The sequence below is a fragment of the Cardinium endosymbiont of Dermatophagoides farinae genome (assembly GCF_007559345.1).
Taxonomy (GTDB): domain Bacteria; phylum Bacteroidota; class Bacteroidia; order Cytophagales; family Amoebophilaceae; genus Cardinium.
Genome location: NZ_VMBH01000001.1, coordinates 634,386 through 865,071 on the forward strand (window position 1 = coordinate 634,386; position 230,686 = coordinate 865,071).

The window sequence follows — 230,686 nt, forward strand, 5'->3', positions numbered from 1 at the left end:
TCTTTTTCACTTTGTAAACTTGGTGGTGCAAAAGGCGAAACCATATTATTAGAAAGATTACCTTATCCCAGCTATGACTCGCTCAAGCAGGATAAGCGCAATACAAAGAAACACTATAGTGATATAGTGGTATATGTTTAGTTTAAACTTCATTTAACTTTTATAATAATTCATAAAAATCAAATAAAATGGCTGAAAATTTAAAAACTCCCGGCGTGTACATCGTCGAGAAGGATACGGGTGCCAACGCCGTGGTTCAAGTATCAACTGCAGTTCCTGCGTTTATAGGTTTCACTGAAAGAGCTGAAATTAACGGAAAGTCTTTTCATATGAAACCAGTTCAGATCTCTTCGCTTTCTGAATATGAGCTATTTTTTGGAGGGCCACCTGTTCCTGTCTATACCATTAAAGAGGTAACCAGTGGGGAAAAAGATTTGGTTATGAATGGCAAGTCTTATGTAATGGAACAGAGTGCCAACTCTACATTTTACCTATACAATAGTTTAAAACTATTCTTTGATAATGGTGGAGCAGACTGTTTTATTGTTTCTGTTGGCCAGTATGGCGATCCGGACGTACAGTTAGAGATTACACCAGATGTATTCAAACAAGGCATAGATACATTAGCTGGAGAAGAGGTGCCAACCATGTTATTGATGCCAGACTCCCTTTTATTAGATGAAGAAGATGCCTCTTACTATGCGGTCCAGACCTATGGGCTTGCCCATTGCGGCAAGTATCTGAATAAAGTCGCATTATTTGATATATGGGGTGGCAACAAAGAGTTATCCATTGAAGATAAAAACAAATATGTAAACAGGTTCCGTGAATATATTGGGTTAGATAATTTGAGCTATGGTGCCGCCTATTATCCATGGGTTAAAACCAATATTATCCCATTGAATAGCATTGATTATAGGAACTTTGATTTAGAGTCACTCAAGTCTGTATTGCAAGAAGCGCACAAAACCATGCTCTCTAATCTGATCAGTGCGACTACAGAGAAAGAGAAAGTCTATTGGGATGCTGGGCTAAAGAATACCAGTAAGGAGTATAAATTATTGCGTAAAACCATTGCAGATCGCTTAAACATTCTTCCAGCTGCTCCCGCTATGGCAGGTCTTTATACCAGAACGGACAAAGCAAGAGGGGTATGGATTGCGCCGGCCAATCAAAACTTAAACTCTGTGATAGAGCCAATGGTGAAAATCACCCATGAAGAGCAAGAATCCCTTAACGTAGATGGCATTAGCGGTAAGTCGATCAATGCCATTCGCACCTTTAAAGGAGCCGGTGCTGCAGTCGTTTGGGGCGCTAGAACGCTAGCCGGAAACAGTCCAGAATGGCGCTATATTAATGTTAGAAGGTTGTTTATCCTTATTGAGCAATCCATTAAAAATGCAGCATTCTCTGTTGTCTTTAGGCCAAACGTTCCCGTTACCTGGGCCGTTGTACAGGGCATGATTTCCAACTTCTTAACCAATCTTTGGCGACAAGGCGCTTTAGTCGGTGCAAGCCCTGCAGAAGCATTTACCGTACTCTGCGGATTGGGTGAAACCATGTCTCAAGATGATGTCAATGAGGGGATTATGCGTATTTCCGTAAAAGTAGCGGCGCCTAGACCAGCTGAGTTTATTGTGATCACCTTTGAACAAAAAATGGGTGCAGATGGGTAACTGTATCTATAGAGCGTAAATTAATAGACTTTTTTCGAAACGCGCTTGTGCTCAGGAATTTGTAGGAGAGACGGCGCGGAAAACTGGAGCGTACTAGATGTACGTGAGGATTTGAGCACCGGATCGGATCCCCTGGATCACTGTGCAAATTACCAGCAGAAGTTAGCGTTTCGGAAGAGGTCTATTCTAAAAACATTTAAAACTAAAATAACCATGGCTGAGAATTTGTTAATACCTGCTATAGTCCATTTTAATTTGGGTTCTTCAAAAGTTAGTATAACGGATTACCAAATAGCAATTGCCCTAGAAAATGGCTCTCAATATATTAGGTCTATTAATGCACAAGGTAAGTCCGTCTATGCTATACGCAAAGGAGGAGAAATTGGACAGGCGACTGATATTAAAGTTTCTGTACTTAAAACACCAGATAAAAAATTCGATGATGATATTAAAAAGCTAGAAAAAAACTTAGAGGCCACTAAGGAGAATGATCCTAAAAAATATGTGGAAAATATGCTTTTTAGTATTGCCACTAATGATGATAAACCATTTACACATATACAATTTCAAGGGTATGTTAGTGAAATGAATAGTGAAGTAGATCCTGAAACGGGGCTACAGGAAGTGGCAGCTGAGCTTGCTGTTTATGATCCAGTTAGTTTTGTTATTAAACAATAGCTTGATCCATTCATTATTGAGTTTTTAGGGTATTAAATAGTTTAATTAGAATTTGAGGTATTATGCAAAGAGTAACTATTGATTATAAACACTTTAATAAAGCAGGTTTTGATAGTAAGACCTGTAGTGTTTCGGCTGTTGGTATGCCCAATCAAAAAACATCTACTAAAGCAGCTGTATATGATACGGCAACTAAAGCACCACTTTTTCAGAATCAACACAGTGCACAAGAAGTAGTAACTTTCACTGTAGAATTTTTACCCTTTATAACAGGCAAGCAGTTGTTAACAAAAGCATATAGTTTGGTTCAAGAAGTTCTTGAGGATAAATATAATGCAGAGCCATTTACCCTTTGTGTACACAAAAAAGATGGCTCAATAGATACAAAAACAACGGTAAATGATGTTATCATACAAAAAGCAGAGTTGTTTTTAAATAGGAAGAACAAGGCTACAGGTGAAATGGGCTATATCCGTATACGTTTTACTTTACAAGGCTTGAATCCAGATAAAAAGTAATTATGTTATGTTTTTAACCTTGTGCTGATATTTATGGCTGATTTTAATGTAGTGCACGCACATTCTTTTCAAGTAGAAATATTGGGCGTAACAGATGGCAGTTCTCCAGAATATTTCTATAAGGTTGAAGGATTAAGTAATACTTTGAAGATGGGAGCCTATCTACCTGGGGGATCTCATAGGCCTTATTATAGATCCAATGCATGTGAGACTACTGATTTAGTCTTGGCTAGACCCTTAATAGAGGGTAAAACTAAAATCACGCTTTGGTGCGAGGATGCCATTGATAAAGGCCTTTTTAAGCTTACACAGGCCCATATTTTAGTTCTTAGTAAGAAAGGTAAAATTTTAGCACAGTGGAAAATAGAGGATGTCTACCCAAAGGGTATAGCCATTACGCCATTCCAGCTAAATGGTCGAATAGACCTTGGAATAGGCGAAACCATTACGATTGGCTATTCTAGGCTGGTGCGAACCAAGTAATGGCCATAAATGCTGTGGTGTACAGTTAATTGTATTGATTGTTGACTATGCCAGTTAAAATTAATGAGCTAGTAATACAGGTTAAAGTGTATGATGAAGCTAAGAAGCAGGTAGAAAATGTTACCAATATGCCAACTGGTTCTTTATTGCATACTACTACAGAGCAGAAGGCATTAGCAGGAGATGTTTTACGCTTATTAGAAGAGCAGAAAGAAAGGTAAAAGGACTTTTATAGTTATGAGCAAGGTTAGCAAACTAGTTATTAAAGCATGTAGTGACAATAAGTTTTCCTCTTTTACAGGGGAATTTATAACATCTATTAATCCAGAAAACTTAGCGATTAAAAGTGCAGTAGCCTACGGTGTCCCTAACGGAGTTGCTAGTTTTGGTTCGCTAAAATACTATGGATCTCCTCCAAAGTTGCTTTCTTTTAGTCTTTTGTTTGATGGTACAGGCATTATACCTGGTAGCAATACCATTGCGGTTATCGAACAAGTAAAGCAGTTGCAAGATATTGCCTATAGCATCCATAAGAAAAACAATGCGCCTAATTACATTCGTGTAATCTGGGGTCAAATTGATTTTAAAGGCAGATTGGTCGATCTAGACATCGTCTATTCTATGTTTCAAGTAGATGGTACACTGATTAGGGCAGAGGCCCATATAGCTGTATTGGAAGAGGTCGTTTCTGCAGGAAAAGGCAAGTCTGCTGCGGGTATAGATAGCGATTACACAAAGCCATCGGGTGCTAGTGCAACCTCAAAGGGTTCACTTAGTCGGGGGGGGATGCACCGCCGTCTTATAATGAGGCTGTTGGCGCACCGTCCGCTTATAAGGAGACTTTTGCGCCAACGCCTAATGGCATGAATGGTGCCTATAGTGGTGCACCACCTGGTGCCTACGATGGAGGTCCTGATCAGGTTTATCAAGGATCAAATGGTGGTGGTACGCGTTCTCGTCGTTCTGTTTCCAGTGTTGACTCGACTAGTTCCAATGGTTCTAGTATGGGCGCAGCTCCTTCTGTTGGTGCTAGTCCTGATATGGATCATTCTGGCAAGGGTTTTAAAGGCGGCGTTGCAGGTAATGGGCCTGGTGGTAGTGGCGGTGGCATTGGAGGAGGCGGACATGTACCAGGTAGTAGTGTAGGAAAGCCTGGAGGAGCTGCTGCAGCAGGTGGTCCTGCCAGTAGATCCGGTAAGACCCATGATGCCGGAAATAGCCCCCCTAGAGCTGCAAAAAAAAGTAGTGCAGCTACTGGACCAGGTGGTGCTGCAGCTAAAGGGAAAGAGGGAATGGCTAAAGGCGGCGGTTTAGCTGCCGGTGTAGCGGGTGGTGCTGCGGCTGTTGCAGCTGCAGGTGGAGCAGATAGCTTGCGTAAGCTAAAAGCAAACGTCAATCTTATGCAGAAAATGAAGGAAAAGGCCAGTTTTTGGAGAAGGATGCAAAAGTTTGCTAAGAAGGTACTACCCAAAAAGGTATACGAAGGTGTAAAACAAGCAGGGAAAAAGATTTAGAAAAATAAAAGCAATTTAAACTGTTTTTTTATCTATCTGAGGCTAATCTCCGGTATCATTAATTGAATTACTAAATATGCGCTATAAAAATATTTTATCTACTGCTTTAGGGTTATTTTTAGCGATTGGCGCTTATTCCATTTGTTATGGTAAGGCTAACTTTAAGTCGGGTGTAATTGAAAATGTCAAGCGGTCTGTAGTTTCTGTGGATATACACATAGCACTTACTGCTTATATTCCCCCTCTGGGGGTGCATGGTGCTGGGGTTGTAATAGACAAGCAAGCTGGCTATATTTTAACATCTGGCATTATTGTTGGACCCTCTATAATTGCAGACTATACGATTGGCTTTTTTAATGGTGCAGAGACTAAAGCCAAGTTAGCCTATTATGATCCTTGGGTAGACTTTGCGATTCTACAAGTAGATCCCTCCATGCTTCCTAAAGAAATCCAACCTATAAAGTTAAGTAATAAGGATCCATTGCTGGGTCAGTCTGTTTTTACAATTGCTAAGAAAAAAAAACCACTGCTGTATACTGGAAGCATAGATGATGCTAATTTTAGTCTGGAATGGACCATGCCCCAGCATTGTATTCGTGTCAGTATGCCTAGCAAGACTGGTGCATATGGTTCTTTGATTTTTAATGAAGCTGGGGAGGATATTGCCTTAAATTGTGCTGGCTCAGCCACCATGGATGTTGGACTACATCTAGCCTATGTTCATCATGCATTAGCTGCGTTAAAGCAACAGCAACTGCCCGTTAGAAAACATATTGGTGCTTTATTAACTACTTATCCATTAGATGAGGCCATTCGTTATAATCATCTTTCTCAATCATCACAAAAAGAGTATTTAAAAAAGTTTCCAGATGCAAAAAATAAAATTTTACAAGTACAGCGCATCCTAAAGGGGACACCAGCAGCGGGTAAGCTGTATCCTGGGGATTTGATTTGGAAGTTTAATGGTCAATGGGTTGGACCTAATCTGGTAGATTTTGATAGGGCTATGAATAAATCATCAAAAGACCAGCTGGTGTTGACCATTTTTCGAAATGGGTCGTTTTATGATATTACGTTGCCTTATTACAATTTGAATAGCCATCGCATCACTAAAATGGTTCAATTTGGCGGTACTACTTTTTTTGAAACAGATGATTTTTGCAGTACACTGGCAGGCGTTTCACCTAAAACTTTAGTTGCTTGTATTGCAGCACCCAATACAATTTTTAAAGTATATGCTTATCCACAGCACCATTTTAAAATTTTAGGTGTCGAATGTTTGGCTATTAATGGTCAGCCTGTTCAAAAATTGGATGCGTTGATTGCATTGATTCCACAATTGGTGCGTGAAAAATACTTTACCATGGCGTACATCAATCACTTGCCTCCATCACATGGGTTATTTACTTCATTTGCGCATGATTGCTATACAGTTAATGTGGAATATGACCCGAACTTAGCACCTCCTAAGGTTTGGGAATGGGATCCCGTTCACCTGGAATGGAAGGGTCAAGAAATTGTTTTAGATTAGGTAGCTGTAGGTTATCCCATCAGCTGGTTTACTATAACCCTTATGAAAATGGATCGTTTTAAGGCCTAATTTTTGGGCTATCTTTTTTGCTTTTTTGCTCCATACACCTATGCTTTTGGCTGGGGAACCCTTCTCTGAAAGGGTAATTGAGCATGCTAAAAAATCAGTAGTAACGATTAATGTAAATGCTTCTTTTTCAGCTTATAAGCAGCGTAGCAAATGGAGTGGAACGGGTTGTGTGGTAGATAAGCAAAATGGATATATCTTAACCAATCAACATATAATAGGGGCTGCCGTAGTGGGTAGCTATAAGATAACCTTTTTTAATGGCATCCAGCAAGAGGCCCATTTGATCTATTATGATCCATGGTTGGACTATGGATTTTTGCAAGTTGTCCCTGCACTGATTCCAAAAGAGGTTACGGAAACGACTTTTAGTCGTCATAATCCAGTTATGGATCAGCCTATTTTTATTGTTGGTAATAATGAGGGGCACAGCTTTTCTTTACATACAGGTGTTGTAGCAGATTTGTATGAGATTAAAGATTCCATGCCTCAGCAATCGATTAATCTCAGTTTAAATACCAAGGGTGGATCCAGTGGTTCGCCTATTTTTAACAAAAATGGACAAGCGGTAGGACTTAATTATGGTGGAAATCACACATTTGGGTTTGCCATCCATCCTGAATATATTCGGTATGCTTTATCAGCGATTCGGCAGGGTAAGGTTCCAATCAGGAAACAGGTCGGGGTGATTACCAAATCTACTCCTATTAAGGATGTAGTCCGCTATGATGGGTTGCCGGCATCCGTCCAGCAGCAATACATCAAGACTTTTTCTAATGGCGCTACCTCTGTTATTGAAGTAGACTATCTGCTCCCTGATAGTCCTGCTTTTGGTTTACTCTTTCCTGGAGATGTGATTTGGGCCATTAATGGCAGCCAAATAGGTCCTAACTTAGTTGCTTTTGATATGGCGATGAATCAATCTACTAAAGATCATGTCGTATTAACCATTCTTAGAATGGGGCAATGGCATGATATCAAGGTAGGGCTTTATGATCTTGAGCTTCATAAAATCAAAAAAATGGTTCATTTTGGAGGCGCTATCTTTTTTGAAATGGATGATTATACTGCTAAAATAAGTGGCATACCTGCTAAAAGCTTGACCTTTGTTAAAGTGGATACAAATCACATTTTTAATAATGTTGCTCCGTATAGGATTAAAAATGATTTTAGGCTTAAAGTGTTATCCTTTAATAAAAAACCGATTGCTGATCTTGAAACATTCGTCTCAATGGTGCCATCATTAATCGCTAAAAAATATTTTACTATAGAATATACTGATTTTTCCCCTTTTCATGCATTTTGTGCTGCGTTACATTTAGGTCCTAGGCCATCGAGAGCCTATGTAGAATATGGCACCCACCTTCCTCAGCCTAGATCATTTATTTGGGAGGAGACACACCACCGATGGGTCAGTTCACCTATTGGTATAAAGTGATGCTAACCTTAGTATATCGATCCTATTTCTTTTTCTCAAAAATCGCTTCAGCATTTTGCGTGGTGATGCATGCCACCTCTGCTACCGTTGTTGCTTTTACTGCTGCAAGGGTTGCTGCTGTGTAACATAGGTAGCTTGGCTCATTGGGTTTCCCTCGATAAGGTGCCGGTGTTAGGTAAGGGCTATCTGTTTCTAAGACCAAATGTTTGAGATCTATAGCCGATATGGTTGCAGCCAATCCACTTTTCGGCAGGGTAATAATCCCACCAATCCCTAGCGAAAAACCCAGCGCTATACATTTTTCTGCTTCTTGCAAGTTGCCTGTAAAGCAGTGAATCACCCCGCTTAGGCTGCCATCCTGTTCTTGCTCCAATAATTGGATAACCTCTTTAAAAGCATTTCTGCAGTGAATAGATAGCGGCAAGTGGTAGCGTTTGGCTAAAGCAAGTTGAATGCGAAATGCTTCCTGTTGTGCTTCAAGCAAAGTAGTATCATGGTATAGGTCTATACCAACTTCCCCAACAGCTATAAACCCACCTTTATCCAGCCATTCTTCTACCACATATAACTGTTTGGTAAAATCTTTTCTGATATGACAAGGATGGATCCCCATCATAGGCAAGCAGTAGGGAGATAGCGCTGCCACATCCATCATCCTTTCGATTGTCTCTTCCTCTATATTGGGCATATAGATTTTTTGGATATGGTTTTTTTTTTGCCCTTTCTAAAACCAGTGACAATGGACCTTCCAGGTCATATATATGGGCATGGGTGTCAATAAATTTCATAATCCATCGGAGTTAGTCTATTAATATTGCCCTCCTCCCCAACTCTATCACCTCTATATGGTGAATCTTTTTATCGTTTATTTCAAAACGCAATAGCGTACGCATGTAATGGGCACCATGGCGTCCAGCAGCACCAGGGTTAAGATACAGCAGTGGAGGACGCTTGACGTCATACATTACCCGTAAAATATGTGAGTGGCCGCCAACCAAAACATCAGGCTGTGTTTGACTCAATTTGGTACGTATTTGTAGCGTATATAAAGGCGGATAACCCGTTATATGCATCAGCCATATATGAAGCTGTTCACATTGGAATGACTGAAATTCAGGGTATTTTTGCCTTACTATGCGGTCATCAATATTCCCATATACCGCTCTAAACCCCTTAAAACGATCCAATTCGGCGAGCAATTCAGGGTCACCAATGTCTCCTGCATGCCATACCTCATCACATTGTGCAAAATGGTCAAAAACCTTAGGATCCAACCATCCATGCGTATCTGAAAGTAAACCAATTTTCATATTGCTGTGTTGTGCCAATGGTTACAACGTAATTTTATCTGCCATTTGTATAAGTTTAAGATATAAAATAATTTTCCAAAGCAAGGGAACCTAATTGCTTTTGGCTTTATTGATATACGACAGCTGTATAATAGCTGGTAAATAGCCAAATTATGGTGAGCATAGTTTTTAGGAAATAATCTTTTAAGCTGACGTTATGCTATCCTCTAATGCCAGCAACTCTTTTTTAACAGCTATTCCTCCAGCATATCCTCCCAGCGACCCATCACTGCTAATCACTCTATGGCAAGGCAGCAGAATAGACAAAGGATTTCTACCAATAGCGGAAGCCACTGCTCTGATTGCATTTGGATAAGCCGTTAAAGCAGCAAATGCTTTGTAGGTGCACACCTCCCCATAGGGAATTTTTAGTAAGGATTTCCATATATTGATTTGAAAGTCAGTTCCAATTAATTTATAATCTATTGTAAATGCAGTTCTTTTTAAAATAAAATAGTCATCCAATTGTAGCTTGGTCTCCTTAAAGACCATTTTATCTGTATGGTATTGCCACTGATTTGGTATAACAGGAAAATATTTTTGCCCTTCCAAGTATAGACCAGTTAATTGGTTGTAGTGGGCTGTTAACAAAATTGTACCAATTGGTGTTTTGGTATAGCTGTAGTAAAGCATTTCCTTTGTTGTTTCCATATGTTTTAAAGATTGGTAAGTGGTGCGCTTTATATATAGGTTTTTTTTGATAAAAATTTGCTATTTAAATTTATTTTTAATAAATAAAATTTTAGGTGTTGTTGTAATGAAGGCAGCCACGCGTAATGTACAGTAGACCTTTTGCAAAACCTATTTGTGATCAGCAGTTTTTAGGAGAAGCGCAGTCGCCAGCATACTAAATGTATTTGAGGAGCATAGACCACAAAATTGCCATTTAGCAATAGGTTTTGCAGAAGGTCTGGTGTTATACCCAATCTTATAAAGATACGCTTATGAACATTAATCCAAATTTAAGACTTACGTTTACAGGCCTTTTGCTAATTCTTTCATCATGTAATGGATTGCGTAATGGAATGTATGGTGCAGAGTCTTCTAGTAACTCAATTAATGATCCAATAGTAATGGATTATAGCCATCCTTCTCCAAACTATAATGAACGCTCATCAAGTATACCTCTTAAGATTATAGTGGCGCACTATACTGTAGGTGATTTGCAAAGCTCTTTAAACACCTTAACAGATCCATCTCCAGTTGGACATGGACGTGTTAGTGCCCATTATTTAGTTCCAAAAGCAGCTATAGATAACCAGAGGAAGGTCTTTGGCTTGGTGCCTGAGGATAAGCGGGCTTGGCATGCAGGCGTTGGTCAGTGGGGCATTTATGGTGATGTAAATGATGTTTCGGTAGGAATAGAAATAGTAAATTCAGGTTATAAGGAGCTAGAGAATAGGCGTGCTTGGGACCCTTTCCCTGATTATCAAATCGATACACTTATATCATTAATGCAGCCGGTTATAGAAACGGTGTTAAGCCTACTAATGTAATAGCCCATGCTGATCTAGCCCCTGGAAGAAAGCAAGACCCAGGTCCTGCATTTCCTTGGGAGGAGCTTTATAAAAATGGCATAGGTGCTTGGTATAATCGATCCGAACTTGATATAAAAGAACAAGGTAGTTAGATATTGAGCAGCTTCAAAAGGATTTAAAGACCTATGGTTATCCCGTGAAACAATGTTCCGGTTTTTTAGATGAAGATACTCGTAGCACATTAACTTCATTTCAGATGCATTTTAGACCTAAACCTTGTTCAGGCGATGTCGATGCAGAAACAGCTGCCATTGCTAAAAACTTAGTAGAGAAGTATTATAATGATTAGATAAAGCAAGATGTATCGTGCCCATTCAGCCAATGGCGTCAACTTAATGAGTATATTTTATTGGTTGTCAAATAAAATATCATATTAATTGCGTTTGTTTCAATTGCGTCAACTTAAGGTGCTAATGGCCGCCGATAAAAAAACTTGGCGCTTCAGTAAACTTGTAATCTGTTAGACGCTCTATTGTTCAGCGGATCAGAAAAACAGCTTGTTTAAACCCCACGTAGTGGGCGAGTTCTGTTTTTCCCGCTGAACAATAGAGCGTTTCGTTACTTTTATTGTGCGTCAAACTTTTTATTGGCGGTCATGGGCAGAAGAGTATGCTAACTATCCATAAACTGCTTTTTCTACTGCTGTATTAGCATACTTTTTCCTTAAGCTCCCGCCATTGTCCATTCAGCTATATGGCGTTGCTGCACCCAAGACAACGATAAGCAAAAAGTAGCATGTAAATTCCTTTTCTTTATACAGAGATAGCTGCTTTAATAGCTGGATGATGCATATAATGGAGCAATGTAAAATCCTCATATACAAATTCAAATAAATCCTTTACCTGTGCTCGGAGTTGCATAGTCGGCAATGGATAGGGAGTCCGTTTGAGTTGCAAGCTGGCTTGTGCTAGGTGGTTATGGTATAGGTGCGCATCGCCCAGGGTATGAATCAGTGTACCAGCTGTTAGCCCACACACTTGTGCTACCATCATGGTTAACAGTGCATACGAGGCAATATTAAAAGGAACCCCTAAGAAAACATCCGCACTACGTTGGTAGAGTTGGCAAGATAGTTTGCCATTTGCTACATAAAATTGAAAAAAAGCATGACAAGGTGGCAAAGCCATTTTAGGGATTTCACCCACATTCCATGCACTTACCAGTAGCCTACGCGAGTGAGGATTCTCTTTGATCTCCTTGACAACCGAACTAATTTGATCAATGTTTGCACCTGTTACCGTAGGCCAGCTTCTCCACTGATGGCCATAAATAGGGCCTAGTTCGCCCGCTTTAGTGGCCCATTCATCCCATATCGTAACCCCATGTTTATGTAAATAAGCTACATTTGTATCCCCGCTTAAAAACCAAAGCAATTCATGAATAATAGAACGCAGGTGCATTTTTTTAGTCGTAAGCAATGGAAACCCTTCCGCTAAGTTAAACCGCATCTGGTAGCCAAACAGACTCTTTGTGCCCGTGCCCGTCCTATCTTTTTTATCCATCCCCTCCGCTAAAATATGTTCTAGTAATGTTAAATATGGTTTCATTGGTATCCTTAATCCTTTGCTGGTCTAGCCACGGAATTTATGCCAATTCCTGGTTAAGCGCAAGCTTTTTGGGCGTTTGTTAAACGCAGCCCAAGCAATACCACATTTGTTTGAAAAAATATTTGCGGTTTAAAAAAAAAGTTATACCTTTGTAGTACGATTCAACGTAGAAGAGGCCAAAGCGTTAGAGGTGCCGATAAAGGTGTTAAAGGAGCTGGGCTGAATTGCGTTAGGTTTCGAAAGATGTTCTTTGACTTATTGTAAAAGCAAAATAGGGTAGGCGGATCCCTTTTAGGGATTCAGCATATTTCCATTTCAAGAGTAAGTAAGAAATAATAAAGGGCGTATGGGGGATGCCTTGGCTCTTAGAGGCGAAGAAAGACGTGATAAACTGCGATAAGTTGCGGGGATTGGTTGTACGATTTGATCCGCAAATTTCTGAATGGGGCAACCCACCCTACCTATGTAGGGTATCTCTTTATTTAATAGATAAGAGAAGCAAACCTGGAGAACTGAAACATCTAAGTACCCAGAGGAAGAGAAAACAAATAGTGATTCCATAAGTAGTGGTGAGCGAACGTGGATTAGCCCAAACCATAGCAGTTTCGGCTGTTATGGGGTTGTAGGACTAGCAATTTAAATGCATGGCAAGAACTTAAATTATTTTGGAAAAATAAGCCATAGAAGGTGAAAGCCCTGTCAAGGTAATTGGTATGCGTTTAGTTAGTATCCTGAGTAGATCAGTCCCGGTGAAAGGCTGATTGAATTTGCCGGCACCATCCGGTAAGGCTAAATACTCCTAAGAGACCGATAGTGAACAAGTACCGTGAGGGAAAGGTGAAAAGTACCCTGAATAAGGGAGTGAAATAGTTCCTGAAACCATACGCTTACAAGCAGTCGGAGTTTTTTTAATAAGGTATAATATATACGCAAGTATTATTATAACCTTGCGTTTTGTATAAAATGACGGCGTGCCTTTTGTATAATGAGCCTACGAGTTAATCTTTTCTGGCAAGGTAAATCCTTTTGAAAGGAAAAGCCGAAGCGAAAGCGAGTCTGAATAGGGCGCTTTAGTCAGAGGAGTTAGACGCGAAAGCCGGTGATCTACCCATGGCCAGGTTGAAGCGTTGGTAAAACAACGTGGAGGACCGAACCAGTGGATATTGTAACGTCCTTGGATGAGCTGTGGGTAGGAGTGAAAGGCTAATCAAACCGGCAGATAGCTCGTACTCTCCGAAATGTTTTTAGGAACAGCCTTAAGTGTATACTGATAGGGGTAGAGCTACCGATAGGACTAGGGGGGTAACCTACCGTGTCCAGACGAACTCCGAATACTATCAGTTTTGCTTAGGAGTGAGGGTTAGGGCGTTAAGGTCCTAATCCGAGAGGGAAAGAACCCAGACCATCAGCTAAGGTCCCCAAATATATACTAAGTTGAACTAAGAAGGTTTAGTTGCTTAGACAGTCAGGATGTTGGCTTGGAAGCAGCCATTCATTTGAAGAGTGCGTAACAGCTCACTGATCGAGCGACAAAGCGTCGATGATGAACGGGCATTAAGTATATTACCGAAGCTATGGCCTTGCTGCTTTAGGCAGTAAGGGGTAGGAGAGCATTCTAATCAAGCTGAAGCTAAATAGTGATGTTTGGTGGATTGATTAGAAAAGAAAATGTAGGCATGAGTAACCAAAATAATGGTGAGAAACCATTACACCGTAAGACTAAGGTTTCCATGGCGATGGTTGTCATCCATGGGTTAGTCGGGCCCTAAGCTGAAGCCGAACGGCGTAAGCGATGGAAGATCGGTTAATATTCCGATACTAGCTAGCAATAGAGAAGGGGGACGAAGGAGTGAAAGGTCTGCCTTCTGACGAATTTAGAAGGTTAAAGCCCGTAGATATAGGTGTGGCAGGCAAATCCACCATACTTGTCGAAGGTGATAGTACTACAATCCCTCGGGGGCGTAGATAATGACCCTAATCATACTTCCAAGAAAAGCCTCTAATCGTTAGGTGCTAGCTAACCGTACCGCAAACCAACACAGGTAGTTGAGGAGAATATCCTAAGGTGTTCGAGTGATTCGTGGCCAAGGAACTCGGCAAAATAGCCCTGTAACTTCGGGAGAAAGGGTGCCTCATTGGTCCTCTTAGGAGGGTCAATAGGCCGCAGTGAAAAGGCCCAGGCGACTGTTTACCAAAAACACAAGACTTTGCAAAATCGAAAGATGAAGTATAAGGTCTGATACCTGCCCGGTGCTGGAAGGTTAATAGGAGGTGTTAAGTCGCAAGATTGAAGCGCTGAATAGAAGCCCCAGTAAACGGCGGCCGTAACCTTGACGGTCCTAAGGTAGCGAAATTCCTTGTCGGGTAAGTTCCGACCTGCACGAATGGTGTAACGATCTGGGCGCTGTCTCAGCCACGAGCTCGGTGAAATTGGAGTGGCGGTGAAGATACCGTCTACCCGCAATGGGACGAAAAGACCCCATGAACCTTTACTATAGCTTAACATTGATAATATGTAGATGATGTGTAGGATAGGTGGGAGACTGCGTAAGCAGTCGCCGTTGAAATACCACCCTTTATGTATGTGTTATCTAATCCTTTTGAAGAAGGAGACAGTGTTTGGTGGGTAGTTTGACTGGGACGGTCGCCTCCTAAAAAGTAACGGAGGCTTTCAAAGGTACCCTCAGTACGGATGGTAATCGTACGTAGAGTGCAATAGCATAAGGGTGCTTGACTGTGAGACAAACAAGTCGAGCAGAGTCGAAAGACGGATATAGTGATCCGGTGGTTCCGAATGGAAGGGCCATCGCTAAAAGGATAAAAGGTACTCTGGGATAACAGGCTGATCTCCCCCAAGAGCTCATATCGACGGGAGGTTTGGCACCTCGATGTCGGCTCGTCACAACCTGGAGCTGAAGCACGTTCCAAGGGTTGGGCTGTTCGCCCATTAAAGTGGCACGCGAGCTGGGTTCAGAACGTCGTGAGACAGTTCGGTTTCTATCTATTGCGGGCGTTAGAAGTTTGAGAGGGGCTGACCTTAGTACGAGAGGACCGGGTTGGGTAAACCTCTGGTGTATCAGTTGTGACGTCAGTTGCACTGCTGAGTAGCTACGTTTATAAGAGATAAGTGCTGAAAGCATCTAAGCACGAAACTCGCCTCAAGATGAGACTTCAATAAGGGTGGTTAAAGACGATGACCTTGATAGGTTGCAGGTGTAAAGTCAGAAATGGCAAAGCTGAGCAATACTAATTACCCGAATGTTTCTTGTTTTTTTTCTTGATTTTGCTTTTACAGTAGTCAATTACTTCCTTTTAGGGCGATGTAATATATAAGCTCATAAGGTTAAGAAATTAAAAATAAAGGTGACGAAAGCGCTGGTGTGCACCTCTTCCCATTCCGAACAGAGTAGTTAAGCCCAGCAGCGCCGATGGTACTTCGGTAATACGCGGGAGAGTAGGTAGTTGCCATCTTTTATTTTTTTTATTTCCACTCAGAAATATTCCATTTGTTAAATGTTGAATAATTTATTAAATTTGCCTGTTGTTTAGGCATATTTATAAGTTATATCGAAGTTGTTGAATCGATGGTGAGCCGTTTCTGGTTTACCATGATTAGCCCTTGGCGTAACCCTTTTTTAACAAGCAAAATGCATCGATCCAGGCAATGTAATGTTAAATGATTGCAATGTATCATGAGGGATAGCGTATAACGCTTTTATATGATTAATTTTAGCTTCAAGCGTTATGTCAGAAGACAGCATATCAAGCATTTCTTGCTTATGATTTACATGAAGCGTTTTAGTTTTAAGAAATGCTTTAACGATGCTTAACTCCTCATCAAAATTTTCATCCATTCCAGGCTGTCCATCCTCAAACTTGCGGTATAACCATCCCAATGCACAGTCAAACGGGGTATGGCCATATTGATTTGTTATGTTCGGGTTAACCCTGGAATTATTTAGTAATATTGTAGTGGATGCTACATTACTAGCTAGAGTTGCAACATGAAGTGGTGTGAGCTTTTGACTATTTTGTGCATTCACATCAATAAGATCCGCATTGAGTGAGCATTCAAGAATGCTTGGATCAATTTTATCTCCCCTGTAAGATGCTCCTTCAGCTGCTATATGCAGCGGCCTAAAATTACGTCTAGCTCTTACATTGACGTCAGCTCCTGCATTTATTAACGCTGCAATGCATTCAAGGTCACCATGTGGTGCATTTAGTGCATAATGGAAAATATCGTTACGAAAGAGACTTGGCTCTGCCATAGAAAAATATCCTTTATCTTTATCTGTTAGTAATTTTAATAAAAATAAAAATATCTCTTTACCGGATGAAAACAAAGACTTAGCAAGAGGAGGCGTGCCATGGACATCTGTAATGTGTATGTCCACCTTGTTACTGTCTACAAATAGCTTGAGGCTTTCCTTATTGCTATGTATAACTGCGTAATAAAAGGCAGTACGGCCTCTGTTGGTTGCTGCATTTATATTAAATCTTTCATTGTCTATGAATAATTTAATAACCGCTGGAATGCTACCATGATCACGAATAATCAGCTCATGTAGGGCAGTAAAATTATCCTCACCATAGCCCTCTATATCCACTACCTGATTCACATCAATTTTTGGATGGTTTAAGAGAAATTCAAGGCTTTCCAAGCCTTTATTCCTACCTTCGCATTTACCTGCCAAATAAATAAGCTCGCTACTTGCTCCATTTATATTAAATCTTTCGTTTTCTAAGAATAATTCAATAACCGCTGGAGTGCTACCATGATCACAAATAGTTAGCTTATGTAGAGCAGTACAGTTATCCTCATTATAGCCTGCTATATCCACTGCCTGATTCACATCAATTTTTGGATGGTTTAAGAGGAATGTGAGCGTTTGCAAAGGGTTATTGATACTTTTGCATTTACCTGCCCAATAAATAAGTTCGCCGCTTTTAGCATTTAATTGCTCTTGTGTGATTTGATCACTGTCCAATAACAGTTTAACCATTTTGCAACCATGCTCAGCCAACCAATACAAAGTTCTGTAGCAAGCGTTATCTTCATCTTGTTCGGCATCTGCTTTTTCTAACAAAGCTTGCAAAAATCTTATTCCTTCCATATGACACCAATCATTAGAAGTTGCTATAGCATGATAACAAGCAGTATTTTTAGAAATATCGAAACCATTTTGCTGGATTAAGCATTGCGTCAGCTCTGGGTAAAACCCAAGATTGATTAAAAATTCAAGAAGCGTTTGATCAAAGTGAACTTGATTTACATCAACAGATGGATGCACTATTAAAGCACGTATTAGGGGTCTTCTTGGATATAGGAAATTATTGTACGTTAAGGCTGTTTTCTGTACTAAAGATGTTCTTCTTTTTTTTCCAGGTTATTGTATAAATTTACCTGATTAGCAACATGTTTCAGACATTACTTTTCTCACTTTCCAGCAATTTATTAAAAGTGCTTAGCATCGCTTTTTTCATTGTTTACAAAGTACAATTTCTGAATACGACATACCTGCGAAGCGCTGTACCCGGTAGCTTGTGCGGTATCTTGAATGCTTAGTTTTTTAACACTTCGATAATATATTACCTTCTGGTGACGCTCATGATCAGCCTGTTTTCCACGATATTTACCCTCTTGACGTGCTCTTTCGATTCCCTGTTTTTGCCGTTGCTGACGGCTCAACCAATCCTTATACGACATTGCGGCCATTAGATCCATGAGCATATTATTGATGGCAGAAATCACAGCACGAGTTATTGGATCATTTTGTGATGGTTCTTTGTCAGACAAAACCTGCCATGAAGTTGGGATGTCCAGACTTACAATTCTAAATTCATGATGTTCAATCTGCTTTTTGAGTGTTAGCCAGTCACTGTTACTAAGTCTGGTCAGCCGATCTATTTGTTCTACTAGTAGAATATCATTTCGGTGACTATCCATTAGTAATCGTCCCAGTTCTGGTCTTTCCAGTTTTGTTCCGCTGATATTTTCTCGGTAGTAGCTAGCGATTTTGTGTCCTCTCTCCTGAACAAACTGCTCGAGCATTTCTTTTGCTCGATCTGCAAACTGATCTTCTGTTGAAGCTCTCAAATAAGCTCTGATGAACATATTCTAACGAATTTATCGTATTTAGGTTATGTCATTGAATCTATTGCATATAGGTTATTTCATTGATTCAATTTAATAATTTTTAAGATATTTCATTGAGGTGTACCATTATGCGATAAAAATTTAAACGAAAATTAATCTACAAAATAATTATCAATGCAAACTATATGCCTAGGAGACAAATATTAATACGCACCGCAAGCCAGCCAATAGGTTCGGTTTTTCTGTCTTGCTTTGTTACCTGAAGAACATAGGGATGATCCCAGATAAAAAATCACTACTTTCCGATTTTTTACTCAAGCATATCGCTAGCAGACTTAATTTATCAAATGAACTTTGGAAAGATTGCGCATCAGGACGAGACACCACTCGCAGGGAACATTTAATAGAACTATACCACTATCTAGGACTAAAAAAATTTACAAAACAGATTCAAAATGATTGCATTTCGTATTTAATTCCACTTACAAAACGCACTGACAAGGGTATTCTTCTTGCACAAGAACTTCTAAAGTATATGCAGCGGAATTGCGTGATTATTCCCACTATTGATGTACTGGAGCGAACGTGCTCAAATGCCATGGCTGCTGGTGATAAAATAGTATTCTCGGAACTGAATGCTCAACTTATATCAGAGCATAAGGTCAATCTAGACAGCCTTCTGATTGCATCAAATAATCATCTTTCACGTCTATCTTGGATTCTTCAACCTCCTGGTAAAATTAACGGAAAAAATGTATTACAGCACATTGAACGCTTGAATACGATCGTGGCAATAGACTTACCGGTAGGGATCGGACGTTTAGTTCATCAGAATCGGTTACTGAAACTGGCCCGTGAGGGTCGGAATATGAGCAGCCGAGATTTGACTAAGTTCTCATCAAGCAGACCGATACGCTATTCTAATATGTGTGATTGAAGAAGCCAGAGCTACACTTACAGATGAGATCATCGATTTGCATGAGCGTATCTTGAACAGTATGTTCAGCCGGGCTAAAAGGCTAACATAGAAAAATACAAAAACAGCCTTAACGTACAATAATTTCCCATATCCAAGGAGACCCCTATAAACCCATTGGAATCAACTGCTTGTTCGCTTTCCACATTTAGAAATCCATATAACCTACTCATAATGGAGCGATCAACTGAAGCATCAGAAGACCCGGTAGCGTTTTTAGATACCTCTTCAACCAATACCTCTTCAACTGATAGCTTGTCAACTATATACTCAGGTCCTATACCATATTTGCCTATAGTAGTACAGGCAGGCGTATAACCTAACAATAGCATCAATACCTTTGATCTAAAATGTATATAGCAGAAGAATAGTACGCTCCGTACAAAATAAAAGATAATGCCAATCATAATAAAAAATTTAAATATTATTTAAAAGCTTAAAGAAATGTATAGCACAAAGTGTTTTTTGTATTCAGATAGTATAGCTAGAGGGCTAAATCGATACAAATTCAGCGCTTTATTGCACATTACATGCGTTTATCGAAGGCTAAAAGCGAGGGCATACGAACCATCTATACACCGCTTTTTGTATGCCTGCGCTAAAATACATTTTCAACTAAATTGATACCATTGTCTGAATGTATATCAGTTTTAAACTGATAATCAGTAATTAACATTTTGAAATCGAAGAAGAAGATGAGCCACGGCGCATTGTGGGTTGGTTAATGATAAACTTAGTATAAGTAATACAATCATTGATGCATCTATCTGTTTCTTGTTGAGCATTATTATCGTTAAGTAAAATAGATTTACTAAGATGTATTGTATAGCGCTGAAGTTGCTAACGTCTTCCGGGCATATTGTATGGCATATATCACTTCCTTATTGTAACCTGTAAGTTCAGGGTTACAGAGTAATGTAAGCGTAGAAAAATCTAATAATAGGCCAATGATAACATAAATAGAAACAGTACTATAGCATACTTTGAAAATTTTAGTTATCTCATCTTTTAGAATAGGATCACTGTAATAGGTAATCGAATGAATAATTTCTTTAATCTTATTAATCTTATCGCCTATAGATTTGAAATACGCTTTACTTAGCTTCCTAATAAGCTCAGTGTCTCCGTAGTCCAGAAGCTTACTCGATGCTTTTTTGTTAAGTAGCTTTGTTAACTCCGATTCGTAACTATTGTTTATAGATATGGAATTATACATCTCTGTAATTAACTTACAAGCTTTGCTGTATTGTTTTTGTGCTGTGTCTTTATCGGTTTCTCCTTTGCAGATGCTTTTATTCAATTCATGAATTATTAAAAGATTCAATAGTTTGTAATGATAGTCTAAAAAATTATCTAAAATAAAAAATTATCTAAAATAGAGTCGCTGTTCTTAACTGCAGTTACTGCAGTATTTTTATCTTTTTTGTCTACCTTACAACAGGCCTGTATGGGGGATAATAGGATGCTCATTACCTTGTTCCTTGTATCTTCTTGCGCTTCCGTGTTCTTTATTGTTTCTGCAAGTAGTTGAACCCCATGGGAATTTTGCATATATGGAAGCTTCTCAACTTCATTTATTTTAGCAGGTAAGACTTTCTTTCTATCTATTAAACTACGCAAATATATGCGGTTAGGATCCGTAAACTTACGATCGTTACTTTGTTTGATTAAATGTTGTTGAATATGTTTAATTAGATGTAGAGGTTCCTGATCTGCTAACGCATTAGAATAATCAATCATAGGTAAGCTGAGTAGCGTATTTTTGTTGAATTGCTCCTTATTATTGTCAAGAAATTCTTCAAAATTTTTAATAAAACGCTTAAAATTTTCTTCATTAAAGCTGGATTTATTTTCTTGGATATCTTTTGTAAATTTTTTCATATAATCATGGCAAATATGTATGATGGTATGAATACTACAATAAGACTTATCTGATTCTAAAAATTGGGTAGCGTATTATTCTGTTCTGTATGGCTCTTTCCTTTACAAAAATTGCTTATTGCCTCCACTATATATTTATACTATTTGATTTACAGTAACTCATATTATTTGCCCTATAGTAACTGCATCCAACTAATGCCGTAAGCGCACTGGCCCAAAAAATGGTGCTGTAGTAAATATTTGATTTTTTCATTTGATTTTGATTTAAAAATGTTTTTAGGTATGGCTCGTTAGCTATTAAACAATTGCTTTACTTGATTGTACCAATTATTTAATATTTTGATTGTCAAAAATTTTTTTCCTACAAAATTTTTAGCTTAGTTAATACTATCAGTGAACCATAGTTGCATCATGCAAATAATAAGTTACATATCCAAAAAATATACAATAAAAATTGATTGCATAATAATTTAAAAATTGCAATGCGTAAAAATGTCGTTTATTGCAAATTTATTTTGCTTTTTATATTATATTATAAGGGTTGTCGTATCTAAGGGAGTTTTAGTTCGAGGTAACCTATTTTTATAATATTTATGGATAGAAAATATATAAAAGGGTTTGTCTTTGCCTTGGTATGCATCACTCAGTTTATGCAATGCACTGTTTTAACTAAGGGCCTGCATATGGGTAATTGTATGCGCATCATGGGAATGAATCCAATCAACGCAATTAAAAAAGCGGGCCAAGCGCAGCAAGAATATATAAAATTACTTTGTGTTGATTTTTATTCTTTATTTAAACAAGCAAAAGGTGACGTAGAAGACTGCGTCAATATCCATCTTCCAAAATCTTTGACCGCTTCCACTACGTGGAATACTAAGTATCGTAGTGATGACTATTTTATCATATCCTTTGGTAATATAAAAGCAGATAAGAACCTTCTATGGAGCTGAAACTTGAATATAGTGGCCCAGGTATAGAAAATAATATAGAACCAGGAGCGTTAGCGGCAATAAGGAAGACTTTGTATCATCCTAAGGAGTTCAAAGACTTGATTATTAATTGCTTAGCAAAAAACTGTAAAGTCGTTGTTTTTGCTGCTATACAATACCCGCACTTTATTCCAATTGTGTTGGAACCTGTTATTGGGTTCACTAAGGAGCAATTAAGTAATATAGGCATTGTATACAATGGTGAAGATGCCAATGCAGCCTGTCAACCTTACAAACATATAAAGCTTGCTGAGGAATTAATGGGTCTACAAAAAGATCAAAGGGGTAATGGTTTGGTCATATCAAGTTCGTTGGGCAATCCTATAACCGATTTAAGTTCTAACATTGATTATATACTGTGTAGGATGGACTTAGAAAAGTCTGGTAATGCATCTTCGGCTTGTTCGCTTTGGTCTAGGATAAGCGCATTTGAAGAGCAGCGATATGCGCTTATGCAAAAAGCTAAAGCGGATGAATGGACGCTAGAAAAGTTGCAAAATGAAATATGGGATAAGGTGAAAAAGCATTTAAGGCCTTATACTAGGCTTAAGTATTGGGTAAACTTGAGTATTGGATAAATAAGCTACAAACGCCTAACGTGTACAAATCAAATTCCTAGTGGTGGGTGTTTCTATTTCTATGGTAATCAGGAAATAATGTAGTGGTAAAATGGCTTTAATTTTTGAGGGCCATTCTATAAAACAGTAGCAGCCAGAGGAAAAATAGCTTTCAAAATCTAATGCAATGGCATCATCTATATGATTAAGCCGGTAGCAGTCAAAATGGTAAATGGGAGTATGATCTATGGTTTCGTATTCATTGATAATTGAAAATGTTGGGCTGTTAACGGTATGAATGGTTTGTAATGCTCTACAAAGCGCTTTAATCAAAGTGGTTTTACCAGATCCCATAGGACCTTCTAGCAGCCATATTTTATGATCACCGGCATGGCTTAACAAGCGATAAGCAATAGATTCGAGTGTTTCATAAGAACTTTTTAGGAGCATGTATTACCGTTTTTTTGCCTTCTTTTTTTTATCCTTCCCTTGAAGGTAGTTCAATAAAGGCCACTTTTCAGGGTTTTGAACAATATCTTCAGCTTGTTTCAATAATGCTGGATCATACCTTTCCTGTGCAAGTATTTTCAATGCAATGGCTTGGTCTGCTTCGCCTGGTACAACTTTATAGGTATAATGAATTTTTTGATCTGGTTTTTCTTCTATATAGACCTTAAAATTTTTAATCCCTCTCTCTTTAAACTTATGGGTTAGGTCCATTAAGATCGGATAATGCGTGGAAACAATATGGAGTGCATTAGGGTGTTTGGCTATGGATGCCAGTATACCATAGGCTGCCGCACTGGCTTCAATTGGATTGGTACGCGCAAAGGGTTCATCAGAAATGGTAAAAGTAAATTCATTTGGTTTGGAGTTTTCAAGCATATGCTTGTACCGTTGCATACGGTGTACCTCCACCATAAAGAGGGAATCACCAGATGCAATATCGTCCCTGAGCTCTATATAGGTATTGATCTTGTTAAAAGGGGTGATAACCGCATTTTTAGCAGCCGCAATCCCAAATGTTTGGCTGAGCAATAGGCTACTGGCTACACCACAAATAAAAGAGGATTTCCCACCTGCATTTGGCCCACAAAGGATCATGTTACGGGTTTTATGTGTATCCAGCTCTACATTGTTGTCTACAACTGTTGCAGGATTTAGCATTGGATTCCACATGCCATCTAAGGTTATGCATGGTGTGCTTTGCTCAGAACGGTCTAAGAATTTAGTGAAGGTATAGCAGTGCTCTGGAAAAGCTGCTTTGGATTCTTTGATCAAAGTAACTATGCCTATAAAGCTATCTAATTGACCCAATTCGTACATAGCTGGTTTTAGATGATCTTTATATTCTGTAAACAAGTTGTATGTAGCCAATAGCTTGCCACTATTTCCACGAATATAGGACCAATTGTCAAGTTTCATATCTAAAAGATTACCTACCATAATCCCTAGTTCAGTCGCTTCCTTACGCTTGTCTAATAAGGCCCTTATCGCGCTTAAAGAAGGGGCGTAATGGGCTTCTAATGCTTGATGGCCTGTTACAATAGTATTTACCTCTTGGATCGTTTTCATAAAAATTTGCACATCCCGCATACGACCAGCTAGATTGCAAAAAATAGCACTATATTCTTGATAGCTTTTTACTCCACAATAGCCCCGCCATATAGCCGCTGCATGCGTAACTGCTGCGCCTAAAAAGGGTAAAAATAATGGTTTTCCATCAGTGGTATTGTAACTATTGATAATAGATATGATAGAGTAAATCGGCATAAATAAGTGAAGGGAAGCATAGCTACTGCTTCTACTGCCTTCATTCCAACCTCCTTTTGAAATAGAAGTCACCCAATAATTGGCTTCGCACCAAAATAACCCTAATATAGGGATTGTAACAAACTCTCCATATATATCTAAAAGGTTTCTAAAAAAAATCCGAAGGTTAAGCCTGCTCGCTATTTTATTGGTCGCAGCATTGGCTGAAAGAAATCGCTTGTTCATGTAGCTCTTATATGCATCGGTATACAGTGGATCTGTATGGGTCCATAAGGAAAGCAAACGCTGCTCTGCCTTTTGGTAGCGTGCTAGAGATTGCTTTAGCGCTTTTAAACAAGCTGGGTCTTCTAATAATACTTGTACGGTTTGCTGGCGGTTGGATAGGGTAGCTATATCACTGGTTGGCGTTACTAAAAGTGTACCCAATGCACATTCACCTAATACAGTAGTAGTCCTATTAATTCGTGATAAGAAGTGATAAGCTGGATTACTAGATCCACCATAAAAAAGCATCAAATCTGTCCAGGCATTGCTGTTCAATATAGCTTCTTTATTTCCTGGGATGTTGGCATCAATGTCAGAAAATATTGTACGGAGTATCACCTTTCGCTGCGTACTTTCAGCTAATTTTATCTTATCTTTTTGTAGAATGGTTTCTTTCTTTGTCTTTGAAGCCAATACCTTAGAAGAGATAGGAGCAATTGGAAAAGACCTTAAATAATTACGTGAAACTTTTGCAGTAATCGATTCATCCTCTATCCTTGAATCAGCAGATGCCCAGACGCTACTGATACAACGCAATGATAAGATAAAGTAAAATATAATTATTCTTGCACAACTGCTATTATTCCTCATAATCGGTGAAGTAAAATTTAGTTTTGGGTTTGGTTGAAACAAACTTTTAGTTTGCTGGCCTTGTTACACAAGTTAATATAAGCTATTATTGATTGCTTCAAGTAAAGTTACGGCTTCGTGGGCAATCTACAGCGCTTTTTTATCTTTTTTTTGATTTTACATTGTTTTCTAAAATATGTAAACATTCCTCTAAGCTAAGCAGGTTGGGATCTGTAATATCCTTAGGAATACGTGCATGGTTTTTACCATTTTTAATATATGGCCCCCATCTTCCATTTAAAATCTGTATCATTGGATCTTCAGGAAAACTTTTAATCAGCTTTTCTGCGTCTGCTTTCCGTTTTGCTTCAATAATGGCTATGGCACCTTCTTCATTAATCGTAAATGGATCATCCGTTTTTGGTATCGAATAAAAAAGTGTACCATGTTTGATATATGGACCAAACCTTCCTATGTTAATCATCAGTGGTAGCGTCTCAAACGTTCCAACTATGCGTGGTAGTTTAAAAAGTTCTAAGGCTTCTTCTAATGTAATCGTTTCCATACGCTGATTGGCCCGTAATCCTGCAAAACGAGGGGAGGCCTCACGATCATCTGCTTCAATGCCTAACTGAACCAATGGGCCATATTTACCCAATCGGACGATTAAGGACGCATTGGTTGCTGGATCTTTTCCTAAGAGCCTGGTATAGTTTACCATCGATCGATCTATACCAGCAGTAGCTTGCACCTTAGGATAAAAACCACTATAAAACTCAGTTAACATCTGATTCCAGATTTTAGCACCTTGTGCAATCTTATCCAGCTCTTTTTCTACATGTGCGGTAAAATTATAATCAGTTACATCAGAAAAGTGTTTGACCAAAAAGTCATTGACCACAGTAGCCATATCGGTTGGAAAAAGTTTTTGTTTCTCTGCACGAACGATTTCAGTTAGTGTTGCAGTATGGATTAAGTTATTTTGTAGCGTTAATAACCTATAGGCACGTGGAAAGCCTTCACGGGATTCCAATTTGATATATCCTCTTTTCTGAATCGTGGCAATGATAGGTGCATAGGTAGAAGGACGTCCGATCTCTTTTTCTTCTAAATCTCTTACCAAAGTGGCCTCAGTATACCGAGCGGGTGGATTGCTGAACCGTTCTCTGGCCAACATTTTCTCTAAGGAAAGCTCCTGGCCTATATGGAGTGGTGGCAACATCGTTTTGTTCTCATCTGCCCCTTCTTCATCTTCCTGTTCGCGTAGATATGCCTTTAGAAAACCTTCAAATTTTAATACTTCTCCAGTTGCGATCAGTGGTTGGTCTGTTGTAGAGATTTGAATCGTTGCTATGGTTTTTTCTATTTGTGCATCAGCCATTTGAGAGGCCATCGCTCTGCGCCAAATCAGTTCATATAGCCGCTGCTCATCTTTATGGCTACTGGCTACCTTTAATGAAAAATCAGTGGGCCGTATTGCTTCATGGGCTTCTTGTGCAGTGGATGATTTAGTAGTATAACTTCTAGCCTGAAAGTAGGCAGCCCCATAGGTGGCCACAACCATTTCTGATATATTTTGTATCGCCTCTTTTGAAAACGTTACAGAGTCTGTCCTCATGTAAGAAATTTTACCTGTCTCATAGAGCTGCTGGGCCAATACCATTGTGCGGTTTACAGAATAGCCAAGCTTTCTACTGGCTTCTTGCTGTAGGGTAGAAGTGGTAAAAGGAGGGGAAGGAGATCGTTTTAATGCCTTCGTATCCAATGCTTTAATCGAAAAAAGTGCCCCTTTGCATTGTTCTAGAAATGCAAAGGCTGTTTCTTCTGTTTTAAATTTTTCTGCACCATCTGCTTTCAGTAGTTGCCCTGTCGGTAAAATAAAAAAAGCAGCTACCGCAAAACTAGAAGTGGAAACAAAACGATCAATGGCTCTTTCTCGCTCTACGACCATCCTTACTGCAACAGATTGGACACGGCCTGCAGAGAGACCAGGTTTAATCTTTTTCCACAATAATGGAGATAGGTCATAGCCTACTAGCCTATCTAAAACACGTCTGGCTTGTTGTGAATCAACTAAAGCTAAGTCGATGGTACGTGGTTGCTTCAATGCATTCAAAACAGCCATTTTGGTAATTTCTCTAAAAACAATCCGTTGCACCTTGTCATCCTTTAGCTCAAGCGCCTCTTTTAAATGCCACGAAATAGACTCTCCTTCTCGGTCATCATCACTGGCTAAATAGACACAATCAGAGCTATTGGCTAATTTTTTAAGGTGTTGTACCACCCGTTCCTTTCCGGGACTGATTTCATAACTAGGCAAAAAACCTTGCTCAATGTTAATGGCGTTATTGCCTTTAATAAGGTCTCTAATATGGCCATTAGAGGAGGCTACTTGGTAACTACTTCCTAGGTAGCGTTCGATCGTTTTCGCTTTGGCAGGTGACTCAACAATAACTAGATTTTTTGCCATAGAAATGTTTGTTATAGTAAGATATTAATTGTTATGCAATAATATTTATGTTAGATTCATCATGTATAAAGCTTAGGCCAGTGCCCACCTATCTTGCGCATTGCCTTCGCTTTACCCTATTGTGCACCCCTATTAGGAGGTTTTGGCCCCAATTTACAAATGGTTATTTGATTATAATATATTATCGCTTCTAAAATAAGTTAAAATATTTTATATAATTAGTCTAAATTAACCCTTTAAAAATGATTAGACCTTCTGCAAAACCTATTTCTAATGGCAATTTTGGTGTCGAAGCTTGTCTATGCTCCTCAAATACATTTAGTATTCTGCGGTGCTCGACTGCGCTTCTCCTAAAAACTGCTGATCACAAATAGGTTTTGAAGAAGGTCTATTGTAGTACCTGGACTATTTTTATAGCCCCAACCACTTAAGATAGCCGTTACGAGGCCAAGTAAGCCGAAATATTGCCACAGCGCTGAATAAAAACGTTCATTCAATTATTAAATCGTTTGATTATTAAGCGTTTTATGAAGCAAGAAAAGTTTTTTATCCTTTATTTCTGAAAAGCTTATTGCAAATTAGAAAAAAGTATGTACCTTTGTATCACAGTTGATCAGACTCGGTGAGCAGTCAAGTACGGTGAGTGGCCAAGTATAAGGTAATAAACAAGTACGGGGTAGTAAAGTAGTAAATTTGATTCTGGTTTAGCTTTGGTTCTTTGAAATAGATGTAGGTAAGAAACTCATTTTAAGTAATGAGGGAGAGAGAAGTGTGTGACTCAAAAAATCATTCCTAGTTTCATGATTAGGGATAACGTTAATAAAAATAATAGAAAGAAGAGTTTGATCCTGGCTCAGGATGAACGCTAGCGGCAGGCCTCATACATGCAAGTCGAGGGGCAGCGGGACACTCCGGTGTTGCCGGCGACCGGCGGACGGGTGCGTAATGCGCATGCAATCTACTTTACACTGGGGAATAGCCTCCGGAAACGGGAATTAATACCCCATATAATCTTATTAGCGCATGTTAAAAAGATGAAAGCTCCGGCGGTGTAAAATGAGCGTGCGTCCTATTAGCTAGTTGGTGAGGTAATGGCTCACCAAGGCTACGATGGGTAGGGGTTCTTAGTGGAAGGTCCCCCACACTGGCACTGAGATACGGGCCAGACTCCTACGGGAGGCAGCAGTAGGGAATATTGGTCAATGGGCGCAAGCCTGAACCAGCCATGCCGCGTGCAGGATGAAGGCTCTCTGAGTTGTAAACTGCTTTTGTACAGGAGCAAAAAAGTCCCTGCGGGGATTCTTGAGCGTACTGTTAAGAATAAGCACCGGCTAATTCCGTGCCAGCAGCCGCGGTAATACGGGAGGTGCAAGCGTTATCCGGTTTTATTGGGTTTAAAGGGTGCGTAGGCGGCTTATTAAGTCAGTTGTGAAATCCTAGTGCTTAACGCTAGAACTGCGATTGATACTATTAGGCTTGAGTTAAGAAGAGGTAAGCAGAATTTATGGTGTAGTAGTGAAATGCTTAGATATCATAAGGAATACCAATAGCGTAGGCAGCTTACTGGTCTTTAACTGACGCTGAGGCACGAAAGCGTGGGGAGCAAACAGGATTAGATACCCTGGTAGTCCACGCCGTAAACGATGATCACTCGATATACATGATACATCATGTGTGTCTAAGCGAAAGCGTTAAGTGATCCACCTGGGGAGTATACTCGCAAGGGTGAAACTCAAAGGAATTGACGGGGGTCCGCACAAGCGGTGGAGTATGTGGTTTAATTCGATAATACGCGAGGAACCTTACCTGGGCTAGAATGTGTTTTGCTACCTTGAGAAATTGAGGGTTCCTTCGGGACGGAATACAAGGTGCTGCATGGCTGTCGTCAGCTCGTGCCGTGAGGTGTTGGGTTAAGTCCTATAACGAGCGAAACCCTTTTACTTAATTGCCAGCACGTAATGGTGGGGACTTTAAGTAGACTGCCCGTGTAAGCGGGAGGAAGGAGAGGACGAGGTCAAGTCATCATGGCCTTTATGCCCAGGGCTACACACGTACTACAATGGCATGTACAAAGGGAAGCTACTTGGCAACAAGATGCAAATCTCAAAAGCATGTCTCAGTTCGGATTGAGGTCTGCAATTCGACCTCATGAAGTTGGAATCGCTAGTAATCGCGTATCAGCAATGACGCGGTGAATACGTTCTCGGACCTTGTACACACCGCCCATCAAGCCATGGGAGTTGGTAGAGCTTGAAGACAGTGGCCGTAAAAGGAGCTGTTTAGTGTTAGACCAGCGACTGGGGCTAAGTTGTAACAAGGTAGCCGTACCGGAAGGTGTGGCTGGAATATCTCTTTTATAGAGTATAATACTGTCTCTCTCTTCTTACCGCATTTATTTTAAATGCTATTTCCCTTCTTTTGAAACATCCTATTCTAAATTGTTTAATGGATCTTTAGCTTTAGTGGAAAAGGTTCGTATGATGCATCCAAGGTTGGTGCTTTGATCATCGTTTTCTATTAAGCTAATCAAATTCTATAAAAACTATGTATATTGCAATGTGTATCTAAATAATATAGAATAAGCTATGGAAAAAATTACCCCAAAAATAGATCTGGCCTTCAAAAAAATCTTTGGTGTAGAAGAGAATAAGGATTTGCTGATTTCCTTGATCAATGCTACGGTTTCGCCAGAAGATCAAGTACGTGATGTGACCCTATTAAACCCCTATAATGCCAAAAGTTTTAGAAGTGATAAGCTAGATGTGAAAGCAGTAGGTGAGACGGGTAAAATATTTAATATAGAGATCCAAGTCACCGATGAAGCAGATTATGACAAACGTGCTTTATATTATTGGGCCAAGCTGTATACAGATCAGTTAAAGGCTGCACAAACTTATTCAAAGTTACATAAAGCAATAGGTATTCACATTCTTAATTTTATTTCTATACCAGATAGCGATAAGTATCATAATGCATTCCATATCACAGAAAAAGAGAGTGGTCTTCCTTATTTTCCGGATTTAGAATTGCATACGATAGAACTGGTTAAGTTTAGTAACGATCCTAATGAAGATTTATCAAGTTTATTGAAAAAGGTAAAAAATGGACTAGATATTTGGACGGCCTTTCTAACGCGTCATGACTTACTCAATAAGGATAACTTATCGGAAGCGCTAGCGACCGATAGCCTAAAAAAGGCCTTGCATGTCTTAGATACGGTTAATTTTACCGATGAAGAGCGAATGGCTTATGAAGATCGCTTGAAATGGTGGAGAATAGAAGCTGGTACAATAGAAAAATTTCAAAAGAAAGCTAAAGAAGAAGGAAGAGAAGAAGGAAGAGAAGAGGGAAGAGAAGAGGGTATGCGGATAGGGGAAGAGCAAGGGAAGTTAGAGGGTATCCGAATAGGAGAAGAAAAAAGAAATATCGAGATTGCCAAAACCATGCTGCAAAAAGGTTACCCTTTAGAAGATGTTGTTTTGTTAACTGGGTTGTCCATCAAACAGGTAGAGGAGTTACAGTAGTGTGATTAAATTTTGCAAAAGCTAGACTATCGTATAGTCCCTTGCACATTGCAATGATACATTGCTGGACACAAAGCATAAAGTATAGAAAAACCCATTCTGAAAGTCTATCTAGCCTTAAAAAATCGGGTCTTTAAGATGCCGTGCGCACGCTGGGTATTTCATATGTTCCGGATATAATAAGCTAGCTAATTATAATACTTATAATGATTCACATGCTAATCGATGGCCACAAAAGGTCATTTCCAAAAGGAACTACTGGTTTAGCTATTGCCCAACAAATAGGGGTATCTATGGATATTTTAGCGGTTCAAGTTAATCAAGAGGTTTATGACCTCACGCGTGCAATTGAAATAGATGCTACCCTGCATTTCCTTAGATGGGAGGATGATGCAGGAAAACAGCTCTTTTGGCATTCCTCTGCACACCTTTTAGCAGCAGCTTTGGAGCAGCTTTATCCTGATGTTAAATTTGGTATAGGTCCCCCTATTGCACAAGGATTCTATTATGATGTAGATCTGGGTGCACATACTCCTGATGCTTTAGATCTAGGGGCGATAGAAAAAACAATCATTACGCTGGCCCAGCGAAAAGATCCATTTATCCGTCGAGCCGTTTCCAAGCAAGAAGCGGTCACCTTTTTTACTAAAAAGGAAGATCCTTATAAGTTAGAACTACTCGAAGGGCTAGTAGATGGTACGATTACCTTATACCAACAAGGTGATTTTATAGATTTGTGTAAGGGTGCCCATTTGCCCCATACTGGATGGGTGAAGGCTGTTAAAATTTTAAATGTTTCAGGGGCCTATTGGCGGGGCAATGAAAAAAATAAACAGCTTACCCGTATTTATGGAATTACCTTTCCTACTAAAAAAGAGCTTGCTGATTTTCTCCATGTTAGAGAAGAAGCCAAAAAAAGGAGTCATACAAAGATCGGAAAGGCCCTTGGCTTGTTTACTTTTTCTGAAAAGGTAGGGCTAGGGCTGCCCCTTTGGTTGCCTAAGGGTGCGCTACTCTGTGATACCCTGGTACAGTTTCTTAAAAAAGAGCAGCTCAACCGTGGGTATCAACCAGTGATTACCCCCCATATTGGCCATAAAAACCTTTACATCACCTCTGGCCATTATGAAAAGTATCAAGAAGATTGTTTCCAGCCCATTCGTACTGGTGAAGCTGAAGAGGAATACCTCTTAAAGCCTATGAACTGCCCCCATCATTGTGAGATTTATAATAGTGCGCCCCGTTCTTACAAAGAATTGCCCATACGTTTGGCAGAATTTGGAACTGTCTATCGCTATGAATTACATGGTGCTTTGCATGGGCTGACTAGAACCCGCTGCTTTACCCAAGATGATGCCCATATTTTCTGTCGTTCAGACCAAGTTCCAGAAGAATTTGCTAAAGTAATTGATTTAGTGCTTTATATATTTGGCTTATTGGGTTTTAAAGATTATATTGCGCAGCTCTCTTTTAGAGACCCTACTAGTGATAAGTATATAGGTCAGTCGACAGACTGGGATTTGGCAGAAGCAGCGATTCAAACCATTGCCCAAGAAAAAGGTTTACAAACCACTACTGTGCTTGGAGAGGCTGCTTTTTATGGCCCAAAGGTCGATTTTATGGTCAAGGATGTCTTAGGGCGTAGTTGGCAATTGGGTACTGTGCAGTTGGATTACCAACTGCCCATTCGGTTTGACTTGACCTATATGGGAGCTGATGGCAGGAAACATCGACCCGTTATGATCCATCGTGCCCCATTTGGTTCCCTAGAGCGATTTATAGCTATTCTTATTGAGCATACCGGTGGAAAGTTTCCACTCTGGCTAGCACCGGAACAAGTAGCGCTTTTATCGCTTTCTGATAAATATAATGATTATGCTGCGGCTGTAGAGCAAAAGTTATTAGACAAGGGGATTCGTACTACCCTAGATATCCGAAACGAAACGATTGGAAAAAAAATTCGTGAGACGACCTTGCGCAAAGTCCCCTATATCATAGTGGTTGGGGAAAAGGAAATGGCCAGTGAAACCGTTGCCGTTCGAAGACAAGATGGACAAGTCAGTATGCGTTTGGATGATTTTATTCAGCAGATTTGTGCGGAAATAGCTACGAATCGGTGCATATAGGCTGATTAAATGCTATAACAAGCAGCCATTTTTTAGTCTACTCTTTAAGTTAAAATACCCATTATGCAATGGACCATATCGGAACTGATCAAACGATTTGATGGGAAGCTATTGGCGGGTAGTGCAGATGCGATTTTAACCCATCTCTCTACCCTAGGAGAGGCCACTATTGGTGCGGTTAGCTTTTTTTCAAGCCCCCAGTATGCAACCGCTTTTTACCAAACCCAAGCTGCTGCTGTTTTGGTGGCTAAAGATTTTAAACCAGTTGCACCGGTAACTGCTGCTTTAATTGGCGTTGAAGATCCTTATCGAAGTTTTTGCCTTTTGGTAGAGGAAGTCTATCAGCAAAAAATGGATGCTAAGTCCGGCATAGAATTTCCCTCTTATATAGGCCAGCAGGTTACTGTAGGCGCAAATATCTATCGAGGGGCTTTTTCTTATATTGGTCACCATGTGGTCATAGGAAAAGGGGTAAAAATTTATCCACATGTTTATGTGGGCGATCATGTAATGATTGGTGAGGATACCATACTCTATAGTGGCGTTAAAATAGCGGCTTATACGGCGATAGGTAGCCGTTGTATCATTCATCCTGGAGCTGTTATTGGTAGTGCGGGTTTTGGCTTTGTAACCCATTCAGATGGTAGCTACAAGCGCATTCCTTCAGTTGGTAATGTTTGCCTAGAAGATGATGTAGAAATTGGTGCCCATACCACTATAGATGCAGCTACTGTAGGCAGCACCATAGTAGGTCAAGGGACAAAGATAGATAACCTGGTTCAAGTGGCCCATAATGTCCAAATCGGTAAACATACCGGCATTGCTGCGCAAGTAGGGATTGCTGGGTCCACCAAGGTAGGTGATTATTGTAGATTCGGCGGCCAAACAGGTGTTGCAGGTCACCTTCATGTAGGGGATCATGTTACGGCCATTGGTCGAGCCGGTATTACCCGCTCTTTTCCAAAAGGGCATATTACCCTTTCTGGCACACCTGCTTTTGAAAATAAAAAATTCTTATCTTGTTACGCTCGGTTTAAAAATCTGGTACCAGCAAAAAAGTAGTAAAGTAATTTATATGACACAGCGCCAACAACAGACCATTCAACGGATCATTAGCTTTGAAGGTATTGGACTCCATACGGGTAGCAGGGTGAAGGGTAGGTTGCTCCCTATGCCCATTGATACAGGCATACAATTTCAACGCGTAGATTTACCGGGTCAGCCTTGTATAGAGGCATCAGTAACCCATGTAGTCGCAACAGAAAGAGGTACAGTGGTTGAAAAAGATCAAGCACGAGTGGCTACGGTAGAACATTTGCTGGCAGCAATTGTAGGGATGCAAGTTGATAATATCTCTATCCAACTAGATGGAGCCGAGGTGCCAGATATAGATGGTAGTGCATTGGCCTTTGTAGCGCTGCTATTAGAAGCAGGATTGCTGCAACAGGAAGCCCCGCAAAAGTTTTTTAAACTCAAGGAAAAGTTTAGCTATGATGACCCAGATACCGGCAGCCATTATGCAGTCTATCCTGATACAGATTATAACCTGCATCTGACCATTGTCTACAATAGATGGCCGGTTGGGTATCAATATGCAAGCCTCTCCAAGCTAGCCGATTTTAAAGAAGCAATTGCTCCTGCCCGTACGTTTATCTATTTAGATGAAATCGCTGCCTTGTATGAGAAGGGGCTGCTACAAGGAGGAGATCCTACCAAAGCGGTTATTTTTTCTGATCATACGAACCATACAGAATGGCTGCAGCAGGTCACCCAATTATCTGGCAAACAGGTTGAAAACTTGGTAACCCCTGCTCCCTCTAGTTTATCTTCCCTGCGCTACATCAATGAGCCAGCTCGTCATAAGTTATTAGACCTGATTGGTGATATGGCCTTACTCGGTAGGCCTTTACAAGCCAAATTGGTTGCCCATATGCCTGGTCATGGCGCTAATATAGGTTTCGTTGCTGCTTTAAGAAAACATTTGTTGCGACAAGAACAAAAAGGAGCGCCTATTTGTAATCTGCACGCAACACCGCTTTTCGATGTAAAACAGATCAGTAAAATGCTGCCGCATCGCTATCCTTTTCAATTGGTAGATAAAATTATGGAGTTAGGTGATTCCTATGTGATTGGGGTTAAAAATGTGACCATCAATGAGCCTTTTTTTCAGGGTCATTTTCCTGGTACTCCTGTTATGCCTGGCGTGCTACAGGTAGAGGCACTTGCACAAGCTGGTGGGATATTGTGCCTGCATAAAGTACCAGATCCTGAGCAATATCTGACTTACTTTCTTTCCATTGATGGGTGTAAATTCCGTCGTATGGTAGTGCCCGGAGATACCCTACTATTGCATTGTGAATTACTTGCAGCTATAAAATTTAGTACTACTGAAAAGCAGTCTGTAGGGATCGCAAAGGTAAAGGGACGCATTTTTGTAGGTGAACAGTTGGCGTGCGAGGCAGTTTTATTGGCTCAAATTGTCAAGCAGTATGAAACAATCTGATATTCATCCTAGTGCTACGCTTGGCAAGGCAGTGACCATTGGTAGTTTTGTAACCATTCAGGAGGATGTAGTGATCGGTGATGGTACCTATATAGGACCTCATGTAACCATTATGTCCGGCAGCCGTATTGGAAAACACTGCCAGATTTTTTCAGGTGCGGTTATTGGAGCCGGGTCACAGGATCGCAAATCAACCACTTTAACTACTTATGTAGAAATCGGAGATTATACTGTTATACGTGAATTTGCTACCCTCAATAGAGGCACTTTTGGCAATACGGTTATAGGATCTCACGTATTGCTTATGGCTTATGTACATGTGGCCCATGATTGTATCATTGAAGATCATGTGACTGTTACCAATGCAGCACAATTGGCCGGCCATGTACAGCTGCACCACCATGCTGTAATAGGCGGTATGGCAGCAGTGCATCAGTTTATGCGGGTAGGGGCTTATAGTATGGTCGCTTCTAAAAGCATTGTACGTAAGGATGTGCCCCCTTTTATTAAAGTAGCACGAGAACCATTACGTTATTGCGGTATCAACCTAGTCGCCTTACAACGGAATGGTTTTACCAAAGCACAATGCGATACCATATACCATAGCTACCGTTTGATTTACCATAGTCAATTATTGTTGCCGTTGGCATTAGAAGAGGTCGATAAGCAGGTCCTTTGTACGCAAGAAAAAGAGATGATCCTTTCTTTTATACGAGGTAGCCATAAAGGCATTGTAAAAAAGAACAATGCCTATGGAACTATCTTGTAGAAGTATATATTGTGCTAATAGTGCGCTTTAACGACGGTGTCGTTTGCATTTCTTTTCTGCTTTCTCCAACATTCTTTCTACCTTTATTTCCTTTAGAGCAGCTAGTACTTTTTTCCTGTCCGTGATATGGATTATTATATTTTCCTCTAGACCCTTCCGAGCAGTTTTACCCTTTTTATCGACTATACAGGGATCTGCACCATTCGCCATGAAATATTGGATAGTATCCAACTTTTTTCTCTTGCTGTAATGAATAATGCTGTTTTTCCGTTAATATTTTGTGCATTTACATCTATCCCGTGTGCTACAGCAGATTTAATAATTTCCGTATTTCCTATAATTACTGCACTAAATATGGCTGTTTGATTTAAGTAGTTGCGTGCATGCACATCCACTCCATGATCTATTAAAGTTTCAAAGGCTCCTCTTGTTTTTGCATAAAATAAGGCTGTTTGCTGCCATTGGTCTTGTGCATTTAGATCTAGATCTTCCCTATGCTTTATCATCCATTTCAAAAGTTCTTCACCGTTTGGCCTGCCAGCTATGTGCATCACTAGTACTCTATTTTTTTATCTTTTGCATTTATATTTACGTTGTTTTGAGTAAGAAAATTTTTTAGATCCTCTATTGACAAATTAGGGCCTAGCTCACCACCCGATTGAATTTTCTTTATAAGATTAGCATCTGCTATTTTATCGTAAGGTTGCCCGTTGGAAACCAGGGTAGCTGGATTTGTTTGTATCGCATTTATAATACGACTTTCTGTTGCACTATCCATATTGGGTATGTGGTTGAAAGTGTAACCTTGTCTCAGTGATGTAGGCCCAAAATTTTGAATGTTTTTTCCTAAACTATTATTACCTCCTATTGTATGCAGTGCCAATTGCTTGTTTTTTATATGCTTGTATGCTGCTATTCCAGCTCCAGCAAGACTAGTAGTAGCAAACACCCCTAAGTCAATGTAAGCTTCTTTAGGCTCACTCAACTCCCAGCCTAGCTATGTACACAAGACGCCAATGTATGAAGGCTTAATAGCCCCGTAAGTAAACCTATCCTATAGTGTATATATTGTTTTTTTTCATGTAAAATTAATGTTTTATAAGGTTATAGTACTATCAATCATTGAAGACCAAGCAAGGTTATTGCAATGTATTATATTGCATTTCTTCTTAACCTTGCGCCTGCCAACTAAAAAATTATTAAGGGAAAAAACAGACCTTCTGCAAAACCTATTTGTGATCAGCAGTTTTTAGGAGAAGCGCAGTCGAGCACCGCAGCATACTAAATGTATTTGAGGAGCATAGGCAAGCGCCAAAATTGCCATTTAGCAATAGGTTTTGCAGAAGGTCTAATCTTAATAAGCAGTAATAGCTTATATAACTATGCCAGCCTAGTCTTCTATCTTTTATGGTAAAACAAAAAAATACAATTCCAAATAATTGTTGATTATGAAAACAATACTTACAGATGGAAAAACAGAAACCGCCCGCTTCGCGGGCTTGAAAGAAAGCTGTTTTTCCTAATCATCTGTAAGGGACGGCTTCTATTTCGCAACTTTTTACAAGGGTATTTTCCTATTATGGCCATAACGTTAAACGCATACAGTTAAAGTCATTGGCTGTTCGGATAGATGTTGAGTTAATAGCCTTGCTTTAGCATCTTACTAACACCTCAAGAACATTTTCTCCAATCATCCCATACCATGTCGAATATATCTAGGCGCCCGTTTGGTGCACAGTCAATTATATGGCGATGCCTAGAGCCCTTTATACAAAGATCTGCACCTTCCTTTTTGAGAAGCTCAGCACAGCCCTTGTGACCTTTAAACATTGCATAACATAGGGGTGTGCTTCCTTCATCATCTTGTGCATTTATACTTGCTCCATGTTTTAGCAAAATTTTAATATAATCCTGATTGCCTGCCCATGCTGCAGCATGTAAGGCTGTTAGCTCTGCCATTGTATCTTTTGCATTTACATCTACCCCTTTTTTTATTAAGAACTTAACATATTCTTCATTTCCAGGCTGAAGGAGTGGATAAAACAATAGCGTTTTATTTTGTTTATCTCTTGCATGTATACTGAAGCCTTTAGCAAGCCAGCATTCTAAATTACTTATCGAAAATTTACTATTCTTAATGTCTTGTATGATCTCATCATTTAAGAAAGTACCATTTTGTAATAGCCTATTATCATAGGGCTGTCCATCTGGGACGAAAGTTGTTGGGTCTGTGTGCGTTGCATTTATAATAAAACTTGTTTTTTCAGTACTCATATTTTGCATGGAATGTGTAAAGCACGGATTTACTTGTGGTATGAATGTGGCATTGCTATTGGTTGCTGCTGCGATTAAATCAGTACTATTTCCTGTTGTACAGATTGCTGACTGTGTGTTTGCGTATTTGTATATTCCTACCCCTAGTCCAGTAGCAATCAAAGATCCTGCGGCTGCGCCTATGTAAGTTTTGATACGTTTACTTGGATTCCAGCCTAGCTCTTGCCTTGTATGTACACAAGACGCCAATGTATGAAGGCTTAATAGCCCCGTAAGTAGACCTATTCTATAGTGTGTATATTGTTTTTTCATAAAAAATTAATGTTTCATAAGGTTATAGTAATCAATCATAAAGACCAAGCAAGGTTAGTGCAATGCATACTGCATCTCCTTTTAACCTTGCGCCTGCTAACTAAAAAATTATTAAGGGAAAAAATCTTAATAAGAGGTAATAGCTTATGCGTAGCCTTCATCTATTATGGTACAGCAAAAAAAATACAATTCCAAATAACTGTTGATTATGAAAACAATCGTATGAGTCGGCACTGTGGAGTCACTACCTGCAAGCAAAAAGCAAGGTAAAAGTTTCTTACCAGTTGTTTATTAAAGTAAAATAAATTAAATTGCGTGCTAGCTGCCGCTTTGTTGATATTATGTTTTATTTAGTTAAAACCCTAGTATTGGCCTTTTGGGTATCCTGTTCTGGCTAAGGTTTGCTTATACTTTTTAGGCTTAAAATTATAAACATTATAAACAATTCATTATGATTAGTAAACGGACAATATTATTATTGATGGCTATATGGGTTTTTGCTTCTATCTACTACCAAGAGTACAAAAAAAAGCAAAAGCTCCTGGCTACCCCCACGTTAAACAACGTAACACTATCCTCCATTAATGGCACTGATCCAGTAAGAATAGATGAGCGCTATTCTGCAGAAGTGGTTGGTAAGCTCTATGAAGGCTTGTATGAATATCATTATTTAAAAAGGCCCTTCCAGTTGGAACCTAATCTTGCTGAGGGGATGCCTTCCATTGCTCCAGATGGTTTGGTTTATACTTTTAAAATTAAGAAAGGTGTTCTATTTCACGATGATCCATGTTTCCCAAATGGGAAGGGTCGGGCCCTTAAAGCAGCTGATTTTGTTTTTAGCTTAAAGAGGTTAGCAGATCCTAAAAATATGGCGCCTTATTATGGCCTTATAGATGGCAAAATCAAAGGCTTGGATGCATGGAGGCATCAGCCAGATTACACAAAAGAAGTAGAAGGGCTAACGGCATTGGACGACCATACCCTTCAGGTTACCCTTACCCAACCTTGGGGCGCTTTTTTAGATTTTTTAGCTATGCCGGCCGCTTTTGTTGTTGCTCCGGAGGCTGTAACCCGTTATGGTGCTGAGTTTGTGAACCATGCGGTAGGTACAGGTCCTTTTATCCTAGAGGGCGGGTTTAATCCGCAAGCCAAGCAATTGACTTTTATAAAGAATCCTCTGTTTAGGGAAAAATTATTTCCTGCTGAAGGAGATGCCGAATATCAGTCTATGATAGCGGCTTATGGTGGTAAAAAGTTGCCTTTGGTAGACAAGGTGGTGACCGATATCATTACTGAAGAACAGCCACTTGCGTTAAAACTACAAAGTAAAGAACTGGATATGGCCCTCATTAGTGGTTCTGGTATTGCATTGGATATGATTGAAAACAATACGCTTTTATCAAAATGGGGTAAAAAAGGGTTGGTCTTGGCACAATCCCCTAGTGCCAGTACGCAGTCTTTTTGCTTTAACCATAGCCATGAGATTTTTAATAATACCTGTTTAAGGCAGGCTATGTCTATGGCTTTTGATAGAGCGACTTATAACCAAATTTTTTATAAAGGTGCGGCTCAGCTGGCGCAATCGCTGCTGCCTCCTGTATTAATGGATGGGGCTAATGCGTTGGAGCATACTTATGGGTATAACCTTGAACGTGCAAAGGAATATTTGGTTAAAGCAGGCTATCCAGGCGGAAAAGGGCTGCCTGTGATTACACTTGATGCTATTTTTGGAACCAGTTCTAAAGATAAAGCAGAATTTTTTGCTAAGTGTATGGCGCGTATTGGCATAGAAATTCAAGTGGTAACCAATGTTCCTGCAGAGCACTGGAAGAAGATGGCTAATGGGTCTACTATGATGCATCTGGTGGCATGGAAGGCTGATTATCCGGAACCTTCTTCTGTTTTTCAGATACTCAGTAATAAAAGCTTGTGTGGCTTATTCTATGAAAATGCGCACTTTAATGCATTGTTCGATAAAGCTATGGCTACAACCAATTATGCAGAAAGGAAAGCACTTTATTTAGCGTTGAATAAAATAGTAGCTGAAGAAGTACCTATGATTTATGCGCTGCATGTTTCACAGCAATACCTCCATTATAACTGGGTTAAAAATGTAGTTTCTAATGATTTTTGTCCATCTCTAGATGCATATATTGCAGTGGATATGGCTGCAAAGATCAAGGCTACGAAGTAGCCTCTTGTTTTGCCTATTTTTCTCTTCGGGTATAGCAGCCTTTTAATTTGTTTTGAATCCATTTGGGTAAATGGAAGGGGTGATTTACACGAAGGGTAACTCCTCTTCCATTTTTATGACCTATCTTTTTTTATATCTTCTAAGAAGGCTCTGCTATGCGCTTTCAGTTATTGTAGGAGCTACTTTTTTAATCTTTATTATCTTTAATATTCTTGTAGGAGACCCTACGCATATTTTGTTGGGTAAATATGCAACACCGGAAGCTATGGTGCTACTCGCTCGTGAACTAAGTTTAGATAGGCCTTGGCATCTGCAGTATTGGGAGGTGTTAAAATCTGCTTTTACCTTTAACTTTGGCTACTCCTGGACCACCAAGCAGCACATTTTAAAAACATTTCAAGAAGGCGGACTGGTTTCCTTAACCGTTACATTACCCGCTTTTTTCATAGGCAATGGATTGGTGATAGCTGTTGCCCTTTGGATGACCCAATATAGAGGAACCATTTGGGACCGCCTTTTGGTTATCTTCTGTATTGTAACGACCAGTATTTCTTTATTGGTTTATATCCTAATTGGTCAGCTGTTTTTTGCTTGCAAGTTGCGGCTTTTTCCAATAATGGGTTATGAAAAAGGCTTTTTCGCTTGTGTGCCTTATATCATTTTGCCCACTATTATTCTGGTGTTGCTTCATTTTTGTTACCACTACCGTTTTTATAGAACCATTATGTTGGAAGAAATCTACCAAGACTATGTCCGTACTGCACGGGCAAAGGGGCTGCAGGAAGAGACGGTCTTATTTAAACATGTCTTTAAAAATGTAATGGTCCCTATTATTACAACCTTTGTAAAAGACTTTCCATCATTGTTATTTGGTTCTATAGTAATAGAAAATTTTTTTGGCATACCAGGATTAGGAAATGTAGTAATAGATGCTATAAGCCGTTGTGATTTTCCAACCATTAAAGCAGCCACTATAATGGCTGCCGTGCTCAGTATCTTGTGTAACATAGTGGGTGATGTGTTGTATACTTTGGTTGATCCACGCATAAAATTATAAGAAGGCTATGCATCAATATAATCTACTCCATCAATTTGGTTTTAGTAAAAAAGCCTTATTAGGCAATAAGTTAAACCTTTTTTGTTTTGTAACCTTATTGGGCTATATCTTAGTGGCGTTATCTACTAAAGTAGGATGGCTCGCAGCCAATTGGCAGGAAGAAGTAGGTCCCTCTTATCAGCACCCTAATGGTCTACATTATTTTGGCACAGATGTTTTAGGTAGAAGTGTCCTAGCCAAGGTTTTACATGGTGCGGAAGTAGCCATGCGTGTAGGCTTTATTGTAGCCTTATGGTCCGTTGTGATTGGCGCTACCTTTGGCATAGCAGCTGGTTATTTTGGTGGCATACTCGATGCATGCGTAGTTTGGCTCTATACGGTTGTAACGGCTATTCCCACAATGATTTTACTGATGGCAGTTTCCTTTGTGCTGGGAAAGGGTATCCAGACCGTTTGTATTGCACTGGTTATAACAGAATGGACAGAAACCTGTCGTTTGGTTCGAGGTGAAGTGATGCGCCATAAAGCTAGAGAATATATGCAGGCAGCTTCGGCTATTGGTGCCAGTAGTCTTCGTAAGATTTTTGTACACCTATTACCCAATATGCTTCCCTTGATTATCTATCAGTTTTCTTTGGTTTTCCAAACTGCCATCAAGCATGAGGTGATTCTTTCTTATCTGGGTATGGGTGTTCAAAACAAGCCCAGTTGGGGAATTATGATTAATGATGCCAAAGCAGGATTACTCAGAGGTATTTGGTGGGAGCTTTTTTTTGCCACAATGGCTATGTTTTTACTGGTTCTTGTGTTTAATATTTTAGCGGATGCATTGCGGGATTTATTAGATCCAAAGTTAAAAGGTCGATAGGTATGAAAATTCTTGAAGTTAAAAACTTAATGACGCAATATTATACGGGTAAAAAGATGACCACAGTGGTGAATAATGTTTCCTTTGATCTTTTTTCCGGTCGTTCCCTAGCCATTGTGGGAGAATCTGGCTCTGGTAAATCAGCCATGGCGCTTTCGCTGATGCGGCTGATTGAACCCCCTGTGGGTAGCATTACTGCAGAAGCTATTTTGCTCGAAGGAAAGGATATTTTACAACTGTCGCTAAAAGAGATCCAAGAGATACGTGGCAATCGTATTTCTATGATCTTTCAGGAACCCATGACGGCACTCAACCCAGTTTTTACAATTGGTGAACAGATTATGGAAACAATTCAGTTGCATCAGCGGATTCCAGCAAAAGAGGCAAAAAGTCGCTGTATAGCCTTGCTAACGCTAGTGGGTATACCAGCTCCCCATCAACGTATGCTAGAATATCCCCATCAGATTTCAGGTGGCATGCGACAGCGGGTCATGATTGCGATTGCATTGGCTTGTGGGCCATCTGTATTGATTGCTGATGAGCCTACTACTGCTTTAGATGTCACCACTCAGGCACAAATTATGGATCTTATCCAAAGGCTCCAAGTAGAAAAAAATATGGGTATTATACTGATTACCCATGACCTTGGCATGGTAGCTGAAGTATGTGATGAGGTGGCGGTTATGTATAGTGGTAGCATTGTAGAAAAAAGTTCGGTACAAGCTATCTTTAATGCGCCATTGCATCCCTATACACAGGCGTTATTGGATGCGATTCCTCCTTTATCTGGGCGCGTTCGTAGGTTGCGTACCATTGGAGTGGTGCCTCCCTTATCCGATCTTCCCATTGGCTGTTCCTTCCAAGACCGTTGCCCCAATGTACAGGATCGATGCAGAACGCGTACACCACTCCTTCAAGAAGCGCGTGCTGGCCATTCCGTAGCCTGCTTTTATCCATTACAAAATGGTCCTAAATAGTAAAAGGTATGCAAGCCAATACAGAAATTTTATTAAAAGTAGATCACCTTTGCAAGACCTTTCCTGTAAAGCATCACCTCTTAGGCCATACAATTGGTAAGGTCTCTGCTGTGAATGATGTAAGCTTTACCCTATACAAGGGAGAGACACTTGGCTTAGTAGGGGAATCTGGTTGTGGCAAAACCACGCTGGGTAGAACCATTTTGCGGTTGATTGAACCTACTAGTGGGCGCATTATTTTTGATGGGGTAGATATTACCCACTGTAGTGCTGGGCAGATGCGCAGCATACGAAGAAAAATGCAAATTATTTTTCAAGATCCTTATGCTGCTTTAAATCCTAGAATGGCTATCCGTCAGATCCTAGAGGAACCGATCAAAATTCATCATCTGGCTGATGGCAAAGCAGCAGCTACCAATCGCATCTATCAACTACTGGATTATGTGCGGTTGCCTAGAGCTACCCTATGCAAATATCCCCATGAGCTTTCTGGAGGGCAACGCCAGCGCATTTGCATAGCAAGGGCATTAGCCGTTGAACCTGCCTTTATCGTTTGTGATGAGGCCATTGCTGCATTAGATGTTTCGGTGCAAGCTCAGGTGATTAATCTTTTAATGGATTTGCAAGACGAACTAGGGCTGACCTATCTCTTTATTTCGCATGATTTAAGAGTGGTAGAATTTATAGCCAACCATGTTGCGGTGATGTATCTAGGCAAGATTGTAGAAACTGCTTCAGCAGCAGAAATCTATAAAAATCCTAAGCATCCCTATACCAAAGCGCTTTTTTCTGCTATACCGGCTATTCATCCAGCTAAGCATAAAGAGCGGATTATCCTACAAGGAGATGTGCCCAGTCCAAGGGAGTTGCCTAGTGGCTGTTATTTTCATCCACGTTGCTGGAAAGCGGCAGCACAATGTGCTGCCATCCATCCAGCACTTATTCAAACAGAAGAGGAAAATCATCAAGTAGCTTGTCATTTTCCAGAAACCAATTAAATAGTAGGTCTATTTTATTAAAAAATTAAAACATATGTATCCACTTTCAGAGATCAAAAATCTTTCTAGTTTAGATAATCAGCAAGTCGTTAGGATTAGAGGCAGGGTCTTTTCTAAGAAAGACTGTGGCCGGGTATTGTTCTTGATAGTACGAGATGGTATCGATACCTTACAAGCAGTTCTAGTAAAAAGTAAAGAGGGAAATCCCCTATCTATAGCCGACTATAATCTATTGCGTAAAATTGAAAATGAATCTTTTGTTGAACTCGTTGGTCAGATTTATTCCCCTGAAAAAGCTGTATTGGCTTGTTCTCAGCAATCGATTGAGTTGGCTATAATGGAGTATACTGTACTCAGTAGGTCTGTATTAGATTTGCCTATTACCTTAAAAGAAGCAGCTTGTATAGAAGATAAGAAAAATGAAAATCAGCTATTTTCATCTGTTCAATATGTAAAGCGATTGGATAATCGCGTATTGGATTTGCGTACTGACCTGGCGCAGGCTATTTTTCGAGTCAATGATGGCATGCTTTTCTATATACAGCAATATCTGCGTGGACATGGGTTTGTAGAAATCAAAACACCTAAACTTATAGGTGGTGCTTCTGAGGGCGGTGCAGATGTATTTAAGGTAGACTATTTTGGTAAGCCTGCTTGCCTGGCACAGAGTCCCCAGCTCTATAAGCAGATGGCGATTATAGGTGATTTCAAGCGGGTGTTTGAAGTTGGACCTGTCTTTCGTGCAGAAAACTCCGATACCAATAGGCATCTTACAGAGTTTATAGGCGTTGACCTTGAAATGGTTATAGATCAGAGCTATATGGAAGTCGTCCATCTGGTGTACCAGCTATTGGTTGATCTATTTGGTGCATTAAATAAAAAATATGAACGAGAAATTGCCATTATACAATCTTTTTTTAATGTTCCTGCCATAACCCTTGCATCAGCGTTGGTCGTGGTGCCTTTTCCCGATGCAGTTGCTTTATTGAAGGCCCATGGAAAGGAACGGGGAGATTTAGAGGATTTCTCTACAGAGGATGAAAAGCAATTGAGTGCTATTGTAAAAGAAAAATACCATACAGACTTGTATGTGGTTACACGTTATCCATCTTGTGTGCGCCCCTTTTATACGATGGTTGATCCAAATGATAAGAGATATACCCATGCCTATGATTTTATGTTACGAGGTGCAGAAATTCTCTCTGGTGCACAGCGGATACATGACCATACCACGTTGTGTGGGCGTGTTGTTGAGTTGGGTATAGCACCCAGTACCATAGCCCATTATTTGAATGCATTTAAGTATGGTGCACCTCCTCATGCAGGAGTTGGTATGGGCCTAGAACGTATGTTAAAGTATTTTTTGGGTTTACCAGATGTGCGCTACAGCAGCCTATTTCCCCGTGACCCTAAGCGGTTGCATCCTTAAGCAGTTATCAAGCAGCTATTTTGTTTTACATATAAAATAGCTGCACATGACTTGGACCTCTATTGGTAAGGAGGATTTGTCCAGAACACTACGCAGCATATTAATAACCATATCCGCTATAGCCTCAGTACATGTCTTCGCACATTTATATCTATGTGCTGCATTGATATAACTATTCAACTTACCAATAAGGCTATTATTTGCACGCTCATTAATGTGAGGCAGCATCACTGTATTGACATGGCTAAGCAAGCTAGCAATAACGGCATTGCTTACATACTTTTTTTATTAACAGCAGGAAATATAACACTATGCACTGCATTGACATGATTAAGCAATTTAGCAATAAGGCTATCTTCTACATGTGCATTAAGATCATAAGGCAATACATTATAATATATATAAATACGAAATAACTCAACAGCGCGCTTCAGGTCATGTTTACTTTCATTATTTGCGCGCGTGGCACATTAAAGAAGCCGTTCGGTTATCCAGTCCCTAAGTGCATCAATGTTGTTGTTACATGTGTATTTAAGAATATGAGCAAGGATATTTTGTTTGCTTGGTTCATCAATAAGCATAGAAGCATAACTATTACTGCTCTGTGTTGCTTCATATATACTATGCCGATGCGTTATATTACTACATCCTCCTAGCATTAGTAGATACAATAGGTAAACTTTTTTACTAGACATACTATTTGCAGTTATGCGTTTACAAAACAAAGATTTGCTTGTTCGATGCAAATTTTAATAGCATCAGCATACGTCTTTGTATCCTTTTTTACATATTAGACCTTCCTCAAAACCTATTTGTGATCAGCAGTTTTTAGGAGAGGCGCAGTCGCCAGAATACTAAATGTATTTGAGGAGTATAGACCACAAAATTGCCATTTAGCAATAGGTTTTGCAGAAGGTCTATTGATACTTATGAGCTGCATCTATAAGTAAGTGTACAATCCAATTATCATAGATATATTTATCCAATAGCTCTTTTATGACTTCATAAAAACTGTACAAACGTGCAAAAGGCTTTAAAGAAGCAATAAGATTATTATTTGGATGAAGATAGTGCGGCACCATATCAACCAGCTGTTGACGAAAACTTTTAACAATTTTCTCTTGATCATCCTTATTGTCCAAGTTGGTAGGCCTGCCAAGTTGCATAAGATTTTCGCTTATCTGATACTTAAGTATATCATTCAGGCGGTTAAAACTATGTCTATGCGCTATAAGCTTGGATCGCCTGTTTATTCCAGATTGCTATACGTAGCAGTGCAATGGCTATCGTTTTCTTGCTTGCTACTATGTATACCATCCGCAGCCATCGTATGGTTGTATCCTCCTAACATCAATAGATGCAAAAAAAACAAAAACAAATAAGATAAGTAAACTGTTATCATAAACATAGCTATTTTAATATATGAGTTATCGAAATAAATGCCTCCCCTATATTCCATGCAAACTTGTTGGTTGTACTAGGAATACTCACCAAGCGCTTATATTAATAAATATTTTAACTTTTTCAAAAAAACTTATTAAAAAATTTACAATAACTTGGTTGATATATACAAGACCTCTATTGTAGTTATGACTAGATCTAAATAGAGCGCTATTTGAAATATATTTTCGCTATTCTATAGACCTTCTGCAAAACCTATTTCTAATGGCAATTTTGGTGTCGAAGCTTGTCTATGCTCCTCAAATACATTTAGTATTCTGCGGTGCTCGACTGCGCTTCTCCTAAAAACTGCTGATCACAAATAGGTTTTGAAGAAGGTCTTATACCCTATCTATTGATTTGGTATTTATGCGCTACAAAAAATGCCATTTTTTATCCTTTTTCTACATTTTATTCGTATTTTTAACCATTTCTAAATTTTAATCCCCCTACTTATGGATATAACACCAACAGACCGCATTATACCAATCAATATAGAAGATGAAATGCGCGATGCCTACATAGACTATTCTATGTCTGTTATTGTATCCAGAGCACTTCCTGATGTTCGGGATGGTTTAAAGCCTGTACATAGACGCGTATTGTATGGTATGTATGAGCTTGGCCTTAGCCAGAGTAAGTCTTACAAGAAGTCTGCAAGAATTGTGGGAGAGGTATTGGGTAAATACCACCCACATGGTGATATAGCCATTTATGAGGCAATGGCCCGTATGGCTCAAAGTTGGTCACTCCGTTATCCACTCATAGAAGGTCAAGGAAACTTTGGCTCTATCGATGGCGATGCCCCTGCAGCTATGCGGTATACCGAAGCCCGTTTGGTACGCATTTCTGAAGAGCTTATTAAAGAAATAAATAAAAATACCGTTGACTTTCAGTTTAATTTTGATGCATCTTTAGAGGAGCCTGTGGTATTGCCTGCTAAGCTACCCAACTTGCTTTTAAATGGTGCCTCTGGTATTGCGGTTGGTATGGCCACCAATATGCCCCCTCATAATTTATCAGAAACCCTGAGCGCTATTGTGGTCTATATTGAAAATCATGATATCACCATTCCTGAGTTGATGCAATATATTATAGCGCCTGATTTTCCTACTGGTGGTATCATCTATGGCTATAGTGGGGTGCGTGAGGCTTTTCAAACGGGAAGGGGGCGGCTGCTATTGCGTGGGAAAGCTACGATTGAGGTGACTGCTAATGGCAAGGAGCAGATCATTGTGACGGAAATACCCTACCAGGTTAACAAGGCAGTCATGATAGAAAGAACGGCGCATCTTGTGAACGAAAAAAAAATAGAGGGTATTGCCGATATCCGAGATGAGTCAGATAAAGAGGGCATGCGCATTGTTTATGACCTGAAACGAGATGCCATAGCCCATGTAGTGCTCAATAACCTCTATAAACAAACCCAGCTCCAGAGTTCTTTTAGCGTGAACAATGTAGCGTTAGTAGAGGGTAGGCCTAAGGTTTTAAACCTTAAAGCGCTTATTGCCCATTTTGTGGACCATAGGCATGAGGTATTGGTACGTAAAACCAACTTTGATCTGGACCATGCCAAGAAAAAAATGCATCTATTGGAAGGCTATCTTATCGCTTTAGACCATTTGGATAGGGTGATTGCTTTGATTCGTGCCTCAAAAGATCCAGAGCTTGCTAAAACAGCATTGATGGATGCATTTCCTTTGAGTGAACTACAAGCAAAAGCCATTCTAGAAATGCGTTTGCAGCGGCTTACTGGTCTAGAGCGTGCTAAGATAGTAGAAGAGCACCATCAGGTCCAAGCACTTATTGACCATTTATTAGCGATATTGGCAGATAAGGCGCTGCGGATGCAGCTGATTAAGGAGGAACTGATTGCGCTTAAAGAACGTTATGGTGATGCACGTAGAACGGTAGTGGAGCATGATGCAGATCCATTTACGATGGAAGATATGATTCCAGATACGGAAATGGTGATTATGATTTCCAATCAAGGTTATATTAAAAGGACTCCACTGGTTGACTATCGCCTACAAGGTCGAGGGGGGTAGGTGCCAAGGGCATTATCACTAAAAAAGATGATTTTACCGCACATCTATTTATCGCTACGGCGCATCAATATTTGCTGATATTTACCGAATTTGGAAAAATCTATTGGGTTAAGGTCTATACGATACCAGAAACCAAAAAAACCACACAAGGCAAAGCCATACAGAACCTAATCAATATAGCTCCTGGTGATCAGGTGCGTAGCATTATTCAGGTTAGAGATTTGAAGGATAATGATTGTATTGATAATCATTATGTTATTATGTGTACTAGACAAGGTATTATTAAAAAAACTCCATTGCGTGCCTATGCTACCCCACGTGCCAATGGCATTCATGCTATTGTGATTCGAGAAGGAGATTCGTTATTAGATGTGCAACTAACAAATGGTTCCCACCATATTGTATTGGCATTAGAGTCTGGTAGGGCCACGCAGTTTAATGAACAAGAGGTTCGCCCTATGGGACGTGTCGCTTCTGGCATAAAAGGGATTACATTAGCCCATAAACAAGATCGTGTAATTGGTATGGCCTGTTTTCCAACATCAGATTTAGATGTGTTGGTGGTGTCCGAAAATGGTTATGGCAAACGTTCTGCTCTTGCAGATTATCGCATTACCAAAAGAGGCGGTAAAGGCGTTAAAACCATTCAGATTACTGAAAAAACTGGAAAGCTAGTGGCCATTCATGCTGTAAAAAACCAAGATGAGTTAATGATTATGAACCAATCTGGTGTGGCCATTCGGATTGAAGTAAGTACTCTGCCTGTTATAGGCCGGGCTACCCAGGGCGTTCGGCTGATTCGATTGGGGCAAGGTGATCAGATTGCTTCTGTAGCCAGAATAGATGTTTTAGAACAAGTAGCCGATCATAAAGCATCAGTGGATTAGAAAATTATGAGCGCTTGATTGTTATCTTAACTTTTTTCTTGATAAAGATACCTTTTTTACCATTACTCTCAATAAATACCCAGCAGGTTATTGTATCATTCAAAATTTATTTATATACTCCGCGCCGGATAAAATCACAATATCTAAAATGATTTTTTAGAACCTAGGCCAATATAGTTAATAATTTTGAAGTATGGTGCTATCTATTACCCTGTTTTCTATTTTGTGTAGATTTGTTTTGGCATCTATTTTTTCCTGTAGTAGTTTTACTTATCTAAAAGTCCGTTCGCACATTTTATTTAAGCACCATCTGTCCAACCAGCCAGTAAGCGATCAAGCGGCATCAGGTCAGCAAATCCAATCTTGCAAACGACCTAGGGAACTGGAATCTTCTATTTCAGATAAAGGTGAATCTTCCCAAGGTAAAAGAAGGAAAATATTTCAATCTAGAGCGGTAAGCCCTACAAGCGATGTAAGCGCTGCATTAGATCATAAAGCACCAATTGAGCAAAATGTTGACAAAGGATGGTCGCAACAAAAGGTAGACTTGGATCTATATAGTGTAGCAACTCAACACAAAAAAGAACTAAAAATTGATGCTGATTTAGGTAATAGTCCCAATGCCAATAAAAAAAAGGCACTATTCCGGTTGCTGCCCAATAGCTCTTTTTTTAGATCACTAAAATATAATATAGACAAGCAAGACGGCCCATTATCGGAAGAGATCATAGCACAACTCTTGGTTTTTCCTGCGTTAAAGATACCCTATACCTTTCTAAGTGGCCTCTTAAAAAAATGGGATGATTTAAATAGTTGTGCCGCTTTGCTTAATAAACTTTTGGTAAAGCGCGATGGGGTATATCAATTAGAACCTAAGTTGGAGTATATCCTAATGGATAACCATATTCAGCTTAACAGTTTATCCAGTATGTTATATGGTGCTGGTAATCAATCTTGCCGGTCATTTCAGCAGTTGGTGGATAAGCTAACTGAAGAGAAGATGCGTAAGCAGCTGCAGAGATTAAAAGAAGCATTACAAAAAGTAGATTTTTCAGTTGGCATTCTGTGCACCATCTTGCATGGTTGCGGTAGGCAAGCTGCTGCATCGTTTGAGCAACTAGTCTATAAGCTCAGTGAAGAGGAGATAATTCGTAAGCTTACCCGGCTTCAAGCAATAGGTTTTACAATGGCTAATCTATCCAGCATGTTACATGGTTGTAGCAGCCAAGCTGCTGGATCATTTAAGAAATTAGTCTATAAGCTAACTGAAGATAAGATTATTGAAAAGCTGAACCAATTAAAAGCAATGGGTTTTACAATGAGTAATCTATCTAGTATGTTGTATCGTTCTGGTAATCAATCTGCTAAATCGTTTGAGGTATTGGTTAATACACTAACTGCGCAACAGATGGTTCATAAGCTTGACGCGTTAAAAAAAATAGATCTTGAAGCCATGCATTTATCCAGTATTTTATCCAGTATGTTGCGTGGCTGTGGTAATCAAGTTGTTAAATCACTTGAGTTGTTAATCAATACTTTAATTAAAGAGGAGATGTTGACTAAGCTTAAAAGATTAAAGGAGGTACATGTTAAAGTAAGCAACTTATCCAGCATGTTAAATTCCTCTGGCAATCGATCTGCTGCATCATTTGAAAAATTAGTCGATACACTAATTGAAGAGCAGATGTTGTGTAAACTAAAAAATTTAAAAGCAATGGGTATTGAAGTTCGGAGTTTATCCGGTATGTTACATCGCTACGGTACGCAATCTTTTAAAGCATTTGAAGTCTTAATCAATAGGCTGACGGGAGAAGCTATGTTGTCTAAGCTGAATAAATTGGAGTCAGTAGGTATTGAAGTGCGCAATCTGTCTAGTATGTTAGGCGCCTTTGGGCATAGCCAATCATCTCAAGCATTCGAAGCATTAGTCAGTAGCTTAACTGACAAGGATATGTTTTCTAAGCTGGAAGCATTAAAAGCATCAGCTATTCCATTCAGCCATTTATCTAGTATGTTAAGTGGTTCTGGTACGCAATCCCCTAAAGCATTGAAATCCTTAATCAGTAGCTTAACTGACAAGGATATGCTCTCTAAGCTTGAGGCATTAAAAGCATCAGCTATTCCATTGAGCCATTTATCCAGTATGTTAAATGGTTCTGGTAGTCAAGCCGCTAAAGGATTGGAGGACTTAACCAACCTGCTTATTGAGCAGGAGATGCAGGTTAAGCTTGAGGCATTAAAAGCATCAACTATTCCCTTTAGCTATTTATCCAGTATGTTAAGTGGTTGCGGTAGTCAAGCCGCTAAAGCCTTGGAACAATTGGTCCATACACTAACTCAGGAGGAAATGGTGCGTCAGCTTGAGGCATTACAACAAGTAGGTTTTGAGGTAAGCCATTTAGCGAGTATGTTAAGTGGTTCCGGTAGTCAAGCCGCTGCATCATTTGCAGCGTTAGTAAATACGCTAACTAAAGCAGATCTGTTGGTTAAGTTTAACCAATTAAAAGAGGTAGGTTTTTCAGCTGGTAACCTATCTGGCATCTTGCATTGTTCAGGTAGTAGCGCTGCTGGGTCATTTGAAGGGTTGGTTCATACGATCACTAGGGATGATATGGTCTGTAAGCTTAATGCATTAGAAAAAACAGGTTTTTTAGCCAACCATTTATCGACTATATTATATCGTTGCGCTACCCAAGCCCCGCTATCATTTGAAGCGTTAGTGGGTAGCTTAACTGAGCAGGATATGTGCGCTAAGCTTAGCCTATTAAAAGAAGTAGGTTTTTCAGTTAATAATCTATCCAGTATTTTGTATCGCTGTGGCAATCAATCCGCTAAAGCATTTGAGGCCTTAATCAATCTGCTCATTGAGCCGGAGATGCGCGCTAAGCTTAAGGCATTACAAGCATCAGGTATTTTATTGACCCATTTATCTAGTATGTTGAGTGGCTCTGGTACTCAGGCCGCTAAGGCATTTGAACAATTGGTCCATACATTAACTCAGGAGGAGGTGGTGCGTAAGCTTGAGGCATTACATCAAATAGGTTTTCAAGTAAGCCATTTATCCAGTATGTTAAGTGAATCTGGTCTTCAAGCTGCTGCATCATTTGCAGCGTTGGTGAATAAGCTAACTAGAGCGGATATCTTGGTTCAGTTGAACCGATTAAAGGAACTAGGTTTTTTAGCTAGTAATCTATCGGTTATGTTGTATCGTTCAGGTAGTAACGTTGCTGCGTCCTTTGAAAGGCTGGTCCATATGATTACTAGAGATGATATGGTCTGTAAGCTTCATGCATTACAGGAAGTAGGTTTTGAAGTAAGCAGTTTATCAGGTATGTTAAAGGGTTGTGGCGCGCAATCCTATAAAGCCTTTGAAAGGGTCATTGATACGCTCTCCGATGAGGCGATGCTTACTAGGCTTAAGGCATTACAAGCAAGCGGTGTTTTTCCTAACCATTTATGCGCTATGCTGATAGGGTCTGGTATGAAATGCTGTGATCTATTGAGCAATCTGATCAATCTGCTTCATAATAAAAAATATATTGAGACGATACAAAAAGTTAAAGCTGCTATCTATACCAGTCCAAATGTTATCCATGAAGATGACCAAATGCTCCTAAGCAGCAGCGCAAGTGTACTGCTCAATGCGCTAGGAGATTTGAGAAAAGATCCATCTGTTCATGACCTGAGCAATGATCTAAGGTTCAAGAAATTTTTAACAGATTGTTATAATAAAAATAAACATGTAGACGATAGCCTCTTAGCGGTCAGAAAAGTTTCAAGTGATGACCCTAGGATAGATTTGCGTGGCCAAGATAAAGTAGTCGCCAAAAAAAAGATCAATAAAGGTGCCATATTAGGTATCTATACCGGTATATTGCTATGTGATGGAGATCCTATCGACCATGCAGTTGAGGTAGCTTATTTAGCCACCAAAAGCATTTATGGGTTAAATAAGCTAAATAGTTATAGTTTTGCTATTCCGCTTGGTACATCTAGTCCATTGTATCTAAGTGCGTGTGGGCGGGGAAATATCTTAATGAAGATTAATGCGAATCACACCTATTATGCTACATCCTCCAAATCTTGTAAACCAAATGTGGTTCCATCGCCGAATAGTTGTGATGGACGCACACCATTTATATTGTTTCATGCAACCCAGGATATTCCGGCTGGAGAAGAACTCTTGTTTGATTATATGGTAAGTCTTACTGGTCTAATCATGATAATAATCATGATTTATCTAATCCAGATGCCAAGATCTATAGGAATTTATTTACCACAAAAAAATATTTATACCAAGCTGAAAGTATAAGATTTTTAAGATTGGTTAAAGACCATGATCCTGATTTGTATCAGGATTTATTACAATATATCCATACGCCTTGTATGCATTTGGCAGGTAAAGATAGAATCGTAGAATGCAGAAAGATTGATGATCCTAATAAAACGAAAATAGATTATCGTATATACAAACTTCCAGGGGAATGGTCTGTAGGGGAACCTACGCAAGATTATTTTTCAATTCACTGGGATCCATCGGGTTCCTTAGATGCATTGGATCAGTATACATGGCGTGATGAACAATCTTGATTTGATAGCCATTGGATACTTTTCTCCCCATTTTTCTTCTAATTCCAATAGATAATGTACTGAAACTTTCTTTATCAATTCATTTATTCCGCTTGCTCACCATATCTACTGGTTAAAATAACATTACCAGATTGTTTACCAGCCAAATCATAAGTTGCGTAAGCAGCTACAACTGACTTCCCAGAAAACGCAATGCCGCATTCCACTACCTCTTGTATATGAGGATACTGCAATAACTCCGTATGATAGGCTTGTGCTTGTATTTGTGCCAAGGCAACCTTAGATGCGTTTTCCAGTTCTTCTTCGCTCCGAACTTGCTTAAATTCCAATAGCAGCGCTTTTGAACCTTTTTCTTTGGGAATTAATAGCAAATCATAACGACCTAACCCACTTTCTCGATTAGAACGTATGTAATGGGTTATACCCAAACTTGATAACATCCCTAATACAAAACCATGATAAAATCCTTCTGATGTTTTACTTTGTTTGGTATCAAAATAGCTCACACTTCTTCGTAAGAAATAGCTAAGTTGTTATACAAAAGCAGCAACATTACCAGCTATCAAATGTTTCAAAAAAGAATCATATTGACGTTTGTGATGAAACTGCCTGACGAACCATTCTTGAAAAAATGTGCTATAAAGTCTCCATATTTCATAATTTGGAATCTTAACCTTACACTCGTATACATTCGTATAGTCGCTTAGCTTACTTGTTTCAAAGGTCAAATAGCCAGCAAATAATAAAAGACTTCAAAAAGATGTGTCATCTTTATCTAGGATATCAAAAGCAAGATGTTTGTTGATAGCTATATCCAAAGGTTCACCACGCATCAACGATTCAAATTGCGCTTTAATATCAGCATGAGCAGTAAGTACCTTTTGTTCGATCAAGTTATTATTACCTGTGTTAACCCAGTATACATCAAAAAGACCCTCCTCACTCAAACAATAAATAATAGACCATGGATTATACATGACTAAGTCCCCTACCCTATAGCCATTATACCAACTTTTTACTTCATCGATACAAATAGAAAAATTTTGTTTGGTAAATAGGCCTTGCACTTCTACCGGCTTAAACCAAAATAGCTGCTATAACCTTGATCTAAAAGGGTATAAGTCTTCAGGTTATTCAAACCAGAGAGCATACTATCCTTAGAAATACGTAATATACCGGTTAAAAGACCTTTTTCCAGTGCAGTATTGTCTTTTAAGGTGTCGCTAAATAGGTTGCGCATAAATGCAACCATAGCCGCCAAGTATCTCTTATTACCATAAGCTTTATTGAGTGGCGTATCATACTCATCTATGAGTACATATACCTTCCGGCCATGGTGTTGGTAGAGGCATTGACTAAGTAGCTTTAAAGATTTTTCTAGCGCTTGTTGATTGGCTTATCTATTGCGAATGACATACAGTTGCTCTAACTGCAACTCATTAATTTTATCACTTGTAAATAAATAAGGGTAGAAGCTATAAATTTCTAGTATCAACTCATATACCGCGTTATAAGCTCCTTGAAAACTATCCGAATTTATATCCTTAAAGCTGATTCATAATGACAGGGTACTTTCCTTGATGTGCGCTAATGTACCTGCCATTTTCCAGCTTTCCGATCGTTAGATCATCAAATAAACCTACTGTAGTGACCCCATTCACTTCTGAGGCAAAAAAATGTTGCAGCATAGACATATTGAGTGTCTTACCCCAACGGCGAGGACGGGTAATCAAGGTAACTTTATCTCCTTTTTTTAGGAAATCAGCAATCATGTTTGTCTTATCACAAAAAAGATAATCCCCTTGTACTAACTCTTGAAAGTTACTAACACCAATTGGTAATTTTTTCATGATTAGAAGCGTTAAGTATATAATTTATAACTTTTTATGGCCTTGACACATAAGACCTTCTGCTAGACCTATTTCTAATGGCAATTTTGGTGTCGAATCTTGTCTATGCTCCTCAAATACATTTGGTATTCTGGCGACTGCGCTTCTCCTAAAAACTGCCGATCACAAATAGGTTTTGCAGAAGGTCTACAATAGTATTTTGGAAATATTGAATACTAAGGTATAAGGTAAGATAAACACTCCGTTGATCAAGTAAAAAGTAAGCTAAAAAATAGCTTAACGATTAGTTAACGCTTTTCGCTTGTTTGGTTTACAACCAAATAGAGAGAAATGCACATAGCGGAATGGTCGCTTTTTTATATCAAAAAGTAATGCATTCAAGTTTTCCACACTATGATTTAGATTATGATAGAGGGTAGGATCATACATAAATAGCCCCAAGCTTCCAGTATCACTAGAAGCATGCTGGATCAACCTTTCTGCATCCTTAAGCATATTGGTAATTCTAAAGGAGATATCCTTAAAAGGAATAGATCCTATCTGTAAAAGTAGGCTATGTATAGTAGGCAACATAGCCGGTATGCCTCTTTTTGGGTCTGCTAATGGAGTAGAAATAGCAATTATATTTTTTGCAATCGTGCTTATATTCTCTTCAAGTCCATGAATAGCAGTATTTAAAGTAGCACTTGTTTTTTCAAGATTGGCTAAAATCGAATTGACACCTTCAGTTGTCTTGATAAGGTTCTGTGTAACCGTTGCCACTTGCGCTGTCATTGCTTTAAGGTCAATATCATTAAAATCTGGATGGATCTGACCAATGATAATATCGTTCCTATTGATGGGCTTTCCTTTGTGTAGCTCAATTTCTAAAGCATTTCCTTCCATCATACCTGCATTATTGAGCATAATTTTACTGTTGTGTGTCAAAGGAAATTGTTTATCCACCTCAATTGTAACCAATGTGCTGTAATTCTCTTTAGGCTTAATTTCTACTTTTGTAACCATCCCTACTACATGGCCTTTTAGTTTAACAGGAGCAGAAACATATAAGTTTTTATTTACAGGGTAAGAAACTTGGTAGCCATTATACTTAGAAAATATATTGTGGCCTTTTAGGAATAAAAAACCATAGTATAAAATACACAGGGAAGATAGGGCTAATAGGCCTATCATATAGTTCTTATTTATTTGCATATTCGTATCTTTTGCATATTCCAGTAATAGTTCTTTACTCGATTGCTAAGTAGCAATTTTTAGGCTTGCCTAGACTGCTCAAATAGAGCTGAGCATGCTGCGTTGCTCCTAAAAGCTGGTCATGGCAAATAGGTTGCGTAAAGAAGTCTAATGTACAATTTACAAAATAACTTAATGAATTACAGCCAGCTTATGCTTTTTAATAGCCTTTAATGGCCATAGTAAAACCAATTACACAAGACCTTCTGGAAAACCCATTTCTAATGGCAATTTTGGTGTCGAAGCTTGTCTATGCTCCTCAAATACATTTAGTATTCTGCGGTGCTCGGCTGCGCTTCTCCTAAAAACTGCTGATCACAAATAGGTTTTGAAGAAGGTCTACTATTTTTTCTTAAACACCACTTGAACAGGTACTCCTTCAAAGTTAAAATGGGCCCTAAGCTGATTGACTAAATAGCTTTTATAATTAGGCTGGATATAGGCTGGGTGGTTGCAAAAGAAAGCAAATGTAGGCGCATTGCCTGTAACCTGCGTGCAATATTTAATTTGGATATACTTTCCTTTTACAGCAGGGGGATGGTTTTTTTCAATGATCGGTAACATCGCTTTGTTGAGCTCAGAAGTGGGAATTTTTTTTATTTTATTTTGATAAACCGCAAGTGCCTTTTCAATAGTTTGGTAAACCCTTTGTTTCTTTACCGTTGAAACAAATAGAATGGGTAGATAATCTAAAGGGGCGAGCTTACGCAAGAGTTGTTTTCTATAGTCACCAGCAGTAGTAGTCTCCTTATCGATCAAATCCCATTTATTCACCACTAAGACCATACCTTTCTTATACCGGTGTGCCAGTGCAATCAGCGAAATGTCTTGCGCTTCTATGCCATGGGTAGCATCTATCATCATCAAACAGATATCAGCATCTTGCATCGCTTTTACCGCACGCAATACCGAATAAAATTCGATGGCATCCCTTACCTTTGACTTTTTGCGTATACCGGCTGTATCGGTAAGGATAAACTTTTTATTGTAACGGTTGTATTCCGTATCTATTGCATCTCTAGTCGTACCAGAGATTGGGCTTACCATGCTTCTTTTTTCATCCAATAGCACATTTAAAAAAGAAGATTTACCTACGTTTGGACGGCCTAAAATGGTTAACCTAGGGAGTGTAGCGACTGTTTCATCTGCAGCAGGTGTTTCTTTTAGATAAGGCAATAAAGCATCCAGCAGATCACCCGTTCCAGAGCCATTAATGGCGGCTATTGGAAATGGGTCACCAAGGCCTAAGGCATAGAAACTAGGCGCAACCATTGCAGCCATTACACTTTCTGATTTATTGGCTACTAAGAAAACAGGTTTATTGATTTTTCGCAATATATGTGCAAAGGTTTTATCTGCATCGGTTAATCCCTCTATACAATCCACCATAAAGAGCACCAAGTTGGCGTCATCTAGTGCAAGTTGAATCTGTTCACGAATGCTATGCTCAAAAGCATCGTCTGTACCACACATGTATCCGCCTGTATCAATAACTGTAAAGGATCGGTTGCTCCACGATGCATAACCATAATGTCGGTCGCGCGTAGTATGAAGCGATCCATCCATAATAGCTTTTCTTGCTTCGATCAATCTATTAAAAAAGGTAGACTTACCTACATTAGATCTTCCTACGATTGCGACAACATTTGCCATACATTAAACTAAAATAAGAAATTTAGATGGCACCCAAATAGCTTGTACCGTTCATCCCATAACCTTAATTATGGCAACTTTACAGGAAGGGTGTAGTAAGTACCAGAAGGATTTTCTAAATTTAGCATAAATCATAGCCAAAAGCAAAATAGACCTTCTGAAAAACCTATTTGTGATCAGCAATTTTTAGGAGAAGCGCAGTTGCCAGCATACTAAATGTATTTGAGGAGCATAGACAAGTGCCAAAATTGCCATTTAGCAATAGGTTTTGCAGAAGGTCTAGTCTAATTGATAAAGGCGCCATCACGCGCTATTGCGCTATTATATATTAGACTGCTTTAGGCAGATGGCAAGGCTATCTTTCCAGTGTGGAATTTTGATCTGGAATACTTCTCGAAAAGAAGACTTATTTAATACGCTATAGTAAGGCCTTTTAAGGCCCACTTCAGCAGAAGAGAGCGGCATTAAGGTGCAGTTATTGGGAAAAGCAGTTACAATAGCATAGGCAAAATCATACCAACTAGCGACCCCCTCATTGGTATAATGATAGATACCTGAGAGATAATCCTTTCCGTGCGCTGTTGCTATTTTTTCAATTATTTTCCAAATGGCTGCTGCCAGGTCATATACATAGGTAGGGCTCCCTATTTGGTCATCGACCATTTGAATTGTGCCTCCTTGCTGGGCCAGTGCGACCATTTTTGTAAAAAAGTTACTACCCTGTGCCCCATACAACCATGCCGTTCGAATGATATAAAAATGGGTAGCCCGTTCAGCTACCAGTTGTTCCCCTGCTCGTTTGGATTGACCATATGCATTCAATGGGTCAGTGGGGTCATTTGGCCTTAATGGACGTCCTGTTGTAGCGCCAAAAACATAGTCTGTTGAAATATGAAACAGCACAATACCATGTTTTGCAGCCAATGCCGCCAAGTGGCCTGCACCTATGCTATTTACCTTAAAGCAGCTTTCTCTTTCTTGCTCTGCTGCCTCCACATTCGTATAGGCTGCACAATTTATAATGTATTGGACCCCATGTGCTTTGATGCAAGCGGCTATTTGATCTGGCGCTGTAATATCCAGCATTGCTTTGGTGCAAAAAAGCGGTACAAGAAAGGAATTGGTTGTAAAGGTAGCCTGTAAAGCACGACCCAATTGGCCTTCTGAACCCGTTACTAAAACAGTAGCCATAGTCATTTGATGATTAAAATAACGTGCCTATTTGTTTATTGGATCAGAAAAGCAACCTGGATAATTTACAATTTATTATGCAGTAATCCAGGCCTAAATACAAAGAATAGGGACATGCCATTATTATATTAAAAAACATTGCAACAATATTTTTTTTTTGTTACCATTAAGCATGGAGCAAGCCCATCCGAGTTAGCAAACGCGCAAGCAACAGCGTTGCTAGCATAAAAGTGGCCTCCAGCCGCATCATGTTAGGTAAGCAACCCTTATGGTGCGTGCAAGCAAGAAATATATAAAAAAACAAAAAACCTATGTTACTGTACAAAATAAAAAAAACGGATATCCAGCATTCATTAGCTGCGCTAAGGTTATTCCACTAGTTCAATCATTTGTTTTCTATAAAAGATCGGTAGGGTTACCTATAGGGGGCTACTATTGCTTTTTTTGAGCATAAGAAGGGGCGATGTGCTACGCAGTAGCAGCAAAAAATGCATAAGCGAATTTCCATAGACCTTCTGAAAAACCTATTTGTGATCAGCAGTTTTTAGGAGAAGTGCAGTCGCCAGAATACTAAATGTATTTGAGGAGTATAGACCATAAAATTGCCATTTAGCAATAGGTTTTGCAGAAGGTCTCATATAAATTAACCAGTTTAAATCTATGTTATGATGTCAATACCTACAAAAAAATTAATATTAAAATTAATTTTTCTATTACTGCTTATACCTTTGTTAACAGCAGAGGGTTGTATTCAAGGAGGCTGCTTGCCTAAATATGAAAGCCCAAAAAAGAAAAAGAAGGTAGATTCCAAGCCAAAACATAACGTTATTCAAAAATCTAGTTCAAAAAATGTTCAACCTAAAGAGGAGAAGGTAGAATCTGATGTAACACTACCTACAGATACATCTACACAATCTGAATCAGATGGTATGGGTAGCAATGAACCAGATAGTTCTCAACAAACTACGAATAAAAATAATAGTGCTAGTGACCAGGATTTGATCACTAAGCCACCTGTTGAAAATGAAGCACCGAAAAAGAAAAAAGGGTTCTTTTCATGGGTTAAAGAGAAACTTGGGGTAGATAAAACAAACCAAGAACAACCGAAATACAATAGCAATGAGGTTACTGTGTATGAAAAGATAGTAGATGACATGATAAAACGATAAATTCATTTAGAGATTAATGATTTACAACCATATCCAGCTATCCATTGACCTTTTGTATTGAGGTAGATGGCTGTAGGGCTTGATTTTTTTGTTACTTTGTGATCAAGCAAAAAGTAAGATAAAAATTCCTTAACTGTCTTGATCCTTATCGGTATCTTTATAAACCGCTAGTGCGGCTTTAGCTGCTTTTTCTAAGGCCACTGCTATTTCTGGGTCTAGGTATGCATGGGCTAGCTTCACATCTATGGTCAGCGTTTCTTGCACCATATGATGCATCTCTTTGAGGTGGATATAACCTGCTGCATGACGTAGATCATAAAGCCGTTCTGCCAGTTTGATAAAGAGCACCGAAAGCTGTACATGGTCTTCCTTAATCGCTTCTTTCAAGCGGTTCTGCACATACAGCAAAGAAGGATGATCCAATTCTTGCCGCTTATCTATTCCTACTACATTCAATACAAAAGCATATACGCCTAAATTATAATGCTCCTGGACATAAGAAAGCGGCAAACAGGTATGGCGCACGAGTTCATAGAGCAAAGCGGCATAAATGACTTTAGGGGAGTGAAACACCCATTCTATCACTAGCTGGGCAATCCCTACTGCCCGGACATAAAACAATTGACCTGAAGCATGTCGCTTAAAGCCAAAGTGTTGCCGCAGTAATAAAAGCAAACCTGAAATCGTACCTATATCAATAGGGTCCTCTGGACATAAGGATTTACAGACATAGTCATGAAATTGCATTAATGCCATCATAGAGTCGGCTTGCTCCTTAGAGGTCACAGGGGCTTCTGAGGTTAAGCAGTCTAGCGGTAGTTTAGCGGTCATCTTATTGCGAACCTCTGTAACGTTGCTCGGCAATACCAATACAATAGCTTTTTGCGCACCATCAACCGGGTATGCTACATAGCCATAGTGGGCACGAACCATACTGGATATGGTATCCTGTTGAAGATCTATCGATGGTGGCGCTTCTTTTTTTCCTTGAGGGCTGGTGGATCCATGCTATCCTCATAGAGCTCCTTTACGGTAGGCAGTAGATCAATAGTCACGGGGCTTACTACTAAAGCAGTAGCCTGAAAGAGGAGGAATGTAGGGCCGCTGCTGTCAATAGGGTCTGCTTGCTTAAATTGCAAGGCAGTAGGATGGAGCTGTATCCGCACAATTTTCGAACCTTCTAGCTTGCCAATACGTAAAACAGCTTGCACCAATAAGTAGACTACTTGGTTGATATCGCATACGATATAGCGAGATGGTTCCCCACTTGCTTTTTTTATTTGCTCTACAAAGAGCCTAGGCGGATCAGCCAGTTCTTGAGATAACGCCAGCTCCACCTTACGCATCAGCTTATCTAAAGTAATTTTAGTAGGCTGCAGCAGTGCATGTTTTTTGGCCCTTGCGCTTCTATTGAAATAGGCCACCCAATCATATAACTTATTAATAATACTCTGAAAATCTTGTTTATAAAGGGGCATGTCGCCATCTAAAAAGGAGATGGATTCCTCAACTTTGGCTATTACTTGTGTTAAAATAGCCCATAGCCTTTGGCCTTACCAACTGTAGTAACGGGAACCATAGCCGAGTCGTAGAGGGATGCTTTTAGTTTTTGAGATGCTCTAATCTTTTCTTGGCTTTCCAGGTAAAGGATTTTCGTCAAATAGCGGTTTGCCTTGATTTTAAAGCAAACAACCATGGCAAATACGAGTAGGCTGACTGTAAATAGCGGAAATAAAGCAGATGCTACTGGCAAAGGCAATGCAGTGGAGATGGCATAAATGGCGCCTAATACAATAGCGCTTACCATCCCTATTGCCAGATAGAGGGGTAGTACCGATAAGATGACAACACAATGGGTCAGAGATAAAGATGCGGTAAAAATCGGGTCTACCAGATACCACCAGTGTCGCAATAAAGTCAACGGAAGATAAACGGCTACTCCTATAAGCCAACCTAAGCCAATCAACCAAGGTGGTATTGCTTTCCTAAAAAAGGTTTTAGAAGATGTAAAAAGCACCCCTACAAGTCCTTGGAATATCGCCCAATAGATCCGATCTGGTCTAATAAACCAATAACCCAGAATAGCAGTAGTGATGATATACAAGCCTGTTAAACGCAAGGCAGCATCACTAGGTACCAGCTTGGTCAAGGTAATTTTTCTATTGGCCCAAGCATGCTGCATCCTTTCTTTTCGTTTTGCCTGTTTGCGTGCATATGCTTGTTGTATTTGTTTAAAATTGTTATCTGGCTTCACCCAACCTGTACCTTCTGGCTGTTTGAAGAGATAATGCGCAGCCATCATAGCCAGGCCATTGGTTACCATAGCAATTAAAGAACCATCTATCTTTATTGCAGGTTCTACCCATTTGTTCCATGCTGCAAGCGTGTATGCACCTGTTGCCATACCGATTAAAGCCGTACGTGAAGTACCTCGAAAGCCAAAAATAGCTAATGTAAAAGGAGCAGCAATGATTGGTACAGCGCAAAAGAGGGACCAATATATTAATTTTAACAGGTTTTGACAGCGAAAGGCTAGGAACATAGCTAGTAGGCTTACCACTGGCGTGGTCCATCTTGCTATTTTAAGTTGAACCGAGTCAGTAATTTCTTTTTTACCTTGTAGGCTTTGCACTATATCATGGCTGACCATGACCACGCAACCATTTAAGTAGGAATCAGCTTTTGACATACTCATAGTCAATAAACCAATGGCAAGGAATCCTTGAAAAATAGAAGGAACATGCACCATCATATAGTCCCAAATATTTTCCTTTGGTAAATCTGGCACCCCTGCAAAAACAAGTAGACCAGTTAGAATTATAAAAATCTTTATTATAAGGTTAAAAATAGTAGCATATGAAAAAACTTTTTGGGCCTGAATGGGGTCAGCAGACATATATACCCTTTGAATAATAGGCGCATCTATATAGGAGGCTAAATTGCTGAGCACAAAGCAAAGTATGGCGATTAATTTAGTATCAAAATGGAATAGGCTACTAAACTGAAATCTGGTGTGACCCTGTAGCATAGGAACAATTTCTGGAACCGGTTTATCTACTTGTAGAAAGATAAACCAAGCTAAAAGCGGAATGATAATGGCAAAGGTTATAAACTGCAATACATCTATAAAGGTAACCGCACGAATACCACCAAATGTAGCATAGAAAGTAAGCAGTAAGGTAGCAAAGATAGGCATTATATAGGGATGCTCTATCTTCAAACAGATGCCAATAGCCTGGGTTATTGCAGTGATTTGCATCGTAATGATAACGATAGCGTTACAGATACCAGCTAGCGCAGCTATAATCCTTGGATAGTGGCCGTAGATATGGCCTATTGTCTCTGCCATAGATAGATGTTCCATAAATGGCCCCATGTGCAAGGCTAATTTACTAATGATCCACAAACCAAAAGTATCTAAGAGTACAGCGATGATCCACCATAAACCAAGTTCATAGGTGCATCCTATGTTCAGTATGAAGCCTCCCCCTCCAAAAACAGTAGCCAATACCGTGGCCACCAGCGTAGCGGTAGCAAAATCTTTACTCCCTACTGCATACCTTCGAAAGCTGGTTTGTTTGCTGCTAAAGTAAAGCCCTACCAATAAGATTAATAGAAAAAAAGCAGAGACGATCAATAAGGAGAAATTAAAGGATATCATAAAGCAAAAAAAATAGATATGGCGCCAGCAACGCATTTTGCAATGATAATTTTTTTATCTAAAAATCAAAAAAGAGCAGGTTGCATAGACCTTCTTCAAAACCTATTTGTGATCAGCAGTTTTTAGGAGAAGCGCAGTCGAGCACCGCAGCATACTAAATGTATTTGAGGAGCATAGACAAGCTTCGACACCAAAATTGCCATTAGCAATAGGTTTTGCAGAAGGTCTCATGATTGTGCTGACTTGAATAGATCTTTAAATGCCAACATGCTGTAGGCGGTTAAGATATAGAGACCTTCTTCAAAACCTATTTGTGATCAGCAATTTTTAGGAGAAGCGCAGTCGAGCACCGCAGCATACTAAATGTATTTGAGGAGCATAGACAAGCTTCGACACCAAAATTGCCATTTAGCAATAGGTTTTGCAGAAGGTCTCATGCTTGCGCTGACTTGAATAGATCTTTAGGTGCCAACATGCTGTAGGCGGTTAAAATATAGGATAATGTTTGTAAGCCCATTATATTTGTGATAATCTTAAATAAGCCTCTTTCGAGAGTCGATTTCATAAAGAGGTCTATCCAAACCATTTTTTCGATTAGAAAATGACGCAACCCTTCTTACCTCAACGTTACAACTTTTTAGAACGAGAAAAAAATTGGCAGCACTTTTGGCAGGCAGAAGCGCTATATAGCTGGGATGCTACCGCTCCTCGTGGGGCTACTTTTGTGGTAGACACGCCTCCGCCTACTATTTCGGGACAGCTGCACATAGGTCATGCCTGTAGCTATACGCAAGCTGATTTTATAGTTCGATTTCAGCGTATGTTGGGTAAAAATATTTTTTATCCGATGGGATTTGATGACAATGGCTTGCCTACGGAGCGGTTGGTAGAAAAACAAAAAGGGGTGCGTGCCGCCCATATGGAGCGAGCGGATTTTATAAGGTTATGTCAGGAAGTAGTGGTGCATGAAGAGGAGAAGTTTAGAAATCTTTTTAAAGCCATGGCGCTTTCCGTTGACTGGAGCTTAGAATACCAGACGATTAGCCCGCTATCTCGTAAGCTTTCACAGCTCTCTTTTTTGGCATTTTTAGAAAAAGGCCAGATATACCGTAGCGCGCAACCTATGTTGTGGGATCCAGTAGATGGTACTGCTTTGGCACAAGCTGATATTCAAGATCAGGAGCGTACCGCTTATATGAATGATATTGTATTTGTCCATGAGGCCACGCAAACACCGCTTACCATTGCGACTACTCGACCAGAATTATTGCCTGCTTGTGTGGCTTTATTCTACCATCCGGCTGACTTGCGTTACCAACATTTGGCTGGTACCTATGCGACCACGCCTATATTTAATATCAGGGTCCCTATTTTAGCCGATGATTTGGTGCAACCCAATAAGGGAACAGGTTTGGTGATGTGTTGCACCTTTGTAGACCAAACCGATATCCTATGGTGGAAAAGGCACCAGCTCCCTACTGCTATTATCCTGGATAAACAAGGTAGGATCACACATGCTGGTCCATTGCAAGGGCTAAAGGTAGCAGCGGCGCGCGAAAAAATCATTGCAATCTTAAAAGAGCAGTCACTTTTGGTCAAGCAAACGCTTGTGCATCAGGCTGTAAAATGTGCAGAACGCTCTGGTGCGCCCTTAGAAATCCTTACAACGCCTCAGTGGTTTGTACGCACCATCGATCATAAAGCGGCCCTTTTGGCTAAAATCAATCAGCTCAAATGGCATCCTGCGCCGATGCGGCATAGATTGGAGGAATGGGTGAATGGCATTGCTTGGGATTGGTGCATTAGCCGTCAGCGTTATTTTGGGGTTCCCTTTCCTGTTTGGTATTCTAAAAGAGCCGGAGAAGAAGGCAAGGTATTGCTGCCCACCATAAACCAATTGCCTGTAAACCCACTGCAAGACCTACCCATAGGCTATACACGCGAAGAGGTAGTACCTGATTATGATGTAATGGATACTTGGGCCACCAGTAGTATTTCTCCCCAGCTTTCTTCTTATGCTATTAATAAGGAGTTTAGCATAGACTATCATAGGCACCAGCAGTTGTTCCCAATGGATTTGCGTCCACAAGCCCATGAGATTATACGCACTTGGGCCTTTTATACTTTACTCAAAGCTCATTTGCATGAAGACAGCCTTCCTTGGAAGCATATCATGATCAATGGATGGTGTCTGGCACCAGATAGGCAGAAGATGTCTAAGTCTAAAGGCAATGTACTCCTTCCTGAAAAGCTTTTAGCAGAATATGGCGCCGATGTAATCCGCTATTGGGCAGCCAATGCCCGTTTGGGTGCAGATACTTGCTATTCTGATCATGTCATGAAAAATGGCAAGCGATTGGTTACTAAGCTATGGAATGCAGGTAAATTTATCTTAAGCCATTTTGATAAAGTGGAAGGATTAAACCAGCCGCTTGAGTGGCATCAAATCACCCATACCCTAGATAAATGGCTCTTCCAATCATTAGCAGCACTCACGGAAAAGGTCCATGCCCATTTTCTAGCCTATGGCTATGCAGAAGCGTTGGAGGCGGTGGAAAAATTCTTTTGGTCTGTTTTTTGTGATGATTATCTAGAGGTTAGTAAGGATAGAGTCTATAAGGATAACCTGGGCCAATCCAGTGCTATCATAACCCTTTATCATACTTTTTATGGCTTATTGCAGCTTTTTGCACCTATTTTGCCCCATATTACGGAGGAGCTTGCGCAGGGGATTTATCCAAATAAAGGTTCTATACACCAAAGAGGCAATTGGCCTCAATGGGCACTACCTACTGTTTTAAGCCAAGACAAACTGGACCAAGTAGCCTCTCTGAGAGAAATTATTGAATTGGTACGTAAGGCTAAAGCAGACCGGAAGCTTTCTATAAAAGCACCCATCCAGCTGCTGACCATTCGGGGTACGCTTTTAGATAAAGACTTAGATCAAGACCTTACAGCGGTTACTGCAGCGGAAAAGATAGTATATAATAATGAATCTATGGGCCTATAGATATAGAGGTGGTGTGGGGATAAGGCATTTTTATTTTACTTTTTTCTTGATAAAAAAGTAAGAGAAAATCAAGCGCTGATGGAAAAAGCTGCTGAAAGCACAGCTTACAGATGGAAAAACAGAAACCGCCCGCTTCGCGGGCTTGAAAGGAATCTGTTTTTCTTAATCATCTGTAAGGGACGGCTTCTATTTGGCAACTTTTTACAGGGGCGCGTTTTTCCTTGTTTTGGGGGTAACGTGGCCATATGGCTGAATGGATACGTTTGTTCAGGGAAATGGTGGGGGAAAGGATTAAAGCTGGAAAACCAGCATTCGTTTTCCAGGACCCACCTAACTGATTTGCTACTTATTTTTAAAGGGACATTTTCTGGTCGTAACCTTTTTAAGGCACGTTTTGTTTAGAATCATTCAACACATTTTTAGCATCATTTTTTGTTTCTGGATGAATTAAATTCAAATTTTCCGATAAAAAATCTTTAAGTAGGGTGAGTTTATCCTTATTATCAGGACTATCTTGTATATTAAGATATTGAATAGCGAACTCTGCGAGATTATTTATCTTTTTATCTACTTGTATCTTTGAGTTTTCTTCTGAAGAAGTTTGATATTTTATAGTCTCATCCGTATTAATATTTCTATTCCTTTTATTATTCCTTTTATAGGGGTGAGTCTTTTCTGATCTGTCATCTTATTTAGGCCTTTCTCTTTTTGGGAGGACAATAGGTGCTGATTGTGTGAGTATATTTATATTATTACCATCTTGTTCGAAAAGATCTATATAGGCCTTGTACCAATCTATAAAAGATTTATTAATATTTGTTGAAGAGTTAAGCATTTTGTCGCTTTCATTTACAAAATTGTTAATTCTATTTATTAGTGATTCGCTTATTATATATTTATATTGTTCTTCTTAAGCAAACCTAATGCTAGTTTTAGCTCGATTATTAACGATGTTGGTTCTGTATTTTTTGTATAAAATGAGCCTATTCTTTTATATAAACAAGTGTGGATAGCGGATAGCTTTTTGCTTACGAGTTGTTTTACTTGATTTCTAATATAAAGCTTAGGATCATCTATATTATTATTACGTGTGGATGTTGAGCCGTTATGCTGATTCTTTACTTGGTTACACCCAATTAAATGGATCAATAAACCATTGCATAGAGTCAGTTTCCATGTTTTTTTTAGATATTTTAGCATAATTGTATAGATTTTAGTTTAGCTTAACGTAGTGTTTTAGCTAGTATGGGGTAGCGATTGATGCATAACCTCAAGACTGCCGCTGTTTAAGGGTAAGCAATGAGTAGGTCACTACCTACCATAAAAGATTTAGCAAATTTATCTATTTTAGATGGAAACTGCAACTTTTTTATAAAGTTTGTTCAGGGAATGGTGTGGGGGTAAAGGGGATTTTATTTGTACCGCATGCTTGCGTGTACTCCGACTCCGGATCCGGACTCCAATAGTGGTTACAATCTCGACAATGGTAACGTTTCCTGCCATTTGGTGTATAACCATGGCTACGGTAGTTAGAACTTTGGCAATGTGGACATTGGATTTTATCCATCAATTTCTTGATAGCGGCAGCATAGTGCTTGCGCCAATATTTAAAGTAACAAGATTTAAAATAATGGGCAATCTTTGTTTTAGTATCATTAGTTTTATCTTCTATTAGATAAAACATTAGTTGTTTGGTCCAAACTATAAAATCCTTGACCACTTTTACTACTGAATCAGATACAGCCCACCTATCAAGTAGCTGTAATGCGTTTTGGTCATCTTTTGAGTTGCACAAATCAGACAGCGTCTGCTCTGAAATAATTTTTTTGGTAAAAGCAGGGTTAACTTGAACAAGTTCATTGATATACCGCATCCCTAAATGTATGTATTGTATAAGTTCTGGAGTAGAAAGCGCAAGGGGGTCGATATCCTTGAACTCATCACCGGTAGGCATAAGGTTAGCAGTAGATACCAGATGGCTAGGTATACCACCAGTATTCCGCTGCTGATACATGCCCATTTTTATTTGGTTTGCACTACATTCAATTAAATGGATAAATAAGCTGCTACATAAAGTCAGTTTCCATCTTGTTTTTAGATGTTCTAGCATAATTGTATGGATTTTAGTTTTGTTTTTATTCTTTATTTGCTCTTTGCTGTTATATTGCATTTGCTTTTCCTGCCTTTTCGTTGGCTAACAGGCCTTGTAAAGGCTCCATAGCTGCTGGAGGATGTTGATCAGCGATCTGGCACTGGCAACAATCTCTTGTAGAACCAAGCATGGTATCACTGTTAAGATTAAACTGGTTAAGCGTGTTTAATTGACGCATAGCAGTAGTATAGGTGTGTTCCCAATATAAAAAATCACCAATAGTGCTTGTTGAAGCATTAAGCATTTCATGACTTTTACATAAAAAAACTTAATGTAATCTTTATTTATTAGTAGCTTTGACTTATCCAAGTTGTTAACCAATAATCCTAATGCTAGGTTTATATCGTTTATTAACGATTCTGGCTCTTTATTTGTATTTGATTCTTTCCAATAAAATGCGCCAATTTTTTTAAAAAAATCTTTGTAGAATTTGCATAGCCCTTGATGTATTGTATACTTTGTAAGGACACTATTACCATGGATATGATCAAATTCATTACCGGTAGGCATAAGGTTAGCAGTAGACACCAGATGGCTAGGCATACCACCGGTATTCCGCTGCTGATACATACCCATTTTTATTTGGTATGCACTACATTCAATTAAATGGATAAATAAGCTGCTACATAAAGTCAGTTTCCATCTTGTTTTTAGATGTTCTAGCATAATTGTATACATTAGGTGAAATACAAGACCTTCTGGAAAACCTATTGCTAAATGGCAATTTTGTGGTCTATGCTCCTCAAATACATTTAGTATTCTGGCGACTGCGCTTCTCCTAAAAACTGCTGATCACAAATAGGTTTTGCAGAAGGCCTACACAATAAGCTTATCTATTTTAGATGAAAACTGCAATGCTTTATAAAAACTTATCTATTTTTAATCCAACACAAGGCCATGCGGGCATTTACCTGCATATTCCATTTTGCAAGCAAGCTTGTCACTATTGTGCCTTTCATTTTAGTACAAATTTGCGGCTCAAATCATTGGTGCTCGATAGCATGCTTAAAGAGATTGCACTGCGTCAGGATTATTTAAAAGGGCTCCCTATTACCAGCATTTATTTTGGAGGCGGCACGCCTTCTTTATTAACCCTTGGGGAAATAGAGCGCTTACTCGACCAGGTTGTACAATATTTTCCTATAGCGCCGGGTGTAGAGATTACCCTAGAAGCCAATCCTGACGATGTAACGCTTGAAAAGCTGCAAGGGTTGCGCCATATGGGTGTGAATAGACTTAGCATAGGCATACAGTCTTTTAATGACCGGCTGCTTGGTTATATGAATAGGGCCCATACCAGTGTTATGGCGCAAAATAGTGTAGCGTGGGCACGTGCTGCTGGTTTTGATAACTTAAATATAGACCTTATCTATGCCATTCCTGGTACCACTACACGCGATTGGCAGGCCGATTTAACCCAGGCGCTATGGTTAGAACCAGAACATATTGCTGCCTATTGTTTGACCATTAAACCCAAAACCGTATTTGACCATTGGCATCAACAAGGACGTATCGTTGAAGTAGACGAAACCTTAGCAGCAGAACAGTTTGAACTAGCTATTGCAACTTGTAGCAAACAAAGTTATCTGCATTATGAAATTTCTAATTTTTGCAAGCCAGAAAAATATTCCAGACACAATACCAACTACTGGAAAGCCGGTCCCTATATAGGCATAGGGCCCGGTGCGCATGCCTATAATGGGCTGCAACGGCAATGGAATATCTCCCATAATGCGCTGTATAGCAAAGCCATTCAAAATGGAAAGCTCCCTTATACCGCAGAAACATTAACCCTAGCCAACCATGTCAATGAATATATCATGACCAGCATTAGAACCTGCTGGGGATGTGACCTAGATTGGATCTATAAACAATATGCCATTGACCTTATGGTTACGCAAAAAGATTATCTAGAAAAAATTATCCTATGGAAGTTAGCCTATTTAACAGGCCATACACTTTATTTAACAAATAGTGGTAAATTACTAGCCGATAAAATAGCCAGTGATCTTTTTGTGGATGGTTAATCGCGCAATTTGATGGACCGTACTATAAAAAACGCATCCCTGGAAAATGTTGTGCTTTCAGCAACTTTTTACCGAGGGCTTGATTTTTTGCTTACTTTTTGATCAAGCAAAAAGTGTCATATAAATTCCTTTTCAATGCGGATTTATTCTAGGATTTTAGCATACGCGGGGCCTTTAAGCAAGTGCGCTGTTTGTTATTTTTTTGCTATTCTTTTATCTATTCTTTTTGGTTTGGTGACCTATGGTTTGGTAGTACCCTTGCTTAAAGTGCTCTTTGACCAAGAAGCGTTAAACCATTTGCTATTAGAAGAACAGGTAAGGCCAAAGTGGCAGCTAAAGATTGGTTACCTTACTGGCTTATTTAATTACTATTTTATACAATTTATTATTGATTATGGTAAGATAAGCGTACTCTGTTTATTGGCACTTCTATTTATGCTATCTAATGCCATTAGTGGTTTTTTTAGATATATAGCCGATATCACCATGGCTAAGGTGCGCATCAATCTAGTCTATAATTTACGCTTGGCACTCTTTAAAAAAAGTTTGGACCTTCCTGTCCAGTACTTTACTGACCAAAAGAAAGGAGATGTAATGTCACGTATTACTGTTGATGTTCAAGAAATTGAATATGTAGTTGGTGACACATTGCGTCTCTTTTTAAAGGAGCCTACGCAACTTTTTTGTTACATAGCCGTGCCATTTTACATGTCTCCAAAGCTTAGTCTTTTTACTTTATTATTTTTACCCATTGTGGGGTGGGCCATTGCGCAGATTATGCAATCCCTTCGTAAGTGGACAGATGGCACCCAAAAGTCGCTAGGCAATTTGATGCATCTGATTACAGAAACGGTCAGTAGCATCCGCATCATTAAAATTTTTGGTGTGCAGCAATATGCTGTTGATCATTTTAAAAAAGAGGGGACATTTTATGCCCGCACCAATATGGCTGTAGCTAAAAAAGCCTATATGATAGCGCCTGTATCTGCATCGTTAAGTGTGCTAGCCGTTTCCATTATACTCGCCTATGGTGGCCATTTGATCCTTTTGGACTGTAGCCTGCTGACACCCAGTACTTTTATTGCATACATCATTATCTGTTCCCAGACCCTTGTGCCGATCAAAATGATTTCAAGATCCATTGGCCATATCCAACGGGGCATAGCTGCTGGAAGGCGTGTTTTTGATCTATTGGATCAACCAGCTCCCCCTAAACCCTTTCCGAGGAGGCCATAACGGCCACATTTAAACGTGAAATAGCATTTAACAATCTTTCTTTTTCCTATGATGGGTGCAAGCAAGTTTTACATCAGATCAGTTTTACCATTCAAAAAGGCGAAACCATCGCATTGGTTGGCGCTTCTGGTTCAGGAAAGTCTACCCTTTTATCGCTTTTATCTGGTCTTTACCAGCCAAATGCTGGCACCGTTACAATAGATGATTTACCCATTACGCAGATTTGTCCTACATCGCTCCATCGTTTAATCGGCGTTGTCACCCAGGAATCCATTTTATTTCACGATACCGTCTTTAACAATATTGTATTGAATAGGTCAGGATTCAGCAAGGCAGCCGTTATAGAAACTGCCCAAGTAGCTGGTGCACATGACTTTATTATGCGTTTGCCGCAAGGTTATGATACCATTATTGGAGAAAATGGCAACAAGCTCTCTGGAGGTCAAAGGCAACGCATTTGCATTGCCAGAGCGATATTGGCTGGTCCATCTATTTTGGTATTAGACGAAGCCACTTCAGCGTTAGATAGTGTCTCTGAGCGCAACCTACAAGAAAGCCTTCAATCCCTTATTAAAGATAAAACCGCTATTGTAGTAGCCCATAGGTTAAGCACCATTTACCATGCCGATAAAATTATTGTATTGGAGCAAGGAAAAATTGTCGAACAAGGCACCCATTCCACCCTACTGGCCCAAGGAGGGATTTATAAACAATTGTTTGTATTGCAACAAAGCTAGCGCAGTTCCTTGTAGATAGATAAAAAATTTTATAAATAGAGGAAGAGGATGGTACATAATTATAAAAAGTTTAATATATTTGCGAAGTTACAAAGTATTCATGCATACTTGGTTTATTAGATAAGGGTCAATGTTATTGAGCTTTATCTCACTTAATTAGATTAGCTTGGCTTGGCTATGTTCAAGCAATAAAACAGCAACTCAAATGAAAATTTTATTAAAAAAAAGAGGCTTTTTTCTATTTTTCTTTTTTACACTGCTTTTGTTTACGCGATGCGGGTGCCCAAAGCGTAACATTCCACCAAAACGGCTAAAAAATTTGGATCAAAAAGATCAAGAAGATCAAAAAGAAAAAGATAAAATATCTATTGATGTAGATAAGAATAATCAGAAAACTGGAGTACCCCCTAAACTAACTGTTGATAAGGATTTAGATAAGGATCAAAAGCCTAGCCAGGAGGCTAAGGGTATTTCTGTTAGTAAGGAAGACAAGCCGAAAAAGACACTGAAGGAGGAATATAATGAGGAGAAGAATAAGGAAGCTGAGAAGAAGAAGCAAAAGCATGAAAAAGAGCAGAACAAATTGACGTATGAGGAGATGAAGGAGGAATATAAGAAGCATAGGAGGTTATTGGATAAAACATATGAGCGCATGAAGGGGAACATAGAGTTGAAGTATGATAATATGAGAAAGAGGGAGAGTAAGCAGATGGAGTATTACGATAATATGAGAAAGAGGGAGAGTAAGCAGACGGAGTATTACGATAATATGAGAAAGAGGAAGAGTAAGCAAATGGAGTATAATGAGTTGAATAAAGAATATCAGGCTGAGAAGCTTCGTATACAAAAGAATGAAGATGAGATTGAGAGCCTCCTTCGTACTGTGCAAGGTAGTGAGCATAAACAGCATGTTCGGCTTCAGCTGCGCACAGAATTGGGACTGGATCATAAGGAGAACGAGCTGAGTCTTGCGCATCAGAATCTGGAGAAGTTGGATCAGAATTTGAAAGATTTAGAACAGGATCTGGAGAAGTTGGATCAGGATTTGAAAGATTTAGACCAGGGGCTGGAGAAGCTAGACCAGGATTGGAAACAGAACTTGAATGATCTGGAAAAGAATCGAAAACGTGAGCTAGATGATCTGAAACAGGATCTGAAGGAAGTGGAGAAGGAGCTAGAGCAATGTGGGTCTTTTACCTGGCCTTGGATTTAATGATAAGCTTTTTTGATAAAACAAAAAATAACATATTTTTCACCAGTAGTCTACAGTTCAAATACAAGTATAACAGATATGATCAGTGTGGTCCCGGAAGGACTCAAACCTTCAACCTACTGCTTAGATGGCTTATCTAGTGAAGAAAAATGATATAAAAGCAAGAAAAACGGGTCTATTCAGCCATATCGCCGGGCTATTTTCTCGACAATCAAAACCGCGTCCTTGAAAAAAGTTACGATCAGAAGGTGCAGCTTACAGATGAAAAGAGAAACAGTTGCTAGGGAGGTCACAGGGTGGCTTCTGTTTTTCCATCTGTAAGGTGTGCTTTCAGTAACTTTTTGCACAAGGCTTGATTTTTTGTTACTTTCTTATTAAGAAAAAAGTAAGATAAAAACTCCTTTGATCAAGCAAAAAGTGATAGGTATCATCATCCGTTTGATCCATCAAAAAGTAAGATACAAATTGATTCCTTTCAAGCCCGCGCAGCGGGCGGTTCCTGTTTTTCCAGCTCTAGGCGCTGCTTTTAGCAACTTTTTGCACAGGGCTTGATTTTTTGTTGCTTTTTTATCAAGAAAAAAGCAAGATTAAAACTTCCTTTATGTGGTCCCGGAAGGACTCGAACCTTCAACCTACTGCTTAGAAGGCAGTTGCTCTATCCATTGAGCTACGGAACCTAAAACGTATCTTAACCTAAGAAATGATATAAAAACAAGGGGAAAGTATCCATTCAGCCCCCACCCACGGACGTGGGTTATACCTAAAAAAGAAACTGCGTTTGAGTGCAGTTTCTTAGAAGCCATCTGGCAACGTTATACTCCAAATATTCCAAAAAGAGAAAAACGCCCATTGTAGTAAAAAGTTACGTTTAGAAAGCAGCGCTTAGAGCTGAATAGAAAAACAGCATGTCTGAGCCCGCATAGCGGGCGAGTTCTGTTTTTCCAGCTCTAGGCGCTGCTTTTAGCAACTTTTTGCACAGGGCTTGATTTTTTGTCCACTTTTTGATCAAGCAAAAAGTGGTAGGCATCATCATCCTGGTGATCAAGAAAAAATGTGATATAAATGCCTTTTTACCACTGGTTTGAACAGATACTTTCGTCGGGGCGGCAGGATTCGAACCTGCGACCTTCTGCTCCCAAAGCAGACGCGATAACCGAGCTACGCTACGCCCCGAATAGAATAATAACATGCGGATAGGGGGGGATTCGAACCCCCGGTACAGAACAATCCATACCGCAGTTTAGCAAACTGCTGGTTTAAGCCACTCACCCACCTATCCTTAGGGCCTTAACAATATAAGGTATGTAAATTTACTGAAATTATAATAAAAAAATGCATATAATTGCCAGAAATTAGATTATATCTAGTATAAAATGATTCATATAAATTGATCCATATTTATTAGACTTCTTTTGTAACGCTCTAGAGCAGTCTATTATTCTAACTGGTCTACCAACGTATCTATCGCCATACCATTAGCTGCTTTTAATAAGATGCCACTATCTTGATAGGTATGGCTATCTAAATAATTTTCCAATGCTGATTTGGTTGGAAAACAAAGGATATTTGGCTGTTTGCGGTCAGCAAAGCTGAAAAAAGGGCCACATAGGAGTATCTGATCATAGCAAGGTTGGCAAAGCTGTTGCACTATTTTGTGGTGCCAAGCAGTAGTTTGGTTGCCCAGCTCAGCCATATCGCCTAATATAACGATACGGTAGCGCACCTTTAATTGTAGCAGCGCATCCAGTGCTGCTTGCACCGAAGCAGGGCTGGCATTATAGCTATCTATAATCAATTGATTGCTGCCTTTAACCATTAGTTGCATCCGTTGGTTGGTAGGGATATAGGCTTGAATGGCTTCATGGGCTGCCGGTATATTAAAATATTTGGCCACACAAAGGGCTGCGGCTATATTGTTTATATGGGGTTTGCCTAATAAATGGGTGGTATATTCTTTTCCTTCTGAAGACTTATAACGCAGATAGGGCTCCTCACCAACCAGCTCAAGCGGTGCAAAGTCGTTGGGCCCAGGGTAGGTAATGAGTTGGGCAAACCGCTTACTGATAGTGGACAATAAGGGGTCTAAACTATTCAAGAAAACAGTGCCACCAGTAGCATAGAGGTAGTCATATAGCTCGCTTTTACCCTGTATTACACCTGTTATATTTCCAAATCCTTCAAGGTGGGCCGCACCAATGGCGGTAATCATACCATGCGTAGGGCGTGCTATGGTACAGCATAAAGCAATATCTCCGGGTTGGGTAGCACCCATTTCTACCACTGCTATTTGGGTATCCTGTTGCAGCGACAAAAGGGTTAAAGCCACGCCAATAGGCGTGTTTAAGTTGCCTTTGGTTGCTACCGTTTTATAAGTAGTCTGTAAGACCGTATAGATCAGTTCTTTGGTAGTAGTTTTACCATAAGAGCCGGTTATAGCTATAACTGGTCCGTTATATTGCGACCGATGGTAACCGGCTAATTGGATCAGTGTCGTCAGGCTATCCTTTACTAGGATGCAAGCAGATGAGGGTATAGCATAAGCAGGGTCATCTATAACCACATAACTGGCCCCTTTTTCTAGTGCTTCTGCTGCAAAGCGATTTCCATTAAAGTGCGGGCCCCGAATCGCAAAAAAAATTGCACCTGGAGCCAACTGACGCGTATCCGTAGTAACAGACCCTGCTGTTAGGTATTGCTTGTAAAGTACTTCTATGGCCACCATAGGCAATGAAATGAAGCGATTAGCTATAGGCAATTAATGTAGGGTTAGGCGCTGTTTTATTCTTAAAGGGCCCCATGGCAAGCTGCACAGATGGCACCATCTTTCCTAATAAAGGGCTATATCCCAGTTTAAGTGTGCCTGCCAGCCATGGCATGGTTGTATGTGCCAATTGTAAGCCTGCTCCATAGCTATCTACCCATGTCTGATTCAACAGCTGATGATTGCGGTTGTACAGGGCAATGAAATCCATAAATCCAAGGCAAACAAAGCGGATATCCTTTACCATAATCGGCGTATGCAGGGTGCTGTCTAGATGCACATTCAGCCGTGCATGGATAGGCTCTTGCATGCAGTTATCGCTTTCAAGCGCTTCTAACGCTTCAGGATCACGGCGTTTGATACCTAACATGCGTTCCTTGTCCATTCGGTAACCCGCTATATAATCTATCCTTATAAAGGGGCGTGCGCCATTACAAGTTTGTATAGGCGGACCAGCATAGGCTAAAGCTAGTTTCAATATGATTTCTTCGAATCTTTCTTTATAAATAAAAGCCCCTGATTCACAGCTTAGATGCAAATATTTAAGCCTAGGGTTTGCTATATTTTTAATGCCATTGATGCCAATATAGTGCCTATTATAATGCTTACAGTCATTATAATATTGGTAGCCATATAGCATTTCTATAGCGCCACCTTTGGGTAGTTTTTCCAAACCATGTAGGGCATATACACCACTTATTTCTTCATAACCATCTGCTACCCAGCCTATTTTACCCAAGATAAGTGTATAATTTTTTCTATTCGGCGCAGCCGATACAGGTTCAGTAAACTGTTTAGTAGCGCCGCTTAGTCCAGTGATCCAATAATAAGGCGCACAGGGATCCTTTGCTTGGATAGCAAATAATTTGCCAATCCATAAATTTTTGTAGTTAAATCTATATTTATTATCGCCATCGGTATTGCCTATCTGGCTATACCATTGTCCTCCAAAAAAGCAGTTCCCATGCAGCTTAGGCAGTTCATAAGTCAATCCGTAGCCCCATCTTTTCTTTAAAAAAAGCTGATGGCTGAAACAGTGTCCATAGCCCCATGCATTATGATGCGTTATCGTACATAACGGTCCTTTATCTAGGCTTAAGTCGACGGCTATAGGAAATTGATCCTTGGTCTCTATGATTAAATCAGCAGCTCCATTCACCCCTTTACGTGTAATGGATACGCTTGAAAAATAGGGTAGTGTTGTGAATCGCTTTTTGATACAAGATAATGTCTGCGCATCAAAAGTTGCACCAGGTTTCAAGGAGAGATACCTGTGGATGAGTGAGGCATCCGTTGTAGGCGTAAGCCATTTCAGCAAACGCAAATAGGGATATCGTACCGTTGGCGCTATTGCACCTGTAGATGCTATAGTGATCTCCCTAAGCTTATAAGCAGGAGCGGTAGAAGGATTTGCTTTGATCGTAAGTGGTATACAAAAAAAAAGGGCTAAGCCCTTTCTTAAGCCTACACACTTCCTGATGCTTTTATCTTTTTTATACATTGATGTAACCCATTTAAAACGTTATAGTATTAGTCCTCCTTTGCAAGCTATTGCTAAATGGCCATTTTGTGGTCTGTCCGCTTCAAAATAGAGCCAGCCTATGCTGGCGCTTCCCCTAAAAATTGCCCATCACAAATAGGCTTCAAAAGAGGCCTGCTATATGAATCATATTGGCTGCTGCATATAATCTAGGATAAGGAGCTATGCTAGACGTATAACGCCTTATGACCTAGAAATAATTGCCAAACCCATAGTAAAAGATGCATGATGCTTTTATATGATCTCAGTGTTTGAGTCTAGCGCAAGCGCTAGACCACTCATACTGAGCATCGTTCTTTAGCTGAGTTTAATATTCATCTTCATTAAAGACAAAGTCATCACCCGTTGGGTAGTCAGGCCATATCTCTTCGGGAGAATTATATGGATAATCATCATCATCTAATTCCTCTAGATTTCTAATCACCTCAAAAGGGGCGCCTGACCGTTTGGCATAGTCTATTAACTCATCTTTGATAGCTGGCCAAGGGGCATCTTCTAGATGCGATATTAATTCGAGTGTCCAATACATAATATAGTAAAAGTAAAAAATAAATTAAATTTAAGCTATCTGTTGATAGCCTTTAAATCCGGCTTTTAGCAGGCAAAAATAGAGTAAAATTTAAATTTATACAAGAAATTTGCCAAGCGCTTATTCCTAGTGCTATTTAAATTTTTTCCTACTTGCCTTGACGCTATATCCAAATTTATATTTTATTATAATTATAATCTACATGCAAATTTCCTTTTTTCTTGCAAAGCGTTACATTAAACAGCATGGCAATACACGATTGTTACATAGGTTGTCTAGGCTTTCTTGTTGCAGTATGGCCTTGGGTACAGCTGTTTTAGTACTCGTATTGGCTACTATGAATGGCATGGAAAAGTTATTATCCACTTTATTTTATACCTATACGCCTGCATTAAAGGTAGTGCCCAAAACAGGTAAAACATTTGTATATGATAGCAAATTAAAACAAAATATCATAGACCTTGCTGGTGTAACAGATGTTGTTGAAGTATTAGAAGCTACTGCGCTGGTACAGTTGCATCGCCGGCAATCCATTGCGACCATTAAAGGGGTATCGTGTAATTTTACCGGAACTGATTTGTATAAAAATTGTACCCATATTGATGCAGCTACTTTTCTAGCGGATGGTTCACCTCAAGCTACTGCAGGCATAGGGATTGCTCGGTCTTTACAATGGGCACCTCATAACAATAGGGTAGCAGTTTTTTATCCAAAGCAGGGTGGTTATCATCTGCATAACCCTTATAAGCGCATGACCTTAGTGGTGGGTGGGCTTTTTTCTATCGCTAAGCAAATAGATAGCAAATATATCATTGCCCCTATTCACTTTGTAGAGGCGTTAACAGATGGTTTGAACCAGCGTACCTATTGGGAAGTTGTCATCAAAGATGAAACCGATTTAAAAAGCACGCAAGCAGCCATAGACAAACTCCTACCAGCTGGATATAAGGTAATCAATCGAGATGAACAAAATGAAATCCGTCGTAAGGCTATTTTTATTGAACGGCTTTCAGTCGGTTTTATCTTTATTTTGGTATTGCTTTTAGCCTCGCTGCATATTTTCTTTATGTTATGTATGTTGATATTACAAAAGCAGAAAGATATAGCCATACTGGTTTCACTCGGGGCAACACCCCATCAAGTCGGTAAGATTTTTTTCTATCATGCCATTTTGGTATCCTTGAAGGGCATGTTATATGGTATGATCATTGCGTGGGGCGTAGCTTTTTTGCAGCAAAAGTTTAGCCTGATTACCTTTACTAGGGGGGGGCATACGACGCCTTATCCTATAGCCATGCATGGTTTGGATTGCTTATATACCGTTATCGCAACCACTTTATTTAGCCTTTTAGCTTCCCTTTGGCCTGTGCGGCGCGCCATGCAATTGGCAGCTGTCGGTTCAACCAATGGTACTACAAATCCATAACGACATAGTATGTTTCAATTGATTTTGTTACATTTGCAAAATAATTTCCGCTGATTAACATATAAAAACACCCAAGTTTAAAAGCACAAAGCAGTTTTTTTAAGCAATTGTTTGAGATGGTTACATGCTAGCCAAACCTTTAAAGTACTAATTGAAACTAAATGCTTATAAAGCATCTAAAAAAATAGTTATTACTGATTTATTGGGCTGTTTAGTCTCATATTCATGGGATGCAGCCAACCTGGTGCTAATATGGTGCGGAAGGTTGCTTCAGAGGGGCTTATAAAAAAATTTAGTAATATAAAATCTATTTTTAAAAAGAATCCTTCCGAAATCAAGGTCAAATTTGCTAAGGATGATGTAGATGTAATGGTACGCTATAAAATTGGCAAGGATGATAAACTTCACCTTGACGGTTTATTCCTATGCCGGGGTCTGGATTTGATCCGGATTTATGGGCACGAGAGAGGATTAAGCAGGGTAAGCACCAACGATATTGGTACCTGTTTAAGAAACTCATCCCAGAGAAATACAGGCCAGAAATCCGATATCTTGAAATATTCGATCGAAAAGATAGTTTGACAGTTACTACCATGAGACCTAAAAACAAAAAGATCTTCACTTTGAGGATTTCATTTGATCTATTTGATCTAGAACCTTCTTATAGTAGTGAGATACTAGACTATGCCTTTATCATTTGTACAATGATCCATGAATTCGGTCATTATTTGGAAATGCATAACGACCAACAATCTTCTTTAAGGGGTGACTCTATATTAAAAATAAATTCAATTGTTCGAAAATTTAAGACTATGTCTGAATCCAACGCAGAGCGTGAAGGGGCATACGTCACAGAGTATGCAAAAACTTCTTGGGACGAAGACTTTGCTGACACTTTTGCCTATTTTGTTCTCCTTGACGAATGCCCTGAACCAGGTGTTAGTATACTAGGGGATAAGGTTCGGTTATTTTATAAATACCCAGAATTCGTCGAAATCAGGGAATCCATTCGGGCTAACATTAGGAAGCTAGGCATCCATCCCAATATGTCTCGGGATGAGCTTAAGAAACTAGACATCTATCCCAGTACCTCGGATACCAATTAGCCAATGCAAACAGATTGATTTTGTAAATCGTATTGTGCCCATTCAGCCCTATGGCGCTATTACCATCAAAATCAATCAAAAACGTGCCTTTGGAAAAAGTTGCGATCAGAAAATACAGATTACAGATGCAAAGAAAAACGTATCCATTCAGCCATCTGGCAATGTTATACTCCAAAAAGAGAAAAGCGCCCATTGTAAAAAGTTACGTTTAGAAAGCAGCGCTTAGAGCTGAATAGAAAAACAGCTTGTTCAACGTTATGGCCATAGTAGGAAAATGCCCCTGTAAAAAGCTTTTTGCTGAGGGTTTGATTTTTTGTTACTTTTTTATCAACCAAAAAAAAGTAAGAATACAACCTCCTTATCTTGCATTTTACAACTACATTTGATATGTATAGCTTAAATGATCTGAGATTACGTCATGAGACCTTCTTCAAAACCTATTGCTAAATGGCAATTTTGTGGTCTACGCTCCTCAAATACACCTAAGTATTCTGCGGTGCTCGACTGCGTTTCTCCTAAAAACTGCTGATCATAAATAGGTTTTGTAGAAGGTCTATCGTTTCTATACACATATGAAAAAAGTAGTTATAACCGATTTATTTGGGTTAATTGGCCTCATTTTAATTGGATGCGCCCTACGATGTCTTCAACGTGGCCCTCCTGCTATAATAAGGCCCGTTGATGAAACAAAGTCTATAGTACGCAGTGATAGAAAACTGATCTTTAAAAGCACTGTTGCCAATGGCAGCGCTATAGATCCTTATGCTTGCCCAGTAGTACTAGCACGTTACAAAAATGTTAATGATTGCCTTTTCCGTTGTTCGTTTGCATCCACACCGGGGCCTGGATTTGCCCTAGATCTATGGGAACGAGCAAGTAACAATCAGCTTGGGCATCAACGGCTTTTTAACTTGTTTGCGGACATTATCCCTCAGAAATTCAGACCAGGGATCCTATATGTTGAAATATTCGATCTAAAAGGTAGTGATACATTGGCCTATATGAGCTTTGACCTTGATTTAGAGGTCTTCTGCTTGGGTATATCATATAACCTATTAGACATAAAAGCTGATGAAGCTGATAAAGCTGATAATAATAAAAAAAATAGTGGTTGCGTACTAGACTATTCCCTTATCGTTTGGGTCATGATCCATGAATTCGGTCATTATCTGACATTGAATAAAGAACAGCAATATATGGTAATGGACCTACTTGGCCCCTTCGCTAGAAAGAATTCAATTCTTAAACAAATCGAGCATACACCTTCTTATGATAAAATACGAGCCTGTAATAGGTTAAACGATAAAGAAGCAGCATATCAATGCAAAAAAGAACTTGTTCAGCAAAATGAATTCGTTACGCAATATGCAACAGCTTCCTCTATCGAAGACGCTGCTGAAACTTTTGCCGATTTTGTCCTCACTGACAAACCCAATGAGCCAGGCGTTAATGGAGTGGATGAAAAGATCCTATTCTTTTATCAATACCCCAAAATGGTCGAAATCAGGGAAGCCATTCGAACTAATTTCAAGAACAAGCCGTATCCATCCCAATGTGTCTTGCAGAAGGTCGTTAGAAAACTAGGTGCCTAAAGAGATAGCATATTGGAAATGCAAGTAATAATTCAGAAATTGCACCATTTGCCGGTTCTATTGCAAAAAACCGCTTGGCACTTTTTATCAGTGTTTGATTTTTTGCTTACCTTTTAATCCAATAAAAGGTAGGCATACACATTCATAAGACCTTCTTCAAAACCTATTTGTGATCAGCAATTTTTAGGAGAAGCGCAGTCGCCAGAATACTAAATGTATTTGAGGAGCATAGACCATAAAATTGCCATTTAGCAATAGGTTTTGCAGAAGGTCTCTTAATTGCATTACACAAATGGCTTATCCAAAACGTTATACCGTTACCGCTGCATTGCCCTATGCAAATGGGCCCATCCACTTAGGACATGTGGCTGGGGCCTATCTTCCTGCTGATATCTATGTGCGGTATTTAAGACAAAAAAAAGCTACGGTAGTATTTGTCAGTGGTACTGATGAACATGGTGTGCCGGTGGTGATTCGTGCCCAACAAGAGGGTGTTACCCCTAGGCAGGTAGTGGATAAATACCATACCCTTATTAAAGAAGCGCTGCAGGGGTTGGGTATTAGTTTTGATATCTTTGCAAGAACTTCCTCGCCTACCCATTATGAGACCGCAGCGGACTTTTTTAAGGTATTGCATCAAAAAGGAGTCTTTGAGGTATATGAAACAGATCAATACTATGACCCTGTTTGTAAACAATTTCTATCTGATCGCTATATCAAAGGCAGCTGTCCCAGTTGTAAGCATCCTGGTGCCTATGGTGATCAATGTGAAGCGTGTGGCCGCACACTGAGTCCAGAAGAGTTGATTGATCCAATCTCTGCCATTAGTGGCGTGGCACCTATTTTAAAATCCACCAAACATTGGTACCTGCCCCTAAATAGGTATGAAGACTGGCTGAAACAGTGGATTTTAGAAGACCATAAAGACTTTAAAACCAATGTATATGGTCAATGCAAGGGTTGGTTAGACCAAGGGTTGCAGCCACGTGCCGTAACCCGTGATTTGGCTTGGGGCATTCCTGTTCCATTGCCTGAAGCGACCGGAAAGGTCCTCTACGTTTGGTTCGATGCACCAATTGGCTATATTAGCGCCACCAAAGAGTGGGCCAAAGCACAACAGATAGACTGGGAACCCTTTTGGCAAGATCCCGATACAAAGCTGGTCCATTTCCTTGGAAAGGATAATATTGTATTCCATTGTATTATCTTCCCTGTTATGCTCAAAGCACATGGCAGCTTTATTTTGCCGCAACAGGTTCCGGCCAATGAATTTTTAAATCTAGAAGGGCAAAAACTCTCTACCTCCCGTAATCATGCGGTTTGGCTCCATGACTATTTAGAAACTTTTCCAGGTAAAGCAGATGTATTGCGCTATGTGCTCTGTACCATTGCACCGGAAAACAAAGACAGCGACTTTACTTGGCAAGACTTTCAAGATAAAAACAACCGCGAGCTGGTTGCCAACCTCGGCAATTTGGTCCATAGAACCCTCAGCTTGGTGCATCGCTATTTTGATGGATTGGTGCCACCCAGTATCGCGCCTAATGGAGCAGATCAAACTTTGCTAACTGATTTAATGGATGCTTTTACAGCAGTAGGTGATGCCATCGCGCAATTTAAATTTAAAGAAGCACTCCAACTGGTTATGGGCTATGCTGCATTGGGCAATAAGTATCTAACCGATAGGAGGCCATGGCATTTGGTAAAAAGCAACCCAGAGGAGGCTGGAATAGTATTGCATGTCACCCTGCAACTCATAGCCACCGTAACCCTGTTGATCAAACCTTTTTTGCCTACAACCGGTGATAAAATGGCGCATATGTTGGGGTTACAAGAGACAGGTTGGGGAGGAGACTTGGATGTAACCAAACTGCTGCAACCAGGTGATCGATTGTTACCTCCTATTGTATTATTTGAAAAAATTGAGGACGATATCATTGCAGCACAACGGGCAAAATTACAACCTAATGCTACTGAACCAGTAGTGTAAAGGAGTGTTTGTTCTTACTTTTTTCTTGCTTTGGGATAGTGTGTCCATATGGTTGAATGAGTACAAATGAAGCTATTAAGGGGTATGATTGGCCGCCGATAAAGGAATTTGGCGCTTTTCAGTAAAACTGTAGTCTTTAGACGCTCTGTTTTTTAGCGGATCAGAAAATCAGCATGTTTGAGCCCGCGTAGCGGGCGAGTTCTGATTTTCCCGCTGGGAAACAGAGCGTTTCATTGGTTTTGCTGCGCGCCAAATTTTTTATCGGCGGCCATAAGTAGGGGGCACACTATAGGTGCAATAAAATATATTTTCCTTAAGCCTCCATCATTGGCTGAGTGAGAGATGCCAATGGAAATAGGCATGATAAAATACTTATGAATATGTTGAATAATAAACAGCTTAAAAACTGGATTCATCGCTTTGGGTATCATACTGATTATCCGCATAGACCTCTTTCGAAAGAGATTTGCGATCCATCTATATTAGGCAATAAAGGGTATGGATTGGCACAAATGTCTGCTTTAGGATTTCCGGTTCCGCCGGGCTTTACCATTATAACAGCAGGTTGTAGGGACTATTATGCAAAGGGGCAAACAATCGCGCAAGAGATTTGGGATCAGGTTGTTGCAGAGATCAAACTACTTGAAAAGGCCACAGATAAGCGTTTTGGTGCTGGTCCCTTTCCGCTGCTGCTATCCGTACGTTCTGGTGCGCAAACCTCCATGCCAGGTATGATGGACACCCTGCTGAATCTTGGTTTAAACGATGAAACGACCCAGCTATTGGCCCAGGCCACCCATGATGCTAGATTTGCCTATGATAGCTATCGTCGTTTTATAGAAATGTATGGGAGCATCATTATGGGTATCAACCACCATCTATTTACAGCAGTAATGGCGGGTATAAAAGAAGCAGAAAACGTGCACCATGAGGCAGGTTTAACGCTTAACGTGTTGCATACCGTTATTGATCGCTATAAAAAAATAGTCTTGACCCATAGTGGAACTACCTATCCTCAAGATCTATTTGAACAATTGAGACAGACCATAGCTGCTATTTTTGCATCTTGGCATAACCCAAGAGCAGTTACCTATCGAAAGCTTAACCATATAGATGACCAGGGCGGTACTGCTGTTACCATTCAGACTATGGTATTTGGCAATAGAGGGGAAGATAGCCTAACAGGCGTCTTATTTACCAGAAATCCATCCACTGGTGCGCGTACTTTATTTGGTGAATACCTAATCAATGCACAGGGCGAAGACTTGGTTTCGGGTTTAGTGACGCCTCGGCAAATTACCAAACAAGGCAGACAAGCCATTCAAGCCAGTGACGACTCATTAGAAGAAAAATATCCAGTTATTTTTAGTGCTTTAAGTCGCTTAGCCACGGCATTAGAAGACCATTTTAGGGAGATGCAGGATATTGAATATACCGTTGAGCAAGGTAAGTTATGGCTGTTGCAAACCAGAAATGGCAAACGCAGTGCTAGCGCTGCTGTTAAAATAGCCATTGATATGATGCAAGAAGGCAAGATAGAGGCGTGGGAAGTTTTAAAAAGGATAGATTATAGCGCTATAGAGCGGCTATTGCACCCTACGTTAGATGAAAACCAAACCATAGAAGTATTAACCCAAGGGCTTCCTGCTGCACCAGGTGTTGCTTCTGGGTTGATTGCATGTACATCAGAAGAAGTAGTCACCCTTTCAAAAAAGGGGGATGTGCTATTGGTTAGAGAAGAAACCAGTCCCGATGATATCAGTAGTATGGCTATTGCAGCAGGCATTTTAACCACCAAAGGTGGCATGACGGCACATGCTGCCGTAGTAGCAAGGGGTATGGGCAAACCTTGTATCTGTGGCGCCCATGACATTACCATAGATAGCCAAACCAGATCACTTGTGATTGGTCAGACAAAAATTCCGATGGGCAGCTATGTAACCATTGATGGAACAACTGGGCAAGTCATAAAAGGCAAGGTAGCCACTATCCGGCAAAAGCCTTTTCCTGAATTTGTGACCTTTATGCACCTACTCGATGGGCTTAAAAGAATGGAGGTAAGGGCCAATGCAGAAACCGTTCAAGATGCAGCAGTAGCCTTATCCTTTGGTATAGCAGGCATAGGGCTTTGTAGAACAGAGCATATGTTTTTTAGTTCTGACCGTATGCGTCTATTCCGAAAAATGATCTTAACGAGTGATCATCCATCCCGTGTTGGCATTTTAACAGCCCTTATGGCGGTACAAAAAAGTGATTTTAAAGCCCTTTTTCAAACCCTAAATGGCTTGCCCATTACCGTAAGGTTATTAGACTCACCCTTACACGAATTTTTACCCCACCATCCCAAAGAGATCGCTGATTTGGCATTACAAATAGATCTCCCCGCTCTGAGGTAGAAAAACGCATTGCGCAACTTTGTGAGGTCAATCCCATGTTGGGCCATCGCGGTTCGAGGTTGGCCATTACCTTTCCAGAAATTTACACCATGCAGCTTCAAGCCCTATTTGAGGCCGCATTAGAAGTCACCGAGGTGGCATTAGAAATTATGTTACCTCTTGTTTTTGATGCTAAAGAGATTGTTTTTCTTAAAAATATCATAGAGGAGGTTCATCAAAAAACAGCGCCTCAAATCCAATATAAGGTTGGTGTAATGATAGAATTACCAAGAGCCGCCTTACAAGCAGCAACCCTTGCCCCATTGGTCGACTTTTTTAGTATAGGCACCAATGATTTAACCCAAACTACACTTGGTATTTCACGTGATGATGGTGCAAGATTTCTAGACAGTTACTGGCAAAAAGGTCTGATTCAAGAGGATCCTTTTGTTACACTGGACCAAACAGGCGTTGGAGAATTGATTCAAATAGCCGTAGTGCGCGGCAGAGCCGCCCATCCAAATTTAAAAATAGGCATTTGTGGCGAGCATGGCGGAGATCCAGCTTCTATTGCATTTTTCGAGTCGATCGGTTTAGACTATATATCCTGTTCTCCCTATAGAGTACCTATTGCAAAGTTAGCCGCTGCAAAGGTAAAGAAGTGATGTGGGCTATTAGACCTTCTACAAAACCTATTTTTGATCAGCAGTTTTTAGGAGAAGTGCAGTCGAGCACCGCAGAATACTAAATGTATTTGAGGAGCATAGACAAGCTTCGACACCAAAATTGCCATTAGAAATAGGTTTTGCAGAAGGTCTATTCATACCATTCTTCCTGGCTATATTTAGCGGTTAACATAATAGCACCAGTCTGCTGATGAACCAAATCATAGGTAGTATAAGCCGCTAAAACTGCTTTTCCTGAAAAAGCAATACCGCATTCTACCACCTCTTTTACATAAGGGTAGGCTAATAATTCCGTATGATACGCTTGATCTTGGATTTGTTGTAGGGCAAGCTTTGCTGCATTTTCCAGTTCTTCTTCCTTACGCAGATGTTTAAATTCCAATAGAATCGCTTTTGCTCCTTTTTTGGGAATAATTAATACATCATACCTTCCCAAGCCACTCTCCCTATTAGACTTTATATAATGGGTTCTACTCAAGCTAGCCAACATGGCCAGGACAAAACCGTGATAAAATCCCTCTGACTTCCTAGGACCATGGGTATCAAAACAACTAGCACTTTGTAATAAAAAGCATCTTAATGCTTCTGTAAAGGAAGGTACATTCCCAGCTATCAAATGATCTAAAAAAAATTTATAGTCATCTGCTTCATCAAACTGGTTGCTCAACCATTCGGCAAAAAAACGGTTGTATAATCTAAATACTTCGTCATTAGGTATACTAACACAGCAATCATATAAATCACTACTAAACTGCAAATGACTACTTTCGAACTTTAAGTAGCCACAAAATAAAAGCAGACTCCATAAAGCAGTTTCATCTCGTCCTAATAGATCAAAAGATAGATGTTTATCTATGGGTACACATAGTGATGCACCTTGCATCAGCTGTTCAAACTTAGATTTAATACCTGAGCTAGAACGAAATAACGATTCCTTGACTAAGTCATTATTACCTGTATTGACCCAATAGACATCAAAACGCCCTTCTTCACTCAAACAAGATATAATAGACCATGGGTTGTATACTACTACGTTTCCTGCTTTATATCCATTGTACCAATTCTTTACTTGCTCCATAGAGGTACTAAGGCCTTGGGTTTTAAAAAGGTAGGCTACTTCCTCCTCCTTAAATCCAAAATCATGGCTATATCCTTGATCTAATAGGGTATAGGTTTTTAAGTTATTTAACCCAGATAGCATACTATCTTTAGAGATGCGTAATATACCGGTTAATATCCCTCTTTCTAAGGCGTCATTCCCTTTTAAGGCAGCGCTAAATAGATTGCGCATCAATTGGACCATACGATTCAAGTAACCATTATTGCCATAAGTTTTATTTAAAGGGTATCATACTCATCTATCAGAATATAGACCCTTTGTCCATGGTGTTGGTAAAGACATTGACTGAGTAACTCTAAAGCAGCTTCCAACTCTTGCTGATTCGCTTGCTTACCCAAGATAACATGTAATTGTCCTAACTGTATTGCATTAATTTTATCACTATTCAATAAATAAGTATAGGAACTATAAACCTTCAATATCAAGTTATATACTGCATTATAAGCACCTTCAAAATCATCTGCATTGACGTTTTTAAAACTCAACATAATCACAGGATACTTCCCTTGATGATTTTTAAGGTATTTACCATCGTCTAGCTTACCAATCGCCAGGTCATCAAACAAACCTGCTGTAGTTATACCATTCACGTCTGACGCAAAAAAATGCTGTAACATAGAGATATTAAGCGTCTTACCCCAACGGCGAGGACGCGTAATTAAAGTGACTTTATCCCCTTTGCGTAATAATTCAGCAATCATAGGGTCTTATCACAAAAAAGATAACCTTCACTAGTTAATTCTCGAAAACTATCGATACCAATCGGTAATTTTTTCATGATGTTTATAGAGTCGTTTTAAAATTTTAGAATAGCCTTATGTAAGTATCATACAAACGCTTTTTCTAAAAACGCCTTAATTCTTTTATAGCTTTTATCTCTACCCAGTAGGATCATAATTGCTATAAGGTCTGGACCAGCCTTGCTTCCTGTAAGCGCCATACGCAAGAGCGGCATGATACCAGCTACTTTTGGCAACAACGCTTTGACCTGCTCTACATTCCATTCTACTAACGTTTTAAGGTTTTCAGCAAAATCCATTATACTGCCCTTGGCTGCATGATTTTTCTCGATTAGTTCAGCATCATAGTCCACAGGGTCAAAAAAGAAAAACCGCCCTTCTTGCCAAAAATCCTTTGGAAAAGTAATCCTATCCTTTACCAGCGTACAAATCGCTATTGCATCCTCCTGACTACAGGTTATATTTTCTTTAGCCGCTTCTGCCATAAAGTAGCTGGCCCAGACAGCTGGTCCTTGTTGTTTAATATGTTGTTGGTTAAACCATTTTGCCTTAGCGATATCAAACTTAACCCCTGATTTACCCAGTCGTTCCAGAGAGAAAGCTTCTATTAAAGCCTGTTTGGTAAATACTTCTTTATTGGTACCCGGATTCCAGCCCAATAAAGCCAAGAAGTTCAACAATACTTCTGGCAGATAGCCAGCTTCTTTAAATGCCCTTTCCACCTTCAGGTCTGGGCTATTCCAAGCGATAGGGAATGCAGGAAAGCCATATTGATCCGCGTGGCGTTTGCTTAACTTTCCACTGCCATTAGGTGCCAATAGGAGTGGCAGATGGATAAATTCAGGAATTGGACAATCTAAGTAACGGTACAATAATATATGAATAGGGGTGGAGGGTAGCCACTCTTCACCACGGATCACGTGCGTAATTTCCATCAAGTGGTCATCCACCACACTAGCAAAGTGGTAGGTAGGCCATCCATCTGATTTCATCAATACCTTATCATCCAAAGCAGCGGTGTCCACTTTCACCCAGCCACGGACGCCATCTTGAAAGCGTATCATTTCCTTATGCGGTATTTTTAGTCGAATCACATAAGGCTTACCTGACGCTATCCATTCCTGTACCTGTTCTGCAGGCATTGTCAGTCCATTGCGCATCCATTCCCGGCTGATCCCATTGTACTGCGGGTGGGCCACCTTTGCCGCTTTCAGCCGTTCCCGCATCGCCTCGATCTCTTCTGGTGTATCAAATGCATAGTAGGCATGGCCCGCATCCAATAAAGCTTTGATGTATTGCCCATAGATGCCAATCCGTTCAGATTGTTTGTAAGGCCCAAATGGCCCCCTTGTTCTGGACCCTCATCCGGCATAATCCCTAGCCAACGCAAGCTTTCTAAAATGTAAGCCTCCGCGCTAGCCACCAAACGCTTTTGATCCGTGTCTTCAATACGCAATATAAAACGCCCCCCCTCTTTTTTCGCCAAAAGATAATTATACAAAATCGTCCGCACACTACCAATATGTAATGCTCCCGTTGGACTAGGCGCAAAGCGCACATGTACCGTCATATAAATCTAAAAAATGGTAAAAATATAAGCTTATAAAACAGTATCTGTTCAAGTCAGCTAATAAGGCAATTTATCGCACTTTTTTCAAAACCTATTTGTGATACGCAATTTTTAGGAGAAGCGCAGTCGCCAGCATACTAGATGTATGTGAGGAGCATAGACAAGCTTCGACACCAAAATTGCCATTTAGCAATCGTTTTTTGAAAGCGGTCTATTATATTTTGGCTAAGACAGTAATCCCTCCCTTTATCTTATCACCTACAGCTACTTGAACAGCAGCATCTACAGGTAAATAGACCTCTGCTCTTGAACCAAATTTAATAAACCCACATTTTTCACCCTGTTGCACCTCTTCACCCTCTTTAAAATAAAATTTAATACGGCGTGCCATAAAACCAGCGATTTGTCTAAAAAGAATTTGCTGACCATTTTCATTTTCAATAACAATAGAAGTTCGTTCATTATGCGTACTCGCCTTAGGATGAAACGCCACCAAGTATTTGCCCGGGTGGTATTTAAAAAAGACAATCTTACCAGACATAGGAAATCGATTCACATGTACATTAAACGGGGACATAAATATGCTGATTTTAATGCGCGTTTCCTGTAAATATTCCTCCTCATACACCTGTTGAATGCTAATGACTTTACCATCTGCCGGCCCTAGTATGTATTGATCTTGGGTATGAATGATCCGGTATGGATCTCTAAAAAAATAGATCAGCCAAAAGTATAAAGCACCACTCACCACTGCGAAGCCTATCGATTGGTGGTAGCTAAGCACCACTTTTTTATGCATGCCATAGTAGATAAGCAGTAGCAGAATAGGTGTCCATAATAAAATTTCTTTTCCTTCTTTATGTATTTTCATTACTTGAAAAACTCAAATCTATCCGTTTTATCCAAAAAGTAAAGTTATTTTTAAAAATGCAACTACTGTAGGGATGGTTAACAATAAGCTATCGATTCTATCCAGGAGTCCTCCATGGCCTGGAATCATTTCACTTGCATTTTTTACATCTACACTTCTTTTAAGCAAAGAGGCAACTAAATCTCCATAGGTTCCTGTAAAAATGGTAATCACTGAAATCGCAAGCCACTGCCATAGTGGTAAAATATTAAAAAAATAGGCGATGGCATAGCCAGCAGCAACTGCAAACAATGCACCTCCCCAAAAGCCTTCCCATGTTTTTTGAGGGGAGATCCGTTTAAAAAGCTTAGATCGCCCTATAGTCGAACCCACTAGGTAGGCCCCTGTGTCCTGGCTCCAGGCAATAGCCAGTAAGCCTAGTATCAGCTGGTTCGAATAGCTACCCTTAAAAAAGGCCAGATAGTGCAGCATACCAAAAGGAATCGCAATATATAAGATCCCTAAAAAAGTAGCTGCGATATCTAAAAAGGGGTTAGAAGGCTTGCGGCTATATAGTGCAGCGATATATATAAATATAGCTAATGGAATACAGCCGTAGCCCAATATAGCAGAGAAGTTATCCTGAAGGTAGTAAGCGAAGACTATGGTATATAAGAGCAGCCCTAGCCAAACGCCATAGCCCCGCATAGGCGCAACATTTGCCTGTTTCAGCAACTTATAAAACTCTAGCATGGCCAGGATTACCACATAAAAGAAAAGAAAAAAGTAGGTCCATGCAGACCAAAAAATCGCAAAAATAATAACAGGCGTAAAGAAGACAATCGAAAAAAAACGTTGTATAAAATTGTTTTGTTTTTTCAACATAAGCGTTAAATTCTGTTTTTGAATAAACGATGCAGCGCCCTATCCCAAACCAATTGCAATAGGACCCTACAATGATATAAAAATTTAAGAGGAGGAGCAAAAGATCTCTATACAATCCATTCTCCTAAAAACTGCTGATCACAAATAGGTTTTGCAGAAGGTCTATAGCTACAGGAACAATTCGCCTGATCTACCAAATTAACCGTTGGTTGAGCTGTTTAAACTCCAGCAAGGCAAAGAGCGGCTCTAATTTGGTTCTATTGGGACCTTCGTAACGGCATTTTTCCAAATCTAGCGTGATGGGCACATCTGTCCGAATCGTTGCCAATGCCTTGGAAAGCATCCCCTGGTCAGCATATTGGGTAAGGGTTGCTTGTAACTTACCTGTTAGTTGATGGCTATGTGCCAATAAATTTTCTAGGGTATCAAATTCTTTTATAAGCTTTCGAGCTGTTTTTTTGCCAATAGAAGGAATCCCTGGAATAAAGTCAGAAGGATCCCCTTCTAATGCCAAAATATCCCTTACCTGTTCTGGTCTAGTAATCTCCCATGCTGCTAAAATCTCTTTTTCGCCCATTATGGTTGCTTTTTGGCCATGGCTACTTGGTTTATAGAGGTAAATATTATGCTGTACTACCTGGGCCAGGTCTTTATCTGTAGACATGATATAGGTAGTACATCCTGCCGCTTTTTTGGCCAACGTACCCAGTAGGTCATCTGCCTCATAGCCGCTATAGGTTACAGATGGAATCCCAAAGCCATCTAGGATCGCTTTGATATAAGGAATCGCTATAGAGATATCTTCTGGTTGTGTTGGTCGATGCGATTTATAGGCTGGAAAGAGTTTATGTCGGAAGGTTTTTTCTTTTCCGTCAAAGGCAACGATCAGGTGGGTAGGTTTTTCTTTTTGTAGCACTTCCACTAGGGTATTCACAAAGCCCAGTATTGCCCTGTTTTCATCCCCTCTCTTGTGCTCGGGGCTGCCTTGCCAAGGGCAAAATGGGCCCTGTAGATGAGTGACATGCCATCTAACAAAAAAAGTTTGTTTTGTATCATTTCATATTTTGGCCTTTTGGGCATGAGACCTTTTTCAAAACCTATTTTTAATGGCAATTTTGGTGTCGAAGCTTGTCTATGCTCCTCAAATACATTTAGTATTCTGGCGACTGCGCTTCTCCTAAAAATTGCTGATCACAAATAGGTTTTGCAGAAGGTCTATGGTTGTTTGTAATATTAATCAGTAGACAGTGAATAGACTTCTTTCGAAATGCGCTTCTGCTGAGGAATTTGTAGGAGAGACGGCGCGGAAAACCGGAGCGTACTAGATGTACGTGAGGATTTGAGCACCGGATCGACGAGCAAATTACTAGCAGAAGTAGCGTTTCCAAAGAAGGCTAACCTCCTCCATAATGTTTGCCATTATGTGTATGTTCTTCTTTGATGGCGCAACCCCGTATAGGACAGTTCCCCAGTCCTGGCATGCGGATACCGATGCCCAGTTGGGCCATGATACCATCTCTAAAATGGCTTATACTAACCACACGATCCGATCTGGATGGGTTGAAATCTTCTATAATGTCATTTTGCGAGCAAAAATCATAAGCAATTCGAAGGCTTCCATTGATGTAACGGGTAAGCTGTTGCTCCCATGTAATAATGCCTATATCAAAACTAAGTGAATGGATCCAATAGTAGTACTTACCCCATTCAGAACAGGTATAGATAGAAGGTGCCCAAGTACCATCTATTAATAAAGTATAATTTTTATTTTCTATTAGCTTAAAACCCAGTCGGAGCAAAGGGGTCCAAGTAAAGTAATAGGCATACAGCGGTGTATAGGTGAGCGACTTATAGTATTCCTTTTCATCGCCATTCCATGTTCCGTTGTCGATCCATGCACCAGTCATCTCTTCTAAAAAAGAACACCTGATACCCCCACCCACACCGATGCGCAATCGTTTCAGGTCAATGGTTACCAAGAGTTGCCCAGCAAGCGTTAGCCCATTTGCCTTGAAGCCAAAAATACCTTTAGGGTCATAACCACATTGCTGGGAATCATCAGAATCATCTTTATCTTTATCCCTTTGAAAGAGCATAGCAGGCGTATGGTGCCAACGTATTAGGTATTGCACCGTAGTTTCATCCATTGGCTCACCATTCACTTCCATTTCACCATCTTCCCTACCAGGGTGCATGCCACTAATATGGGTTTTATAGCTATCCACTTTTATAGAAAACGCCCCTTGTAGCTGAATGTTCCGCCAGAAAGATTGGTTTGCAGCCTGCAATGTAACCAATGGGGCAAACCATAGCAAGAAAAGTAAGCTAATAAGAATCTTCAATGGATGAATATTTTAGTTTTTTACAGGCCTAGCAACCAATGATTTGGGATCTTAAAGTTAGATTTTTTTACCTTTATTTCCTAATTTTCATCCCCACACCGTGGGATGATAGGCCTCGTTTGAAAGCGATTTATGATCAGCAATTTTTAGGAGAAGCGCAGACGAGCACCGCAGCATACTAAATGTATGTGAGGAGCATAGACAAGCTTCGACACCAAAATTGCCATCAGAAATCGCTTTCAAAAGTGGTCTTATGTTAAAATAAATATTCATGCGTTATTATATCATTGCTGGCGAGCATTCTGGGGATATGCATGGGGCAGATTTGATTAGACAAATCAAAAAAATAGACCACCATGCTGATTTTTGGTCTTGTGGCGGTCCAGCTATGTCTCAGGCTATAGGTAAGCCTTGTAGGGTAGATTGTGGCCAAATGGCCTATATGGGGATAGATTTTTTAAAAAAGTGGTATACCCTATGGCGGTTGTTACAGTTTTGCCAAAAAAATTTAATCAGCTATCGGCCTGATGTAGTTATTTTAATAGACTATAGTGGGTTCAATATGAAGCTAGCTGCCTTTGCCAGGCGCAATGGATTTCAAGTAGCCTACTATATACCACCTAAAATCTGGGCACATGGTCCAGGCAGACTGGCAAGTATCAAGCGGGATGTAGACCAAGTGCTCTCTATTTTGCCCTTTGAAGCAGCCTATTACCAAAATCGGGGCTACCATTCGATTGCCTATGTAGGCAATCCGCTCGTTCAAAAGGTAGCGGGCCACTGCATCAATCCCTCTTTTATAGCAGACAATAGACTCGATAAACGGCCGATTATCGCTTTACTGCCCGGTAGTAGATTAGATGAAATTCGGCGCATATTGCCGCTAATGGTTGCCCAAGCAGACTATTTTAAAGCCTATCAGCTGGTAGTAGCTGGATTGCGTGCGCTGCCAACCAGTTTGTATACAGCCTTGTGTCCATCTACTGTTCAAGTAGTCTATGACCAAACCTATGACCTAATAGCTGTCGCAAAAGTGGCCATTATTGCCTCTGGAACCGCTAGCTTAGAAGCCGCTTTATTTAATTTACCACAAGTAGTGGTCTATAAAACTCATCCATTGGCTTACTTTTTTTATAAAAAAATAGTCACAATAAAGCATATCTCTTTGGTTAATCTTTTCGTAGACCAAGCGGTTGTTCCAGAACTCATCCAATACCAATGCACTCGTGAAAAGCTTTGTGCTACTTTAACCCATCTTTTATCGGGCAGTAGTAGTCAGAAAGCAGCCTATCAAGTGGTTCGCCAGTTATTGGGTCAAAAAAATGCGGCTATAGAAGCAGCAAAGTGCATAGTAACCAGTATAAAATAGACCGTTTAACCCTAACAAGGTAATAGACTTCTTGCAAAGCTCGCTTATGTTGAGGAATTTGTAGGAGAGACGGCGCGGAAAACCGGAGCGTACTAGATGTACGTGGGGGTCAGGCCTCCCTCAAAACCTATTTGTGGTGCGCAATTTTTAGGAGAAGCGCAGTCGAGCACCGCAAAATACTAAATGTATTTGAGGAGTATAGACAAGCTTCGACACCAAAATTGCCATTAGAAATCGAGTTTTGAAAGAGGTCTATTTGAGCACCGGATCGACGTGCAAATTACCAACAGAAGTTAGCGTTTTGCAAGAAGTCTAATGGAAGAAAATTTAGGTAGAATTATCGCTATAGATTACGGACTCAAGCGGGTGGGTATTGCCGTAACCGATCCCTTACAAATCATTGCTACGTCTTTAACGACGATAGCTACCCCTAGTTTATTCCTTTTTTTAAAGGACTATCTCCAAAAAGAAAGCGTAGTAGCCTTTGTAATGGGCATGCCCAAAGGTTTAGATGGCATGCCATCTAAAATGAGTAGGGCAGTAGAACATATTGGCATGCAATTAAAAAAGAAGTTTCCAGCGCAAAGCTTTTATTACCAAGATGAGCGGTTTACCTCTAAGTTGGCCATGCAAGGACTGTACCAAGCTGGTTATTCTAAAAAAGATAGAATGCATAAAAACAATATAGATAAGGTAAGCGCCGCCATTATACTCCAATCCTTTTTAAACAGAAAGGAATGCCTGTAGAAGGTCTTGTGATGTTTTTTTGTATTACTATCTTGAACAAATATAAATACGTATTTATTACAAATAGGTAATGCCTGCAATCTATTAATTCGAATATTACATAATTTCTTTAATTTCTGCTGTAGATAAACCAGTTAACAAGACAATATCGTCTATAGCATAGCCTTTTTCAAGCATTGTTTTCGCGATTTCTATTTTCACCTCTTGTCTTCCTTTTTCTTTAGCTTCTTTTTGAAATTTCTCTATTGTATTAGCCTCTATTCTGAGCCATTTTAAGTGATCTTCATAGGCCATTCTTTCCTCATCCGTAAATTTCATCGTGTCTAAGACATGCAAGGCCTTTTTTAGGCTATCTGTTGCTATCGCCTCCGGTAAGTTATCCTTAAGTAAGTCATGCCGCGTTAGAAAGGCGATCCAAATGTCTAATTCATTTTTTACCTTTTTCAATAAACTTGATAAATCTTCATTAGGATCGTTACTAAACTTAACCAGCTCTACCGTATGCAATTCTAAATCGGAAAAGTAGGGCATACCACTCTCTTTTTCTGTAATATGGAAGACATTATGATACTTCTTACTATCTGGTATAGAAGTAAAGTTAAGAATATGAATGCCTATTGCTTTGTTTAAAGTGGAATAATGCTGTGCAGCCTTTAACTGATCTGTATACAACTTAGCCCAATAGTATAAAGCACGTTTGTCATAATCTGCTTCATTTGTGATTTGGATCTCTATATTAAATATTTTACCCGTTTCACCTACTGCTTTCACATCTAATATAGAGAGTTTGTCACTTCTAAAACTTTTGGCATTATAGGGGTTTAATAGGGTCACATCGCATACTTGATCCTCTGGCGAAACCGTGGCATTGATCAAGGAAATCAGCAAATCCTTATTCTCTTCTACACCAAATATTTTTTTGAATGCCAAATCTATTCTTGGGGTAATTTTTTCCATAGCTTGTTCTATATTTTTAGTATACCATACAATATAGAAAATTATTTCGTTTAATAGTTTCGTATTTCCTCTATAGACCTTCTCCTAAAAACTGCTGATCACAAATAGGTTTTGTAGAAGGTCTCTTCTTATTTCAATATAGTAGGTTAAATTGAAATAAATTCATTACCTTATGCCATATGTTTCAGTATATGGTCCTATACTGAAATAGTTATTAGACTTCTATCGAAACGTTACTGCTAGCTGGTAAGTTTCCGCGCCGTCTCTCCTACAAATTCCAGGGCATAAGCACGTTTTGAAAAGAAGTCTATTGTCTAAAAGTAGTTAACGAAGTAGCAGTCATGCGTACAATAGGTATTTACCAATCATTGGGTGGCATCGATTATTTTATGCCTTATGCACTACCACCTAAAGATCCGCCGTTTGCATTTGATGTGGATATAATGGCATTATATGGAGAGGCTAGTTTTTCATTAGGGCAGCTCAATGAGATGAGCCAGCGTCTGCCTGATATCAATCGCTTTATAAAAGCCTATGTCATCAAAGAGGCACTTTTGTCTTCTTCGATTGAAGGGATTCATACTACCTTTATAGATGTGTTGACCCATCCTTTAAGCCTATCTAAGCCAGCTAAAAATGTTCAGTTGGTACTAAACTATACCAAAGCGTTGGATCAAGCTTTAACCATGCTGACAGCAGAAGGATTCCCACTGGCATCTCGGGTGATCTTAGCTGCACATGCGCTACTCCTCTCCAATGGGGAGGGAGATAAAGCCGCTCCAGGTTGCTACCGGAAGCAAGCGGTACAAGTAGGTAATCTCATTCCACCGATGGCCTCAGAAGTGCCCCATCTTATGGCTGCATTAGAACAATACATCCACGAGGCAGATGGCCTACCCGTGCTTATTAAAGCAGGTCTGGTCCATGTGCAATTTGAAATGATTCACCCTTTTTTAGATGGAAATGGACGAATCGGTAGATTATTGATTGTATTGATGTTAATCGAGTCTGGTCTTTTGCGTGTACCCATTCTTTATCCTTCCTATTTTTTTAAAAAGTATCATTTTGATTATTACCAAAAGCTTGATCGGGTTCGAACAGCCGGTGATTTTGAAGGATGGATTGCTTTTTACTTAAAAGCGATAAGAGATAGCGCTAGAGATGGCTATACAAGGGCCAAAGAGATAGAATGTCTGGAAATCAGCCTGAAAAATATTATTCAACAGGATAACAGCTTGCTAAAAACAAGAGAAATAGCAACTATTGTTTTAAACTTTTTGTTTATACAGCCCATTACCACCATTGTGGAAGTCAGCCAAGCTACAGGTAAAGCCTATAATACCATTAGCAATATATTCAAGCCATTTGTGGCATTAGGTATCTTAGCAGAACAGACCCTTTATAAACGAAATAAAGTCTATCGCTTTCAGCCTTATCTTGCATTGCTGGAAAAAGAATATGCGTAATCAGTTGATATTTATTTAGCCTCCACCCACAGATGTGGACTATACCTAAGCAAGAAATTGTATTTGACTGTAGTTTCTTAGAAGGGCTTAAGGAAGTTTTATCTTATCTTGTGCTATATGGCTCAGTCGATACGAGTATTGTGGCCGCGAGTAAAGGAATGCGGTGCTTTCAGAAAAGAGGAAATTGTCTAACGATACGAGTATTGTGGCCGCCGGTAAAGGAATGCGGTACTTTCAGAAAAGAGGAAATTGTCTAACGATGCGAGTATTGTGGCCTCCGATAAAGGAATGCGGCGCTTTCAGAAAAGGGGAAATTATCTAACGATTTGTTTTTCAGCGGATCAGAAAATCAGCCTGTCTGAGCCCGAGTAGCGCGGCGCGTTCTGATTTTCCCACTAGACTTCTTTTGAAACCTATTTGTGATCAGCAGTTTTTAGGAGAAGCGCAGTCGAGCACCGCAGAATACTTAGGTGTATTTGAGGAGCGTAGACAAGCTTCGACACCAAAATTGCCATTTAGCAATAGGTTTCAAAAGGGGTCTACTGAAAAACAAATCTTTTCATTATCCTTTCTGTGTGCCAAAGGCCTTTATCGGCGGCCATAAGCAGGGAAGGCACGTTAACGATCTATATTTTATAATTGTATCTATCCTTTAATACCATTATATTCCATCGTACAAATAATCCTTTAAATTGCAATTGTGTCATGAGCTTTATACAAGAATTTAAAAAATTTGCCATTAGAGGCAACGTCGTAGATTTATCTGTAGGGATTATTATGGGTGCTGCATTTGGTAAGATTGTTACCTCTGCAGTAGAAGATTTGTTTATGCCTATGGTCAATCCACTATTGGTAATCGATCAAGGTTGGGAAGCCATCGTCATTGGTCCTGGTATTAAGCTTGGCCGTTTTCTTGCTGCTGTGCTAAACTTTATGGTCATTAACTTGGCTACATTTTTCTTAATACGCATCATTCATAAATTACAGAAGTTCGAAGAAAAAGTGGAAGAAAAAGAACAGGCCCCTACGCCCACTGAAAAACTTTTAATGGAGATAAGGGATGCACTCAAAAAGTAGTACATATTCATGCATCTTGATTTATTAGACCAGCTTAGTCCAAAAGATTTTATTATTATAAGGGGTGCTAAAATGCACAACCTTAAAAATATCAGTTTAGCCATTCCACGTAACCAGTTGGTCGTTGTTACGGGCTTATCCGGTTCTGGCAAATCTTCTTTGGTATTGGATACCCTTTTTGTAGAAGCCCAGCGCATGTATATAGAGAGCGTCAGCGCCTATGCGCGGCAGTTTCTAGGTAAAATGGAAAAGCCTTTGGTCGATGCCATTCAAGGCCTTTCTCCAGCTATTGCCATTCAACAAAATGTTTCGGGTAAAAACCCCCGTTCTACAGTAGGTACCCTTACAGAGCTTTGTGACTATCTCCACCTGCTCTATGCCCGTATCGGTACAACCTATTCTCCCATCAGTGGACAAAAAGTTAAAAAAGATAGCGTCTCCGATGTAGTGGATTACATTCAACAACAACCAGATGGTACCAAAGCATTGATCCTCTATCCTATAACAGTAGCCGATCAAGCTACTTTATTAGAGAAGTTAAGGGTTGAGCAAGGCAAAGGGTTTACCAGAGTCATGCAGGGCGGTCTTCTTTTTTATATAGAGGAGCTATTAGCTGGTGAGAAGGTGCTGTCACTAGACCAACCGATTTATGGCTTAGTAGACCGCATTATCGTTAAAAAAAGCGACCAAAACAACCAATATAGGATAGCAGATTCCGTTCAAGTAGCCTTTTTTGAGGGCCATGCCGTTGTAGAGCTCGTTGGGGTAGGCCAGCAATCTTTTTCAGATCGATTTGAGCTAGATGGCATCTCATTTGTCTTTCCGACCGTTTCCTTTTTTAACTTCAACACCCCCTATGGCGCGTGTAAATCCTGTTCAGGCCTAGGGCAGTTGATGGGTATAGACCCCAATAAAGTCATACCCAACCCAGCCCTTTCCCTAGTAGAAGGCGCCATTGCCCCTTGGAATGGCCCTGCTATGTCTAAGTGGCTGGCGCCACTTTTGGCCGCACATCAAACCCTTGGTTTTCCCATTTATACCCCCTATAGCAGTTTGACCTTTGACCAGCAACAGTTTTTATGGCGCGGCAATCGGGATTTTATCGGCATTGATCGCTTTTTTGACTTTTGCGCCACCCAAACCGATAAAATACACTACCGTGTCTTGCTATCCCGTTATCGCAGCAAGACCACTTGTATCGCTTGTCGCGGCAGCCGTATGCGTCCAGATGCCCATTATGTTAAAATCGATAACCACTCTATAGTTGACCTATTGTTGATGCCCATTCACGACTTGGTTGCTTTTTTTGACCGGTTATCCCTTACCGACCGTGAAGCTGCTATTGCCCAAAGAGTAGTAGTAGAAATCAAAAACAGGCTGCGTTACCTAGCCCAAGTTGGGTTAGGCTATTTAACCCTTAGCAGGCCCATTGCTACGCTATCTGGCGGCGAGCACCAGCGGATTAAGTTGGCCACTGCATTAGGGAGTCCCCTTTTTGGCACCATTTATATTTTAGATGAGCCTACTATTGGGCTTCATCCCCGTGATACCGATCGGTTGGTTCAGTTGCTTTTAGATTTAAACAACCAAGGCAATACCGTTATTGTCGTAGAGCATGAAGAGCTTGTTATGCGTGCTGCTGACTCCCTTATTGAGATAGGCCCTGAAGCAGGCGCTGGCGGTGGCAGGTTGGTCTTTCAAGGCACTTTTCAAGCCTTGCAACAAGCCACTACCCATACCGCGCGCTATCTTAATGGTTGCGCGGCCATTCCCCTGCCCAACCGGAGGCGTCCTTGGCGCAATCGTTTGTTTATTAAAGAGGCTAGCCTCCATAACCTTAAACAAGTTTCCGTTACCATTCCTTTAAATGTATTAACTGTTGTTACCGGCGTCAGTGGATCAGGTAAGTCTACTTTAATCAAAGAAGTTTTATATCCCGCTTTGGTTCAATACCTTGCCAACCCTTCTGCTGGTGTAGATACCCTATTAAGCGGCGACTTAGCTGCCATTCAAGCCGTAGAGCTCGTGCACCAACATCCGCTTGGTAAATCCTCCCGTTCCAATCCGGCTACCTATTTAGGCATTTACGATCCCATTCGAGATCTCTTTGCCCAAACCGATCTAGCCCGTTCCCGCCGCTATCAGGCTGGTCACTTTTCCTTTAACTCAGAGAAAGGTCAATGTCCTGCCTGTCGTGGCGAGGGGCAGTGCAAGATAGAGATGCAGTTTATGGCAGATATCTACCTCCCCTGTGGGCGCTGTAAGGGCAGCCGTTTTAAGCCTGAGATAGCCGATGTAACCTATTGCGGCAAAAACATCAGCCAAGTACTTGGCATGACCGTAGACGAAGCATTTGTTTTCTTTGCCGACCAGGTTGCTGTTGAACCGCAAGCGATTGGTGATGAGGAATCTTTAGGAGAAGCGCAGTCGAGCACCGCAGCATACACAGATGTATGTGAGGAGCGTAGACAAGATTCGACACCAAAATTGCCATTAGAAATAGCATTTCGAACGCGCGCTATTCTCCATAAGTTAAAGGTCTTACAGCAGGTTGGTTTGGGTTATATACCATTGGGGCAATCTTCCAGTTCATTAAGCGGCGGGGAAGGGCAGCGGCTGAAGCTTGCTTATTATTTGGAAAAAGAGTTAGCAGATTACCCTATATTGTTTATATTTGATGAGCCCACTACCGGGCTTCATATGCATGATGTTGCCCGGTGGTTACAAGCCATAAATGGTTTAATCGATCAAGGCCATAGCGTTGTGGTTATTGAGCACCATATCGATGTGATAAAAAGTGCAGATTGGCTGATTGATTTAGGCCCAGATGGCGGCCAGCAAGGCGGTAAAGTCGTCTTTACGGGTACTCCAGAAGCGTTGGTGGAGCAAAAAGAAAATTATACCGCTCAGTATTTAAAAGAAAAAATATAGAAAATAGTTGCATGTTATTTTTTTTTATATTATCATTGTAGCAAATTTGTGTAGCAGGGCTTGCTATTAAAGGCGCTAGTAGGTGCATAAGATTAGGTGTGGTTAGGGTGGTCCATTTGGATGGTGTTTGGATATATATTATTTTTGTGTAAAAGCCCATTATTATAAAAAAAAAAGTAGTACTAATAGTTAGTAATTGCTTAGCGTTTAAAGCAGTTAACTTCTTAATGAAGTAATTAACAATCAATAAAATTAAGTAAAGATGATTTATAAAAAAATTAGAGATAAAGTTCCTTCTTTATCCAGCCTGCTCTTGGCTGGGATGTTGTCGCCTTTTGGTGGTTGTGAGAGCTGTACAAAGGATAGTAAGGCTGCAAATGAGTCGAATCAAAATCAGAATCCTCTTCCTGTGGATGATAAGAAGGGTAAAGAGGATGGTAGCAAGTCGCTTGATAAAGACTTCGTAGATGTAGTTAAGGATATCTTCAAGTACTTGACTAGCAATGTTTTAATGTTGGATCGCATGGATAAAGGGCCAGAAGTTTTTGATGAGGCTGAATTTTCCGGTCCTGCAGCATCAGGCAACCTTGAATCACTATGTAAAAGTTTCATAAGTGCTTCATCTGCAAAAATTTATCCTTCTTCTTTAGAGAAGACTTTTGCTAGTTTGCCGAACATTAAATTTCGTACTGGAGGTTCTATGAGCGGCGAGCCGCATAAATATGCTTGGGGTGTTGCTCTTAATGCTATTGCTGGTATATGGAATAATTTTCATATTACTTGGAAAAAGTTCCAGGATTTGATTGATAAGGGTGCCCCAGAGGAGCAAATAAAAAATCTCCTAGATGAATTTACTGGATACTATAATCAAACTGTTGTCGGATCTAAATCAATTTTTACAGAAAAAAATAAATTTTTTGATTCAAAAGAATGTAAATGGCTTGGTGAAGATAGGTTAGCTAGGTTTTTGAGTGGTAAAGATAAAAAAGTGGATAAAGATGGAAAACCACTAGACAAGCCTACTACTAAACAGTTCGGTATGCCTGGCTTATTATCCTTGAAGGTTGGTCAGTCCGATAAATCTACTAAAAAAATCATAAAAGTGTGGGTTATGGGTAAGGTAAATAAAGCAGACTTTATCTCTGAAGATGCTGAAAGTCTAAAAAATATAACTCAAAGGGGGCACCGATACCTTCCTCGGCCAATGTAATGGGTCTTGCTCCAATGCCCGAAATTGAGGCATTCCCAGTAAGCGAAAAAATAACTCATAAATTTGTGAAAGACGCAGTAGCAACTTCTGGCGGGGATCGTAACGATGCTCCTTTTGGAGTTGAAATTACAAATGGTCAGCTCCTAAATACCCTGTTTAAGGGTGATAACAAATCAGTCGATTTTATGCGTTTTTATTTTGATGATAAAACTGAAGCTTCACCGTATTTCTTTAAGATTCAATCAAGTAATGATGCATTTCAATCTGTATTAAACCTTGCTAAGAACGATCAAGATACTGCTAAATTTGCTACAATGCTAGGCCATCACATAACGGATGCTCAGACTGGGCTAGAGAATTTAATTTTTATTCCTGATCGACTTGAAATACAAAATGATATTCTTAAAAATATAGGTGATTCAAAAAGTGTTGGCGAGAAAAAACAAGCTAATGAAGAAGGGAAGCCTATATCCAACTATGAAGAATTTAGTAAAGATGGCTTTGACCCTATCGGTGGTGGTAGCATAGCTGGTCGATTATTTGTTAACTTAGCAAGAATACTGGGCTATGATTCATCGGATCCTAATACAGCATTTAACAAGTGTATGATCCATATAACTGATGCCAATATTGATGTTTCAGATGCGACGATTAATCAAAAGATTGCTATTGAGATTCTGAAGTCTCTTCTTGATAAAGGAAAACCCTTCATACAACCTGCTACCAAAGAATTTGTAATCACTTCTGATTCTGAAGGCTCAGCAAAAAAGCTTATAGAGTCTGTTGAAGGTACAATAAAAAGCCAAGTAGAAAAAGCGGTTGTTTATAGGGAGGGTAATCTGTTTTTTGGTACACCTGTAACTGAACACATTATGCGGTTTATACGAGAAATGGGTAATGCATTGTCTGAAAAGCATGGCGATGCACATATTACATATAAAACAATTAGTGATGTAACAAACAAGGCATTTAAAATCGCTGATGTTATTAAAGCAGCAGAAGCTGATTTTAAAGATATAAGAAGTGCTATGCGTGCTAAGGTATCTTCCTTTCTTAATGATAAGGAATCATTAAGTCTAGAAAACTACAGCACCTATTTTCCTGATGTGTCTTTAAGAAGTGCTCATATTACTCAATTCAATCAACTAAAGTCCGAATATATAAATAAGAATAAAGATAAGAAGCTATCTCCAGATATTTAGTCTCACTTCTTATTTTTGAGCTGAGTTTTTTAAATAGGGGCTGCTGCAAGCTAGTCCCTGTTTTTATTTTTTTTATAGCTAGCTAAAAGTAGATCTGGATTCCTTATATAATTTCAACTGCTAATCATTTTAATTTACTTATCTTAATCTACTTATTTGTGTTTCGATTCTATTTACGTTATGTTTTGCATTGAATAAATTTCCCTGATATTCAGTCTTTTTTTTCTAAACATATAATATAAAGCAAATAAAAATTAGATTTGAATAAGGGTAAGAGTGCCTATATACTATTTTGATGAAAAAATGGGCTATTTTATCTTTTTACTTAAGATTCTCTAGATATTGCACCTAGGTCATTGCATGTATGTCACAAAAATAGCTGCCTATACTCCGATAATAATCAGCTGAAGGTATGTGGGGCTACTTTTTTTAAGTAAATATCTACTTTTTGTATTTATTACAAGTAAGCAATCCAAACTATGCAATCCAAACTTATCAGAGAAAAGTTTCTTCAATTTTTTATACAAAAAGGTCACAGGCATCAACCCGGTGTGCCTATTGTTAATAAAGACGATCCTTCCTTGCTTTTTGTAAATGCCGGTATGAATCCCTTTAAGGATATGATTCTAGGCAACCAACCCATTACCGATTCCCGTGTCGTTACCGTACAACCCTGTTTGCGGGTCTCCGGTAAACACAATGACCTTGAAGAAGTAGGGGTAGATACCTACCACCATACTCTCTTTGAGATGCTAGGTAACTGGTCCTTTGGGGACTATTTTAAAGAAGAAGCCATCGCCTGGGCATGGGAACTCCTAACCGAAGTATACCACCTTTCTAAAGAAGACATCCATGTAACCATATTTGCCGGAGACCCGCAAGATGGCTTGCCTAGAGATAACGAAGCCGCTGCAATCTGGGCCAAATACCTCCCTGCATCGCATATCCTTGCCTTTGGTAAACAAGACAATTTTTGGGAAATGGGCGAACAAGGACCCTGTGGGCCCTGTTCTGAAATCCATTTGGATATTAGACCTGAAAATCATAGAAATATACTTCCAGCTTCCGAATTGGTCAATAAAGGCCACCCTCAGGTTATAGAGATTTGGAACCTGGTCTTTATGCAATACAACCGGCAAGCTTCTGGAAAACTCGTAGACCTGCCCCATAAACACATCGATACCGGTATGGGCCTTGAGCGACTGGCAATGGTATTGCAGGGCAAAAGATCCAACTATGATACCGATATTTTTACCCCATTGATAGCAAAAATAGAGGAGATTTCTGGTAAAAGCTACATTGGAAGACCTCTTTCGAAAGCGATTTGTGATGAGGAATTTTTAGGAGAAGCGCAGTCGAGCACCGCAGCATACTCAGATGTATGTGAAGAACGTAGACAAGCTTCGACACCAAAATTGCCATTAGAAATCGAGTTTCGAAAGAGGTCTAATGGATCGGTTGGAATAGCCATGCGCGTCATTGCAGACCACCTCCGTGCCGTAGCCTTTGCCATTGCCGATGGAGAGGCTCCTGGCCATGCCAAAGCGGGTTATGTGATCCGCCGTATTTTGCGTAGGGCCATTCGCTATGGGTATAGCTATTTGTCCATACAAACCCCTTTTATCTACCAGTTGGTATCTGTTTTGGTGGCACAAATGGAAGGGGTATACCCCAATCTAACTGCTCAGCAAGCCTATATTGAACAACTGATTTGCGCAGAAGAAACTGCTTTTTTAAAAATATTGGCTACTGGATTGCACCTTTTTAACCACTTGGATCCAAGTAAAATCCATCAAGGGGTTATAGCGGGCCAGGTAGCCTTTGAACTCTATGATACCTATGGCTTCCCTTTAGACCTTACCCTACTAATGGCCAAGGAGAAAGGGCTGACTATAGATGAAGCCGGTTTCCAAGAAGCCCTTCAAGCACAAAAAAAACGCTCCCAAAAAGATGCCGCTACCTCGCAAGGGGATTGGCAAGTGGTCCAATCTACCGTTCAGCCCCAGTTTGTAGGCTATGATCAACTGGTAGCCACCACTTCTATTGTACAATGGCGCACCATTACCAATAAACAAGGAACTTTCTATCAATTTGTATTAGCCGAAACGCCCTTTTACCCAGAAGGAGGGGGCAGGTAGCCGATGTGGGCGTTATTAGACCGCTTTCGCGCGCTACTGATCAACAATCTATTCCCGTGCTAGACGTACAAAAAGAACATGGATTAATCGTCCATACCGTCAGCCGGCTGCCTGCTCAGCTGGAAGCGCCTGTGGAAGCCTGTGTCGATCCGGTTCAACGCCGCTTAGCGGCTGGCAACCATACCGCTACCCATTTGTTACAGGCTGTTTTAAAAGCGGTACTCGGGAGTCATGTGGTGCAAAAAGGTTCTTTGGTAACCCCAGCCCTATTGCGGTTTGACTTTGCCCATCCTACTAAACTGTCTAAAGAACAAATAGAAGCGGTAGAAACAATTGTAAATGAAAAGATTCGCGCAGATATTCCCTGTTTGGAACAACGTGCCGTGCCCATTGAAACCGCCAAAGGGATGGGTGCACAAGCGCTATTTGGTGAAAAATATGGCGCAGCAGTACGCGTGATTGCCTTTGATCCAGCCTATTCTATAGAGCTTTGTGGAGGGACCCATCTATCCACTACAGGGCAAATTGGTTTTTTTAAGATCATCTATGAAAGCGCTGTAGGCACCGGTGTACGCAGAATAGAAGCCCTAACCGCTAGCAGTGCCCACCATTTTGTTTCCCAACAAGCTACTATGTTAGATCAAGTCGCTGGGCTACTCAAACACCCCAAAGCGCTCGTCCAGGCCGTAGAAAGGCTGATCCATGAAAAAAAACAGCTACAAAAACAGGTAACCGCTTATCAAGCCCAAGCCATACAACAAGTCATCCAGCAACTACAATTGGAACAAGTCGGTGCGGTCTACCTATTGATTCAAGCCTTGCAACTGCCCCATCCCGATGCATTAAAGCAGATTGCATTCCACTATAAGGCTCAATATCAGAAAATAGCTATTGTACTAGCCGCTACCTTTGAACAACAAGCCCATCTGGTGGTATGCATATCAGATCCATTAAAGCCATCCCACGATGCCCATCAGCTGATGCAATCCCTTGCCCCCTTATTGGCGGCAAAGGAGGCGGGCAACCTTTATTTGCAACCGCTAAAGGCAATAACCCCGCAGGCATACCCGCTGCCTTACAAACAGCAAGAAGCCTATTGAAAATAGCCGGATAGTGCTATAGCTTTTGATAAATGAATTTGGCGCGCAGTAAAAGCATAGATGGTTGGTATCCCTCTTTGCTTATGGCCTTCGATAAATGAATTTGGCACGCAGAAAAACAAATAAAACGAGCTGTTTTGCAGCGGGAAAATCAGAACTCGCCCGCTGTGCGGGCTCAGACATGCTGATTTTCTGATCCGCTGCAAAACAGCTCGTTTTAACGATTACAGTTTTCCTGAAAGTGCCAAATTCCTTTACCGGCGGCCACTAGCACGCTAAGGTTTTAATGTGGCGATGTTAAGAAAAAAACGCGCCCTTGGAAAAAGTTTCGGTCAGAAAGTGCAGCTTACAGATGATTAGGAAAAACAGATTCCTTTCAAGCCCGCATAGCGGGCGGTTCCTGTTTTTCCATCTGTAAGCTGGACTTTCAGGAACTTTTTCCATCAGCGCTTGATTTTTTGCTTACTTTTTGATCAAGCAAAAAGTAAGAGAAAGATTCCTTTGGGAGGAGATTATCAGCTCGTAGATTTGTATGCTATGCCAGATGATGAGATCAAGCAGAAGGCGCATCTGGGGATGTTGGAATATTTTATGAAATATATTCATGTGCGTGATACGCTTAAATTATGGAAGGAATTTTTAGAAAACTTTAAGTCTTGTATACTACTAGATAAGGAAAAAGATTATATTTATATAAGGAGCTTTCTATGGTATAGTGACAGCAAGTTACCTGAAGATAAGTATCCAGATTTAGAAAATATTATTAGGGGGCATCTATCCAAAGAAGATAAAGAAGATAAAGAAGATATTATGAGAACTATAGCACAAAAATATAGGGAAGAAGGTATCCAAGTAGGGGAAGAGAAAGGGAAACTAGAGGGAGAAATGGAGAAAGCCCGTTCTATAGCTAAGTCTATGCTTTTAAAGGGTTATCCTATAGACGGTATTATTATGCTTACTGGGTTATCTCGCTCACATATCTATGACCTTGTATAGAGCTTTGTAATTATAGGCTTTAGTTTTCATCACGCTTTTAAATTAATGAAAAAGCGTGATGCTAGACGATCATTTCAACAAGTATTTGGCACAGTCATAACCTAGCGTGATGCCTAATCCATTGATACCTACTATAAGTCCAAATTTGGTAGTATAGTCAAACCCAAAATCCAAAGTGAAATGAGATTTAATTTCAAGGTCATCAGCCAATTGCTTCTCTGATTTATTTTGTTTATCCTTAGCAAACTTCATTATCTCATCGAAATACGTAGAAAAGGTGTGCTCCTTATCACTACCAATAGACATGGAATCATAGGAAATACGTTTTGCTTTAGATAAAGGGATCATAAAGCGCCCCCATATGTAACGCAAACTGCCGATCATTTCCTGGATAGAACCGAATAGAAACTGGAATACTAATGGCATGAAAATTAACGTTATCTACATCTATAGATGCTGCATCACTTTTATTGCGTTCCTTAAGTTTACCAGACCAACCATCGACTAGGTGGCCACCGATATTACCCCCCTGTAAGCAAGTCGTTATAAACATACATCAAGCCAGTTTGGATCCCTATCTGGTCGAGGGGTTTCCATTCTACAAATGGGCCAATCGCAAAGTCTAAACCCATAGAGAAACGCTCTGTAACAGTTTTTATAGCAGATTTGCTATGTGCTTTTACACCGATATGCCAATCGCATGCTTTATCATCAGCCGGAGCTTCTTCTGAAGCGAAAGCTGGCGTATAATTTACCAAACTTGCTGATAACGCAATAATCCCTGTAATTTTCTGTATCGTCTTTCTCATTTTATATATAAAATTATTAAAATTAATCCTACAAATATTTAGGCGTAAGTGCTTAAGAATCCACTTTTAGCACAACGGGTAATATAATAAGCACTATACCACAATATTAAAACTCAGGAAATTTAAGATATCCTTACCAGAAATAAAAATTATGCATGCCATAAATCTACTGCTGTAATCTTGTATTTAGAGAGTAAGGTCCCTTTAGCTTTAATAGTTTTAATAACAACTTTTTCTAAATCATAGATAATCGATCGCTTATCGTTACCAGTAGGACCTGCTAAATAGTGCAATTGTAATGTAGGTGTTGCAGAAGAAGTAACCAGTTGTAAAATACAATTATCTGATTCTGATAGGAATAGATTATATCGCTGATCTAAAATCTGGGCATCTACTATAAAACGTTTCACAAAATAGTTTTGTGCTACACAGTTGTAGTAGACAACTGAAAGCAAATGGGTAGCTCTTAATGGCTCTATAAGGGCAATGGGATCAGCGGCTATTTGAAAGGGAAAAGCAGCTACCAGATAGTAACCTTCCTTAAAAACTACAAGTATTTTATCGGTTGGGCCAAAAACACCGAGCAACTGCCCGCTTCCCTGAGGCGCCATTTGGCCTGTAGTAGGATCATACCAGAGCTCTATTTTAGCTAATGTAGAACGGTCTTGACTTTTTCGTTGCACCTTATAAATGGCATGTTTGGTTAGGATGTTGCCTTTAGCCGTACGTCCTTTTATGGCTAAATTGGCAAAGTTAAATTCAAATTTCTTTTTTGCTGTCCTACTGATAGGAGAAAGTAAAATGGTAACAGTTTCTGCAGCGCCACTGGAATGCGCACTTAAATAAACGACTCTAGAACCTGGTGTGCCTAAGGTTAGATCATAGCGTTTATCACGTGTAATACCCAATATTTGAAACTGTTTGACAAAGGCAATACCAGTGGCGCCATCTACATAAATGAGATTATAACAACGCCTAGTATCTTTTTTGTCATAAACTGAGACATATATAATATCTTTGCCTACAAAGAGTTTATCTGCTATTTTGGTGATGATATATTTGCCATCTTTACCTATTACAAGGACATCATCTATATCTGAGCAAGCTTCAACGCATTCTTCTCCTTTAAGGCCATAACCTATAAAGCCTTGTTTACGGTTTACATAAAGCTTGTACTGCTTAACCATTACATCATGCAGCTCAATAGGATCAAAGCTGGTTAAAATGGTTTTTCTTGCTCGGCCTTTTCCATATTTCTGAAGCAAACCACTATACCAAGCTATGGTATAATCTTTTAGATGGGCCAAATGATGTGTGGTACGGGCTAAATGGGTTTGAAGCTGGGTTAATGTTTCCTGCGCACGAAGGCTATCATATTGTGAGATGCGTTTGATTTTAATCTCTGTTAAACGGACCAAATCTTCTGTTGCAATAGGACGATAAAAATCATAAGGCTTCAGGTGGTCTGCTATGGTCATCAGTAAATCATCCCAGGTTTTACATCCTTCTATCTCCCTATAGATACGGTTTTCAATAAATATTTTCTCCAAATTGGCAAAAAACAACTGCTCTTTTAATGCCTGCTGCTCTAAAAGCAACTCTTGTTCCAACAAAGCAGTCGTATGCGCCACTGCATAAGATAAAAGCTCCTGAACCGTTACAAAAACGGGTTTTTCGTCCTGAATCACACAAGCATTGGGCGCATAACTTACTTCACAGTCTGTGAAAAGATAGAGTGCGTCTATAACGGTTTCTGGTAGCTGACCAGGGAGTAAATGAATAAGGATTGCAATGTTTTCTGCCGTGTTATCTACCACGTTTTTAATTTTTATCTTTCCTTTTTCATGTACTTTTAGGATAGAATCAATTAAACTAGTCGTAGTGGTTCCATAAGGTATTTCCGTTATAACCAATGTTTGCTGGTCTTGTATTACTATACGTGCACGTACCCGAACTTTTCCGCCTCTTTTGCCTTCGTTGTAATGGGTACAATCTGCTAGTCCACCGGTGGGAAAATCTGGAAATAGCTGAACGGGCTTACCCTTGAGCAGATCTATAGCGGCTTCTACCAGCTCTATAAAATTATGGGGTAAAATTTTAGTAGCCAGCCCTACTGCAATGCCTTCTACTCCTTGGGCAAGCAATAGTGGAAATTTAACGGGTAAGGTACGGGGCTCTTTTTTTCTGCCATCGTAAGAAAGCTGCCAGGTTGTAATCTTTGGACTATATAAAATTTCCTTTCCGAATGGAGCCAGACGGGCTTCTATATAACGGGCCGCAGCGGCGCTATCCCCGGTTCTTAGGTCGCCCCAATTCCCCTGTGTATCTATTAACAATTCTTTTTGCCCTATGGCTACAATGGCTTCTGTAATGGATGCATCTCCATGGGGATGGTATTGCATCGTTTGGCCTACAATATTGGCTACTTTATTGTAACGGCCATCATCAATGAGCTGCATGGCATGGAGAATCCGACGCTGTACAGGCTTCAGGCCATCTTCTATGGCAGGTACAGCACGCTCTAAAATCACATAAGAAGCATATTCTAAAAACCATTGCTCATACATCTCCTCCATAGGAACTATGGCAGATGCTTTACAATCTGGACCATTAGCGCCACTTGCAGGGTCGTCTATTTGGTTCATAATTTCTCAAAAGTAGATTAGACTCCTTTCAAAACGCTATTTCTACCACAAATAGGTTTTGAAAGGGGTCTATTTGATTAGGACCACTCCGGTCTATTATTTCCTACCCCTTTGCGCAGCTTCTCTTAACAGTTCGATGGCTTTTTCTTTCCCTTCAAATCCCTTCACTTTAACCCATTTTGCGGTATCTAAGTCCTTATAATGGCTAAAAAAGTGTATAATACGTCCTTGTAAGAGGGTATTTAATTGTTCAATATGGGCAATATGGGCAAATTCAGGTGCTACTTTTTTGATAGGCAATGCAATAATTTTTTCGTCAAAACCGGATTCATCTTCCATCAATAATACGCCAATAGGCCTGGCTTTAATAACCGCACCGGATATAATAGGATGAGTGGCTACCACTAATACATCAGTAGGGTCGCCATCTCCAGAAGCGGTATGGGGCACAAATCCATAATTACAAGGATAATACATGGCGGTTGGCATGAATCTATCTACAAATAGCGTACCAGAGGATTTATCCATTTCATATTTTACAGGATCATGATGCATCGGAATTTCAATGATGACATGGAGCTCATTTGGGAAATCATCTCCTAATGATATCTTTTCTATGTTCATGCGCTTTTAAGTTTAAATAATAGTTAAATAGATGGTCTAAATAGACCAGGCTACAAATTACAAATTTGTTATGAATCCACTAACAAATCTAAGCTTGTGTATAGATTTTTCCTACCATAAATAGCTTGGAGACTAAACACCTAGTACATTACTACTCCAATCGAATGAATTGACGTAATGATCTACTTCTTTTTCCACTTTAAGCCAAGAAAAGTTATGGTCTACATGTACACCTATAACACAATTTTGTTTTGCTACGCCAATATTATCCTCATTATCATCTACTAGTACAACATTAAAATGGTGTGCTATACCAGTTAACTCCATAGCTTTTTTTATATGCTCCATTTTGCAATTCGGATCATAGACCCCTCCTTGAGGGAAACCTCCTATTATAGGTATATTTTTTATCTGATCTTTATTAAATCCCAATTTTTCTAGGAGTACTTTTATTGAATCGGGATAGCCGCTAAAAGTAGTAATGGCAATTTTATGTTTTTGCGCTAATAAACGGTCAATGATATGCTTTAACCTTTCAGGATCGCGCAATGTAAGTTGCCTGTTATTGAATAAATTTGTGGTTTTTTGTATTATATCTTTTATATCTTGTTTGCAATATTGCCTATTATTAGTTAATTGTATTTTATTTTTGAATATAACCCAAAGGCCGTTATCACTACTTACAGGAATCGAAAATTGTTTCGATAGCAAGTTATGCGCATGTTCATGTACTATAGTTCCATCAACATCAAAACATACCAACACTACATTGCTCCCATTTGATGAATCTGTTCTATTACCTGCAATAGTTGAAAAACCAGGAATTTGGCTTGTTATTTCGCTATCTGATGCTTGGTTAGATGTCCCTGCATGCGACCTTGATATGATGCAATTTGAAAAGCTTATATGTAATAAGGCCAATAGTACAGTATAGAATGGCTTAAATAAGGAGCATATTTTTAATATTACACTGTTCATAATAGTAATTTTAACTTTTAAAGCTTAAAGTACTACTACTAATACTTAGCTTACTTTAAAATGTATTATAAAAGGTGCACTGATCAAAACTATTGTTGAGGTTGGTGAAGGAGTTTGTGTGATACTTACGGACGATTTGGTTAGGATTATAGATCTACTTTAACTGATTGTAGCATCCTTTTCGAGCACTATCATTTTTGTTTTTTCTTTAAAAAATCTATATAATCCGGTATACTTCCATCTTCTTTGCATTTAAAATAGTTTACATTCTTGTATTTTTCACATTCACTTCCAACAGTATCTATAACAGATAGAACTTTAGGAATGGTTATAATATTGGATAATTCATAATTGGAGAATTTTAATTTAAAGCTTGGTTTTGCAATACTGGTCACTAAGCTAGGCTGTCCGTAGCAAAGTATATGCCATTCTATAGAATTATCTAAGTTTTTATTTTTAAATCTATCAGATAGTGTGTCTAATATTTCTTCATAAATTTCTTCTACCTGTGATGCGTCAACTTGGTCTTCTGACTTTAAGTTCTCTAGGCATTTTATTTGAATGATCTCAACATTATTTCCAAAATTTTCTTTCAGTTCACTCTTAGCCCTATCAGTTTCAGATAGATTCACTCCGGGGCTAGGCACTAGTATTACAATATAATTGGGAAGGTTAGAATCTAGTTGTTTATACCTACTATTGATTTTGATTGCTTTTTTCAACCTGCCCAAATTAGCACGCATGTACATCGGATGATATTGCTGACAACTACTGAATATGCAAGCTATAGCTATAGTTAAAAGAAATAATTTTTTGATATTCAATTTTAACATTGAACTAATTAGAAAAAATTAAGATACTAGCATCAGTTAGGTTAGTTGTTTACCTATTGTTAATGGTAATATATTTGTATAAGTTTTCCAAAATTTTCTTTCAGATCTTCTGTTGGTTTTTGTAAATAAAATTTATTATAATGGGCGAGTCATCAATTCTATTGAGCAAGTGTATTCATATAGTTAGTCATCATGTAATAATTATTAGGGGTGCGTATAGCTATTGTAGGAGGGGGCTTGCAGGGCTTGCCACTTGTTATCATCTTTTAGCTATAGACCGTAATTTAAAAATACAATTCCTTGAAAAGGACGGTATAGGGGCAGGAGCCTCAGGATCTGCTGCAGGCTTATTGCATCCATATACAGGATCTCTTGCACAGCTTAACTGGTGTGCCCAACCAGGTATAGCAGCCACCATACAATTATTAGATGCAGCAGCACAGGCTATAGAGCAAGCAACCTATAAAATAAATGACATTGTTCGTTGCGCCATACACCCAGAAGATCAGCAAGCTTTTTTTAATATAGCCAAAACACAAAATGATGTGTCCTTATAGGATCCAGAGCATACCTATAGTCAAACAGGAGTATACAGGCCAGCTCTATTTATTCCAAATGGACTAAATGTTTATACAGCTTTTTACTTAAAAGGAATTTGGCATTTATGTAATCATTATGGTGCTGAGTTAGTGTTACAAAATTTTAGATTAAGTGATAGTGCTTATTTTGATAAGGTCATTTTAGCTTGTGGTGCTAATCTTGCTGAATTATATCCTGTATTAAATTTAGTACTAAAAAGAGGAGAGGTATTAATTTGTGAAAAACGACTGACTTATGGGCTTATTGGTGATGGCTATTTAAGCTTAACGGATCAAAGCAACATATGTTATATGGGTACAACCTCGAGAACAGACTTAATAGATCTTACCCTAGATGAGGCTACAAAACTTATTCGATCTCAGGTAGATCCATGGTTTAAAAGCGATATTCCAGTGCTAGGCTACAAGTCTGGCATTAGAGTCTACCGTTCTCTAGTTTCCGCTCACCCAATTATTGATCAATTAGATAACAAAACTTGGTGTTTTCCAGGATTAGGATCTCGTGGTTTAATGTACCACGCTTATCTTGGCTCTATCTTGGCAAAAGCAATCCTACAACAATCTCCTAAACTTATTCCACAAGTATGCAAAATAACTAGATAAATGAGAGACGTATGTATATAGAACCCTTCCCTTTCTATTTAAAGTACTGAAAATCAAATATATATATAATTACTACTGGCTTTCTGATTAAGTTATATAGGGGGGTATTGAATTGGATAGGGTCGTTAAACTTTATTAATATACTTTTTATTATTATTCACTATATTATGATAAGTTATAAATTGACGTTTCAATAGATGCAAATTCCTATTCCGTATCGTATCCAAGTATACAATATACAAAACGTATAACAATGATGCCCTTTATATCTAATCTTCCTTTTCTGATGGTAGTAGTCTTTTTACTACTTACCTTGGCCACTGGCATCTACTATAGTGGCTCTGTCCACTTAAGTGTGTAAATTATTTTTTGGGCTTATAGGAAAAATTATTACGATATAAAGTAGTGCTAATGCTATAAATATTATTTATTAACCTTCATTAATTGTTTTCTTTATGGTCTTCTTGAATATCTCTTTATTTATGGTTGGGGCTTTTTTAGTACTAACGTTGTTAGTAGGTATCTACTTTAGTAGAAAAGAAACTATATTTCGGGAATATGCGATAGGGAATAAAAAATTTTCTACGGCTACTTTGGTAGCTACTTTATTGGCTACTAATTATGGAGGAGGAGCGCTAGTACGTACTGTAGAGTGTGTACATAACATTGACTTATAGTGGGTGGTGATTTGTATTTTAACTCCATTAGGTTTCTGGATGATGAGTAGGTTAACCTTGCGGCTTCATTTATGCAACACTTATCTATGGCAGAGACAGTTGGAAGTATCTATGGAAGGTATCCAAGAATTATAACTGCATTAGTTGATGCATGCAATTGCATCATTGGGGTTACTATGCAAATTAATATAATATCTCAGTCCATTGGTATGTGTTTAGGATTGACTGACCCGTTTTTAATAACTGCTTTTTCCACCTTGTTGCTTATTTTCTATTCTACTTTCGGTGGTATTCGTTCTGTTGCTTTTACGGATGTACTGCAATTTATAACTTTTTCCATTATTATTCCATTTCTCGCTTGGTTTATGTTTGTAAAAACAAACAAAACGGCTTCAGAAGTCATTCCTATGATATAGAACCAAGATAAATTTCAATTTAGCACCTTATTCCATTTTAATACCCATTCAGTGGGTATGTTACTACTTCTTCTATCCTTGCTAATACCCATCGGCCCTGGACTGATCCAGAGGGTTTATATGTCCTCTGGACCTAATCAGGCCCAAAAAGTTTTTGCATATGCATTTCTTTTTAAGTTAATTATAATATCTTTTGTCACTCTAGTTGGGTTATTTGTTTTTGTATGTGCTCCGAATTTGCCGAAAACAGAAATTTGGCCTTATATAATCGCTCATATTCCACCTATTTTTAGAGGATTTCTTGCCATTAGCTTACTTGCCATGGCAATGTCTACAGCTGATTCTTGTTTGAATGCTTGTTCTGTTATGGTTAGCCATGATATCGTGGGAACCATACAAAATGAAGAAGAGATAGCTGATGATAGTCAGCTCAAAATAGCTAAGCGAACTACGATAGTAGTGGGCCTATTTGCTATGCTGCTAGCCTTTAAGTGTAAAGATTTGTTCAAATTACTGCGTTGGGCACTCGCTTGTAGTATACCCATGACGGCTGCTCCTTTTATATTAGCCATTTACGGATTTCGAGGTACTTCTCGTACTGCTTTAATCGGTATGTCTACAGGTATATTAACTATTATAGCTTGGAATAAATGGGTTGATCCTGCAACAGGGATGGATGGTTCTTTCATTTGCATGTTGGCTAATGGACTAGCTATGATGGCTTCCCATTATCTATTTAAACAACCAAAAAGCGCAGGTTGGGTTGGTCCAGATGATACGCTTAAGCAAATTCAACAAGAAAATGCCCGTAAAAAGGTAGAACGAAAAGAAAAGATTAAAAATTCTTGGACAAATAAAAAAAATGCTTTAGCTAAGCTAATTCCTAGACATAGTACGATGGTACATGTTGGAGTGTATACCACAATCACTGGTTTATTAGCTTATTTTACAGTATGTATTACGAATCATAGTTTATACCTTATATTGCAACTATTTATATCGGCTTGTTGTATAGGTTATCCATTTTTATATGATATCTCCAAAAAAATAAGAGACATTCCTAAATGGTTTGTTGGCCTATGTTGGTTAGCGTTGTTAGCGGTTTATCTTCCTAAAAATTTGATTTGGCACTAGTATCATATGGTAGACCCGATCTTTACCGCATCCTTATTTTTGACCCATTGTACCGTAATATTATTGGTATTACCCATTTATATAGGCACAGGGGTTGTGGCAGCTGCAATCGTGCTTTCTATTTATCCGGTTTATGTTGGATTGCCTGCTACAGTGTTATCTTCACTATTTCCACTTTTTATAGCGACTATATTAATGTTTATCATTATTATTTGTTTTAAAGTCGAACAAAATAACCGTAGAATTAAGATTCTTTATTTTGAAAATCAAGAAAAAGTTAGGGAAAATCAACAACTAAAATCATCTCTCTATGATGCAACTGGTATTCCATCTATTACAGTTAATAAGGTCCAATGCTATGGTGCTATTTTAAACCAAGTAGTTCATAAAATTGAAGAATCTATCTCATTTTTAGATGAAAATACAACTCTTTATAAGAAAGATTTTCAAAGCATTATTAATAAGTTTTATGATTGGATATCCTATTTCAATAGAAGAGAAGTAGAGGTTGCTTTGGCTCAAGAGGTAGTTGATCCACCTAAGCTGTTAGTAGAAAAATCACATATAGCTAATGGAGGACTGTGTGCACACATTGTGTGTGATATCCATCAAGTAGTTTATTTATTGGTTCAGTCTGTTCTTCTGGTTGGTAAAATAGAGCAATCTAGTGCACCAGTTGTACGTATACAATTGCATCCTACTTCTTTAAAATTTACACAATCGGTTCCTATTGATAACAGTTGTCCTACCTATATGGATTTTCCAGCTACTGCTTTGGTTGTAAGCCAAGCTGCCACTTCTTCTGATTTGATGCTCAAAGTGAAGACGTATTATATTGATGTACTAAATATTACCTCCAATCAATGGGAACAAGAAGCTCCTCCATCAATAGATCTTCAGATGCAAACTATGTCCACTATTGTTGAGGCACACTATGGCTATTTAGAATCTTCTAGTGCTACTATGAAAGAAGCTATATTATTGGTACTTCCTAATGATGTTACTCAAATATTTAGTAAGATGACGGCAGTCCTACCGATAGATTCCTTAACCTTAGAACAGACTGTTACACCTAAGGAACAAGCCGATTCTATGATGGAATTAATGCAGTTTCATGACTATGCCTGTAAATCTTTATGTCAAGAGGATCCTATTGATGTAAAGGAGATTGCTAGATTGCTTTTATTATTGAGGAAACATTTTGGATTTAGGCGGCATGCTTCTAATCAATTGTTTTATGTGCGCGCTGTAGGGATTGCTAAATTGGTAGTAGATTGGGTTTTTCACTCTCATAAAGTGGTTTTATGCTTCTTTACTCTACGGATTGGTTCGACATACCTGCTTGCCTCTTTCTTATATCAAAGCGCATTATAATTTAGGTGTCTATGCCTTTGTATTAAATGTGATAGGTATAGATAAACGCCAAGACTTAGAACACCATTCGTTGCTTTATGTGCAGAATAGATTGAAGCAAGCCATCAAGGAAGAGCATGTACAGTTGTCTGTCTTATTTTATAAAGCTGGCCGAACGGCTATATGACCTACGGTATGCAGCAAGTTACATCCATAAAACAGAAGTTCAGCATATGGCACAAGAAACTTTAGCTATAGATGTGCAAATAGCCAATAAATATTTAGGTCCAGAGATAGGCGTAGCATTAGAACAAGCAGCAAACCAGGCATTAAAGGTTATTAACAATAAGAAAAAAGAAAATAATAGTTAGAAGAATTACTATTTAGTGCAATATTATTACATATCTATTATTTTTTACCCCTTTGCGCAGCTTCTCTATCAATCCACTAACAAATCTAAGCTTGTGTATAGATTTTTCCTACCATAAATAGTTTGGGTAGCTATAAATACTGTATCTTTATTTGTTATGCTTAGCTATCACAAAACTAAAACCTATATGGAGATACCGTCAGCAATAGATGCAAACAGGCCACTGATTGGTGCCCATACTTCTACGCAAGAGGGGCTGCACAATGCGTTACTCCATGGTGCAGCAATAGGTGCGACTACGATACAGCTTTTTACCAGCAATCAGCGCCAATGGCTAGGTAGGCCATTAAGCAAAGCAATATTAGACAAATGGTACGATACGCTAGAGGCTACTGCTATAAGACAGGTGATGAGCCATGCCAGTTATCTGATCAATCTTGGTTCTAACAAAGAGGCCTTATTAACCAAAAGTCGTGCTGCTTTTGTGGAAGAAGTAACCCGTTGTTTGGCTTTAAAAATTAGTTATTTAAACTTTCACCCAGGTGCTGCAACGGGTGACAGTATAGCCGCTTGTTTAGACCGAATTATAGCAAGCTTATCTGCGCTTGAGCCGCTTTTTCAACAAGAAACGACTCTACGTTTGCTGATGGAAACAACCGCAGGCCAAGGCTCTACAGTTGGCCATTCCTTTGAACAGTTGACCTATATTATCGAGCGGATCAAAGGGGTAGTTCCTATTGGGGTTTGTATAGATACCTGCCATATCTTTGCAGCAGGGTATGACATTCGTACGCTCGATGGATGGGAAGATACCTTAACCCAGTTTGAATCAATCGTGGGGCTAAACCATCTTTATGCGCTACATGTCAATGACTCTATGATGCCGTTTGGTTCAAGAAAAGACCGACATGCCAACCTAGGGGATGGGGCAATAGGAATGGCTTGTTTTAAGGCTATGATGCAACATCCCAAACTTCGGATGGTGCCTAAATATCTAGAAACGCCTAATGGTGCAGCCATGTGGACAAAAGAAATAGCACTATTGCAAAGTTTCTATTAAGCCCTTAAGTTGATGCTGATGGGACTGGAAAGCAGCTGTTAATAAAGGCATTTTTATTTTACTTTTTGCTTGTTTTGCCGGTAGTAGTGCGATACGGCTTTCTAATCGCAGCTTTTTCCAAGGGCGCGTTTTTACTCAATACTACGAATACGTTATGCAAGTAGCAGCACAATATATTTCAGGTCTTTTACTCTTTAAGCCTACTGTATACTACGACAGCAGGGGTTATTTTTTTGAAACGTACCATAAAGAAAAATATAAGGCAATAGGCTTAGATGTTTCTTTTATACAAGAAAACCAGTCTTTATCTAAAAAAGGAACGGTTCGTGGCTACACCATCAATTGGCGCCTTATGCACAATCCAAATTGGTTCGTGTGGTAGAGGGGGTGATATGGGATGTGGCAGTAGACTTGCGTCAGGGAATGGATAGCTTTGGCAGGTGGCAAGGTTTTTTGCTTTCTTCAGAGAATCGCCATCAGCTTTTTGTACCTAAGGGGTTTGCCCATGGCTTTATAGCTCTAAGTGATAAAGCCATCGTAGCCTATCAATGCGATGCCTACCATTACCCAGATGCAGAACGGGGCATCCATTTTCAAGATCCTACCTTAGCGATTCCTTGGGAAGATTATGGAAAGCCCCAAATTATTTCAGCAAGAGATGCAGCACTGCCGCTGTTGCAAGAGGCAGTTTATAACTTTTAGGCTTATTGCGTACTCTTATAGGATCTCAACGATAGTCATCGTCAGGAAGAGGCGGATATAAGTTTCCTTTATTATTATTTACTTCTGGATATCCATATTCTTGAACTAGATAGAGCGATGCTGGTTTATTAGAAGACGCATCTACTTTATTATTTTTTTTCTTTCTTATGTCCGAAATAATGCCCTCTATATGTTGGATCTTAAGATTTATCCGATTCATCTCTATAAAATTATCTTCTAGCTTCTGTATCTTGTGCATATTACATAATGCTGGATTCATACGTATGGCCTCTTTTTCCTCCTCTGACTTTGTTTTTTCGTCTTCGTATTTCTTTAGCTTGTCTTTATAATAACATATACGCTTTTTTTTCCAATTAAATCGCAGCTTTTCTTTTGTCTTATAGATTAGATTTAATCTCAATGTTGCGATTTTCAACTTAGTTGATGGATTTTCAAATATATCATTGATATCTTCGTTATCAAATTTATGGTTATTAAATTTGCGACAATTTTCGCACACATTAGACGAGGTGGTTGGAATATTATTCCTCGGGTCTAAATCGTATGGAGGAGGTGGATCAAGGTTAGGATTAGGCTCAAACGGAGGAGCGCTTGGCGGAACAGAATACCAACGACCATAGGGATTATCTTGGACAGTATTTGGATTCCTCAGTTGTGATTCTAGGTCTTTTTTTTCCTTTTTTACCGTTTCTTCTTCTTCCACTAATTCCTCTATCTTCTTTTTTACATCTTCTTCATCAATTTGACCTTCCTCATCATCTTCTCCTTTATCGTTATTTTTATCTTTACCAGCCGCATCTAAAGACTCCTTAGTAGGATCATCAGGATCAGTCTCTTTTGAAGTTACATTTTCTCCTGATATTACTGGAGGTGTTTGTTGTGTGTTTATATGTATCGATTTATTGACTGATCCTTTACACCAATCACAACCAGCTGCTATAGCACAGAACAGGGTAAAATATAAAATAGTATGTAGAATAGCTCTTTGGAATGAATTTTTTTGCATGATAATGACTTTATATAAAGTAATTATAAGAAAAATAAATAATATATACTGCCTTTTTTATTGACTTTTAAATAAAATGACCATTACCTATCCATAGCAACTTTTTACACAGGGCTTGGCTTTTTGGCTACTTTTTATCAAGTAAAAGCATATACAATAAACCTTTTGCAAAACCTATTTGTGATCAGCAGTTTTTAGGAGAAGCGCAGTTGAGCACCGCAGAATACTAAATGTATTTGAGGAGCATAGACAAGCTTCGACACCAAAATTGCCATTAGAAATAGGTTTTGCAGAAGGTCTAATGCTTTACCTTTCTTTCAGTCGATGTTGGTAATATACAATAAAGCAGGTAGAAGAAATAATAATTGCACCTCCTAAACAGGTGCTAACTGTTGGCCACTCTTGAAAAAAAAGATAGCCCAATAGGATAGAAAGCAGCCATTCGGTATACTTCATAGGTGCTAAGGAGGCAACATCTGATTGCTTCAAGGCTTTTAATAGGAAATAAAGAATAAGGTTGCTGCTAATGCCCAGTATGCTTGCAAAGGCTAGCTCAAATAGGGTAGGGGTTGCCCAATAGTAGCAGGCTGCTGGTAACATGCAACAGGAGGCGATCAAATTGGAGAAGAAAAGCATCGAAAGGATCGGTTCGGATGCAATATACTTTTTATTAATAATATCCAATGAGGCAAAAATAATGGTTGCGAGTATACAAGATAAGGCAGCACTGTTATACATAGTAGGGCGCAATATTAAAGCCATGCCTATACAAGTTAATAATGTAGCCATCCATATGGGCAGGGCAACTTTTTCTTTAAGAAAAATTCTTGCTAAGACCAGTACAAAAATAGGATTGGTAAACCCGATTACGGTTGCACTGCTCATGGTCATTTGGGTAAGGCTATAGGCATACAAACCCATGGCAATGGATAAAAACAGCCCCGAAATAGATGGAGCAGTGGGCGTTCTGTTTTAAAGGATCCTCTATGGTAGATAATAGGCACTAAAACCAAGCTACCAAAGGTAAAACGCAAGAAACAGATTTGGCAAGCGGTTAGCCCTGTGATTAAGTATTTGGTAAGCAAATCATTCAAGCAACTTGAAAGTATGCTGAGCAATAACCAAAACAAGGATTGTAGATAAGTGTTCCGACGCATCTGCTGAGGGCTTTATTAAAAATTTATAGGTGGCTGCTGCAGAAAACGTTCTGCTTCTAGTGCAGCCATACAACCTGTTCCAGCAGCGGTTACCGCTTGTCTATAATGGGGATCTTGGATATCTCCGGCTGCAAAGATACCAGGAATATTGGTTTGTGTAGTGCCTGGTTTGGTTTGAATATAACCTTGGCGGTCTACTGTAATATAAGGCAGAAATGGTAAGGTATTTGGCTGATGGCCTATTGCAACAAATAAACCAGTAGCTTCTATCATAGTAGTGGTCTGTGCTATTGCATCAATGGCTTCTACCGCTTCTACATGTTCTTGGCCTATAATATCGCGCACTTCTGTATGGAACCAAGTTTGAATATTGGTGTTTTTAAAAACACGTTCTTGCATGATTTTACTAGCACGCATTTGTCCTTTACGTACTAGGAGATGAACTTTTTTGCACAGGTTGGCCAAATATAGTGACTCCTCTGCAGCAGTATCGCCTCCACCGACTACGACAACTGTTTTACCCTTAAAAAAGAAGCCATCGCAAATGGCACAGGCAGAAACGCCTCTGCCATACAGCCTTTTTTCAGCAGGTAAACCAAGCCATTTTGCAGATGCACCAGCTGCAATAATAACAGATTGCGCAAGCAGGCTTTCACCACTATCAAGTATTAACCGGCGTGGATAGGTCGAAAAATCAACCTGAGTAATGGTACCCGTTTTGACGACCGTGCCAAACCGTTCTGCTTGGGCTTGGAAGTCTTCCATCATAGCAGGACCAGTTATGCCATTTCTATAGCCAGGGTAATTTTCTACCTCCCCTGTAATGGTTAGTTGACCACCTGGATTGGGGCCCTGATACAAAACCGGACACAGACCCGCTCGGGCAGCATAAATGGCAGCGGTATAACCAGCTGGACCTCCTCCAATAATGATAAGTGGTAGTATAGTAGACATAAGACCTATAAATGGATTTTTATCTTATTTTTTGCTTGGTAATAAGGATGGTTCCTAGCACTTTTCTTGCTTTATTCTATAGTTCATCAATTTGAATAATGGTTAAAAATTATGCTCGAATCAAATTACGCATTCTATTTTGTAGTTGTGCATAATAATTACAAAATGGCATCCTCGATATAAACCAGCAGTAATGCGCTATTAGTAATGACTCCTTAGCTGTTTTAGTGAAGGTTCAGTCGAAGCGCTTTCACGCCGACGCTTTTTACCTTTCTTAAATTCTTCTGCATTCATAAAGAAGTTGGCCATTTCTACATGCCCATTCTCTTGTGCTACATCTAAAGGAGTATACCCATCATGATTTTTTGCATTTACTTCAGCTTTTTCTTCTATTAAGAACCTGGCTATTTCTATATGTCCACCCCTTGCTGCTCTATGTAAAGGAGTATCCCCATCATGATTTTTTGCATTTACTTCAGCTTTTTTTTCTATTAAGAACCTGACTATTTCTATATGTCCACCCCTTGCTGCTCTATGTAAAGGGGTGATACCGAATTGATTTTTTACATTTATTTCAGCTCTTTTTTCTATTAAGAGCCATTGCTAGATGTCCATTACTTGATACTGTATCTAAAGGAGTGTTATTGTGTATATCACCTTTATTTACATAAACTCTTTTTTTCTATTAAGAATGTGGCAATCTCTAGATGTCCATTACTTGATGCTGCATATAAGGAGGTTTCGCCGCACCAATTTACTTTATCTACTTCAGCTTTTCTTTCTATTAAGAACCTGACCATTGCTAGATGTCCATTACTTGATGCTGCATATAAAGGAGTGTGATATTCATTATCAAGTTTGTTTAAGTCTTTGATGTGATAATCAATGAAACTGCGGATATATGATTTTACTAGGTCATCTGATTTTATTTCATCCATTAATAATTTGTAGTAATCTTGAAAATATCGGGAAAATTTATGTAAGTATAACCCATCATTGAAGTATAACTTATCATTTACATCTTCTGTTTTAGACTGCTTGAGCCGTTTTATATTTATAATCAGTGCATGAGCAGATACATGTTTTAACGGGCTTGGGTTGTAATTTTGTAAAATTTGATTATTTCTTTGTGAATTTTCATTATTTAGCGTATGTAACTTGCTACAACCTAAAGTAGTTAAAGTTAATAAAATATTTGCACGTATAAGGATTGACATACTGGATGACTTAATGATCTCTAATAAATTTATTTTTATGTAACTTATATTTGAAAAAGTTTAAAATTAGTTATAAGTTATAGCCATAACTACGCAAGCTTAATGCTTTTTAGCTTAGCAAGCAAAAACGCGCCTTGAAAAAAGTTACGATCAGAAAGTACAGCTTACAGATGAATAGAAAAACCGTTTCCTTTGAAGCCGCGCTTCGCGCGGCGCCTTCTGTTTTTCCATCTGTAGGCTGCACTTTCAGCAACTTTTTTCATCAGCGCTTGATTTTTTGTTACTTTTTTATCAAGAAAAAAGTAAAATAAAACTACCCTAGATAGCACTTCAATGTTTCGCTACTAACCGCTGCTTTTAGCTTTTTAATGCCTTTTTCTTTTACCTGGCGCACACGTTCTCGTGTGAGTCCAAAGCGGGCGCCTATTTCTTCTAGGGTTAATATTTCTGTATTGTTAAGGCCAAAATAATAGCAGAGTACATCACGTTCTCTAGGGGTAAGTACGGCCAATGAGCGTTGGATTTCTTTACACAAAGAGTCATTCATTAATTCGCTATCTGGCTTTTTTTCTACGTCGCTTTCTAGTACATCCAATAAGCTGTTTTCTTCACCTTGCAAGAAGGGAGCATCTACAGAGATATGACGTCCTGCAACCTTTAACGCACCCTGCACCTCTTCTGGATCGACCTCTAAAAATTGGGCCAACTCCTCAACAGTGGGTTCCCTTTCATATTTTTGCTCCAAACGGGAAAAGGTTCTAGAAATTTTACTAAGCGAGCTGATGCGATTCAATGGCAACCGTACAATTCTAGCCTGTTCAGCTAGGGCTTGTAGTATCGATTGTCTAATCCACCAAACGGCATAAGAGATAAACTTAAAGCCTCTTTTTTCATCGAACCGTTGGGCAGATTTAATGAGGCCAAGGTTGCCTTCATTAATCAAATCACTCAAAGATAATCCTTGATTTTGATATTGCTTGGCTACAGAAACCACAAAACGAAGATTGGCCTTGGTAAGCCTTTCAAAGGCAGCTCGATCGCCCATTCTAATTTTCTTCGAGAGTTCAACCTCTTCATCCGCACTGAGTAGTGGGACCCTGCCAATTTCCTGAAGGTATTTGTCTAAAGACTGACTTTCACGGTTTGTGATCTGTTTGCTTATCTTTAGTTGTCTCATAGTTTGCTACGTTAAATAAATGTAAAAAATATCTCCTTTACCCCCCAGCTGCTACCGCATCAGGGGATAGCAATACTTTACGCGATAACCTATATTTACCTGTTTTAGGATCTACGCCAATAAGTTTTACTTGTAATTCTTCTCCAACTTCTAATACGTCTTCTAAATCTTCAATGCGTTCCAAGCGGACCTCTGAAACATGCAAAAAGCCATCTTTACCAGGCATAAACTCTACAAATGCACCATAGTTTAAGACAGACTTCACTTTTCCTATATATACTTCACCAATCGATGGCTTAGCGGTAATTGTTTTTATTCTATGAGCGGCTTTTTGTAACATCTCCTGATTACCAGCAAATATGGTAACAATACCCTTATGGCCTTGCTCCACGATATCTATACTGGTAGTGGTCTCTTTTTGAATTTCTTGTATGACCTTTCCGCCTGGTCCAATAATGGCGCCAATCATCTCTTTTTCTACTTCTATAGTGACAATTTTAGGGGCATGTGGCTTGCCACTTGAACGAGGAACAGCTATGGTTGTTTCCATTTTTTGAAGGATATGAAGCCTTCCTGCTTTGGCTTGGTGCAATGCTTGTTCAAGCATTGCATAGGAAATACCAGCCACTTTCATATCCATTTGGCATGCTGTAATGCCTTGATGGGTGCCTGTTACCTTAAAGTCCATATCACCAATCTGATCTTCATCTCCTAAGATATCAGATAAAACAGCAAATCGGCCTGTAGTGGGATCTGTCACCATGCCCATGGCAATACCTGAAACGGCTGCTTTAATAGGGATGCCTGCATCCATTAGGGCTAAGGAACCGGCACAAACGGTAGCCATAGAAGAAGACCCATTGGATTCAAGAATATCAGATACGACGCGTATGGTATACAAATTTTCTTTATCAGGTGGAAGAACGGCTTTTAAGGCCCGCATGGCTAAGTTTCCATGGCCTATTTCCCGACGAGAAGGTCCTCTATTGGGTTTCACTTCTCCAGTAGAAAAACCAGGGAAATTATAATGGAGCATAAAACGGTTGTAACCATCTTCCATAGCTCTATCAATGATTTGCTCATCGAATTTGCTCCCAAGCGTAACAGTAGTCAGCGATTGGGTTTCACCTCGTGTAAAGAGTGCAGAGCCATGCGCAGATGGCAGGTAGTCAATTTCAGATTCAATAGGTCTAATTTGGTCTAATAGGCGACCATCTAAACGAATGTTTTCATTTAATATCAGCGCGCGAATGGCTTGGTTTTGCAGTTCAGTCACAAACGCCTTTTGCTGCGCAATAGGTACTTCCTGACCATTTTGGTCTTTAGCAAGCTGTTCACTGTAACGATGCGCTACAGCCATAAAAGCTTCCTTGCGTAAAGCCTTAGAAGGTATATGTTGCTTAGCAACCGCATATATATCGGCATAAATGGCCTCACGTAATGCTGTTGGATAGGCTAATGTGCCATGGCCATCTTCAGCCTTGTCTATGCTTTTTTCGACACCAACGCTATCCATAAGTTCTCGTTGGACTTGACAATGTAGCTTAATGGCATCATGGGCATAACGAATGGCCGCTAACATATCTGCTTCTTGTACTTCACTCATCTCACCCTCTATCATTAGTATATGATCATCGCTAGCAGCTACCATAAGATTCATATCGGCTTTTTCAAGTAGATTAGAAGGCGGGTTGATTAAAAAAGCACCATCTACACGCGCTACACGCACCTCAGAAATAGGCCCATGGAATGGAATAGAAGAGACCGATAAAGCCGAAGAAGCGGCTAAGGCCGCCAGTGCATCTGGCAAAATGGTCTCATCAGCAGATATCAATGATATATTTATTTGAATTTCATTATTAAATCCCTTCGGAAATAGCGGGCGAATGGCACGATCAACCAATCTAGCAATAAGAATTTCATGGTCCCCTAGTCTACCTTCCCGCTTTAAAAAGCCACCAGGTATTTTACCAGAGGCTGCAAATTTTTCTTGGTAATCTACAGAAAGGGGCAAAAAACCGCTTTCTTCTGCAGCTGCCTTAGAGACTACGGCAGCCAAAAGCATTGTGTTACCCATCCGGACCAAAACAGAACCATCAGCTTGAGTGGCCAATTTACCCGTTTCTATGGTAATGACCCGATTATCGGGCAGTTGTATTGTTTTTGAAATGAGTTTTCTAAGCATATAGGTATGATGGAATGATGATATACAATGGGATCAAGTTCATTAGAGCGTAGGAAATAACATAATACAGTAAGACCTTTCCCATACAATTTTAATGCAGTATATATGCCATAATTAGATATAGGAAAAGTTTTGAAAATAACCAAATGCTATGAAATGGCAAAGGTGATGCACTACTTTCTTAAACCAAGGTTGGTAATGATATCTCTATAGCGACTTAGGTCTACTTTTTTAAGATAGGCCAATAACCTTTTGCGCCTACCCACTAACTTCAAAAGACCTAATTTTGCAGCATGGTCTTTCTTTTTAACATTTAAATGCGCTGTTAAATGTTTAATTCTGTATGTAAATAGTGCAATTTGTGATTCAGAGGAACCACTGTCTTGTTCAGACTTTTTAAATCCGAAATTCTTAAAAAGATCTCCTTTTTCTGAGCTGTTGAATGCAAAAGTTTGCGCTTCTTTATTTTCTTTATTTTGATTGGTTAACTTCATAGTCTTTATTACAGTAAATTTAAACCTGCCCTTAGCAAATTTAACCATAAAATCACCCATTAGCAAATTTAAGGTGTTTATCATCTGGCTACACAGGCTATAACGGGCAAAAAATAGGATACAATGGCTTATATACCTTTTAGCAATAGGTTTTGAAGAAGGTCTTATCTTGTTTTTTTAAGGAGGCCTGATATATTATTGAATAGGCTAAACCTGTCTTTATGGACTTTTTTCATCATTTTATAGATCATATCAAACTGCTTCAGCAAATGATTCACCGCTTTGGTAGTTGTTCCGCTGCCACGTGCAATGCGTTCACGACGGCTTCGATCAATGATATGGGGATTTTTCCGTTCTTTAGGCGTCATGGAGGCTATGATTACCTCACAGCTTTTAAACATATCGTCATCTAAGGGGAGATCTTCCACTACTTTTCCTAGGCCGGGTAGCATGCTGGCCATTTCTCTTAGGCTGCCCATTTTTTTAATTTGCTCGATTTGTTTAGCCAAATCTTCTAAATTAAACTGGTTGGTTTTTATTTTTTGCTGTAGGCTACGCTGCTGTTCTGCATTATATACTTCTTCTGCGCGTTCTACAAAGGAGATCACATCCCCCATGCCGAGAATACGGCTTGCCATACGGTCTGGATGAAAAAGATCTAGGTCTTGCATCTTTTCACCTGTACTGATCAACTTAATAGGTTTATGTACCACGCTACGGATAGAAAGTGCTGCGCCTCCACGGGCATCTCCATCTAGTTTGGTCAGAACTACGCCATCAAAGTCAAGCTGTTCATTAAAAGCTTGTGCAGTGGCAACCGCATCTTGGCCTGCCATGGCATCGACTACAAAAAGTGTTTCAGAGGGTTTTACGCTTTCTTTAAGCATACGAATCTCCTGCATCATCACTTCATCAATGGCCAAACGACCTGCGGTATCTATAATCACCAGATCCATGGCTTTATTTTTAGCCTCTTGAATAGCATGCCGCGCAATGGTATGCGGATTTTTTTCTTCTGGTTCTGTATAAACCGCTATATCGAGCTGCTCACCTAACCTTTTAAGTTGATCAGCTGCTGCGGGTCTATAGACATCACAAGCTACTAAGAGGGTGTTTTATTTTTCTTTTTGTAGTAATAAGCCAACTTGCCTGTTAAGGTTGTCTTTCCAGCACCTTGTAGTCCGGCTACCAATATAATGGCTGGATTGCCCGCAAGCCGAACTTCTGTATGGATGCCACCCATTAAATCGGTTAAGGCATCTTGGACCAGCTTGATAAAAAGCTGACCCGGTGAAACAGATGTAAGCACATTGGTGCCAATGGCTTTTTGTTTAATAGCATCTGTGACTTGCTTGGCTACTTTGTAGTGCACATCTGCCTGAACCAGGCTTCTACGAATTTCTTTTATGGTAGAAGCAATGTTTATTTCTGTAATACGACCTTGCCCTTTTAAAGACTTTATGGCCTTTTCTAAGTTTTTACTAAGACTCTGAAACATAGTATATGCAGTTTTTTTCCTTGGTTGATGAGATAGACTTCTTTACGAAATGATCTGGTAGTGAAGCGTACTACAATTCTGCTCTTGTAAAATCATTTCAGCGACGGTTTGAACCGCTTCTAAGTCAACTTGCCTAATATACTCAATTTTCTTGTTTACTAAGTTGGTATCACCTTCTAAAGTGGCTACTGCTAATTCTTGTGCACGATGGACTAGATTGACTTGCCCAAAGACCAGTTGTGTTTCCATCTGATTTTTTACTTTTTCTAATGCAATAGGGGTGATGGCCTTGACTTGATCCAGTACTGCTACCAAACCATTTTCTGCTGCTTCGAATGGAGTTTTTTCAGCTAAACTGCCACTAATAACCAATAGGCCAGGGTCGAATGATTCTGTAGTATAGCCATCTATTCTGGTATATAGAGCTTGTTTTTCTACGAGGTTTGCATATAGCAAAGCAGATTTCCCTTCGCTCAGTAGGTTGCACAATACTTCTGCTGCATAGTAACCAGGCATGCCTCTTCCTGGCATATGGTAGGCTTTATACAGCATAGGAAAGGGCACATCACCGTGCACTACTTTTCGCCTGGGTAACACTTGCGCTGGTTCTTGCGGCAAGGCTCTATGGTACGGGAGGCCAGCTGGAATGGGTTCAAACCATTTTTTACATAATGCGGCTACTTGTGGCTGGGTCACCTTGCCCGCGACTACTAAAATAGCATGGTTGGGTCTGTAGAATTTGTAAAAAAAGGCTTTTACATCATCCATAGTAGCACTTTCTATGTGGCTTACGGATTGGCCAATAGTGGGCCATCTGTAGGGATGTGTCGTATAGGCCATATTGGTCAAATGGTGCCATGCATCTCCATAGGGTTGATTGAGATAGTGTTCTTTAAACTCCTCTATTACTACCTTTCGCTGTACTTCAAGTGACTTTTCGTTAAATGCGAGCCCAAGCATCCGGTCTGACTCAAGCCAAAAAGCGGTCTCTAAGTTAACAGCAGGTAGGGAACAATAATAATTGGCTAGGTCTGTAGTTGTATAGGCGTTGTTGCTACCGCCTACTTGTTGTAAGGGGGTATCGTAAGCAGGAATGTTACACGATCCACCAAACATTAAGTGTTCAAATAAGTGGGCAAAACCTGTTTGTAAGGGATGCTCATCCCGAGCACCTACATCATACATTACATTCATGACCGCAATATGGCTGGTTGGATCTTCATGCACAATAACTTGTAGGCCATTGGATAAAGTAAATTTTTCGAAATGAATCATTTTATATATAGGATCAAATAAAAACGAATTGCTACAATAGCAGGTTGCATTCGGTATTAGACTGCTTTCGCACGTGATTTGTGATGCGTAATGTTTAGGAGAAGCTCCTAGCAATCAAGTTTCGAAAGCGGTCTAATAGGTGGCAGCGTAGCTAAGACCTTCTGGAAAACCTATTTCTAATGGCAATTTTGGTGTCGAAGCTTGTCTATGCTCCTCAAATACATTTAGTATTCTGCGGTGCTCGATTGCGCTTCTCCTAAAAACTGCTGATCACAAATAGGTTTTGCAGAAGGTCTCTAGATTAACCATTCCATGAAAAGATTGATAGACAGGTCCAACTAAATGAATATCGACAAAGCCACCATCAGGTAGTCGGGTAAAGGCTACTTGCAACGTACCACCTTTGGTCACTGCGGTTATAGGACTGTTCAGGCCATAGTAGGCACTGGATACCAGTGCGCTAGCAGCTACTCCTGTGCCACAAGACAATGGTTCTGATGCCAATCCACATTCACATGTACGGACTAAAATCGTATTTTCTTCGGCCAATTGCAAAAAATTGAGATTTACCCCCTCTTTTTCGAATGGGTGCATATTTCTTCTGGGAAAACCAACTGATTCCATATCAATTGCCTCAATGGCATCTACCATCTCTACATAATGGCGTGTGCCATTATCGAGAAAATAACCTTTACCTAGCGGTTGAATGGCGGCTACATCTTGTAGGGTTAGTCCAATAAAGCCACCACGTATATAGCCTGTATGCAGGCCATCTATAGCCATAAAATTGGCTTTTTGATCTATAATGGCCAACTGTTGTGCGTAGTGAAGCGCTGACCGACTGCCATTGCCACAGAGTCCGCCACCTTTGCTGCCATCTGCGTTATAGTGCAATAAGGCAAAGTCACAACCGCTCTTTTTTTCAATGGTAATGATCCCATCTGCCCCAATTCCAAATTGTCGGTGGCAAAGCTGCTTGGTTACAATAGGGTCATAGGTATAATGCTGCTCCTGAAAATTACTAATGATAATAAAATCATTTCCGGCAGCTTGGTACTTGGCAAATTGAACTTGCATAGAGACCATTTAAATAGGTTAAAACTGGTATACAAAAAGGCTACATTTTCAAAAATAGCCTTTATAGCATTTATCCCCAATAAACTGATATAAATTATTTATACCCGGAATGGCCGTTAAAGGATACAAACCCACATAGTATGTGTGCAATAAGACAGGTTAATATACAAATAACTTTTTAAAAGTGCAGCACAAAAGTATCTGAAATACTAATAAATTTATCATTATTTTTATCCTTTCTTATACAAGCAGTAGACCAGATGCAACATAGCCATTTTATTGCAATGTACCCTTTACGAGATGGCTATATTGGTACAAATCAACCATAGTCTTTGACTCTATAGCAAAAAATGCTTATTATGGTCTCCCATTGCTGGGGTTACTTTATGGTTTTTATATTACATAGGTTATATGTTATCATTCCACGCTTTGCTTTTTATCCTTATTGTAATCTTCTTTTTTTTGCTGAGGTCTTCTTATGCAAAAGAAAAGCTAACCGAGCTTAAACCAAGTAATGCGATAATAGGCTGTACGGGTTGTTATGCCATTATCACTACTACTGCTGTATTAAGTTATATAGGCAAAGACTTTATTTATTGGTATACGCTTCAATTTGCTGCAGGTTTTTGGCTGATAGGCTATGCGATTGTATCGAAAAAAGAAGTCCCATCTTGGGAAATTACCAGGCTCTGGCTAATAGGTGCACTATTTTGTCTTCCCATCAATTTGCTTTGGCACTGGTGGCGTGTAACCGATTATCCATTTTTATTAAAACTATCTCTGGCACATTTAGCTGTAATATTAGCTTTATTCCCTTTGTCTTTAGGGGTTATTACGCTGGCAGCTATGTTGCTGGCCATCACCTATGTCTTTTGTTCTTTGGGTAGTTTGATAGAATTAACCGATGATATCATATCCTTATTTGGATTTAGTGTATTGATCTTCATCATGATTATTTACATTAAAATCCAAATAGCTGACTATAGAGCACACAACCGTTACTTAAAAAACAAAGCAAAACGGAAACAAGAACGGCACTATAAGGTAAAACTAAAACAAACGGCTCATAGTTTGCACATCCATGCTACGGAAGGTTATTCAGAAAGGGAGACCATTTTCTTACAGAAAATAGTGGAAGAGGTAATGGAGTCTTCTTTATTTTTAGAAGATGATTACCTGTATAAAGAAGATTTCGGCACTATTGTAAGTAAGTTCACTCCATGGTCTATTTTTTTGAAGCAACATGCTAAATCTAAAGTGCATTTGCCGTTGCTGCCAACTGAAATTGGGTTAGATGAACTGGTTCAACAATTAGAAATTGCTTTAAATGATTCGGTTAAGTCTGCTCCAAAGCTGGTTATAACACAAAAAAATGTTGATTTGGCCATTAAAATTGTATGTGACGTAGGTCAAATCATCGATTTATTAACATCTATTATTTTGCGTGCTGCGCACTTAGATCAAGCTGAATCTATACGCATTCAACTCCATACCACTCGGTTAAAGTATTATAAATATGGCCCCATTAAAAAACAACGGCCTCCGGAAATAAACTTTCCAGCTATCGCTTTAGTAATAGGTAATGCAGATGCGCCTTTGGATACGTTGCCTTCCATTCGTACGCATTATGAGGATATTACAGAGGGAATAGAAGTTGTAGGCGCACTGAACCAGGCCATTTCAGAAAGAGTCAATGTCCAGAAGCAGCCGATAGAAAGGATGATTCGTGCCCACTATGGTTACCTGCAATTTCCCTCTTCCAAACAAAAAGCCACCTTATTGGTATTGCCTTGTAACGTAACCACCATTCGTGATGAGATGATCCATAATATTATTCCTTCAAATAGTTTTGTTACCAAAAGTGAAATGGATGCTTCGATGACAGTGTTCATGAAATTTAACGATTATGTTTGCAAAATGTGTGACATCCGTATCGGCGTGATGGATGAAATATTTCTGTTGCTGAGGCGTTGTTATGCTTTTAGGCGACATGCATCAGGAGAATTGTTCTATGTTCGTGCAGTAGGCATTGCGCGATTGGTAGTAGATTGGGTAGCGTACGCTCCTGAGCCAATCTATGCTGCTTTACTCTATGATTTAATTGTCTATACCGACTTACCACTTTCATATATTAAAGCCAATTATAGCTTAGATATTTTTTGTTTTGTACAGTCGATTGTATCGATAGAAGAGCGCCAGGATATAGAGCCATCTGGCCTCTATGTTGATGACCAACGCAACAAGGTGGTTAACCGAGATCAACTCTTTGTGCTTTGTATTAAATTAGCCGAACGGCTCTATGACTTACGTCATGCCTATGGTTATGCCCATAAAATACAGGTAATAGATATGGCTAAAGAGACCCTTACAGTAGATATTTGCTTGGCCAAAAAATATTTGGATGGCGATATAGTAGAGGCACTCGAAGCCGCAGCGCAAGAGGTGCTGCAAGTCTGCCTTGAAAAGGGATAAGGAATTGATATCTTACTTTTTTCTTGATAAGAACTATAGACCTTCTGGAAAACCTATTTCTAATGGCAATTTTGGTGTCAAAGCTTGTCTATGCTCCTCAAATACATTTAGTATGCTGCGGTGCTCGACTGCGCTTCTCCTAAAAACTGCTGATCACAAATAGGTTTTGAAGAAGGTCTTATGTTTAATTTTACTAATTTATTGTAATACATTGATCACATGAGTAAGAAAAAGGACAAGAAAGATACGGTTCATCAGCCCCATGATCAGGTATTTAAGAACACCTTCTGTAATAAAGAAACGATGTTAGATTTTCTATCTGCTAATATATCTTTTGACCTACTTAGTAAAATAGATCAGGAAGCGTTGCATTTAACGGATAAAAGCTTTGTTGATCCAGTTGGTAGAAGAGGAGAATCTGATTTAGTATTCAGAACCAATATAAATGGTAAAAAAGGTTATCTATATTTTTTATGCGAACACCAATCGACTGAGGATCCCTACATGCCACTAAAATTTTTAGAATACAACGTCCGGTTAATACGACAACACCTAAAAGAAAATGGGAATGTAGCCCTTCCAGTTATCTTAAATGTATGCATTTATAATGGAGACAAAGCATATAAAGGTTCCAATAGTTTATTGTCAATGTTTGCAGATCCTGAATTAGCTCAATCGTATATGTTTGACCGCTTTTATTTGGTTGATTTGTATAGTACATCTAAAGATGAGCTACTTAACTATAAAAAGGCTGCTTTTGCAGCGATGGTGCTTAAACAGGGCATCTACCGTTCGTTTAATCAATGGTTTGCTGATCGAATAAATTTAATTGTCGATTTTTTAGAAAAAGATTATATTAGCTATGCTGATGCAGTTTTTTTATATATGTTAAAATTGGATAACAACCCAGATTTACTAGAAACGATCAAGCAATCTAACCCAAAATTAAAGAAAATTGCCATGTCACTAGCTGAAAAATTAAAATTAGAAGGAGAACAAATGGGCCTTGAAAAGGGAAAGATAGAAGGTAGGATAGAGGGAAAAATAGAGGGGAAAATAGAGGGGAAAATAGAAGTTGCCAAGGCTATGCTTGAAAAGTGTTATGCTATAGAGGATATTATGCTGCTTACTGGTTTACCTCGTGCTCGTATACAGGACCTTATATAGGCCGGAAATGTTCAAAGGCATTTTTCCTTACTTTTTGCTTGTCGTTCTGGAGGTAGCAGCCCCATATGGCTGAGTGGTATAAAAAAATTGTCCGCGCGCAGCACTATAGCAGAAATAGCTTTTCAGACCAGTTTTCTAGTATAGAAGTGCAAGTTTTGCAATGCATTTCTATAAAAAACTAGAAAAAATGCGTTTTCTACCATAGTGCTGACGGAAACAAAAAAGCAACTCGATTTGACTGAAGTTTCTTAAGAGTTAATAGGGGATAGTGTTTGCTATCTCTTTGCTACTTGCTACTCACCAAATTTGTTCACATGCTCCAAGAATATGTTGTATATCGCTGGATCACGCAGTTCTTTTGATCTATCGATAAGAGCCTTACCATCTGCATCCTTTAAAGTAAGATCAACATTTGGAAACTTATTTAGTATTTTTTTTACTGCAATTATATTATTGCTATCTACTGCTATATATAAGTAAAATCGCACCTTCGAATTAGGAGTATTAATATCAAACTTTTTATCTTTGAAATATTCCAGGAACGGATCGATTAGATCGTTATAATCGATTAGATCGTTACAATTGTTCATTATTAAATCACTCAAGGGGTCCGTTCTATCGCCATCGATATCAATATTTTCTTTAGTGGGGTCAATGTCTTTATGCTGTAGTAGAATTTCGATCATAGTGCGGGCATCTTCTTTATCTATTTTTTTTAATTTGTAACATTGTACTACTGCACCAAGAGGGGTATACATAAATAATACTATGTTCTGCATATACATTCCCTGATTATAGTTGCTACGCATCATAGAATCATCAGGAATATATCCTAGTTTGTTAACGTCAATATTTAGATACTTCAGGTATTTTTTAAGTGCATAGACGTTATTTATAGTATATTGTATTATTGATACAGGAATATAACCGGTTCGTTTCTCTATTTACGTTATTATTTAAATTATTCAGTATCATACTGAATAATTTGTCAAAGAGTAGTTCGTTTTTTATTTCAGGAAGCAAGGAATATAGATATGCAAATGCTTGATTACAAAAATTGAGTTCCCCATTTTCCACAAAATACTTACATAGATCACGAATAAAGTTCTCTTTCATATTAGGCTTACTGTACATTATTGAATACTTCTCTAAGAGTTCTTCAATATTTTTTGTCAAAAATTAAAATTTAGCTTCTTTTTCTCTGCATTAAGGAGTTGACAGGCTATTGCGTGAGCAGTAGTACTTTGTAATGAAGACACGTTCTGCCTAGGCATTAGTAAATTAACTATATCCTCTGCATCCTTATTCTTATTATATTAATATTTCTGGATATATAACTACGTTCTAGTACTTGATTTGCTAGGTCAAGAGGAGTGAGGTTATCATTATTTCTTTCATTTTTATTAGCACCATTATTTACTAATATTGTAGCTCCTTGTTTATTGGATAAATAAACTGCTTTATGGAGCAAAGTATTTCCTTCATTATCTTTTGCATTTATATCAGCTCCATGAGCCAATAATAGAGGAATTATTCCTTCACATCGTTCCTGTATTGCGTAAGCCAAAAGAATTGTGCAAGTTTTATCATCATAATAATCAAGCAAAGCATCAAAAAACTGATTCCATCGACTATCATTGAGACAATAGCTTTTTTTACAATCTAGATAAGCAGCATAGTGTTTTTCAAATTTCTTCTTGAATTCGTCATAATCTTTGATAATAAGCTCAGGGTTTGGTTCAAGGTCACTGTAAAATTCATAACTGAATATCCTCTTTGCATATTTATAAGCTTTCTCAGGTGTGAATGTAAACCCACTAGTCTGTTTTAAATCTAGATTATTACTTGCATCTAGCTTCTTATTACTTTGGCCTTGATCATTTATATCATATTGATTACTATTCACATTATTAGGCGTACGTAACTCGGTACAAGATACCATAACAGGTAACAAAACAAAATACTTTTTCATGAAGGATAAATTTTAGATAAAAAAACATAAGACGTATATGATATATACGTCATCCTGCAATTTTCAATAATTTTTTAGAAAAAAGCAAATGAGCTATTGAAGCTTTTTACCAACTATAAACTATAAATTATAACTACTCAATCACTAGCCATTTGGGTTTACAATGTACATTAGAACGCGTAGCTTACAGATGAATAAAAAAACAGCTAGGCGGTTTTTTCGTGTTGCCAGCAGACTTGAAGAATATTTAGACAACGGTCTCTTCTAGTAAATAGGTGATAATCGGCTTATTAGCCAATGCTGGATGCACTACAAAACCTTTAACAGAATTACCGCTTTTAATGGTAGATTGTGGGTCTTTTGTAATCAATGGATGCCAGTCAGGTAATGCTTTTTTTTCTTTAACCAGCCGATAGGCACAACTTTTAGGTAGCCAAGTAATGGTCTGTACATTTGTAGGCGTTAACTTGATGCAACCCTCTACATAACGAAACCGCTCTTTATAGTTGGAACATTGACAGGTGCGGGTGTTGAGTAGCCGGCAACAGATCTTTGTGGTACGGACTTGCCTGCTTTCTGCTTCTTGTACCTTCAGCAAACAACATTTCCCACAGCCATCACATAAAGATTCCCATTGTGATGGGGTCATTTTGTCCAGTGGTGTATGGAGCCAAAATGGTTCTTTTTGATCAGTAGTATCCATATATCATCAAAAAATAGTTGGGTAACGGCTGGGATCTGTCTGATGCATCATCATATAGATCTTACCGACCACTTCTTCTACGTTGGGTTTAGAAAAATAGTTGCCATCATCTCCGTAAGCGGGGCGATGGGGTTTGCTGGTAATGGTCATGGGGGCTTCGTCTAGCATCGCATAGCCCTGCTGTACTTCCAGTACTTGCTGCATCATATAAGCAGTGGTACCACCTGGTACATCTTCATCCGCAAAAACAATCCGATTGGTTTTGGCCAGTGACTGTACAATGGTATGATCTATATCAAAAGGCAATAAGGTTTGTGCATCAATTACTTCACATTCAATGTCTAAAGCAGAGAGCCTATCTGCTGCTTCACAAACAATACGACACATCGCACCATAGGTTACAATGGTAACATCCCTGCCGACACGCAGTAGCTCTGGTACACCTATAGGTAGGGTCATTGCATCTAAATTGCTGGGCATAGGCTCTTTTAAACGGTAACCGTTTAAACATTCAATGATTAAAGCAGTATCGTCTGATTGCATCATCGTATTGTAGAAACCAGCTGCTTGTGTCATATTACGGGGTACCAATAGGTATATACCCCTTATGGCATGCATAATGCTCGATATATAGGAGCCAGCATGCCAAATGCCTTCTAGCCGATGACCTCTTGTACGAATGATCATAGGAGCTTTTTGTCCTCCTTTTGTTCTGTATCGAAGCGTTGCCAAATCATCTGCTATAATTTGCAAGGCATAAGGCAGATAATCTAAATACTGTATCTCAACAATAGGCCTTAACCCACGCATAGCGGCACCAATCCTTGACCAATCATCGTACATTCTCGAATACTGGTGTCTGTTACACGTAATTCGCCATATAGCGCTTGTAGGCCTGCAAAGCCTTGGTTCACGTCACCTATCTTCCCTAGATCTTGTCCAATAGCAAAAATACGCGCATCACGTGCCAATAACGATTTAAAACAATGACATAATATTTCCCTGCCGTCTACCAGTGCAGGGTTTTCTGTATAAATAGGTGGATTCGCTTGTACAAATAGCGCAGCACTGCTCGAGTTGCTATACAGATCGCTGCTGAATCTTTTTTCATTGCTTCTTATATTTTTATGCCACCAAGCGAGTATGCCTTTTTTATGCAGATACGGTATTTCCCGTAAGGCATAAAGGGCTTTAGCTGCTGCGTGGGTGATATCCAAATGGCGGGGATGGGGTAGGGTAGTTAGCTCATGGATAATAGCTGAAAGCTGGCTATGACCTACTGCCTCTTTAGGCAATACGATATCATTAAGCAAAGCCAGTAGCGCTGTTTTTTCTTGGTTATGCTCCTTTATTAATGCCTGCCAGGCTGCTTGTTGCGCTGTTTTTACTTTTTCATCTGCTGTTGCTGCAATTTGCCCAAGCCTTTCTGCTGTAGCTATGCCATTTTCTACGATCCATGCTGCCATCTTTGGTAGGCAATCATAGGTCTCCTCCCACTTTAACCGCTCTGCTGACTTATACCGTTCATGAGAGCCAGATGTAGAATGGCCTTGTGGTTGGGTCAGTTCTTTAACATGAATCAGTACAGGCACATGCTGGCTTCTACAAATGGTTACGGCCTGGTGATAGGTGTTGCATAACTCCATATAATCCCACCCCTTGGTAACAAATATTTCATAGCCAGGTTGCGCCTTGGTTCTTTTAAAGCCTGCTAGAACGGCAGAGATATCCTCCTTAGTAGTATGATACCGCTGAGGTACAGAGATACCATAGCCATCATCCCAAATAGAGATACACATGGGTACTTGCAGGACTCCCCTGCATTAATGGTTTCAAAAAACATACCCTCTGAGGTACTAGCGTCACCAATCGTTCCAAATGCTACTTCATTCCCTTGATTAGAAAAATTTTGTTGGATCTTTTGAAAAGCAACGGTGCGATACAACTTAGAGGCATAGGCTAGCCCCAATAACCTGGGCATTTGTGCAGCCGTACAGGAAAGATCCGCTGAAACATTCTTGCGCGTTAGCTGATTCAGCCAGTTGCCCGCGCTATCTATCAATCTGGTTGCAAAATGGCTGTTCATCATTCTCCCCCAGAAGCCGGGTCAGCCTCTACGGAAGCGTGGGCATATAGCTGGGCAAAATATTGCTGTAAGGTTAAAGCACCAATTGCAAACATAAAAGTTTGGTCTCTATAGTAACCGGACCGCCAATCTCCACACTGGAAATATTTAGCCATAGCCAGTTGCGCCACCTCTTTGCCATCTCCAAAAATGCCAAACTTAGCCTTTCCTGAAAAGACTTCCTTACGTGCTAATAAGCTTGCTGACCTGCTTTCGTAGGCTATGCGGTAGTCATTGAGTATCTCAGCAGGGGACAACGATTGTAACATATGCTTTCTATAAGTAGCTACGCTAGAATAGACCTTCTGCAAAACCTATTGCTAAATGGCAATTTTGTGGTCTATGCTCCTCAAATACATTTAGTATTCTGGCGACTGCACTTCTCCTAAAAACTGCTGATCACAAATAAGTTTTGCAGAAGGTCTAATGATAGATCATTAATATGTAAATTTAAATCCTTTTTAAGTCATTACCTATCCAAAAAGGTCTATTGATCATCAACGGCTACTGACAATTAGTCAGTAGCTGTCCATTTATACTTTACATATTCAATGGGTTAAATAGTTTGGCATGAAATCTGCTGTAATGCAGATCAGATTAAAGTCCGTGCGACCAAGTCATTTTCTGGTTCACGTTTTAATTTCGATTGATATAATCAACCATTATTATAAAATATACGTTATGAGCAAAGTTCATATAAAACCATTAGCTGATAGGGTTCTAGTAGAGCCTGCAGCAGCTGAAGAGAAGACAGTAGGTGGCATCATTATTCCTGACAGTGCCAAAGAAAAACCTCAAAAAGGAGAGGTTATTGCAGTAGGCCCAGGAAAGAAAGATGAACCTATCACCGTTAAAGTAGGGGATAAGGTGCTTTATGGTAAGTATAGTGGTACCGAGTTACATATAGATGGTAAGCTCTATCTTATCATGAAAGAATCCGATATTTATGCCATCGCCTAGTAGCATGGCAGCAGTGAGTCAGATTTTTATAACCTTATAATCAACGAATGTACAATGGCAAAGAATATAATTTTTGATGCAGAAGCACGAGAAAAGCTCAAGCGAGGTATTGATACCATGGCTAATGCTGTGAAGGTTACGCTAGGCCCAAAAGGCAGAAACGTTATTTTAGATAAAAAGTTTGGTGCCCCTAGCGTCACTAAGGATGGTGTATCGGTAGCAAAGGAAATTAGCCTAAAAGACCCTATAGAAAACATGGGTGCGCAACTGGTCAAAGAAGTCGCTTCTAAAACAGCAGATAGTGCTGGAGATGGTACGACTACTGCTACCCTTTTGGCGCAATCTATTTTTACACATGGCATTAAAAACGTCGCTGCAGGTGCCAATCCTATGGACATCAAACGTGGCATAGACAAAGGCGTAGCAGCAGTTGTTAAAAAGTTACAAGAAACCTCTAAAAAGATTAACAACTCCAAGGAGATAGAACAGGTAGCCACTATTTCCGCTAATAGTGATAGCAAGATAGGCAAAATGATTGCAAATGCTATGGACAAAGTGGGTAAAGATGGTGTAATTACCGTTGAAGAGGCCAAGGGTACCGAAACAGAAGTAAAGGTAGTAGAGGGAATGGAGTTTGACCGGGGCTATTTATCGCCTTATTTTGCTACCAATACAGAAAAAATGGAGGTAGAGCTTTCTAATCCTTACATTCTAATTTGTGATAAGAAAATTTCTACCATGAAGGATCTGCTCCCTATTCTAGAGGCAGTTTCTCAAAGTGGAAGGCCACTTGTGATTATTGCCGAAGATGTAGATGGAGAAGCATTGGCCACACTTGTTGTGAATAAAATTCGGGGTGTATTGCGTGTAGCTGCTGTAAAGGCACCTGGGTTTGGCGATAGAAGAAAAGCGATGCTTGAAGATATTGCAGTCCTTACAGGAGGCGCCGTTATTTCTGAAGAAAAAGGTTGCAAGCTTGAAACCGCTACTTTACAATCTTTAGGCACTGCAGAGAAAGTCAATATCGATAAAGACAATACAGTTATTGTGAATGGTGGGGAGATAAGAAGGATATTGAAGCTAGAGTAGCCCAAATTAAAGCACAAATAGCCCATGTTACTTCTGATTACGATAAAGAAAAGCTACAAGAACGGTTGGCCAAGCTATCCGGTGGTGTAGCGATTCTTTATATTGGTGCTGCTACAGAGGTAGAAATGAAAGAGAAAAAAGACCGCGTAGATGATGCCTTACATGCAACAAGGGCAGCTGTACAAGAAGGTATTATTCCAGGAGGAGGTGTTGCATTGTTACGTGCAGCTACATCTGGGGTATTAGACACCATAGCTGTAGAGAATGAAGATGAGCGCACTGGTGTTAAAATCTTAAAGCTTGCACTAGAGTCTCCTTTAAGAACCATTGTAGCAAATGCAGGTGGTGAGCCATCCGTGGTGGTACAACGCGTTAAAGAAGGTAAGGATTCTTTTGGATACAATGCCCGTACAGATCTATTTGAAGACCTCTATACAGCTGGTATCATTGATCCAACGAAAGTAACCAGACTTGCGCTAGAGAATGCGGCTTCTATTGCTTCTCTTTTACTCACTACCGCTTGTGTAGTAGCAGAAGATCCTGAAGATGAGAAAGCTGCTCCTATGCCTCAAATGGGCGGCGGAATGGGTGGCATGATGTAACACACTGCTTAGTCAGTATCATCTATTGGCAAAATCAGGTGGTCGGTAAACCGATCATCTGATTTTTTTTTATGCTTTTAGGACGGCGTGAAAAACGAGACCTTCTGCAAAACCTATTTTTGATCAGCAGTTTTTAGGAGAAGCGCAGTCGAGCACCGCAGCATATTAAATGTATTTGAGGAGCATAGACAAGCTTCGACACCAAAATTGCCATTAGAAATAGGTTTTGCAGAAGGTCTACGGATATAGAGTGGTTATAATGGATAGAAAGATAAAGATAAAGATGGGAACAGCCTAGTGGATCAGTTCCTGAAATGCCCAAAGATGAAGGATAATATTAACTCCGTGAATAAGGATGGCAATACCTGTGCTCATCTAGCAGTAATGCAGCTATCACCTACTTATAATCCATATGCATTAAAAGAAATGCTAAAAGCATATCCAAATGATATTGATCTTAATATAAAGAATAATGAAGGTAAAGCTCCTTTGGATATCGCAAAAGAAAACGGTGATTCATATGTGTGCGCAATCATCGAGGAACATCAGAAACAATACCCTAAATAGGAAATAGCAACCGCTATACCTCTATTCACTCCTAAGAAACTTCAGTAAAATGAAGTTTCTTTTTTTGTGGCTATTCAGCTATATGGCCACACCAACCACAAAATAAGCAAAAACGCGCCCTTGGGAAAAGCTGCGATCAGAAAGTGCCAGCTTACAGTAACTTTTTTCATTAGCGTTTTGATTTTCTCTTGCTTTTTTATCAAGGAAAAATCCCTTTACACAGCTAACCCATTCACTCTTTACAGCTAAACGACCACAATTCAATACCTCCACCTGCACTAGATTCGCATAGATTATTTTATTAGATTCTATTTTGATATAATCAAGATATTTATTATGCAAAATAATTATATCTAATTGTGCCATTATATAGCATCAGTAAGAAATAAATCTTGTACTAGGGAGCTATGCACTTTGGTTTACTATCTATTTTTGGCATGGCTTCTATACGCATGTAGCAACATAGCCAGGTTTCATTTGGGTGACGATATACCAACCTATCTAAATGGCTCTATAGAAGATATCACTCCAAATGACATAGATCAACATTTTCTTATGCTAGACAAACCATTTATTATTGCAGTTATAAAAGAAGATATAGATTTTTTTCAGCAGGCCATTCAATACGGTATGTCACTTGGTGCATTACAAAATATTATTCATGCAAAAGGATGTTTTTGTGGTAAAAATTTGGTTAGGTATTTATATACATGTATCAACAAAATAGATGAATACGGAAATACCGTTTTGCGTACTGCAACAAGTAAAAATGAAACTATGTCTCCTTGTTTTGATTTCCTTAATCATTATCAAGATGTGCCGCTCCATCAGTATAAAAATATAATTGCAAATCTAAAAATAAAAAATACAGCAGGAGAAACCCCATTCCATTTTTTAGCCAGTAAGAGGGATACATCTTTTGCTAAAGTGATCTTAGACCAATTAAATAAACTAGCCTTATTGGTAAAAAATTTTAACCTAAATCAGGATATAAACAGCATTTTAAGTATAAAAAATAAAAAAAAATTGACCGCCCTTGATATTGCAAAAACAAAGAAGGATACAGAAATGATGGAATTGCTATTGCCTTATGTAGCCATCAAACAATCAAAACCTATGCCTCATTCTGTCCATTCATATGCGCTTCGTTCTGCAAGTTTCGGGTTTCCAAATGATTTAATAAAACATGAATGAAGACATAGAGGAAAAATACCGCACGAATGTAACCACTGTGGGAAAAAGTTCACTCATAAATCTCGTTTAAAAAACCATATAAGAATTCATACAGGAGAAAGGCCCTATGCATGTAAGACATGTGGGAAAAGGTTTAAGCAAAATAGCAATTTAATAGTCCATATAAAAATTCACACAGGAGAAAGAAAGTACAAATGTGAAACGTGTGGTAAAAGGTTTATTACTAAATCTCATTTAAGAGCGCACAGAGAAAAAAGCCTGTTTAAATGTGATGACTGCGGTAAAATGCTTTCTACAAAAAGTCATTTAACCGCCCATAAAAAAATCCACACAAGAGAAAAACGGCATAACTAGACCTTCTTCAAAACCTATTTGTGATCAGCAGTTTTTAGGAGAAGCGCAGTCGAGCACCGCGGAATACTAAATGTATTTGAGGAGCATAGACAAGCTTCGACACCAAAATTGCCATTAGAAATAGGTTGTGCAGAAGGTCTAATGTGATAAGTGTGATTACAAATGTACTACTGCGGGCGGATTAAACATACATAAAAAATGGATGCACCAAAATTAGCATACTAGGAAAATCGGAAATACATACTACCCACCTGCACTAGATTCGCATAGATTATTTTCTTACATTCTATTTTGATACAATCAGGATATGTATTATACAAAATAATTATATCTATCTAATGTGCCATTATATAGCATCAGTAAGAAATAGATCTTGTACTAGGGGGCTATGCGCTTTGGTTTACTATCTATTTTTGGTATGGCTTCTATACGCATGTAGCAGCATAGCCAGGTTGCATTTGGGTGATAAAGCCAATATACCAACCTATCTAAATGGCGCTATAGAAGATACCCCTCCAAATGGCATAGATATAGATCAAGATTTTCCTACGCTAGACAAACCATTTATTATTGCAGTTATAAAAAAAGATATAAAATTTTTTGAGCAGGCCATTCAAGACGATACGCCATCTGATGTATTACAAAATATTATTCATACAATTCATACAAAAGGATGTTTTTGTGATGAAAATTTGGTTAGGTATTTATATGCATGTACGAATAAGAGAGACAATAAAACAGATAAATACGGAAATACTGCTTTGCATACTGCAAGTAAAAATGGAACTATTTTTTCTTTTTTTCGCTTTCTTGACGCTCATAAAAATCTACCACTACGCCATCAGTATAAAAATATAATTGCAGGTCTAGAAGTAAAAAATACAGCAGGAGAAACCCCATTCCATTGTTTAGCCAGTGAGGGACATAGACTTTTTGCTAAAGTGATCTTAGATCAGTTAAATAAACTAGCCTTATCGGTAAATGTTAACCCCAAAAAAGATATAAATAGCATTTTAAGTATAAAAAATAACAAAAAATTGACCGCCCTTGATATTGCAAAAACAAAGAAGGATACAAAGATGGTTGAATTGCTATATCCAGAAAATTATTATACATGTGCTGCATGTGATAAAAGTTTCAGGTTTCCAGATGATTTAATAACACATGAAAGGACACATACAGGAAAAACACCCCACGGGTGTAACCACTGTGGAAAAAGATTCATGAAGCCATTTCAGTTAACAGTCCATATAAGAAGTCATACAGGATAAAAATCGCACGAATGTACCCACTGTGGGAAAAGGTTTAAGCCCAATAGCGATTTAAACGTCCATATAAAGCGTCACACAGGAGAAAGACCGAACAGGTGTAATGAGTGTGGTAAAGGGTTCATTAGGCCATCTCATTTAAAATATCATATGAGAATTCATACAGGAGAAAAACCGTTCATATGTAACAAATGTGGTATAAGTTTTACGCACAATAGTAATTTAAACGTCCATATAAAACGTCACACAGAAAAACAACTACACGAATGTAACCAATGTGGTATAAGATTCACTCAGCAATACCATTTAACACTCCATATAAGAACCCACACAGGAGAAAGACCTTTCAAATGTAACCAGTGTGATAAAAAATTCACTACTTTTAGTAGTTTAAAAAAACATAAACAAAGATACAAAAAAGAACAACCGTACAAATGTAATTATGAGAATTGTAATTACGAATCTATTTATTTATGCAAATTAACAAGACATAAAGAAACACACATAAGAAAAAGTTTATATAAATGTGATAAGTGTGATTACCAATGCATTACTGCTAGTAGTTTAAAGAGACACAAAGAACAGATGCACCAAAACTAGCGTAACACTAGCATAGCCAGGTCTAATTGAGCGCTTTTTGCAGCTAAAAATGGTGATGTAGCATTTATTAAACAAGCCCTTGAAATTTAACAAGCTACATGGCCTGGTGTACGTGGAAATGGAATCACATCACGTATGTTTTCCATACCTGTTACAAATAATACAAACCGGTCGAGCCCTAAACCAAATCCGCTATGGGGTATGGTACCAAAACGTCTGGTATCCAGATACCAGTTTAAGTCTTCAATATGGCTATGTTGCATGGCTTTTTTCAAATAATCGATGCGCTCTTCCCGCTGGGATCCTCCAATAATTTCTCCTATGCCAGGGAAAAGCACATCCATAGCGGCTACTGTTTTTCCATCATCATTTTGGCGCATGTAAAACGCTTTGATATCTTTTGGATAATCAGTTACTACTATAGGTCTTTTAAAATGATGCTCTACCAGATAACGTTCATGTTCTGATTGAAGATCCATCCCCCAACCAGTAATAGGATAGACAAATGTACCATTCTGATTGGGCGGCGCTTCCATTAAAATAGAAATGGCCTCTGTATAGGTAATACGGACAAAAGGTTGTTCTAATACAAATTGTAACCGTTCCAATAACGCCATGGATGGGGTTGCACTTTGCGCATTGTTATGAAGCAAACGTTGGTTCAAAAATTCAAGTTCTGCTGGACATTTTTTAAGCACATAATCTAATAAGAATTTTAATAATGCTTCTGCTAGTGCAATGTTATCATCTAAATTATTAAAAGCTACCTCTGGTTCAACCATCCAGAACTCTGCTAGGTGCCTAGATGTATTGGAATTTTCTGCTCTAAAAGTAGGCCCAAAAGTATAAACCGCCCCTAGGCCCATAGCAGCTGCTTCTGCAGCAAGCTGCCCAGAAACGGTTAAGTTGGTAGGCCTATTGAAAAACTCCTTGCTAAAATCAACAGGACCATCTGTATGGTTAAGTGCTAAGCTTGTAACACGAAACAATTCCCCTGCACCTTCTGCATCAGCTGCCGTAATAATAGGCGTATGAAGATAGCAAAAACCACGTTCGTGAAAAAAGTGATGAATGGCATAACTAATGGCATGCCTGATGCGGAATACTGCACCAAAGGTGTTGGTACGAAAACGAAGATGTACCCATGTACGTAGAAATTCCAATGAATGGGACTTTGGTTGCAATGGATAGTCCGGGGCATTGCCCAGTAGGGTCAGCTGATCACCATGTAGTTCTACCGATTGTCTAGTGCCTGCTGAAGCAACTAAACTGCCAGAGATGGCAATACTGGCACCTGTAGTCAGTTGGTTCAGCAGTGTTTTTGGCAGTTTAGATGGTGCCATGACCACCTGTAAACTTTGCTGACAAGAGCCATCATTAATGGTAAGAAATACAACCTGTTTATTGGCCCGCTTGGTGCGGATCCAACCTTTTATCTCAACGCTTGCACCAACTGTGCCAAATTGTAAAAGTTCTTTAATTTTGTTATGCAATGTATTCTTTTTTAGATTAAAGATTAAATATTTGTTGTGGTTTTAGCAGCACTAACTATATAAGACCTTCTGCAAAACCTATTTCTAATGGCAATTTTGGTGTCGAAGCTTGTCTATGCTCCTCAAATACACCTGAGTATTCTGCGGTGCTCGACTGCGCTTCTCCTAAAAACTGCTGATCACAAATAGGTTTTGAAGAAGGTCTATAGCGCGCCTGGTAAGGCCCAATCTATAAATAGTTTTCATTTAATCCAACTAAATGCTAAGATGCAGAAGTTACAATTAGAACAAAAGTTAACCCAGAAGTTATCTGGACAACAAATTCAATTTATTAAACTGTTACAAGTGCCTACTGTAGCACTCAACGACTATATCTCAAAAGAGGTCACAGCCAATCCTTTGCTCGATGAAGAGACAGAAAATATAGAAGAAGAAGCTCCATTCGCTCAGGATTTTTCTGATTATCGTTCCACAGATTTAAGAATATATAAAACACAACCTGCCCGTGACCTTTGGACCCCAGCTATCGTTTCGCTGCAAGAAAAATTAAAAGAACAACTCCATTTGCTCCATCTCAGCAAAGTAGGGTATACCATAGGTGAACACCTCATCGGCAGCTTAGACCAAGATGGTTACCTTCAATGTGATCTAGAAATTGTTGTGCAGGATCTGCATGTAATCCATTACTTAGAACTCTCTTTAGAAGAAGTAGAAGAGGTATTAGCCGCTATTCAGCGGCTAGATCCACCTGGTATTGCAGCTAGAAATCTCCAGGAATGCTTATTGATACAATTGCAAGGGCAAAATCAGAAAGATCCACTCATTCAGTTGGCACAGCGTGTGGTAAGCAGTTGCTTTGAAGCTTTTACCAAGAAACACTATCAGACAATAGTCAAAAAATTAGGGCTTACGGATACCCATCTTTTGAAAGATGCCCTGGCCCATATTGCTCGACTAAACCCTAGACCAGGGCGGCATAATAATAGTACAACCTATACCAATGATTACCTTACCCCAGATTTTATAATCGTAACGCATCAAGGAAAGCTTGCGGTTGAGTTGGTCCATTATCCAGTGCATAAACCACGCTTTAACAAAAAGTATCTGACCATGCTGGAAACCTATGAACAAAAAGCAAAACAGGACTTAGAAAGCCAAGAGATGATTGCTTTTTTAAAAAAAAAGTTAGACCATGCCAAGTGGTTTATGGAGGCGCTTAGTCAACGGAATCAAACCCTTTTAAAGACAATGGAAGCAATTCTACACTTGCAATATACCTTCTTTGTAGAAGGAGAAGAAACAGATAAATTAAAACCAATGATTTTACAACATGTAGCCGATAAGGTTGGCATGGACGCTTCGACCATTTCAAGAATTGTCAACCAAAAATCAGTGCAAGGAAAGTTTGGTATCTATCCGCTAAAGTTTTTCTTTTCTGAAGGAATCAGCACAGCTACTGGAGCCGATATCAGCAATAAAGTTATTAAAAATAGAATTATAAATATAATTGATAATGAGGATAAAAAAAACCCTTATTCGGATGAGCATATGGTAGCATTATTAATAGCTGAGGGGTATAATGTGGCGCGCCGTACTGTAACGAAGTATAGAAAGCAATTGCATGTACCAGTTGCTAGGTTACGCAAGGTATTGATGTAATCGCCTATGGACCTTCTGCAAAATCTATTGCTAAATGGCAATTTTGTGGTCTATGCTCCTCAAATATATTTAGTATGCTGGCGACTGCGCTTCTCCTAAAAACTACTGATCACAAATAGGTTTTGCAGAAGGTCTTATGCTTCACCCAATGGCTTTGACGCTTCACTGATTTGTAGTTGGCCAGGGCTTTGGTAGTATATTTCTTTGGCATCTAGCATGCGCCTTATGGTATCCAATAATGCCTTTTCTTTTTCGGAAGCAACCTCTTCTATCAGTTTTTTAAGATCCTGTTTGCCCTGTCTAATCGCATTGATCACATAATGGCGACTTTCTACCATAAGGTTATTTTGTGTTTTTGCTGTTGACTTTCTTTTACAAACATCACATTGGTTGCAAATTAATTCATTTTCATCAAAATAATCTAATAATATAGCTAAGCGACAGCGCCGGTCATTGGTAACGTATTGTATAACCGCTTCTATTTGTTGATAAGCTGTTTTATTTCTTTGTTCGATTTTATGAATCGGTAATGGCAATTCGGTAGCCAGATAGCGTGGTGTTAAAAAAGTAATTTGTGGATTTGCTTTTTGTGGAAGATATTCTAGAACCTTTAGTCGATGCAAGGCAGCTAGTTGGTCTTGTATCTTGCATACTGTAAGCTGGACAAACTGGGCTATTTTTTTTTCAAAAATTGTACAGTATGGCGTAAAAAGTGTACCACCATAGAGCCTTAAAAGTGCTTTGATGCATAAATCATAAGCAGGATGACGGAGTTGAAATGCATACAATGCCTCCCTAGATAGGAGAAAATAGACCCTAGATGGTTGGTAACAGGCTTCATTAAGCTGGATAAAACCTTCTGACTCCAATGCTTTTAAGCCATAGTAGGCTTCTTTCGTGTAGAGTCCGGTTGTGTTTTTAAAGTCTTCTAAGTCAAAGTCATAGGTTACAAATGCATGGGAGCCTACTGCAATTTTATAATAATTAACCAGATGTTGGTAGACCTTTCTTATCTGGTCAATGGTAGGATAGCTTTCTTTCCATTTTTGTTTTAACTGTGCAATATCTTGTAAATCATACCAAAGAATGGCATAAGCTGTCGCATGATTCCGGCCAGCTCTTCCTGCTTCTTGGCAATAGGCTTCTAATGAAGAAGGCAGATCTAAATGGACTACTAAGGAAACATCTGCTTTATCAATCCCCATGCCAAAGGCCGCTGTAGACACCATGGTGCGTACTTTATTTTCACTCCACATGGTTTGTTTCATAGCTCTATCAGAGATGGTTAAACCAGCATGGTAAAATGCACTAGTAATACCATTGTTATGCAAAAACTTAGCAATCGTTTCTGTCTTTTTACGTGTGTTTACATAGACAATAGCTGGACCAGCAGTTTGTTGTAAGGCTTTGAGCAGCTGTGATTCTTTATGATCTGTTTTGCGTACCCAGTAAATTAGATTGGACCTATGAAAAGTTTGTGCAAAAAGAAGGGGATTATGAAGCTGCAATCGGTCTTGAATATCCTGTTTAACCGTTTTAGTGGCCGTAGCTGTAAAGGCTACTGTATTGGCCGTTGGAATCATTTGCTTAAAATGGGCAATTTCTAAATAGGAGGGCCTAAAGTCATATCCCCATTGGGAAATACAATGGGCTTCATCTACTACTAAAGTAGTAATAGGCATGGTAGGCGCACGCAACTTAAAAAGATCGGTTTGCAGCCGTTCTGGAGATACGTAAAGTAGCTTTACATTACCATATACACAATTATCTAGTTTGCGCTCTATTTCGAGACTAGACATGCCTGAAAAAATCGCTTCTGCATAAATACCCCTCTGCGTCAGCTGGCTTACTTGATCCTTCATCAGCGCAATAAGCGGCGTGACTACAAGCGTTAAACCCGCTTTACATAAGGCCGGGAGTTGAAAACAAAGTGATTTTCCACTGCCAGTAGGTAAAAAAACCAATAGGTCTTTGCCATCTAGAATGCCCCTAATGATTGTTTCTTGAAGCGGCCTAAAGGAGTGATAGCCCCAATGCTTGCTTAATAAATCATAAATTTTATCCATGGTTTAGGGTAGCTTTCTAACTGATTTAGGAAGGAATTTTTATCTTAATTTTTTTCTTGATAAAAAAGTACGATAAAAATGCTTTATTTACCTCTCAATGAGAAGATACTGCTGCGCTTAGAATCTTTTTTTTTCGGATTTTTGGCACAGTATTCACTGAATGCGTCACGAACCAAGGTAGATTCTATTACATCCCATGCTTTTTTTACTTTATCGAATGCAGCATTATAATGTTTCTTTTCTTCATCAGTTAATGCCTGACCTAGTTCTTGTTGTTTTTTATCTGGATGAGTTTCTAAAACCAATTTATTGTAAATTTTCCTTGCTTCTTTATATGAGGTACCTTTAGGAATCCCTAAGGTTTTATATGCTCCGTCTACTTCAGATGAATTGAAAGTAGTCTTATCTGAATCCCGAGAATGATGAGTTTTCGGAATTGTATACGTAAGGATTACCTCAAAAGGCTTAGCAAGGTAATAATCACCATAAAAAATATTTGGCATAATCATTGCGTAACCAGGATAGTTCTCATGGGTAAAAACGTGAATCGCTTCAGGCTCTAGCTTACATAGTTTTTGTAAGAGATTTTTAATCTCTTCTTCTAAAAGCCTTCCACAGGGGTTAATCTCGCCTAGGTCACGCTTTGTAATGATATCACTTAAACGCTTTGTCGGAGTTGTATACGTAAGTTCTACGCAACCAGGCTTATAACCAGAGTTGCCTTCAAAAACAGATACTATTTTCCTTCCAAATTTCCTTCCAAAAACACTTTCTATACAGATCTCAAGCCCGTCAAGAATCAAGTTAGGGAATAATTCTTTTAACCTATTTTCAACTTCCTTTTTTGAAGGCGTTCCACTGTGATCAGAAGTTTCAATCATTCCTAAGTCACGCTTTGTAATGATATCACTTAAACTTGTTTTCCCTAAATTCTTTTTCGGAGTTGTATACGTAAGCTCTACCGAACCAAGCCCATAACCAGAGTTGCCTGGAAAAATATATACTGTTCTCTTGAATATACGGATCTCAAGCCCGTCAAGAATCAAGTTAGGGAATAATTCTTTTAACCTATTTTCAACTTCCTTTTTTGAAGGCGTTCCACTGCGATCAGAAGTTTCAATTGTTCCTAAGTCACGCTTTGTAATGATATCACTTAAACTTGTTTCATGTTTTTTTCCTAAACTTATATCGCTTGAGCCTGTTTCATGTTTTTTCCCTAAGTTTATATCACTTAAACCTGTTTCATGTTTTCTCAGAGACTCCTTATCAGTCTTTTTTTTACACTTACCAAAGAGGCCGCAGGAAGTGCTTATTAATAGAGTCGATATAGCTATTAGCAATGGCGTAAGTGCCTTTTTTACCTGCATAGCAAACTTATTTTTTAAAAACTTTTGTTTTGATTTTTTTAGCTACTTTTTGCCTTATCAAAAGGCAAGCAAAAAAATCAAACCCTTATGCAAAAAGCAGCCTACCAATGCGCTTTCAATTGTTCGGAGCATACAATTGGAAAAAGACCAAGATAAGTTTTTAGTAGTTTTGCATCTTCTTTTTCTTCTAATGCTGCTTCGGATAGAATTTTCCTTATTAGATCTATGCCATGCGGTATGGTTTCTAGTAAATCCTTATAGGTTAAATCCTTATTAGCTGCCCAATCATCAATACGCATTAAACATTTCTTAATGGATTCTTGGTTTACTGAACGCTTTACACCGTCGCGCTTAACGGTTACTGAATACCACTGAACATTCTCTAGTAGATTCTTGTACTTTTCTTCAATCTTTTCCCAAAGATCTGTACCAGTTGGACGCTCAGCATCTTTCCATTTTACTAGATTATACCGCGATTCTTCTAACTTATCAAATTTCGCATATCTTTCTAAGATAAAATAAAGAAATTTTTGGTATTCTAGTATCGGCTGAATAAAACAAATATTTTCTGGTTCAGCATGCCTTTTTGCTATAGCCTCTTCAAATGCCGCTATAAGTTTAGTATCGGCTTGTAGCGCTTTGCTTGCGCTTATCAACGCTTCTTCACTTGCTGCTGTAGGACCCTTAAATAGCTTGCCGAGCTGTTCATAATAATCTTCTAAAAGGTGGGTATTATGTGTTCTTTTTAATTGGTCTGTTATATTTGGTTGTATTTCTTGCGTAAAAAAATCCTTCCAGATTGCATATAGTTGTTTCTCTTGGCCAGTGTCACACCATTTGGGGATTCTATCTTGTAGTTTCTTGCTAAACTTAATAATTTCATTGGCTGGTTTTAGTATTAGTTTGAATGGCTCTACTTCGCCTAACTTATAGGGATTCCATGTATAATACCCTTCTCGTTCTTCATCTGTGTATTTATTGGTAAAACATCCGCAGCAAAGGAGGAGTGCAAAAATGTAGCTAGAATATTTTTTTAAATTCATTTTTAAGTTAGGTATATTGCGCTGTTTGCAAGGATTTACTAGACCTTCTGGAAAACCTATTGCTAAATGGCAATTTTGTGGTCTATGCTCCTCAAATACATTTAGTATGCTGACGACTGCGCTTCTCCTAAAAACTGCTGATCACAAATAGGTTTTGCAGAAGGTCTACTTTTAAAATCTGCCTTAAGACTTGAGCAAGATAGTTTTTTATCTCTTTTTTTCCTACTTCCAGCCTTAAGTTTTTATGAATAAATTGATTTTCTAGCAGGCTGCCGCCTATCCAGTTTGGCTGACTACTTTTTTTGTTGTAACTTTAGAAGTTGTAATCCCTATTTTTCTTGATTTAATATTTTTTATATATCTTAATATCCTATTTATATATCTTAATATCCTATGGTCGTTGTACGCTGCTTAAAAAAGTTTTTTTGTTGTTTCCTTATAAGTACTTTTTTAAGTAGCATACATGCTAAAACTGCCCGGGAAGTAGGGCCTCCTTTTCTGCAAGGGGAATGCCTAACCTATGAAGTTTACTATAGTTTTCTCCATGCTAGTTTTCTCCATGCTGGTACTGCTACCATGCGTGTGGATGAGGAGCGGCACAAGCTTAACGGGCATGCTTGCTATAAGGTTGAAGTACAAGGTACCTCTAGTAATGCATTAGCGCTTTTAGGCTTTAAGGTATTGGATAGATGGGAGAGCTATTTAGATGTTGATTGCGCGCATGCATTGCGTCCGCATAGATGTGTTACCCATCTTGAAGAAAATGGTTATGTTAGGAAAGAGCAAACTGACTTTGACTATAAAGAAAATATAGCTAAGGTAGAAATAGCTGAGAGTAAGAATAATATGGAGCCTAAAGAGACCTCTCATGATATCCCTAGTACAAAAATTAAAGACCTAATCGGTGGCTACTATAGCTTGCGTTCGATTGATACTACAAAGTTAAAACCAGATGATGAGCTTATCATAACGGTTTTCCATGACCAACAGGTCTATAAAGATGTTAAGATTCGATTTCTTGGTAAGAAGATCATTAACACCAAGCTAGGAAAAACATCAGCGTTGGTTTTTGCACCGATGATCCCCGACAAGTACGAGTGTAGTATATTTTCCGGAGATCGTCCAGTGGAAGTATATATATCAAATGATGTCAATAAAATTCCGCTGCTATTAAAAGTTAACCTGGTAGTAGGTTCGCTAGAAATAAAGCTCACAGATTGTAAAGGTCTCAAAGAACCTATTCGTTTCCAGCCATCTTAATTTTAGACCTTCTTCAAAACCTATTTGTGATCAGCAGTTTTTAGGAGAAGCACAGTCGCCAGCATACTAAATGTATTTGAGGAGCATAGACCACAAAATTGCCATTTAGCAATAGGTTTTGCAGAAGGTCTTTTGTAATGTTGTATCTATATGTCTGACCATTATTATTCTTTTAGTGCGCTCCGCCCATTGCTGGCATCGCAAAAAATTACGGTTACAGAAGTGGTTAAACAACTGTTGCAAGATACGCAAAGACAAAAAGAGTTGAATGCTTTTGTAAATGTTTATGATCAAGAAATTATAGAAGGTGCCCCTGTCGTCAACCAAAAAATAAAGCAGGGTAAAAGCGGTCCACTGGCTGGAATGGTCATTGGCTTAAAGGATATGATTGCCTATAAAAATCATCCCCTACATGCTGGTAGTAAAATCTTGACCAATTACATCTCACCATTTGATGCAACGGTTACGCAGCGACTTTTGGCAGCTGATGCATTGATTATTGGCCATCAGAATTGTGATGAGTTTGGCATGGGCTCCTCTTCAGAAAATGCTTACTTTGGCACCGTACTGAATCCTTTAGATAAAACAAGGGTTGCAGGTGGTTCTTCTGGTGGCTCTGCAGCAGCTGTAAAAGCAAAGATGTGCCATGTCTCTATTGGTACCGATACGGGTGGATCTGTTAGGCAGCCAGCTGCATTTTGTGGCCTTGTAGGGCTTAAGCCTTCTTATGGAAGGGTGTCTAGGCATGGTCTAGTGGCCTATGCTTCTTCTTTTGATACGGCTGGTATTTTTTCCCATACAGTAGAAGACTGTGCAACTATACTGGAGGTAATAGCTGGACCTGATGCATTTGATGATACCGCCGCTACGCAAGAGGTGCCCCGTTATACTACTGCATTAGATAATCCAGGGCGCTATAAGGTAGCCTGCTTAGCAGAAACACTTGACAATGGAGGCTTGCAACCAGAAATAAAAGAACATACCTTACATGCTTTGGAACTGCTAAAGAAAGAAGGCCATCAAGTAGATGATGTCCATTTTGCGCTGCTTAAATATGCCTTGCCTACCTATTATATCTTGGTAAATGCAGAAGCAAGTACCAATCTTGCACGCTTTGATGGCATTCGTTACGGCTACCGAAGCAGCCATGCTACCACATTAGAGGAGGTCTATATCAAGACAAGAACAGAAGGTTTTGCCAAAGAAGTAAAAAAACGGATTATGCTAGGCTCTTTTGTGCTGAGTGCGTCTCAATGTGAGACACACTATATTAAAGCACTAAAAGTACGTAACGTGATTAAAAAAGCTATGCAAGATATCTTGAGTCAATATGACTTTATCATATTGCCTACCACTACTGCTACTGCTTTTAAGGTGAATAGTTTTGCAAACAATCCATTGTCAATGTATTGGAGTGACCTCTATACGGTATTGGCATCTGTAGCTGGTTTACCTGCTATTTCTTTACCAAATGGAGTAGACCAAAAGAATTTACCCATTGGCATTCAAGTTATTGGCAACTACTTTGAAGAAGCCAAATTGCTTACCTTTGCAAGACATTTTGAGACTATTGTAAAATAATCTTCCTTCAAAAAGAAGTCTAACTATATCTTCTAACTATAATTAATTTTAATTAAACGATTTGTATTCTATGGAAATTCCAATTGTTAACCAATCGCACCATCCATTACCTACTTATGCTACGTTAGGGGCAAGCGGGATGGATTTACGTGCTTTTACCGCTGCGCCTATTTGGTTGGCTGCTGGGCAGAGGATACTCATTGCTACCGGTATTGCTATTGCTTTACCAAAAGGATATGAGGCTCAAGTAAGGCCACGTAGTGGCTTGGCACTGCACCATGGCATTACCGTTTTAAATAGCCCTGGAACCATTGATGCAGATTACAGAGGAGAGATTAAAGTATTACTGATCAACCTCTCTGATCAGCGTTTTCTAGTCGAAGATGGAGATAGGATTGCGCAGCTGGTAGTTACCAAATACGAATCGGTTGGTTGGAAAGTAGTACCAGCGCTAGACCAAACCGCTAGAGGGGTAGGAGGCCATGGTAGTACAGGGCATCACTAGTATTAGCCTTCTTTGGACCTTCTGCAAAACCTATTGCTAAATGGCAATTTTGTGGTCTATGCTCCTCAAATACATTTAGTATTCTGGCGACTACGCTTCTCCTAAAAACTGCTGATCACAAATAGGTTTTGAAGAAGGTCTTTTGAAAAGGCTACTGCTGCTGGTAATCTGCTGGTCGATTCTAATGGATTAGGCACTAGGTACCTTTTGCATCATTTCATCTAACAGGTCATCTATCGCTGTATAAGTATCAGCAGTTACCAAGCTAGATCTATAGTGCTTTATATCTGGCACACCCCTAAAATAATTGGTATAATGGCGTCTCATTTCTAATATTCCCGTTCGTTCGCCTTTCCATTGTATGTCATGTACCAAGTGTTTTTTTACCGTTTCAATGCGTTCTATTAAAGTAGGAGGGGGAGTAGCTCACCTGTTGCGTGGTAGTGTTTGATTTCCTTAAAAATCCAAGGGTAGCCAATGCTGGCACGGCCAATCATAATGCCATCCACCCCATATTTATTTTTATAGGCAATTGCCTTAGCAGGGCTGTCAATATCACCATTCCCAAAGATGGGGATATGGATACTCGGATCTGCTTTTACAGCCGCAATATAGCTCCAATCTGCTGATCCCTTATACATTTGTTGTCTGGTTCTGCCATGAATGGTTACAGCCTGTACGCCAACATCTTGAAGACGTTGCACAACTTCTAAAATTTTAATCGATTCGTGGTCCCACCCTAAGCGTGTTTTCACCGTAACTGGAATGGAGACCTGTTTGACAATTTCTGCAGCCATGGCTTGCATCTTAGGCAAATCTAAAAGAATACCGGCACCTGCGCCTTTGCAAGCGACCTGCTTAACAGGACATCCATAGTTGATGTCCAATAAAGTAGGCTGAGACCTTTCTACAATAGCAGCTGCTTCCCGCATAACCTCTATTACATCTCCAAATATTTGGATCCCAATAGGACGCTCCTCTTCATATATCTCTAACTTTTTTACACTTTTAGTAGCATCTCGAATAAGCCCTTCTGAGGAAATAAATTCTGTATACATCAGATCTGCACCATGTGCCTTGCATATGGCACGAAAGGGCGGATCACTCACATCTTCCATAGGTGCCAATAAAAGTGGGAAATCACCCAATATACAATCTCCAATTTGTAACATACATTAAATAAAAAATCCTTACTACCTGCAAATCTACGCTTAAAGTTAGCATTTCCTATGGATGAAACGATTCTGCTGATGATTTATGGTACAAAACATAGACCTTCTGCAAAACCTATTTGTGATTAGCAGTTTTTAGGAGAAGCGCAATCGAGCACCGCAGCATACATAAATGTATTTGAGGAGCATAGACAAGCTTCGACACCAAAATTGCCATTTAGCAATAGGTTTTCCAGAAAGCCTCATCTAAAAATAAAGATTTCTTACAGCTATTTGTTGGGTATATACAGAATATATACGTAATTTAGCTGTGCTGGCAGCATAACTGTTTTGCAATGCATAGAAAAACCTTTGTATGGAACAGTAGCGCTATTCAATCTATTGGTCCCTATGCCTTAGATATAAGTAGGTTGTGGTAGTAGTTTACTAGAAAGTAGCTTTCTAGCCTCACTGGTATATTTTTTTGTGCTCCGTGTTGGTATGGCAAGTAGCCCCCATAGATTTTAGGGCCTGTAGCTCAGCTGGTTAGAGCGCTACACTGATAATGTAGAGGTCCGCGGTTCAAGTCCGCGCAGGCCCACGCTTACGCAAGCATAAAACAATACTATATAAGCAGACAAACACACTTTCCCTGTTGGCTTTAAGCGTACGAGTTATCTTACTATTTTTTTATAATCAAAATGAAAATAAAGTCTTTTCTTAAGCAAGTCGTTACAATTGCTATAGGGTTTTTTATCTCTTTAATAGCTTTATGTTCCCTCGTTGTTTTTGGATTTTTAAAATTAACCGCTAGCGACCCCAAGCCAGTAGCACCTAATTCAGTGCTAACATTGAAGATGAAAGGACGAATAGTTGAGTGGATGCCTATTTCATTGTTTGGTTCCAATAAAGGTATGATTGACTTTAAGGCAGTTCAAAAGGCTATTCACCAGGCAACCAAAGATAGCCGTATTTCCGCTATCTACTTAGATGTATCCAATCTGCGTGCAGGATGGGCTAGTTTAGAGGAAACAAGAGAAAGCCTATTGGCTTTTAAAAAGAAAGGTAAACCCATCATCGCATATGGAGAGTCATATACACAGCAGTCCTATTATTTGGCTTCTGTAGCAGATGAAATCATACTAAACCCCAGTGGTATTTTAGAATTCAAAGGCCTTGCTAAAACCGTTTTTTTTCTATACAAAACTTTTTGAGAATATTTCTATAAAGCCGGTAATATTTCGTATTGGAGCCTACAAGAGTTATGTAGAACCCTTTTGTTTGACTAAAATGAGTGAAGAAAGTAGAGCGCAAACAAAAACATGGCTTAACTCTATCAATGAACACTTTTTAACTAAAATAAGTGCCTCTAGAGGTATAGCAGTTGCTGCACTTAAAGCACACGCTAATAATCTTTCAGCGGTACTACCCAATGATGCCCTCCATGCCAACCTAATTACCAGAATAGGCTATGAAAACGATGCTAAAAAGCTGCTTAAAGAAAAACTAAAATCTCCTTCTTTTATCAAATATAGGATCAAGTATAGGCATTATAGTACTTCAGAAACTTCATCTGAAGTGGATAAGGTTGCTGTGCTAATTGCTGAAGGAGAAATTATAAATGGGCCAAGTGGGGCTGGTTATATCGGTGCCCATGACTTTGTTAAAAGGCTAAAAGCTATTCAAGAAGATAGTAGTATAAAAGCTGTAGTATTGCGCATTAATTCACCAGGAGGTGGTGTAGTTGCTGCAGATCTTATGTGGAAAGCAATAGAAGAACTAAAATCTATTAAGCCAGTTGTTGCTTCTATGTCTAATGTGGCTGCTTCTGGTGGTTATTATATTGCTGCACCTTGTAACTATATTTTTGCACAACCTACTACTATTACAGGTTCCATTGGTATTTTTGGTATATTACCTGATCCAAGTGCATTGATGGATAAAATAGGTATTCACCGTGATGTAGTCAAGACAGCTCCTTCTGCAGATTTTTTAAATCCTAGATTAAGTTGTTCTGAGCTGGAGTCTAAATTCATGCATAAAATGTTACAGAACAGTTATGATGACTTTTTATGTAAGGTCTCTAATGGGCGTAAGATGGATGTAGCCTCTGTAGAAAAATTAGCTGGTGGCAGGGTATATACTGGTTTAGCAGCACTAAATAATGGGCTAGTGGATGAATTGGGTGGACTAGATGCTGCCATTACTAAAGCTGCTTCCTTAGCCAATTTAACCCAAAAATATGGTGTTTGTTATTTTCCTCGTCTTAAAACAAGGCTGCAACAATTGCTAAACTATACCACTGATAATATTAAAATGGAGGCATTGCATTCCTTAGTGCAAGCATATCCTATATTGAGTCACTATCAAATCCTATCTAGGTCTCATGGCGTACAAGCGATACTACCTTATACGATTGATATTAGTTAATATAATCCAGCTTTTATTTGTTCTGTGAATAGTAGAAAGGGAAAATAGCTACTTTTTTATTGCTATTTGCTTGAGAAGCCTGTTTTTTCTATTTTTGTAAAAGAGCTATTTGTTGTCTTTTACTGTCCTACGGATGTGGCGGAATTGGTAGACGCGCTAGACTTAGGATCTAGTACTGTAAAGTGTGGGGGTTCGAGTCCCTTCATCCGTACTTTTTTGTGTATTTTGTAGTATAAAAGCATCCGCTTTTTATCTTTTAAATCTGTTTTACCTTGAATATTCAGTTTAATAAGCTTGACCCTAGTCATGGGATTATTTCCATTACGTTAGATGAACCTGATTATAAACCATCTGTTGATAAACAGCTCAAGCATTATGCTCAAAACGCTCGTTTAAAGGGGTTCAGATTCGGGGCCGTTCCTGCAGATCTTATTAAAAAGATGCATGGCCCTTCTATTCTTGCTGAAGAGCTCCATAAAATAGCAGCAGCTTCTTTAAAAAATTACATTATACAAGAGCGTATTGCTATTTTTATGGAACCACTTTTAGTGCCTTCTTCGGAAGAAATAGATCTTAAAAATCAACGTAGCTTTACCTTCTCTTATGAAGTTGGATTAATTGAAGAACGTGCTATTGTATTGGATCCTACTATTTCTATTACTGAGTTTCAAATAGATTCTGTTGGTTCTAAATTGGTTGATGAGTTTTTAGAAGGGTTACAGATTGTTCATGGTGAAGCTGTTCATCTTGAAGAAAGTACAACGGATGCCATATTGTATGGTACACTTACAGATAGCACAGGTGCAGTTGGTCTGGATATCCGTATTGTTATAATGCGTATTCCTGAGCATTCAAGGCAAACATTAGTGGGTCTTCGTATTGGTAATAAGGTAACCATAACAGAAGAGCTATTGAAGGATCACTTTTCTGCTCTTTTAGGTGTAAGTTTTGGTGCATTTGCTTCTTTTAAAAGGCATAAATCTGCTTGGCCAGCTGTTTTTACGATTGACAAAATTCTCCGTGTTGTGCCAGCGCCTCTTGAACCTAAGTTTTTTGACCTTGTATTAGGAAAAGGGATTGCTGCTACTGAAAGCGACTTTAGAGAAGCTATTGCTAAAATTATTTTGCTTGACAAGCGTATGGAAGCACGTCATGCATTCTATGAAGACTTGCAAACAGCACTTTGTAAGCATAATGCGGTTGACTTGCCAGAAGCCTTTCTAAAAAAGTGGCTTTCAATGAATAATCCAAAGGCAACACTAGAGGAGATCGAAGGCTACTATCGTGCAAATGAAGAAAGTTTAAAGTGGGAACTGTTATTAACTACTATAATACGTCAAAATAACCTATCGGTTAATGCTTCGGATGTAGTAGAAGAAACCAAGCGTGCTTATATTGATTATGCCCATAACAATAATTTGGAGATAGAAGGTGGTGATGCTGCTATCCATGCCAGTGCGGTTTCTTTTCTAAAGGGCAGCAATAAGGGAAGCCAATATTATGCTAAAGTATATCATGAGTTGACTAGAGATAGAGCTATAAATTTTATAAAAGAGCAAATGGCTGTAGTAACCGAAACAGTTACAGCTGAAGCGTTTGATGCAAGGAGGTAGGCTGTCTTTTCTTATCGTATCCATTCAGCCTTCTGCTAATATCCTTTAAGAACAAAAAACACCCGTAGCAATTCCTAGAATTGCTATTTTCTTTTTTATGGTCGCTTATAAAGCCATGTAAATATCAATACCTAATCATGATGTCTCGCTCCATTTGAAAAGCAGCATATAGCCAAACTATCCTGTGAAGCTTTAACAAAGCATATTATATAGAATTTGTAAACAAGACACAAAAAGGTAACAATAGAAACGTGCATTATGATAAATTATAGATTACGATATGATAAATTATAGATTACGATTAACGGCTAGGGCGTTAATTGTACAGGAAGAAAAGCTCCTTTTAGTAAGTAATGATGGCCATTTTTGGTATACACCTGGAGGTGGCATGGAAGCAAGTGAAACATTACCTGAATGTGTTATTAGAGAAGTAAAAGAAGAAACAGGAATCAGTGTTCAAGCAAATGACGTAATCTACGTTTATGATTTTTTTGATACTAAAAATCACTTACACAAGGTAGAAATCTATTTTACAACTGAAATCACCTCTGATTGTATCCCCAAGAATTGGTCAGACCAGGATGGTAATGTTCAATATGTTAAATTTTTTTCGCTTGAGGAATTAAGTCGTATGCATAATGTTGCACCTAGTTTTCTAAAAGAAGGCAAATGGCTTAAAACTAATGTTGAAAACATATATGAAGGCAATTCCGTCTAATTTATGTGGCCTTATGTCGCATGTCCGTAGCGTCACCATGCAGTTTAGAGCTGGATAATCCAGTTGCTCTTTTCTCTAATTTTTCATTCCTAGACAACATAAAAATCAACCGGGCTAACTCGTCAAGAACGATAGCCATTTTTACTTCCGAGCCAACAGCTGGTCCAATGGTATCAAAACCATATGCCTGAGAGGCAACTGTTCTGGTCACTACATCCTGTCGATTGATATAGGGACTATTTGTTACTGCTAAATAATTTCCGACAGTAGGAGCTGTTTGAAGCCATGCTTGTACTGTATCATCTGTTGTAGGGCGAAGATTATTTTTCATAGGTGCATTAATAAAATACACTTTGATTTGTTGCTTCATAGCTTCAGGTAACTCCGATTGCTCCCAAATAAGTTGTATCATTTCACATTCTGTTTTTGGAAGATCTAAAAGTTTCCAATCTTTTCGTATTTTCAGCGGTGAGTTCTTGCCCCTTATCAGCTCATCTTTATTTTCACGTTGTGGGTCTAAAGGCCGCTCACCACTCAAGAAATAAAGATCCGAAAATCGTACCCCTTCCTTCCACTGTTTGATCAGATAGTAAAGACGAATACGTACCGCTGGTAAAAGCGCACCGTGGACAATCGCCCCTATATATTCCTGAAAGTGAGCAGATCTTCCATTGATAAATCCTAAATCAGCAAGAAGGGGCTGAATGCTATTTTTAATGGTTCAAATCGACTAGTTTGCTCTTGCCAGCGTTCCCCTTTTCTTAACAAGTTGGCTTGAGCCCATGCACTAATTTCCTCTATGGATTTTTTAGATGGCTGTTGCATACCTAAAATCTGCAAAAGTTGACAAAACTTTGGTTGTGGCTTTCCATCTTGGCTAAAGAAAATCCCTGAATATCCCAAATGAAGCAATTTTTCTTCCAATTGCACTATAATAGGTGAATAGGTTATTAACTTTATCACCATTATTATTTAAAAGTTTTTTCTGCGTTTCTCTTGCTATATCTAAGGCTTGGTCATAGCGGCCTGCTCGTTCATATGTATCAATGCGTTTTTTAATCTTGTAGGCCTGGATAAAAGCTGAGTAAGACACTAGCGATCACACCCCAAACAAAAGAAATACTTCGCATAATATTATTTAAATATCTTAGAAACTCTACGCCTGTACAAATAGAATTATATTAAAAATTATTTAAAATAATGAACCATCTCTGTATTAATATCTATTATTTTTACAATAGTGCCATATAACTACGATATTTGCTACTTTACTGCTTATTTTTTATTCCAGTTTCGGCGGTATTCGTGCTGCTACCTTTACAGATATATTACAATTTATATCCTTGCCATAATTAGGTAATAGGGCACTACTCTAGGTCTATAGTTTTTTTATATTTTTTAAATGCCCTTATTAGCTGTTGCATTCTTTTATATTGATCATTTATCCCAACCCACCCTTTACCAGCTGGTTGGGGTAGTAGATAATGTGCAGCCATCATGGCTAAGCCGTTAGCCATAATGCAATAAAAATCACCTTCTATTCCTGTTAATGGCTTAATCCATTTATTCCAAGACAAAGTCGCTAATACACTGATGGCCATACCCTATCAAGGCAGTACGAGAAGTGCCTCTAAAACCAAAAATAGCCAAGATAAAAGGAGCAGATATGATAGGTGTAGACAATGCCATGCCCCAAATAATCAATTCTAATGGATTTTTGTAGTAAAGGCTTAATAGCATAGCTAATAAGCCTGTAGCTATTACAGTTAGTTTGGCCAGTCGGATTTGATAAGCATGAGAAGGGCTACCTTTTGTGCCCTGTATAATTTCCATCATATCGTGACTCACTACGATACTACAAGCATGTAAACTCGAATCAGCTGTAGACATGGTCATTGCTAATAAGACAATGGCAATACACCCTTTAAAAGTGGGTGAAATGTTAGCCATTATGTACTCCCAAACTTCCATTTCTGGTAGGGTTGGATTTATTATAAAAACAAATAGACCAATCAGTACTATAGCAAAGAATATAAGCATACCAAAAAAATTACCATATAAAAAAACTTTTTTGGCTTGAATGGGGCTAGAAGACATATATACTTTTGGGATCGATAAGAGATCAAAGGACAAGGCCACATTTTGTAACATTAGAAAAAATAGACTCAATGGCTTAAGACGGTATGAGCTGCTCAATTGAAAATTTTCTTGTTTTTTTAAACATGATACTATTTCTAAAATAGGTTTATCTGTTTTTGCAAATAGAAGCTTTGCAAGCAGAAAAATAATAATGGTCAAAGTTATAAATTGTAATACATCGGTAGTGGTGACGGAGCGAATGCCTCCAAAAGTAGCATAAATAATAAGAATTAAAGTTGCAAGTATAGTAATCATACGTGGGTCAATCGAATCTATGCACATCTTGATGGCTAGTGACATTGCATGGATTTGCATGTTGGCAACAATAATATAAAATGCCATACAAAATAGCGCAGTAATAAGTCTTGGATATTTGCCATATATCTTACCTATTGTGTCTGCAATAGAAAGGTCCTGCATGAAGGGCCCCATATGTAAGGATAATCTACTAATCAACCAAAAATTGATGGTACTAAAAAGCATATGGATGATCCACCAGAGACCATTATGATGCACACGTATTACATTAGTTATTAGCGCCCCTCCTCCAAAACAGGTGGCCAATAACGTGGCCATCAAAGTAACCGTAGAAAATCGTTTATTACCCACAACATATTCCCGGAAGGAAGTTGCTTTTTGACTAGCACAAAAACCTACCAATAGGGTCAATAACAAAAAAACCAATACCATGAGCAAGGGGATGTTATACAGCATCATAGATAGGTAGATAAAAACTTAATAACGCTATTCGTAGGTGCGAATTTAATAAAAATGTTGAAATTTTTTTCTTCTTTTAGAAACAATATGATTTCTAAAAATGACTTGCCGGTTTGTATAAATACAAACCTGACAAGGAGGGCAATAATAACCATAAAGGTTACAAATTGGACCATCGGGCATGAATCGACAGAGCGTTAGGGTTAAGATTTCGTCAGGTAGATGCACTGCCTATTGGTTATTCAAATGTTGAATCAGTTATTGAAACAGGCTACTACGTGGATAAAACCAAATATGCGCAAGAGTTAATAGAGAAGAGAAATCCTATTTTCATAGCCCGGCCTCGTAGATTTGGGAAGTCTTTGTTTATAGATACACTGGCTACTATATGTAGCGGAAAGAAAGCAATTTTTAAGGATTATCATAATATTAATTATGCATATAAAAATTTCTAGACTGTTAAACGATTTACCTATATGATAATCTCATTGGATGAACAAATGCTTTGTGCTTATTATCCACCTGTAGATTACAATTTTAAAATTAATTATTAATAACTAAAATTAAAAATTATCGTATTAATATTTAGTGGAGTCCGATTTTATTCCTTAGTTCCTTCTGTTTCTGCATCATACACAAATAAACTTGGATAACTCCACAATTACTTTTCAATCAAATAAAAAATTCTACTACACAAACATTTAATATTACCCATATATCTCATATATAGTCTCAAATGTAATCAGATTAAGGTAATAATCTGATTACATAAAAATATTTTTGAATTGATTATGAATATTTAATGAATTTTGTAAGCAGAAGTAACTAGATTAACTATATAACTTTAATAGATTAGGCTTTAATAAAAGATAAATGTAACTATTATACTCAATTTATTTGACTACATTATTCTATATCAGAAATATAGTTATAATTATATAGCACATTTTCAATCTATTTTATAGACATGTTGATGTAGTCAGATTTAAATTTTAATCTGACTACATCTGCTTACAATGATAAACTTATTCATCGACTCTAGCTAATTTATAACGTAAACCTGCTGCAATAGACTGATTTTGCATAAGAATATTTCCTGGTGCGACATGTGAGATCACTCATCTTCTATATCATCTAAATCCTTAGCAAGTTCTGCTTCCAGTTCCTCAATGGTTGGAAGCACTGTTTGTAACTTTTTAGGCAAGCTTTTAGTAAGCCTGTATGTTGAGAGACCTATAGGTTTATTGATATCACGTAAGGTGTATTCTGCTAAAACACCTACCTTGGATAGGCATAAGATTAACCCAATAGAAGGATTATCACTTGAGTGGCGTAATAAATCATCCACAGCAGAAAGATAAAAATTCATTTTTCCTACATATTCAGGCTTGAAATCTCCAGATTTTAACTCTATAACTATAAAAGAACGAAGCTTGATATGGTAAAATAACAGGTCTATATAAAAATCTTGTTCTTCAACTTGAATATGATACTGACGACCTAAGAAGGCAAATCCTTCACCTAATTCAAGCAGAAATTTTTCAATGTGTGCAACCAGTCCTTTTTCTAATGCGCTCTCATGGGCTTCATCCCCAAGACTTAGAAAATCGAATAAATAAGGATTCTTTAGAGTAGCTTGGGCTAAGGCGGCGTGTGAGGGAGGTAATTGTTTATCAAAGTTGGTGATGGCATCTGCCTGACGTTCATATAAATTGGTCTCTATTTGCATAGATAAACTATTTCTTGACCAGCCATTTTTAATAGTACATTCTATGTAAAACCTTTGTTGAATTTTATCAAGCCCAGAATAGATTAGGACTACAATATGGCCCCATGGTATTTGGTCAACAGCTTGTTGACCAATTTCATCTTGATCATATGCTTGAGCAAACTTCCGCATATATTTGAGGTTTTGTGGGCTGAACCCTTTCATCTCTGGAAAAGCAGCTCTTAAATCCTTGGACAACTCAGCAATAACACCAGTTCCCCATCGTTCTTGCATTTGCGTATGCAGGATACGACTTCCTATATGATGATATAGGGAAACAAGTGCTTTATTAACATGAAGAGAGGCGTTGTATTTAGCACTGGCTACACTGGTTTTTAAATCATTTAGTAATTGATGATAAGCTTGGTTAATGATACTTTTATTCATACAATGAAGAGATCAGATAATACAAACGTGTGATAGATATAAAATTTTAACTTCGACCACTAGTGACACTTACGCACGCTACCTTTTACGGGCTAATCTCCAATATTCTATCTACCCTAAATACTCTATATTCTTGCCGTTTTAAGCAAAAAGCCTTTACTCCAATATAAGGTTTATTCAAATATTCCATTTCTCCTACAGCAATAGGTGTAATAGATCTTTTCGATTTTTCATCTTTTGCTTTTAAATAAGTAATATGGATAGTAGCCTTATGCTGAATAGCTTTTTCTAGTATCGTAATCTTATTTTCTAAAGTACATAAAAGATTAGATTTTTTATACTGATAATCTGTTATAAATTTTACAACATTAAAATCCATCCAAACATGTTTCTTAGCAATTTGTTTCTTTAATATTAACCCTTCTAAACTGGTACATCTGCTAAGGGCAACATAGATTTGACCGTGCGCAAATGTCCCGTTTCCTATATCTAGGATTACTTTTTCAAAGGTTTTACCTTGGCTTTTATGGATGGTAATAGCCCATGCAAGCATTACTGGATATTGGGTAAAAGTACCCGTAATAGTTGATTTTAATGCACTGTTTTCTAAGTAGAATTTATAAGATTCCCAAGTATAAGGAGCAATACTGACCTTCTTTCCCGTTTCAAGTAAAATGACCAATTTAGGAGTAGCATGATCTGTATCAATATCTATGATTTTGCCAATAGTGCCATTAATAAATTTTCCATTAGCTTCATTACTAAGCATCATTATTTGCGCACCAATTTTTAACTTTAATGCAACAAGTGTAGGTAGTTGTTCTTTTGCAAACTCTCCTTCTACTATACCAGTAAAGGTAAACTCTTTCCGCTTGATACCTTTTAATTTTTGGGCGTTAATAGCTTGGGCATTTGCATTAGTAGTGGTTAAATAGATATAAAAATCATCTAAAGAAGGCTCAAAACTAGCATCATATCGCTCATTAATGATTGCTATTTCACTGTCTGTTATAGAATTATTGCGAATATTGTTTAACAGCTGGATAAATTTTGTATCACTTTGCCGGTATATTTTATCAAGTTCTATTAATTCAAGGTCTAGTGATTTGAAACAATGTGCGCTAAAGAAATAGGGGGTAGGATAGTGTGATTGAACGATTGCCTTTTCTTTACTTTGTACCACTGGTGGCAATTGATATAAATCACCGATACATATTATTTGTATTCCTCCAAATGGCTCACTTTCCTGCTTACCATTAAGGCGGAGAAAGCCATCTATACAATCCAGTAAATCAGCCCTAACCATTGAAATTTCATCAATGATGATGGCATCTATATTTTTATAAACATCCTCTTTTTTCTTACTTTTTTTAGCCGTTTGGATTACTTCAAGGGTTACGTCAGGTTTAAAACCAAAAAATGAATGAATCGTCTGACCTTTAATATTTACTGCAGCAGTACCTGTAGGCGCAAGCACTGCTATTTTCTTTTGGGTATTTTCTCTAAAATGCTTTAATAAAGTCGATTTCCCTGTCCCTGCTTTACCAGTAATAAAAATATTCTTTGCACTTGATTCCATAAGATCAAGTGCTTTAATAAACTGCTCATTTAGTTCTATATTGGTCTGAGTCATTCAATGAATTACTTATTTAATAACCTGTATGGAGGCTTAGAGGTTACAATTGAGTTTTAAAAAGCTCCTTTATATTTTAAACTTGAAGATCAAATTTTTCACTAAACTAGCAAAGAAGAAAACCATGAGTGTAGCACAGTTAATGGTCTTTTAAAAAATGATGATTGCTTACATTGATACTATTGGTCGAACAAGTGTATAATTTAAGCAAATTTTTACAAAAAATGTATTAACTATCTTTATCCTTTCTTTTACTATTTTCTTTACCTTTACAAGCCTTTAGCGCTTGTTTAGCGGCTTCTTCTAATAGTGGTCCTATCTCTGGGCCCAAATATTCGTTTGCTAACCTAACATCTATGGCTAGCGTTTCTTTAACCATATGTGATACTTCTTGTGTATAAATATAGTCTGCTGCATGGCGTAGGTCATAGAGTCGTTCGGCTAGTTTAATAAAAAGAACCGAAAGTTGTACGTGATCTTCTTTAATCGCCTCTTTCAATCGATTCTGCACATACAGCAAAGAAGGATGATCTAAGTCTTGGCGCTTATCTATACCTACTAGATTTAACACAAAGGCATAGACACCTAAATTATAATGTTCTTTAATGTAAGAAATAGGTAAACAGGTATGGCGAACCAATTCATAGAGCAAAGAAGCATAAATCACTTTAGGAGAGTGAAAAACCCATTCTATCACTAATTCAATAATCCCTACCGCACGCACATAAAACAATTGACCAGAGGCATGCCGTTTAAATCCAAAATGTTGCCTTAACAGTAAAAGCAAACCTGAAATGATTTTTACATCAATAGGATCAGCTTTACAAAATGATTTGCAGACATGGTCATGGAACCTCATTAATGCCATCATAGAATTAGCTTGCTCTTTAGGCGTGACAAGTCCTTCTGAGGCTAAACAATCTAAAGGCAATTCGACAGTCATATTGTCTAGAATATCCGTGACATCGCTAGGAAATACCAGCAACATAGTAGGGTGCTGACTGTCAATAGAAACTTCCAAATAGCCATAATGGGCACTCACTATAGTGGATATTGGTGTCTTGCTCCAGATCTATGGATGGTAGTACCTTTTTCTTGCCTTGAGCATCCGTAGTATCTATTGTATCATTATAGATCTCCTTTACCTTAAGAAGTGCATCAGAATCAATAGTAGCCTGGCTAATTACTAAAGCAGTAGCTTGAAAATCTATAAAAGCAGCATGGCTGCTGTCAATAGGATTAGCTCTCTTAAATTGCAAAGAAGTGGCATACAGTTGTATTCTAATAATAGGTACGTTTGGGCCCTCTAGCTTACCAACTCGTAAAATAGACTTAACCAATGAATAGACTACTTGATGGATATCGCATACCATGTCGAGACATGGTTCTCCATTAGGAAGACTTATGGTTTCTACCAGCAGCTTAGGTGGAGCAGCTACTTCTTGAGATAAAGCAATCTCTACCTTACGTATCAACTTTTCTAAAGTGATTTTATCAGGTTGTAGTAGTGCGTGATCCTTAGCTTTTTCTCTTCTGTTAAAATAGATAATCCAGTCATAAAATTTATTAATAATACTTTGAAGGTCTTCTTTAAAAAGTGGAGTATGGTTGTCTAAAAAGAAGATAGATTCTTCAACTTTACGAACTACTTGGTTTAAAATAAAGCCATACCCTTTAGGTGGAGTAGCTCCATTGGAGGGAACCAAAGCTGCGTCATAGAGGGATGCTTTGAGTTGTTGGGATGCTCTAATCCCTTCTTGATTTTTTAGGTAGCGCACTTGCTTCATACGATTACCTAGGTTGACTTTCAAGCAAATAATAATGGTAAATAGCAACAGAATCACTATAAATATCGGGAATAATGAGCATAATACTGGATAGGGTAACCCAGTAGAGATCGGATAAATGGCCACTAATAAAGTAACCGTTAAACCTGCTATGCCTAGATAGAGTGGCAATACCCATAAGATTACGGCGCAATGGGCCAAAAATAATGATGTGGTAAAGATGGAATTTCCCGCATTCCACGAATGCCAAAGTAAATTTAAAGGCAGATACAGTGTTAAGCCTATTAACCAACATAGGCCAATACACCAAGCTGGAATGGATCTTATCTTTTTCGAAATATCATAAATAAATGGATAACCTAAACAACAAGTAGATACAAAGAGTTGAAGTATAAGCCAAGAACCATGATGCGTAATATGCTCTATAAAATAAGCTAGCAAACTAGTGACGGTAGTATAGCATGCTATATATACAATCGTAGTATGGCTGGGTACTAGATTAGCTAATAGAACTTTTCTATTTGTCCAAGCATTTTTAATTGTTTCTTTTCGTTCCGCGCGCTTACGGGCATTTTCTTGTTGAATCTGTGTAAACATGCTATCTGGCTTAACCCAACCTGTACCTTTTGGCTGTTTTAGAAGATAATGGGCCGCCATCATGGCTAACCCATTGGCTAACATACAAGGAAAAGCACCATCTATACCTATCTCTGGATCAAGTGGTTCAACCCATTTGCTCCAAACTAAAATAGCTAGTGTGCCTGTAGCCATACCAATTAAGGATGTACGAGAAGTGCCTCGAAAGCCAAAAACAGCTAATATAAAAGGAGCAGTTACTATGGGTATTGAAAAATCAATAGCTAGAAACATTAATTTCAATAAATCCCTGCACCAAAAAGCTACACACATAGCACACAGGCCAATTACTATAGTAGTCAGCCTAGCTATCCGTATTTGATAGACATAGGGAGTTTTTTTTACCCCTCGGACACTTCCCACAATATCATGACTAACCATAACGGCACAAGAATTTAAGTACGAATCAGCTGTAGACATAGACATGGCTAGCAAACTAATGGAAAAAAAACCTTTAAAAGTAGAGGGGATATTGTGCATTATATAGGACCAAATCTTTTCTTTTGGTAAATCAGGTGTTCCAACAAAAATAAATAGACCCACTAGGATAATACAACCCTCTATAAGAAGACTAAAAATGCTACCATATGAGAAAACTTTTTGGGCCTGAAGTGGGTCTGAAGCCATATATAATCTCTGGATAGTTGTAGGTTTTATATAATACACTATGCCAGATAAAACCAGTGAAACCATAGCTGCCAGCTTAGTATCAAAGTGCAATACAGTTCTAAACTGAAATTTTTCCTGTCTTTGTAAAGAAGAAATAACTTCTGATATGTGGATCTCAGTTTTTATAAAAATAAACCAAGCTAAAAGAGGAATAATCATGGAAAAGGTTAGAAACTGCAATACATCTGTAAAGGTAACTGAACGAATACCCCCAAAAGCAGAATAAGCAATAAGAATTAAGGTAGCGAGGATTGTAATTTCTCTGGAGTCAACTGGTCCTACACAGATACTAATTGTTTTGGATATTACAACAATTTGGATAGAAAGACTAACAATAGATCGACAAATATTGGATATAGCAGTAATAATCCTTGGATACGTACCATATACATACCCTATGGTCTCTGCCATAGAGAGGTGTTTCATAAATAGTCTCATACGTACTGCTAATCGACTAATAATCCAAATGCAAAAACTGCTATCGAAGATTAGAAATATTATCCAATAAAGGCCTATATCATGGATTTTCTCTACCTCACGCACCAACCCTCCTCCACCAAAATTAGTAGCCAACATTGTAGCTACTAACGTAGCGGTAGCAAACTGTTTTATTCCCTACTGCATATTCCCGGAAGGTGGTTGTTTGTCTACTAAAATAAAATCCCACGGCTAGTGTCAATAACAAAAAGATCACTACAATTAAAAGGGGAATATTAAAAGATATCATAATGAGATGAATCTATATTTTGGGTTCTATGTTTTCTCTCGTTTGGTCTATACATGCCTTATTTTCAAGGAAAATGTATACGGCTTGATAAAAGAATTCATCTTGAGTCATATTTTTCCAATAACAATAATCCTGAATTTCCTCTATCATATTGGTTGGTAACACTGCTGGTATTTTTCGTGTCTCAATGCTTTTATCAGTATCAGTTGCATGATATTGATCCTCTTGTTCCTTCATTTTGTATTAGGTTTTTTTATGAAATGGTATCTAATATTAGTTTGGAAACTATCCCTTACTTAAAACGAATATAATATATATATATATATATGTACGTATATATGTATGTATATTTTTAAGAGACAAACTACTTATTTAAATTGATTATCTGATTATTATAAAATAGGAGAGGGTGGTTAAGAAATATTAAATAGTTTTTTTATTAAAAATTTAGTCTAAAGCTAGTTGGATAAACTATAGATTCTTGTTGAGAACAACTAATATAGATATATTGTTTTTCTATGAAATTCTGTAGATTATGTATCTGCGAAGAAATACTAGGTGTTTTTTGAAGGATTTAACTTCAGGTATTGAAAACTCAGCTTTCAAAACTAAATCGAAACACCTACTATAATCTGTTTAGAGAGGTTATTGGGAGAACGTCAACTTGATAGTTTACAAAGAATTAATTAAAATTAGTTTATGATTCTGGTGCGGGGTATTTCAAAATTGCTTTGTTAGTATTAATATGTTTGATTATATTTATATGTATATATGTGCGGTATACTTGTTAATTGTATGCTAAGGAACAATTTCTAAATTCAGATTTAGATCTGGTTGCTTCAATTTCAGTTCAAAAATAGTAAAAAATGAAAGAAAAAGAAGATCAAGGTACTACAACTGATACTGATAAAAGCATTGAGACACGAAAAATACTCGCAGTTTTGCCAATCAGTATGATAGAGAAGATTCAAGATTATTGTTATTGGAAAAACATGACTCAAAAAGAGTTCTTGTATCAAGCTGTAGCTGCGTTTCTAAAAGGGAAAAAAATTGAAAGTAGACCAGATTCAGTTAAACATAGAGATGAATTTCTTAGAAAACGTAAAGCTAAAAAAAACAACATACCATAAATGGTTAATCGGGTCTTTTGTTTTCATTGTTGTAAGTTTAAAGATTAATATCTAAAGGAATATGCAACCTGAAAAAATATTTACACACTTAAGTGGGCAGACCCGCATGTTTTATTGGAAAGAACTAGATCCCTTTCAATAATTGAAGTGCCTATTATCCGGGGCGTGTTTTCTTCTGCTACAAGTTCCAATAGAGCAACTTTCCAAGGTACGATGGCTGATCTGTTGATGGCTTTTTGGACGATAGGTACAATTCAGGCCTATCAGCCATACACTATAATCCTCAAGATATTTTTCATAATATAGCCATTATAGTAGGAAGTGTTCAATAAACCATAGGCGTCAAGTTAAGGCTATAGTTTATCGAACACTTCCTACTTATATGTACAGAGGCCTCTTTTTGCTCAAATTACTACTAGAACTACTCCTTTAGTAGAGATAATGTATTTTAATTGAAATGGGCTATCAACTCATTATATTCTTTATCATCATTATCTACCATATCTATATCATCTAGATTATCGAGGTTAAGTAGTGAGTGTGGGTGTTTCGTTCTTTCATGTTGTGTGCGACTATTGCTTTGGCTGAAAGCTTTCGTACAGTACCGACATTGGTAAGGTTTTTCTCCTGTGTGTCTTCTTTCATGTACTATTCGACCATTTATGTCAGCAAATTTTTTCGTACAGTACTGACATTGGTAAGGTTTTTCTCCTGTGTATCTTCTTTCATGTACTATTAGACCACTTGTGTCAGCAAATTTTTTCGTACAGTACTGACATTGGTAAGGTTTTTCTCCTGTGTGTCTTCTTTCATGTACTGTTCGGTCATTTGTGTCAGCAAATTTTTTCGTACAGTACCGACATTGGTAAGGCTTTTCTCCTGTGTGTCTTCTTCTTTCATGTACTATTTGACTACTTGTGTCAGCAAATTTTTTCGTACAGTACTGACATTGGTAAGGTTTTTCTCCTGTGTGTCTTCTTCTTTCATGTACTATTCGACTAATTTCTTTAGCAAATTTTTTCGTACAGTACTGACATTGGTAAGGTTGTTCTCCTGTATGAGTTCGTAGATGTGTTTTTAAAATATGTGAAGTTGTGTATCTCCCCTTCTCGCACCCGACCACCTACATATGCAATTTCCAGATGCGTGACTGTATACATGTGTGTAATAATCACTTTCTTGATCTTGGTTGTAAGTCCCATTACAGTTTTTCCAAAGACATCTGAAAGTTTTTGTTTCAGTGATCTCATCTACATGTTTACCTAACTCATTTATTTGATCATTCAAATATTGAACTGATTGATTATCACCAATTTCTATATTACCTAAGTCGAGTAGCTCTGATTTTTCCTGTAGGTTATCGTTTTCATTAGTGTGCTTTTTGATGTAATCGTTTATTTCCTGAATCACAGCTTTAATATTGTCAATGTTTTTAATATTTTTATTACTTGAAATATCGTCTTTTGCAAAATCAATAGAATGTTGTAGTATATATGTTTGTATAGTATATCCATATTGCTCTGACTCCTTGAATATCTTTTTGATTAAACCTATATTACCATTTACAGTTATCAAATCAATACAAGTCGAACGACCACTATTTTTAATATCTAAAATTTCATCTATTGTAGAATGGGGTGTTTGTATGGAAAATAATTTACGTATGATTATCATAAATATAGCTGGATTCGATTTGACTGCATGATGCAAGAAATTATCTCCTCCGCTATTTGTTTTTTCTAACAAATTAATTAGTGTAGGATGGTCACCTTTATGAAAATCATTTAAACACTGATTGAAATAATTCTCACCATCCTTGCCCATTTCGAGTTGATTATGCAGACATTCAACCATTTTTTCATAAAATACTATAGAAGGATCTTCTATAGAGCCATTGCTATGGTGAGGTAAATCTATTTGGCCATCTTGGCCACCATAATTGCTAATGTTTTTTGTATTACAACCATATATCAAGCATGCCAAGAACAGACAGTGCAAAAAGGAATACAAAGCCTTGGTATAAAATCTATTGTTTATTATATTTAAGTAATAGTTCACTTGGATGAAATTTTAAGTTAAAAATATAGATATGTTGAATGCATTAGTGAATATCAAATCAAGTTATTTTGATGAGCGGATGATCATACATCATACACCATAAAAATGGGGGTAGTATAATCCTTGGCATTAATTCAGTTAATTTTCACGCTAAAATGGCAGATAGGGAAACCTGCTAGCATCCATTGACCATAACCTAAACAGATATTATATATATAATAATATTATAAGTAGCCTGTTAATTTACAACTTGAAGTCATTGCATTCAAGCTATTATTTGTTATCTACACCTACGATTAAACTTACATGTCTGACTCAACAACCTTTTGCAAGGATGAAAAATTATTTATCAAAAAGCAAAAAATACCATAAAATAATTTTTATATTTTAACTACTCCGTTTGAAAATGTTATGTAAACATAGAGCAGTTATTTAAAACCTGATCTCACCTCAAATTGACTGGTTTGATTCTTTGTTTACAAGTAGGACAATTCTTGTCACGACCTTGCTGAGTTTGATGCCATTGTTCAAGGCATGCTTTATGAAAAAAATGGCTACATCTAGTTATATATAAATTATCTATACATGGATGGGACCAGCATATAGCACAATACGTATCGCATCCAGTCCTTTTAGCTTCTAGCAATAATTTATTAGCTTCTAGCAATAATTTACATACTTCTTTGTGACCTTCGCCGAAGGATATCGAAAGAGCGGTTTCTTTATGTCTATTTTTTGCATTGAGAACAATAGTGCTAGAGCCTAGTAATACTTGCACAGTCTCTGGACAACCTATATGCGCTGCTAGATGAAGAGGGGAATTGCCATCATTATTTTGTTTATTAAGATCAGTCCTTTGATCTTCAATTAAAAGTTTGACTTTGGCTAGATCTCCCTCTTTAACTGCCATATGAAGAGGGGAATTTCCACCGTTATCTGCCTCATTGAGGCCATACCCGCTTTCTGATGGGATATATTGCGTTCATTCAACATTTCAGGACCATATGTTTGTTCCTCTTTTACACCATACTTCTCGGACAATTTCTCACAACCAGTAGTCAGTACTATAGATAATCCAAAAACTAACCCATCTGCTAATTTGGAAATTAAAGTACCTGTTATATGTTTTTTATATTCGTTAGACATAATAAAATAAATTTAGATATACCCCAGAAGTGTTCGTTAAATCATACGCGTCAATTTAAGGGTTAATGAACACACCCTCAATTTTTACGCATAAGCCTGACGCAATTGATCAACATATTCATGATAGAAGGACCACTTAGCTATGTCAAGAGGTGTTTGGTTATACTGATTTTTAATATGGACATTAATTCGCTTTAATTTAAGCAATAACTTAGCTGCTTCTAAGTGTGCGTGGCAAGTAGCTAAATGGAGTGGCGTACTACTATACTTATTTTTTGCATTTATATCGATGGATGGTATGGCTAGTAAAACTTTAACCACTTCTATATGACCTTGATAAGCTGCCATATGTAGTGGTGTATTGGTATCTTTATCCCTAGCATTTATATTAATATCATTAACATTTAATAGTATTTTAACGGTTTCTATGCTACCATTGTAGCATGCTAAATGAAAAGGCGTCAAGCCATCTTTACCTTTACTATTTACGTTAATAAAAGGTTGATCCAATAATACTTGAATAATATTTAAATGATTTGCATATACTGCCAAATGTAGTGCAGTATCACCATCCTTATTTTTAATATTGACATTAATTTCTTTCATTGTCAATAACAATTGAATGTGTTTTACATTACCTTCACATGCTGCAAAATGTAACGAGGTATCGCCATATATATTTTTTGCATTCACATCAATTCCTTCAATTTTAAGTAGTTTGTTGAGGCGCTCTATATCATTAATGACTGCTGCCCAATGCAGGAAAGTATTCTCATGGTCATCTTTTGTATGCATTAACATCTGATCTTTTTGATTTAGTAAGCGTTAGGTGATTCATTTGATGGACTATTCCATTTCTTAACAGATGGCTATGCGTCGTATGCATATACAACTTAAGTTTATATGACTGTATTAGGTAAATGTAGTTTAATAGTTAATTTTAACTGACAACGAAATGTTTGCATAATATAAGGCATATTTATATAAAAAAGAATATAAAAATGCAAGTTAATGTCATATATTGATCTGTTTTAACTGTATAAATTCTTTTACAAGTTTTTTATCTACCTTAGGAGTTAAGAAATGCACAATTATATGCGTAATAAGAAATTGGTGTGGCTACATCACACATTTTTCAGTTCGATCTGCAAGTCACCACTTTATGAAGTTTAAATTCTTCTTTTTCTTAGAAATCAGTTACATAACACATGGCAACCAGATTAAAACATGACGCACTGGTCAAGAAAATCCTAACACAACAAGAGGCTGCTCAAGAATTTTTAGCACACTATTTACCGTCAGAGGTCAAAGAAAAGTTGGATTTAACCCGCATTACTATTGAAAGAGAATCTTATGTGGAACATAAGCTCAGAAAATCCCTAAGTGACCTAGTCTACTCGGTACGAACGAAAGATAATGACCAAGCCTTCGTCTACATCCTTATAGAGGCAGAGGTAAAACCTAATTATTGGATTGCACTGAAATTATGGCAATATATGCTTCGTTTATGTGAGCGCCATAAAAAAAAAGATAAAGACAAATTACCTCTGATCATACCAATTTTATTTTACCATGGCAGTAGACCCTTTAATGCACCAAAGAATTTATGGGCATTATTTAGTGATCCAAAACTTGCCAAACAGCTTATGGGTGGGGACTATAAACTAGTAGATTTGCAGTCCATGTCAGATGATGATATCAAGCAAAAGCAATATGTAGGAATGCTTGAATATGTTATGAAACATATCTATCAGCGAGACATGCTTAATCTATGGGAGGAATTTTTACAAAACTTTAAACCTTATATTCTACTTGACAAAGAAAAAGGCTATATTTATATTAAAAATTTCTTATGGTACACTGATAGCAAATTACCTGAAGATAAACAACAAGATTTAGAAAGAATCATCGATCAACATTTACCTGAACAAGATAAAGAAGATATTATGAGAACTATAGCACAAAAATATAGGGAAGAAGGCGTTCAAATTGGTCAAAAAAAAGGGAAACTAATAGGTATCCAAATTGGCCAAGAGAAAGGCAAGCTAGAGGGCAAGCTAGAAATAGCTAGAGTCCTGTTATCCGAAGGCGAATCGTTAGAGAGGGTGCTTCGGTTAACCGGTCTATCTCGTTCTCAGCTTAAGAGCATTATGTAGTTATGGTGTTTTACGAACGCCTACCTATTAAAACATCTACTTCTTGGTATATTTTTTTAAAATTTTGCTCAATGTCCACATATTGATGGCTCTCTTTCAGGTCTTTTAATTTTTGATTTTCAAATTTTTTATCAAAACTGCTTACCTTTTTCAAATTGTATTTGAAGAAAGCTTGATTGCTTTCCACTACCCTGCCAGCAAACGCTCCCACTTTAAAGTCCATAAAATCTTGAGAAGAAAGAATAGATTTTTCCTGTAGATGGGTACCCTCTCCGGCTGTTTCTGTACGACCGCTTTGGTAATGACTAGTTGAGAAAGAAGAAGAAACTACTTTTTTTTCTTTTTTTCCCATTAGGTGACTAGCCCAGTCAGCAGAAACCCCTTCTACATTGCCAATAATCTTATTGACAAGTGTATCCTGTATGCGTTTAGCCCCTATGCTACCGTAGGTATGTTCTAACTGTGCATTAGATTGTAGGCAAGCCACTGTGCTGATGCCATATTTTCTAGCAGTAGCCGGTAGCTCTGCTAACTCTGGAATAAACAATGTAGGCAACTCATCTATGGCTACAAAACTTTTGGTCCTATTATGGCCCATAGCTTTAAAGCAAACCGTTAGCAATAGCGAGATAACTGGTGAGAAGGCAGATTTAGCAGATGGATGGTTACCTATACATAGGATCGTTGGTTTCTCGCTATTATTGATCGTTAAGTCTAAATCATCCTGACTTAATACCCAAAATAAGTCTTTATTTAAAAGGATTTGCAAGTTCGTTTTAAAGGTAGCTATAATACCCACCAACTGCCCAGCTGTTTTTTCTCCACCCTTAAAAGCATCCAATATAGAACTAGCGTAACTAGCCGATTCGTCATCTTTTTCAATCAATTAAATAGGCCCTGTTTAGAATATATCTTGGCGCAATAGGGTTAACGCGTATACTATGTCTAAGAGAAGTAAAATTGATGCTATGGAATTGAAATTTAGTAGGAGCACAGAACTGTAAAAAACAATTAAAAACGAACTTGGTAAAACAGTAGTTATGATCAGGTGCAGTAGGCCTTCCTTCAAAGTCATAATCATAGATGATACCAGCGTAGCCTTTTTTAATCAATGCGTATAATATAGGCTCCAGTACATAGCGTGTCTTGCCACTACCTTGGTTTCCTAAAATGTATATGCCCCTTTGTGGATTATTAATGGGCAATTGTCCATTATATGCATGTAATGTGATACTTTTTTCTCTGTTTTGCGTCTTAGTAGGATTAATCAGTTGGAAATGGCCTTCATCGTTACTAAATGGAATCAGAAAGGTAACTAACGCAAACAGCAAGGGATATAACCAGATATGAAAACTTCCTTTTACCCAGAATATAGGGTAATACATTAAATAACAATAGAAAAGCACCGTCCAACCTAATACTAACAAACTGTTAAAGTGCCATTTTTGTTTAAGTCTTTCAATCAACCTAGTGACTTTATCATATTGATAGTGGAGTAAGCATAGTACGTATAGGCTATTAACCATCCAGTTATGTTGCACAGCTATACAATAAGATAGGAATGTAGCCAATGCATCAGGTATAAGTGCTATATCATTTAAGTAGAGTAGGTGTAGGTAAAAGAACAGCTGATAGCCTATCAAAAAAGCAAATACTATAGAAATATTTTGGTTCATTCATGAAAATATGAAAAAATAATTTTAAATCTATTGCTTTTATAGAATTAATTTTGTATAGTCCATAAATTTTTATAAGTATGCAATACTTTCGTAAAACATTTATACTACTTTTAATATTTTATACTCATTTGCAGGGAAAAGAAGATTTAGGAAATCATACTAGTTACACAGTTAGTCATATAAAAGAAGTTAAGTCACCCTTTTTAAGACATACAGAAGGTTGTAGATCTGTAGGGTTAGCTTGGAATAGAATGCCTGATGATCAGTTATGTTATGGTATATACTATTATATGTATATGAATCCATCCATATCCTTACGCTTTAGTGGAGGTATTTCACCTGTTAAACGTAACTATAAAAACCATATGCGATGGGTTATTTCACCCTCGTTTTTTATACACTTTGTGCTATAAATGCCGACCATTACATCAGTTTGTTTCTAGGTCCTATTGTAGAATATGGTCCTTATCAGGCTGTTATTTTTGGATTACCAAATCGGAATAGGTGGGATATCAGAGTAACCTTAGGATCCCATTATACTTTTTATTTCAATCAAAACTGGGCTATTGGCATAGGAATAGGCCCCTGCATTGGCTTGCTTAAAGATAAAGGAGCAAGCGGGTTACTCGCTAGTATTTGCTTGCAATACAACCTGTAAACCAGCCAATTTACTATATCTGACCTAAAACATTAATCATCTATGGCATTACATGACAACTTAGAAGAATTAAAAGACTGGGCTAGTAGTATAACCAATAGTATATTTATTATTGCGGCCACCGTTACAGGATTGATGGTAGCAGCCAAATTCATCAATAGCAGAGATAAAAAAGAAGCAATGAGTTATGCGATTTGGTGGATAGTGGGCATTTTCTTTTTCTTTGTATGCTCTTCTATTATTTCAGAGATTATGGATATGTTTGGTAATCAATGATTATCGTTAATAAAAGCATAGAAAAAAGAGAGATGATAGGCCCTCTTTATACCCATGAAGCATTGCTACTGGTACTCTTTAGCATGGTGTCTCTCTTTGGGCTAATGGTTTTAAATAAAATCTTTAAGATCAGTAAGCTATGGATGCTAACTTGTCCTGCTTTATTTTTTCTGCTATTGATCCTATTGAGATATATGAGAAAAAATCAAAACCCAACTTATTTGTTTTCTTGGATGGCTTTTCATTTCAAGCAACCTAAGTATATAAACGCAAAAAAAAGCAAGCTGTGTTACAAGATCACTATATAGAAAACTATATACCCATTGTTGAGTTTCAAGATGAATGCATCATTTTGGAAGATGGAGCAGTAGCCATAGGTTATGAGTTGAAACTGTTTCTCGATGAAGGAGTAGGAGAGGGGGAGTATAAAAATTGTATAGATACCCTAGCCCAAACCATTCGAAGATTTCCTATCGGAACCGTTATACAACAGTTAGATAGCTATTCCAATAAAACATTTCATACAGAGATCCAAAATGGCTACAATTTTTTTCATCAAAAGCAACTAGAACATTGTAATGGACATATTTTCTTAACCCATGTAACCTATCTATTCGTCATATGTAGGCCTACTACCCATAGCATAGAGCCGCATACTACTACTTTTTCTTGTGGAAAGGGTTACTTTAAACACCCACTGTCAGAACTAAAAAAAACAATTGATCAAGCAAAAAAGTGTAGTATAGAGTTAGAAGCGGCCTTTCCAGATGGTTGGCAGTATAGACAGTTAACTGCGTCAGATAATCTTAGCTTGCTCTATGATTGGTTAAACCTAGACTTTAGTGGCACCATAGATGGTTTAGAGCATGGCCTAACCAATCAAAAAGGATTTTTTAAAATTGGCAATAAGCAAGTCGCTATTGTATCAATGCAAAGCCAATCGAATAAGCCTGACTATACCAGTAAAAATGGGCTAGGTAATGGGGGAGGGGTGACGGTACCTTTTACCTGGGCGTTAAGCCACTATATGTACTGCCCTCATATTGTTGTACAAGCCATTGCCATTCAAAATACAGAAGACTTTTTACAAAGCCGTACCAAAGCATTAGAATGGAGCCAAGCGACTAAGCGCAACAACCGAGAGATTCGTAATGTAAACCAAGATATGGAAGCACTGATTGCCTTTGAAGCAGCCATTAGAGCGCAAGAAGAAGTGATCGTAACCTTGAACTATCTGGTTATCCTTTATGAAGTAGATCCACAACGGTTGGTTTGTAACATCGAAAAGGTTAAAAAAGTATTCAAAAAGCTAGATATGGGCCCTTTTGTAGAGGACTATGATACGGCTAATCTATATTTTTCAGCGATACCTGGCAATGGCCATCAGCTTTATAGAGGACAACCGATTGCACTTAAAACTGCACTAAGTTATTTCAATAAGATTACCCCTAGAAGTGGTGGTAGCAATGGTATACTATTAGCGAATAGACAACAGACACCGATTTATTATGACCCCTTTAACCTAAACTTAGACAACCAAAATGCTTTTGTTTTTGGGCCTTCTGGATCTGGTAAATCTTTTTTTAATGGCAAAATGATTAAAGATCGCTTTCAATCAGGTCATATAGTCATTGTGATAGATAGTGGAGGTACCTACAGAAGGCTTTTTCAAATACTAGGTGGGAAGTATATAGAATACAATGCAGCAACACCGCTCCATTTAAATCCATTTCTGATAAAACCTGAAGCAGATGGCTTATTTAAGCCAGATATCAATAAAGTAACTTTTTTGGTACAATTGATTGGAAAAATCTGGAAAGGAGATTTAAATACAAATCCTATGAGTAAAGTAGAAAAAGCGCTACTAGCTGGATGGATTCCCGAATATTATGCCATTTTACATAAGGACTCTGTACCAAGTCTAACTGGGTTTTATGATTACCTCAAAAAACTAGTAGATCAGAAAGGCCAACAGGTTAAAAAATTAACCGATGAGGGATTGTTTCCATTTCATGGGTTTTTCATTGTACTGCATCCTTTTGCCCATGGGATCTATAAAGAGCACTTTAATTCCTACGAGCAGGTCTATTTAGAAGACCACAAACTGATTTGTTTTGAGCTAGAAGTGATCAAAAATAATCCTAAACTCTATCCCCTAGTCGTACAAGTGCTATTTGAGTTTGCATTTGAAATGGTCGCCCAATATCCTGACGTGACTAAGTTTATTGACATTGAAGAAGGGTGGACCATGTTAGATGACTATGCCGAAGAAAACATTGAAGCCTTTTTTAGAAAAGGCAGAAAAACCAAAACTTCCATTCGGATCATTACCCAAAACATAGATGAAATCAAAGCCTCTAAAATAGCTGGTGCCATGAAAAACAATACCTCCACTTTTATATTGATTTACAATGAAAAAAATCGAGTAGGGAAGATATTGGGGCATTTATAGGCATGACCCCCTTTGAAATGGAAAAATATGAAAGCTTAAGACGAAAAAATGGTTCAAATGGGTATAGAGAAGTTTTCATTAAAGAAATGGGAGATTCTAATATATGGCTACTGCATACCTCTCTTTGGGAACATGCATTACTCACCTCTAGGCCAGATGAAAGAAACGCTATTACCAGACTGATTCAAGCAAAAGGAGATGCCCAATTGGGTATTGCCGAGTGGGTAGACGGGCAACAAAAATTACAAACTAAATAGCCATGGAATATCTATCTGTGCACTATGTTTCCAGTGAGGTCTGGAGTGTTATGAAACAGGTTACCAAGACTACAACAGAAATTGCGTTGTTCTTGCTGCCTACCTTTAAGCATTGATTTTTGCGTGCGATACATCAAAGAGGGATTAAATGAATCCAGTAGTAAATCGGCCATTATGGAAAATATCGCTAAAGGGATGGTATTGACGCTATTGTTCTGCCACTTCGAAGAGATCAATGGGCTATTAGATAGGATAACCAGCGCACTAATTGATGAATTGGGCTTGAATCAGGCCATGCAAAAATATCTAGAAGCACAAAAAGAAAACCTAGAGAACAATCAAGCAGATGGGTTTTGGGGATCAGGTAACTATGTCATTCAATCGATACTCAATAAAATCAAAAATCTTGTATTGGGCTTTTTACAAATGTTTTCCAGAGGGGTAATGCATGCTATAAGGGGCCATTTACTCGTTTTTTCTACCCAAATAGGGCCACTAGCCATTGCTATGAGTTCGCTTCCAGGTAGGTATCAAAAAATAGCCGCTAATTGGTTTAGCTTGCACCTCTCTTTTTTTATGTGGGGGTTCACGATGGCTTTAATAGACCTAAGCATTATTCAGTTAAATATCAAAACGGTAGCGGGGTGCGATATGTTAAACTTAATAGGAGCGGTAGCATTAGTAGCCATGTATTTAATTGTGGGCACCATTACTGGATTATATATAGGAGAAATGATGGGTGGCACGATCTTTACCACCGTAACCAGTTTTGCTATACATCAAATTGTAGCAACTGGTAAACAGATCTATAAACTTAAAAAAGAGCGTTTCAATAAAAATGGTTAACGTAGATGCATTCAATAGCTATAAGCTCAGCAGGCTGATTGGGCGTATACAATATTTATCTATAGGGGTTATCGCTATTTTAACGGGATTAAACTGTTTCTTTGCTACCAAATGGATCGGTGCTATAAACAATGACTTAACCTATTTTGTAACGCCAGAAGGGAGCTATTGTAGTAGAAAAAGAAAACAATCGATTCGACGAGAACCCTTTGAAATAGAAAATTTTACCATTTGGTTTCTTAAAAATGCTTTTGAGAATAATGAATATACCTATCAAGCTAACTTACTGTCCTGTTTACAGGTTATGGATAAAAAAAGTGATCTGTTTCTAAAAAGCAAATACAATGAAGAAGAGGTATTTCAGGTATATAAAAGCTATAACGGTATATCCACTTTGTCAGTTGAACAGATAGAGACCAACCTGATGGATTATCCATACGAAGTAGTAGCCTTTTACACGACTACTTTGCAGTTCTTGGGGTTAGAAGGCAAAAAGCTTAGCGGAATAGATCATAAAGAATTACCCGGAGGGGTCTATTTTAAAGTGAAAACAACCCACAGAAGCAAAGAAAATCCCTATGGATTACTCATTACTGAATTTACTTTTGTTGACCCTAAAAATAAGCGTGAATATGTGCAAAATAATACGTAACCTGCTAATAAGTTGTCTTTTTTGTTTGAACGCTCAAGCAAAAATAACCAGTTATAGTCCTTTAGAGGAGATACAAGTGGCCCATCGATTTTCCTCGATGCTATTGTTTGATGAGGCTATTAAAGAGGTCATTATGCCAAATAAAGATTATATCGCTAATATCAACCAAAACATGGTCTTGTTGCGGGCTACCAAACCCAGTACGGGTGCTACTTCTATAGTGGTCACTTTTAAAAAGGGGAGTAAGGTCTTTAATGGCCTATTGCGATCTACCAATAAACCGCAAGAAGTCTATGATTTTACAAGTAAAGAGGAAGAAGAGGCTAGCCCCCATCCTACATTAGACCATCAGGTATTACAAAAAATAAAACAGATTCAATCAATGGATCAAACCTATTTTAATATAGGCAAACATACCAGGTATTATGACCTTATACTTACCAATTTATTTCATGATGAGGAGTATACCTACCTAAAAGTATATTTAGAGAACAAAACAGGTCTAACCTTTGAACTCTTTGAAACCAATTTCCAGCACTACAATAGTAAAAAAAGTAGAAAGTTTTACCACGCTATACTACATCTACTAATGGCAAACTATTAGTCCACTTTGTGGAACAATCTGGTAGTCGTTTGGTGAACCTATCTATACCTGCGCGTCTACTTTTAGAAGCACCCTACTATGGTAAAGCGTAAATATCTATTATTGGTTGTCATTGGTACTATTGTAACCTTTGGAAAGATCTTTGTGGGAAAACGCAAAATAGAAAATTTTAACCCTGTAAACGTCAAAGTACCGGATTTTCAAGAGATTAAAAAGAATGATGCCAAAACATTACTCGACGAGTATGATGAAGAGCTATCTGGTAAAAAAGAATCGCTCCTAAAGAAAACTTCTAGAAAGGGGATCTCATCACTAGCTGGCCTCTTTAACCTAAAACCTTTAGAAAAACCTAAAAAGCCTAAAAAAAAGCAAACTATGTTTACGAAATTACCTAAAAAAACTACTGTTCAAACAGCACCAAGCCAGGGTTTTATTTCCTATCAAGACAACCCAAAAGAAGAAATTTTGAATACCTTCTACCGTGTCCACTTAGAGGAAAATCAAAAAGTAACAGACGAAAGTGCTGTAATCCTTAAACTAGAAGAAAACGGTATCATCGACGAAACGGTGTTGCCAGCGGGTACGGTTTTATACGGCAAAGCTAAATTTGCTAAAAATAGAATATTAGTAGCCATACATGTAGCCCAATATCTAGACAGGGCCTTTCCGATCTCTCTATCTTGTTACGATACTGATTTCCTACCTGGCCTCTTCTGCGAAGGTGTAAATCCTATTATTGAAAACAACAGTCATAAAGTATTGGATATGGTCACCGATCAAGTCGATTCGGGCTTAGCCAGTGAAGTCAGTAAAATGGCTACCCAATTCGTTAAAGATGTAACCAAAACCAAGTCCTTTAAACTGCATAAAGGTAGAGAGGTATATGTTTGTGCAGGAAAACAATTAAAAAATAAATGAAAAAATATTTATGGGTAGTATTTCTATCAACCGCTACTGTAGCTTACGCAGGAGATAAATGGGATAAGGCCAAAGAGACCCTGAAAGATGTGGTGAATAGTACGTTAGATTATATACCATTCGGCAATACGATCAAAAAACTATTTGGCAAGCAAGATAAACAAGTAGACCTTCTAAAAACGATTGCAAAAACAGAACAAAGCACCTTTGATAAAATCAGAGATAGTGCCCGAACAGCTATGGAAACCAAAAGAGCCATAGAAAAGGCTGGTAGAGCGGTAAGAGATGCGGTTAACTTAGGTAAGAAACTCAAAAATATGAGTTTTAAAAAAATGATCTTAGGTCAAACAGAAGATCTATTGGGCATTAGTTTAAACCCTGCTCGGTATATACCGGAAACAAAATATACCAATAAACTTAAAAAGAACATGAAATATAGCTGTGCAAGAGAAAAACAAACCATTCATTCAGTGAATAGATTTCTGAAAAATACAGGTAAATTAGTAGGCATCAAGGCAGCAAATGGGAAATATACCGATTTGAAAAAACTTAATAAAGAGATCGAAAAATCGATTCAATATGATCGTACGGTCGGGGAATATGCCCATACCAAACAGCTACTCCTAGCAGACGCTTACCAAAGAGAAGCCGATGAGTTACTAGCCAATAATAAAGAGATTCAGTATTTATTAGATGATGATGCAGCGGGTCTTAAAGTCAATGAACGGCTAGCAGCTTATAATCTGCTGCAAAAAAATATCATTTCCTCAACAAAACTTAAAGAAAAAGCTGTAAAATTACGAGAGAAGGCTTCTACTTTAACTAAAGTTGACCAGCAAGTTATCGCAGCAGAACAAGATAGGCTTACTTGGAAAAGTATGGTAACATACGAAATCAATGAAAGAGAGAGAAAAAGAAACTTAAAATAGACAAAATGATGCGTAAGATAGATGCACTGCCTATTGGCTATTCAGATGTTGAAAGGGTTATCCGAACAGGCTACTATGTAGATAAAACTCGATATGCACAAGAGCTAATAGAAAAAGAAAATCCTATTTTCATAGCCCGGCCTCGCAGATTTGGGAAATCGCTATTTATCAATACACTGGCTACTATAGCTAGTGGAGAAAAAGAGATTTTTAAAGATTATCATATAGGTAAACCAGAAAATGGGTATCAATGGAAGAAATATCCGGTGATTGATTTGGATTTTTCAGGTGTATCTAATAACACACCTGAAGAACTAAGCGCATCTATTAAAATGGTACTAAAAGAAATAGCCTTTTCATATAATGTAAAAATAGAAGATGCTACCGTGAAAGATGCGCTACGTAGTCTAGTGCTACAACTCTTAAACCTAGAAGATACTATAGAAAGCAAGGAAAGTATAAAATCTGTTTATGAATCCAAAATAGTAGTATTGATAGACGAATACGATGCACCTATAGTTCATCTAACAAAAGGCTCAGATCTAGAAAAATCCAATATTAAAGTCATGAAAGATTTCTTTATGACTTTAAAATCCCTTAACAAACATTTTCAATTTACCTTTATCACTGGGGTTAGTAAGTTTAGTTTATCTGATGTGTTTTCAGGGGCTAATCATTTAGACGATATTACTATTTCCAAAGATGCTGATGCCATGTTTGGATATACGCAAGAAGAGATCGTAACTATATTCTCAAAAAACTTACAAGATATTGCTAAAAAATGGAGTGTAAAAGAAAATAAAAAAGTTACTAAATCAGAAGTTATGAGTGGTATTGCGACTTATTACAATGGTTATAAGTTCCATCAAGATGGTGTAAGTGTGTATAATCCCTGGTCTACGTTAAAGTTTTTAAACAGTAGTGAACTAGAAAACTACTGGTACGAATCAGGCAGCCCAACTATCCTCATTAACCAGATGCTAGCAGACCCTGATAGATTTCAGTTAGATGCACTACCTATTGATGCCTATAGACATCAGTTAATGTATACAGGCAGCAGGAATGAGATTAGTTTAAAAGCCCTGATGTTTCAAACCGGCTACCTAACAATAGATAGTTATGGGCCATCTACAGGCGTTTATAAGCTCAAGTTTCCTAATCAAGAAATAGCAAAAGCTTTTCATCAAACGATCCAAGATAGCTTAGAACGGCGTGTTAAAGACTATTTTCTATCCATACAAGATCAAATAAAAAGCGCTTTACAAACAAAAGACATTGAGTCCTTTATTATCGCCATTAATATAGCCTTTGCTAGCATCCCTTACTATATCACTAGTAAAACGGAAAAAGATTATCACAGTAACCTCCATATGTTACTCTATGGTCTAAACTGCTTAGAGGGTATTAATAGTCATATGGCTAGTGAAGCTTCTTCTAGCAAAGGTAGGGCTGATATAGTACTAACTATTGGTAGCATCGTCTATATTATAGAAATCAAGTATAAATCGAGTGGTAAAGTAGCTTTACAACAAATTAAAGATAATCGCTATTATACTTCCTATCTATTGAAAGCCAAAGAGATTATCTTATTGGGTATTAACTTTGACGAAGCATCAAAATCTATAGATAGCTGGGCACATGAAACCGTAAACAGAGCAGCGCATCTAAAAAAATAAAATCAGTGGCTTTATAAATTTTATAAAAACAACGTAACACCACTACAACTACACAAAATAGTACTACTTTTTCCCATACAGTTTACATATAAATGTAGGCTACTTTTTCAAAAGTATAGCACACTATACTTTACTACGTAAAGTGTATCCACACAAACGCTCTATATCTCCAATTTCGTTAATCTATAATCAAGCAAAGGGGAAAGAAATTTCCCATGATTTATGCAGCAATATACGATACAACCCATACAATATGTCGTACTACACATCACTAAATATAAAGAAACAGGCAGAATAGGCACACATATAGACAGAAAAAATTTGACTCAAAATGTAGCACACTTTAAAAGCGATATAGACCCAGCAATGCGTGAATTATTGGGACCACATATTGATCATACACGTTGTAGTATGCATGCTTGATTGATTTTAAGATTTGATCCGAGTGGGGCTAGTTTCTATTTTTTAGGTGTCCAAACCTCAAAAAAAATAAATTTTTTAGCCTTCTTCGGGAGGCTTTTTTTATGCCCTTCGAATGGATAATTTTTATTGTTAAATAGTCACCATGCTTCGACAGTGCTTTACAAAATTTATAAATACTTAATAATGAGCCTTTTATACATTACTTTCTTCCATAATTCTATTTAACATAATATTAATTATATAACAAATACAGGAAAGGAATAAGCCAATGAAATGCTGGTTCATTATATCATAGAAACAGAAATCTGTTTAACCTGTCTCTACATATTACCTAATTAATGGTAAAAAAGTTATGCGGGTTAAGCGATATCTTACCGATGACTTATCTAATAAGGTAGCAGAAACTGATGAAAGTTTAATTCAAGAAAAAGAGCTCATTAGTCTGCTTGTAAACAAAACAACTTTAACTGAGCAAAAGGTAACTGAAACCATTAATTTTATTAAGAACGCACATGGCAATACGATACGTAAGTCAGGTGAGCCTTATTATACCCACCCTATGGAGGTAGCTAAGATTGTATTAGAGGCTACAAATAATGCTGATACCATTTTGGCTGCTCTATTGCATGATGTAGTAGAGGATACAATGGTTACATTGGAGCAAATCGAACTACTATATGGAATGGAAGTTGCTTATATAGTAGACATGGTTACGTATTATAATACTTATGGTTATCGATGGAAATTAGATCATTCAGATAGTCAAATTATATTAAATCAGTGTAAGGACATTCGTGTCGTTCAGATTAAATTAGCTGATAGGCTGCATAATCTAAGAACTATATCTGTAAGAAAGCTAGCAGACCAAAAAAGAATAGCCAAAGATACTATAGACTTTTATATTCCATGGTCCAAAAAAAATAATATTTTAATCTGGTTATCAGAAATAGAGCATATATGTGAGCAGATTTTACATACTAATCCTACATAGTCGTCCCTGAAGTGTTAATGTGAGCTTGGGGGTAATTTGTTTTTAATTTGATAATCATAAAAATTACAACTATACATCCAACGAATCGGGAGATGAAAACTGGTGTAATACTACTGTGCCATTTATCAACATTACAAGTCCGTTGCAATAGAAAATTATACAGGTTTTTTTCTTGTAAATCTATTCTTAATTCAGACATTTTTATAATTTTATAATAAGGAATAATCTTTATTTATGTACTTTTTAGGACTTATACGAAACTATTAGATAAAATTTTTCATATAGTCAAGATACTGTTTTGTTAGATTTTCAGTTTCGAATAAACATTATTGAGCATTGATCATGATATTATATAACACACCACTGCTAATGGTATTGGTCTTTTTGGGATTGAACCTAGTCTTAGGCCTTTATTGTACCAATAAAACAACCACATTTCGCCAATACGCTGTTGGTAATAAGCGGTTTAAAACTGCTACCTTGGTGCTTACAGTATTGGCTACAACTTTTGGAGGAGGAACGTTGATGTGTACTATGCCTAGTTATTATAATTTTGGTATAGAATACATAATTCCACTAATAGGTACTTGCGCCAATATTTGGATGATCAGTCTACTGGGACTGCGTATGGGTCCATTTATGAAGCACCTTTCTATTGCAGAAACGATAGGTAACGTATATGGTAAGTATCCTAGGGTTATTGCCGCTTTATTGGGTATCTGTTTTTCTATTGGTGTTCTTGCTATGCAGATCAATGTAATGTCCTATGCTATAGGCGTGTGCATAGATTCTGTTGACCCTCGTATCGTAACATTACTAGCCACCTTAATCTTTATAGTTTATGATATGCTTGGCGGTGTTCGTGCCATTACTATTACTGATATATTCCAGTTTATCATATCTATAGTTATTATTGCCTTGCTTACAAGCCTACAAAGTTTTCTTTCGTGTAATGCTTTGCAGCTTTGTTATGTTAGGTTCTATTGTAACAATTAGCCTACTTGTTTTTGTGTGTAATCCAACGCTACAAAGAGTAGAAATTTGGCCATATATATTAACCCATATCCCATATGTTTATAAAGGATGTTTGGTAATTTGTATCCTAGGGATGGCCATATCGACAGCTGATTCAATCTTACACACTGCTACCATTATGGCTTGCCATGATCTAGTGAAACCTATCCGAGATGTGGAAGCAGTACTTGATGTGAAACAGCTTCGCTTAGTTAGGTTAACTACATTAGTTATTGGCCTATTGGCTATGACCCTGACGGTTTACTATCCTGGTATATTTCAATTAAATATTTTTGTTTTTGGCTATGCGTTGCCATTTTTTATAGTAACAGTAGTTCCTCCTTTTATATTAGCCGTTTTTGGCTTCCGCGGTAGTTCTCTTACAGCTTTGATTGGGATGACTACAGGTATACTAGTTGCCTTAGTTTTTGAAAAGTGTGTTGAGCATAAAGTAGCAAATTTTTATGAATCTTTTGGCGTGATGGCCAATGGAATAGCTATGATGGTTGCACACTATCTACTACCACAACCACCCGGTAAGGGGTGGGTTGAAAAAGATCACAAACTAAGAAGAATAGAACAGCTGATACGAGTATTTAAAATACATAAAAAAAAGATAGACCTAGAGTAGGTTTATCCTAGTACATCGGGTCAGCTTGTATATTGGATTGTTCTTTGTATATCTTAAAAACTGCTACTTGGACCATCGGGTCACGCATGGCCATAAAGTTGCGGTTTTTCTTTGATCCATGATTTCTTTATCGACTACTGGTTAAGATTCGACATACTGAAAGCAGATAGCTTGAATTGTCTTATTAAACGAGCGTTATTTCTTTTGGGACAAGTTGGCTAACGCACAGGATGAACCATCTTTTAGTGAACTTAACATTAATAAAAATTTTGGTATATACCCCAGAAAAAAGGACTTAAGTATAAGTCCAAACCCTGACATAGTGGTGTCTTATAAGGCAAAAGATAGTAGGTTATCACAAGATGAATAAGAATGGGTCCAAAAGCTACGCGAATATGGATATGATATCAAAGCAGATGGTACTTATAATGATTCAGTCCGAAGAGGTATTTTAGCATTTAAAATACACCATTCTGGTGATGATATACTTCGTACTGATGCTTCACATAAGGATTGGGAAAAAAATATATCATGGAAAGGAAGGAGCTCTTTTATATCAGTTTGATGCGAACGATGGTAAATATCTAGATGATCTATTAGATCAGTTTTCTAAATAGTTTCTTCAATAGGCTTTTATAAATCCATAGGCTTTATTGTTTTATATGCTCTTCATGGATTTCATATGCCCAATTATCTATCATTCTGGTTTCCTCATTGAAGTTTATGCCTAGTAGTATAATGGATTTTTGCCTAAGTAAATAAGGTTTATAATAGCCGTGTTTGCTTTGATTTGTGCTAAGGCTATTTTTCCGCTGGATTTGTACTTTATTTCTATGATATATATGGCCGTTTTTAATTCTAAAACAATATCTGACCTGCCTTGACTAGATGGAGATGCGCTATGCATATGCATCGTATGACCTCCTAGAAATCCTAAACCTTGGAGCAACATATGTAAATTGCTGTGGTACTGTTTTTCTTGTTTGGTATCGATGTAGTATGGAAGTGTGGCAAAAGCTGTATTGATATGATCTATAAAGGTTTCAATGTTTTGATCCGCTAATGCACCTAGGATTCTATCACGTTCTTGTATAAAATAATCTTGTATACCCTTTTTTAAACTGGACTGTATACTTTTTTGAAAGGAATCTGCTATTTCCTTATTAGGGAATCTTAAAGTATATAGACTACTAGACTCATCATAATCATAAATGGTTAAATAGCCCGTTTGGAACATCAACGATTTTAAACTAATCTCATTTCTATTACCTGTATACATGAGGTCATCTCTAGTAGCTTGCATCTCAAGATTATCCATATTAAGGTTAAATCTATCAGGATCTGTTAGCATCTGGTTAATAAGTATAGTAGGACTGCCTGACTCGTACCAGTAGTTTTCTAGTTCTCCAGTATTTAAAAACTTTAATGTAGACCAAGGATTATAGACACTTATGCCATCTCTATGGAATCTATATCCATTGTAATGCGTTGTCATACGGCTCATTACTTCTGATGGAGTGACCTTGTTATTTTCTTTTGTACTCCATTTTTTAGCAATATCTTCTAAGTTTTTTGAGAATATGGTTACGATTTCTTGCTGGGTATAACCAAACATGGCATTGGCAGATTCATTGATCGTAATATCATCTAAATGATTGGCCCCTGAAAATACATCCGATAAACTAAATTTGCTTACGCCAGTGATAAAGGTGAGTTGAAAGTATTCATTGAGTGATTTCAAAGTCATAAAGAAATCTTTCATGACTTTAATATTAGCCTTTTCTAGGTCAGACCCTTTGGTTAGATGAACTATAGGTGCATCGTATTCGTCTATTAATAATACTATTTTCGATTCATAATCATTTCCTAATTTAGTCATATCTTCAACCAAGTTAGAGAGCTTTGTTTTAAGAACCTGTCCAGTAAGCTTCAACTGGTATATTGAAGCAATCCGTATAAGTAAATCTTCTAAAGATAGTTGTAATAATTCTGCTGATTCATTGGTCAATCTAGAGTGATCCAGTTTAATGACGGGATATTTCTTCCATCCATATCCATTTTCTGGCCTGCCTATATAGCAATCTTTAAAAATCTCTTTTTCTCCACTAGCTATAGTAGCCAGTGTATTGATAAACAGTGATTTCCCAAATCTGCGAGGCCGGGCTATGAAAATAGGATTTCTCTTCTCTATTAACTCTTGCGCATATTTGGTTTTATCTACGTAGTAGCCTGTTTCAATAACTGATGTAACATCTGAATACCCAATAGGCAGTGCATCTATCTTACGCATCATTTTATCTATTTTGATTTCTTTTTCTTTCTCTTTCTCTTACTTTTCCAAGCCAGCCGATCTTGTTCTGCTGCGATAGAAACCCGGCTGGCTTTAGTTAAAGTAGAAGCCTTCTCTCGTAATTTTACGGCTTTTTCTTTAAGTTTTGTTGAGGCAATGATATTTTTTTGCAGCAAATTATAAGCTGCTAGCCGTTCATTGACTTTAAGACCCGCTGCTCATCTGTTTTGTAATGGTTTTCCTGCACAGACATATACCTCTCTACCTTTATGCAGTTTAAAGAACTTGGTTTTGGTTATATCTTTCATAAACTGGGTAGCCATTTTACTTATTTCACTGGCTAAGCCTGAATCAGCTTGATCAGTGATCATATCCAATACTTTATGACTATTGTTTTCAATAATCGGATTGACCCCTTCACAGAAGAGACCAGGTAAGCAATCGGTATCGTAACAAGCTAGAGAGACCGGGAAAGTCCGATCTAGATACTGGGCCACAAGGACAAGGCCACATTTTGTAACATTAGAAAAAATAGACTCAATGGCTTAAGACGGTATGAGCTGCTCAATTGAAAATTTTCTTGCTTTTTTAAACATGATACTATTTCTAAAAAAGGTGACTGATATCTTAAATAACTATTTGACTTATAGGTCTAATAATGAGAAAATTGAAAATGAGTACCTATCATCTATAGATGATCTAATGGTTATGGTATCTAAGTTACCAAGGATTTGCCTTCTTAGGTCGTCAGTATCATCTTCAAGTTGAAGAACAAGATTTTTATATAGACCTGTTATTTTATCATATTAAGCTTCGTTCCTTTATAGTTATAGAGTTAAAATCTGGAGATTTCAAGCCTGAATATGTAGGAAAATTAATATTATGATAATCCTTAAAAATTGCTTTCTTTCCGCTACATATAGTAGCCAGTGTATCTATAAACAAAGACTTCCCGAATCTACGAGGCCGGGCTATGAAAATAGGATTTCTCTTCTCTATTAACTCTTGCGTATATTTGGTTTTATCCACGTAGTAACCTGTTTCAATAACTGATTCAACATTTGAATAACCAATAGGCAGTGCATCTACCTGACGAAATCTTAACCCTAACGCTCTGTCGATTCATGCCCGATGGTCCAATTTGTAACCTTTATGGTTATTATTGCCCTCCTTGTCAAGTTTGTATTTATACAAACCGGCAAGTCATTTTTAGAAATCATATTGTTTCTAAAAGAAGAAAAAAATTTCAACATTTTTATTAAATTCGCACCTACGAATAGCGTTATTAAGTTTTTATCTACCTATCTATGATGCTGTATAACATCCCCTTGCTCATGGTATTGGTTTTTTTGTTATTGACCCTATTGGTAGGTTTTTGTGCTAGTCAAAAAGCAACTTCCTTCCGGGAATATGTTGTGGGTAATAAACGATTTTCTACGGTTACTTTGATGGCCACGTTATTGGCCACCTGTTTTGGAGGAGGGGCGCTAATAACTAATGTAATACGTGTGCATCATAATGGTCTCTGGTGGATCATCCATATGCTTTTTAGTACCATCAATTTTTGGTTGATTAGTAGATTATCCTTACATATGGGGCCCTTCATGCAGGACCTTTCTATTGCAGACACAATAGGTAAGATATATGGCAAATATCCAAGACTTATTACTGCGCTATTTTGTATGGCATTTTATATTATTGTTGCCAACATGCAAATCCATGCAATGTCACTAGCCATCAAGATGTGCATAGATTCGATTGACCCACGTATGATTACTATACTTGCAACTTTAATTCTTATTATTTATGCTACTTTTGGAGGCATTCGCTCCGTCACCACTACCGATGTATTACAATTTATAACTTTGACCATTATTATTTTTCTGCTTGCAAAGCTTCTATTTGCAAAAACAGATAAACCTATTTTAGAAATAGTATCATGTTTAAAAAAACAAGAAAATTTTCAATTGAGCAGCTCATACCGTCTTAAGCCATTGAGTCTATTTTTTCTAATGTTACAAAATGTGGCCTTGTCCTTTGATCTCTTATCGATCCCAAAAGTATATATGTCTTCTAGCCCCATTCAAGCCAAAAAAGTTTTTTTATATGGTAATTTTTTTGGTATGCTTATATTCTTTGCTATAGTACTGATTGGTCTATTTGTTTTTATAATAAATCCAACCCTACCAGAAATGGAAGTTTGGGAGTACATAATGGCTAACATTTCACCCACTTTTAAAGGGTGTATTGCCATTGTCTTATTAGCAATGACCATGTCTACAGCTGATTCGAGTTTACATGCTTGTAGTATCGTAGTGAGTCACGATATGATGGAAATTATACAGGGCACAAAAGGTAGCCCTTCTCATGCTTATCAAATCCGACTGGCCAAACTAACTGTAATAGCTACAGGCTTATTAGCTATGCTATTAAGCCTTTACTACAAAAATCCATTAGAATTGATTATTTGGGGCATGGCATTGTCTACACCTATCATATCTGCTCCTTTTATCTTGGCTATTTTTGGTTTTAGAGGCACTTCTCGTACTGCCTTGATAGGTATGGCCATCAGTGTATTAGCGACTTTGTCTTGGAATAAATGGATTAAGCCATTAACAAGGAATAGAAGGTGATTTTTATTGCATTATGGCTAACGGCTTAGCCATGATGGCTGCACATTATCTACTACCCCAACCAGCTGGTAAAGGGTGGGTTGGGATAAATGATCAATATAAAAGAATGCAACAGCTAATAAGGGCATTTAAAAAATATAAAAAAACTATAGACCTAGAGTAGTGCCCTATTACCTAATTATGGCAAGGATATAAATTATATGATAACAAAAGAACAAATCCTGGAAAAGGTAGGGGGAGAGGAATATCTCATCCGCCACTTGGTTCCTACATTTAATTCAAATGTAAGAAAAAAAATTACAAATCTATATTTTCCGAGAAAGATGATAGACCAAGTATGTCTATTTATAAGGAAAAAAGGACAGGTACGTTAAAATTTAAATCTTTTAATACGGGTCACCAGGGCGATGCCTTCAGAATGTGGGCTGATTATTATGGATTAGACTGTAGGACGCAGTTTAAGGAACTTTTAGAACTCATTGACCAAGAGATGTGTCTGGGTTTGAATACTGAAAAGAAATCAAGAGTTATTCTAAAACCTATTTTTCCTAATTCACCCACTGTTAAAGACCCTGAAGCATCTTTTCCTTCTCAAACACTTCGTATTGAATACATATCTTGTTTAGAATCTCCTATTTCTAAGTTATATTTAAAATACTGGCTACAGTATGGTATTGACCAATCTGTTTTAGAAAAGTTTGATGTTAAACAAGTAAGTTTTTTATCTTATACCGCTAACTCAGGTCGTTATTTGTCTTTTAAATATTTTGATAAGCATCAGGTTGTAGCTGCCTATCATGTATCAGGTAGAGTTAAAGTATATATTCCAGAGATATCACCTTCATTTTCTAATGATCATTCTTTTAAAGGTCAGAAAAAATCATTTTCGTATAAGAATCAAAATAAAGATGATGTTTTTGGGTTGGTTCAATTACCTGAAGGAAATTTAGACTATATACTTCTTACAGCAGGGGAAAAAGATTGCATGAGTGCTTATGCACATGGGTTTAGAAATGTTATTTCTTTGCAGTCGGAGCACCAGATGCCTAGTGAGGATCTGTTGAGAGTTTTACGTGGTAAGACTTCCGTACTATTATGTTGTTATGATAATGATGAGGCAGGGAAGAATGCTTCTAAGAAGTTACGAGATTCTTTTGGTATTGTATCCGTTCAATTGCCAGGAGATGTAAAGGATATAGCGGAATACTTTCAAAGGTATACTACTAATGATTTTCAGATACTTCTAGATTGTGGTGTACAACAGGTACAATCTGTTACTATAAATTCTATTAATAACAATTATGCTGGAAAATCATGTAATACTAAACGTGGTAAAGTAAAAACCTATTTGAGTAATAAATTTAATTTTCGGTTGAATGTAGTTACCCAAGAGCGTGAGATGAGTACTAAACGTAATCCTGGTTTATGGGAAAAAGTTAACATAAATGAACTAAGGGATAATTTAGATAGGCATGGTTTTGAGTGCTCTTTGGATTTGATTAACTGCATATTAAAATATTTTTTTGTAGAACGTTTTAATCCTATAGAAGCTTATTTTTTAGCTTTTGAAAGAAATGAATTTGATGGTAGTAAGGATTATATTCGTCAACTGGCGAGTTACGTTCATTTAAAGGATTCTGCTTCTATTAATATTCACTATTGGTATACGCATCTTAAGCAGTGGATGATTAGGGCTGTTCGTACTGTTTTTGAACCTGGGAGTATAAATAAACATGCCTTGATTTTATGTTCTGTAAAAGAAAATATAGGTAAGAGTTATTTTTGTGAGTTTTTGTGCCCTCCTTCTCTTATAAGGTATTATAATGGGAACCCTGTTATTAGTAATGAGAAGGATGCGCAGAAGTCCCTAATTAGAAACTTTATTATAAACTTAGATGAACTTCATCAGCTTCGTTCTAATGCCCATGTGATCAAGACTTGGTTGTCCCAACGTTATGTTAATGTCCGGTTTACCTTACCAAGAAGATGAAATAACCGCCTCTCGTATAGCTTCTTTTTTAGGCAGTACCAATGATGTTGAATTTTTACGATCAGATTTAGGTCATAGTAGATGGATTAGTTTTGAAGTAGAGTTTATTGAATATATAGATGATGAAGTAAAATATATTTTAGAGAAATCTTGGGAGCAAGCCTATCATTTGTATAAATTAGATGCTGGTAGTGGGGAATTGAGTAAGGAAGAGTTATTAGAACTGACACAAAGATCTGATCAATTTACTACTAAATCTACCGAAACTGAGTTGATTACTCAGTATCTTGCTCCATCTACTAAAGAGGTAGGAGAATTCATGACTACAACTGATATTCTTAGGTACTTGCAAGAAATCGTAGGAAGTAATATTAGACTGAATACTAAGTTAATAGGAAGTGCGTTAAGGGAGATTGGGTTTGAAAGGGTAAAATATTATATGTTAGATAGACGTGGCTATTTTGTCCAAAAGGTAAATGTCTAATTTTTAGAAATTGGTATATGGTTGTAATTATTTGCAGATTTTGTGAATTTTTTGTAAAATTATTGGATTGAATATATATAAGATGCTATTAATATTCTGAATGGAATTTAATTTATGGTAATTATGATTAAGGTATATAGGAACAGAAGATATTCATTTATTGCATTAACTGGATTATTATTATGGTTTTTTAGTTTTTCTTTACAGTCTTGCTCTATTAGAGGAAGAGAGTTGAATATAAATACTATTCCAATTAATCGTTTGCAAAGAAACTTGTCTAGTCATGTAAATGGATGTATTCCCAGAGAGACAAGGGCTAAGTTTCAAAGGTTGGAAGATGAAGGTTTTCTCGGTCAGACTGCTCCAGATTGTCGTGATATTCTAACTAATGATGATGTTAGAAAACATTTTATGTTTTTATTCTATCATTGTCTTACATATAAGGAACCTGGACTAATGTTTCGTACTCGAAACGAACGGGATGAATTTGTAAATAGTTTTAGAAGACTTCCAGGTAGTGCAGCCTTATTTTGGAAGCCTATACGGGTAGATAGGCCTAACAGTCTTAGGGGACGACCGTGGACGGTAGAATTTAGGATAAGAGATCTTTTAGTGGATTTTCGTGATGTTGAGTTGCCTGACCTAAATGAGTCAAGAAATCTGGATGATTCAGGTAATCTGAACATAAATAAGTTAACAAATCTGAATGTTGAGGTATTATATCAATTACATAATGTACGACGTAGGCGTGCTCCTCAATACCTCGGTGATACTGTGCAAATAGATTATTTATTTAGAGATAATAGTATTACGGTTGAACTACCAGATTATCTTCATTCCCAAAAAACTATGTTGATAGACAATATAATTCGTGTGCCCACACCAGAACAGACAGAAGGATTAATAAGGCAACCTGGTACGTACTGGCATGGTAGATATGGGAGAGGTTATGCATAATTTTAGAAATCAAATACAAACCCTATAATAATTCATATTATGTTAAGTAGAAAAAATATATACACTATATTATTTATATGTGTCACACATTTGGGATGTATGTCAAACTATTCTAACGAAATGTACAAACAAAAAGGAGATGATTCAAGTTTTAAGTTCAGTTCTAAAACGGAAGGTATACATACATTTGGTGGTGAAGGCAGTAATGTTGAGGTTATGAATGAATCTGAAGAAGAAAAATGTTCTGAAGATGATCTTTCTTGTAAAGTAAATAGTTTTTTGGACAAAAATGAACTTGAGTTAGGTTTTGCTATAACTGATGATATACTTGATTCAGTACTTATAAACTTATCTATGAATAAGGATAGTTTGAATTCATATGAGTTAAAAGAGTATAGGGAATTTTTAAATAAATACGGATCTATACGTGATACGGCATTCGATATATATCAATGTGAAATTCAAGAGGATGAAGAGTTGGATGATAAAATTCGAAAAAGTAATATAGAAGAAAAAGTTAAAAAAATAACATCAACTCAAATTTCATTTCATCGTTCTATTAAGAAACGAGGAAGAAATGAAAAAAATTATTGGTTAATAGCTAAAGATCGAGATACTCAATATTGTATAAATTTAGAAAAAAATTCTAATTTAGGACATGTATCTTATGTAGATAGTTCTGGTAACTTTGTAAATTTTGCTAAATATTTTTCAGAGTTTTTAGATAAAATTTTTAAAAAGTATGAAAAAAGTATTCAAAAATAAGTGTTTCTGTTCAGATTACACGATATTATTCCTTAAACCATAAGCTTCAACTTTAGGGTTTCTGTTTAGAAATTTGGCAAAAAACTTTTTTATAGTTTTTTATTAAAAATTAGATATTTGTATAAATTTTTTCGTGACAACATGCAGAAAAATTAATTTTCTGCACGTTTTATCCACAGTGGTAAACAAAAATAATTCGTATCCGTTGGCGACTATGGTTTTTAGGTGATTATATTTTTGAGCTTTTGTAAACAATTTAGTTTTTGTTTCTTCCAATTTAGGTATAAAAAGATAACGCATTCTAGGAATCTATTTCCTCTTTCGGATTACGTAAAGTAGTAATTTTTACGGTATACGACGTAGTGCCTGATTTGTCTTTCAGAAAGGTTATTGGTCAAAGGAATATTTATAGAATCCTGAAAAATTTCCATAACATAGGCTCTGCTCTCATTATATTTCTAGCTACTCAACTATCCTGGGCAGCACATGGTATCATAGAAATCGCTTTTAAGCCATACCAGATCCCCTTCCGAAATTTTATAATGCGTCTTAGAAGAGTATATAAGGGTATGGGTATTAGGCAAAATCGTGCGTGTAGGGTCGAGCAATGGCGCGGTAGTTTTACCCCCGTTTCCATCGCCCGCCTCGTCAAACGCAGCATACAGATTTTCCGTACTACGCTTTCCTGAAAACTTCTTATCATTGCCTATGTCCTATCTAATAGTTTTGCTTTCAGAATAAGTCTTACTCCACCTTGAACTATAAAAACCTTGCTTTAAGACACGACTTGTCAGCTTTAGCTTTGATATATACCCTCCTTCTCAGGTCCTGTAATATTATGGGCGTATTTATCATCATACCCTTACCTCCCTTTTTGTCGGAGCAATGTTATCAGTAGGGTGCCTTCGCTCCACATCCATTACGCTGTTTCCTCACTACTATACACCCGTCCGCCATCCTCTCATCTTTCAGCTCATTTCCTGGTGTTGCCAGTTATAGAGCCTACCCTGCTCCAGGAGTTTTCTTCCTGGGATGAGGAGGACTTCTCCAGTCACTCAGTATCTCCTTATGATCATGCTGCCACTAACACCCCGCTCAGGTATTAAGTCGTTTCAGTTAGTTTTCAACTTAATATATTGCCTTCACTATACATTCATTAGTTCGGCCCTGAGAGTTATTAGCTTTCGAGGCTACCCGTGTGTTCGCTTGCGCTGCGGCCTGATCATTCGCACTTATGCTTTAGATAAGTCTGTCAATAGGTTTCAGTATTTTGATTTCTCATGATACTGCTATCCAAGCTATAGACTTCTAACTTTTGGTCTAGTAGGACTTTCACCTACCGGAAAATACTAGTCTCTCTGGACACACAAATACACGCTAAGCGCTTACCACTTAGTGGCATATTCCTCCATAACATGCGCATCTGTAAAATTAAGATAGATTGCAGTAGTCATTAACCTATCATGTCGTACGTTTGTATTAACAAGATAATCTTATTAAAGAGCTGGAATAAAGCCGCTATCATGTTGGTAGTAGATACCGTTTTGGACGTTCCGCTCCCAGCTCTTTTCATCTTAAAAACTGAATAGTTCGTTGGCCATTCAAGCCCGTGTATGCGACGATAGTTCACAAGATGAATAAATTTAATACAAACATCTAATACTATGAAATATATAGGCATCGATATATCAAAAAGTAGTTTTGTGTCAGCTTTTCGTAAAGGTGAAGGCTATACTACGACTACATATACCAATGATCCAGATGGTATTGCCGTATTTTTGGCTCAACTTGATCAATCATTGCATCACTGTATTTTAGAGGCAACTGGCAACTATGGTGCTTTATTAGTAGAGATGCTGCTAGAATCTGAGATAGCTGTTTCAGTTATTAACCCTAAGCAAATCAAACATTTTGCTCGTGTGATGCAGCATACAACAAAAACAGATAAGATAGATGCCAAACTTATTGCGCTGTATGGCTCAAAGATGGAACCTAAGCCCTACACAATTCCTTCAGAAAGTATACAGGCTTTAAAGCAACAAAAAACACTCCTTTCTCAGCTCAAGAAACAACTTACGATGTCTTATAATTTGCTAGAGTCTTTTAGTGTATTGCCTAAAACAGATGATATATCCTTAACCATGCTTAAGTCAACTATAGCCTATCAGGAAGATCAAATAGCTGTATTAGAGCAAAAAATGCTTTCTATTACGGAGGAGGCTTATCAGGATCTCTATAAACGGATTAGCTCTATTAAAGGGATTGGTGATAGAACTGCTATCGAACTTATCGTTTCTATTGGTGGAGGTAGCCATTTTCAGAGTGCTAAACAGTTTTCTAAGTACGTGGGACTGGCACCTGTTTATGAGCATTCAGGCTCATCAATAAGAAAAAAAGGCCATATTAATCGTCATGGGAACCCGGGGTTACGTTCTTTACTCTATATGGCTTCTTGGTCAGCTATACGCTTTAATAAGGCCTGTAAAGCATTTTATGAAAGGTTAAAGGAAAGGGGAAAACCTAGCAAATTGGCCCTTATTGCTGTAGCTAATAAACTTATTAGACAGGTGTTTGCTATCATGAGAGATAATACTTTTTATGTAGATGGCCATCTATCTAAACTCAAGGTAAATCATTAGTATTGGGTGGATAGGCAATGTGATATTGCATAACTGAATAAATTATAAATTTATTATTTGATTATCAATATAAATTGTAATTATAATAGCTATAATGTGGACTTATGGATAACTTGATAAAGTTATCCATAAGTCCACATCCCAATTAAAATAGACCTTAAAGACCAAAAATTTTTGTCATAAAAAATTTGCTTATTAACATAGTTCGTCCAAGTATTTTTTGTATTGATGCTAAAGATATTCCTTTTTGTAGTGCTAAAGTTACGAATGTATGACGTAAGACATGAGGGGGTAATTTCTTGTGTTATTTTTGCTCTGTTAGCAATCTGTTTAATAATTTTTTGCACTTGCCTTACCCCAACAGGCCAGGCATTATTAATGGCGAAATAATGTTCAAGTAATGTTTGAACACGCTTAGACATGGGCACCACACGTTTTTTAGATTTTGTTCCATACGGCCCACCTTTTCCAGAAACACGAATCGCTTTTTGTTGCCATAGGATTTGCTGCGGAGTAAGCCCACATAGTTCGGATACTCTTAACCCTGTATCTAACAAAGTCCAAACGATTAATTTTTCTTGCACAGTTTCACAAGCCTGAGAGAGCCGATCCGTTTCTTCAAATCGTAAAGGTTCCATTACATATTGATACGCCATTTTATAATCTTTGCTTTAAGTTCGTAAAGGGTTAAATTTTACGAATTTAATTCGTTATTTTTTACTTTTACTAGCAGTAATTTATTAATTAATAAAACGTGAAATATACCAGATATTGAGTTATAAATATCTTATTATTACTGAAAGTCATTTTGTCTTGATAGTTCGTTTTATTAAGTGGATCACGAAGTCAAGAAGTTGTTGTTTTTGTGTCCATTTTTTTTAGGCTACTATACTCTTAGTGTGCTTTATTTTCCGCTTTCTGAGATCACTTCTTAATATGTTTGTTTAGTAATACGTAAATTTTGATACTATTGTGATATTAATATTGTATATTTGATTAATTCTCATTAAGAATGATATGTAAGTAATACTAAAAAAGTATCACTATAATATTAAGTAATGTTTATTATGACATATAAAATATATTGTAATAAATCTATATTAGTGTAAAAATGATATATGTAATAGGTGGTATTAAAGGAGGATCTGGTAAATCTACTATTTCTACAAATTTAGCAGTTTTAATGGCCAGAAAATTCAAAGATATTCTTTTAATTGATGCAGACGATCAACAAACAGCTTCTGATTTTACTGTGTTTAGAAGTGAAACGATGAAAGATAACTTGGATTATACATCCATTCAATTGTCAGATAGAACAGTTCGTGATCAAACAATAAAGTTAAGATCAAAGTATGACCATATTATTATTGATACAGGTGGTAGGGATACTACTAGTCAACGCGCTGCTATAAGCATTGCTGATATCTACTTAGTCCCATTTGTTCCTAGATCATTTGATATTTGGACAATAGAAAAAGTATCCACACTAATAGAAGAAATGAAGATCATTAACCCAAAGTTAAAATCATTTTCTTTTATCAATAAGGCTGATTTTAGTGGGCAAGATAATAGTGAGGCTGCTAACCTTCTTAAGGAGAATAAAACGTTGGAGTTCATAGATATTTTCATAGGAAACAGGAAGTCGTTTCCAAATGCATCTTCAAAAGGACTAGCAATTACTGAGATAAAGCCTAAAGATGTAAAAGCTATACAGGAGTTTAATGCTTTATTTAATTTTCTAATTAATATTAACTTAGATTTAAATTAATACTAAATTGGTTCTATAATACAATTAAAACGATATTAAAAAAATGGCTATTTCTAAAAAGTTACCATCTCATGATCGTAAAGTAAGTGATCTTATAAACAAGGGCGGTGCTGTTCCTAATACTAGTAAAAAAGAAGAGCGAAGTATACAAAATATACAATTAAGATTGCCTAATAGTCTAATTCAAAAGATTGATAGTCAATGTATAAATGATTACTATCAAGTAAAAAGATCTAGACATAGTTGGATATTGGATGCAATTTTAGAGAAAATTGATAGGGAAAGTGTGTAATTAGGGTACTAGGCAAAACCTTTTCTAAATAAACGTTATGTGGATCCATTTATCAGGATATTCCTACATAACATGAGTCTATTATTATTTAATGCTTATTAAAAAGCTACCTTTATGACAAAAAGACTAAAACATGACAGCTTAGCCAAAAAAATCCTTTCCGATCCAATAGCTGTTCAGGAGTTTTTAAACTATTATTTACCAGAATCGTGTAAATCATTGTTAGATCTAAGCACGCTTAAGGTAGAAAAAGAATCATTTGTAGAGGAAAATTTGAAACAAAAATTCAGTGATTTAGTATTCTCTATCAAAACTAAAAATAATCAGCAAGCTTTTGTGTATGCCTTGATCAAAGCCGAGGTAAGCCCTAAGTATTGGACAGCCTTTAAGCTATGGAAATATATGTTTCTCTTACTTGAAAGGCATAAGACGAAAAATAAATCAAAACTTCCACTAATAATTCCGCTGGTCGTATACCATGGTAATACACCTTTTACTGTCCCAAGAAATCTATGGGATTTGTTTAGTGAACCTAGTCTTTCTAAAGAACTTATGGGAGGAGATTATCAATTGGTAAATCTCTATGCTATGCCAGATAATGAAATCAAAAAGAAGGCACACTTGGACATGATGGAATATTTCATGAAATATGTTCACACCCGTGATATGCTTAAGTTATGGGAGGAATTTTTAGAAAATTTTAAATCATGTATTGTCCTAGACAAAGAAAAAGGTTATATTTACACAAGAAGCTTTTTATGGTATAGTGACAGTAAATTACCTGAAGATCAGCAGGCTGCTCTAGAAAATATTATAACAAAGCATCCACCTAGTGAAGATAAAGAAGATGTTATGAGAACTATAGCACAAAAATATAGGGACGAAGGTATCCGAATAGGACAAGATAAAGGAAAGTTGATGGGTATTCAGGATAGGACAAGAGAAAGGTATCCAAATAGGAGAGCAAAAAGGGAAGCTAGATATTGCCCGATCCATGCTTAATAAGGGCTACCCTGTAGAGGATATTATTGCTCTTACTGGTTTACCTGTATCTCGTATCGAGGAACTTGTGTAGACCTATTTGTATCTATCTTCTTCGGTACATTCTAAGTATTTAAGTTGAAAGATTCCAGTTCTAAAGAAATCATTATTCACCCAATATAGATCTGGATCTTTGGTCTTTGCTAATACCTTTTTGGCGCATAGTTCTGCTATTCCATCACAAGGATATTCCATATTTATATATATCATAAACCTATTAAACTCATTTAGCTTAAATAAGAATTTTTCTTCTTTAAATGAATGTTTACACATTAAATACTTTATGATATTCTTAGCTTTATTTGACAATTCATCTATGAAAAACTCGTCGAATTGTACCTCTGACCTGTAGTTTACAAAAGGGTTATAAGTAAACTCCTTCACTTCTTCTAGTTTGTATTTTTTGCTCATATTCATTTAGAATCTACTATTTCTTTTTATTTTACTTTTAACAATATGCTGTATTAGATCCTTGTTTAACTTCTCACTATATAGCTCTACAATAGATTCTTTATCATTTTTAGAAACTTCCTCTGATTGAATTTGAAGCCTATTAATTCGTTCCACGAGTTCTCCCATATCTAAGATATTTTTGTTTTTGATGCTTTCTAATTGAAAATACTTTACGGGGTCATTTTTATAAAAATTAGGATTAGATAGCGTTTTATCTATCTTTTTATTTTGAATCTTTAGATTTTTGATTTGTTCTTTGTAAACTGGAATCAGTCTATTATTGGCCTCTTTAGCTGCTATTTTTATCTGATCCGATCGGCGCAACTCTCTTTGAATGTCTGAGCAAATGGAATTTAAGCTTTTTGGAGGTTTTACACTTAGGAAATTACTACTTCTACCAGTAAAATAATCTACCCTACCTAACAGCGATTTTTCTCTATAACAGGAAAAAGAACAATCTCTTTTAAGCTCTCTAGTACAATCTAAGCTAGGAATATAATCACTAGGGTTTAAACTAATACCACTGATTTTTTCTGATATACCTAGTACAACTTTACCATATTTAGCATCAGATAGATCTTCGAATAATGCTTTTCCTTCGTTCTTAATAGAATTGGCATCTTCTACACTCTGTTTTAATTTTCTCATGCTATCAGCTGCATCCTTCATTTGTGCCAAAACATTACTAGAAGTGTCTACTTGTTCTTCCATTAACTGGGCTGTCTTTTCTTCTGGAGATAGACCAGGAATCCACTTTTTTAATCCATTAGGTAGGATTTTGTTTAAACCTGATTTGATAGAAGATCCTATACTTGCAGCAGAGGTTATAGGCATTAACAAGCATAAACAGACCACACCATATTTTTTAAACTTATTCATTTTTCTATTGGTTTAAGGAATACTTTTCTTCTATTTTCTATTGTTATTTTTTGCTCATTTTTAACAGATTTAATACCATCTACTACTACTCCGCTTATCTCTCTGATCCAAGAATTACTGCTACTACTAGCTGCTCTACTGAGCAATTTATTTTGCGCTTGATCAATGAAAGGATGTAAATTTTCTACTAATAGTCCAATCATATAATCTGAATCATATAAACCAATAGCAACCGGAATCACATTTTTACCAAATTCAGCTGTTTCTAATTTAGCCAGAATTCTCTCTTTTCCAAAAGCAACTATTCCGTATAAAAATGCACCTTTGGGAATTTCTTGCCCTTTGTAAGTAAAAGCTTCTTTGACACCTATTTTAATACTTCTGCCATGTTTGAGTTCTTGTGTGCCATAGACATAACCTGCAGCAAAGCTGTTTTTTACCTTAATATTCCTTTTTCTGCCTTTTCTTTCAAAGGATATTGGGAAGTAGTTTTTTTCCTGCTTTTGAGGAGGAACTACATTGTTAATTTTTTGCACTACCTTTTTGGTTTAACACTAACTGGTTCGACTTTTTTAGCCGGTTTTGGTACATCAGACTCTGGTTCAACTGTTGAGATATCTTTATTGATATTTTTGGCCATATCTTCAAACAAGGAGCAGCGTACCTGTGCTGATTGCATGCCACCAACACCTTTAATTCTTTGATTCGTTTCTTTAGTAATCGATAAGGGCTCTGCTTTTTCGAGTAGCTTACAAGGTTTGGGAGGAGTGGCTACAAAAAAATCATGCCAACTCTTTGTTTTTCTTACATCCCGTAATATAACCCAAGCAATAACCAACAATCCAGCTAACCCAAAAATTAATTGCTTCTTATCCAATTGTTCGCCAATGAAAAAGTCAAGACATACAAGAAAAGCACTAAAATATTAGTGATATACCGTTAATGTTAACCTTTTATTTATTTCTAGCTTTATTTCTATTTCAGTTACTTTACTGTGTGAAAATCAGTAGAATTTGTATTAATGACCGATACTTGAAATGGGCAGTTGATTTAGTATTCTATTCAGGGTTTGGGTGCTATACTCGCCTGATTTTAGTAGGGTCTATTTATTTTCTAGCATGGGATAGATTAAAGCTATTTTTATCAAAATCTTTCGGTAAAAATAATAATTTTACATCTATAGTATTAATTTTTTTATGGTTAATTTTTACATTTTGTTTTATCATTTTTGAAAGAACATGTATCTATTTATCCAGTTATGATTTTATAAAATCACGTGAATGGTTAATACCTTATCTATTTATACTATTTTTTGCCTCTTTTAGTATTCCATTTTGGTTTAATAGAGATATAAAGCCTTCTGTAAAAAAAGATAAAAATTCAATCATTAGTCCTAAATTTTACGATAAAAAGTCACCTTTTAGCATTGCTTTACCTACTAAAAATGGTCTATTGCCCATCAATAATCCTCATAGAGGAATTTATATACTAGGTGGTCCTGGAAGCGGTAAAACCAGGTATGTTTTAGAGCCAATATTATATGAAATGATACGAAAAAGTTATTGTGGACTTGTATATGACTATGATTTCGAAGGTACTCCAGTAAATCCAAAAAAGAGTTATTGCCTATCTAAATTTGTATATAATTGTTATTTACAATTACCAGAAAGGGACAGGAAAAATATTGCTTTTAAGACGATTAATTTTACAGATCTGAATAAAAGTAGTCGAATCAATCCTATTGATCCTATCTATATATCAGATAGAGCCTATTTAGAAGAAAATGTTACTGTTTTGTTAAAAAATCTTAATCCTGGAGGGAAAGATGATTTTTGGTATTTAAGTACTAAATCTCTTCTAAAAGGAATTATCGTCTACTTATCCAATCAAGCAAAAAGCTGTTGTACGTTACCACACGTATTAACGTTAGCTACTAAGCCTATTGACAAAACACTAGGTTTAATAGAACAAGACCCGGAAGCTTATTCTTATTCTAGTTCCATATTTGATGCATATAGAGGCGGAGATAAATCATCAAGTCAGTTAATAAGTATCATAGCAAGTTTTAAAACAAGCTTACAACCACTAATTGACAAGAATTTATTTTGGGTCTTGAGTAAAAATGAAATAAAGTTAAATATCAACGATAATATTGCTCCAACCATACTCTGTATTGGCAATTTTCCACCTGCCAAATCAGCTTTCAGTCCAGTTATATCTCTACTGATTACCATATGTTTTAAATCTATGTATGGGCATAATAGAACGAAGAGTTTTGTGGCCATAGATGAGCTACCTACCTTATACATCCCAGGTCTTTCAGAGGTCCCAGCCACGGCAAGAAAGTATGGTATTAGTACCATTTCTTGTATACAATCGAATGCCCAATTAGAAGATACCTATGGCAATATAGGCGCTAAAAAGATACAAGGTACCCTAAGTAATCAATTTATGGGCAACTGTGGTGTGGAATCTTCTAGATATGCCAGTTCCCTCTTTTGGCAAGGAAGAACATACGGTCAAATCTACAAGTTCCTCAGAAACCTGTCACAGTAATACTCAAGGTCACCATACTACGCATGGGAAAAATATCACTATACATGAACAAGAGTTGATCAAACCTAATGAGTTTTCAAGTTTTGATGTGGGTTTTTTTGCTGGGAAAGTAGTAGAAAGTGATAATGTATTTTTTCAGGAACAGTTCAAGGAGGTATCTTCTTATGATAAAAAATTTAAAGATGAGTTGTTAAAAGATTTACCAGATGTTACAAAGGTTAGTAATGAAGATATTGCATCCAATCAAAGGAAAATAGAAAAAGATATGGATCTACTTTTAGAGTATATGTAGATATTTTATTTTTTAGTTAAAAATTTTTGTATATTTTAAAATAATTTCATATATTTTTGCTACATTTATTATATATAGCAAAAATATATGAAATTATCATCATGTTATTTATATTTTTTAGCTTGTAGTTGTTTAGCTACTACTTGTGGAAAAACAGAGGTTAAGCCAAAAATTGAACATAATCAGCTGAATCAAAAGAAAGATTCCTCTAAAAATAGTCAGATGGGTTCCAAGAAGTGTTTAGATGTCAATGGAATAGATTCAGGAAGTCTTCCATCTTTATATAAGGCAGTAGGTTTCAATGATTTACAAGAAGCTAGGATCCTATTGGAATCAGGCGCTGATCCGAATGTTATCTATAAAGATGACTGCCCTCTTGAGGCAGCTGTTCGTAAGAGAAACAAGGAAATGGTTTCTTTATTACTCTCTTATGGGGCTAAAATTGTTTTTCAAGAAGATGGAAGATCAAAGGTTTTGGACTATGTGCGCTATGAAAAAGATGATGCATCCAAAGAGATATATGATATATTAGTTTCTAACCTACCTCCAGATGAGGCTGCTAGGTTAGACCTAGAGTGGCAAAAAGATATTAATGAAGTTAATAACAGAAGTACGCTTTTGTTACAAGCTGTTAGAAAAAATGATTTAGAAAAGGCGAGAAAACTTTTAAAGTTAGGCGCAGATCCGAATATAACTAATGTAAGTAGTAACCCTCTTGAGGTAGCTATACGTAATAAGAATAAAGAGATGATCTCTTTATTACTTTCTCATGGAGCAGAGGTAATATTTAGAAAAGATGGGAAGTCGGATATTTTAATCTCTTTAGAGTTAGATAACGATCAAGAAACTCTTGACATAATCCTTTGCCATTTCGCTAGGAAAGGTAAGAAAGATTCAGTGGGTTTATCTCCTATTCATTGGGCTTGTAGGGATGGCCATCTAAGTATAGTAAAGCATATTTTAGAGGAATATCCTTCTCTGGTTCACAATACAGATAATCCTTATAAATTCACACCGCTTCATTGGGCTTCCAGACGAGGGTTCAAAGAGATCGTTGCATTACTTATTGCTAAAGGTGCCAGCAAAACAGCTATAAGCAAAAGCGGATTTACACCTTTGATGTTAGCCATATCTAATAAACATGAAGCTTTGAGCGATATTCTTTCCCAGATGGTTTTTCAAGACATTCAAAATTGGTAGACAAAGATTGGCAGTGTAGTATCTGTATAGAAGGCGTACAGGATTCTAGGGATAAAATATTTCCAGTTATTCCGTTGGATTGTGGTCATAAGTTCCACTTCAGGTGTATTACTATGCATGTGTTGAACCAGCATGACAATGATCAAACCATTAACTGTCCTAACTGCCGTAGAAATCTATCAGAAGATATGATTCAAAAAATAGTTTCTAGTGCTACTACTCCAACCATGAGTGCATTTAGTACGTTAAATGCAGTTAAGCAAAAAGATATGCCAAAGTTAAAGTTTTTATTAGAAAAAGGTGGCAATCCTAATGAATCATCTATTTCCAATGCAGCCTTAGAAGACGCCGTTCGTCAATCTAATTATGAGATGGTAACCTTGTTATTGGACTATGGAGCTGATCCTACATACCAAGACCCTGGAACAAATAATACGCCTCTACATTATGCAGCAGATAATATGCTTTTTGAAAGAACTAGTCAGGATGTATCTGATAAAATATTCATAGACCTTATTAAGCATGGTGCTAAGGTAAATATGCAACGATTAGGGTCTGATAGCCGTGAAACACCTAGAGATTGTGTGTGTACGTGTGACAATCCTCTGCTTGTTTTAACGGAAGCTGGCGGTATTCGTTCAGGCTATAATGTGGGGGTAACCATCAATTTGCTAGACTATTCACTGATTTCTTTAGAGTTCAATAACGTAGATGGTATCGGTGCTGCCATAGCTACTTGCTTTATGCTATGGTAGGTCCGCTTACCTCTCTATATATAGGTAACACGGTAGGAACAGCCTTTTTGCGATAGGAGAAGCAAAGACCAGTCAGTTTATGGCTTATGGGGTTAGTCATCTGCCAAAATTTGGAAAAAAAGATAAATAATAATCCTTACTGCGTAAGGACTTTTGACAAACGAGCTAATGGGAGAAAAGGGTTGTAACTCTATTATAAAAAACTTAATAAAATATGTCAGATTAAAAAGATTATCAGTCATCAACCGTTCAATCGATTCATAAGCTAAACAGCTATCATTACGGGAATACCATTAACCTACTACGATTTTTAGTCGTTTTTCTTTTGGTATCCTTAGGTGGTTTATCTGCTTTTTTAGGCTATTTGGTATTTAAACAGAACAGAAGTGATTTGGTCTATTTTGCTACCCTTGAAGGGACCCATGTAGGTATAAGAAAAGATAATCCTACTAATAACAGTAGAGAAACCTTTGAGGTAGAAAATTTTGCTATACGCTTTATCCAAGATGGCTTTGCCCATAGCGAAAACAATTACCAAGAAAACATTGAAAGAGCTTTAACCGTTATGAATAATACTCTAGAGTCACCTTAAAAAAACTCTTTTCTGATGATAGTTTGTTTCAAGTATATAAGGAATCTAATGGGGTAACTACGGTTTATGTTAAAAGCATACATACTGATACACAGAACTATCCTATAGATCACAGATTTACTTTCAAACAGATTTAAAATTTTTAACTGGACAAGGGAAAGTCAAAACCCATAGCTACCATCAAGGCATTGCATTAGAAATGCAACCAACAGCTAGATGCAGTAAAAATCCATATGGGTTAATGATAACTGATTTAACCTTTTTAAACCATGAAGAAAAGTAGCTTATTCATATTTTTGGTACCTTATTTTCCTGTTTTTGCATTGGATATCAAAGTTTCAGATCAATATCCTATTTTGCTGGAACTCAATGGTACGATTGAAAAGATTTCTTTTGGCAATGGAGATAAAGAATATGTATCCAAAGAAGGAGGTAGGTTTTTAGAAGTCAAGGCTAAACATCCGAAAACAGGTAAAACCACTATTACAGTCTTTTACCTATCCAACGAAGGCAAAAAAATGAAAAGGTTGATGTATTTTATGGAACCGTTAGTTATGATGCAGGCATACAGCCAATGTATGATCTTACCCAGCATAAAGTTAAGCAGATAGAAGAAGCAGAGAAATGGGACACCGATGAACCTTTAACTGAATCCTTAACAGAAGCTATAGAATACGTATCGCAGGAACAGCCAAATATTAAACGTTTTCATCAGACTAAACAATAAGTTGTTTTTTGAGTAATGCGGTAAGCACAGGGGAAGAAATTGTTTTAAAGTTTGTATTGAGAAATGGATCTCCTTATAACTATAAGGTAGGAAGCGTATATTTTGTAGGAAACAACAAAGACAAAACCGCTATTCCTATTAAACTAAAACCTAAACGAATGGTAGTAGCGCCTGGAGAAATCATACCTATGATTTTCGTTATCAAACACAAGGTAGAAAAATCAGGTATAATCGTTCGTTTTGAAGAGAAAAAAGGTCATAGAGATTTAAGTTTGAACCTACCTAACAGATTGTTGCTGAGTATACCCTGTTTGGTTAAAGAATCTAAAGAAGTGTAGTGCCTATGGACAAGAAGCAATTAGGTTTTGGACTCGCTGGATTGTTGGTTATTGCTTGGGTGATATTACGTGATGTTAGAAAAACAAATAGTTGGCATGATTTTTTTGTAGCGCCTCCACCTAAAACTTGTAAGCTACTCGAAAAAGCAGAACCCTTATCGATTACTAAAGAAACCAATCAAAGAATGAAGGGAGTAGGTCGCATGCAATCAGCACAGGTACGTTGCTCTTTGTTTGAAGATATGGCTAAAAATATACATCAAGATGTATCAATAGTTGAACCAGAACCGGTTAAAGAACCTGAAAAAGTTAGTGTTAAACCTAAAAAGGTAGTGCAAAAAGTTAATAAGGTAGTGTATCCTACAAAACAGGAAAAAAACTACTTTCCAGTAGCCTTTGAAAGAAAAGGCAGAAAAAGGAATATTAAGGTAAAAAACAGCTTTGCTGCAGGTTATGTGTATGGGACACAAGAACTCAAACATGGCAGAAGTATTAAAATACGTGTCAAAGAAGCTTTTACTTACAAAGGTCAAGAAATCCCCAAAGGTGCGTTTTTATACGGCATCGTTGCTTTTGGAAAAGAAAGAATTCTGTCTAAGTTAGAAACAGCTGAATTTGGTAAAAATGTGATTCCAGTTGCTGTTGGTTTATATGATTCAGATTATATGATTGGACTATTAGTAGAAAATTTACATCCTTTCATTGATCAAGCGCAAAACAAATTGCTTAGCAAAGCAGCTAGTAGTGGCAGTAATTCTTGGATAAGAGAGATCAGTGGAGTAGTAGTAGATGGTATTAAATCCGTTAAAAATGAGCAAAAAATAACAATAGAAAATAGAAGAAAAGTGTTTCTTAAACCAATAGAAAAATGAATAAATTTAAAAAATATGGTGTGGTCTGTTTATGCCTGCTCATTCCTGTAACCTCTTCAGCAAGTATAGGATCTTCTATCAAATCAGGATTAAATAAAATCCTGCCTAACGGATTAAAGAAGTGGATACCTGGTCTATCTCCAGAAGAAAAGACCGCACAGTTGATGGAAGAGCAAGTAGGTACCTCTAACAACGTTTTAGAACAAATGAAGGATGCGGCTGATAGTATGAGAAAACTAAAAAAGAGTGTGGAAGACGCTAATTCTATTAAAAACCAAGGTAAATCATTATTCAAAGATCTATCTGATGCGAAATATGGTAAAGTAGTGCTGGGTATATCAGAAAAAATAAGTGGTATTAGTCTCAACCTTAGTGATTATATTCCTAGTTTAGATTGTACTAGAGACCTTAAAAGAAATTGTTCTTTTTCCTGTTATAGAGAAAAATCCCTATTAGGTAGAGTGGATTCTTTTACTGGTAGAAGTAGTAATTTCCTAAACACAAAACCACCAAAAAGTTTAAACTCCATTTGCTCAGACATTCAAGGAGAGTTGCGCCGATCAGATCAGATAAAAATAGCCTCTAAAGAGGCCAATAATAGACTGATTCCAGTTTATAAAGAACAGATCAAAAATCTAGAGATTCAAAATAAAAAAATAGATAAAACGCTATCTAATCCTAATTTTTATAAAAATGACCCCGTAAAATACTTTCAACTAGAAAGCATTAAAAATAAAAATATCTTAGATATGGGAGAACTAGTGGAACGAATCAACAGACTTCAAGTGGCATCGGAAGAAGTGTCTAAAAATGATAAAGAAGCTATTGCAGAGCTTCACAGTGAAAAGTTAAACAAAGATCTAATACAGCATATCGTTAAAGGTAAAATAAAAAGAAATAGTAAATTTTAAATGAAAATGAGTAAAAAATACAAACTAGAAAAAGTGAAGGAGTTTCCTTATAATCCTTTTTTAAACTACAGGTCAGAGGTACAGTTCGATGAGTTTTTCATAGATGAACTGTCAAATAAAGCTAAGAATATCATTAAGTATTTAATGTGTAAACATTCATTTAAAGAAGAAAAATTCTTATTTAAGCTAAATGAGTTTAATAGGTTTATGATATATATAAATATGGAATACCCCTGCGATGGGATAGCAGAACTATGCGCCAAAAATGTATTAGCAAAGACCAAAGATCCAGATCTATATTGGGTGAATAATGATTTCTTTAGAACTGGAATCTTTCAACCTAAATACTTAGAATGTACCGAAGAAGATAGATACAAATAGGTCTACACAAGTCCCTCGATACGAGATACAGGTAAACCAGTAAGAGCAATAATATCCTCTACAGGGTAGCCCTTATTAAGCATGGATTTGGCGATCTCTACTTTACCCTCTAGCTTTCCTTTTTCCTCTCCTATTCGGATACCATTCTCTTCTCCTATTCGGATACCATTCTCCTCTCCTATTCGGATACCTTCATCCCTATATTTTTGTGCTATAGTTCTCATAATATCTTCTTTATCTTCACTAGGTAGATGCTTTGTGATAATATTTTCTAGAACAGATTGCTGATCTTCAGGTAATTTACTATCACTATACCATAAAAAGCTTCTTATGTAAATATAACCTTTTTCCTTGTCAAGAACAATACATGATTTAAAGTTTTCTAAAAATTCTTCCCATAACTTAAGTATATCACGGGAGTGAACATACTTCATAAAATATTCGAGCATGCCGAGATGTTCCTTTTTTTTGATCTCATTATCTGGCATAGCATACAAGTCTACTAATTGGTAATCACCGCCCATAAACTCTTTAGCAAGAGTAGGTTCACTAAATAACTCCCATAAATTTCTTGGGACAGTAAAAGGTGTATTACCATGGTATACGACCAGCGGAATTATTAGTGGAAGTTTTGATTTATTTTTCACCTTATGCCTTTCAAGTAAGAGAAACATATATTTCCATAACTTGAATGCTGTCCAATATCTAGGGCTAACCTCGGCCTCAACAAGTGTATATATGAAAGCTTTCTGATTATTCTTCATCTTGATAGAGAATACTAAATCACTAAATTTTTGCTTTAAATTATCCTCTACATATGATTCTTTTTCTATTTTAAGAGTGTTTAGATCTAACAATGATTTACACGATTCTGGTAAATAATGGCTAAGAAACTCACGGGCAGCTACTGGATCGGAAAGGACTTTCTTAGCGAGGCCATCATGTTTCAATCTCTCTGTCATAAAGATAACTTCTTAAGAAGCATGAAATAGTTAAATGTGATAAGATAAAAAACTAATGAGTAAATATTACTAAAATAGGAAGAACCCATATATAGTTACCAAAACGTATCCAATATTACAAATATAACATTTTAATTCTAAAAACATGCAAAAATGAACTTATTCAAGTTCTATTTCTCATAGGAATACGTTTTAACATTGGACAACAAAATTTTATGTTGAAACTGCAAATTTCTATTCATTCGCTACAACTGGTTTAAAATTCACAATATACTTCAATCAATTGGTACTACATTCATAATTGGCTACTTTAATGATTTAATTATTTAACTATATAATGAATTAACGCTTTGCTTATTTAGTTAAATAGTCAATTCTGTCTGCCACAGATTGGACAACTTCTTCACATTTATTAGTTAACCGAATATAACGTGTCTCGGAAATTGATCTACCTTCTCTTACAGCTTGTCTAAAAGCTGTTTTTTCTAAGATATGACCAGAAAGTATCATATATCCTGTTTGATTCAAATAGTTTAATACTTCATCTAACTCTGCATGACTATTACCAACCCGAGATAAAACAAATGCCAGTTTATTTTTATTTATTCCATCATTGACCAACTCATGTGCTAATCTAATTTGAGGATTTAGATCATCTATAGAGTTCCCTGTTGGTAAAAGTAATAAGTGAACAATATTGGCAATACTTTTTGTCATCCTACTTGCATGTGGTGCGCCATCAAAAATAACAAGATCGTACGATTCTTGAACTTGTATGGTATCTTCAACATCTATAAAACGTTCTACATGAATTAACGGGCTAACTTTATTTTTTTGTCTACGCAAATTCCATTCATAAGATGTGCTTTGAGAACTGTCCATGTCAGCTATAAGAACATTCCAATCAACGCGTGCATATTCCATTGCAAGTAACCTGCTTATCATACTTTTGCCTACACCACCTTTTTGAGAAACTACACCAATTAACACTGCCATATATATTACATTTAGTTAAATCATTATTAAATTATTTAACTAAATAAATATTTAGTTATTTAGTTAAATTTATATGTTTTTTGAACGATATAAATCAAAAGACTCTTTTAATATCTCTACCATAGATTTATCTTTTTCCAGTGCATATTTTTTATATGCTCGTCTTAACTCTGCAGTTACTTTAAAATTCATGGTAACTAACTGATCAGAAGGATACTTAGTTAAATTAGTAATCTTACTTTCATTCATTCTAGGCGCAATACCTAAACCAACTTGAGTTTTCTTAACCTTTATTGCCATGAACATCAATTTTATATTAGAAGTTATAATATTAAATAAAGAATTAACTGTTTAGTTATTTAACTAATATACATAATTAATTGGACGATCAGACCCAGATTAGCAGAAAGTTACGGTTTCAATTCAAAGTTCTAATAAACTTATTTTTAAAACTGTAATTTTTTTATCTGTTTAAATTTCCATAAACCTCACGGATAATCATGATTTACGGATGTAGTATCTGTTATATGTCCAATGAATTTATTCTCCGATTTATTAAGACATAAATGCAACTTTGAATATGAAGGATTATCTAAAATAGAAGTAAAAACAGGTATTAAATTATCTTCGTCCTAATATGTAAACTGTTAACGCTCGTTAAATAATTATTATTTTGTTTATATTTTACATAATATAAAACAAATACAAAATGTTAAGCCTTACGGTATAATTTAAGTTAAAAGATAACATGAGTAAAATTTTAGCTTATTTGCGTGCTTCAACAGATAAACAAGATGTAACGCACCAAAAATATGAAATACTCGAATACGCACGGAGGAATGATCTGAAGATTGATGAATATATTGAAGTGACCATATCAGCAACCAAAAATAGCAAACAAAGAAGAATTGATGAGCTGACAAAAAATTATCCCCTCAGGATACATTAGTCGTCACAGAACTAAGCCGATTAGGAAGAAGTACAGCTGAAGTGGTTGATCTAGTTAATACCTTAATTGACCGACAAGTATGCATTATAATTATAAAGCAGCATCTCAATTTTAATCGTCATGACCTTAATTCAAAAGTGGTTGTTACCTTATTTTCATTTTTTGGGGAACTTGAACGAGATTTTATCAGTTTAAGAACCAAGGAAGCATTAGCCTCAAAGAGAGCAAAGGGAATAAAACTCGGCAAACCTGAAGGAACACTGCAAAAAAGTCAGTTTGATGTCGATAGAGAGAAAATTGTCGAATTATTAACTTTGGGTCTATCAGTTAGAAAAATAGCTAAATTTTTTAATTATAAAAATCATATTTCCCTAAACACATACATTAACAAACGAAAATTGTCTGACAAAAAACTATGAGTTTTATAGAAATGTAAAATAATTGATAGTCAAATGATTATAATAAAATTGATAAGGGAAAATGAAAATTATTTCTATACTAAATGGATTGATTAATAAGTGGTTTTGAACCAAAATCAGACAAACCGGGCTTTTAGTTAAATTACCCCTTTATGTTAGCTAATGGAACCATATAGGGGGTCTGTCTACTTAAGTGTGTAAATTATTTTTTTGTTTATTGAATTCTACTTTCAAATTTAATTAAAAAATGTGCCATAGCCTCACTCCAATTTTGAATAGCGTTGGTCCATTTTCTGGTCATATAGTTAATAGTTAAATATAATGTTTTAAAGACAGCTGTATCGTTAGGAAATACCCTTTTATTTTTGGTGACTCTACGGAATTGGCTATTTACAGATTCTACAGCATTGGTTGTGTAAATGACTCTTCGTATAGGCTAGGGTATTGTATTATCCGGATGGCACAAATCATGAAACAGAAGCTGTAGATCTTTCTATTTTCTTATTTGAAGCACTAGCTTCTAAAATAGATTCATTAGACAATGATGGAAAAGAGTTATACAATCCTTTGGTTGAGGACTACAGTATACCTTCAGCACCAGCCTTGCAAACTTTAAAAGAGATAGAACCAGTTTGGTGTAGCCGTCACTCTAATTTGCATGACATATTGGTCTATATGCAGCATGATACGGCTGTTTCTCGTCAAGTTTCGGACGTACTTAATAATCTACAGACTCTTAAACAAGACACTAAAGATAGAGTAAAGACTAGAGTATTAACCACTAGATTATTAAATGATTGGCATAAAGAAATGAATCATATTAACGCTAATCAAGAACCAGATGGTCGTAAAATACATACAAATATATTAGAAAGAGAGGTAAATAGTTTTTCTGATATCTTTCGGTCATGTGCAGGTATATCAAATATGGAAGATGTAATACAATCTTTAGAAGATGTAATTGTAAAAATTACAGATTTAAAGAGAGAAACAACAAGATTAGATATTA

Annotated in this window: 216 protein-coding genes, 5 tRNA genes, 3 rRNA genes and 13 pseudogenes (2 of these 237 only partly in view); 127 read left to right on the forward strand and 110 right to left on the reverse strand. The window is 37.8% G+C overall.

Translation table 11 applies throughout. From position 1 onward, the window contains the following. The 10 genes from FPG78_RS02950 to FPG78_RS02990 all read left to right on the forward strand — a co-directional run. Positions 1-141, forward strand: partial view of a hypothetical protein gene (locus tag FPG78_RS02950; protein WP_144086540.1) — the final stretch only. Its footprint begins 714 nt before the window's first position; only the last 141 of its 855 coding nucleotides appear in the window; its start codon lies off the left edge, out of view; it ends in the stop codon at positions 139-141. A 74-nt stretch (positions 142-215) separates the two neighbouring features. Continuing rightward, the gene (locus FPG78_RS02955; RefSeq protein ID WP_223261976.1) at positions 216-1,676 is read left to right on the forward strand and encodes a phage tail sheath family protein; all 1,461 of its coding nucleotides are present in this window, start codon (positions 216-218) and stop codon (positions 1,674-1,676) included. A gap of 213 nt (positions 1,677-1,889) precedes the next feature. Continuing rightward, on the forward strand, positions 1,890-2,354 hold the full coding sequence (locus tag FPG78_RS02960; RefSeq protein WP_144086542.1) for a hypothetical protein: 465 nt from the start codon (positions 1,890-1,892) through the stop codon (positions 2,352-2,354). A 62-nt stretch (positions 2,355-2,416) separates the two neighbouring features. Continuing rightward, a complete protein-coding gene (locus FPG78_RS02965) occupies positions 2,417-2,872 on the forward strand; it encodes a hypothetical protein (RefSeq protein WP_144086543.1) in 456 nt (151 codons plus the stop codon). A 33-nt stretch (positions 2,873-2,905) separates the two neighbouring features. Continuing rightward, positions 2,906-3,355, forward strand: a complete 450-nt coding sequence (locus FPG78_RS02970) for a phage tail protein (protein ID WP_144086544.1) — start codon at positions 2,906-2,908, stop codon at positions 3,353-3,355. A 47-nt stretch (positions 3,356-3,402) separates the two neighbouring features. Then, positions 3,403-3,576 (forward strand): hypothetical protein, encoded by a 174-nt coding sequence (locus FPG78_RS07105; RefSeq protein WP_186292428.1) that lies wholly within the window; start codon positions 3,403-3,405, stop codon positions 3,574-3,576. Positions 3,577-3,592: 16 nt separating this feature from the next. Beyond that, entirely contained in the window at positions 3,593-4,222 is a 630-nt protein-coding gene (locus FPG78_RS02975) for a CIS tube protein (RefSeq protein WP_144086545.1), read from the forward strand. Next, on the forward strand, positions 4,219-4,869 hold the full coding sequence (locus FPG78_RS02980; protein WP_144086546.1) for a hypothetical protein: 651 nt from the start codon (positions 4,219-4,221) through the stop codon (positions 4,867-4,869). Before FPG78_RS02975 ends, FPG78_RS02980 begins: the two co-directional genes overlap by 4 nt. Positions 4,870-4,945: 76 nt before the next feature. Beyond that, positions 4,946-6,400, forward strand: coding sequence for a S1C family serine protease (locus tag FPG78_RS02985; RefSeq protein ID WP_144086547.1), 1,455 nt, complete (start codon positions 4,946-4,948; stop codon positions 6,398-6,400). Positions 6,401-6,494: 94 nt separating this feature from the next. Next, positions 6,495-7,904: a S1C family serine protease gene (locus FPG78_RS02990; protein WP_144086548.1), complete on the forward strand. Its 1,410-nt coding sequence runs from the start codon at positions 6,495-6,497 to the stop codon at positions 7,902-7,904. A gap of 22 nt (positions 7,905-7,926) precedes the next feature. On the opposite strand, the gene FPG78_RS02995 is transcribed toward FPG78_RS02990, so the two are convergent. The 3 genes from FPG78_RS02995 to FPG78_RS03005 form a co-directional block, all read right to left on the reverse strand. Then, the gene (locus FPG78_RS02995; RefSeq protein WP_255431726.1) at positions 7,927-8,592 is read right to left on the reverse strand and encodes a TatD family hydrolase; all 666 of its coding nucleotides are present in this window, start codon (positions 8,590-8,592) and stop codon (positions 7,927-7,929) included. Between the two features lie 112 nt (positions 8,593-8,704). Then, positions 8,705-9,214 carry a metallophosphoesterase family protein gene (locus tag FPG78_RS03000; RefSeq protein WP_144086549.1) on the reverse strand — a complete coding sequence of 170 codons (510 nt, stop codon included), beginning with the start codon at positions 9,212-9,214 and terminating at the stop codon, positions 8,705-8,707. A gap of 183 nt (positions 9,215-9,397) precedes the next feature. Further along, entirely contained in the window at positions 9,398-9,904 is a 507-nt protein-coding gene (locus tag FPG78_RS03005; RefSeq protein WP_144086550.1) for a methylated-DNA--[protein]-cysteine S-methyltransferase, read from the reverse strand. A 293-nt stretch (positions 9,905-10,197) separates the two neighbouring features. Between FPG78_RS03005 and FPG78_RS03010 the strand changes: the two genes are divergently transcribed. Beyond that, positions 10,198-10,749: an N-acetylmuramoyl-L-alanine amidase gene (locus tag FPG78_RS03010; protein ID WP_144086551.1), complete on the forward strand. Its 552-nt coding sequence runs from the start codon at positions 10,198-10,200 to the stop codon at positions 10,747-10,749. Positions 10,750-10,885: 136 nt separating this feature from the next. Further along, positions 10,886-11,080 carry a peptidoglycan-binding domain-containing protein gene (locus FPG78_RS03015; protein ID WP_144086552.1) on the forward strand — a complete coding sequence of 65 codons (195 nt, stop codon included), beginning with the start codon at positions 10,886-10,888 and terminating at the stop codon, positions 11,078-11,080. 463 nt (positions 11,081-11,543) lie between these two features. Here the strand turns inward: FPG78_RS03015 and FPG78_RS03020 are convergent, their stop codons facing one another. Continuing rightward, positions 11,544-12,338 carry a thymidylate synthase gene (locus tag FPG78_RS03020; RefSeq protein WP_144086553.1) on the reverse strand — a complete coding sequence of 265 codons (795 nt, stop codon included), beginning with the start codon at positions 12,336-12,338 and terminating at the stop codon, positions 11,544-11,546. A 326-nt stretch (positions 12,339-12,664) separates the two neighbouring features. On the opposite strand from FPG78_RS03020, the gene FPG78_RS03025 reads away from it, so the two are divergent. Together FPG78_RS03025 and rrf are read left to right on the forward strand one after the other, a co-directional pair. Then, positions 12,665-15,608: ribosomal RNA gene (locus tag FPG78_RS03025) — 23S ribosomal RNA — on the forward strand. An 89-nt stretch (positions 15,609-15,697) separates the two neighbouring features. Further along, positions 15,698-15,809 (forward strand): 5S ribosomal RNA (rrf, locus tag FPG78_RS03030). A 164-nt stretch (positions 15,810-15,973) separates the two neighbouring features. On the opposite strand, the gene FPG78_RS03035 is transcribed toward rrf, so the two are convergent. Further along, positions 15,974-17,632 carry an ankyrin repeat domain-containing protein gene (locus FPG78_RS03035; protein WP_144086554.1) on the reverse strand — a complete coding sequence of 553 codons (1,659 nt, stop codon included), beginning with the start codon at positions 17,630-17,632 and terminating at the stop codon, positions 15,974-15,976. Positions 17,633-17,796: 164 nt separating this feature from the next. After that, entirely contained in the window at positions 17,797-18,456 is a 660-nt protein-coding gene (locus tag FPG78_RS03040; protein WP_144086555.1) for a recombinase family protein, read from the reverse strand. Positions 18,457-18,640: 184 nt separating this feature from the next. Here FPG78_RS03040 and FPG78_RS03045 point away from each other — a divergent pair. Further along, positions 18,641-19,457 (forward strand): annotated as a pseudogene (locus tag FPG78_RS03045) (DUF4158 domain-containing protein); the annotation flags it as partial. Here the strand turns inward: FPG78_RS03045 and FPG78_RS03050 are convergent. From FPG78_RS03050 to FPG78_RS03060, 3 genes are all read right to left on the reverse strand, one after another. Continuing rightward, positions 19,450-19,749 (reverse strand): hypothetical protein, encoded by a 300-nt coding sequence (locus FPG78_RS03050; RefSeq protein ID WP_186292430.1) that lies wholly within the window; start codon positions 19,747-19,749, stop codon positions 19,450-19,452. The pseudogene FPG78_RS03045 and the gene FPG78_RS03050 sit on opposite strands and share 8 nt — an antisense overlap. Before the next feature lie 476 nt (positions 19,750-20,225). Further along, on the reverse strand, positions 20,226-20,738 hold the full coding sequence (locus FPG78_RS03055) for a hypothetical protein (RefSeq protein WP_186292431.1): 513 nt from the start codon (positions 20,736-20,738) through the stop codon (positions 20,226-20,228). Positions 20,739-20,767: 29 nt separating this feature from the next. Beyond that, positions 20,768-21,295 carry a hypothetical protein gene (locus FPG78_RS03060; protein ID WP_144086559.1) on the reverse strand — a complete coding sequence of 176 codons (528 nt, stop codon included), beginning with the start codon at positions 21,293-21,295 and terminating at the stop codon, positions 20,768-20,770. A gap of 593 nt (positions 21,296-21,888) precedes the next feature. Here FPG78_RS03060 and FPG78_RS03065 point away from each other — a divergent pair. Then, positions 21,889-22,248: a hypothetical protein gene (locus tag FPG78_RS03065; RefSeq protein WP_144086560.1), complete on the forward strand. Its 360-nt coding sequence runs from the start codon at positions 21,889-21,891 to the stop codon at positions 22,246-22,248. After that, a complete protein-coding gene (locus FPG78_RS03070; RefSeq protein WP_144086561.1) occupies positions 22,239-22,865 on the forward strand; it encodes a hypothetical protein in 627 nt (208 codons plus the stop codon). The genes FPG78_RS03065 and FPG78_RS03070 overlap by 10 nt, the downstream gene beginning before the upstream one ends. Before the next feature lie 15 nt (positions 22,866-22,880). On the opposite strand, the gene tsaE is transcribed toward FPG78_RS03070, so the two are convergent. From tsaE to topA, 3 genes are all read right to left on the reverse strand, one after another. Beyond that, entirely contained in the window at positions 22,881-23,294 is a 414-nt protein-coding gene (gene tsaE, locus FPG78_RS03075) for a tRNA (adenosine(37)-N6)-threonylcarbamoyltransferase complex ATPase subunit type 1 TsaE (RefSeq protein WP_144086562.1), read from the reverse strand. A gap of 3 nt (positions 23,295-23,297) precedes the next feature. Next, positions 23,298-25,472, reverse strand: coding sequence for a MutS-related protein (locus tag FPG78_RS03080; protein ID WP_144086563.1), 2,175 nt, complete (start codon positions 25,470-25,472; stop codon positions 23,298-23,300). A 139-nt stretch (positions 25,473-25,611) separates the two neighbouring features. Further along, positions 25,612-27,921, reverse strand: a complete 2,310-nt coding sequence (gene topA / locus FPG78_RS03085; protein WP_144086564.1) for a type I DNA topoisomerase — start codon at positions 27,919-27,921, stop codon at positions 25,612-25,614. Positions 27,922-28,751: 830 nt separating this feature from the next. On the opposite strand from topA, the gene FPG78_RS03090 reads away from it, so the two are divergent. From FPG78_RS03090 to lpxA, 6 genes are all read left to right on the forward strand, one after another. Next, a 16S ribosomal RNA gene (locus FPG78_RS03090) occupies positions 28,752-30,277 on the forward strand. 229 nt (positions 30,278-30,506) lie between these two features. Further along, entirely contained in the window at positions 30,507-31,445 is a 939-nt protein-coding gene (locus FPG78_RS03095; protein ID WP_144086565.1) for an Rpn family recombination-promoting nuclease/putative transposase, read from the forward strand. 206 nt (positions 31,446-31,651) lie between these two features. Next, positions 31,652-33,571: a threonine--tRNA ligase gene (thrS, locus tag FPG78_RS03100; protein WP_144086566.1), complete on the forward strand. Its 1,920-nt coding sequence runs from the start codon at positions 31,652-31,654 to the stop codon at positions 33,569-33,571. Positions 33,572-33,634: 63 nt separating this feature from the next. Continuing rightward, the gene (gene lpxD / locus FPG78_RS03105) at positions 33,635-34,633 is read left to right on the forward strand and encodes a UDP-3-O-(3-hydroxymyristoyl)glucosamine N-acyltransferase (protein WP_144086567.1); all 999 of its coding nucleotides are present in this window, start codon (positions 33,635-33,637) and stop codon (positions 34,631-34,633) included. Positions 34,634-34,646: 13 nt separating this feature from the next. Beyond that, a complete protein-coding gene (locus tag FPG78_RS03110; RefSeq protein WP_144086568.1) occupies positions 34,647-36,074 on the forward strand; it encodes a bifunctional UDP-3-O-[3-hydroxymyristoyl] N-acetylglucosamine deacetylase/3-hydroxyacyl-ACP dehydratase in 1,428 nt (475 codons plus the stop codon). Continuing rightward, entirely contained in the window at positions 36,061-36,843 is a 783-nt protein-coding gene (gene lpxA, locus FPG78_RS03115; RefSeq protein ID WP_144086569.1) for an acyl-ACP--UDP-N-acetylglucosamine O-acyltransferase, read from the forward strand. The genes FPG78_RS03110 and lpxA overlap by 14 nt, the downstream gene beginning before the upstream one ends. A 182-nt stretch (positions 36,844-37,025) precedes the next feature. Here the strand turns inward: lpxA and FPG78_RS03120 are convergent, their stop codons facing one another. From FPG78_RS03120 to FPG78_RS03130, 3 genes are all read right to left on the reverse strand, one after another. After that, a complete protein-coding gene (locus FPG78_RS03120; protein ID WP_223262052.1) occupies positions 37,026-37,394 on the reverse strand; it encodes an ankyrin repeat domain-containing protein in 369 nt (122 codons plus the stop codon). A gap of 2 nt (positions 37,395-37,396) precedes the next feature. Beyond that, entirely contained in the window at positions 37,397-37,828 is a 432-nt protein-coding gene (locus tag FPG78_RS03125; RefSeq protein WP_144086571.1) for a hypothetical protein, read from the reverse strand. A 686-nt stretch (positions 37,829-38,514) separates the two neighbouring features. Continuing rightward, the gene (locus FPG78_RS03130) at positions 38,515-39,429 is read right to left on the reverse strand and encodes an ankyrin repeat domain-containing protein (protein ID WP_144086572.1); all 915 of its coding nucleotides are present in this window, start codon (positions 39,427-39,429) and stop codon (positions 38,515-38,517) included. Positions 39,430-39,880: 451 nt separating this feature from the next. Here FPG78_RS03130 and FPG78_RS03135 point away from each other — a divergent pair, with 451 nt between their 5' ends. From FPG78_RS03135 to aspS, 6 genes are all read left to right on the forward strand, one after another. Beyond that, the gene (locus FPG78_RS03135) at positions 39,881-41,623 is read left to right on the forward strand and encodes an ABC transporter substrate-binding protein (protein ID WP_144086573.1); all 1,743 of its coding nucleotides are present in this window, start codon (positions 39,881-39,883) and stop codon (positions 41,621-41,623) included. Positions 41,624-41,693: 70 nt separating this feature from the next. Continuing rightward, the gene (locus FPG78_RS03140; protein WP_223261977.1) at positions 41,694-42,680 is read left to right on the forward strand and encodes an ABC transporter permease; all 987 of its coding nucleotides are present in this window, start codon (positions 41,694-41,696) and stop codon (positions 42,678-42,680) included. A 7-nt stretch (positions 42,681-42,687) separates the two neighbouring features. After that, entirely contained in the window at positions 42,688-43,548 is an 861-nt protein-coding gene (locus tag FPG78_RS03145; RefSeq protein ID WP_144086574.1) for an ABC transporter permease, read from the forward strand. 2 nt (positions 43,549-43,550) lie between these two features. Beyond that, complete coding sequence (locus FPG78_RS03150; RefSeq protein WP_186292434.1) at positions 43,551-44,525, forward strand: ABC transporter ATP-binding protein; 975 nt, start codon at positions 43,551-43,553, stop codon at positions 44,523-44,525. Positions 44,526-44,533: 8 nt separating this feature from the next. Further along, positions 44,534-45,523: an ABC transporter ATP-binding protein gene (locus FPG78_RS03155; RefSeq protein WP_144086576.1), complete on the forward strand. Its 990-nt coding sequence runs from the start codon at positions 44,534-44,536 to the stop codon at positions 45,521-45,523. Between the two features lie 34 nt (positions 45,524-45,557). Next, a complete protein-coding gene (gene aspS, locus FPG78_RS03160; RefSeq protein ID WP_144086577.1) occupies positions 45,558-46,952 on the forward strand; it encodes an aspartate--tRNA(Asn) ligase in 1,395 nt (464 codons plus the stop codon). A gap of 470 nt (positions 46,953-47,422) precedes the next feature. On the opposite strand, the gene FPG78_RS03165 is transcribed toward aspS, so the two are convergent. The 3 genes from FPG78_RS03165 to FPG78_RS07645 all read right to left on the reverse strand — a co-directional run bounded on the left by FPG78_RS03165 (position 47,423) and on the right by FPG78_RS07645 (position 48,354). After that, the gene (locus tag FPG78_RS03165; RefSeq protein WP_144086578.1) at positions 47,423-47,647 is read right to left on the reverse strand and encodes a hypothetical protein; all 225 of its coding nucleotides are present in this window, start codon (positions 47,645-47,647) and stop codon (positions 47,423-47,425) included. A 222-nt stretch (positions 47,648-47,869) separates the two neighbouring features. Next, positions 47,870-48,118 carry a hypothetical protein gene (locus FPG78_RS03170; RefSeq protein ID WP_144086579.1) on the reverse strand — a complete coding sequence of 83 codons (249 nt, stop codon included), beginning with the start codon at positions 48,116-48,118 and terminating at the stop codon, positions 47,870-47,872. A gap of 83 nt (positions 48,119-48,201) precedes the next feature. Then, positions 48,202-48,354, reverse strand: a complete 153-nt coding sequence (locus tag FPG78_RS07645; protein ID WP_223261978.1) for a hypothetical protein — start codon at positions 48,352-48,354, stop codon at positions 48,202-48,204. A 493-nt stretch (positions 48,355-48,847) separates the two neighbouring features. Here FPG78_RS07645 and gyrA point away from each other — a divergent pair. From gyrA to FPG78_RS03185, 3 genes and pseudogenes are all read left to right on the forward strand, one after another. Then, positions 48,848-51,327, forward strand: a pseudogene (gene gyrA, locus FPG78_RS03175) (DNA gyrase subunit A). 193 nt (positions 51,328-51,520) lie between these two features. Next, the gene (locus FPG78_RS03180) at positions 51,521-55,639 is read left to right on the forward strand and encodes an SET domain-containing protein (RefSeq protein ID WP_144086580.1); all 4,119 of its coding nucleotides are present in this window, start codon (positions 51,521-51,523) and stop codon (positions 55,637-55,639) included. Positions 55,640-55,650: 11 nt separating this feature from the next. Next, positions 55,651-55,917 (forward strand): hypothetical protein, encoded by a 267-nt coding sequence (locus FPG78_RS03185; protein ID WP_144086581.1) that lies wholly within the window; start codon positions 55,651-55,653, stop codon positions 55,915-55,917. 83 nt (positions 55,918-56,000) lie between these two features. On the opposite strand, the gene FPG78_RS03190 is transcribed toward FPG78_RS03185, so the two are convergent. The 7 genes and pseudogenes from FPG78_RS03190 to rfbD form a co-directional block, all read right to left on the reverse strand. Continuing rightward, positions 56,001-56,423: a PD-(D/E)XK nuclease domain-containing protein gene (locus tag FPG78_RS03190; protein ID WP_144086582.1), complete on the reverse strand. Its 423-nt coding sequence runs from the start codon at positions 56,421-56,423 to the stop codon at positions 56,001-56,003. Positions 56,424-56,669: 246 nt separating this feature from the next. After that, positions 56,670-56,984, reverse strand: coding sequence for a hypothetical protein (locus tag FPG78_RS03195; RefSeq protein WP_144086583.1), 315 nt, complete (start codon positions 56,982-56,984; stop codon positions 56,670-56,672). A 2-nt stretch (positions 56,985-56,986) separates the two neighbouring features. Then, positions 56,987-57,295, reverse strand: a pseudogene (locus FPG78_RS07115) (AAA family ATPase); the annotation flags it as partial. 166 nt (positions 57,296-57,461) lie between these two features. Further along, positions 57,462-57,767 carry an AAA family ATPase gene (locus tag FPG78_RS03205; protein WP_144086585.1) on the reverse strand — a complete coding sequence of 102 codons (306 nt, stop codon included), beginning with the start codon at positions 57,765-57,767 and terminating at the stop codon, positions 57,462-57,464. A 276-nt stretch (positions 57,768-58,043) separates the two neighbouring features. After that, positions 58,044-58,961, reverse strand: a complete 918-nt coding sequence (locus FPG78_RS03210) for an MlaD family protein (RefSeq protein ID WP_144086586.1) — start codon at positions 58,959-58,961, stop codon at positions 58,044-58,046. Positions 58,962-59,342: 381 nt separating this feature from the next. Beyond that, entirely contained in the window at positions 59,343-60,653 is a 1,311-nt protein-coding gene (gene der, locus FPG78_RS03215) for a ribosome biogenesis GTPase Der (RefSeq protein WP_144086587.1), read from the reverse strand. 321 nt (positions 60,654-60,974) lie between these two features. Continuing rightward, entirely contained in the window at positions 60,975-61,844 is an 870-nt protein-coding gene (rfbD, locus tag FPG78_RS03220; protein ID WP_186292435.1) for a dTDP-4-dehydrorhamnose reductase, read from the reverse strand. 665 nt (positions 61,845-62,509) lie between these two features. Between rfbD and FPG78_RS03225 the strand changes: the two genes are divergently transcribed. Next, a complete protein-coding gene (locus FPG78_RS03225; RefSeq protein WP_144086589.1) occupies positions 62,510-63,013 on the forward strand; it encodes a hypothetical protein in 504 nt (167 codons plus the stop codon). A 129-nt stretch (positions 63,014-63,142) separates the two neighbouring features. Here FPG78_RS03225 and FPG78_RS07650 read toward each other — a convergent pair whose 3' ends face one another. From FPG78_RS07650 to FPG78_RS07660, 3 genes are read right to left on the reverse strand one after another with little or no spacing between them, the layout of a single operon-like run. Next, the gene (locus FPG78_RS07650; RefSeq protein WP_223261979.1) at positions 63,143-63,946 is read right to left on the reverse strand and encodes an HD domain-containing protein; all 804 of its coding nucleotides are present in this window, start codon (positions 63,944-63,946) and stop codon (positions 63,143-63,145) included. Between the two features lie 26 nt (positions 63,947-63,972). Next, positions 63,973-64,491 carry a hypothetical protein gene (locus FPG78_RS07655; RefSeq protein ID WP_223261980.1) on the reverse strand — a complete coding sequence of 173 codons (519 nt, stop codon included), beginning with the start codon at positions 64,489-64,491 and terminating at the stop codon, positions 63,973-63,975. Between the two features lie 50 nt (positions 64,492-64,541). Beyond that, positions 64,542-66,674, reverse strand: a complete 2,133-nt coding sequence (locus FPG78_RS07660) for a sodium:solute symporter family protein (protein ID WP_223261981.1) — start codon at positions 66,672-66,674, stop codon at positions 64,542-64,544. A 601-nt stretch (positions 66,675-67,275) separates the two neighbouring features. Between FPG78_RS07660 and FPG78_RS03235 the strand changes: the two genes are divergently transcribed. Then, complete coding sequence (locus FPG78_RS03235; protein ID WP_144086590.1) at positions 67,276-69,684, forward strand: valine--tRNA ligase; 2,409 nt, start codon at positions 67,276-67,278, stop codon at positions 69,682-69,684. 1,369 nt (positions 69,685-71,053) lie between these two features. Here FPG78_RS03235 and FPG78_RS03240 read toward each other — a convergent pair. Genes FPG78_RS03240 through FPG78_RS03245 form a run of 3 tightly spaced genes read right to left on the reverse strand, consistent with a single transcriptional unit; the run spans position 71,054 to position 72,502 of the window. Further along, positions 71,054-71,854, reverse strand: coding sequence for an IS1/IS1595 family N-terminal zinc-binding domain-containing protein (locus FPG78_RS03240; RefSeq protein WP_223261982.1), 801 nt, complete (start codon positions 71,852-71,854; stop codon positions 71,054-71,056). Beyond that, on the reverse strand, positions 71,844-72,014 hold the full coding sequence (locus tag FPG78_RS07120) for a hypothetical protein (protein WP_186292436.1): 171 nt from the start codon (positions 72,012-72,014) through the stop codon (positions 71,844-71,846). The genes FPG78_RS03240 and FPG78_RS07120 overlap by 11 nt, the downstream gene beginning before the upstream one ends. Further along, positions 72,002-72,502, reverse strand: a complete 501-nt coding sequence (locus tag FPG78_RS03245; protein ID WP_144086592.1) for a hypothetical protein — start codon at positions 72,500-72,502, stop codon at positions 72,002-72,004. The genes FPG78_RS07120 and FPG78_RS03245 overlap by 13 nt, the downstream gene beginning before the upstream one ends. Before the next feature lie 188 nt (positions 72,503-72,690). Here FPG78_RS03245 and hemW point away from each other — a divergent pair, with 188 nt between their 5' ends. From hemW to FPG78_RS07125, 4 genes are all read left to right on the forward strand, one after another. Further along, positions 72,691-73,863 carry a radical SAM family heme chaperone HemW gene (hemW, locus tag FPG78_RS03250; protein WP_144086593.1) on the forward strand — a complete coding sequence of 391 codons (1,173 nt, stop codon included), beginning with the start codon at positions 72,691-72,693 and terminating at the stop codon, positions 73,861-73,863. A 135-nt stretch (positions 73,864-73,998) separates the two neighbouring features. Then, the gene (locus tag FPG78_RS03255; RefSeq protein ID WP_144086594.1) at positions 73,999-75,099 is read left to right on the forward strand and encodes an ABC transporter permease; all 1,101 of its coding nucleotides are present in this window, start codon (positions 73,999-74,001) and stop codon (positions 75,097-75,099) included. A 77-nt stretch (positions 75,100-75,176) separates the two neighbouring features. Continuing rightward, on the forward strand, positions 75,177-75,836 hold the full coding sequence (locus FPG78_RS03260) for an ABC transporter ATP-binding protein (protein WP_223262053.1): 660 nt from the start codon (positions 75,177-75,179) through the stop codon (positions 75,834-75,836). A 205-nt stretch (positions 75,837-76,041) separates the two neighbouring features. Next, positions 76,042-77,049 carry a hypothetical protein gene (locus tag FPG78_RS07125; protein WP_186292437.1) on the forward strand — a complete coding sequence of 336 codons (1,008 nt, stop codon included), beginning with the start codon at positions 76,042-76,044 and terminating at the stop codon, positions 77,047-77,049. Between the two features lie 604 nt (positions 77,050-77,653). Here FPG78_RS07125 and FPG78_RS03275 read toward each other — a convergent pair. From FPG78_RS03275 to FPG78_RS03300, 6 genes are all read right to left on the reverse strand, one after another. After that, positions 77,654-77,726, reverse strand: a tRNA-Arg gene (locus FPG78_RS03275). Positions 77,727-78,147: 421 nt separating this feature from the next. Beyond that, a tRNA-Pro gene (locus FPG78_RS03280) sits at positions 78,148-78,222 on the reverse strand. A 17-nt stretch (positions 78,223-78,239) separates the two neighbouring features. After that, positions 78,240-78,328 (reverse strand) — tRNA-Ser (locus FPG78_RS03285). A 156-nt stretch (positions 78,329-78,484) separates the two neighbouring features. Next, on the reverse strand, positions 78,485-79,771 hold the full coding sequence (locus FPG78_RS03290; RefSeq protein WP_223261983.1) for a UDP-N-acetylmuramoyl-tripeptide--D-alanyl-D-alanine ligase: 1,287 nt from the start codon (positions 79,769-79,771) through the stop codon (positions 78,485-78,487). A gap of 19 nt (positions 79,772-79,790) precedes the next feature. Next, positions 79,791-81,311, reverse strand: coding sequence for a BamA/TamA family outer membrane protein (locus FPG78_RS03295; protein WP_144086599.1), 1,521 nt, complete (start codon positions 81,309-81,311; stop codon positions 79,791-79,793). Between the two features lie 346 nt (positions 81,312-81,657). After that, positions 81,658-81,879: a DUF2795 domain-containing protein gene (locus tag FPG78_RS03300; RefSeq protein ID WP_144086600.1), complete on the reverse strand. Its 222-nt coding sequence runs from the start codon at positions 81,877-81,879 to the stop codon at positions 81,658-81,660. Between the two features lie 202 nt (positions 81,880-82,081). Between FPG78_RS03300 and FPG78_RS03305 the strand changes: the two genes are divergently transcribed. From FPG78_RS03305 to FPG78_RS03320, 4 genes are all read left to right on the forward strand, one after another. Then, complete coding sequence (locus FPG78_RS03305) at positions 82,082-83,305, forward strand: ABC transporter permease (protein WP_144086601.1); 1,224 nt, start codon at positions 82,082-82,084, stop codon at positions 83,303-83,305. A 225-nt stretch (positions 83,306-83,530) separates the two neighbouring features. Next, entirely contained in the window at positions 83,531-83,887 is a 357-nt protein-coding gene (locus FPG78_RS03310) for a hypothetical protein (protein WP_144086602.1), read from the forward strand. A gap of 41 nt (positions 83,888-83,928) precedes the next feature. After that, a complete protein-coding gene (locus tag FPG78_RS03315; RefSeq protein WP_144086603.1) occupies positions 83,929-84,411 on the forward strand; it encodes a putative zinc-binding metallopeptidase in 483 nt (160 codons plus the stop codon). A gap of 34 nt (positions 84,412-84,445) precedes the next feature. Next, positions 84,446-84,637 (forward strand): hypothetical protein, encoded by a 192-nt coding sequence (locus tag FPG78_RS03320; RefSeq protein WP_144086604.1) that lies wholly within the window; start codon positions 84,446-84,448, stop codon positions 84,635-84,637. Between the two features lie 185 nt (positions 84,638-84,822). Here the strand turns inward: FPG78_RS03320 and FPG78_RS07130 are convergent, their stop codons facing one another. Next, a complete protein-coding gene (locus FPG78_RS07130; protein WP_186292438.1) occupies positions 84,823-84,981 on the reverse strand; it encodes a hypothetical protein in 159 nt (52 codons plus the stop codon). Positions 84,982-84,983: 2 nt separating this feature from the next. Here FPG78_RS07130 and FPG78_RS03325 point away from each other — a divergent pair, with 2 nt between their 5' ends. From FPG78_RS03325 to FPG78_RS08070, 4 genes are all read left to right on the forward strand, one after another. Then, positions 84,984-86,003, forward strand: coding sequence for a hypothetical protein (locus FPG78_RS03325; protein WP_144086605.1), 1,020 nt, complete (start codon positions 84,984-84,986; stop codon positions 86,001-86,003). A 292-nt stretch (positions 86,004-86,295) separates the two neighbouring features. Further along, positions 86,296-87,993 (forward strand): methionine--tRNA ligase, encoded by a 1,698-nt coding sequence (metG, locus tag FPG78_RS03330; RefSeq protein WP_144086606.1) that lies wholly within the window; start codon positions 86,296-86,298, stop codon positions 87,991-87,993. A gap of 380 nt (positions 87,994-88,373) precedes the next feature. Further along, positions 88,374-90,389 (forward strand): pyruvate, phosphate dikinase, encoded by a 2,016-nt coding sequence (locus tag FPG78_RS03335; protein ID WP_255431730.1) that lies wholly within the window; start codon positions 88,374-88,376, stop codon positions 90,387-90,389. Between the two features lie 35 nt (positions 90,390-90,424). Continuing rightward, the gene (locus FPG78_RS08070) at positions 90,425-91,033 is read left to right on the forward strand and encodes a putative PEP-binding protein (RefSeq protein ID WP_255431731.1); all 609 of its coding nucleotides are present in this window, start codon (positions 90,425-90,427) and stop codon (positions 91,031-91,033) included. 151 nt (positions 91,034-91,184) lie between these two features. Here FPG78_RS08070 and FPG78_RS07665 read toward each other — a convergent pair whose 3' ends face one another. From FPG78_RS07665 to FPG78_RS03375, 10 genes are all read right to left on the reverse strand, one after another. Then, the gene (locus tag FPG78_RS07665) at positions 91,185-92,357 is read right to left on the reverse strand and encodes a PD-(D/E)XK nuclease domain-containing protein (protein WP_144086607.1); all 1,173 of its coding nucleotides are present in this window, start codon (positions 92,355-92,357) and stop codon (positions 91,185-91,187) included. Between the two features lie 35 nt (positions 92,358-92,392). Continuing rightward, positions 92,393-92,875: an AAA family ATPase gene (locus FPG78_RS08555; RefSeq protein ID WP_144086608.1), complete on the reverse strand. Its 483-nt coding sequence runs from the start codon at positions 92,873-92,875 to the stop codon at positions 92,393-92,395. Between the two features lie 125 nt (positions 92,876-93,000). After that, positions 93,001-94,194, reverse strand: coding sequence for a glutamate--tRNA ligase (gene gltX / locus FPG78_RS03350; RefSeq protein ID WP_320411053.1), 1,194 nt, complete (start codon positions 94,192-94,194; stop codon positions 93,001-93,003). Continuing rightward, a complete protein-coding gene (locus tag FPG78_RS08290) occupies positions 94,125-94,484 on the reverse strand; it encodes a glutamate--tRNA ligase family protein (protein WP_320411054.1) in 360 nt (119 codons plus the stop codon). Before FPG78_RS08290 ends, gltX begins: the two co-directional genes overlap by 70 nt. Positions 94,485-94,698: 214 nt before the next feature. Beyond that, positions 94,699-95,355, reverse strand: coding sequence for a phosphatidylserine decarboxylase family protein (locus tag FPG78_RS03355; RefSeq protein ID WP_144086609.1), 657 nt, complete (start codon positions 95,353-95,355; stop codon positions 94,699-94,701). Positions 95,356-95,382: 27 nt separating this feature from the next. Beyond that, positions 95,383-96,219, reverse strand: coding sequence for a phosphatidate cytidylyltransferase (locus tag FPG78_RS03360; protein WP_144086610.1), 837 nt, complete (start codon positions 96,217-96,219; stop codon positions 95,383-95,385). A 190-nt stretch (positions 96,220-96,409) separates the two neighbouring features. Further along, a complete protein-coding gene (locus FPG78_RS03365; protein WP_186292440.1) occupies positions 96,410-97,153 on the reverse strand; it encodes a 5'-3' exonuclease in 744 nt (247 codons plus the stop codon). Beyond that, positions 97,150-97,275, reverse strand: coding sequence for a hypothetical protein (locus FPG78_RS08075; protein WP_255431732.1), 126 nt, complete (start codon positions 97,273-97,275; stop codon positions 97,150-97,152). The genes FPG78_RS03365 and FPG78_RS08075 overlap by 4 nt, the downstream gene beginning before the upstream one ends. Before the next feature lie 95 nt (positions 97,276-97,370). Further along, positions 97,371-97,607: a hypothetical protein gene (locus FPG78_RS03370; RefSeq protein ID WP_144086612.1), complete on the reverse strand. Its 237-nt coding sequence runs from the start codon at positions 97,605-97,607 to the stop codon at positions 97,371-97,373. A gap of 6 nt (positions 97,608-97,613) precedes the next feature. Continuing rightward, positions 97,614-98,561 (reverse strand): hypothetical protein, encoded by a 948-nt coding sequence (locus FPG78_RS03375; protein ID WP_144086613.1) that lies wholly within the window; start codon positions 98,559-98,561, stop codon positions 97,614-97,616. 38 nt (positions 98,562-98,599) lie between these two features. Here FPG78_RS03375 and FPG78_RS07135 point away from each other — a divergent pair, with 38 nt between their 5' ends. The 3 genes from FPG78_RS07135 to ruvX all read left to right on the forward strand — a co-directional run bounded on the left by FPG78_RS07135 (position 98,600) and on the right by ruvX (position 100,677). Further along, a complete protein-coding gene (locus tag FPG78_RS07135) occupies positions 98,600-98,743 on the forward strand; it encodes a hypothetical protein (protein WP_186292441.1) in 144 nt (47 codons plus the stop codon). Between the two features lie 89 nt (positions 98,744-98,832). After that, entirely contained in the window at positions 98,833-99,930 is a 1,098-nt protein-coding gene (gene lpxB / locus FPG78_RS03380) for a lipid-A-disaccharide synthase (protein ID WP_144086614.1), read from the forward strand. Positions 99,931-100,245: 315 nt separating this feature from the next. Further along, positions 100,246-100,677, forward strand: a complete 432-nt coding sequence (ruvX, locus tag FPG78_RS03385) for a Holliday junction resolvase RuvX (protein ID WP_144086615.1) — start codon at positions 100,246-100,248, stop codon at positions 100,675-100,677. A gap of 96 nt (positions 100,678-100,773) precedes the next feature. Here the strand turns inward: ruvX and FPG78_RS03390 are convergent, their stop codons facing one another. Next, complete coding sequence (locus FPG78_RS03390; protein WP_144086616.1) at positions 100,774-101,634, reverse strand: Rpn family recombination-promoting nuclease/putative transposase; 861 nt, start codon at positions 101,632-101,634, stop codon at positions 100,774-100,776. Positions 101,635-101,975: 341 nt separating this feature from the next. Here FPG78_RS03390 and FPG78_RS03395 point away from each other — a divergent pair, with 341 nt between their 5' ends. From FPG78_RS03395 to FPG78_RS03440, 8 genes and pseudogenes are all read left to right on the forward strand, one after another. Next, positions 101,976-103,100: a Fic family protein gene (locus tag FPG78_RS03395; RefSeq protein WP_144086617.1), complete on the forward strand. Its 1,125-nt coding sequence runs from the start codon at positions 101,976-101,978 to the stop codon at positions 103,098-103,100. 406 nt (positions 103,101-103,506) lie between these two features. Further along, complete coding sequence (locus FPG78_RS03400) at positions 103,507-103,704, forward strand: hypothetical protein (protein WP_144086618.1); 198 nt, start codon at positions 103,507-103,509, stop codon at positions 103,702-103,704. A gap of 101 nt (positions 103,705-103,805) precedes the next feature. After that, a complete protein-coding gene (gene mscL, locus FPG78_RS03405; protein WP_144086619.1) occupies positions 103,806-104,177 on the forward strand; it encodes a large conductance mechanosensitive channel protein MscL in 372 nt (123 codons plus the stop codon). Positions 104,178-104,186: 9 nt separating this feature from the next. Then, entirely contained in the window at positions 104,187-107,108 is a 2,922-nt protein-coding gene (gene uvrA / locus FPG78_RS03410) for an excinuclease ABC subunit UvrA (protein WP_223261984.1), read from the forward strand. A gap of 262 nt (positions 107,109-107,370) precedes the next feature. Next, positions 107,371-108,318 carry a hypothetical protein gene (locus tag FPG78_RS03420; RefSeq protein ID WP_144086620.1) on the forward strand — a complete coding sequence of 316 codons (948 nt, stop codon included), beginning with the start codon at positions 107,371-107,373 and terminating at the stop codon, positions 108,316-108,318. A 14-nt stretch (positions 108,319-108,332) separates the two neighbouring features. Continuing rightward, the gene (locus tag FPG78_RS03425) at positions 108,333-109,520 is read left to right on the forward strand and encodes a hypothetical protein (protein ID WP_144086621.1); all 1,188 of its coding nucleotides are present in this window, start codon (positions 108,333-108,335) and stop codon (positions 109,518-109,520) included. 479 nt (positions 109,521-109,999) lie between these two features. After that, positions 110,000-112,772: pseudogene (alaS, locus tag FPG78_RS08560) on the forward strand (alanine--tRNA ligase). A gap of 436 nt (positions 112,773-113,208) precedes the next feature. After that, positions 113,209-113,754: an Rpn family recombination-promoting nuclease/putative transposase gene (locus tag FPG78_RS03440; protein WP_144086624.1), complete on the forward strand. Its 546-nt coding sequence runs from the start codon at positions 113,209-113,211 to the stop codon at positions 113,752-113,754. Between the two features lie 69 nt (positions 113,755-113,823). Here the strand turns inward: FPG78_RS03440 and FPG78_RS03445 are convergent, their stop codons facing one another. The 7 genes from FPG78_RS03445 to FPG78_RS03475 form a co-directional block, all read right to left on the reverse strand. Beyond that, on the reverse strand, positions 113,824-114,102 hold the full coding sequence (locus FPG78_RS03445; protein ID WP_144086625.1) for a hypothetical protein: 279 nt from the start codon (positions 114,100-114,102) through the stop codon (positions 113,824-113,826). Continuing rightward, the gene (locus FPG78_RS03450; protein ID WP_144086626.1) at positions 114,086-114,307 is read right to left on the reverse strand and encodes a hypothetical protein; all 222 of its coding nucleotides are present in this window, start codon (positions 114,305-114,307) and stop codon (positions 114,086-114,088) included. The genes FPG78_RS03445 and FPG78_RS03450 overlap by 17 nt, the downstream gene beginning before the upstream one ends. Beyond that, positions 114,276-114,563, reverse strand: a complete 288-nt coding sequence (locus FPG78_RS03455) for a hypothetical protein (protein ID WP_144086627.1) — start codon at positions 114,561-114,563, stop codon at positions 114,276-114,278. The genes FPG78_RS03450 and FPG78_RS03455 overlap by 32 nt, the downstream gene beginning before the upstream one ends. Positions 114,564-114,712: 149 nt before the next feature. After that, positions 114,713-117,208 carry a DNA gyrase/topoisomerase IV subunit A gene (locus FPG78_RS03460; RefSeq protein ID WP_144086628.1) on the reverse strand — a complete coding sequence of 832 codons (2,496 nt, stop codon included), beginning with the start codon at positions 117,206-117,208 and terminating at the stop codon, positions 114,713-114,715. 96 nt (positions 117,209-117,304) lie between these two features. Continuing rightward, a complete protein-coding gene (gene ppa, locus FPG78_RS03465) occupies positions 117,305-117,832 on the reverse strand; it encodes an inorganic diphosphatase (protein ID WP_144086629.1) in 528 nt (175 codons plus the stop codon). A gap of 132 nt (positions 117,833-117,964) precedes the next feature. Next, complete coding sequence (locus FPG78_RS03470) at positions 117,965-118,810, reverse strand: hypothetical protein (protein WP_144086630.1); 846 nt, start codon at positions 118,808-118,810, stop codon at positions 117,965-117,967. A gap of 191 nt (positions 118,811-119,001) precedes the next feature. Beyond that, positions 119,002-119,553 (reverse strand): hypothetical protein, encoded by a 552-nt coding sequence (locus FPG78_RS03475; protein WP_144086631.1) that lies wholly within the window; start codon positions 119,551-119,553, stop codon positions 119,002-119,004. A 251-nt stretch (positions 119,554-119,804) separates the two neighbouring features. Here FPG78_RS03475 and FPG78_RS03480 point away from each other — a divergent pair, with 251 nt between their 5' ends. From FPG78_RS03480 to rfbC, 9 genes and pseudogenes are all read left to right on the forward strand, one after another. Further along, entirely contained in the window at positions 119,805-120,200 is a 396-nt protein-coding gene (locus tag FPG78_RS03480) for an FAD-dependent oxidoreductase (protein ID WP_223261985.1), read from the forward strand. A gap of 45 nt (positions 120,201-120,245) precedes the next feature. Then, positions 120,246-120,845: pseudogene (locus FPG78_RS03485) on the forward strand (FAD-dependent oxidoreductase); the annotation flags it as partial. A gap of 455 nt (positions 120,846-121,300) precedes the next feature. Continuing rightward, complete coding sequence (locus tag FPG78_RS07675; RefSeq protein WP_223261986.1) at positions 121,301-121,522, forward strand: hypothetical protein; 222 nt, start codon at positions 121,301-121,303, stop codon at positions 121,520-121,522. A gap of 86 nt (positions 121,523-121,608) precedes the next feature. Further along, entirely contained in the window at positions 121,609-121,938 is a 330-nt protein-coding gene (locus FPG78_RS07680; RefSeq protein ID WP_223261987.1) for an SLC5/6 family protein, read from the forward strand. A 237-nt stretch (positions 121,939-122,175) separates the two neighbouring features. Beyond that, complete coding sequence (locus FPG78_RS07685; protein WP_223261988.1) at positions 122,176-123,072, forward strand: sodium:solute symporter family transporter; 897 nt, start codon at positions 122,176-122,178, stop codon at positions 123,070-123,072. Between the two features lie 6 nt (positions 123,073-123,078). Next, positions 123,079-124,446, forward strand: a complete 1,368-nt coding sequence (locus FPG78_RS07690; protein ID WP_223261989.1) for a hypothetical protein — start codon at positions 123,079-123,081, stop codon at positions 124,444-124,446. 116 nt (positions 124,447-124,562) lie between these two features. Next, the gene (locus FPG78_RS07695) at positions 124,563-124,796 is read left to right on the forward strand and encodes an HD domain-containing protein (protein WP_223261990.1); all 234 of its coding nucleotides are present in this window, start codon (positions 124,563-124,565) and stop codon (positions 124,794-124,796) included. Positions 124,797-124,982: 186 nt separating this feature from the next. Next, on the forward strand, positions 124,983-125,855 hold the full coding sequence (locus FPG78_RS03495) for a deoxyribonuclease IV (RefSeq protein ID WP_144086634.1): 873 nt from the start codon (positions 124,983-124,985) through the stop codon (positions 125,853-125,855). A 154-nt stretch (positions 125,856-126,009) separates the two neighbouring features. Next, a pseudogene (gene rfbC / locus FPG78_RS03500) lies at positions 126,010-126,557 on the forward strand (dTDP-4-dehydrorhamnose 3,5-epimerase). 25 nt (positions 126,558-126,582) lie between these two features. Here rfbC and FPG78_RS03505 read toward each other — a convergent pair. From FPG78_RS03505 to FPG78_RS03560, 12 genes and pseudogenes are all read right to left on the reverse strand, one after another. Continuing rightward, on the reverse strand, positions 126,583-127,584 hold the full coding sequence (locus tag FPG78_RS03505) for a hypothetical protein (RefSeq protein WP_144086635.1): 1,002 nt from the start codon (positions 127,582-127,584) through the stop codon (positions 126,583-126,585). 306 nt (positions 127,585-127,890) lie between these two features. Continuing rightward, positions 127,891-128,505 (reverse strand): DMT family transporter, encoded by a 615-nt coding sequence (locus tag FPG78_RS03510; protein WP_144086636.1) that lies wholly within the window; start codon positions 128,503-128,505, stop codon positions 127,891-127,893. Further along, on the reverse strand, positions 128,472-128,741 hold the full coding sequence (locus tag FPG78_RS03515) for a hypothetical protein (protein ID WP_144086637.1): 270 nt from the start codon (positions 128,739-128,741) through the stop codon (positions 128,472-128,474). The genes FPG78_RS03510 and FPG78_RS03515 overlap by 34 nt, the downstream gene beginning before the upstream one ends. A 15-nt stretch (positions 128,742-128,756) precedes the next feature. Then, entirely contained in the window at positions 128,757-129,695 is a 939-nt protein-coding gene (gene trxB, locus FPG78_RS03520) for a thioredoxin-disulfide reductase (protein WP_144086638.1), read from the reverse strand. Between the two features lie 201 nt (positions 129,696-129,896). After that, entirely contained in the window at positions 129,897-130,286 is a 390-nt protein-coding gene (locus FPG78_RS08425; protein ID WP_144087063.1) for an ankyrin repeat domain-containing protein, read from the reverse strand. A gap of 68 nt (positions 130,287-130,354) precedes the next feature. Then, positions 130,355-130,912, reverse strand: coding sequence for an ankyrin repeat domain-containing protein (locus FPG78_RS03530; RefSeq protein WP_144086639.1), 558 nt, complete (start codon positions 130,910-130,912; stop codon positions 130,355-130,357). A gap of 313 nt (positions 130,913-131,225) precedes the next feature. Continuing rightward, the gene (locus tag FPG78_RS03535; RefSeq protein WP_144086640.1) at positions 131,226-132,089 is read right to left on the reverse strand and encodes a sigma-70 family RNA polymerase sigma factor; all 864 of its coding nucleotides are present in this window, start codon (positions 132,087-132,089) and stop codon (positions 131,226-131,228) included. A 37-nt stretch (positions 132,090-132,126) separates the two neighbouring features. Further along, on the reverse strand, positions 132,127-134,274 hold the full coding sequence (gene pnp / locus FPG78_RS03540; RefSeq protein ID WP_144086641.1) for a polyribonucleotide nucleotidyltransferase: 2,148 nt from the start codon (positions 134,272-134,274) through the stop codon (positions 132,127-132,129). Positions 134,275-134,447: 173 nt separating this feature from the next. Then, positions 134,448-134,768, reverse strand: a complete 321-nt coding sequence (gene rpsO / locus FPG78_RS03545) for a 30S ribosomal protein S15 (RefSeq protein WP_144086642.1) — start codon at positions 134,766-134,768, stop codon at positions 134,448-134,450. A 164-nt stretch (positions 134,769-134,932) separates the two neighbouring features. Further along, positions 134,933-136,266 (reverse strand): annotated as a pseudogene (gene ffh, locus FPG78_RS03550) (signal recognition particle protein). 42 nt (positions 136,267-136,308) lie between these two features. Beyond that, on the reverse strand, positions 136,309-137,541 hold the full coding sequence (locus FPG78_RS03555) for a M16 family metallopeptidase (protein ID WP_144086643.1): 1,233 nt from the start codon (positions 137,539-137,541) through the stop codon (positions 136,309-136,311). Between the two features lie 270 nt (positions 137,542-137,811). Then, on the reverse strand, positions 137,812-138,618 hold the full coding sequence (locus FPG78_RS03560) for a diaminopimelate epimerase (RefSeq protein ID WP_186292442.1): 807 nt from the start codon (positions 138,616-138,618) through the stop codon (positions 137,812-137,814). A 411-nt stretch (positions 138,619-139,029) separates the two neighbouring features. Between FPG78_RS03560 and FPG78_RS03565 the strand changes: the two genes are divergently transcribed. Together FPG78_RS03565 and FPG78_RS03570 are read left to right on the forward strand one after the other, a co-directional pair. Next, positions 139,030-141,090: an HD domain-containing protein gene (locus tag FPG78_RS03565; protein WP_144086645.1), complete on the forward strand. Its 2,061-nt coding sequence runs from the start codon at positions 139,030-139,032 to the stop codon at positions 141,088-141,090. Between the two features lie 219 nt (positions 141,091-141,309). Next, entirely contained in the window at positions 141,310-142,257 is a 948-nt protein-coding gene (locus FPG78_RS03570) for an Rpn family recombination-promoting nuclease/putative transposase (protein WP_144086646.1), read from the forward strand. 293 nt (positions 142,258-142,550) lie between these two features. Here the strand turns inward: FPG78_RS03570 and FPG78_RS03575 are convergent, their stop codons facing one another. The 6 genes and pseudogenes from FPG78_RS03575 to FPG78_RS08440 all read right to left on the reverse strand — a co-directional run bounded on the left by FPG78_RS03575 (position 142,551) and on the right by FPG78_RS08440 (position 147,368). Continuing rightward, on the reverse strand, positions 142,551-143,069 hold the full coding sequence (locus FPG78_RS03575) for a hypothetical protein (protein WP_223261991.1): 519 nt from the start codon (positions 143,067-143,069) through the stop codon (positions 142,551-142,553). Between the two features lie 473 nt (positions 143,070-143,542). Beyond that, positions 143,543-144,229, reverse strand: a complete 687-nt coding sequence (locus tag FPG78_RS03580; protein ID WP_144086648.1) for an ankyrin repeat domain-containing protein — start codon at positions 144,227-144,229, stop codon at positions 143,543-143,545. A 247-nt stretch (positions 144,230-144,476) separates the two neighbouring features. Then, positions 144,477-144,932 (reverse strand): YcgN family cysteine cluster protein, encoded by a 456-nt coding sequence (locus FPG78_RS03585; protein WP_144086649.1) that lies wholly within the window; start codon positions 144,930-144,932, stop codon positions 144,477-144,479. 6 nt (positions 144,933-144,938) lie between these two features. Beyond that, positions 144,939-145,775, reverse strand: coding sequence for an alpha-ketoacid dehydrogenase subunit beta (locus FPG78_RS08430; RefSeq protein ID WP_420888387.1), 837 nt, complete (start codon positions 145,773-145,775; stop codon positions 144,939-144,941). Beyond that, positions 145,730-147,021, reverse strand: a pseudogene (locus tag FPG78_RS08435) (thiamine pyrophosphate-dependent enzyme). The gene FPG78_RS08430 and the pseudogene FPG78_RS08435 overlap by 46 nt, the downstream one beginning before the upstream one ends. After that, a complete protein-coding gene (locus tag FPG78_RS08440; protein ID WP_420888388.1) occupies positions 147,018-147,368 on the reverse strand; it encodes a hypothetical protein in 351 nt (116 codons plus the stop codon). The pseudogene FPG78_RS08435 and the gene FPG78_RS08440 overlap by 4 nt, the downstream one beginning before the upstream one ends. Positions 147,369-147,738: 370 nt before the next feature. Between FPG78_RS08440 and FPG78_RS03595 the strand changes: the two genes are divergently transcribed. The 3 genes and pseudogenes from FPG78_RS03595 (at position 147,739) to FPG78_RS03605 (ending at position 150,275) form a co-directional block, all read left to right on the forward strand. Then, the gene (locus FPG78_RS03595) at positions 147,739-148,017 is read left to right on the forward strand and encodes a co-chaperone GroES (RefSeq protein WP_144086650.1); all 279 of its coding nucleotides are present in this window, start codon (positions 147,739-147,741) and stop codon (positions 148,015-148,017) included. A gap of 54 nt (positions 148,018-148,071) precedes the next feature. Continuing rightward, positions 148,072-149,708: pseudogene (groL, locus tag FPG78_RS03600) on the forward strand (chaperonin GroEL). A 345-nt stretch (positions 149,709-150,053) separates the two neighbouring features. Continuing rightward, complete coding sequence (locus FPG78_RS03605; RefSeq protein ID WP_223261992.1) at positions 150,054-150,275, forward strand: hypothetical protein; 222 nt, start codon at positions 150,054-150,056, stop codon at positions 150,273-150,275. 78 nt (positions 150,276-150,353) lie between these two features. Here the strand turns inward: FPG78_RS03605 and FPG78_RS03610 are convergent, their stop codons facing one another. Then, the gene (locus tag FPG78_RS03610) at positions 150,354-150,641 is read right to left on the reverse strand and encodes a hypothetical protein (protein ID WP_144086652.1); all 288 of its coding nucleotides are present in this window, start codon (positions 150,639-150,641) and stop codon (positions 150,354-150,356) included. Between the two features lie 111 nt (positions 150,642-150,752). On the opposite strand from FPG78_RS03610, the gene FPG78_RS03615 reads away from it, so the two are divergent. From FPG78_RS03615 to FPG78_RS03625, 3 genes are all read left to right on the forward strand, one after another. Then, positions 150,753-151,469 carry a hypothetical protein gene (locus tag FPG78_RS03615; protein WP_144086653.1) on the forward strand — a complete coding sequence of 239 codons (717 nt, stop codon included), beginning with the start codon at positions 150,753-150,755 and terminating at the stop codon, positions 151,467-151,469. A gap of 168 nt (positions 151,470-151,637) precedes the next feature. Next, positions 151,638-151,823, forward strand: coding sequence for a C2H2-type zinc finger protein (locus tag FPG78_RS08445; RefSeq protein WP_420888394.1), 186 nt, complete (start codon positions 151,638-151,640; stop codon positions 151,821-151,823). Between the two features lie 458 nt (positions 151,824-152,281). Continuing rightward, positions 152,282-153,094 (forward strand): C2H2-type zinc finger protein, encoded by an 813-nt coding sequence (locus tag FPG78_RS03625; RefSeq protein ID WP_223261993.1) that lies wholly within the window; start codon positions 152,282-152,284, stop codon positions 153,092-153,094. A gap of 683 nt (positions 153,095-153,777) precedes the next feature. On the opposite strand, the gene asnS is transcribed toward FPG78_RS03625, so the two are convergent. Continuing rightward, complete coding sequence (gene asnS / locus FPG78_RS03640; protein ID WP_144086655.1) at positions 153,778-155,184, reverse strand: asparagine--tRNA ligase; 1,407 nt, start codon at positions 155,182-155,184, stop codon at positions 153,778-153,780. Between the two features lie 192 nt (positions 155,185-155,376). Here asnS and rpoN point away from each other — a divergent pair, with 192 nt between their 5' ends. Further along, positions 155,377-156,843, forward strand: a complete 1,467-nt coding sequence (rpoN, locus tag FPG78_RS03645) for an RNA polymerase factor sigma-54 (protein ID WP_223261994.1) — start codon at positions 155,377-155,379, stop codon at positions 156,841-156,843. Between the two features lie 134 nt (positions 156,844-156,977). Here rpoN and FPG78_RS03650 read toward each other — a convergent pair whose 3' ends face one another. The 3 genes from FPG78_RS03650 to FPG78_RS03660 form a co-directional block, all read right to left on the reverse strand. Next, positions 156,978-158,909: a RecQ family ATP-dependent DNA helicase gene (locus FPG78_RS03650; RefSeq protein WP_144086656.1), complete on the reverse strand. Its 1,932-nt coding sequence runs from the start codon at positions 158,907-158,909 to the stop codon at positions 156,978-156,980. A gap of 83 nt (positions 158,910-158,992) precedes the next feature. Further along, positions 158,993-160,276: a DnaJ domain-containing protein gene (locus tag FPG78_RS03655; protein WP_144086657.1), complete on the reverse strand. Its 1,284-nt coding sequence runs from the start codon at positions 160,274-160,276 to the stop codon at positions 158,993-158,995. A 101-nt stretch (positions 160,277-160,377) separates the two neighbouring features. Further along, positions 160,378-161,319 (reverse strand): hypothetical protein, encoded by a 942-nt coding sequence (locus tag FPG78_RS03660; RefSeq protein ID WP_144086658.1) that lies wholly within the window; start codon positions 161,317-161,319, stop codon positions 160,378-160,380. A gap of 393 nt (positions 161,320-161,712) precedes the next feature. Here FPG78_RS03660 and FPG78_RS03665 point away from each other — a divergent pair, with 393 nt between their 5' ends. The 3 genes from FPG78_RS03665 (at position 161,713) to dut (ending at position 164,665) form a co-directional block, all read left to right on the forward strand. Further along, a complete protein-coding gene (locus tag FPG78_RS03665; RefSeq protein WP_144086659.1) occupies positions 161,713-162,579 on the forward strand; it encodes a DUF3108 domain-containing protein in 867 nt (288 codons plus the stop codon). 150 nt (positions 162,580-162,729) lie between these two features. Next, a complete protein-coding gene (gene gatA, locus FPG78_RS03670; RefSeq protein ID WP_144086660.1) occupies positions 162,730-164,160 on the forward strand; it encodes an Asp-tRNA(Asn)/Glu-tRNA(Gln) amidotransferase subunit GatA in 1,431 nt (476 codons plus the stop codon). Positions 164,161-164,230: 70 nt separating this feature from the next. Beyond that, positions 164,231-164,665, forward strand: coding sequence for a dUTP diphosphatase (dut, locus tag FPG78_RS03675; RefSeq protein WP_144086661.1), 435 nt, complete (start codon positions 164,231-164,233; stop codon positions 164,663-164,665). A 189-nt stretch (positions 164,666-164,854) separates the two neighbouring features. Here dut and dusB read toward each other — a convergent pair. Further along, a pseudogene (dusB, locus tag FPG78_RS03680) lies at positions 164,855-165,837 on the reverse strand (tRNA dihydrouridine synthase DusB). Positions 165,838-166,343: 506 nt separating this feature from the next. Between dusB and FPG78_RS03685 the strand changes: the two are divergent. From FPG78_RS03685 to FPG78_RS03710, 6 genes are all read left to right on the forward strand, one after another. Beyond that, a tRNA-Ile gene (locus FPG78_RS03685) sits at positions 166,344-166,417 on the forward strand. A gap of 100 nt (positions 166,418-166,517) precedes the next feature. Beyond that, the gene (locus tag FPG78_RS08080; RefSeq protein ID WP_144086662.1) at positions 166,518-167,030 is read left to right on the forward strand and encodes a S49 family peptidase; all 513 of its coding nucleotides are present in this window, start codon (positions 166,518-166,520) and stop codon (positions 167,028-167,030) included. Beyond that, a complete protein-coding gene (gene sppA / locus FPG78_RS03695) occupies positions 166,993-168,246 on the forward strand; it encodes a signal peptide peptidase SppA (RefSeq protein WP_144086669.1) in 1,254 nt (417 codons plus the stop codon). Before FPG78_RS08080 ends, sppA begins: the two co-directional genes overlap by 38 nt. Before the next feature lie 129 nt (positions 168,247-168,375). Further along, a tRNA-Leu gene (locus FPG78_RS03700) sits at positions 168,376-168,457 on the forward strand. A gap of 61 nt (positions 168,458-168,518) precedes the next feature. Next, complete coding sequence (locus FPG78_RS03705) at positions 168,519-169,859, forward strand: trigger factor (RefSeq protein WP_186292445.1); 1,341 nt, start codon at positions 168,519-168,521, stop codon at positions 169,857-169,859. A 280-nt stretch (positions 169,860-170,139) separates the two neighbouring features. Beyond that, a complete protein-coding gene (locus FPG78_RS03710) occupies positions 170,140-170,577 on the forward strand; it encodes an NUDIX domain-containing protein (RefSeq protein WP_144086671.1) in 438 nt (145 codons plus the stop codon). A 1-nt stretch (position 170,578) separates the two neighbouring features. Here FPG78_RS03710 and FPG78_RS03715 read toward each other — a convergent pair whose 3' ends face one another. The 4 genes from FPG78_RS03715 to FPG78_RS03730 all read right to left on the reverse strand — a co-directional run bounded on the left by FPG78_RS03715 (position 170,579) and on the right by FPG78_RS03730 (position 173,433). Further along, complete coding sequence (locus tag FPG78_RS03715; RefSeq protein WP_144086672.1) at positions 170,579-171,115, reverse strand: hypothetical protein; 537 nt, start codon at positions 171,113-171,115, stop codon at positions 170,579-170,581. Between the two features lie 143 nt (positions 171,116-171,258). Next, positions 171,259-171,501 (reverse strand): hypothetical protein, encoded by a 243-nt coding sequence (locus tag FPG78_RS03720; RefSeq protein ID WP_144086674.1) that lies wholly within the window; start codon positions 171,499-171,501, stop codon positions 171,259-171,261. Between the two features lie 443 nt (positions 171,502-171,944). After that, a complete protein-coding gene (locus FPG78_RS03725; protein WP_186292446.1) occupies positions 171,945-172,154 on the reverse strand; it encodes a hypothetical protein in 210 nt (69 codons plus the stop codon). After that, entirely contained in the window at positions 172,141-173,433 is a 1,293-nt protein-coding gene (locus tag FPG78_RS03730) for a sodium:solute symporter family protein (RefSeq protein WP_144086676.1), read from the reverse strand. Before FPG78_RS03730 ends, FPG78_RS03725 begins: the two co-directional genes overlap by 14 nt. A gap of 233 nt (positions 173,434-173,666) precedes the next feature. Between FPG78_RS03730 and FPG78_RS03735 the strand changes: the two genes are divergently transcribed. After that, positions 173,667-173,888, forward strand: a complete 222-nt coding sequence (locus FPG78_RS03735) for an AAA family ATPase (protein WP_223262058.1) — start codon at positions 173,667-173,669, stop codon at positions 173,886-173,888. Between the two features lie 659 nt (positions 173,889-174,547). Here FPG78_RS03735 and FPG78_RS03740 read toward each other — a convergent pair. The 5 genes from FPG78_RS03740 to FPG78_RS03755 form a co-directional block, all read right to left on the reverse strand. After that, positions 174,548-175,588: a PDDEXK nuclease domain-containing protein gene (locus FPG78_RS03740; RefSeq protein ID WP_144086678.1), complete on the reverse strand. Its 1,041-nt coding sequence runs from the start codon at positions 175,586-175,588 to the stop codon at positions 174,548-174,550. Positions 175,589-175,673: 85 nt separating this feature from the next. Further along, a complete protein-coding gene (locus tag FPG78_RS03745) occupies positions 175,674-177,221 on the reverse strand; it encodes an AAA family ATPase (RefSeq protein ID WP_144086679.1) in 1,548 nt (515 codons plus the stop codon). 229 nt (positions 177,222-177,450) lie between these two features. Continuing rightward, positions 177,451-178,263 (reverse strand): HD domain-containing protein, encoded by an 813-nt coding sequence (locus FPG78_RS07710; RefSeq protein WP_223261995.1) that lies wholly within the window; start codon positions 178,261-178,263, stop codon positions 177,451-177,453. Beyond that, entirely contained in the window at positions 178,226-180,889 is a 2,664-nt protein-coding gene (locus FPG78_RS03750) for a sodium:solute symporter family protein (protein ID WP_223261996.1), read from the reverse strand. The genes FPG78_RS07710 and FPG78_RS03750 overlap by 38 nt, the downstream gene beginning before the upstream one ends. A gap of 163 nt (positions 180,890-181,052) precedes the next feature. Then, complete coding sequence (locus FPG78_RS03755; protein ID WP_144086680.1) at positions 181,053-181,277, reverse strand: hypothetical protein; 225 nt, start codon at positions 181,275-181,277, stop codon at positions 181,053-181,055. A gap of 629 nt (positions 181,278-181,906) precedes the next feature. On the opposite strand from FPG78_RS03755, the gene FPG78_RS03760 reads away from it, so the two are divergent. Further along, a complete protein-coding gene (locus tag FPG78_RS03760) occupies positions 181,907-182,170 on the forward strand; it encodes a hypothetical protein (protein ID WP_144086681.1) in 264 nt (87 codons plus the stop codon). 735 nt (positions 182,171-182,905) lie between these two features. On the opposite strand, the gene FPG78_RS08085 is transcribed toward FPG78_RS03760, so the two are convergent. From FPG78_RS08085 to FPG78_RS03780, 5 genes are all read right to left on the reverse strand, one after another. Further along, entirely contained in the window at positions 182,906-183,070 is a 165-nt protein-coding gene (locus FPG78_RS08085) for a hypothetical protein (RefSeq protein ID WP_255431734.1), read from the reverse strand. Between the two features lie 177 nt (positions 183,071-183,247). Continuing rightward, entirely contained in the window at positions 183,248-184,153 is a 906-nt protein-coding gene (locus FPG78_RS03765) for a hypothetical protein (RefSeq protein ID WP_144086682.1), read from the reverse strand. 520 nt (positions 184,154-184,673) lie between these two features. Then, a complete protein-coding gene (locus FPG78_RS03770; protein ID WP_144086683.1) occupies positions 184,674-185,138 on the reverse strand; it encodes an ankyrin repeat domain-containing protein in 465 nt (154 codons plus the stop codon). Then, on the reverse strand, positions 185,114-185,374 hold the full coding sequence (locus tag FPG78_RS03775) for a hypothetical protein (RefSeq protein ID WP_144086684.1): 261 nt from the start codon (positions 185,372-185,374) through the stop codon (positions 185,114-185,116). The genes FPG78_RS03770 and FPG78_RS03775 overlap by 25 nt, the downstream gene beginning before the upstream one ends. A gap of 84 nt (positions 185,375-185,458) precedes the next feature. Then, on the reverse strand, positions 185,459-186,169 hold the full coding sequence (locus FPG78_RS03780; RefSeq protein WP_186292448.1) for an ankyrin repeat domain-containing protein: 711 nt from the start codon (positions 186,167-186,169) through the stop codon (positions 185,459-185,461). A gap of 413 nt (positions 186,170-186,582) precedes the next feature. Between FPG78_RS03780 and FPG78_RS03785 the strand changes: the two genes are divergently transcribed. Beyond that, on the forward strand, positions 186,583-187,530 hold the full coding sequence (locus tag FPG78_RS03785) for an Rpn family recombination-promoting nuclease/putative transposase (RefSeq protein ID WP_144086686.1): 948 nt from the start codon (positions 186,583-186,585) through the stop codon (positions 187,528-187,530). Positions 187,531-187,540: 10 nt separating this feature from the next. On the opposite strand, the gene FPG78_RS03790 is transcribed toward FPG78_RS03785, so the two are convergent. Then, positions 187,541-188,416, reverse strand: a complete 876-nt coding sequence (locus FPG78_RS03790) for a type IV secretory system conjugative DNA transfer family protein (RefSeq protein WP_144086687.1) — start codon at positions 188,414-188,416, stop codon at positions 187,541-187,543. After that, on the reverse strand, positions 188,409-189,206 hold the full coding sequence (locus FPG78_RS03795) for a hypothetical protein (protein WP_144086688.1): 798 nt from the start codon (positions 189,204-189,206) through the stop codon (positions 188,409-188,411). Before FPG78_RS03795 ends, FPG78_RS03790 begins: the two co-directional genes overlap by 8 nt. Before the next feature lie 373 nt (positions 189,207-189,579). Between FPG78_RS03795 and FPG78_RS03800 the strand changes: the two genes are divergently transcribed. From FPG78_RS03800 to FPG78_RS03870, 15 genes are all read left to right on the forward strand, one after another. Then, complete coding sequence (locus FPG78_RS03800) at positions 189,580-189,867, forward strand: hypothetical protein (protein WP_144086689.1); 288 nt, start codon at positions 189,580-189,582, stop codon at positions 189,865-189,867. A 42-nt stretch (positions 189,868-189,909) separates the two neighbouring features. Continuing rightward, positions 189,910-190,143, forward strand: coding sequence for a hypothetical protein (locus tag FPG78_RS03805; protein ID WP_144086690.1), 234 nt, complete (start codon positions 189,910-189,912; stop codon positions 190,141-190,143). Continuing rightward, a complete protein-coding gene (locus FPG78_RS03810; RefSeq protein WP_144086691.1) occupies positions 190,140-190,451 on the forward strand; it encodes a hypothetical protein in 312 nt (103 codons plus the stop codon). The genes FPG78_RS03805 and FPG78_RS03810 overlap by 4 nt, the downstream gene beginning before the upstream one ends. Then, positions 190,430-192,595: a VirB4 family type IV secretion system protein gene (locus FPG78_RS03815; RefSeq protein WP_144086692.1), complete on the forward strand. Its 2,166-nt coding sequence runs from the start codon at positions 190,430-190,432 to the stop codon at positions 192,593-192,595. The genes FPG78_RS03810 and FPG78_RS03815 overlap by 22 nt, the downstream gene beginning before the upstream one ends. Before the next feature lie 2 nt (positions 192,596-192,597). Beyond that, positions 192,598-192,852, forward strand: coding sequence for a hypothetical protein (locus tag FPG78_RS03820; protein WP_144086693.1), 255 nt, complete (start codon positions 192,598-192,600; stop codon positions 192,850-192,852). An 81-nt stretch (positions 192,853-192,933) separates the two neighbouring features. Continuing rightward, positions 192,934-193,698 carry a hypothetical protein gene (locus FPG78_RS03825; protein WP_223261997.1) on the forward strand — a complete coding sequence of 255 codons (765 nt, stop codon included), beginning with the start codon at positions 192,934-192,936 and terminating at the stop codon, positions 193,696-193,698. Further along, entirely contained in the window at positions 193,691-194,350 is a 660-nt protein-coding gene (locus FPG78_RS03830; protein ID WP_144086695.1) for a hypothetical protein, read from the forward strand. The genes FPG78_RS03825 and FPG78_RS03830 overlap by 8 nt, the downstream gene beginning before the upstream one ends. Before the next feature lie 25 nt (positions 194,351-194,375). Further along, entirely contained in the window at positions 194,376-194,954 is a 579-nt protein-coding gene (locus FPG78_RS03835; protein WP_144086696.1) for a hypothetical protein, read from the forward strand. Positions 194,955-195,032: 78 nt separating this feature from the next. After that, the gene (gene traM / locus FPG78_RS03840) at positions 195,033-195,872 is read left to right on the forward strand and encodes a conjugative transposon protein TraM (RefSeq protein WP_144086697.1); all 840 of its coding nucleotides are present in this window, start codon (positions 195,033-195,035) and stop codon (positions 195,870-195,872) included. Further along, positions 195,869-196,801: a hypothetical protein gene (locus tag FPG78_RS03845; RefSeq protein ID WP_144086698.1), complete on the forward strand. Its 933-nt coding sequence runs from the start codon at positions 195,869-195,871 to the stop codon at positions 196,799-196,801. Before traM (FPG78_RS03840) ends, FPG78_RS03845 begins: the two co-directional genes overlap by 4 nt. Before the next feature lie 5 nt (positions 196,802-196,806). Further along, a complete protein-coding gene (locus FPG78_RS03850) occupies positions 196,807-198,477 on the forward strand; it encodes an AAA family ATPase (RefSeq protein WP_144086699.1) in 1,671 nt (556 codons plus the stop codon). A gap of 222 nt (positions 198,478-198,699) precedes the next feature. After that, on the forward strand, positions 198,700-198,900 hold the full coding sequence (locus FPG78_RS03855) for a hypothetical protein (protein ID WP_144086700.1): 201 nt from the start codon (positions 198,700-198,702) through the stop codon (positions 198,898-198,900). A 352-nt stretch (positions 198,901-199,252) separates the two neighbouring features. Beyond that, entirely contained in the window at positions 199,253-199,891 is a 639-nt protein-coding gene (locus FPG78_RS03860) for an HD domain-containing protein (RefSeq protein WP_144086701.1), read from the forward strand. Positions 199,892-200,233: 342 nt separating this feature from the next. Then, positions 200,234-200,887 (forward strand): SLC5/6 family protein, encoded by a 654-nt coding sequence (locus tag FPG78_RS03865; RefSeq protein ID WP_144086702.1) that lies wholly within the window; start codon positions 200,234-200,236, stop codon positions 200,885-200,887. Beyond that, entirely contained in the window at positions 200,862-201,536 is a 675-nt protein-coding gene (locus FPG78_RS03870) for a sodium:solute symporter family transporter (RefSeq protein ID WP_186292449.1), read from the forward strand. The genes FPG78_RS03865 and FPG78_RS03870 overlap by 26 nt, the downstream gene beginning before the upstream one ends. Before the next feature lie 727 nt (positions 201,537-202,263). Here the strand turns inward: FPG78_RS03870 and FPG78_RS03875 are convergent. Genes FPG78_RS03875 through traM (FPG78_RS03880) form a run of 3 tightly spaced genes read right to left on the reverse strand, consistent with a single transcriptional unit; the run spans position 202,264 to position 204,323 of the window. Beyond that, positions 202,264-203,829 (reverse strand): AAA family ATPase, encoded by a 1,566-nt coding sequence (locus FPG78_RS03875; RefSeq protein WP_144086704.1) that lies wholly within the window; start codon positions 203,827-203,829, stop codon positions 202,264-202,266. Positions 203,830-203,834: 5 nt separating this feature from the next. Then, entirely contained in the window at positions 203,835-204,002 is a 168-nt protein-coding gene (locus tag FPG78_RS07160) for a hypothetical protein (protein ID WP_186292450.1), read from the reverse strand. Positions 204,003-204,044: 42 nt separating this feature from the next. Next, positions 204,045-204,323 (reverse strand): conjugative transposon protein TraM, encoded by a 279-nt coding sequence (gene traM / locus FPG78_RS03880; RefSeq protein WP_144086705.1) that lies wholly within the window; start codon positions 204,321-204,323, stop codon positions 204,045-204,047. 287 nt (positions 204,324-204,610) lie between these two features. Here traM (FPG78_RS03880) and FPG78_RS08565 point away from each other — a divergent pair, with 287 nt between their 5' ends. Beyond that, positions 204,611-204,712: a PDDEXK nuclease domain-containing protein gene (locus FPG78_RS08565; protein ID WP_255431780.1), complete on the forward strand. Its 102-nt coding sequence runs from the start codon at positions 204,611-204,613 to the stop codon at positions 204,710-204,712. A gap of 8 nt (positions 204,713-204,720) precedes the next feature. Here FPG78_RS08565 and FPG78_RS08095 read toward each other — a convergent pair. Then, a pseudogene (locus tag FPG78_RS08095) lies at positions 204,721-204,948 on the reverse strand (AAA family ATPase); the annotation flags it as partial. 185 nt (positions 204,949-205,133) lie between these two features. Here FPG78_RS08095 and FPG78_RS03895 point away from each other — a divergent pair. The 6 genes from FPG78_RS03895 (at position 205,134) to FPG78_RS03915 (ending at position 210,655) form a co-directional block, all read left to right on the forward strand. Further along, entirely contained in the window at positions 205,134-206,459 is a 1,326-nt protein-coding gene (locus FPG78_RS03895) for a sodium:solute symporter family protein (RefSeq protein ID WP_144086707.1), read from the forward strand. Between the two features lie 13 nt (positions 206,460-206,472). Continuing rightward, positions 206,473-206,622 carry a hypothetical protein gene (locus FPG78_RS07165; protein WP_186292451.1) on the forward strand — a complete coding sequence of 50 codons (150 nt, stop codon included), beginning with the start codon at positions 206,473-206,475 and terminating at the stop codon, positions 206,620-206,622. 174 nt (positions 206,623-206,796) lie between these two features. Continuing rightward, complete coding sequence (locus FPG78_RS08100; RefSeq protein ID WP_255431737.1) at positions 206,797-208,449, forward strand: VapE domain-containing protein; 1,653 nt, start codon at positions 206,797-206,799, stop codon at positions 208,447-208,449. Beyond that, entirely contained in the window at positions 208,421-208,933 is a 513-nt protein-coding gene (locus FPG78_RS08105) for a VapE domain-containing protein (RefSeq protein ID WP_255431738.1), read from the forward strand. Before FPG78_RS08100 ends, FPG78_RS08105 begins: the two co-directional genes overlap by 29 nt. A 273-nt stretch (positions 208,934-209,206) precedes the next feature. Beyond that, a complete protein-coding gene (locus FPG78_RS03910; RefSeq protein ID WP_144086708.1) occupies positions 209,207-209,890 on the forward strand; it encodes a hypothetical protein in 684 nt (227 codons plus the stop codon). A 120-nt stretch (positions 209,891-210,010) separates the two neighbouring features. Continuing rightward, positions 210,011-210,655, forward strand: a complete 645-nt coding sequence (locus FPG78_RS03915) for an SMI1/KNR4 family protein (protein WP_186292453.1) — start codon at positions 210,011-210,013, stop codon at positions 210,653-210,655. A 326-nt stretch (positions 210,656-210,981) separates the two neighbouring features. Here FPG78_RS03915 and FPG78_RS08460 read toward each other — a convergent pair. Then, positions 210,982-211,092: pseudogene (locus tag FPG78_RS08460) on the reverse strand (IS66 family transposase); the annotation flags it as partial. Between the two features lie 1,227 nt (positions 211,093-212,319). Here FPG78_RS08460 and FPG78_RS03930 point away from each other — a divergent pair. Continuing rightward, positions 212,320-213,294 (forward strand): IS110 family RNA-guided transposase, encoded by a 975-nt coding sequence (locus FPG78_RS03930; RefSeq protein ID WP_144086711.1) that lies wholly within the window; start codon positions 212,320-212,322, stop codon positions 213,292-213,294. A 122-nt stretch (positions 213,295-213,416) separates the two neighbouring features. On the opposite strand, the gene FPG78_RS03935 is transcribed toward FPG78_RS03930, so the two are convergent. After that, positions 213,417-213,950, reverse strand: coding sequence for a tyrosine-type recombinase/integrase (locus FPG78_RS03935; protein WP_223261998.1), 534 nt, complete (start codon positions 213,948-213,950; stop codon positions 213,417-213,419). Positions 213,951-214,405: 455 nt separating this feature from the next. Here FPG78_RS03935 and FPG78_RS03940 point away from each other — a divergent pair, with 455 nt between their 5' ends. From FPG78_RS03940 to FPG78_RS03950, 3 genes are all read left to right on the forward strand, one after another. Next, the gene (locus tag FPG78_RS03940; RefSeq protein ID WP_144086712.1) at positions 214,406-215,062 is read left to right on the forward strand and encodes an AAA family ATPase; all 657 of its coding nucleotides are present in this window, start codon (positions 214,406-214,408) and stop codon (positions 215,060-215,062) included. 43 nt (positions 215,063-215,105) lie between these two features. Next, on the forward strand, positions 215,106-215,354 hold the full coding sequence (locus FPG78_RS03945; RefSeq protein ID WP_144086713.1) for a hypothetical protein: 249 nt from the start codon (positions 215,106-215,108) through the stop codon (positions 215,352-215,354). A 114-nt stretch (positions 215,355-215,468) separates the two neighbouring features. Continuing rightward, positions 215,469-216,356, forward strand: a complete 888-nt coding sequence (locus tag FPG78_RS03950; protein ID WP_223261999.1) for an Rpn family recombination-promoting nuclease/putative transposase — start codon at positions 215,469-215,471, stop codon at positions 216,354-216,356. 75 nt (positions 216,357-216,431) lie between these two features. Here the strand turns inward: FPG78_RS03950 and FPG78_RS03955 are convergent, their stop codons facing one another. From FPG78_RS03955 to FPG78_RS03970, 4 genes are read right to left on the reverse strand one after another with little or no spacing between them, the layout of a single operon-like run. Continuing rightward, complete coding sequence (locus tag FPG78_RS03955; protein ID WP_144086714.1) at positions 216,432-216,806, reverse strand: hypothetical protein; 375 nt, start codon at positions 216,804-216,806, stop codon at positions 216,432-216,434. 6 nt (positions 216,807-216,812) lie between these two features. After that, positions 216,813-217,727, reverse strand: coding sequence for a hypothetical protein (locus FPG78_RS03960; RefSeq protein WP_144086715.1), 915 nt, complete (start codon positions 217,725-217,727; stop codon positions 216,813-216,815). After that, positions 217,724-218,263 (reverse strand): conjugative transposon protein TraM, encoded by a 540-nt coding sequence (traM, locus tag FPG78_RS03965; RefSeq protein WP_144086716.1) that lies wholly within the window; start codon positions 218,261-218,263, stop codon positions 217,724-217,726. Before traM (FPG78_RS03965) ends, FPG78_RS03960 begins: the two co-directional genes overlap by 4 nt. After that, entirely contained in the window at positions 218,263-218,604 is a 342-nt protein-coding gene (locus FPG78_RS03970) for a hypothetical protein (RefSeq protein ID WP_144086717.1), read from the reverse strand. The genes traM (FPG78_RS03965) and FPG78_RS03970 overlap by 1 nt, the downstream gene beginning before the upstream one ends. A 119-nt stretch (positions 218,605-218,723) precedes the next feature. Here FPG78_RS03970 and FPG78_RS03975 point away from each other — a divergent pair, with 119 nt between their 5' ends. The 11 genes from FPG78_RS03975 (at position 218,724) to FPG78_RS04020 (ending at position 226,351) form a co-directional block, all read left to right on the forward strand. Then, the gene (locus tag FPG78_RS03975) at positions 218,724-220,283 is read left to right on the forward strand and encodes a type IV secretory system conjugative DNA transfer family protein (RefSeq protein WP_186292454.1); all 1,560 of its coding nucleotides are present in this window, start codon (positions 218,724-218,726) and stop codon (positions 220,281-220,283) included. Continuing rightward, positions 220,210-220,575 (forward strand): hypothetical protein, encoded by a 366-nt coding sequence (locus tag FPG78_RS03980; protein ID WP_144086719.1) that lies wholly within the window; start codon positions 220,210-220,212, stop codon positions 220,573-220,575. The genes FPG78_RS03975 and FPG78_RS03980 overlap by 74 nt, the downstream gene beginning before the upstream one ends. A gap of 87 nt (positions 220,576-220,662) precedes the next feature. After that, a complete protein-coding gene (locus tag FPG78_RS03985) occupies positions 220,663-221,775 on the forward strand; it encodes an ankyrin repeat domain-containing protein (RefSeq protein ID WP_144086720.1) in 1,113 nt (370 codons plus the stop codon). Continuing rightward, entirely contained in the window at positions 221,769-222,530 is a 762-nt protein-coding gene (locus tag FPG78_RS03990) for an ankyrin repeat domain-containing protein (protein WP_144086721.1), read from the forward strand. Before FPG78_RS03985 ends, FPG78_RS03990 begins: the two co-directional genes overlap by 7 nt. A 325-nt stretch (positions 222,531-222,855) precedes the next feature. Then, positions 222,856-223,122, forward strand: coding sequence for a hypothetical protein (locus FPG78_RS03995; RefSeq protein WP_144086722.1), 267 nt, complete (start codon positions 222,856-222,858; stop codon positions 223,120-223,122). Between the two features lie 269 nt (positions 223,123-223,391). After that, the gene (locus FPG78_RS04000) at positions 223,392-223,733 is read left to right on the forward strand and encodes a hypothetical protein (RefSeq protein ID WP_144086723.1); all 342 of its coding nucleotides are present in this window, start codon (positions 223,392-223,394) and stop codon (positions 223,731-223,733) included. Continuing rightward, positions 223,697-223,849, forward strand: a complete 153-nt coding sequence (locus FPG78_RS07720; protein ID WP_223262000.1) for a hypothetical protein — start codon at positions 223,697-223,699, stop codon at positions 223,847-223,849. The genes FPG78_RS04000 and FPG78_RS07720 overlap by 37 nt, the downstream gene beginning before the upstream one ends. An 8-nt stretch (positions 223,850-223,857) precedes the next feature. Beyond that, positions 223,858-224,187, forward strand: a complete 330-nt coding sequence (locus tag FPG78_RS04005) for a hypothetical protein (RefSeq protein ID WP_144086724.1) — start codon at positions 223,858-223,860, stop codon at positions 224,185-224,187. Between the two features lie 5 nt (positions 224,188-224,192). After that, positions 224,193-225,059 carry a conjugative transposon protein TraM gene (gene traM / locus FPG78_RS04010; RefSeq protein WP_144086725.1) on the forward strand — a complete coding sequence of 289 codons (867 nt, stop codon included), beginning with the start codon at positions 224,193-224,195 and terminating at the stop codon, positions 225,057-225,059. After that, positions 225,056-225,970, forward strand: coding sequence for a hypothetical protein (locus tag FPG78_RS04015; protein WP_144086726.1), 915 nt, complete (start codon positions 225,056-225,058; stop codon positions 225,968-225,970). Before traM (FPG78_RS04010) ends, FPG78_RS04015 begins: the two co-directional genes overlap by 4 nt. A gap of 6 nt (positions 225,971-225,976) precedes the next feature. Further along, complete coding sequence (locus FPG78_RS04020) at positions 225,977-226,351, forward strand: hypothetical protein (RefSeq protein ID WP_144086727.1); 375 nt, start codon at positions 225,977-225,979, stop codon at positions 226,349-226,351. A 2-nt stretch (positions 226,352-226,353) separates the two neighbouring features. Here FPG78_RS04020 and FPG78_RS04025 read toward each other — a convergent pair whose 3' ends face one another. The 3 genes from FPG78_RS04025 to FPG78_RS04035 all read right to left on the reverse strand — a co-directional run bounded on the left by FPG78_RS04025 (position 226,354) and on the right by FPG78_RS04035 (position 228,609). Next, on the reverse strand, positions 226,354-227,313 hold the full coding sequence (locus FPG78_RS04025; protein WP_144086728.1) for an Rpn family recombination-promoting nuclease/putative transposase: 960 nt from the start codon (positions 227,311-227,313) through the stop codon (positions 226,354-226,356). 354 nt (positions 227,314-227,667) lie between these two features. Then, positions 227,668-228,309 (reverse strand): ParA family protein, encoded by a 642-nt coding sequence (locus FPG78_RS04030; protein ID WP_144086729.1) that lies wholly within the window; start codon positions 228,307-228,309, stop codon positions 227,668-227,670. 69 nt (positions 228,310-228,378) lie between these two features. After that, entirely contained in the window at positions 228,379-228,609 is a 231-nt protein-coding gene (locus FPG78_RS04035) for a hypothetical protein (RefSeq protein ID WP_144086730.1), read from the reverse strand. A gap of 469 nt (positions 228,610-229,078) precedes the next feature. Here FPG78_RS04035 and FPG78_RS08110 point away from each other — a divergent pair, with 469 nt between their 5' ends. Then, complete coding sequence (locus tag FPG78_RS08110; RefSeq protein WP_255431741.1) at positions 229,079-229,258, forward strand: recombinase family protein; 180 nt, start codon at positions 229,079-229,081, stop codon at positions 229,256-229,258. Positions 229,259-229,296: 38 nt separating this feature from the next. Further along, positions 229,297-229,677, forward strand: a pseudogene (locus FPG78_RS08115) (recombinase family protein); the annotation flags it as partial. 214 nt (positions 229,678-229,891) lie between these two features. Here the strand turns inward: FPG78_RS08115 and FPG78_RS04045 are convergent. Further along, positions 229,892-230,110 (reverse strand): transposase, encoded by a 219-nt coding sequence (locus FPG78_RS04045; protein WP_223262060.1) that lies wholly within the window; start codon positions 230,108-230,110, stop codon positions 229,892-229,894. Positions 230,111-230,121: 11 nt separating this feature from the next. On the opposite strand from FPG78_RS04045, the gene FPG78_RS04050 reads away from it, so the two are divergent. Then, positions 230,122-230,686, forward strand: partial view of a hypothetical protein gene (locus FPG78_RS04050; protein ID WP_144086731.1) — the 5' portion only. The gene runs 374 nt beyond the window's last position; 565 of the gene's 939 nt are visible here — the first part of the coding sequence; it begins with the start codon at positions 230,122-230,124; its stop codon lies off the right edge, out of view.

Bases quoted from the DNA above. Each gene is read 5' to 3' on its own strand.
- FPG78_RS03310 (WP_144086602.1), top strand. From the start codon at position 83,531: ATGGGATGCAGCCAACCTGGTGCTAATATGGTGCGGAAGGTTGCTTCA.
- FPG78_RS03795 (WP_144086688.1), bottom strand. From the start codon at position 189,206: ATGAACCAAAATATTTCTATAGTATTTGCTTTTTTGATAGGCTATCAG.
- FPG78_RS07680 (WP_223261987.1), top strand. From the start codon at position 121,609: ATGGCAGAGACAGTTGGAAGTATCTATGGAAGGTATCCAAGAATTATA.
- FPG78_RS03005 (WP_144086550.1), bottom strand. From the start codon at position 9,904: ATGGAAACAACAAAGGAAATGCTTTACTACAGCTATACCAAAACACCA.
- FPG78_RS03915 (WP_186292453.1), top strand. From the start codon at position 210,011: ATGTACAAACAAAAAGGAGATGATTCAAGTTTTAAGTTCAGTTCTAAA.
- FPG78_RS08080 (WP_144086662.1), top strand. From the start codon at position 166,518: ATGAAAATAAAGTCTTTTCTTAAGCAAGTCGTTACAATTGCTATAGGG.
- FPG78_RS03865 (WP_144086702.1), top strand. From the start codon at position 200,234: ATGATATTATATAACACACCACTGCTAATGGTATTGGTCTTTTTGGGA.
- FPG78_RS03300 (WP_144086600.1), bottom strand. From the start codon at position 81,879: ATGTATTGGACACTCGAATTAATATCGCATCTAGAAGATGCCCCTTGG.
- FPG78_RS07105 (WP_186292428.1), top strand. From the start codon at position 3,403: ATGCCAGTTAAAATTAATGAGCTAGTAATACAGGTTAAAGTGTATGAT.
- FPG78_RS03020 (WP_144086553.1), bottom strand. From the start codon at position 12,338: ATGAAACCATATTTAACATTACTAGAACATATTTTAGCGGAGGGGATG.
- FPG78_RS03570 (WP_144086646.1), top strand. From the start codon at position 141,310: ATGAGTAAGAAAAAGGACAAGAAAGATACGGTTCATCAGCCCCATGAT.
- FPG78_RS03130 (WP_144086572.1), bottom strand. From the start codon at position 39,429: ATGAAAAAACAATATACACACTATAGAATAGGTCTACTTACGGGGCTA.
- FPG78_RS03875 (WP_144086704.1), bottom strand. From the start codon at position 203,829: ATGATGCGTAAGATAGATGCACTGCCTATTGGGTATTCAGATGTTACA.
- FPG78_RS03610 (WP_144086652.1), bottom strand. From the start codon at position 150,641: ATGGCACAATTAGATATAATTATTTTGCATAATAAATATCTTGATTAT.
- gatA (WP_144086660.1), top strand. From the start codon at position 162,730: ATGTCTGACCATTATTATTCTTTTAGTGCGCTCCGCCCATTGCTGGCA.
- FPG78_RS03950 (WP_223261999.1), top strand. From the start codon at position 215,469: ATGACAAAAAGACTAAAACATGACAGCTTAGCCAAAAAAATCCTTTCC.
- lpxB (WP_144086614.1), top strand. From the start codon at position 98,833: ATGCGTTATTATATCATTGCTGGCGAGCATTCTGGGGATATGCATGGG.
- FPG78_RS03750 (WP_223261996.1), bottom strand. From the start codon at position 180,889: ATGTTGGCTACTAATTTTGGTGGAGGAGGGTTGGTGCGTGAGGTAGAG.
- FPG78_RS07650 (WP_223261979.1), bottom strand. From the start codon at position 63,946: ATGGTTCGTGCCCACTATGGCTATGTAGCATACCCGGTTGATGGTGCG.
- FPG78_RS03460 (WP_144086628.1), bottom strand. From the start codon at position 117,208: ATGAACCAAATAGACGACCCTGCAAGTGGCGCTAATGGTCCAGATTGT.
- tsaE (WP_144086562.1), bottom strand. From the start codon at position 23,294: ATGCTCCTAAAAAGTTCTTATGAAACACTCGAATCTATTGCTTATCGC.
- FPG78_RS03010 (WP_144086551.1), top strand. From the start codon at position 10,198: ATGAACATTAATCCAAATTTAAGACTTACGTTTACAGGCCTTTTGCTA.
- FPG78_RS03770 (WP_144086683.1), bottom strand. From the start codon at position 185,138: ATGGCAGTTAAAGAGGGAGATCTAGCCAAAGTCAAACTTTTAATTGAA.
- FPG78_RS04025 (WP_144086728.1), bottom strand. From the start codon at position 227,313: ATGACAGAGAGATTGAAACATGATGGCCTCGCTAAGAAAGTCCTTTCC.
- FPG78_RS08075 (WP_255431732.1), bottom strand. From the start codon at position 97,275: ATGATACAAAACAAACTTTTTTTGTTAGATGGCATGTCACTCATCTAC.
- FPG78_RS03650 (WP_144086656.1), bottom strand. From the start codon at position 158,909: ATGGATAAAATTTATGATTTATTAAGCAAGCATTGGGGCTATCACTCC.
- FPG78_RS03580 (WP_144086648.1), bottom strand. From the start codon at position 144,229: ATGAAAAAGTATTTTGTTTTGTTACCTGTTATGGTATCTTGTACCGAG.
- FPG78_RS04035 (WP_144086730.1), bottom strand. From the start codon at position 228,609: ATGGCAATAAAGGTTAAGAAAACTCAAGTTGGTTTAGGTATTGCGCCT.
- FPG78_RS03140 (WP_223261977.1), top strand. From the start codon at position 41,694: ATGGAAGGGGTGATTTACACGAAGGGTAACTCCTCTTCCATTTTTATG.
- FPG78_RS03820 (WP_144086693.1), top strand. From the start codon at position 192,598: ATGACCCCCTTTGAAATGGAAAAATATGAAAGCTTAAGACGAAAAAAT.
- uvrA (WP_223261984.1), top strand. From the start codon at position 104,187: ATGCATCTTGATTTATTAGACCAGCTTAGTCCAAAAGATTTTATTATT.
- FPG78_RS04000 (WP_144086723.1), top strand. From the start codon at position 223,392: ATGAAGAAAAGTAGCTTATTCATATTTTTGGTACCTTATTTTCCTGTT.
- FPG78_RS03425 (WP_144086621.1), top strand. From the start codon at position 108,333: ATGCCCGAAATTGAGGCATTCCCAGTAAGCGAAAAAATAACTCATAAA.
- FPG78_RS08085 (WP_255431734.1), bottom strand. From the start codon at position 183,070: ATGAAAGAAGAAGACACACAGGAGAAAAGCCTTACCAATGTCGGTACT.
- FPG78_RS03205 (WP_144086585.1), bottom strand. From the start codon at position 57,767: ATGAAAAAATTACCAATTGGTGTTAGTAACTTTCAAGAGTTAGTACAA.
- FPG78_RS03390 (WP_144086616.1), bottom strand. From the start codon at position 101,634: ATGGAAAAAATTACCCCAAGAATAGATTTGGCATTCAAAAAAATATTT.
- FPG78_RS04030 (WP_144086729.1), bottom strand. From the start codon at position 228,309: ATGGCAGTGTTAATTGGTGTAGTTTCTCAAAAAGGTGGTGTAGGCAAA.
- FPG78_RS08105 (WP_255431738.1), top strand. From the start codon at position 208,421: ATGTCCGGTTTACCTTACCAAGAAGATGAAATAACCGCCTCTCGTATA.
- metG (WP_144086606.1), top strand. From the start codon at position 86,296: ATGGCTTATCCAAAACGTTATACCGTTACCGCTGCATTGCCCTATGCA.
- ruvX (WP_144086615.1), top strand. From the start codon at position 100,246: ATGGAAGAAAATTTAGGTAGAATTATCGCTATAGATTACGGACTCAAG.
- FPG78_RS03555 (WP_144086643.1), bottom strand. From the start codon at position 137,541: ATGATTCATTTCGAAAAATTTACTTTATCCAATGGCCTACAAGTTATT.
- FPG78_RS03455 (WP_144086627.1), bottom strand. From the start codon at position 114,563: ATGAGAAAGACGATACAGAAAATTACAGGGATTATTGCGTTATCAGCA.
- FPG78_RS03810 (WP_144086691.1), top strand. From the start codon at position 190,140: ATGATTATCGTTAATAAAAGCATAGAAAAAAGAGAGATGATAGGCCCT.
- pnp (WP_144086641.1), bottom strand. From the start codon at position 134,274: ATGCTTAGAAAACTCATTTCAAAAACAATACAACTGCCCGATAATCGG.
- FPG78_RS04015 (WP_144086726.1), top strand. From the start codon at position 225,056: ATGAATAAATTTAAAAAATATGGTGTGGTCTGTTTATGCCTGCTCATT.
- hemW (WP_144086593.1), top strand. From the start codon at position 72,691: ATGCTTTATAAAAACTTATCTATTTTTAATCCAACACAAGGCCATGCG.
- FPG78_RS03710 (WP_144086671.1), top strand. From the start codon at position 170,140: ATGATAAATTATAGATTACGATTAACGGCTAGGGCGTTAATTGTACAG.
- FPG78_RS03110 (WP_144086568.1), top strand. From the start codon at position 34,647: ATGACACAGCGCCAACAACAGACCATTCAACGGATCATTAGCTTTGAA.
- FPG78_RS03245 (WP_144086592.1), bottom strand. From the start codon at position 72,502: ATGCTAGAACATCTAAAAACAAGATGGAAACTGACTTTATGTAGCAGC.
- FPG78_RS03165 (WP_144086578.1), bottom strand. From the start codon at position 47,647: ATGTCTAGTAAAAAAGTTTACCTATTGTATCTACTAATGCTAGGAGGA.
- FPG78_RS03155 (WP_144086576.1), top strand. From the start codon at position 44,534: ATGCAAGCCAATACAGAAATTTTATTAAAAGTAGATCACCTTTGCAAG.
- FPG78_RS03360 (WP_144086610.1), bottom strand. From the start codon at position 96,219: ATGTTGAAAAAACAAAACAATTTTATACAACGTTTTTTTTCGATTGTC.
- FPG78_RS03655 (WP_144086657.1), bottom strand. From the start codon at position 160,276: ATGCAGGTAAAAAAGGCACTTACGCCATTGCTAATAGCTATATCGACT.
- FPG78_RS03170 (WP_144086579.1), bottom strand. From the start codon at position 48,118: ATGCAACTTGGCAGGCCTACCAACTTGGACAATAAGGATGATCAAGAG.
- FPG78_RS03335 (WP_255431730.1), top strand. From the start codon at position 88,374: ATGTTGAATAATAAACAGCTTAAAAACTGGATTCATCGCTTTGGGTAT.
- FPG78_RS03845 (WP_144086698.1), top strand. From the start codon at position 195,869: ATGAAAAAATATTTATGGGTAGTATTTCTATCAACCGCTACTGTAGCT.
- FPG78_RS03070 (WP_144086561.1), top strand. From the start codon at position 22,239: ATGGAGCTGAAACTTGAATATAGTGGCCCAGGTATAGAAAATAATATA.
- FPG78_RS03120 (WP_223262052.1), bottom strand. From the start codon at position 37,394: ATGCACATAGCTGGCAGGCCAAACGGTGAAGAACTTTTGAAATGGATG.
- FPG78_RS03860 (WP_144086701.1), top strand. From the start codon at position 199,253: ATGCGGGTTAAGCGATATCTTACCGATGACTTATCTAATAAGGTAGCA.
- FPG78_RS03930 (WP_144086711.1), top strand. From the start codon at position 212,320: ATGAAATATATAGGCATCGATATATCAAAAAGTAGTTTTGTGTCAGCT.
- FPG78_RS07675 (WP_223261986.1), top strand. From the start codon at position 121,301: ATGGTCTTCTTGAATATCTCTTTATTTATGGTTGGGGCTTTTTTAGTA.
- FPG78_RS02960 (WP_144086542.1), top strand. From the start codon at position 1,890: ATGGCTGAGAATTTGTTAATACCTGCTATAGTCCATTTTAATTTGGGT.
- FPG78_RS03895 (WP_144086707.1), top strand. From the start codon at position 205,134: ATGATGCTGTATAACATCCCCTTGCTCATGGTATTGGTTTTTTTGTTA.
- FPG78_RS03295 (WP_144086599.1), bottom strand. From the start codon at position 81,311: ATGTATAAAAAAGATAAAAGCATCAGGAAGTGTGTAGGCTTAAGAAAG.
- FPG78_RS03290 (WP_223261983.1), bottom strand. From the start codon at position 79,771: ATGGTGGCCATAGAAGTACTTTACAAGCAATACCTAACAGCAGGGTCT.
- rpsO (WP_144086642.1), bottom strand. From the start codon at position 134,768: ATGAAGTTAACCAATCAAAATAAAGAAAATAAAGAAGCGCAAACTTTT.
- FPG78_RS03510 (WP_144086636.1), bottom strand. From the start codon at position 128,505: ATGGGTTTGTATGCCTATAGCCTTACCCAAATGACCATGAGCAGTGCA.
- FPG78_RS03595 (WP_144086650.1), top strand. From the start codon at position 147,739: ATGAGCAAAGTTCATATAAAACCATTAGCTGATAGGGTTCTAGTAGAG.
- FPG78_RS03515 (WP_144086637.1), bottom strand. From the start codon at position 128,741: ATGCGTCGGAACACTTATCTACAATCCTTGTTTTGGTTATTGCTCAGC.
- FPG78_RS03080 (WP_144086563.1), bottom strand. From the start codon at position 25,472: ATGAGGAATAATAGCAGTTGTGCAAGAATAATTATATTTTACTTTATC.
- FPG78_RS02985 (WP_144086547.1), top strand. From the start codon at position 4,946: ATGCGCTATAAAAATATTTTATCTACTGCTTTAGGGTTATTTTTAGCG.
- FPG78_RS07655 (WP_223261980.1), bottom strand. From the start codon at position 64,491: ATGCCCCTTTATAAACAAGATTTTCAGAGTATTATTAATAAGTTATAT.
- FPG78_RS03000 (WP_144086549.1), bottom strand. From the start codon at position 9,214: ATGAAAATTGGTTTACTTTCAGATACGCATGGATGGTTGGATCCTAAG.
- FPG78_RS07135 (WP_186292441.1), top strand. From the start codon at position 98,600: ATGATTTGGGATCTTAAAGTTAGATTTTTTTACCTTTATTTCCTAATT.
- FPG78_RS03980 (WP_144086719.1), top strand. From the start codon at position 220,210: ATGCCAGTTCCCTCTTTTGGCAAGGAAGAACATACGGTCAAATCTACA.
- der (WP_144086587.1), bottom strand. From the start codon at position 60,653: ATGGCAAATGTTGTCGCAATCGTAGGAAGATCTAATGTAGGTAAGTCT.
- FPG78_RS03420 (WP_144086620.1), top strand. From the start codon at position 107,371: ATGATTTATAAAAAAATTAGAGATAAAGTTCCTTCTTTATCCAGCCTG.
- FPG78_RS03755 (WP_144086680.1), bottom strand. From the start codon at position 181,277: ATGAAGGAACAAGAGGATCAATATCATGCAACTGATACTGATAAAAGC.
- FPG78_RS03960 (WP_144086715.1), bottom strand. From the start codon at position 217,727: ATGAATAAGTTTAAAAAATATGGTGTGGTCTGTTTATGCTTGTTAATG.
- FPG78_RS03945 (WP_144086713.1), top strand. From the start codon at position 215,106: ATGGCTATTTCTAAAAAGTTACCATCTCATGATCGTAAAGTAAGTGAT.
- traM (WP_144086697.1), top strand. From the start codon at position 195,033: ATGGTAAAGCGTAAATATCTATTATTGGTTGTCATTGGTACTATTGTA.
- FPG78_RS07165 (WP_186292451.1), top strand. From the start codon at position 206,473: ATGGCTAACGGCTTAGCCATGATGGCTGCACATTATCTACTACCCCAA.
- FPG78_RS03660 (WP_144086658.1), bottom strand. From the start codon at position 161,319: ATGAATTTAAAAAAATATTCTAGCTACATTTTTGCACTCCTCCTTTGC.
- FPG78_RS02980 (WP_144086546.1), top strand. From the start codon at position 4,219: ATGAATGGTGCCTATAGTGGTGCACCACCTGGTGCCTACGATGGAGGT.
- FPG78_RS03665 (WP_144086659.1), top strand. From the start codon at position 161,713: ATGGTCGTTGTACGCTGCTTAAAAAAGTTTTTTTGTTGTTTCCTTATA.
- FPG78_RS08100 (WP_255431737.1), top strand. From the start codon at position 206,797: ATGTCTATTTATAAGGAAAAAAGGACAGGTACGTTAAAATTTAAATCT.
- FPG78_RS03095 (WP_144086565.1), top strand. From the start codon at position 30,507: ATGGAAAAAATTACCCCAAAAATAGATCTGGCCTTCAAAAAAATCTTT.
- FPG78_RS03235 (WP_144086590.1), top strand. From the start codon at position 67,276: ATGACGCAACCCTTCTTACCTCAACGTTACAACTTTTTAGAACGAGAA.
- FPG78_RS03145 (WP_144086574.1), top strand. From the start codon at position 42,688: ATGCATCAATATAATCTACTCCATCAATTTGGTTTTAGTAAAAAAGCC.
- FPG78_RS02970 (WP_144086544.1), top strand. From the start codon at position 2,906: ATGGCTGATTTTAATGTAGTGCACGCACATTCTTTTCAAGTAGAAATA.
- lpxA (WP_144086569.1), top strand. From the start codon at position 36,061: ATGAAACAATCTGATATTCATCCTAGTGCTACGCTTGGCAAGGCAGTG.
- FPG78_RS03575 (WP_223261991.1), bottom strand. From the start codon at position 143,069: ATGATGCGTAGCAACTATAATCAGGGAATGTATATGCAGAACATAGTA.
- FPG78_RS08430 (WP_420888387.1), bottom strand. From the start codon at position 145,775: ATGTACGATGATTGGTCAAGGATTGGTGCCGCTATGCGTGGGTTAAGG.
- FPG78_RS03040 (WP_144086555.1), bottom strand. From the start codon at position 18,456: ATGTTCATCAGAGCTTATTTGAGAGCTTCAACAGAAGATCAGTTTGCA.
- FPG78_RS08555 (WP_144086608.1), bottom strand. From the start codon at position 92,875: ATGATTGCTGAATTATTACGCAAAGGGGATAAAGTCACTTTAATTACG.
- FPG78_RS03355 (WP_144086609.1), bottom strand. From the start codon at position 95,355: ATGAAAATACATAAAGAAGGAAAAGAAATTTTATTATGGACACCTATT.
- topA (WP_144086564.1), bottom strand. From the start codon at position 27,921: ATGGCAAAAAATCTAGTTATTGTTGAGTCACCTGCCAAAGCGAAAACG.
- FPG78_RS03475 (WP_144086631.1), bottom strand. From the start codon at position 119,553: ATGCGTGCTAATTTGGGCAGGTTGAAAAAAGCAATCAAAATCAATAGT.
- FPG78_RS03450 (WP_144086626.1), bottom strand. From the start codon at position 114,307: ATGTTTATAACGACTTGCTTACAGGGGGGTAATATCGGTGGCCACCTA.
- FPG78_RS03785 (WP_144086686.1), top strand. From the start codon at position 186,583: ATGGCAACCAGATTAAAACATGACGCACTGGTCAAGAAAATCCTAACA.
- FPG78_RS07660 (WP_223261981.1), bottom strand. From the start codon at position 66,674: ATGATATCCTTTAATTTCTCCTTATTGATCGTCTCTGCTTTTTTTCTA.
- FPG78_RS03225 (WP_144086589.1), top strand. From the start codon at position 62,510: ATGATGTCAATACCTACAAAAAAATTAATATTAAAATTAATTTTTCTA.
- FPG78_RS03780 (WP_186292448.1), bottom strand. From the start codon at position 186,169: ATGCATACAAAAGATGACCATGAGAATACTTTCCTGCATTGGGCAGCA.
- FPG78_RS03730 (WP_144086676.1), bottom strand. From the start codon at position 173,433: ATGATGCTGTATAACATCCCCTTGCTCATGGTATTGGTTTTTTTGTTA.
- FPG78_RS03535 (WP_144086640.1), bottom strand. From the start codon at position 132,089: ATGAGACAACTAAAGATAAGCAAACAGATCACAAACCGTGAAAGTCAG.
- FPG78_RS04020 (WP_144086727.1), top strand. From the start codon at position 225,977: ATGAGTAAAAAATACAAACTAGAAAAAGTGAAGGAGTTTCCTTATAAT.
- FPG78_RS03775 (WP_144086684.1), bottom strand. From the start codon at position 185,374: ATGTCTAACGAATATAAAAAACATATAACAGGTACTTTAATTTCCAAA.
- FPG78_RS03180 (WP_144086580.1), top strand. From the start codon at position 51,521: ATGGTGCTATCTATTACCCTGTTTTCTATTTTGTGTAGATTTGTTTTG.
- FPG78_RS03445 (WP_144086625.1), bottom strand. From the start codon at position 114,102: ATGATCCCTTTATCTAAAGCAAAACGTATTTCCTATGATTCCATGTCT.
- FPG78_RS03470 (WP_144086630.1), bottom strand. From the start codon at position 118,810: ATGAACAGTGTAATATTAAAAATATGCTCCTTATTTAAGCCATTCTAT.
- FPG78_RS02975 (WP_144086545.1), top strand. From the start codon at position 3,593: ATGAGCAAGGTTAGCAAACTAGTTATTAAAGCATGTAGTGACAATAAG.
- ppa (WP_144086629.1), bottom strand. From the start codon at position 117,832: ATGAACATAGAAAAGATATCATTAGGAGATGATTTCCCAAATGAGCTC.
- FPG78_RS03935 (WP_223261998.1), bottom strand. From the start codon at position 213,950: ATGGCGTATCAATATGTAATGGAACCTTTACGATTTGAAGAAACGGAT.
- FPG78_RS07690 (WP_223261989.1), top strand. From the start codon at position 123,079: ATGGTAGACCCGATCTTTACCGCATCCTTATTTTTGACCCATTGTACC.
- FPG78_RS03150 (WP_186292434.1), top strand. From the start codon at position 43,551: ATGAAAATTCTTGAAGTTAAAAACTTAATGACGCAATATTATACGGGT.
- FPG78_RS03060 (WP_144086559.1), bottom strand. From the start codon at position 21,295: ATGAAAAAATTTACAAAAGATATCCAAGAAAATAAATCCAGCTTTAAT.
- FPG78_RS03305 (WP_144086601.1), top strand. From the start codon at position 82,082: ATGCAAATTTCCTTTTTTCTTGCAAAGCGTTACATTAAACAGCATGGC.
- dut (WP_144086661.1), top strand. From the start codon at position 164,231: ATGGAAATTCCAATTGTTAACCAATCGCACCATCCATTACCTACTTAT.
- FPG78_RS03505 (WP_144086635.1), bottom strand. From the start codon at position 127,584: ATGCAAAAAAATTCATTCCAAAGAGCTATTCTACATACTATTTTATAT.
- FPG78_RS03855 (WP_144086700.1), top strand. From the start codon at position 198,700: ATGCAGCAATATACGATACAACCCATACAATATGTCGTACTACACATC.
- traM (WP_144086725.1), top strand. From the start codon at position 224,193: ATGGACAAGAAGCAATTAGGTTTTGGACTCGCTGGATTGTTGGTTATT.
- FPG78_RS07720 (WP_223262000.1), top strand. From the start codon at position 223,697: ATGTATGATCTTACCCAGCATAAAGTTAAGCAGATAGAAGAAGCAGAG.
- FPG78_RS03800 (WP_144086689.1), top strand. From the start codon at position 189,580: ATGGGTTATTTCACCCTCGTTTTTTATACACTTTGTGCTATAAATGCC.
- aspS (WP_144086577.1), top strand. From the start codon at position 45,558: ATGTATCCACTTTCAGAGATCAAAAATCTTTCTAGTTTAGATAATCAG.
- FPG78_RS07120 (WP_186292436.1), bottom strand. From the start codon at position 72,014: ATGCGTCAATTAAACACGCTTAACCAGTTTAATCTTAACAGTGATACC.
- FPG78_RS03955 (WP_144086714.1), bottom strand. From the start codon at position 216,806: ATGAGCAAAAAATACAAACTAGAAGAAGTGAAGGAGTTTACTTATAAC.
- FPG78_RS07665 (WP_144086607.1), bottom strand. From the start codon at position 92,357: ATGGTCCAATTGATGCGCAATCTATTTAGCGCTGCCTTAAAAGGGAAT.
- FPG78_RS07645 (WP_223261978.1), bottom strand. From the start codon at position 48,354: ATGATAACAGTTTACTTATCTTATTTGTTTTTGTTTTTTTTGCATCTA.
- FPG78_RS08290 (WP_320411054.1), bottom strand. From the start codon at position 94,484: ATGACGGTACATGTGCGCTTTGCGCCTAGTCCAACGGGAGCATTACAT.
- FPG78_RS02965 (WP_144086543.1), top strand. From the start codon at position 2,417: ATGCAAAGAGTAACTATTGATTATAAACACTTTAATAAAGCAGGTTTT.
- FPG78_RS03740 (WP_144086678.1), bottom strand. From the start codon at position 175,588: ATGAATAAAAGTATCATTAACCAAGCTTATCATCAATTACTAAATGAT.
- FPG78_RS03830 (WP_144086695.1), top strand. From the start codon at position 193,691: ATGGTTAACGTAGATGCATTCAATAGCTATAAGCTCAGCAGGCTGATT.
- FPG78_RS03585 (WP_144086649.1), bottom strand. From the start codon at position 144,932: ATGGATACTACTGATCAAAAAGAACCATTTTGGCTCCATACACCACTG.
- lpxD (WP_144086567.1), top strand. From the start codon at position 33,635: ATGCAATGGACCATATCGGAACTGATCAAACGATTTGATGGGAAGCTA.
- FPG78_RS03255 (WP_144086594.1), top strand. From the start codon at position 73,999: ATGCGGATTTATTCTAGGATTTTAGCATACGCGGGGCCTTTAAGCAAG.
- mscL (WP_144086619.1), top strand. From the start codon at position 103,806: ATGAGCTTTATACAAGAATTTAAAAAATTTGCCATTAGAGGCAACGTC.
- FPG78_RS03560 (WP_186292442.1), bottom strand. From the start codon at position 138,618: ATGCAAGTTCAATTTGCCAAGTACCAAGCTGCCGGAAATGATTTTATT.
- FPG78_RS03985 (WP_144086720.1), top strand. From the start codon at position 220,663: ATGAAATTATCATCATGTTATTTATATTTTTTAGCTTGTAGTTGTTTA.
- FPG78_RS03495 (WP_144086634.1), top strand. From the start codon at position 124,983: ATGGAGATACCGTCAGCAATAGATGCAAACAGGCCACTGATTGGTGCC.
- FPG78_RS08070 (WP_255431731.1), top strand. From the start codon at position 90,425: ATGTTGGGCCATCGCGGTTCGAGGTTGGCCATTACCTTTCCAGAAATT.
- rfbD (WP_186292435.1), bottom strand. From the start codon at position 61,844: ATGGCTACTGTTTTAGTAACGGGTTCAGAAGGCCAATTGGGTCGTGCT.
- FPG78_RS07125 (WP_186292437.1), top strand. From the start codon at position 76,042: ATGAAAATTTTATTAAAAAAAAGAGGCTTTTTTCTATTTTTCTTTTTT.
- FPG78_RS03395 (WP_144086617.1), top strand. From the start codon at position 101,976: ATGCGTACAATAGGTATTTACCAATCATTGGGTGGCATCGATTATTTT.
- FPG78_RS03870 (WP_186292449.1), top strand. From the start codon at position 200,862: ATGTTAGGTTCTATTGTAACAATTAGCCTACTTGTTTTTGTGTGTAAT.
- FPG78_RS03805 (WP_144086690.1), top strand. From the start codon at position 189,910: ATGGCATTACATGACAACTTAGAAGAATTAAAAGACTGGGCTAGTAGT.
- FPG78_RS03565 (WP_144086645.1), top strand. From the start codon at position 139,030: ATGTTATCATTCCACGCTTTGCTTTTTATCCTTATTGTAATCTTCTTT.
- FPG78_RS07695 (WP_223261990.1), top strand. From the start codon at position 124,563: ATGTACAGTTGTCTGTCTTATTTTATAAAGCTGGCCGAACGGCTATAT.
- trxB (WP_144086638.1), bottom strand. From the start codon at position 129,695: ATGTCTACTATACTACCACTTATCATTATTGGAGGAGGTCCAGCTGGT.
- FPG78_RS03745 (WP_144086679.1), bottom strand. From the start codon at position 177,221: ATGACTCAGACCAATATAGAACTAAATGAGCAGTTTATTAAAGCACTT.
- FPG78_RS03135 (WP_144086573.1), top strand. From the start codon at position 39,881: ATGATTAGTAAACGGACAATATTATTATTGATGGCTATATGGGTTTTT.
- FPG78_RS03530 (WP_144086639.1), bottom strand. From the start codon at position 130,912: ATGTCAATCCTTATACGTGCAAATATTTTATTAACTTTAACTACTTTA.
- FPG78_RS03240 (WP_223261982.1), bottom strand. From the start codon at position 71,854: ATGCAATATAACAGCAAAGAGCAAATAAAGAATAAAAACAAAACTAAA.
- FPG78_RS03760 (WP_144086681.1), top strand. From the start codon at position 181,907: ATGAAAGAAAAAGAAGATCAAGGTACTACAACTGATACTGATAAAAGC.
- FPG78_RS02995 (WP_255431726.1), bottom strand. From the start codon at position 8,592: ATGCCCAATATAGAGGAAGAGACAATCGAAAGGATGATGGATGTGGCA.
- FPG78_RS03325 (WP_144086605.1), top strand. From the start codon at position 84,984: ATGAAAAAAGTAGTTATAACCGATTTATTTGGGTTAATTGGCCTCATT.
- FPG78_RS03065 (WP_144086560.1), top strand. From the start codon at position 21,889: ATGGATAGAAAATATATAAAAGGGTTTGTCTTTGCCTTGGTATGCATC.
- FPG78_RS03850 (WP_144086699.1), top strand. From the start codon at position 196,807: ATGATGCGTAAGATAGATGCACTGCCTATTGGCTATTCAGATGTTGAA.
- FPG78_RS03940 (WP_144086712.1), top strand. From the start codon at position 214,406: ATGATATATGTAATAGGTGGTATTAAAGGAGGATCTGGTAAATCTACT.
- thrS (WP_144086566.1), top strand. From the start codon at position 31,652: ATGATTCACATGCTAATCGATGGCCACAAAAGGTCATTTCCAAAAGGA.
- FPG78_RS03210 (WP_144086586.1), bottom strand. From the start codon at position 58,961: ATGCAAATAAATAAGAACTATATGATAGGCCTATTAGCCCTATCTTCC.